The organism is Asanoa ishikariensis (assembly GCF_900107455.1).
Classification (GTDB): Bacteria; Actinomycetota; Actinomycetes; order Mycobacteriales; family Micromonosporaceae; genus Asanoa; species Asanoa ishikariensis.
The window spans coordinates 679,701-908,000 of the sequence record NZ_FNQB01000003.1; the positions used below are offsets into that span (position 1 = coordinate 679,701).

Genomic DNA, 228,300 nt, shown 5'->3' on the forward strand with positions numbered 1-228,300 from the left:
CATGTGCTTCCTACCCGTGTCCTGCTCGGTGGTGACTGCCCCGGAAGCCATGCGGGCTCCGGTGGCTCAACACAAGCAAGGGCGCGACCGCCGTGCTAGCAAAATCCTCTCGGGTGGTTGCACAATCCTGGTGGCCTTCAGGGGAGCACGGCTTCGCCGTTGCCGGCTCCATCCCGCATACGTACGGCGTCAAGGCTGGGCGGAGCACCGAACAGGCGCCGATATTCCCGGCTGAATTGCGAGGGGTTGTCGTATCCGACTCGATAGCCGACGCCGGTGACGTCGTGGGGGCTGGTGGCCAGCAGCAGTCTCGCCGCCTGGAGCCGGATGTGCTTCTGGAACTGGATCGGGCTCATCGCCGTCACGGCCTGGAAGTTGCGATAGAACGCGGAGACGCTCATCCCGGAAAGTTGTGCCACCTCCTCGACCCGGAACGGCCGGGTGTAGTTCTCCCGGATCCACCGCACCGCCCGCGTGATGTGGTTCAGGCTGCTGTCCGCGAGGCCGAGCTGACGGACCGCTTCACCTTGTTCGCCGGTCAGCAAGCGCCAGAGGATCTCGCGCTTGTAGACCGGCGTCAGGGCCTTCTGGTCCCGAGGGCGGTCGAGCAGGCGCAGCAGTCGCACGACAGCGTCGAGCAACTCGTCCGGGGCGTCACTGACCGCGATGGCGGGCCGTGCGCTGCCGGTGGACCGTGGCAACTCCGCCGGCCCGACCTGCAACAGCAACTCCGCGATGGCGGCCGGTTCCAGCGTCATTCCGAAACCGAGCGCGGGCTGGCCCCCGGCGACGTCGACGAAGTGTCCCGTTACCGGCAGGTCCACCGAGGCGATCAGGTACTGACCGGGGCCGTACTCGTAGATCCGCTCCCCCAGCGCCAGGCGCTTGGCTCCCTGTGCGATGACCGCCAGAACCGTGCCGGACATCCCGGCCAGCGGCACCGCGCTGTGAACGACCTCGCAGACCCGGACACCGTCGATGACAGTGGTCAAATCGGGACGCGCATGTCGCTTCAACAGATCAGCGAGCTCGGCCAGGGACATCTACCGATTACAGCACCACGGCCATGACGTCGCCCTGGCGACGGCTCGGCGAGGCACCTCGGTTATCCCCGGCCCCACAGGTCGTAAGGGTTCTTGCCGGGCCGGAAACCGTGCGCTTCAGCCATGTGTGCGGCCTCGGGAAAGCCGTGTCCGACCGAGCCGGGAAGGTGGGCGTCACTGCCGAACGTGATCGCGTCGCCGCCTTCGTCGTGCCACCAGGTCAGCACGCTCGGGTGCAGCGGCAGCCGGGTATTGACCTCCAGCGCTCGGCCGGACCCCGCGGTCTCCCGCAACGCATGGCGAAACTCTTCCTCGAAGGCGGCGGGGTCGAATGAGCCGGCGTTCTCGGTTGGCCAGGAGCGGGCCGGATAGTCGATGTGGGCGAGCACGGAGAACATGTCGCTCGTCGCGACCATCCTGGCGACATCGGCGAGATACGCACGCACCACGTCGTAGGGGTCCCGGTACGGGTAGATGCCCCAGGGTTCGGCGAAGGTTCCTTGATCAGGGAGGGTGTGCAGCGAGCCGAGCAGCCGGTCGAATCGACCCACGGCCAGTACCCGCGCGATCTGATCGCCGTGGCGATGAGGCTCGCCCAACTCGAGACCGCTGAGGACGCGCAATTGAGGAAACCGATCCCTGCAGCGTTCGATCGCTTCCAGGTATCCGGCGGCATCGAAGGCAGGCGGCGTCAGTATCCCGCCGGCGTCGGCAAGCGCGGTGAGCTGGTCCGACACATACGGACCGTCGGACGCGATGCGCCACACAGTGTGGTCCAGGTGTTCGGTGAAGGCGATGGCCGGCAGACCGAGCTCCATGGCCCGGACGCAGGACTGTTCCATGTCGCCGACCGCTGTGTCCCACGACACTCGCTGTGCACGTGACTGTCAGGGGGCAATGGCACCAGACAACCTCCGGTGGGCAGGGGACTCGTCGTCAGGTGAAAGGGCGGTCACCGTCTCTGCTCGGAGTAAGGATCTGTCGGGTCCGGTCTCCGGTCCAGGCCGCTTCGAGGATCGAGGTCAGGCTGGCGGCGTCGGTCGGGCCTGGATGGTTCTGGATCAAGCGGGTGACGCCACTGGCCAGCTCCGCGAAGCGCGGGAGGTCGGCGCGTGCCACACCGATGTCCGCCAACGTAGGAGGGATGCCGATGTCGGCAAGGAGCCGGTCGAGCCAGGTGAGGAACGCATCCGCGGCCTCGGCATCCGAGGCGTCGGTCACGTCGAGCCCGCACACCCTGGCGAGGATGGCCAACCGGTCGCCGATGGCATCCCTGGCCGCGTTGAGCGCGTAGGGCAGTAGCAGCCCGACGCCCAGGCCGTGCGGCGTGTGCGTGGCTGCGCCGATGGGGTACTGGAGGGCGTGCGGGGCCGCGTTGCCGGCGTGGGAGAAGGCGAGCCCGGCGAGCATGGACCCATAGGACATGTCCGCGCGCGCGTCCGTGTCGCCTCCGTCCCGCACGGCTCGGCGCAAGCTGCGGGCGATCCGCTCCGCGGCCAGGAGCGCGTAGTGGTCGGTGATCGGGTTGCGGCCGAGGAAGACCTGCTCCACCGGGTCGCGCGGTCCGTGGGCCCGGGGCCGCGCGGTGTAGCTCTCCACCGCGTGACAGAACGCGTCGATGCCGGAGTGGGCGGTGACGGTCGCCGGGCAGGTGTAGGTGAGCTCGGGGTCGACGATGGCGAAGTCGGGCACGATGTGGACGCTGGAAACCCCCACCTTCAGCTGGCGGTCCGGGTCGGTCAGCACCGAGACGGGGGTTAGCTCGGAGCCCGTGCCTGACGTCGTCGGGACCGCGACGAGGGGAATCGTCGGCCCCGGCACCTTCGACTCGCCGTAGAAGTCGCGCGGCGTCCCACCGTGGCGCCTGATCACGCCGACGATTTTGGCGAGGTCGATCACCGTGCCACCCCCGATGGCGAGGATCACGTCGGCGTCCATCTCCGCGGCGACCGAGACGGCCAGGGCGACATCGGCGAGTGGTACGTCCGGAGTCGCGTCGGAGAACACCTCGACGACCTCGACCTTCTCCCGCACGGCGGCCACGATCTCGGCCACGCCCGGCTGCCCCAGAAGGATCTGGTCGGTCACGATCAGCACTCGCGAGCCACACTCGGCCACCACCCGTGGGATGTTCTGCGCGACCCCCTCGCCCACTATGAGCTGGCGTGGTCCGCGGACGGTCTCAAGCATGTCGGTGCCCCTCTGGAACGTCGGCGGTCACGGTAGGTCGATCGCCGCGTAGGTGAGGTCGAGGTACTCGAGGATGCCCTCGTGCGACCCCTCCTTGCCGATCCCGGACTGCTTCACGCCCCCGAACGGAGCCGACGGGTCCGATATCAGGCCACGGTTGACGCCGACCATCCCCGTATCCAGCCCCTCGGCGAACCGGAGCGCCCGCCGGAGGTCGCGGGTGAAGACGTATCCGACCAGGCCGTGCTCGGTGTCGTTGGCCTTCGCCAGCACCTCGTCGTCGGACGTGAACGAGATGATCGGCGCCACCGGGCCGAAGATCTCCGCCTTGAGCATCCGGGCGCCTTCGGGCACGTCGACGAGGACCGTGGGCGGGTAGAAGTGGCCCGGCCCATCCGGACGCTCGCCGCCCACCAGGACCCGGGCGCCGCGATCGACCGCGTCGGCGACGAGCTCTTCGATCTTGGTGACCGAGGCCTCGTCGATCAACGCACCGACGTCCACGCCGGCGTCGAGACCATGGCCCACCGAGAGCGCGCCCATCCGCTCGGCGAAGCGCGCCGTGAACTCCGCGCGCACCGGCTCCTCGACGTAGATCCGGTTGGCCGCGATGCAGGACTCCCCGATGTTGCGCATCTTGGCCACCATCGCACCGTCGAGCGCGACGTCCAGGTCAGCGTCGGCACACACGATCAAGGCCGCGTTGCCGCCCAGTTCCATGGAGGTGCGCAGCACGTTGTCCGCGGCCTGCCGCAGCAGCACGCGTCCGACCTCGGTCGACCCGGTGAACGAGAGCTTGCGGGTACGGCTGTCGGCCAGCAGTGCTGAGACCACCTCGCCGGGACGCTTGGTGGTCACCACGTTGACGACGCCCGGGGGTACGCCGACCTCCTCCATGACGCTGGCCAGGAAGAGCATGGTGAGCGGCGTCTGGGCTGCTGGCTTGGTGATCGTCGTGCAGCCCGCTGCCAGCGCGGGAGCGATCTTGCGGGCACCCATGGCCAACGGAAAGTTCCAGGGCGTCACGAAGACGCACGGTCCGACCGGCTTCGGCACGGTGAGGATGCGATATCCACCCGCGGGAGCGACGCTGTAGCGCCCCTCGACGCGCACCGCCTCCTCGGCGAACCAACGGAAGAACTCGGCGCCGTAGGCCACCTCGGCCCGAGCCTCGGCGAGCGGCTTGCCCATCTCGAGCGTGATCAGCCGGGCGAGGTCCTCGGATCGCTCGGTCAGTGCCCGGTACGTCGCGGTCAGCAACTCCGACCGTTTCCGCGGCGGGGTCGCCGCCCACTCCGCCATTGCCTCGCTCGCCGCGTCCAGAGCGGCGAGCCCGTCGGCGACGTCGGCGTCCGCCACCTCGGCGATGGTCTTGCCGGTGGCCGGGTCCTCGACGGCGAAGGTGGCTCCGCTCGCGGCGTCGCGCCACGCGTCGCCGATCCGGAGGCGCCGGTGCTCTTGGGCCAGGACGTTCATCGGGTCACTCATCGCGGTTACCGCCCGGCCCCGGACAGCGACACCCCGGTGCCCGCATCGAACAGGTGCGCACGGTCCAGGTCGACCGTCACCAGCAGCGGCTCGCCCGGCGTACCGGTGACGGTGGGTCGTGCCTTGACCTTGAGGATCTTCGTGCCCACCCGGACGTCGACCACCGTTCGGTCACCGAGCGGCTCGAGCCCGTAGAGCTCCCCCGACAATGACGCGTCCCCACGCCGCTCGACGGACAGGTCCTCCGCGCGCAGGCCCAGCAGCAGCGGACGACCGTCCTGCGCCGTGGTCCAGCCGGGCCGCGGCAGCGTCCAACCTTCCGCACCGACCAGGCGATCTCCCTCGGCGTGGCAGGCGAGCAGGCTGATCGGCGGGCTCCCGACGAATCCGGCGACCCACTGGTTGGCCGGACGCTCGTACACCTCGGTCGGCGTGCCGACCTGTTGCACCTTGCCGTCCTTGAGGACCGCGACCTGGTCGGCCATGGACAGGGCCTCGACCTGGTCGTTGGTCACGTAGACGAAGGTCGCTCCGAGGCTGCGGTGGATGCGGGTGAGCTCGGTGCGCATCTCGACGCGGAGCTTGAGGTCGAGGTTCGTCAGCGGCTCGTCCATGAGAAACGCGCGCGGGCTGCGGACCAGCGCCCGGGCCAGCGCGACACGCTGCATCTCCCCGCCCGACAACTGCGCGGGACGACGCTGCAGCAGCCGTTCGATGTGCAGCAGGCTCGCCATCCGCTCGACGGCGGCGGCGATCTCGCTCGAAGAGCGGCGGCGTGCCCGCAGCGGCGAAGCGATGTTCTCGTACACCGTGTGTCGCGGGTAGAGGGCGTAGCTCTGGAAGACCATGGCCAGGTCGCGTGCGGCCGGGGTGTCAGCGGTCGCGTCCCGCCCGTCCAACCGCACCGAGCCGGCGTCGAGCTTCTCGAGGCCGGCGATCGCTCGCAGGGTCGTCGTCTTGCCCGCCCCGGAGGGCCCGAGCACGACGAAGAACGAGCCGTCCGGCACGTCCAGCGTCACCCCGTCCAGGGCCTGGACTTTGCCGAAGGACTTGCACAGCCCCTGCACCGCCACGGTTCCCATCAGGCCACCAGCTCTTCCGTTTTCACGTCGTAGACCGCCGGGGTCCCACCGGTGTGCCGCAGCCCGACCGGTGCGTCAGCGGCGAAACGGCCGGTCGGTGGCATCCGAACCCGCACGTCGCGCTCGCCGCCGTGGTCGACCACGTAGATGATCTCGTCGCCCAGCCACTCCACCGATGCCACGCGGGCCGGGACCGAACGTTCCGCTCCTGGCTCTGTCACTTCCAGCGCCTCCGGCCGGACGCCCGCGACCAGGTCACGGTCGCGCGGCAGGCCTGGCGGTGGCGTGAGGACCAGCCCACCCTTGCCGCGCAGCTTCCCGTCGGCCACCTCCACCTCGATCAGGTTCATCGGCGGTGAGCCGATGAACGCGGCGCAGAAGAGCGTCGCCGGACGGTCGTAGACCTCCAGCGGCGTGCCGATCTGCTCGACGCGGCCCTTGTTGAGGATGGCGATCCGGTGACCGAGCGACATCGCCTCGACCTGGTCGTGGGTGACGTAGACCATCGTCGTCCCGAGCTCCCCCTGCAGGTGCTTGATCTCCGTGCGCATGTCCGCCCTCAGCTCCGCGTCCAGATTGGTGAGCGGCTCGTCCATGAGGAATGCGCGCGGGCGTCGCACCAGGGCGCGCGCGAGCGCGACGCGCTGCTGCTCCCCGCCGGACAGCCGGCGTGGGCGCCGGTCCAGGAGCGGACCGAGCCGCATCAGCCGGGCGGCCTCCTCGACCCGCTCGCGTACCTCCGCCTTGGGCAGTCCCTCGGCCCGCAGCGGGAACGCCAGGTTGTCGCGGGTTCGCAGGTGCGGGTAGAGAGCGTAGAACTGGAACACCATGGCGATGTCGCGCTCGGCGGGCGGCAGGTCGTTGACCAGCGTGTCGCCGATGCGGATGTCGCCCGTCGTCTGCCTCGCCAGGCCGGCGATGGCCCGCAGCGTGGTCGTCTTGCCGCAACCCGAAGGGCCGAGCATCACGAACAGCTCGCCGTCGCCGATGGACAGGTCCACGTGGTCGACCGCGACCGTCCCGTCCGGGTAGCGCTTGTGCAGCGCGGTCACCTCGATGCCCGCCATCAGCGTCGCACCGCCCCGAGCGTCACGCCGGCGACGAGGTGCTTGCGCACCAGATAGGCGAAGACGAGCACCGGTAGGGCGAACACCACGGAGGAGGCGGCCACGAGGCCCCAGTCCACAGTGGTGCCACCGATGAGGCCGGCGATGGCGGGCGGTGCCGTCCGCACGTCGTCGCTGGAGGTGAGGAAGATGGCGAACACGAACTCGTTCCACGAGAAGATGAGCGCGAAGACCGCCGTCGCGGCGATGCCGGGCACGAGCAGGGGAAGGGTGAAACGCCGGAACGCTTGCAGGCGGGTGTAGCCGTCGAGCATGGCGGCATCCTCGTACTCCGCGGGCACCTCGTCGACGAACCCCTTCATCATCCAGATCGTGAATGGGAGATTGAACGCGGCGTAGATGAGGATCAGGCCGAGCTCGGTGTCGATGAGTCCGACCTGGCGGTACATGAGGAAGATCGGGATCACGACCACCACGGGCGGCATGAAGCGCGTGGACAAGATGAAGAACAGCTGATCCTTCTTGGCCTTCACGGCGAAGCGTGAGTAGGCCCACGCCGCCGGGACCCCCAGCACGGTGGCCAGGACCGTGGAGACCCCAGCGACCACGACGGAGTTGAGGAACGAGACCGACAAGGCCGAGCGACCGCCGCCTGCGCCGACGAACACGTCCTTGAAATGGTCCATGGTGAACTGGAAGTTGAAGAACTTGGCCGGGATGGCGTAGACGTCCCGGTTCTCCTTGATGGACGTCTCGATCATCCACAGCACAGGGAAGAGCATCACGATGGCCAGTACGGTCAGGAGCGCGACCTCCAGCGCGGAGCGGCCCCGGCCGCCACGGCGCCGCGCGGGCGGCGGGTGATCCCGAACCGGATCTGTGGACACCGCCTCGTTGACGGAGACGCCCATCAGTCCTCCTTGAGCTTGTTCAGGTAGCGCAGGTAGAGCTGCGTGAGGACGATGACGACGAGGACCATGAGGATTCCGTACGCCGAGGCGGTTCCGGTGTTGAAGCCCAGGAACGCGACCTTGTAGACGTGGAAGGACAACGTCTCCGTGGAGACTCCCGGACCCCCGTTGGTCAGGATGTAGACGAGGTCGAACAGCCGGAAGGCCTCGATGGCCCTGAACAGCACGGCGATGAGGAGCAGCGGCCACACCAGCGGAAGAGTGATGGTGCGGAACCGGAACCACTCTGACGCCCGGTCGATCGAGGCGGCCTCGTACAGGTACTTGGGAACCGCGGTAAGGCCCGCGAGCGCGATGAGCATGATGAACGGCGTCCATTGCCAGGTGTCGACCACGATCAGGGAGACCAACGCCGTCCGCTGCCGGGTGAGCCACTCCACCGGCCCTATGCCGAGCGAGCCGAGCATGCTGTTGACCACGCCGAACTGCGCGTCGAGCATGAATCGCCAGAACAGCCCGACCACGACCGGCGACAGCATCATCGGAACGAGGAACACGGTGGTCAGCAGTCCTCGCCCGCGCGTACGCCGGGAGATCAGGTAGGCGATGGAGAACCCGAGCACGGTCTGCAGGCCGACCGCCCCGACCACGTAGAGCAACGTCGTCAAGGCCCTCTGGTGGACCTGCGCCGAAGCCAGGATGGCGGTGTAGTTCCCGAACCCGACCCAGCGGGCGGGCCCGCCGCGGGTGGCCGAGTAGTCGGTGAAAGACAGGTACAACGCCCACAGCAACGGGAACACCGACATGGCGAGCAACAGCAGCAGCGCGGGGGAGATGAAGGCCACGGCGAGCCCGCGGTCGCTCAACCGGGGGGACCGCCCCTGGGCAGGCGGCGTCGCGGACGCCACCTGCCCAGGGTGGTCGGTAGTCAGAGGGACAGGGTCACTCACAATCCGTCGCCGCCCTTGCGGCTGCTGGAGTCGAGCACGCCCTGCTGCTCCTTGGCGATGTCGTCGAGCGCTTCCTTCGGGCTCTTCGCGCCGTTGAGAGCCGCGTTCACGTTGGTGTTCTCGATGTCGACGAGGCGCGCGTACTCGGGCACGTTCCACATGTCCCGCATCCGCGAGACCGAGTCGGCGTACACCTTGTTGAACGGCCCGGCGTTGAGGAATTCCGGCGACTCGATGGCGTCCGTACGCGACGGCACGCCACCGGCCGCGGCCCACTTCTTCTGGATGTCAGCCTGCTCGAACCACTTCATGAAGTTCAGGGCCTCGGCCTGGTTCGCCGCGGCGGAGTAGGCCGACACGTGCATCCCCATGCCGCCGAGCGGCACCAGGTTCGTCTTCTGGCTCGGCAGGGTGGCGAAGCCCAGCTTGCCGAGGATCTGCTCCCGCGTGGTGCCGAGCGTCGACTGCTTCGGGTCCAGCAGGCCGCCGCTGGCGGCGATCCAGTTGAACGCGATGCAGGCCTTGCCCTGGGCGACGGCCGCGTTCACCTCGTCGATGAACCAGTTGCCGGAGCCCGTGGCGGTCAGCGGCTTCATCTTGTTGACCAGGACGTCCATCGCCTCCTGGCCCGCGGCGTCGTTGAGGACGCCGTCGATCTTGCGGGTCTTGGAGTCCCAGAGGTTGCCGCCGTAGACGCCGTTGACCGTGTTGTAGGTGACGGCCGCGGCGTCCGAGCCGTTGGCCTGGTGGAAGGCCAGCCCGCTCACGCCAGGGTTGTCCTTCTGGCACTTGTCGGCGACCGAGATCATCTCGTCCCAGGTCTGCGGTGGCTTGTCGCCGATCAGGTCCTTGCGGTAGATCATCGTCCAGGTGTCGCCGAGCAGCGGCAGCCCGTACAGGCTGGCGTTCTCGTCGCGCTTTCCGGTCTCCGCCTGCGGGAACTGGCCGTACGCCGCCAGCAGGTACGGGTTGTAGGCGTTGACGTCGATGTTGCCCTTGACGAAGTCGGTGATGTCGAGGATGTTGCCGTTCGTCACGGCCTCGCCGATGTGCTGCGAGTCCAGGATCGCGATGTCGAAGTCGGTCTTGCGCGCGGCGAACTGGGTGAACATCGCGTCGTGCCAGTTCGCGTTCGGCACGGTGTTGACCTTGACGGTCACGTTCGGCCGTTCCTTCTTGTACTCCGCGTTCGCGAAGTCTTCCAGCGCCTGGGCGGGCGGCCATTCGAACCAGATGAAGCTGAGGGTCAGCGGGTCCTTGGTGAGCTCCGGGATGGTCGCCGGCGCCTTGGGGGCGCTCGCTTTCCCGCCGTCGTCCTTGCCGTCGTCGCCGCAAGCCGCCAGGGTCGTGGCCGCCAGCAGCATGGCGGCCGTCGCCAACCGCACCTTTCGACCGGGAAGGAACGGTCGTCCTTTTCGCTTTGGATGCCGCATCTTCTTGCCTGCTTTCTGGGTGGGGACTTCAGGGCCTCGCTATGCGCTTCGCCGAGCAGTTGCTGGGTTGTGCAGGCGTGTCGCCGGGCTGTCGCCGGGGGCCGGAGATCGAAATGAACAGATGGCTGACCGGTTCCGCGGTGGTGCCGGACGGCGAGCATCCGTCGGATTTCCTATACGATCGCCTGGGGGCGTCAGAATGCCGCAGGGTTGTGACTGATGTCAACGGGTTCGCGAAGACGCAGGAAAGGACCGCACGTCACGATGGACGACGAAGCGATGACCGCGCAGGGCCGCAGGGCCGTGGCGGGCGGAATACCGCCGGGAAGATCTGGCGGCCGGCTTGCCGACGAGGTGTACGACACGCTGCTCGGACAGCTCATGTCGCTACGGATCGAGCCTGGCTCCCGCGTCACGATCGACGTCCTGGCGCGCGAGCTAGGGGTCTCGCAGACGCCGATCCGAGACGCGCTGAACCGCATGGAGGCCGAGGGCCTGGTCGTGCGTGTGCCCCATGCCGGCTACCGCATTCCACCCCAGATCACTCGGCACCGATTCGAGGACATGCTCGAGGTCCGCCTGCTCCTCGAGCCGGCCGCGGCGCGCAGATCCGCCGAACGCGCATCCCTTGCGCAGGTGGACGGCCTGCGCCGAATGCTGGAGGAGATGGCGGAGCTGGAGGGCGGCAACGGGCCCATGGCCTACGGCGCCTTCGGGCTGCGCGACGCCGCTTTTCACGATCTCGTCGCCCTGAGCGCGGAGAACCAGGTCATCCGCGAAGCGCTCGCTCGCCTGCACAGCCACGTGCACCTCTTCCGGCTCCACCGCGACGCCCAGGTCACCCACCTGGCCATGGCCGAGCACGAGGAAGTCGTGGCCGCGATCGCCGCGCGTGACCCCGACGCCGCCGCCTACGCGATGCGTCGGCACATCCTGCGGTCCGGCGACCGATTTCGACGGGTGTTCGACGAGGTCAAGGACGCGGACGGGATGGCGGCAGAGGCTTGACGGCCGGGCTGGGCCGAGGAATGCTACCTCAATCGGATCGGATTGGATTGGATCCACCTCACCCGCGCCCAGATGCGAGGAGAAGCAGGTGCCCAGAGCACTGCTCCTGACCGGCGATGCCGCCGAGGAGCTCGACACCATGTATCCCTACTACCGCGTGCAGGAGGGCGGCTGGGACGTTGACGTCTCGTCACGGACGATGCGTGACGTGCAACTGGTCATCCACGAGTTCGACCCCAACTCCGACGCCTATGTGGAGAAGAACGGCCGGAAGCTGCCGGTCGACGTGCCCTGGGCTGACGTCGACGTCGAGCGCTATGACGCCCTCATCATCCCCGGGGGCCGTGCCCCCGAGTGGATCCGTGTCGACGCCGACGTCAGGCGCATCACGGAGCACTTCTTCGCGCGTAACCTCCCCATCGCGCTGGTGTGCCACGGCGCGCAGGTGCCAGCGGTGTACGGGCTGCTCAAGGGTCGAAAGACGGCGTGCTTCCCGCCCATCACCGGTGACATGGAGAACGCGGGCGCGACCGTCATCGACGCTCCCGACGTCGTGGACGGCAACCTCGTCTCTTGCCGGGGCTGGCCCGACATGCCGCAGTTCGGCAGGGCGATGATGGAGCTCTTCTCGAAGTCCGTCAACTGAGCTTTGCCCTGGTGACACCACTTCGGACGATCACGGTGGATGGTTCACCCGTCCAGGTCCTGGAGAGCGGCACCGGGCCCGCGGTGCTGATGCTGCACGGCTCCGGACCCGGCACGACCGGGTCCGGCGCCTGGGCGACGACGGCGCAGGCGCTGGGCACGTCCTGGCACGTGGTGGCTCCTGACCAGGCGGGGTTCGGCCGCACACCGGTCCCGGCGGGCTCCAGGGGTGGGCTCCGGCTCTGGACGGAGCAGGCCGCGAGCCTGATGGACGCGCTCGGCATCGACGACTACGCCGTGGTGGGTCACTCCATGGGCGGTGCCGTGGCGCTGGCGTTGGCGGCCGCGCGCCCCCAGCAGGTCACCCGTGTCGTGGCGGTCTCGACGATGGGCGCCCCCGGGGCGCCCCTGTCCGCCGACCTCGACGCGCTCTGGGCCGCCCCCGCCGGCCCGCTCGGGGCACGAGACATGCTGAGCCGCCTCGTCCTCGACCAAGCGCTCGTGACCGATTCGGCCGTCGATGCCCGCGCGGCCGCGATGCGAGCGGGTGCGGCCGCGTACGCGTCGTTGTTCCCTCCACCTAGGACACGGTGGGTCGACGAGCTCACCCTCTCGGCGCACACGCTGGCAGCGATCCGCGCGCCCGTGCTGCTCGTTCACGGGGCCGAGGACCGGGTCACCCCGCTCGGGACGGCAGCCCTGCCCCTGCTCGAACACCTGGCCGATGTCCGTCTGCACGTGCTCGGCCGATGCGGGCACGTGCCGGCGATCGAGCACCCGCGCGAGTTCAGGCAACTGCTGTCGGGCTTCCTCCGCCCGGACTGAGGTCACCAATCGCTGCGGCAGGTCCGCTCACCAGAGGTCGAGTGGTCCGGGGATCTCGTCGGCAATGCGGTCCGGGAGGTACCGCGTCGCGACGTGAAGGTCGGCGTCCAGGACCGTCACCGACGATTCGGCGGGGTGAGCGACCATCCACCCGACTCCGGCGACGTGGCTGATCCGTCCCACGGGCGGGAGTGCGACCTCGGCGATCAGGACAGGACGCACCGCGACAGCCTAGCGCCGCCGCCTTTACGACTACTCGATGTCCGAGAACAGCCCCGTGAAAGTCACCTGTGTTCCCGCGAGCCCACCGAACAGGGCTGCGGCGGCCGGGGTGGCGACCGCGGCCGAAGCGTCCTCGTAGCTGTCGAAGTACAGGTCGAGTGTGCGGTACGCGGGAGTGGGCGAGCCGTCCTCCTTCGGCCACACCTTGGCCGATTCGACCCACTGGAGCTTCGGCAGCGTTTTCGCGGCCTGCCGCACCTCCGCGTACGCCTTCTCGAACGCGTCCGGGTCCGCTGGATTGTCGACGATCAACGTGATCTTGGTGGGCATGACGCCCTCCTTCGCTAGTCGGGATGGCTGAGCTCGCCACCAGTCCATCTCAGTTGGTCTTCGCCTTGCGGCGCAGCCGGATCGCGGCGATGAGGAAGAAAATGGCGCCGGGGATGGCATAGCCGATCGCGTTGGTCAGCGCCGGGTCGTCGGCGGAGGCAGCCGCGACGAACGACCCGCCGGCGAGCACAGAGAGGCCGCCGCTGATGATCATCGGCCAGTGACCGCTCATTCCGCGGCGGGTAAGACCCACGATGAGCTGAACCAACCCCGCCACCACCGCCCAGGCGCCCCACACGCGCAGGACCGCCGGGATGCCGGAAGCGCCGGCCACGGCCAGACCGACCGCGGCAAGCAGGCTGACCACGATGTTGACGTAGAGCAGGGTGGACGAGGTGCGCGAGGAGCGTAGGTCGACGACCGCGGCGGCCGCGTCGACCAGCGGGTAGAGCACGAGGAGCGTGGCGGCGAGCACGTTGAGCTCGTCGGCGACCGCGAACGTCACGACGGCCCAGACGATGGCGAACGCGAAGCGGGCGAAGTACAGGCGCCGGAGCGCGGCCGCCGTCGTCGAGAAGGCGGGTGCGGTCACGGTGGTCATGGTCAGCCTTTCGATGGTGCGCAGCAGAACGAACGTTCTGTCTCCCCCACGATGACAACCGCGGCGCGAACTGTCAAGACAGAACGTTCTATCCGCTACGATGGGCACATGGCTCGCAGTGAACCCGGGACCCAGCCGTCCGAGGCACGCCTCCGGCTCCTGACCACGGCGACCGGAGTCTTCTACGCCGAGGGCATCCACTCGGTCGGCGTCGACCGGATCATCGCCGAGGCGAAGGTGACCCGGGCCACCTTCTATCGGCACTTCCCCGGCAAGGAAGACCTGGTCCTCGCCTACCTGCAGAGCGCCGACCAGGGCATCCGCGGCCAGGTGGAGGCGGCGATCGCCGCCGCGGGCGCATCGGCGGGTGACGCCGTCCGGGCCGTCGCGGCGGCGATCGCCGAGGGCATCCAGTCGCCCGGCTTCCGCGGCTGCGCCTTCCTGAACGCGGTGGCGGAATATCCCGATCTCGCCCATCCCGTGCATCAGGCGGTTCTCGCCCATCGGGGGTGGTTCCTCGACACGATCAACACCCTGATGGAGCGCATCGAGGTGACTGGGGCCGAAGGGGCCGCGCAGCACTTTGTGATGCTCCGCGACGGCGCCATGGCGGCCGGGTGCCTGTTCGACCCGGCCGCGATCTGCGAGACCTTCCTACGCGGTGTCGACGGGCTCGTCGAGGTGCACGGGTCGCGCCAGCCAGCCTGAGCGCACCAGGAATCAAGTGGTCGTCAAGACGCTCGACATATGTTCGAGGAAAGGCCCACGATTCGAGGCGGGTCCGGAGATGACTGTGTCGGGAGGATCAGATGTCCAAGAAGTACACCGGTAGCTGCGCCTGTGGCGCAGTGACATACGGGTTCGACAGTGAGCCGAGCTTCATCGCCAACTGCCACTGCACAGACTGCAAGCGATCCTCGGGTGGAGAGATGGCGACCTTCGCGGCGGTGCCCGATGCGGACTTCACCGTGTCCGGCGCGGACACCACCAAGACCTACTCCTACGGCCCGGACGCCGAAACGTGCGCGGGCAAGGGACTTGATCGCGTCTTCTGCACCAACTGCGGCTCCCGTGCGTACACCAACAACCTCAAGGACTTCCCGGGCATCGTCTTCGTGCAGGAAGGCACTCTGGACCGCCTCGACGAGTGGTTCCCGCCCCAGGCCGAGATCTTCACGTGGAGCCGCGAGAAGTGGCTGCCGGCGCTCGACATCGCGCAGTACGACCACCGCGCGCCGGCCTGATCTTCTTAAACCCGCCGTTGTACGTGCAGCAGGTACTCGCGGCGGTCCAGCGGGTTGTGGTCCGTGCGCGGGCGTTCCGGCCACGGGCACGGGGCCGCGCCGTAGTGGTCGAAGGCGCTCTCCAGCACCCCCTCGCCACGGGTCAGTGACGGCAGCCGGGTCTCCAGGGCGTGCACCCGGGCGGCCGGGATGTCGCCCTCGACGATCGCGACCGCGCCGGCCGTGGCGGTGTCGGTCGGCAGGGCACGGTGTTTGGCCAGTACGGGCAGCACCGCGCCCAGCAGGTCGGCCGGCAGTTCCAGGCGGAAGTGGTGCACCGGCTCGTGCACGGCCGTCCGGGCCTGGCGCAGTGCGGCCATCAGCACCAGCGGCGTCAGGTTGCGGAAGTCGCCGGCCGTGCTGGACATGCTCTTGTCGAACGTGCCGTGGGCGTGGCTCTGCCGGGCGTAGTAGCCCGAGTGCGTCATCGTCACCACGCAGTCCACCACCCGCCAGCCGTGCGGCCCCGCGCCGAGCACCTCGTGCACGGTCTCCTCGACCGCGGCGAAGAACGCGGGCGGCATCGAACCGAGCTCGACGCCGAGCCGGAACACGACGCCGGAGTCGACCGAGCCGGGCTCGACCCGCAGGCCGACGGTGGCGAGGAACGGCGCCTCGTGCTTGAGCTCGTGCGCCTCGCCGCTGCCGACCACCCGCTCCACGCAGATGGTGGTCGACTCGCGGAAGGTGACCGCCAGGTCGTACTCGTCGGCCAGGGTCGCCTGGATCACCTCCTTCTGGACCTCTCCGTACAGCGACACCGACGTCTCGTCGCGCACGTCGTCGCGGCGCAGATTGATCAACGGGTCCTGCTCGGCCAGCTCGGTCAGGGCCGCGTGCAGCGCCCCGGCCTGGCCCGGGCGATCCGGCACCACCACGGTCTCCAGGGACGGCGGGGCGAAATGCCGTCTCGCACCTGGCCGCGCCCGACCGACGGTGTCGCCGATCCGCACCTCGGACAGGCCACGCACGACCGCGATCCGCCCGGCCGGCACCGCGGCGCGTGACGTCAGCGCACCGTCCGCGAAGACGCCGATCCCGGTGATCTTCGCGTCCGCGTCCCGCAGCGACACCCGGTCGCGCACCGCGAGCGTGCCGTCGAACATCCGCACGTACGCCAGCCTCTCGCCGGCCGGGCCGCGCTCGACCTTGAACACGGTGCCGGACGGCGGAGCCTCCGGGTCACCGCCCGCGGCCGGGAGCAGGTCGCGGATCCCCGTCATCAGCTCGGGTACGCCGGTGCCGGTGATCGCCGACCCCGCGTACACGGGATGCACCCAGGATCTGGCGGTCTGCGCGGCGAGCTCCGCGCGGAGGCGGGCCGCGGCGACGACGCCGTCTTCGACGAATGCGGCGAGCACCGCGTCCGAGCGCACCGCGAGCAGGTCGGCCAGGCCCGGCTCGCCCGGTGCGAAGGAGGCCGTGCGGGTCCCCGCGTCCCGGACGGATCCCATCGGCTGTGGGCGCAGGTCCAGGCGCCGCTCGAGGTCGGCGAGCAGCGCGGCCGGCCGGGCACCGCCGCGGTCGACCTTGTTGAGGAAGACCAGCAGCGGGATGCCCAGCCGGCGCAGCGCCCGGGTCAACACCCGGGTCTGCGGTTGGACGCCCTCGACGGCGGAGACCACCAGGACGGCGCCGTCGAGCACGGCGAGGACCCGCTCCACCTCGGCGATGAAGTCCGGGTGGCCGGGTGTGTCGATCAGGTTGACGGTGACGTCGTCGATCGGGAACGACACCACGGCCGACTTGATCGTGATGCCGCGCTGCCGTTCGAGGGCGAGCGTGTCGGTGCGGGTGCTGCCGTCGTCGACGGAGCCGAGCTCGTCGATCACACCGGCGGCGTGCAGAAGCCGCTCGGTCAGGCTGGTCTTACCTGCGTCGACATGGGCGAGGATTCCGAGGTTGAGCGTGCGCAAGCGAGCTGTCCTTCACGTGGGCGGAATGGGCCGACGGAACGAACACGCGAGCTGCACGCATCTCAGGAATCCCCTTTCGTTAGACAGCCACCTCAACACATCCGCGGAGGCGCCGGCAACGGATTTATGGCGCGTCGTGGACCCGACAGGCGGTCCTGCAACCGGGCAGGCCTCCCCAAAGTAAAAGAGGTGTATCCACGGGGAGGAGAGACTCGGTGCGGGACGCACAAAGTTTTGACGAGTTCTACCGCGCGACAGCGGTACGAACGCTGCGCTACGCCGTCGGCGTCGTCGGAGACGCGACGGAGGCGCAGGACGCGGTCCAGGAGGCGTACGCCCGGGCGTGGCGGCGCTGGGACACGGTCGCGGCCCATCCGGCGCCGGAGGCCTGGGTGCGGTTGGTGGTCAGTCGCCTGGCCACCGACCGTTGGCGACGGATCAGCGGCATCGCGGCGTTGCTGCGCCGCACCGGCCCACCACCACCGGCACCACCACCGGACGAGAACACTGTTCTGCTGGTCGAGGCCCTGCGCGCGCTGCCGGCGAACCACCGCCGCGCGCTGGCTCTGCATTACCTGTGCGACCGGTCGGTCGACGAGATCGCGGCCGAGATCGGCGCGAAACCCAACACGGTGAAGTCCTGGCTGGCCCGCGGCCGCGAGCGCCTCGCGCTGCAGCTCGCCGGGACCGGCTTCGATCTGGAGGCGCAGGATGCGTGACTTCGAGAGCCAGTACGCGAAACTCGCCTCCACTGTGGATGGCACTCGACTGCCCGGCGCGGAGGCCCTCCGCCGGGACGCGGACCGGTACGCCCACCGCCGGATGGCCGTCGTGGCCGGAGCCGTCGTCGCCGTGCTCGGCGCGACCGGCGTAGCGGTCCTCGGCGCGCCGGCGCCGCGTCCGCAGCCCGTCGCGCCACCGAGCCCGACGGTCCAGCGGAGCCCGACACCGACCCCGCCCACCGCCTCGCCGACCGCGCCGCCGATCGCGCCGCCGACCTCGACACCACCCAGCCGGCCGCCTAACTCGGCGCGCCCGGTGGTCACGACCATTCCGGACCGGGCCTTCCTCGTCATCCCCCGCGACATGCGCCTCGCGGGCGCACGGCCCGATCTCGTGGGCGCCGGCCTGGAGGTGCCCAGGCTGTGCGACAACCCGCTGCGCGACCATCCGACGGCGACCGCCCGGCGGGCCCAGACCACCGACTACGAGGGTGGTGGGTGGGTCACCCAGATGATCTCCGCACACCGCCACGGCGGGGCGGCCCAGGTCATCCGCGAGGTGCGCGCCGACCTCGCGAGCTGCGACTCCGTCACGGACGGCGCTCTCACGATCAAAATCCGGACCGAGAGCTCCCCGGGGTACGGGGACGAGTCGGTGCAGGTGCTGGAGCAGGTGACGAGGTCGGGCGACGGCGGCCGCCCCCGGTGGGAGATCCGAGCCATGGTCATCCGGGTCGGTGACGTCGTGACCGTGCTGATGACCGGCAACTCCGAGAACGAGCACACGGCCGTGGCCGACCTGCGCCGCTTCGCCCCGCTCGCGGTCGAGACGATCGAGGACTGGCGGTGACCGGCCTCAGAGGTGCCGGGTAAGCAGGTCGCGCAACGCCGACTTGGGACGGGCGCCGACGGTGGCGCTGACCAGTTCGCCGGCGCGGAAGACGAGCAGGGTCGGTAGCGAGCGCACCTCGTACGCCCGGCAGGTCTCGGAGTTCGCGTCGGCGTCCAGGGTGGCCACCGTCATGCGCCCGTCCAACTCGACGGCGAGCTCGGCCAGGCTCCGGGAGATCGCGTGGCAGGGCGGGCACCACTCGGCCCAGATGTCGACCACGATCGGCTTCGGGGACGCCAGGACGACGTCGGCGAAGGTCTCGTCGGTCACGGTGACTAGCAGGTCCTGCTGGAGCATGTGTTCTCCCGGCTCTCGATGGCGACGGTCAACTGGGCGTGGAGCCGGTCGCGCACCTCGCGCATCCGGTCGATCCCGGCGTCCACCTCGGCGATCTTGCGGCGGAGCACCGCGACCGAGTCCGGGCAGACGTCGCCCGACGGATGCCCGGCCCGCAGGCAGTCGACGAACGGACGGATGTCGTCGAGTGCGAACCCGATCCCGAGCAGAGTCCGGATCTCCCGCACCACCCGCAGCTCCGCGTCGTCGTAGACGCGGTAACCGTTGGCCGAGCGCCCGGCCCGCAACAGCCCGTGCGTCTCGTAGTAGCGCAGCGCCCGGGTGCTCGTGCCGGCCTGCTCGGCCAACTCCCCGATCAGCATGGACCCGACGCTAGACCTTGCCGCCGACGTCAAGGCAAGAGCAGTCAGGCCGTGGTCGGGCGGCGGTCGACCCAGTCGACGAGGAGCTGGCGTTCGGCGAAGAGCCAGCGGCCGTCCTGGCGCACGAAGCGGTCGTGGTAGCGGATCGACATGACCATCAGGACGCGCCCGCCGTCCTCGGTCCACAGGTGGTGCGCGAGGCAGTAGGTCTCGCCGGTCGCGCCGTCTCCCTCGACCGTCACCGTGCTCTGGCCGTTGAAGTGGGTGGTCTGCTCGTAGTTCCGCAGGGCACCGAACTCGGACTCGAGCGTCGTGCGGCCCTCGATGACCTGGGCCGGCTCGCCCGCGTCGGTGCCGCCCATGAAGACGGTGACGCGGGCGTCCTGCGTGAACAGCGCCGCCTGCCCGGCCGGGTCGCGCCGGTCGGCCAGGCGCGCGTAGGCGTCGACCAGGTCGCGGAGCGCCGCCCGGTCGGATTCGTGGTTCGTCATGCGATCGATCTTGCGGCGGACGAGGCCGGACCGGCCAACACCCGTTGCCTGACACGCCGCCAGGCAGAGCCTGTGGGTGGTCAGCCGGCCTCGGTGAGGTCCGTGCTGGCGGCCAGGTCGGTGACCACCTCACGGAGCCGGCGCAGGGCGGGTGCCGTGTTGTCGGGCCGCCACACCATGTCGGTCGGCATGAGCTCGCCGGTCAGCGGGACGAACACGACGCCCGTGCGGCGCAGGTGGTGTGCCGACCAGCCCAGCCGGGTGACGCCGACGCCGGCCGCGACCAGGCCCAGCAACCCCTGCACGCTGGCGTCGCGGGCGACGACCTCCGGAGTGAAACCCGCGGCCCGGAAGCTCTCGTCGAACGCCCGGTGCCAGGGCTCCCAGGAGCTGCGAGGCGTCATCACCCAGCGCTCCCCCGCCAGGTCGGCCAGAGCGAGCGAGGCGCGGTCGGCGAGCGGGTGGCCGGCGGGCAGGACCGCGCAGACCTGCTCGGTGGCGATCGTGTGGGTGGCCAGGCCCGGCACCTGCGGCGGCCGGGTGAAGGCCAGGTCGTAGCTCCCGTCGAGCATCCCGTCCACCAGCGGCCCGATGGTGGTCTCGGTGGTAAGAACCGAGACCTCCGGGAGGTGCGAGCGGGCGGCCCGGACGATCGGCGGCAGCAGGTGGTTGGCGGTGGTGGCCAGGAACGCCAGTCGTAGCTCACCGACCTCGCCGCGCCGCGCCCGCTGGACGACGGCGACGGCCTCGTCGGCGCGGGCCAGGGCCGCACGTGCCTCCGGGAGGAACAACGTCCCTGTTTCGGTCAGTCTGGTGCCCCGGCTGTCGCGTTCGAACAGTTTGACCCCGAGGTTCCGTTCCAGCGCGGTGATCTGCTGTGACAGCGACTGTTGCGCGATCATCAGCCGGGTCGCGGCCCGGGTGAACGAGGACTCCTCGGCGACGGCCACGAAGTACCTGAACTGCCGAAGATCAGGGGTCACAGCCCGAACCTACCGCTACGCCAGGTAACCGGTGTTGGCCGCGACCAACCGGCCGACCGCAGCATCGACACATGCAGAACAGAGTTTGGTTGATCACCGGATGTTCCTCAGGCTTCGGCCGCGAGCTCGCGCTCGCCGCGGTGGCCGCCGGCGACCGGGTGATGGCCACCGCGCGCCGGCCCGAGACGCTGACCGGGCTGGCGGAGGCGGGCCAGGGCCGGATCACCACCACGGCGCTGGACGTCACCGACCCGGACTCGATAGCCGCGGCCGTCGAGGCGACGCTCGCCGCCTACGGCCGGATCGACGTCCTGGTCAACAACGCCGGCTCGCTGGTGCTCGGCGCCGTCGAGGAGTTCACCATGTCCGAGCTGCGCGAGCAGTTGGACGTCGTCTTCTTCGGCGCGGCCGAGGTCACCAAGGCCGTCGTGCCGCTGATGCGGACCCAGGGCAGCGGGACGATCGTGCAGATGAGCTCGATCGGCGGCCGCAAGACGTACCCGGCCTTCGGCGCCTACCACGCGGCCAAGTGGGCGCTGGAGGGCTTCTCCGAGACGCTGGCCACGGAGCTCGCGCCGCTCGGCGTGCGGGTGCTGATCGTGGAGCCCGGCGCGTTCCGCACCGAGTTCAACAACAACAAGTACGTCACCCGGGAGCTGCCGGCGTACGCCGAGACAGCGGGTGCGACCCGCCGGTTCACCCAGGAGTTGACCGCCGCGGAGCCCAACGACCCGGTCAAGGGTGTGGCGGCGATCCTGGCCGCGCTGGACAGCGAGCGCCCGCCACTGCGGCTCCTGCTCGGCGGCGACGCGGTCGACGGCCTGCGCGAGCACCACGCGGCGCTGCTGGCCGAGGTCGACGAATGGGAGCACCTCAGCCGGACGACGGCGATCTGAGCCCAGAGATAGGGGGCGCGGCCGGGCCGCGCCCCCTATCGAAACCTCAGATGCCCTGGGCCAGCCGGTGGTACGCGGCGCTCCAGCGGAGCTCCTTGGCCAGACCGCGGCGGGTCGTGCCGGCCTCGATGTGCACGAGCTCGATGCCCAGGTGGTCGGCGAGCGTGCCGACCTCCTCGGCGGTCACCGCGGTCGACAGCACCGTGTGGTGCGGCCCGCCGGCGGTGAGCCAGCCCTCGGTGGCGGTGGAGAAGTCCGGCCGCGGTTCCCATACGGCCCGCGCCACCGGCAGGTTCGGCAGCGGCTCGTCCGGCTCGACCAGGTCGACGTCGTTGGCCACCCAGCGGAACCGGTCGCCGAGGTCGGCCCAGCCGACCGTCACGGCCGGACCCGTGGCCGCGGTGAACACCAGCCGGGCCGGGTCCTCGCGGCCGCCGATGGACAGCGGGTGCACCTCGACGCGCGGGCGGTCGCCGGCGATCGTCGGGCAGACCTCCAGCATGTGCGCGCCGAGGATCTTCGGGGTGCCGGGGCCGAAGTGGTAGGTGTAGTCCTCCATGAAGGACGTGCCACCAGCCCGGCCGGCACCGACGACCTTGAGGATCCGCAGCAGGGCGGAGGTCTTCCAGTCGCCCTCGCCGCCGAAGCCGTAGCCGTCGGCCATCAGGCGCTGCACCGCGAGCCCGGGGAGCTGCCGGAGCCCGCCGAGGTCCTCGAAGTTCGTCGTGAAGGCCCGGAAGCCGCCGGCGGTCAGGAACGAGCGGAGCCCGGCCTCGATCCGCGCCTGGTAGCGGACGCTCTCGGGCCGCTCACCGCCCGGACGCAGGTCGTCGGCCACCTCGTAGGAGTCCAGGTAGGACGCTACGACCTGGTCCACGTCAGAGTCGGACACCGAGTCCACGACCGACACCAGGTCGTTGACGCCGTAGCCGTTCACGGAGACGCCGACCCGCAGCTCCGCCTCGACCTTGTCGCCCTCGGTCACCGCGACGTCGCGCATGTTGTCGCCGAACCGGGCCAGCCGCAGCGAGCGGGCCTCGGCCACACCGGTCGCGGCGCGCGCCCACGAGCCGATCCGGGCCGCCACCACCGGGTCGCTGACGTGCCCGGCCACCGTGGTCCGCGGGACGCGCAGGCGGGTCAGCGCGTAGCCGAACTCCCGGTCACCGTGCGCGGCCTGGTTGAGGTTCATGAAGTCCATGTCGATGGTCGCCCACGGCAGGGCGGCGTCGGCCTGGGTGTGCAGGTGCAGCAAGGGGCGGCGCAGCGCGTCGAGGCCCGCGATCCACATCTTGGCCGGCGAGAACGTGTGCATCCAGGTGATCACGCCGACGCAGGCCGGGTGCTCGTTGGCCCGCCCGATGATCTGGCGAATCGCGTCGGAGCTGGTCAGCACCGGCTGCCAGACGATCCGGACCGGCACGTCGCCGGCCGCGTCGATGGCCGCCGCCACCCGCTGCGACTGCTCGGCGACCTGGGCGAGAGTGTCCTCGCCGTACAGGCCCTGGCTGCCGGTCAGGAACCACACTTCCTTGCCGGCGAAGGGGTCGTCGATCACGATGTTTCCTTTCAACGCTGCCCGTAGACGTTCTGGTACCGCTCATAGAGGGAGTCGATGTCGGCCTGGGCGATCGGGAGGGGTTCGCCGAGCTGCCGGGCCAGGTGCACCGTGCGGGCCACGTCCTCGCACATCACCGCCGCCTTGACCGCCGCGCGGGCGCTGCCGCCGATGGTGAAGACGCCGTGGTTGCGCATGAGCACGGCCGGCGAGCGCTGGCCGGCCAGGGTGGCCACGATGCCCTGGCCGATGGAGTCGTCGCCGATCAGGGCGAACGGGCCGACCGGGATCGGGCCGCCGAACTCGTCGGCCATCGCGGTGATCACGCACGGGATCGCCTCGCCACGGGCGGACCAGGCGGTCGCGTACGGGCTGTGCGTGTGCACGACGCCGTTGACCTCCGGCAGGTGCCGGTAGACGTAGGCGTGCGCGGCGGTGTCGCTGGACGGGGCGCGTACCCCGTCGACGACGTTGCCGTCCAGGTCGCACACGGTGATGCCGTCCCAGGACAGCTCGTCGTACGAGACCCCGCTGCCCTTGATCACGAACAGGTCCTCACCGGGCACCCGCTCGGAGACGTTGCCGCTGGTCCACGCGACCAGCGCGTAGCGGACGAGCTCGTTGTGCAGCGCCGCCACGTGGGTGCGCTGGTCCCGGTGCGAGCCCTGCTCCGTGCGCTGGGTCGGGATGCTCACGAGGACTCCTTGGCGGTGCGGCGGATGTCGCGCAGCCGGTGCAGGACGTCGTTGCCGCCCCGGCCGAAGTGGTCGTGCAGGAGCTGGTACTCCGCGTAGAGCGCGTCGTAGGCTGCCGCGCGCCGGTCGTCCGGCACGTACACGGCCCGCCGGACCTTGCCCATCGCCTCGGCTGCGGCGTGCACGTCCGGGTAGGAGCCCGCGGCGACGGCCGCGTGGATCGCGGAGCCCAGCGCCGGACCCTGCTCGGAGTCGATCACCGACAGCGGGCGCCGGCAGACGTCCGAGTAGAGCTGCATGAGGAACGCGTTGCGCAGCAGCCCGCCGGCCACCACCAGCTCCGACACCTCGACGCCGTTGCTCTCGAAGGCCTCGACGATCGTGCGGGTGCCGAACGCGGTGGCCTCCAGCAGCGCCCGGTAGACGTCTTCGGGGCGGGTGGCCAGGGTGGTGCCGACCAGCACGCCGGACAGCTCGTGGTCGACCAGCACCGACCGGTTGCCGCCGTGCCAGTCGAGCGCGACCAGGCCGTGCTCGCCGACCTCCTGCTCGGCGGCCAGCGCGGTGAGGTGGTCGTGCACCCCGACACCGGCCGCGGCCGCCGCCTCCACATAGGACGCGGGCACGAAGTTGTCGACGTGCCAGGCGAAGATGTCACCGACGCCGCTCTGGCCGGCCTCGTAGCCGTAGAGCCCCGGCACGATGCCGCCGTCGACCACGCCGCACATACCCGGCACCTCGCCGAGCCGGTCGCTGTTCATCACGTGGCACGTCGAGGTGCCCATCACCATCAGCATCTGGCCGGGTTCGGTGGCCTTGGCGGCGGGCGCGGTGACGTGCGCGTCCACATTGCCCACACAGACGGCGATGCCCTCGCGAAGACCCGTCCAGGCCGCCGCCTCGGCGGTCAGTCCACCGGCCAACGCGCCGAGCTGGCCGATCTCGTGCTCCAGCTTGTCCGTGACGAAAGCGCCGAACGCGGGGTTGAGCGCGGCCAGGTAGTCCGGGGACGGGTAGGCGCCGTCCTGGTAGATCCCCTTGTAGCCGGCCGTGCAGGCGTTGCGCAGGTAGCTGCCGCAGAGCTGCCACACGATCCAGTCGGCGGCCTCGACCCAGCGGTCCATGGCCGCGTACACCTCGGGGTCGTCCTCGAGCACCTGGAGCGCCTTGGCGAACTCCCACTCGCTGGAGATCTTGCCGCCGTAGCGGGCCAGCCAGGTCTCACCGCGCGCGGCGGCCAGCGCGTTGATCCGGTCGGCGTGCGGCTGGGCGGAGTGGTGCTTCCAGAGCTTCGGGTACGCGTGTGGCCGCTCGCGGAAGGAATCGAGCTCGCACAGCGGCGTGCCGTCCGTGGTGGTCGGCAGCACGGTGCAGGCGGTGAAGTCGGTGCCGATGCCGATCACCTCAGCGGGATCGACCCCGCTGGCGCGGACCGCGGCCGGCACCGCGTCGCGCAGCACCGCCAACCAGTCCCCCGGCATCTGCAGCGCCCAGTCCGGCGGCAACCGCTCACCGGTGGCCGGCAGCCGGTTCTCGACCACGGCGTGGTCGTACACCGAGACGGCGCTGCCAAGCTCCGCCCCGTCGGCTACCCGGACCACGACCGCCCTCCCGGACAGCGTGCCGAAGTCGACTCCGACGACGTACATGAGTCACCCTTTCCCCCGGGTCGGTGGTGCGGTGGTGGCCCGCACCAACAACTGCGGCACGACCGGACACGGTCGTGCCTGTTCGCCGCCGAGCAGCCCGAGCACGAGCTGCACGCCCCGTCGCCCCAACTCAGCGAAGTCCTGCCGGACCGTGGTCAACGGCGGGATGTAGTAGGGCGCCTCCGGCACGTTGTCGAAGCCGACGACGCTGACGTCGTCGGGCACCCGCAGGCCGGCCTCGTGGAAGGCGTTGAGCAGCCCGAAGGCCATCTGGTCGTTGGCGACGAACACGGCGGTCACCGACTCGCCGCCGCGCCGCCGGGCGACCAGCTCCCGGCCGGCCGCGTGCCCCGAGGCCGGCAACCAGTCGCCGCGCAGCATCGACGGCGGCCGCGCGCCGGCGGAGTCGAGCACCGCCCGCCAGCTCGAGGCACGGGCGGCCGCCTCGATCGACCCGGCCGGCCCGCTGACGTGGTGGACGGTGCGATGCCCGAGGTCGAGCAGGTGCCGGGTGGCCAGCGCGGCTCCCGTCTCCTGGTCGACCCAGACCGCCGGGCCGTCTCCGTCGCCGCTGGCCTGGACCGTGATCAGCGGAACGGCGGCGTGCACCTCGCGCAGGGCCAGCACCGCCTCGTCATAGGTGCTCAGCGCGACGATCGCGTCCACCGACTGGGTCGCCAGCCGGTCGATCGCCTCGGTCATGGTGCGGGCGCCGGCGTCGTCGAGCACGGAGACGGTCAGGAAGTAGCCGGCCTCGCGGGCCGCGTGCTCCAGGCCGAGCATCGTCTGCGCCGGCCCGTACTGGCTGATGTTGGAGGTGACCAGGCCGATGGTGCGGGTCGAACCGGTGGCGAGGGCCCGGGCCGCCCCGTTGGGGCGGTACCCGAGCTCCGCGATCGCCGCCAGGACCCGTGCCCGGGTGGCCACCGCCACGTTGGGGTGGCGGTTGATCACCCGCGACACGGTCTGGTGCGACACGCCCGCGCGGGCGGCCACGTCCGACATGGCCAGTGGCCGGGTCGGGGCGGAGTCCGCGGTCGGTGCGTCCATGGGTCCGGTCAGCGACGTCAGCGGTTGGCGCCGACGCGGCGCTTGTTGTAGATGTCGAACGCCACGGCGAGCAGCAGCACGAGGCCCTTGACCACGGACTGGACCGACTGGTCAATGCCCATCAACTGCATGCCGTTGCTCATCACAGCCATGATCAGACCACCGACCATGGCGCCGACCACGGTGCCCACGCCGCCGGCCACGGCCGCACCACCGATGAAGGCGGCCGCGATGGCGTCGAGCTCGAACATGTTGCCGGCCGCCGGCTGCGCGCCGTTGGACCGCGACGAGTAGATGACACCCGCCACGCCGGCCAGGAAGCCCATGTTGACGAACATCCAGAAGTTGACCGACTTGACCTTGACGCCCGAGAGCTGCGCCGCGGACAGGTTGCCGCCGATGGCGTACACCTGGCGGCCGAAGACGGTGCGCCGGGTGACCATGCCGTAGGCGATGACCAGGACAGCCAGGATGATCAGCACGATCGGCAGGCCGCGGGCGTGGGCGAGCTGCCACGCGAAGTACATGATCACCGCGCCGACCAGCAGGATCCGCAGGACGAACAGCGGGAACGACTCCACCGACTGCTCGTAGCGGACCCGGGCCGTCCGGGTGCGGTAGCCGCTGACCGCGATGCCGGCCACGGCGACCGCGCCGATGACCAACGTGAACAGGTCGAAGCCCTGGCCGCCGAACAACCCGTTGAGGAAGCCGTTGGCGATCTTCTGGTACTCACCCGGGAACGGCGAGAGGGAGATGTTGTCGAGCACCTGGAGCGTGAGGCCGCGGAAGAGCAGCATGCCGGCCAGCGTCACGATGAACGCCGGCATGCCGACGTACGCGACCCAGAAGCCGTGCCAGACACCCACCGCGAGGCCGACCGTGATCGCCGCGACCACGCCCACCCACCAGGGCAGGCCCTGCTGGATGACCAGCACGGCGGAGACCGCGCCGGTCAGCGCCACCACCGAGCCGACCGACAGGTCGATGTGGCCGCCGATGATCAGAATGACCATGCCGATGGCGAGCACCAGGATGTACGAGTACTGCAGCAGGATGTTCGTGATGTTGCCCGGGCTCAGCGAGACGCCGTCGGTGAGGATCGCGAACAGCCCGACGATCACCACGAACGCGACGTAGATGCCGCTCTGCCGCAGGTTACGCATGATCAGCGTGCGGGGGTCGCTGGTGCCGGTGTGCAGCGCGACCGCCGGAGCGGTGCCGGACTCCCGCGTCTCGGGGGGCTTGGTGTCGGTCATCCGGCGAGCTCCTTCTCCTTGGTCATGAGCGCCATGAGGTTTTCCTGGGTGGCCTCGCCTACCGGGACTTCACCGGTGATGCGGCCGGCCGAGAGGGTGTAGATGCGGTCGCAGATCCCGAGCAGCTCCGGGAGCTCAGACGAGATGACGATGACCGCCTTGCCCTGTGCCACCAGTTTGTTGATGATCGTGTAGATCTCGTACTTGGCGCCGACGTCGATGCCACGCGTCGGCTCGTCCAGGATCAGCACGTCCGGGTCGGTGAACAACCACTTGGACAGCACGACCTTCTGCTGGTTGCCGCCCGAGAGGGTGCCGACGGTCGTCATCACGTTGGACGTCTTGATGTTCATGTCACGCCGGCTCTGCTCGGCGATCTTGATTTCCTCGTTGCCGTTGACCCAGCCACCGCGGGCCAGCTTGCCCAGCGCGGCGGCGGAGATGTTGCGGCACACGTCGGCGATCAGGTTGAGCCCGTAGCGCTTGCGGTCCTCGGTGGCGTACGCGATGCCGTTGCGGATCGCCTCCGAGACCGAGCGCGCCCGGACCTCCTTGCCGTGCATGAAGAGGTGGCCGCTGACGTCGCGCCCGTAGGAGCGGCCGAACACGCTCATCGCGAGCTCGGTGCGCCCGGCGCCCATCAGCCCGGCGATGCCGACGACCTCGCCCGCGCGCACGTTCAGGTTGGCCCCGTCGACGACCTTGCGGTCCTGGGTCGGGTGCCAGGCGGTCCAGTCCTCGATCCGGAACACTTCCTCGCCCGGGTGCGACTCGCGGTCGGGGTAGAAGCTGTCGAGGTCGCGGCCGACCATGCCGCGGATGATCCGGGCCTGGGTCGAGTCTTCGTCGGTCATGTCGAGCGTCTCGACGGTGTGGCCGTCGCGGATCACCGTGGTCGAGTCGGCGATCGCGGTGATCTCGTTGAGCTTGTGGGAGATCATGATGCAGGTGATGCCCCGGTCGCGCAGGCGGCGGAGCAGGTCGAGCAGGTGCGCCGAGTCGATGTCGTTGAGCGCGGCCGTGGGCTCGTCCAGGATCAGCAGCTTGACCTCTTTGGACAGTGCCTTGGCGATCTCGACGAGCTGCTGCTTGCCGACGCCGAGCTGGATCACCGGCGAGGTCGGGTTCTCGTCGAGGCCCACGGACTTGAGCAGCGACGCCGCCTCCGCGTTTGCCCGGTTCCAGTCGATCAGGCCGCCCGTGCCCCGGCGCTCGTTGCCGAGGAAGATGTTCTCGGCGATCGAGAGGTGGGGCACCAGGGCCAGCTCCTGGTGGATGATGACGACGCCCTGGGCCTCGCTGTCGCGGATGCCGTTGAAATGCACCGGCTTTCCGTCCAACACGATCTCGCCCGTGTACGACCCGGTCGGGTAGACACCGGAGAGCACCTTCATCAGCGTGGACTTACCCGCGCCGTTCTCACCGCAGATCGCGTGGATCTCGCCGCGCCGGACGGCGATCGACACGTCCTCGAGCGCCGTCACACCGGGGAAAGTCTTGGTGATGTCGCGCATCTCCAGCAGCACGTCGGTCATCCGTCCTCCTTCTGCGTGCTTGCGGGCGGCAGGCCCGGTGACCCGCTCGGGGTCACCGGGCCTGCCGGTTGATCACTTGGCCTGACCGGCCTTGACCTCGTCGGCCGTCCAGTAGCCCGAGTCGATCAGGGACTTCTGGATGTCATCCTTGTAGACCGTCTCGACGGGCAACAGGTACGACGGGACAACCTTGACGCCGTTGTCGTACGTCTTGGTGTCGTTGGCCTCCGGCGTCGCCTTCTTCAGGAACGCCTCGGCGGCCGTGACGGCCTGCTCGGCCAGCAGTCGGGTGTCCTTGAAGACGGTCGAGCTCTGCACGCCGTCGTTGATGAGCTTGACGGACGCGATCTCCGCGTCCTGGCCCGTCACGACCGGCATCTTGCCCTTGTAGCCGGCGTTCTGCAGCGCGGTGATGATGCCGCGGGAGAGGCCGTCGTACGGGGAGAGGACGCCGGCAACCTTGGCGCCGTCGTTGTAGCTGGAGGTCAGCAGGTCTTCCATCCGCTTCTGCGCGGTCTCCTGCTGCCACCGCAGGGTCGCCGCCTGCTCGATGGAGGTCTGCTTCGACTTCACGACGAGGGTGCCCTTGTCGATGAACGGCTTGAGCGTGTCCATCGCGCCGTCGAAGAAGAAGTGCGCGTTGTTGTCGTCGAGCGAGCCGGCGAACAGTTCGACGTTCAGCGGGCCCTTGGCGGTGCCCTCCGAACCGTCCTTGTTAAGCACGCCGAGGCCCACCAGGAGCGCCGTCGCCTGCGCCACGCCGACCTTGTAGTTGTCGAAGCTGACGTAGAAGTCGACGTTCTTGCTGTCGCGGATCAGCCGGTCGTAGGAGATGACCGGGATCTTCTTGTCGGCGGCAGCCTGGAGCTGGCTGCTGAGCGCGGTGCCGTCGATGGCCGCGATGATCAGGACGTCGGCGCCCTGGGTGATCATCTGGTCGACCTGCTGCGACTGGGTCGGGATGTCGTCACCGGCGTACTGCAGGTCCACCTTGTAGCCCTTCGCCGTCAGCTTCTCCTTGACAGAGTTGCCGTCGGCGATCCAGCGCTCCGAGGTCTGGGTCGGCATCGAAACACCGATCGTCAGGTCGGTCGGCGCCTGGTTGGCGGTATCGGTGCCACTGCCGGCGCCCTCACCGCTGCAGGCCGCCAGGCTCAACGCCACTGCGGCGGCGCCCAGAGCGGCCAGAAGTCGCTTGTTCAAGCTGTCCCCCCTCCGGGGTTCGTATGCCATCAACATTTCCGGGTTACAACGAGCCACAGTGTTAGCGCTAACAACAATGTCGTCAAGCCCTCTCACCGACATCTTGCGGTCACGGTCTCGTAACAAGGCAAACGCTGGTGACGCGCTCCCAGGCGAGGAAACAAGCAAGGTGTGAGCGTTAACAGCAAAGCGACTCGGCGGACACCCAGCGTGACACCGCGCTCGATACATCATGGACGGACATGTCCGAATCGCCGGCCTGGACGGATCGTGGGTCGGCTGCTGAAAACAATCGAGAACATTCGTAGGAACTGATCGAACTTCTATCCAAAAGATTGAAAGTTTCGAATAGGTACGCCTATCTTTTTGTCATGCGAACCCGTCTCCTCGCTGTCCTCGCGTTACTAGTCGGATTTGTCGCCCCCGTCTCCTCGCCCGCATGGGCCGCCGACTCCGTGGCCGTCCCCACGGTCAGCGGCCCGATCGCGGCGACCACGGCCGTCGGCGACCCCGGCCACGGCTACCCGTTCCTGGCCACCGACGTCGACCTCGCCGCCGCGGGCTACGTCGAACAGGAGTTCTTCGTCAGCGGCACGGCCACCCGCTACGCCACGGCCGGCACGGCCACCGCGACCGTCGTCAGCACCGGCCACCCGTACGCCACCCGGATCGTGGTCCGTCGCCCGGTCTCCGCGAAAGCGTTCAACGGCGTCGTGGTCGCCGAGTGGTACAACGTCAGCAACCAGTGGGACCAGGAGGTCGACTGGTTCCAGTCGCACGAGCACTTCCTGCGGCAGGGCTACGCGTGGGTCGGCGTCTCCGCACAGCGCGCCGGTGTGCACTCGGCGACCGGCCTTCGCGCGTGGAGCCCCGGCCGCTACGGCGGGCTCGACGTCACCGCCGGCGGCACGATCAACGACGACTCCCTGTCGTACGACATCTTCAGCCAGGCGGTCCAGGCGGTGCGTTCCGCGCTGCGGCCGAAGCTCGTCATCGCCACCGGCCACTCGCAGTCGGCGGGCCGGCTGGCCAACTACTACAACGGCGTGCAACCGCTGGCCGGCGTTGTCGACGCGGTCGTGCTGCACGGTGGCGGCGGCGTGCTGCGCACGGACCTGGCCACCAAGGTCTTCCGGATCAACTCCGAGGGCGACGTGGCCAGCGGCATCCTCTCCGCCGCCGCCCGCGCCCAGGCCGACTCGCCGGTGCTGCGGGCCTGGGAGGTCGCCGGCGCGTCGCACGGCGACTGGAAGCTGATCACCGACTACGGCCCGCTGCGCAAGCGCGACATCGGCACGTACCCGGGCGGCTTCCCGGGCGAGCCCCAGACCTGCGCGCTGCCCTCGCTGTCCCGGGTGCCGCAGCACATGGTGCAGAACGCGGTGTACGACCACACGGTGGCCTGGGCTCTGCGCGGTGTCCTGCCGCCGACCGCGCCGAGGATCGAGATGGCCGGGACCGCGGTCGCCCGTGACGCGCTCGGCCTGTCGCTCGGCGGCATCCGGCTCGCCCAGCAAGAGGTGCCGCTGCGGGTCAACAGCGGCAGCAACACCGGGCCGGGCTTCTGCTTCCTCGACGGCAGCTCGCTGCCGCTGACCGACGAGCAGCTCGCCGGGCGCTACCCGACGGTCCTGTCCTACGCCGCACCGTCGGTGACCGCCACCGCGGCGGCCGTCCGCGCCGGCTACGTCACGCGCTCGGTGAGCCGCGACCCCGCCTGGTACTCGGACCTCCGCTACCTGATCGACGAGTACGCGTCCGCCGGCCGCATCGACGCCCGCGTCGCCGCCGACCTGCACTCGAGCCTGGCCCGAGCGGAACGGGAGGGCACGGCGGGCCGCGACCTCACGGCGATCGTGCACCTCGCCCTCGTCTCACTGCAGGCCACGCTGCGCGTCCCGGACCCGGCCGCACGAGCCGCGGTGCTCCGTGCGACCTCGGCATTGAGCGGAGTGCTGGCCCTGACCTGAAGCAAGGGACCCTTCTTAACGCTTTACGCGGAGGAAGGGTCCCTTGTTAACAGGTGGCGTGCGGGTCGCGCGGTAAGCCTGCCCGCGATGCGTGTTAAGCGTAAAATCTGTCGATATGGTGACGCAGTCGACGGCCCCGCCCCACGCCGGGTCGTCGCTGCTGCACCGTTGGCTCGCGCGGGCCGCCTTCTTCCTCGTGCTGGCCGCGTTCGCGGTCCCCGTGGCGGTAGCGGGCGCGAAGGGCAGCGTCTCGATGCTGCTCATCGCCGCCGGCTGCCTGGTCGCCACCGTCGCCGCGATCTGGTGGTTCCTGGCGCACTCCGGCGTGCTGCGCTGGCTCGCCGCCGTCCTGCTGGTGGCCGCGCCGTTGGCCGTGCTGTTGGTCTACGCGCTGCACCATCTGGTCTGGGTCGCCGCGGTGTCGGCCGGCCTCCTGGTGCTGGCCGGCGGCGCGGGCCGCCGTGCGCTGACCCAGGCCGCGCGGTCACCGCACGAGGTCGCCACTCCCCCGCCCCGCCAGCCCTTCCTGATCATGAATCCACGCTCCGGCGGCGGCAAGGTCGGCCGCTTCGACCTGGCCGAGCGGGCGCGGGCGATGGGTGCCGAGGTCGTACTGCTCGACACCACCGGCACCACCGACGTCGCCGCGCTGGCCGAGGACGCCGTCCGGCGCGGAGCGGATCTGCTCGGCGTCGCGGGCGGCGACGGCACGCAGGCCATCGTCGCCGGCGTCGCCGCCGAGCACGACATCCCGTTCCTGGTCATCTCGGCCGGCACCCGCAACCACTTCGCGCTCGACCTCGGCCTCGACCGCGACGACCCGGCCGCCTGCCTGGACGCGCTGACCGACGGTGTCGAGGTGCGGGTGGACCTGGGCGACATCGGCGGGCGGACGTTCGTCAACAACGCCTCGTTCGGCGTGTACGCGGCCATCGTGCAGAGCGACGCCTACCGGGCCGACAAGGCCGGCACCGCGCTCGCGTTGCTCCCGGACCTGCTCACACAGCAGGTCGGGCCGCGGCTGAGCCTGCGGGTCGGCGGCACCGTGTGTGCGGGACCGCAGGCGATCCTGGTCAGCAACAACCCGTACACCGTGGACGATGTCGCGGGTCTCGGACAACGCCCACGGCTCGATCGCGGCCGGCTGGGCGTCATCTCGGTCACCGTCGACTCGACCGCCGACGCGGTCCGGCTCCTGCGCGGCCGCAACGCCGCCCCGGTCACCATGCTGAGCGCGCCCGAGGCGGTGGTCGAGGCCGGCGGCGCCCCGGTGCCGGTAGGCGTCGACGGCGAGTCGCTGCTGCTGGACACGCCGCTGGTCGCCCGGATCCGGCCCGGCGCGCTGCGGGTGCGGGTGCCGCGGGACCGACCAGGGGTACGCGCAGCGCGGGCCGCGCTCGACTGGGCCCACCTGGGTCGGCTGGCCCTTTCGGGACCTACACGCAAACGTTCTTGAGCGACGTCGGGATGCCCTCCAAAGTGGGCATGCTCTGCTCCAGCGGAGTCTTGCTCAGCTTCGAGATGGTCTTGGCCGCGTCCGCGATGGCGGTCTTGACGTCGCTGTCGATGTCCTGGTTCGCCAGCAGGTCGAGCTGGTAGCCCCACCACTGGAGAGTGTCGTCGACGGTCTTCTCCGCGGGAGCCGCCGCCTCGCCCTCGCTGCCGCCTTCGCCCAGCTTCTCGAGCGCGGCGGCGAGGTCCTGGAGTCTGGCCTCGCTGTCGGCGATCGCCTCGTCGCAGGCCGAGGAGGTCACGACCGACTTGTCCTCGGCTTTCACCTCGCCGGACCCGCTCGACGCCGCGGACCCACCCGCGTCATCGCCCGAACCGCACGCGGCGGCACCGAGTCCAACCAGCCCGACAACGAACACCGTCGCGATACCGCGCCGCATACCAGCCGCTCCTAGATACTGGGATTCCGAGCGGCCAGGCTAACTGATCATGAGTGCCCGGCACCTTCGCGCGTGAACTATCCCACGGCCCCTGACCTGCTGTAACCGCTGCGACACAGGGCAGCGGACGGCGGGACCGCTAGAGCGACGGGCGGTTGCGTCGTTACACCGGCGTGACCTGGGCGGCGGTTCCGTACGCCACGATTTCGGACAGTCCGTTGCCGATGTCGGACGAGTCGAACCGCACCCCGATCACCGCGTTGCCGCCGAGCTCGTGCGCGTGCCCGACCAGCCGCTCGAACGCGGTGTGCCGGGCGGCGTCGACCACCTGCGTGTACTCGGAGACCTCGCCCTGCCGCAGCGCCTTGAGCCCGCCGGTCACCCCACGGACCACGCCGACGCTGCGCACGATGATCCCCCAGGCGATGCCGTACGTGCGCTCGACGCGGTAGCCGGGCACGTCGAACGTCGTGGACGCGAGGAACTCCGTCGTTGTCATGCCTACCATCCTGGCCCGCACCGTCCGGCCAGGCAGGCGCTTTCGCGCAGCCCACGCCTGGTCCACTTCGGACCCAAGGCACGGCGGTCGCGTCAGTCGGTTTTCCCGGCGCGGCCGGGCGCTTGCGGCATCGGCGCGAACAGTCCCCGCGAGCCGGTCTGCAGCGACCAGGTGATGAGGTGCCGCACGGCCAGCACGATGCCCGCCGACGCCGCCCGCAGGTACGTGGGGTCCGCCGCCAGGTGCAGCACGCCCGCCACCATGAGGAAGTCGAGCAGCACCGCGAGCGCGGCCAACGGCATTCGGGTCGCGGCCAGCGTCGCGGCGGCGACAATGATGCCCATCGCCACGGCGACCGCGCTCGCGGCCTCGGTGACCTCACCCAGGCTCAAGGCCGGGCCGACCGGTCGTCGCGTTGCCCCGCGGCCACCTGACGGCGCTCCTCGTCGATCTCCCGACGCAGCGTCCAGTTGAGCGCCGTGCGGATGGCCGCGATCGCCGCGAGCTGGCCGATGTCGCTGAACGAGGGCGAGATCGCGGTGCGCAGGATGTCGCCGGCGAGCTGGAACTCCAGGCCGAGGGTAAGGAAGCGGCCGAGGTCGAGCCGGACCAGGACGAAGGAGGCCGTGTCCCGGTCGCGCACCGTGAGCCACAACAGCTTGCCGAACGCGTAGGCCGCGCCGACGCCGATGATGATCGCGCCGCCCGCCTCGACGATCGTCACGAGCACGTTGACGGCGTCGCTGACCCGCTCCTCGACGCTCACCCGTCAACCTACTCATCAGCCTGATGGGTCCCGCCGGCATAGGCCGAACCCGTCACCCGGACGAGTGATCTACGGGTGACCCGGCACCCGGCCGTCCTCCGGGAGCAGCACCCGGAACGTGGCGCCGCCGCCGGTCGTGGGGTGCAGCTCGACCCGGCCGCCGTGGCTGGTGACGATCGCGGACACGATGGACAGTCCGAGTCCGGAGCCGCCGCTGCGCCGGTTGCGGCTCGGGTCGGCCCGGTAGAGGCGCTCGAAGACCCGCTCGGCGTGCTCCACCGGCACGCCAGGACCGGCGTCGGCGACCTCCAACACGGCCAGCGGCCGGTCCCCGGGCACCTCGCCGACCGCGGCTGCGGGCGGAATGCCGGCCGCACCGGGCAACCGGCGACCGACCCGTACGACCACGGTGGCCGGGGCCGTGCTGTGCTGGAGCGCGTTGGCGACCAGGTTGGTGAGGACCTGCCGCAGCCCGTGCTCGTCGCCGAGCACCGTCACCGCCTCGAAGGGCGCGTCGTCGGCGGTGTTGCCGAGGGCGGCCAGCTCGACCGGGCGGTCCGGCTGCCGGGCGTGCGCGTCGCGGATCGTGTCGGCGGCGATGGCGAGCAGGTCGACGGGCTGCCGCTCGGGGCGGCGTTGCAGGTCGAGCCGGGCCAACTGGAGCAGGTCCTCGACCAGCAGCCCCATCCGGGCCGCCTCGGCCTCGATCCGGCCCATCATCTCGTCGAGCCGCGGCCCGGGCACCGCTCCCCCGCGCCGGTAGAGCTCGGCGAACCCACGGATCGAGGTGAGCGGGGTACGTAGCTCGTGCGAGGCGTCCGCGACGAACTGCCTGAGCCGGCGCTCGGACGTGGTCCGCGCGGACACCTCGGCCTCGATCCGGTCGAGCATCGAGTTGAGCGCGATGCCGAGCCGGCCGGGCTCGGTGTGCGGGTTGGCGTCGCGGACCCGCCGGGACAGGTCGCCGCCGGTGATCTCGGCCGAGGTGCGCTCCATCCGGGTCAGCGGCCGCAGGCCCATCCGGACCACGAGCGCCGCGACCACCGCCAGCAGGGCCAGCACCACGAGCATCACCACGACGTCGATGGCCAGCAGCAGGTCGGCGGTGGCGTCCACGGCCTGGAGCGAGACGCCCGAGACGGTCAGGCTGCCGTCCCGGTTGGCGACCACGAGCAGCCGCCAGGTCATCGTGCCGTCCACGGCGCGCACCGTGAACGGCTCGCCACCGGCCCGCTCCAGCAGCGCCGCGTAGGTCGGCAGCTCCGGTGGCGGCACTCCCGCCGCGACGGCCAGCAACGGCGACTCCCCGTCGGGCGGCACCAGGGCCATGGCGCGGTCCACGTCGAACCGCCCGCGCGGGAACGGGTTCGGCGGTGGCGGCACATCCCAGGTCCGACGCTGGCTGGCCGCCTGGCCCATCGCGTGCAGCTGTTCGTCGATCCGGTCGGTGAGGTTGCGGCGCAGCAGTGCGAGGCCGATCGCGTTGGCGATCAGCAGTGCGAACGCGGTCAGGGTGGCGACCGCGACCACGAGTCGGGCGCGCAGCGTCCAGTGGCGCCAGCGCCGCGGCCGGATCATTCCTGTTCCCGCGGCAGGCGCAGGGCGTAACCGACGCCGCGTACGGTGTGGATCAGCGCGGGCCCGCGGGCGTCGATCTTCTTGCGCAGGTAGTACACATAGGACTCGACGATCCGGCCGTCGCCCCCGAAGTCGTAGCTCCAGACCCGGTCCAGGATCTGCGCCTTGCTGACCACCCGGCCGGCGTTGACGAGCAGGTAGCGCAGCAGTTTGAACTCGGTCGGCGAAAGGTCGACCAGCCGCCCGGCCCGGCGCACCTCGTGCGCGTCCTCGTCGAGCTCGACGTCGGCGTACCGCAGCAGCCCCGGATCGGAGTCGGCCGCGTGGCTGCGCCGCAGGATCGCCCGGATCCGCAGCACGACCTCCTCCAGACTGAAGGGCTTGGTGACGTAGTCGTCGGCGCCGACGGTGAGCCCGGAGATCCGGTCCTCGACGGCGTCCTTGGCGGTCAGGAACAGCACGGGTACGCCTGCCTTGCCTCCCGCACGCAGCCGCCGCGCGACCTGGAAGCCGTCGAGGTCGGGCAGCATCACGTCGAGCACGACCAGGTCGGGCGCGAAGTCCTCGGCTGCGGTCAGCGCCTCGAAGCCGCCCGACGCGACCCGCACGTCGAAGTCGACCAGCCGCAGCGTGGCGGATAGCAGGGCGCAGATGTTGGGCTCGTCGTCGACGACGAGCACCCGGGTGGCTCGAGCTGGCACACCGTATCTCTTACGGGTCGAGGATCGGAACTGCCTGGGAGCGGGCTAGGAAGACGCTGTGACAACCTCGTGGCCCGTCGATGTGGGCGGCGGTGGCGCGGATGTCCGGTTCGCCGCGCGGACCTATTGCGACCTGCGGCGGGCCGTCATCCGTGGTCGCGCGGTCGGGCACCGGCTCCGCGGCGCCGAGCACGCACCGGGCACGCTGCGGGGGGTGCGGTCGGAACGCGATCGTGACCCGGAGGCACCGCCGTCCACGGTGGCACCGCGGGGATGTCGCGGCGACCGGCCACACCGGCCGCGGCGGGCGCAACGGGCACCGCCGTCACCAACCATTGTGGATGAAAGAGATCCGGACTCCCGCCACCGGCCGGCCGGTTAGCCTGACATAAGTGATCCGTTGCGGCCGTCATCCAGGCCGCCGGAATTAGGGCGAGACCTCGCATCCGCCCCACCATGCCGTAAAAAAAGAGCAATTCTCGGGTTTAAAGCCATTGGCCGTGGCCCTATCGGAGGTCCCGTGCTTGACTGACGTTGAGAGAGGGCGAATCCGAATATTCAGACATAGCCGTTAGTTACGTGTCTATTCCCCGGTTGGGGCCTTCATCCTTTTTGTTGGCCCTGAGGCGCGCTCCTGGCGGTGACTGCCACCAACGATTCGCCAGTTCGCACTGTTGGGGGGCTAAAAGCTGTGGCTGGAATTCGAGGAATTCTCAGCAGACAGAACATCGCGGTCCAGATGATCGCAGAGTTCCTGGGCACGATGATTCTGATTCTGTTCGGTATCGGCGTGGTCGCACAGGTAGTGGCCGGTGGCCCCGGCCTCGGTGACCACGACAGCATCGCGTGGGCGTGGGGCCTCGGTGTTGTGCTCGGTGTCTACACCGCGGCACGCATCTCAGGTGCCCACCTCAACCCGGCCGTCACGATCGCGTTGGCGGCGTTCCGCAAGTTCCCGTGGAAGAGCGTGGTGCCGTACATCATCGCTCAGGTCGCGGGTGCGTTCGTCGGCGCACTGCTCGTGCGCTGGGCCTACAACAAGGTGCTGCACAACGCGGACCCTGGCCTGACCGCCAAGACACAGACGGTGTTCTCCACTCTGCCCGGTAACGGCACGTTGCCGGTCAGCCTGTGGGGCGGCTTCCTGGACCAGGTCATCGGCACGGCGATCCTGGTGTTCCTGATCTTCGTGCTGACCGACCGGCTCAACGACCCGCCGCTGTCGAACCTGACGCCGTTCATCGTGGGTCTGGTCGTGGTCGCGATCGGTATGGCGTGGGGCACCAACGCCGGTTACGCCATCAACCCGGCTCGTGACTTCGGGCCTCGACTGGCGTCCTACATCACCGGATACGGAACGGCGTGGCGAGATCAGTACAACCAGCTCTATTGGTGGGTACCCATCGCCGCACCGATCATCGGTGGCCTCATCGGTGGTCTGATCTACGTGACGCTGATCGGTCGAGTTCTGCCGTACCTGCAGGGCACTGAGGCGCCTGCCGGTCGCGGCGGCGAGGTCGAGACTCCGGTCGACGCCGCCGGTGGGGTTCCGACCGGTGAGCAGCAGACCGGCACGCCGCGCGGCTCGCGGGGCGTCATCGACCCCACACCGGGAGGCAACGATCCGCGCCGACCCGAACCGGGCTCGGGCTTCGATCCCGGCACAGGGCGACTCGATCCGGGTACCAGACGAGATCCGCGAGATCCGGGTTCCGGCCCGATGGATCCGGGGGCTGGCCCCAACAGGTAGGCGACCGGACCCACTGACCCGGAAGGAACGACTGAGATGGCGGATTACGTAGGCGCTATCGACCAAGGCACGACAAGTACGAGGTTCATGATTTTCGACCACGAGGGGCGCGAAGTCGGTCGCCACCAGGTCGAGCACGAGCAGATCCTGCCGCAGGCCGGGTGGGTCGAGCATGACCCGCTCGAGATCTGGCAGCGCACGCAAGAGGTGATCACCACGGCGATGTCCCGGCAGAATTTGTCGGCAAGTGACCTCGCCGCGGTGGGCATCACCAACCAGCGCGAGACGACCGTGGTCTGGAACCGCCGAACCGGGCGGCCCTACTACAACGCGATCGTCTGGCAGGACACCCGGACGGACCGGATCGCGGCCGCGCTCGATCGCGACGGCCGGGGCGACGTCATCCGGCGCAAGGCCGGCCTCCCGCCGGCGACGTACTTCTCCGGCGGGAAGATCCAGTGGATCCTCGAGAACGTCGACGGGGTCCGCGAGGCAGCGGAGAACGGTGATGCGCTCTTCGGCAACACCGATGCCTGGGTGCTGTGGAACCTCACCGGCGGACGGGACGGCGGTCTGCACATCACCGACGTCACGAACGCCAGTCGGACCATGCTGATGAACCTGGAGACGCTCGACTGGGACGACGAGCTCCTGGGGTTCTTCAACATTCCGAAGCAGATGCTGCCGGAGATCCGGCCGTCGTCGGACCCGAACCTGTACGGGATGACGAAGTCCGACGGCCCGTTCCGTGGCGAGGTGGCGCTTCCCGCGTCGCTCGGCGACCAGCAGGCGGCCACGGTCGGCCAGGTCTGCTTCGCCGTCGGCGAGGCGAAGAACACCTACGGCACGGGTAACTTCCTGCTGCTCAACACCGGCAACGAGGTGGTTCGGTCGAAGGCCGGCCTGATCACCACGGTCTGCTACAAGTTCGGCGACCAGGACCCGGTGTACGCACTGGAAGGCTCGATCGCGGTGACGGGCTCGGCCGTGCAGTGGCTGCGCGACCAGCTCGGCATCATCAAGAACGCATCGGAGAGCGAGACCCTGGCGCGCAGCGTCAAGGACAACGGGGGCGTCTACTTCGTACCCGCGTTCTCCGGTCTGTTCGCGCCTTACTGGCAGTCCGACGCGCGGGGTGCGATCGTCGGCCTGTCGCGGTTCAACACGGCCGCACACCTGGCCCGGGCCACTCTGGAGTCCATCTGCTACCAGTCCAAGGACGTGGTGGAGGCGGCACAGAAGGACTCCGGCGTCGCGCTGGACATCCTCAAGGTCGACGGCGGCATCACCGCCAACGACCTGGCGATGCAGATGCAGGCCGACATCCTCGGTGTGCCGGTGAGCCGGCCGGTGGTCGCGGAGACCACCGCGCTGGGCGCCGCGTACGCCGCCGGCCTGGCCGTGAAGTACTGGAACTCGGTCGAGGAGCTGCGGGCGCACTGGCACGAGGATCGCCGCTGGACGCCTGAATGGAACGACAAGCAGCGGGCCGAGGGCTACAAGATGTGGAAGAAGGCCGTCGAGCGAACCATGGGTTGGCTCGAGGTCGACTGATGTTCCAACCGGGGCGCCGCCTGCGTACGCGCATGCGGCGCCCCACCGCATGACAGCAGGAGGTTGACGTGGAGGCCGTGGCCCTATCCGCAGCACAACGCAACCGGGACCTCGCCGGGATGGCCGAGCGCGAACTCGACGTCCTGGTCGTGGGTGGCGGTGTGGTCGGCGCCGGCTGCGCCCTCGACGCGGTCACTCGTGGCCTGTCGACCGCGTTGGTCGAGGCGCGCGACTGGGCGTCCGGCACGTCGAGCCGCTCCAGCAAGCTGATGCACGGCGGCCTGCGCTATCTGGAGCAGTTCGAGTTCGGGCTGGTAGCCGAGTCCTTGCGGGAGCGCGGCCTGCTCCTGCAACGAATCGCGCCGCACCTGGTGCACCCCGTGCAGTTCCTCTACCCACTCAAGCACCGGATCTGGGAGCGCCCGTACGTGGGCAGCGGCCTGATCCTCTACGACACGATGGGCCTCACGTCCGGCACCGCCCGCGGCGTGCCGCATCACAAGCACCTGACCCGCCGGGGCGCGCTCAAGGTGGCGCCCGGGCTGAAGAAGTCGTCGCTGATCGGCGCCGTGCAGTACTACGACGGCCAGGTCGACGACGCCCGGCACACGATGAGCGTGGTCCGCACGGCGGCCAGCTACGGCGCGCTGGTGGCCAACCGCGCCCGGGTGGTCGACTACCTGCGCGAAGGCGAACAGGTGGTCGGCGCGCTGGTCGAGGACCTGATGACGGGCGCGACCCGCGAGGTCCGGGCCAAGGTGGTCATCAACTCGACCGGCGTCTGGACCGACGACACCCAGCAGCTCGCCGACACGCGCGGTGAGTTCCACGTCCGCACCTCGAAGGGCGTGCACTTCACCGTGCCGCGGGACCGGATCCCGATCGACACCGGGCTGATCCTGCGTACGGAGAAGAGCGTGCTGTTCGTCATCCCGTGGGGCCGGCACTGGCTTATCGGCACCACCGACACCGACTGGGAGCTCGACAAGGCCCGGCCGGCGGCCACCGCGACGGACATCGAGTACCTGCTGGAGCACGTCAACCGGGTGCTGGTCAATCCGTTGACCGAGGCCGACATCGAGGGTGTCTACGTCGGACTGCGCCCGCTGGTGGCCGGCACCGCCGAGTCGACCAGCAAGCTGTCGCGCGACCACTCGGTGGCCAGCCCGGTGCCGGGCATGGTCGTGGTGGCCGGTGGCAAGTACACCACCTACCGCAAGATGGCCGAGGACACCGTCGACCTGGCCGTGCGCGCGCTCGACCAGGAGAACGTGCCGGAGTCACCGACCAAGGACGTCCCGCTGGTCGGCGCGGACGGCTACAAGGCTCTGTGGAACCAGCGCCACGAGCTCGCCGAGGCCTGGGGGCTGCACGTCCACCGGATCGAGCACCTGCTCAACCGGTACGGCTCGCTGATCTTCGAGCTGCTGCGGCTGGTCGCGCAGGACCGCGGCCTGGCCGAGCCGCTGCCCGGTGCCGACGACTACCTGCGGGTGGAGGCGGTGTACGCGGCCAGCCACGAGGGCGCACTGCACCTCGACGACGTGCTGGCCCGGCGCACGAGGGCGTACTTCGAGACGTTCTCGCGGGGGGTCCAGGCGGCACCGGACGCGGCCCGGCTGATGGGCGAGGTGCTCGGCTGGACCGACGTCGACGTCGACCGCGAGGTGGCCGCGTACGAGCAGGCCATCGAGGCCGACCGCAAGGCGCAGGAGGCACCTGACGACGCGGCGGCCGACGCGGCCCGCCTCGTCGCCGTCGACCTGGGCTAGGTATCGAAGGAAGGGCCCCTCCTCGTCGAGGGGCCCTTTCTCCGGTTTCGACAAGCTGTATAGTACAGCTATGTCTGCGGCACCGACCACGAGCCCGTTCAAGCAACCGCGCGCCGTCTGGGCGGTGGCGTTCGCCTGCGTCGTGTCGTTCATGGGCATCGGCCTCGTCGACCCGATCCTGCCCGCGCTCGCCGGCGACCTGCACGCCACGCCCAGCCAGGTGTCGCTGCTGTTCACCAGCTACCTGGTGGTCACGGCGGTGGCGATGCTGTTCGTCGGCGCCGTCTCCAGCCGGATCGGCGCCAAGCGCACGCTGGTGGTCGGCCTGGTGATCATCGTGGTGTTCGCCGCGCTCGCCGGCGCCTCCGACTCGATCGGCGGGATCGTCGGCTTCCGGGCGGGCTGGGGCCTCGGCAACGCCCTGTTCATCGCGACCAGCCTCGCGGTCATCGTCGCCTCAGCCAGCGGCGGCTTCGCCGGTGCCATCATCCTGTACGAGACGGCGCTCGGCCTGGGCATCGCGGTCGGCCCACTGCTCGGCGGCGAGCTCGGCAGCATCAGTTGGAAGGGCCCGTTCTTCGGCGTCTCGGTGCTGATGTTCATCGCCCTGATCGCGACCATCGCGTTCGTGCCCGCGCTGCCCAAACCCGCGCGCCCGACCAGCATCGGCGCCCCGCTCAAGGCCCTGCGCCACCGCGGGCTGCTGATCATGGGCCTGACCGCGCTGCTCTACAACTGGGGCTTCTTCACGATGCTCGGCTACGCGCCGTACCCGATGGAGCTGAAGGCGCACGACCTCGGCCTGGTGTTCACCGGCTGGGGTCTGCTGGTCGCGCTGTTCAGTGTGTTCTTCGCACCGCGCCTGCAGGCGCGGTTCGGCACGGCCAAAGTGCTCTACGTCAACCTGGCCGCGCTCGGCGTCGTGATGACGGTGATCGGCGCCGGCGTCGACGACCCGACCACGGTGATCGTCGCGGTGATCGTCAGCGGCGCCTTCATCGGCATCAACAACACGCTGACCACGCAGGCGGTCATGCTGGTCTCCCCGGTCGAGCGCCCGACGGCGTCGTCCGCGTACGGCTTCGTCCGCTTCATCGGCGGCGGCCTGGCGCCGTTCGTCGCGGGCAAGCTGGCCGACACGTTCAACCTGTCGGTCCCCTTCTACCTGGGCGGCGTGGCCTTCGTATTGGCAATCGCCGTGCTGGCCACCGGACACTCGCTGATCGGCCGGGCCGAGCGCGACCTGGCCACCCCGTCCGACGTCGCCGATCTCGATCCGGTCGGCGCCTAGGGCCTGTCCTGCCGATCAGCGCGAGCCGAGACGGAGTCCAGGTGTCGTCTGGTGGTGGCCCGGGATTGCCGGGATACCGGTGTTGTATCTCGGTGATCCTGGGACGCCGCCAGGCGGCGGCTGGGCCCGTCGCAGGCCGCGTTGATCGGCAGGACAGGCCCTAGACTGCGGCGATGCGGATCGGGGTGCTGGGTGCCGCGCGGATCGCGCCGGCGGCGCTGGTGCGGGCGGCCGGGGCCGTCGGTGGGGTCGAGGTCGCGGCGGTCGCGGCGCGGGATCGTGGGCGGGCGGCCACCTTCGCGCGGCGGCACGGCATCGCCACCGTGCACGGGTCGTACGAGGATCTCGTGGCCGATCCGAGCCTGGACGCCGTCTACGTGCCGCTGCCCAACGGGCTGCATGCCCAGTGGACGCTCGCGGCCATCGCGGCCGGCAAGCACGTGCTCTGCGAGAAGCCGTTCACCAGCAACGCCGCGCAGGCGGCCCGAGTGCGGGACGCCGCCGCCGGCACCGGGCTGGTGGTGATGGAGGCGTTCCACTACCGCTACCACCCGCTGGCCCGGCGGATGGCCGGCGCGATCCGGGAGGGTGAGCTCGGCGCGATCGAGCGGGTGGAGACCTCGATGTGCTTCCCGCTGCCCCGCTTCGGCGACATCCGCTACCAGTACGAGCTGGCCGGCGGCGCGCTGATGGACGCCGGCTGTTACGCCGTGCACTGCCTGCGGATGCTCAGCCCGGGCGAGCCCACGGTGACGTCGGCGACGGCGCGCACGCTGCACCGGGACCCGCGGGTCGACCGGGCGATGACCGCCGAGCTCGTCCTGCCCGGCGGCGGCACCGGCCGCATCCAGGCGTCCATGTGGTCCTCGACGCTGCTGCGGATCCGCGCCCGGGTCGTCGGCACCCGCGGCACGATGTCGGTCTTCAACTACGCCACGCCGCAGCTTCCCTCACGGTTCTCGCTGACCGTCGACGGGCGGCGGCGTCAGGAGCGGTTCGGCGGCGAGCCGACGTACGTGCACCAGCTTCGCGCGTTCGTGGCCGCCGTGGACGGCAAGCACACCAACCTGACCCCGCCCGACGACTCGGTCGCGACGATGTCGCTGATCGACGCCATCTACGAGGCCGCCGGACTGCCGCCCCGGCCCTGACCGCGGGCCGCGGCCCGGTGTGCCGCGACGCGTACCCGGCTGGCGCAGGTCGGCGAGCAGAACCGGCGGGCCGGCCCCGCCCCGGTCCGCAGCAGCGCGTCCCGGCAGTCGGCGGCCGCGCACCGGCCGAGCACCCCGGCGCCGTGCTCGGCGACCAGCAACGCGAGCCCCATCGCACCGGACGCGGCGAGCCACCCGCCCCACGACGACCCGGGGGCGTCGACGTGCAGGTGCAGCGGCACACCGGCGTGCGCGGCCAGCCTCGGCCGGGCGCTGCTGGCCAGCATGGCGTTGAGCCGCTCGGCCAGTACCGACTCGGTCGCAGCGTCGAACACGCCGGTGAAGGCCTCCCGCGCGGTCAGCGCGTCGCGCAAGTCGGAGGCGTCGACCTCGACCGGCTCCGGTTCGTCGTGTGCGCGCAGCAACGCGGCGAGCGCGGCCGGCGTGGTCAGCAGGTCAGGGTGGCGCTGCCCCGGCGCGGTGTTCTCGAGGGCCGTCGCGAGGGCCGCCCAGCGCGAGTATCCGAACGCGGTCACGACTGTTACGGTACTGCACGTGCAACCCGTTACACCACGCACCCGCCGCCTGCTGGTGGCCGCGACCGGCTCGCGGCTGGCCGACGAGGCCGCCGCCGTCGCGGTGGCGCTGCACGTGGTCGCCCGCACCGGCGACGCCGGGCTCGCCGGCCTGGTCGTCGCCGCCTTCGCCCTGCCCACGCTGGTCACCGGCCCCGTGCTGGGTGCCCTGCTGGACCGGCTGCGCGCACCCCGCGCCCTGTTCCTGGCCAACCAGCTCGCGCTCGCCACCGCCCTGGCCGGCATCCTGCTGCTCGCCGGCCGCGCACCCGGCGCGGCGCTGGTCGGCTTCGGCCTGCTCGCCGGGCTGACCGCGCCGATCCTCACCGGCGGCTACAGCGCGCTCGTGCCGCGCACTGGCGAGCGGCGGCTCGCCCGGGCTGCGGGCCGGGCCGGCGACGGGTGGGCCGCCGGGCACGCCCTCGACGCCGCCAGCTACGACGTCGCCGGTTTGGGCGGCCCCGCACTGGTCGCGGTCGTCGCCAGCCTCGCGGGCGCCGGACCCGCGCTCGCCGCCACGGCGGCCGTGGCCGTCGCCGGGCTGGCGCTGGTCGCCGCCGCGCCGATGCCGGGGCCGACCGTGGACCCCGGAAAGCCGGCCGCGCCGCACGAGGGGCTGGTCCTGCTGTGGCAGGTGCCGGAGCTACGGGCCACCACCGCGGCGACCACGATCGGCTTCGCCGCGCAGGGCCTGCTGCCGGTGACCTTCCCGCTGCTCGCCCTCCACTTCGGACATCCGGCCGGGCACGGCGCGTGGTTCCTCACCGCGCTCAGCGCCGGCTCGCTGGTCGGCGCGCTGGCCTCGGCCCGGCTGCTGACCCGCTACGCACCCGTGCCGGTGCTGGCCGCCGCGCTCGCCGTGCTCGGCCTGGCACTGACCGGCATCGCGGCGACACCGACGCTGCCGCTCGCGCTGGCCGTGGCCCTCGTGGGCGGCGTCGCGACCGGCCCGATGCTCGCCGCCACGCTCGCGGTGCGCCAGCGGTCCGTCCCCTCCGGACGGTACGGCCAGGTGGTCGCGACTGCCGCCAGCATCAAGGTCGGCGCGTACGCCCTCGGCGCGGCCGCCACCGGCCCGGTGACCGCCTGGCTGCCGCCGCGCGGCGTGCTGCTGCTGGTCGGCGTCGCCCAGCTCGCCGCCCTGCTGCCACTGGCCAGGGCAGCCCGGCCAACCGCGCCGCTTTCCGCCATTCCCCGGACACCCGGCTCGGTGTCGGCCTAGCCTTGGACGCGATGGGCTGATCCTTGGGAGGATCGCCATGCGCTCCTTCGACTACATCGTGGTGGGCGCCGGCACCGCCGGTTGCGTGCTGGCCACCCGCCTGTCCGAAGATGCCGATGCCAGCGTCCTGTTGCTGGAGGCCGGCACCGCCTTCCCGCCACCGCTCGCCCGTGACCCGTTGGCCTGGCCGGCGCTGGCCGGCACCGAGGTGGACTGGCGCTACACCACCGTCCCGCAGTCGGGCGCCGACAGGCAGCAGCTCCCGTATCCGCAGGGCCGGGTGCTCGGCGGCTCCGGCGAGATCAACGGGCTGACGCACGTGCGCGGCGACCCCGCGAGCTATGACGCGTGGGACGAGGCGGGCGCGATCGGCTGGACGTACGAGTCGATGCTGCCGTTCTTCATGCGCAGCGAGACCACTCTCGGCGGCGACCCGGCCTATCGGGGCCAGGCCGGGCCGGTGCCGGTCGACCCGCCGGCCACCACCGACCCGCTGTGGGAGGCGTTCTTCACGGCCGCGGTCGAGGCCGGGCACCATCCGAACGCCGACAGCAACGGCCCGAACGCCGAGGGCACGTCGTGGAGCGAGGTGACGGTGCGGGACGGGGTGCGCCGCGGCGCCGCCGAGGCCTATCTCGCGCCGGTCGCGCAGCGGCCGAACCTGACCGTGCTCGCCGACGCGGCCGCGGTGCGCCTGGTGGTCGACCACGGCGCCTGTCGCGGCGTCGCGTACCGGGTCGACGGGCACACCGGGGTCACGTACGCCGACCGCGAGGTGCTGTTGGCCGCCGGCACGATCGGGTCGCCGAGGCTGCTCATGCTCTCCGGCATCGGTCCCGGTGACCACCTGCGCGAGGTCGGCCTGCCGGTGGTCGCCGACCTGCCGGGCGTCGGCGGGAACCTCCAGGACCACCCGAGGTCGCAGGTCGCGTACGCCGCCAGCCGGCCGGTGGGCGACGGCACGCTGGCCCGCCGGCCGCACGTGCTGGCCCGCTCCGGCGACGGCCCGCCGGACCTCCAGCTCGGCTTCGTGGCGGAGCCGATCCATCCACGGTGGATGCCCGGCGACGAGCCCGGATTCTCGGTGGTCTTCGCGCTGATGTCCCCGGACAGCCGTGGCACCGTCCGGCTGCGCGATCCAGACCCGTTCGAGCCTCCGCTGATCGACCCGGCGTTCCTCACCGACGACGGCGACGTCGCGCGGATGGTGGCCGGGTTGCGGGCGGCACGGGAGGTCGGCGACGCACCGGCGCTGGCGGACCTGCGCGCGGGTGAGGAGTACCCGGGCGCGGCGGTGACCAGCACGGCGGTGCTCGCCCAGTACGTCCGGGACACCGCGACGAGCTCGTTCGACCCGGTCGGCACCTGCCGGATGGGCATCGACGGTGCGGCGGTGGTCGACCCGACGCTGCGAGTGCACGGCATCGCGGGGCTGCGGGTCGCCGACGCCTCGGTGATGCCGTCGATCGTCTCCGGCAACGTCAACGCGCCGACGCTGGCCATCGCCGAGCGCGCCGCGAGCCTGATCGGTTAACCTCCGCTTTGTGGGGGTCTGGTGCGGTTGACGTCCGGCGCCGTCAAGCGCCTCTGGACCGACGACGCGGTGCGCCGGGCCGCCCGCGCGGCGGTGGTGGCGCCGAGCGTCTTCGCGATCGGCCTCGAGGTGATCGGCAACGTCGCGATCGGCACGTTCGCCGCGATCGGCGTGTTCTGCCTGCTGCTGCTCGTCGACTTCGGCGGGCCGATGCACGAGCGGATCGAGGCGGAGGTCGGGCTGATCCTGGCGGGCGGCGCGCTGATCGCGGTCGGCACGCTGATCTCGCGGCACGTCGCCCTGGCCGCCCCGATCACGGCGCTGATCGCGTTCCTCATCCTGTTCTCGGGCGTGGTGAGCTCGGTGCTGGCCAGCGCCAGCATCTCCCTGCTGCTCGCGGTGATCCTCGCCGTGTCCCTGCCCGCCGGGCCTGACCAGGTCATCCCGCGCCTCGCCGGCTGGGGCCTGGCGGCCGGCGCCTCACTGATCGCGGTCCGGTTCCTCTGGCCGGCTCCGGCCCGCGACCCGTTGCGCGCGCCCACGGTGGCGGCGTGCCGGGAACTCGCCCGGACCCTGCACGCCGGCGCCGAGATCTGGCGCGGCGGCGGTCCTTCCGACGAGTCGTACACGGCAATGCTCGACCAGGCCGACCGGGTGGTCGCCGGGCTGCACCGCGGCTTCCTCGCGACGCCCGTGCGCCCGACCGGCCTGTCCACGGCCGCCCGCACGCGAGTGCGGTTGATCGACGAGTTGACCTGGATCCGGGACGTCGTCCGGCATCCCACGGCGCGGGCCACCGGCACCGAGGCCGCCGCGGCGGCGAAACAGGCCGCCGGCGACGTGCTGGACGAGGCGGCCACCCTGCTGGAACGGCCGGAGACCTCGCCCGACGCGCTGCACGCGGCCCACCGTCGGCTCGACGCCGCGCTGAGCCGCGTGGGTCGGGAGACGACCGAGATGCTGCCGGAGGGCCGGATGGCCGACGAGGGCCGGATGGCGACGTTCGTCAGCGCGCTCGCGCCGAGCTTCCGGGTGCAGGAGGTCGCGTACGCGATCCGCCTCGTGGCCCGCGACGTCGAGCTGAGCGTGGCCGCCGAGCGACGCACCTGGTTCCAGCGGTTCCTGGGGCAGCAACCGGGCGGGCTGGCCGGGCCGCTGTCCACCGCGCGCGAGCGGGCGATGGCGCACCTGGAACGGCACTCCACCTGGCTGCACAACAGCCTGCGCGGGGCGGTCGGGGTGGCCGTGGCGGTCATCGTCGTGCACTACACCGACGTGCAGCACTCGTTCTGGGTCATCTTCGGCACGCTCGCCGTCCTGCGCTCCAACGCGCTGGCCACCGGGCAGAACGCGGTGCGGGCCATCCTCGGCACCATCGTCGGTTTCGTGATCGGGTCGGTGATCCTGATCGGCTTCGACACGGACATCACCGTCCTCTGGGCCCTGTTGCCGGTCGCCGTCCTGATGGCCGGCATCGCACCGGCGTTGGTCTCGTTCGCGGCCGGGCAGGCGGCGTTCACGGTCACCCTGCTGATCCTGTTCAACATCATCAAGCCGGCCGGCTGGCAGCTCGGCCTGATCCGGATCGAGGACATCGCGATCGGCGTGGGCATCAGCCTCCTGGTCGGGCTGCTGCTCTGGCCGCGCGGCGCGCGCAAGGAGCTGCGGAACGCGCTGGCGGCCGCGTACGCCGACAGCTCCCGCTATCTGCACGCGGCCATCGCGTACGCGGCGCAGTGCTGTGACGGCACCGCGCGCCCGCCGGTGCCGACCGCCGAGGCGCAGCGGGCCGTGGCGGCGTCCCGCCGGCTCGACGACACGTTCCGCACCTACCTGTCCGAGCGCGGCGCCAAGCCGATGCCGCTCGCCCAGATCACCGGCCTGGTCAACGGTGTGGCCGGCCTGCGCATCGCCGCCGACGCGGTGCTCGACCTGTGGCAGCGCGGCCGGCCCGCGGCGGGCGACCGCGCCGCCGCACGCTCGCTGCTGCTGCGCACGAGCCGGGACGTCGAGCACTGGTACGCGGAGCTAGCCGACAGCATCGCCGGCGAGCGGCCCACGCCCGCCCCGGCGCCGCCCGACCTGGTCGCCGACGGTCAGCTCGTCGACGCGGTCCAGCACGACCTGCGCAGCGGCGACGACGGCGCGGCCTCGACGGCGGTGCGGGTGATCTGGACCGCGGACCACATCGACGCCGCCCGCCGGCTGGAGGTGAGCCTGGTCGAGCCGGCCCGGCTGGCCGAGCAGACCAAGCCGCACGCCGTCACGGGTTGAGCAGGTCGTCCACCATCGCGTTGCCGAACTTGCCGGTCGGGTCGACCCGGGCGCGCAGGGCACGGAAGTCGGCCATGCGTGGATAGCGCCCCGCGACGTCGGTCGTGGCGAAGCACTTGCCCCAGTGCGGCCGCGCGCCGAGCGGCAGGAGCGCGGCCTCGATGTCGGGCAGCAGCGCGTACACCCGGTCGGCGTCCTTGACCCAGGTGAAGTGGATGCCGACCACGTCGGTGCCGTAGGCGGGACTCAGCCAGAGGTCGTCGGCGGCGACCGTGCGAAGCTCGGAGATCTGGAGCACGGACGCGATCCGTGGGCCGAGCGGTCGCAGCGCCGCGAACGCCGCCGGGACGGCCTCTCTCGGCACCAGGTATTCGCTCTGCAGCTCTTCGCCGCGGCTCGGGGTGAACGCCAGCCGGAAATGCGGAAGCCGCTCGTGCCACGGGCCGGGCACGCCCTGCTGTCCGGTGACCGCCTCGGTCGACGCGCCGGCCAGCATGTGCACGGGCTCGTCGGCCGCCGCGACACCGAACAGCTCGGCCGGCGGCGTGCCGCGGCTCTTCAGCCAGACCTGGGCGATCCGGTCGGTGTCCCAGTCGACGAACAGGCTGACGCTGTAGGCGGCGCCGGTCAGGGCGTCGAAGTCCGTTTCCACGCGGGACCACGGCAGGTCACGGTAGACGGCTTGCCGGACCACATAGGACGGCTCGACGTCGAGCGTGACCCGGGTCACCACGCCGAGGGCGCCGAGCGCGACCACGCTGCCCGCGAAGTCCGGCTCGCCCCGGGCGACCCGGCGCAGCGTGCCGTCCGGGCCGATGATCTCGACCGCGCGTACGCCGGCGGCCAGCGAACCGGTGCGGTCACCGGAGCCGTGCGTGCCGGTCGCCACCGCGCCGGCGACCGAGATGTGCGGCAGCGACGCCATGGTCGCCAGCGCCCAGCCCAGTGCGTCGAGCGCCACCGCGACCTCGCCGTACCGGGCGCCACCGCCCACCGTCACGGTGCCGGCGGCCTCGTCGAGGACGAGGTCCATCGGCAGCGCGGCGGTGGACAGCAACAGCCCAGGTGTGTCGGCGATGCCGGTGAACGAGTGCCGGGTGCCCAGCGGCCGCACCCGCTCAGCGCCGGCGACCAGTGCCCGCGCCTCGTCGACGGTCGCGGGACTGGCCAGCCTGGCGGCGCCGTACTGGTGGCTGCGTGCCCAGTTGAACTCCATGGGCATTAAACCTATTGGGTCAGCGCCGGCTCTGGAAACGCGAGGCCAGGCCCTGCGGGTCGGGACCGGACTGGGCGGGCTTGGCGGGCTCGTTCCGGGCGGCCAGGCCGTGCGGGTCGGGAGCGGGCGCGGTGCTCTGGGGCTGGTCGATCCGGCCGGCCATCCGGTTCTGGAGGTATTCCGCTCCGGCCCGGTCGTCGGCGGTGGGCGCGGCGAGCACCGCGTAGACCAGGCCGATGACCACCAGGATCACGGCGAGCACGATCGGGACCAGCAGGTTGGAGGCGGTCGCGCCGGACTGGGTGCCCTGCTCCTCGTGGAGTTGGGCCGACATCGAGTACATGCCGGTGAAGTGCATGCCGTTGACGGCAACGCCCATGACCAGGGCCGAGCCGATCACGGCGAGAGTGCCCCTGACGTTGGTCGCCAGCCAGAGCGCGACCGCGGCCGCGACGACGGCAATGGCAACGGACAGGACGACCTTGGTGGTGTCGTAATGGACTTCGGCATTGAGTCGCATCGCGGCCATGCCCGTGTAATGCATCGCCGCGACGCCGAGGCCGGCGAGGATGCCGCCGACTAGCACCTTGACGAGCATCGGCCGGCCCATTCCGGCGATGAACAGACCGACACCGACCATGACGATCGCCAGCAGCGCGCTGGCCGCGGTGAGGCCGATGTCATAGCGGATCGGCGCACCGGTGACCGAGAAGCCGAGCATCGCCATGAAATGCATGCTCCAGATGGCCGTGCCACCGATCGCCCAGGCGGCCAGCATGAGCCACCAGGAGCGCTGCGCGGTGCCATGTGCCTCGCGCGCGCGCTGGGCGCAGATCAGGCCCAGTGCCGAACCCAGCACCGACAGCGCGTAACTCAACGCCGGAGTAATCCAGCCATACCCGAATTGGTCTATGTGCGCCATTGTTCGCTTCCGTTGTCCGGCCTCTGGTTGCGAGATCAACAATGTCCTACCAATGGGACGATGACCATGACACTTTCGGCCATAAACCGCTGGGTAGCCTCACGATGACCGGGCGAGTGCCGTCAATGCGGTCCGCTGTGTCCGGGTCAGCCGGGGTATGGCCCGGTAACCACCACCACGCTCCCGGCGAATTACCACCGGTCCGGTCAGGTCGGCGCGCCGGACGGCGTCGTGCAGTGCGGTCTCGACCCGGGTCGCCGGCCAGTCGAGCCCGTTACCCAACGTGGCCGGCCGCAGCGCGACGCCGGCGTGCACCAACGCGGCGGTGACGGTCAGGACGTCGGCCACCTCGGCGTCGGACGGGCCGCCGGACATGTCGTCGCCGAGCCGGCCGAAGAAGCCGGCCAACTCGGCCAGCCGCACACCGGCCGGGGACTCCCGGCCGAACACCACGGCGCCCCGGGCCGCCGCGTCAGCCCAGGCCAGGTGAGCCCGCGCGCTGCTCTCCCACGAGCGCTGCCAGACGTCGTCGTCGACCACGTAGCGCTCGCGCCGGCCGATGCGCTCACGGCGCAACAGGTCAAATGCGGTGAGGTAGGCGACGGCCTTGGACACCGAGGCCGGGCTGACCCGCAGCCGGTCCACCAGTTCGCCGGCGGTGAGCGCGCCGGCGTCGGTGGTGTAGAGGCAGGACAGCACCCGGGCCACCATCCGCGGGATGCCGGCCCCGGCCAGGATCGCGGCGAACTCCTCGACGAACACCCGCCGCTGCTCGGCGTTGCCCGCCGGGCCCGGCTCGTCGGCGCCGAGGGGCGGCTGCTGCCGGCGTGCCCGCCGGGTGGTCGCGCGGTGGGCCCGGTCGGCCGCGTAACCGCGCGGGCCGCCGTTGCGGGCCACCTCCCGCGTCACCGTCGAGGTCGGCCGCCCGAGCCCGCGGGCGATCTCCGCGTAGCCGTCGCCCTCGGCCAACCCGGCCGCGATCGCCACCCGCTCGTCGTGCGTGAGCCTGCCACCGGGCATCGCCACCTCCGTTGCGTTCATCGTCAGCCCATTGCAACGGGAGTTGCGTTTCCGGCCATCACCATTGCAATGATTGCCGGAATCCGTTGTCAGCAAACGACTTTACCGTTGACGGTGCCGTGAACGAAACCTACTGTCCGCCGGTATGACAGTCATCGAGGTCGACGGTGTCCGGATGCGCTACGGCGCGGCCGAGGTGCTGCACGACGTGACGTTCCGGGTGGACGCGGGCGAGACGCTCGCGGTGCTCGGCCCCAACGGCGCCGGCAAGACCACGACCATCGAGATCCTGGAGGGCTTCCGGCGGCCCTCCGCCGGCCGGGTCACGGTGCTCGGCACCGACCCGGCGCACGGCGACGACGCGTGGCGGGCCCGGGTCGGCATCGTGCTCCAGTCCTGGCGCGACCACGGCAAGTGGCGCGTCGGCGAGCTGCTCGGCCATCTCGCGGAGTACTACCCCCGGCCGTGGCCGGCTCCGGAGTTGCTGGCCGCGGTCGGCCTCACCGGCCAGGCCGGCCAGAAGGTCCGCACGCTCTCCGGCGGGCAGCGCCGCCGCCTCGACGTGGCGATCGGTGTGGTCGGCCGCCCCGACGTGCTGTTCCTCGACGAGCCGACCGCGGGCTTCGACCCGGTCGCCCGCCGCGAGTTCCACGACCTGGTCACGGGGTTGGACACCACCGTGCTGCTCACGACGCACGACCTGGACGAGGCCGAGCGGCTGGCCGACCGGATAGTCATTCTCGACCGGGGCCGAGTGGTCGCCGACGGCACACCTGCCGCGCTCGCTCGGGAGATCGTCGGCGCCGACGAGGTGCGCTGGCGCCGCGAGGGCCGGCGGTTCACGGAGTCGACGCCGGACTCGACGGGGTTCGTCCGAGAGCTGTTCGCGGCACACGGCACCGCGATCGCCGAGCTCGAGGTGCACCGGGCCTCCCTGGAGCAGACGTACCTCGCCCTGGTCCGCCACGCCGAGACGGAGGTGGCCCGGTGATCGCGCTGCGCGCGGGCTGGCGCCGGGGACTGATCCTGCTGCGCCAGTCGTTCAGCAACGGTGCCGAACTGTTCGCACACGTCTTCTGGCCGCTGCTGATGGTCGGCGCCGCGGTGGCGCTGCGCGGCCGCGATTTCGGCGCGTTCTCGCTCGGCGCGCTGGCGGTGCCCGGCATCCTCGGCATGAACGCCGCCTTCGGCATGGTCTCGTTGAGCCAGCAGCTCACCGCCGACCGCGAGGACGGCACGTTGCTGCGAGCCAGGGCGACACCACACGGCATGCCCGCGTACCTGATCGGCACCCTGCTGCTGGTCGGTGGCGGCCTGCTGGCCGACCTGGCGGTCTTCCTGGTGCCGGCGGCGCTGTTGGTGCCGGGCCTGGTCACCGGCGGCCTCGGCACCTGGCTGACCGTCGCCGGCCTGCTCGCCCTGGCCCTGGTCGCCACGCTGCCGCTGGGCGTGGTGCTCGGCGCCGCGTTCGGCACCGCCCGCGCCCAGGGCCTGCTCACCCTCCCGATCCTCGGCCTGGTCGCGATCTCGGGCATCTTCTATCCGTTGGCCGCGCTGCCCGGCTGGCTCCAGGCCGTCGGCCAGGTCTTCCCGTTCTACTGGCTGGGGCTGGGCATGCGGGCGGCGCTGCTGCCGGACGCGGCCGTGGCGGTCGAGCTCGGCGAGTCGTGGCGGCACGCGGAGACGGTCGGTGTGCTCGCGGTCTGGGCGGTGGCCGGGCTGCTGCTCGCGCCGGTCGTGCTGCGCCGGATGGCCCGGCGCGAGTCCGGCTCGCTGGTGGCGGCCCGGCGGGAGCGGGCCCTGCGCCGGGCCGGCTGACGGAAAAACGTGGTGCGCGCCGGCCGTCGTGCGCGATAGGAACGGGCATGCCCTCGCTGCTGCTACCCACCGTCGACGTCCACCAGTCGTTCCTCTCGGCCATGGCCGAGTTCCAGGCCGAGGGGCGCGGCGCCCCCGACGACGAGACGATGATCGGATACGAGCTCCGCGAGTACGGCGACCGCTGGGCGGACTCCCGGGTGTTCGCGGACTACGTGGCGGCCCTGCGGGCGGACGCGTGGGAGGAGACGCCCCGCCGCGCGGGCTTCGTGCCGGCGACCACGCTGTGGTGGGTCGACGGCGACGCCTACCTGGGGCGGCTGGCCATCCGGCACCGGCTCACCGACGGGTTGCGGGAGCACGGCGGGCACATCGGCTACGACGTGCGGTCGACCGCCCGGCGGCGCGGCCACGCGACCGCGATGCTGCGCGCGGGCCTGCCCCTCGCCCGCTCGCTCGCCATCGCATCGGCGCTGGTCACCTGCGACCCCGACAACGTCGGCTCACGCAGGGTGATCGAGGCCAACGGCGGCGTGTTCGAAGACGAGCGCTCCGGCAAGCTGCGTTTCTGGGTGCCGACCGCGCCGGTAGGCTCGGCCCCTGTGATCTACAAGCTGCTGGCCACCGCCGAGTGGCGCGCCGCCGAGGCCGCCGGGGTCTACGCGGGTTCCGACTTCGACCGTGGCGACGGTTTCATCCACTTCTCCGGCACCGACCAGGTGGTCGAGACCGCGGCCCGGGTGTTCGCCGGGCAGACCGACCTGACGATGCTCGCCGTCGACCCCGACGTGCTCGGCGACGACCTGCGCTGGGAGGCCTCCCGCGGCGGCGCGCTGTTCCCGCACCTGTACGCGCCGATGCCGCTGACCGCCGTCGTCGCCGTGATCGCCCTGCGCGACGACATCCCCGTCGACGAGGCGGTGGCCGCGGCACTCCCGTGAGCGCCGCGCCAAGGAAGGGACCCTTGTTATCGCCTGGGCGATAACAAGGGTCCCTTCCTTGGCCTTCAGGAGACGGTGAACGGCACGGTGACCGTCGACTGCCTCCCCTCGGCGGTGGTGGCGTCGACCCGCACCGTGGTCGACGCGTTGCCGATCGCGTTCCACAGCTCCAGCCGCGCGCAGCCGCCGTTCATCGCGGCGAGCGTGCCCGACGACGAGCGCAGCCCGGCCGCCTGGGTGTAGTTCTCGGTGCCGACGACCGGGTCCGTGGCGAAGTAGTTGTAGGTCTCCACCCGGCTGTAGGTGCCCGAGCCGGACGGGTCGTACGAGACCCGGGCCTGCACGCCCTGTGCCACCGCACCGCCCGCGTCGACCTGCAACGCGAACGCGGTCGCGCCGCTGACCGGCCCGCGCAGCCCGCACAGCGTGAAGGTGGCCGGGTTGTGCGGGTTGCCGTCCCAGTTGCCGTTGGCCGCCGCCAGCGTGACGGTGGTCGCACCGGAGCCGGCCGATGTGGACAGCAGGCCGCCCGAGCGGGCGAAGAGCAGGTTGGACCCGACCGGCGGGTTGCTGGTCGGCGGGTTGCTCGTGGGCGGGTTACTCGTGGGCGGGTTGCTGGTCGGCGGGTTGCTCGGCTCGCCCGTCGGCGGGTTCGCCACCCCTCCCCCGCCGCTCCAGGTGAAGGCGCCGGTGGTGGCCGTGCGCCCGGCGGGCACGCTCAACGTCCGGCCGTCGGAGAACCGCACGGTCACCGGGTTGGCGGACACGTTGGTCGCCACGTACGTGCGGACGCCGTTCTTTGTGAACACCGCATACAAAGGCGTGTCCGCGGTGACGGTGGCGTCCACGGTGCCGAGGGCGGCGACGTTGCGTACCCAGTGGAAGGTGTGCGCTCTGCTCTCCCCTTCTTCGACCGGATAGCTCGGGTTGGCCCGAAGCGCGGCCAGAGCGGCGTCACCGGCGCCGCCCGAGCCGAGCGCCCGGAACGACCACAGGATGTCCTGCCAGACCGTCGGCTGGCCGCCGTTGTTGCGTACCAGCTCGTCCCAGTTGGTGTTCACATAGGACGGCCGCTGGCCCATGTACAGAGAGCCGCCGGTGATGGGCAGCAGGTTGATGCCCTGGATCATCTCCGGCTCGCCGCTGAACCAGGTGGCGTACGCGCCGCCGTCGCCCCAGACCATGCCGACCGTGCTGTGCCCGAACGCCGTCGGGAAGTTGGTGTCGGTGGCGTCGAACCAGTACTCCTGGATCGCCTGGGCCTGCGTGGTGTAGATGAACAGGCCGGCGTCGCGGACGGCGGTGTTGCCGGTCGCGATGCCCCACTGGATCAGGGCGTTGGCGAAGTTCATCCCCTCGGACGACGACTCTTGGTTGTTGCCCGCGCCGAACGCGGCGTGCCCGGAGGCCCAGTCGTGCCCGGCGTAGATGTCGAAGTCGCGCAGGAACGGGAACATCGGGTCGTTGCGCTGCCAACTGTTCGCGTCGCGGATCAGCAGGTTGACCATCGCGCCGTACTGCGACTGCGCCGCCCACCCCGGGTCGAACCTGGCCAGGGTGGCCGCCGCGGCGATGAAGTAGCCGTAGTGGAAGTGGTGGTCGTTGAGCTCGGTGTCCGAGCCGTACGAGGCCGGGAAGCCGACCAGCGTGCCCCAGGCGGCGTCGTACGCGAAGACGCGCTGGGTCTTGCCCGCCGACGCGGTGAACCAGTCGGTGAGCCGGGTGCGGATCGCGGCGAGCATCCGGTCCCGTTGCGCGGTGCGGCCGAGCTGGTCGGCGATCTCGGCGAGCCGGGCGGCCCGACCGAGGCCCTTGCCGGTCCAGTAGGTGTCGTTGCCGAACCCGGCCAGGGGATCGCTGTTCGCCGCCTGGTCGAGCAGGCCGCCGAGGGTGGTCAGGTCGGCGCCCGCCGACGTGGCGACGGCCGGCACCTCGGGCAGCACGCCCGTGAACTTCGTGGCGGTGGTGAAGGACGAAACCCCGACCAGGGTCCGCATCGGGCCGCGCGCGGAGACGTACGTCGGTGTGATCGGCGAGCCGGCGGCCAGGTTCTTCCACTGGTGCGGGTAGAGGCTCACCACCGTGCCGCTGCCGCTGCCCTCGCGGGCGGTGGTGGCGAACGCGTACGTGGCGATGACGGTGCTGGTGGCCTGGTTGAACGACCAGCTCACGGCGGTGCCGGTGACGTGCCGGTGTGCGTAGGTCGCGTAGCTGTCGGCCAGCGCGGTGCGGTCCGCGGCCGACGTCGACGACGTGGTCGGCAGCAGCGCCACCGACAGGTAGCCGCGACCGGCCAGTGTGGACGTGATGGTGGTGCCACTGACCGTCCAGGTCGCACCGGTCGGCGCGAACGCGACGTAGTCGTGGCCCCGCATGGTGAAGCCGACCCGGGTGCCGCTGTTGACCCAGACGGCGGGGGCGCTCGGGAAGCTCAGGACCGCGTTGCCGCCGGTGACCTGCGCGTACACGAACGGCAGCCCGTGCCCGATGGTGGTGCGCAGCGTGCGCCCGTTGCCGGACCAGTAGGGCGAGACGGTCCAGTCGGTCCAGCCGTCGACCTTCACGTCGGGCGAGCTGAGGCCGGCCACACCGAGGGTGAACTCCCGGCTGTACGGGTAGTGGTACTCCCCCACGGTCGTCGGCGTGCCGGAGACGGTGGCGGTGGTGGTGTAGGAGACGCCGAGGCCGTCGGCGGCGGGCTGGAACGACATCGGGTGGGCGTGCAGCGGTGCCGAGTACTGGCAGCCGACGTTGTCGCGCTTGTAGAGCAGTGACGACCACCAGTCGTTGGTCGGCACCGCACCGGCGGGCGCGTTGCCGGTGACGTAGAGGCGGGGGTTGGCCGAGACGCCGGCACAGGCGGCCGGTGCGGCGCCGCCGGCCGGACGGCTGGTGGCATAGCTGCCGGCGCCCAGGGGTGCGGCGCCGGCACGGTCGATCACGGTGAACGAGAGGACCGTGGCGACGAGCGCCACGGCCAGGACGACGGCGGACGCGCGCCATCCTGAGGAGAACGTTCTCATGGTGCCTCCGGGGACGGTCGGGGGCGTTCTGTTGCTGAGCAGGTCACCAAACCCAGCGGCAGATGTCAATGGCTTCTCAGTGAGCGAGAGAGCGCTCTCACGCCTGGGGACGGCGACGTAGTACGGCGGCGATCAACAGCGCCAGGCCGGCCGCGTGTGCGACGGCGCCCAGCGCACTCGTCACGGCGAGCCCGATCGGCAGGTCAGGAAGCGGACCGCCGCTGTAGTCGGTGCCGCGGGCCCATTCCTCCGCCAGGCCGTCCCACCACCACGACAGGCCTTCGGTGGCGGCGAGCACCGCGAAGCCGGCGATCGCCACACCGGCGGCCCGACCCAAGCGTCGGCGCAGCCCGATCGCCAGCACCAGGCCGACCAGCACGATCGCGGGAAACGCGAAGGTTGAGATCACCGGGTCACCTCGCCGAGGTCGATCGGGCCGCCCTCGAGGGCCGGCGCCGGGGGCTCTCTCCGCCGGAGTCCGGTGAAGACGGACGCGACCAGCAGCAGCATGCCGCCCACGCCCAGGATCTCGATGATCGTGCCGATCGGCGCCACCCATCGCACGAACCGCATGAGGGCGTCACCGTCGCCCGCCACGATCGGGCCGAACCACAGCACCATGATCGTGGTGCTCACGACCAGCGTCACGAGCAGCATCACCAGCGCGCCGGCAGCCATCCAGCCCTGCCGCCGGCGGGACAGCAGCACCAACCCGGTCACCAGGACCAGCGCCTCGGGCACGGACTCGAGCACCAACGACGTCAACAAACGCTCTCCCCGTGACAGTCCTGAGTAGACGGAAAGCCCGGACGATCATCGTCCGGGCAGGCGCTCATCCTAGGGCGACCACCGCGTCCCGCGCGGTCCCGTTGATCATCGACTTCGGCGAGCCACCCGCCCACCTCGCCCGATCGTCCGGCGGCCAGGCGTAGCGTCGTGGGCATGAGGATCGTCATCGCCGGCGGCCACGGCCAGGTGGCCCGGCTGCTCAACCGGCGGCTCGCCGACGCGGGCCACACGCCGGTCGCCATCTTCCGCGACGCCGCGCAGACCGCCGACGTGGTCGCGTCCGGTGCCGAGCCCGTGGTGCTCGACCTGGAGAAGAGCTCCCCGGACGCGGTCGCCGCCGCGCTGCGCGGGGCCGACGCGGTCGTGTTCGCTGCCGGCGCCGGGCCGGGCAGCGGACCGGCCCGCAAGAAGACCGTCGACCGGGACGCGGCGATCCTGCTGGCCGACGCGGCCACGGCGGCCGGCGTGCGCCGCTACGTGCTGCTCTCCGCGATCGGCGCCGACGACTTCGACCCGGCCCTGGACGACGACTTCGAGGTCTACCTGGAGGCCAAGAGCGCGGCCGACGCCGACCTGCGCCTCCGCGACCTGGACTGGACGATCCTGCGGCCGGACGGGTTCACCGACAAGCCGGGCACGGGCAAGGTGACCGTCGCCGAGACGGTCGGCCGCGCGAGCATCCCGCGCGCCGACGTCGCCGCGGTCATCGCCGCCGTGGTGACCGGCAACCTCGCCGTGCACCGCCAGTTCGAGGTCACCGCCGGCGACAACCCGATCGAGGCGGCCATCGCCGCGCTCTAGGTGATCAGTGGGCGAGCACGTTGATCACGTGGCCGTCGGGGTCCCGGACGAAGAACCGGCGCACGCCCCACGGCTCGTCGGTGAGCTCGTGCACGATCTCGGCTCCCGCGGCCCGGGCGGCCTCGTACGCCGCGTCCACGTCGTCGACCTGGATCGAGGCGGCCGGGACGACGGGAGCCGTCGCGTCGTGGGTCATGAGGCTCACCTGCACGTGCGGACGCTCCGGGTCCGCCAGCGTCACGATCCAGCCCTGGTCCATGACCACCTCGAGCCCGAGGACCCCCGTGTAGAAGGCCTTGGCCGCCTCGATCGAGGTGCTCTCGAGATCCGGCACGATTCTGCTGACCGCCACCCGGCGATCCTCGTCCCCACCCCGGCCCGTTGGCAACTCGCTAGGCGGGGGCCGGCCGGGAGGCCGGGGGCGGGTCGACCGACGACTCCACCGTCGGTGGGTCCTCCGGGTCCGCCTCGTCCTCGTCGTCGTCCGACGGCTCGTCGGCCGGCTCGGTGCCTGGCGGCTCCCGGTCCGGGGTGGGCTCGCCGGTCGGATGGTCGGCGAGATAGCGCACCGCCGTGTTGGCGACCGCGAGGATCGGCACCGCGACCAGGCCGCCGACGATGCCACCGACGACGATGCCCGTGGCGATCGCGAGGATGACCGACAGCGGGTGCAGGGCGACCGCGCGCCCCATGATCAGCGGCTGGAGGACGTGCCCCTCGAGCTGTTGCACGCCGATCACGATGGCGAGCACGATCAGCGCGCTGATCGGTCCCTGGGTGACCAGCGCGACCAGCACCGCGACCGCGCCGGTGACGGTGGCACCGACCACCGGGACGAACGCGCCGAGGAAGACCAGGGCGGCCAGCGGCAGCGCGAGCGGGATCCGCAGGACCGCCAGGCCGATTCCGATGCCGGCCGCGTCGACGAAGGCGACCAGGACCGTGGCCCGCACGTACGAGACGAGGGTGTGCCAGGAGTAGTGCCCGGCCCGGGCCACGGGCACCCGCGCGCGCCGGGGCAGCAGCCGGCACAGGAACGTCCAGATCTGCTCGCCGTCACGCAGGTAGAAGAACAGCGTGAACAGGGCCAGGAAGAACCCGGTGACGACCTCGCCGACGGTGGCCGCGGTGGTCAGCGCGCCGGTCGCCAGGCTGTCCCGGTTGTCGGTGAACTGCCGGCGCAGCTGGTCGAACCCGTCGCTGAGCTGGGCCTCCGAGATGTGCAGCGGGCTCTGCGCCAGCCACCTCTGCACCTCGCCGATGCCCTGGCCGACCTGGTCGGAGAGGCTGTCGAACTGGGAGATGAAGGTCTGCACGATCAGGCTGAGCCCGCCGAGCACGACGACCAGCCCGCCGATCAGGACGAGCGCCGCGGCCACCGACTTGTTCATCCCCCGCCGGCGCATCGCGGCCGCGACCGGCTCCAGCAGCGCCGCCAGCAGGATGGCCACCACGACCGGGATGAGCACGACCCGGAGGATCCCCATCACCTTCAGCAGCAGGTACGCGGCCGCGATGAACAGGACGATCCGCCAGGCCCAGGCACCCGCGACGCGTACGCCATGGGGAATGCCGTCGTCGACGGTGGGTGACTTGTCGACCAGCACGACCGGCTGATCGCTCGGCGCCAGCCGCTGCGGTGTGGTGAAGGGCGGCGGCCCGCCCCGCCGCCCGGCGGTGCTCAGTGTGCTGCGCGCCCGTGAGCGGACGGACTCGACCCAGGTCATGCCGCCAGCGTTGCCCATCCTGGCAAGGCCGGAAACCCCCGAACGGTGCGGTCGACCGCACCATCCCCGGGCGGGCGGCCCGGTCGTGCGGGCGTCCGGCCACGGCGAGGCTGATCGGCATGGATGACACACCGGTGGTGGCGGACGGTCTGGGACGGCGGTACGGGTCGCGGCTGTGGGCGTTACGGGAGGTCTCGCTGGCCGTGCCGGCCGGTCAGTTCGTGGCGGTGATGGGCGCGACCGGCTCCGGCAAGAGCACGCTGCTGCACTGCCTGGCGGGGCTGGACCGGCCGACGGCGGGCCGGGTCCGGCTGGCCGGCCGGGACATCACCCGGCTGCGCGAGGCGGCGCTCACCCGCCTGCGGCGCGACCGGGCGGGCTTCGTGTTCCAGTCCTACAACCTGCTGTCGACGCTGACCGTCGCCCGCAACGTGCTGCTGCCGGCTCGGCTCGGCGGTCCCCGGGTCGGCCCGGCCGCGCTCGCGGCGATGCTCGACGCGGTGGGCCTCGGTGGGCTCGGCGACCGGCCGGTCGGCGAGCTGTCCGGTGGGCAGCGCCAACGGGTTGCCGTGGCCCGGGCGCTGATCACCCGACCGGCCGTGGTGTTCGCCGACGAGCCGACCGGCGCGCTCGACCCGGCGACCGGCGGCCAGGTGCTCCGGCTGCTGCGGGCGGCCGTCGAGCGGGACGGGATGACGGTGGTGATGGTCAGCCATGATCCGCTGGCCGCCGCGCACAGCGACCGGTTACTGCTGTTGCGGGAGGGTCGGTTGGTGGGCGACACGCGTACACCGGATGCCTCTTCGATCTCGGCCCTGCTGGCGGTGGCGGCGTGAGGGCGGGGATCGCGGCGCAGGCGCTGCGCGCACACCGGTGGGCGTTCGTCGGTCCGGCCAGCACCCAGCTCGTCGCCGCCGTGGTACTGAGCGCGACGTTGACCGTCCAGGTGTCGGTGGACGGCGCCCCCGAGCTGTCGGAGATGCTGACCGCCTTCGCCCTGATCGCGGTCTACCTGACGATCCTGCTGGTCGGGGTGACGATGAACGCGGCGATCGCGCAACAAGCGCGGGACGTCGCGCTGCTGCGCGCGGTCGGCGCCACACCCGGGCGGATCCGGCGTGCGGTGGCGGTGGAGGCGGCGGTGGTCGCGGTGCCCGCCGGGATCGCGGGCTACCTGCTCGGCCTGCTGGCCGGATGGGCCTGGCTGGGCACGTTGGTCGACCACGGCCTCGCGCCCGCGGGTGCACGGTTCACGCCCGAACCGCTGCTGCTGGCGCCGATCCTCGGCATCCTCGTGGTCACCTCGACGGTCGGCGCGCTGATCGCGGCCGTCCGCCCGGCACGGGCCAGGCCCGCGATCGCGCTCGCCGACGCCGCCACCCGGCGACCCCGGTTCACCGCCGTCCGGCTCGGCCTCGGGCTGCTGCTGGTGGCCGGCGGCGTGACGCTCTCGGTGTCGATCGCGGACCTGGCCGCGGACGCGGCGGACGACGCGGCGTTGTTCGTCATGCTCGCGCTCTGCGTCGGCGTCGGCTTGCTCGGCCCGTTCGTGCTGCGGTCCGCGATCGCGGTGGGCCGCCCGCTGCTCGCCCTCGCCGGTGGCACCGGGCGCCTGGCCGCCGACAATGTCGCGGTGCTGTCCCGGGCGTTGTCCGGCGCGCTCGTGCCACTGGTGCTGGCAGTCGCGTTCGCCGCCGTGAAGGTCGCCGTGCACTCCACGACCACGCACGTCACCGGCCGGACCGGGCCAGCCGCGGAGGCCTGGCTGGACTACTCGGGCACCGCGGTCTACTGCCTGTTCGCGGCCGTCGCGGCGGTCAACACCTTGGCCACGGTCGTGGTCGGCCGACGCCGCGACCTCGCCCTGCTGGGGCTGGCCGGCGCGACACGCGGGCGGGTGCTGGCGGTCGTGGTCTGCGAAGCTGGCATCGTGACGGTCACCGGGCTGGTCCTCGCCGCCGGGGTGGCGGGCGTGACGCTGGTGCCGATGGTCCACACGGCGCTGGGAACGTGGACCCCGTACGTGCCACCTTCGACGTTGGCCGCCGGCGTGCTGGCGACCGCCGCCGTGGTCGCCGCCGGCACCGTCCTGCCGGCCGCGCTGTTGACGCGGCGCCCGCCGATCGGGCAAGTCGGGTGAGAGCGGTCCTGCTCGCCCCGTTCACGGCGCGCACGTGGCGCGAGATGGGCTACGCGCTGGCCAGCCTGCTGTTCGCGGCGCCGGCCGTGCTGGTGCCGGCGGCCCTGCTGGTCGCGGCCCCGGCCGCGCTCACCGTCGTCGGCCTGCCGCTCCTGGTCGGGGTGCTGCTGCTGGCCCGCCACCTGCCCGGCTGGTTCGGATTCGTGGCCCGGCCGCTGCTGGGGTGGGACCTGTCGGCGCCGCCGCCGCTGTCGGGTCGCACGGCGGTCGCCCGGGCGCGCGAGGTGCTGACCGACGGGCGGGCCTGGCGGGCGGCCGTGTACGCGTTCGCCAAGGCGCCGCTGGCGGCGGTCACCGCGTACATCACCCTGCTCGGCACGGTCTTCGGGGTTCTGCTGCTGACCTCGCCGCTGTGGTGGGAGGCCGGCATCAGGGATCTGGGCCTGCCGGGCGTCGACAGCCGGCCCGAGACCGGCTACGCGGCGGCGGTCGGCGCGGTCGCGCTGCTGCTGTGCCCGTGGCTGCTGCGGGGGCTGGTCGCGGTCGACCGGAACCTGGCGCTGCTGCTGCTCGGACCCGGCCCCGCCGAGCGGCGGATCGGCGAGCTGGTGACCAGCCGCGCGGCGCTGACCGCCGACGCCGCCACGACGCTGCGCCGGCTCGAACGCGACCTGCACGACGGCACCCAGGCCCGGCTCGTGGCGTTGGGCATGACGCTGTCCCGGATCGAGAAGCGGCTCGGACCGTCCGATGTGGATGAGCTGGTCGGCGAGGCCCGCGCCATGGTGGCCGAAGGGCTCGACGAGCTGCGCGAGATCGTCCGCGGCATCCACCCGCCGGCGCTGGACGCGGGGCTGCCGACCGCCCTCGGAACTCTCGCGGCGCGCAGCGGCCTGCCGGTGTCAGTCCTCGTGGACCTCGATCGGCCGCCAGCGCCAGCCGCCGCGACCACGCTCTACTTCAGCGCGGCGGAGTTGCTCAGCAACGCCGCGCGGCACTCGGGCGCGACCGCGGTGCGGCTGTCGCTCACCGGCGCCGACGGGTGGTTACGGTTGGCCGTGTCCGACGACGGCCGCGGTGGTGCGGCACCTTCGCTTTCGGGTACGGGCCTGCGTGGGCTGGTCGCCCGAGCCCAGGCCCTCGACGGCCGGGTCGAGGTGGCCAGCCCCGACGGTGGACCGACCACCGTGACGATGAGCCTGCCGGCGGCCTGAGATGCGGGTCGTCATCGCCGAGGACAACGCGCTGATGCGCGACGGCATCGCCGCGCTGCTGACCGACCACGACGTGACCGTGCTGGCCGCCGTCTCCGACGGCACCGCCCTGCTCGCCGCCGTCGCGGAACACCGCCCGGACGTGGCGATCGTCGACGTCCGGATGCCGCCGACCTTCACGGACGAGGGCGTCCGCGCCGCGATCGCGATCAAGGCCGCCCACCCGGCGACCGGCGTGCTGGTGTTCTCGCAGTGGGTCGAGACGGTGTACGCCAACGCCCTGCTGCGCGACCACCCGGAACGGGTCGGCTACCTGCTCAAGGACCGGATCGTCAGCACGGCCGCGTTCCTGGACGCGCTGCGCCGGATCGCCGACGGCGGCGTGGCCCTGGACCCGGAGGTGATCCGGCAGTTGTTCGCCGCGCCGGACGCCGGCCTGGCCCGGCTGACCGCGCGCGAGCGGGAGATCCTCGCGCTGGTCGCGGAGGGCCGCTCCAACCCGGCGATCGCCGCCGAGCTCCACCTGGCCGGCCGCAGCGTCGAGAAGCACGTGACGGCCATCTTCACCAAGCTCGACCTGCCGCCGTCCACCGAGGACCACCGCCGCGTCCGGGCCGTCCTCCGCTACCTGGAGGCCCGCTAGCCGATTGCCCGGCCGTGCAGGACCCGCCCTACGTCGGCTCCGCGAGGAGCAGGTCGCGCACCGCGCGCACTCCGACCGCACCGTCGGCGGGCGGCCCGGCGGCTCGGCCGTCGATCGCGGCCAGGACACGGTCGAGCTGTTCCGCGAACGGGTTCGTCGGCGTGAAGTCCAGCGGCTGTCCGTTGAGGACGATCGTGCCCCCGCCCTCGGGGCCGAGGGTGCCTTCGCAGAACGCCGAGCCGCGGTCCCCGAAGAACTCGAGGCGGGTGTACTCCTCGAACTGGATCGAGGCGAGCACGTCGACGCTCGCACCGGACGCGAGTTGCGCGGCGATGACCGCCGACTCGTCGCGCCCGCCCCACCGGGTGGTGTTGAGGACCGACTCGAAGCGGGTCCAGTCGTCCATGTCGTCGCCGAACCACCGGGCCAGGTCGAGGCAGTGGGTGCCGGTGGCCGACAATGACCACCATCGCGCGACGTCGCTGCGTGCCCGCCAGTTGGCCTCGTCGATGGGAAACGACCAGGCCAACCGCATATAGCGGATCGCGCCGAGCGCGCCGTCGAGGATCCGCCGCCGGAGCAGCTCGTGGCCGGCATGACACCGCAGGTGGTAGCTGACCGCGAGCACCAGGCCGCGCTCGGCCGCCAGGTCGACGAGGGTCTGTGCGTCGGCGAGGCTCAAGGCCATCGGCTTCTCGACGATGACGTGCTTGCCGGCGCGCAGGCTCGCCTCGGCCTGCGGGAAGTGCAGCCCGTCCGGCGACGCCACGACGACCAGGCCGATGCCGGGGTCGGCGAGGAACGCGTCGAGGTCGTCGTACGGCGTGGCGGCGTCGACCTCCAATGTGGTCAGAAAGTCCCGCGCCGCGTCGAGGCGCCGGGACAGCACCCCCGCCAGGCGCGCCCCGGCCGCCGCGGTCACCACCGGCCCGTGACACGTGGCGGCGATGTAGCCGGTGCCGATGATGCCGACACCGATCTGATCCGTCGTTGGATTCACCCGAGCCCCCGCTGGTGAGTTGATCAGGCCGCGCGGCCGGATTTCTTGGCCGTGGCCTTCCTGGCGGTCGTCTTCTTCGCGGCCGCCTTCTTCGTCGTCGTGCTCTTCTTGGCCGCGGTCTTCTTCGCCGGCGCCTTCTTCGCGGCCGTCTTCCTCGCGGGCGCCTTCTTCGCGGTGCTCTTCCTGGCCGGCGCCTTCTTCGCGCTGCCCCGACGGGAGCGCGCATCCTCGACGCTGCGGCGCAGGACGTCCATCAGGTCGCTGACGCCGGTCGCCGCCGGGGCGGCCTCGGTCGCGGTGATCTCCTGGCCGGCGTGCTTGGCCTCGATGAGCTCGTTGACCCGATCCGTGTACGTGTCGCGGTACTCCTCGTGCTTCCAACCGCCGGTCATCGAGTCGATGAGCTGGCCGGCCATGCTGACCTCGGCCGGCTTGAGCTTGATCTTGCCCGGGATGTCGCCGATGTCGGCCGCGTCGCGCACCTCGTCCGCGAAGTACATGGTCTGGAGCACCAGCACGTCGCCCACGCCGCGGATGGCGGTCAGGTATTCCTTGCCGCGCATGACCAGCGTGCCGATCGCCGCGCGGCCGGCATCGGCCATCGCGTCACGGAGCAGCGCGTAGGTGCGGGCCGACTCCTCCCGACCGGGGCCGAGATAGTAGGCCTTCTGGTAGGAGATCGGGTCGATCTCCTCGAGGTCGACGAACGTGTGGATCTCCAGGCTGCGGGACCGGCCGGGCGCGATGGAGTCGAGCTCGTCGGGGTCCAGGATCACGTAGTCGCCGCCGCCGACGTCCGCACCCTTGACGATGTCGGCGTACTCGACCTCTTTGCCGGTGCGTTCGTTGACCCGCTGGTAGCGGATGCGGTCGCTGGTGTCCTTCTCGAACTGGTGGAACGAGACCTCGTGCTCACGGGTGGCCGAGTACATCCGCACCGGGACCGCCACCAGTCCGAAGCTGATCACCCCGCTCCAGATCGGACGTGCCATCGCCACCACCTCCAGCCGAATCGGTATACCCGTGAGCCTCGCACCGCAACCAGGGCAGCCGCTAACAAACAAGCGTCTTGCACACTTGTCTAAGACGTGCGTACCATCCTCGGTATGACACGCATCGCGAACGCGAAGGTCCTGGTTTCGGGTGCCGGCATCGCTGGGACGGCGCTGGCCTGGTGGCTGGCCGAGCACGGCGCGCGGGTGACCGTAGTCGAGCGGGCGGACGCACCTCGCGACGGCGGCTACAAGGTCGACATCCGCGGCGCGGCGCTCACCGTGATCGAGCGGATGGGCCTGCTCGACGCGGTCCGCTCCCAGCGCACGGGCGTGCGCACCGGGTCGGTGGTCGACGCGACCGGGCGGCGGGTGGCCAGCATGGACGCCGACACCTTCGGCGGGCGGGTGCACGACGACGCCGAGCTACTCCGCGGCGACCTGGCCCGGTCGCTGCGCGAGGCCACCGGCGACCGGGTCGACTACCGGTTCGGCGACGCGATCACGGCTCTCGGGTCGGCGGTGACCTTCGAGAGCGGGCGGCAGGAGACCTACGACCTGGTGGTCGGGGCTGACGGGCTGCGCTCGCGGACCCGCGAGCTGGCTTTCGGCGAGGGCGGGGTGCACGACCTCGGCCACTACGTCGCGATCTACTCGGTGCCCAACCACCTCGGGCTCGACCGCGAGGAGCTGACCTACGTCGGGCCGGGGCGCACCGCGCTGGTCTACAGCACCGCCGGCCAGACCGACGCCAAGGCGATGTTCCTGTTCACGGACCCGGGCGGCGCGCGTCCGCGCGGACGCGAGGAGCAGGAGGCCTTCCTGGCCGAGGCGTACGCCCACGAGGGCTGGGAGGTGCCGCGCCTGCTCGACGCTCTGGCCGGCGCCGACGACTTCTACTTCGACTCGATCAGCCAGGCCCGGCTCGACGGCTGGTCCCGGGGTCGGGTGACGCTCGTCGGTGACGCCGCCTACTGCGCCTCCCCCGCGTCCGGCCAGGGCACCAGCCTCGCGCTGGTCGGCGCCTACGTGCTGGCCGGGGAGCTCGCGACCGCCGGGTTGGACGACGGCCCACGCCGCTACGAGGAGCGGATGCGCCCGTTCGTCGAGCGCAACCAGCGGCTCGGGCCGGCCAACATCAAGCGGATGGTGCTGCGCAGCCGCGGCCAGGTCCGGATGTCGATGGGCATGCTCGCCGTCCTGAACCGGCTGCCGGGCAAGGAGCGCCTGCTGGCCAAGGTCGTCGAGCCCATCCACCGGGCCGCGACGGCGATCACCCTGCCGGTCTACTGAGCGTCGGGGACCAGGGTGAGAGGTCGAGGTTCGGGTAGCGCAGTGCCATGCCGGCCAGGGTCTCGGGCGTCCAGTAACGATGACCGGGCGGCGGGAAGCCGAGGGCCTGGAGTTGACGCGGCGTAGCTCGGCCGACGAAGTCGACCCACTCGCTCGTGTAGCTCTTCACCGCCCAGCCGACCCGATGTCCCCACTGCAGGCTGGACGGCCGGAAGCCCAGATGCATGCTGTAGCGGGCTCCCCGGGGTGCGGTGAGCTGCGTGCCACGGTGAAAGGTCCCGGGCTCGAAAGCGATGACGGTGCCCGCGGGTCCCGCTCCGGACACTTCCGCCGCGTAGAGTTCCGGATCGGCCTGAGCCACGAAGCGGCCGGCACCCCCCTGGCCCGGCCGCAGCAGCCAGTTGGGCACGGCGGGCAGGTCGGCGGTGTGCTCGCGGGAGACCAGGTGCGGCGGTCCGAGGTCGTCGGGAACGTCGTTGAGGAAGACGAACATCTCGACCTGCTGGCAACCCGGCGTGGTGCTGGGAACCAGGACGGTGTGGTTGAGGTAGTCGCGGTGCAGATCCTGGTCGTAGTCGCAGGCGCCGGTGTATTTGGCCCAGGCCTCCGCACCGTAGAGGTGAACGTCGTCGTCCTCCAGCAGGGCCGCGGCCAACGCCAGGATGCGGTGGTGCACGGCCAGCAGGCTGATCTCCGTGCTGGCGAACGGGAAGGTGTCGATCCCGGCGAACTCGTCGCCGAGGAAACGCTCACGACGCGGGTCGGTGCCGTCATGGAACTCGTCGGCAGAGGGGAACAGCAGGTTTAGCTCCTGCACCGCGGAGGTCAACTCCGCCGCGGGCAGGAAGCCCGGGAGGATCACGAAGCCGTCGCTCTTCCAGGTCCGCTCCGCGCCCGCGAGGTCCATCGGCCCAGGATCGGCGAGAAGAGATCGACGGGCAACCAGTTTTCGATGCCTCCCTTGCGCGTGGTGCCATCGTGGTGCCATAGTAGTGCCATGGACCTGACGCCCTACGTCGACAAGCTCCGCGAGGAGCTGGCCGTCGCCGCCGAAGCCGGTGGCGACGACGCCCGCGCCCTCGCCGAGCGACTGACCGCCCCGCTGGACTCGGCCGTCCGCCTGGCCTTTCTCGAGGCGCTGTCGGCCGCGGCCGACGAGATCACCCGCGAGCTCGCGCCCGGCTCGGTCGACGTGCGGCTGCGCGGCCGCGACCCCCAGTTCGTGGTGTCAGTGGTGCCAGGTGGCACCACGGAGGCACCACGCCCCGCCGCCACACCTGTTGACGATGCCGCTCTCACCGCCGGCGCCGCCTCCGCCCGGATCAACCTGCGCCTCCCCGACGAGCTGAAGTCCCGCGTCGAGGCGGCCGCCGGCCGGGCGCACGTCTCCGTCAACACGTGGCTGGTGCGCGCGGCCGCCACCGTCCTCGACGCCGACCAGCACCCGCGCACCGCCGCCACCCACCTCGGTGACGACGGCGGCCAGCGGTTCACCGGCTGGGTCCGCTGACCTCTTCCCCACCCGACCAGACACCCACACGAGGGGACCACCATGCCTACCTTCACCACCCCCGGCCCGATCGACGTCAACCTCAGCCTGGTCGTCGCCCAGGTGCGGATCACCGCCGGCGACCGCGACACCACCGAGGTCGAGGTGCGGCCCGGCAGCTCGTCGGCCAGCTCGACCAAGATGGCCGAGGAGACCCAGGTCGAGTACGCCAACGGCCAGCTACGGGTCCGCACTCCCAAGAACCTGACCCGGTGGCTGGGCGCCAAGAGCGGCCGGATCGAGGTCGAGATCGCGCTGCCGGCGGGCTCCCGGCTCGACGGCGACAACGGCGCCGGTGACCTGGACGCCGAGGGTTCGCTGGGCGAGACCCGCTACAAGACCGGATTCGGGGCGATCCGGCTCGCCGAGACCGGCCGGCTGCGGGTCAACACCGGCGCGGGTGACATCACGGTGGCCCACGTGAACGGCGACGCCGAGGTCACCACCGGCACCGGCCGGCTGCACATCGGTGCCGTCGACGGCACCGCGACGGTCAAGAACTCCAGCGGCGAGACCTGGGTCGGCGAGGTCGGCGGGGCGCTGCGGGCCAACTCGGCCAACGGCGACATCGCGGTGGACCGCGCCCGGGGCGGCGCCGCGCTCAAGACCGCCAACGGCAGCCTCCGGGTGCTGGAAGCCGTGCGCGGCCGGGTCTCCCTCGAGACCGCGGCCGGGTCACTCGAGGTGGGCATCCCGACCGGCACCGCCGCCTGGCTCGACCTGGACGTCAAGAACGGCGCCGTGCGCAACACGCTCGGCGGCTCGTCCGGCCCGGTCGAGGGCGACGAGACGGTCGAGGTGCGCGCCCGCACGTACTTCGGAGACATCATGATCCACCGGGCCTGACGCCCCTCCCGCTTTACCTACCGCCGAGCCGCGGCAGCGTTGCTGCCATGGCTACCAATGCTGCCCTGGTATCAAAGAAAGGAACACACCATGAGCGCGATCGAGGTGTCCGGCCTGCGCAAGGCGTACGGCAAGCACACCGTCCTCGACGGCATCGACCTGCACGTCGCCGAGGGAACGGTCTACTCGCTGCTCGGCCCGAACGGCGCCGGCAAGACCACCACCGTCGAGATCCTGACCACCCTGCAGGCACCGGACGCCGGCTCCGTCACCGTCGCCGGGCACGACCTGGCCACCGACCCCGAGGGCGTACGCCGCTCGATCGGTGTCACCGGCCAGTTCTCCGCCGTCGACAACCTGCTGACCGGCGCGGAGAACCTCCAGTTGATGGCCGACCTGCTGCACCTCGGCAAGCGCGCCGGGCGGGAACGGGTGGCCGAGCTGCTGGAACGGTTCGACCTGGTCGACGCGGCGGGCCGGATCGCGACCACGTACTCCGGCGGTATGCGGCGCCGGCTCGACCTGGCCATGACGCTGGTCGGCCGGCCGCGGATCATCTTCCTCGACGAGCCGACCACCGGGCTCGACCCGCGCAGCCGGCACACCATGTGGCAGAGCGTCCGGGACCTGGTCGCCGCCGGCACCACGATCTTCCTCACCACGCAGTACCTGGACGAGGCCGACCAACTCGCCGACCGCATCGCCGTGCTCAACGGGGGCGTGCTGGTCGCCGAGGGCACACCGGCCGAGCTAAAGCGGCTGGTGCCGGGTGGCCACGTGCGGCTGCAGTTCAGCGACCCGGCCCGGCTCGAGCACGCGGCCGTGCGGTTCGCCGACGGCACCCGGGACGACGAGGCGCTCACCCTCGACGTGCCCGGCGACGGCGGGGTGGGCACGCTGCGTACCCTGCTCGACCGCCTTTCCCACGAACGGGTCGAGCCGGACGGCCTCTCGGTGCACACCCCCGACCTCGACGACGTCTTCCTCGCCCTGACCGCCAAGTCCCCGACTCTGTACACGAAGGACGGTGTGCGATGACCACCACGATGATCGACTCGGTGACGATGTTCCGCCGGGATCTCAAGCACGCCCTGCGGTACCCGGTGATGACCATCAGCGGCATCGGCACGGCGGTGCTCTTCCTGCTGCTGTTCGTCGGCGTCTTCGGCAACGCGCTCGGCGCCGACTTCCTGCCGGCCGGCGCCGGTCGCTACATCGACTACGTGGCGCCCGGGGTCATCCTGATGGCCGCCGGCACCGGCACGGCGGCGACCGCCATCAAAATCAACCAGGACATGCTCGAAGGCATCATCGCCCGGCTGCGCACGATGTCCATCGCCCGCATGTCGGTGCTCACCGGCCAGGTGATCGGCAGCCTCGTCCGTACCCTGCTCAGCGGCATCCTGGTCGTGCTCGTCGCCGTCGCCCTCGGCTTCCGCCCGTCGGCGACCCCGGTGGAATACCTGGCGGCGTTCGGTGTCTTCGCGATGCTGACGTTCGCGCTGACCTGGATGGCGGTGGCGTTCGGGCTGGCCACCAAGACGGTGGCGGGCGCCAACAGCCTCACCCTGATCCTCCAGTTCCTGCCGCTGATCTCCAGCGCCTTCCTCCCCACGGACTCGATGCCGGCCGGAGTGGCCTGGTTCGCCGAGCACCAGCCGTACACGCCGATCATCGAAACCCTGCGCGGCCTGCTGATGGGCTCGGGCATCGGCGACAGCGCCTGGTGGGCGTTGGCCTGGTGCGTGGTCCTGGCTGCGGGCGGCTTCTTCTGGTCACGCGCCCTCTACAACCGCCCCCGCGGCGCCTGACGGCGCAAGCAAGGGTCCCTTGTTAACGGTTTCCGCAGCGCAAGGGACCCTTACTAACTCGCCGGACCCGGCGTGGCCAACTGGCCCGCCGGGTCCGCCGCGCGCGGCGAGGCGGCCGCGCGGTCCCGCCACGTGGCAAGGCCGCGGCGCGAAGTCAGTCGTGGACGGTGAGAACGCCCGCCACGTCGACATCGGCGGAGGTGCCTGGGTAGCCGGACTCGGCTATCAGCCGTGCACCCAGCACGGCGCTCCAGAACGTGCGGGCCTCGACCTCCGGCGTGCGGTCGACGGACCAGCCACGCCGGTGCAGGATCGCGGTCAGGTAGTGCTCCGCCTGGCGGAACAGGACCGTCAGGTTCTGCTCCGCCAGCGTCCGCAGTTCCGGGCGTCGGCGGGTGATCGACATCGCCTCGACCACCGCGGGCAGCGAAGGCAGCGCGAGCGCCGTGCGGGACAGCGCCACCCGGAACGCCGCCGGGGTGCGCTGGCGGCGGCCGATCGGCTCCAGTCGCGCCGCGTCGCGCAAAAACATGAGGAACGCCGCGTGAACGAACAGGGCGTCCTTGGAGCCGAAGTAGTAGGTGATCTGGTTCGGGTGCGCACCCGCCGCGGCGGCGATCTGCGCGACGTTGACCTGGTCAAACCCGCGTTCGGCGAACAGGTCGACGGCCCGGTCGAGGATCAGCGCGCGCGTGCGCCGCCCCCGCGACCTGGGCGGCACGGCGGTAGACATCTCTTAGTTGTATGCGATACAACTAACCCATGTCCACCTCCTCAGTCGATGTCGTCGTCACCGGTTTGGGCGCGACGACCCCGCTCGGCGGCGACGTCGACGCCCTGTGGCAGGGCATGCTCGCCGGCCGGTCCGGTGTCCGCCGGATCGACGACCTGGTCGCCGGGTACGCCTTCGCCGACGACCTGCCGACGAAGATCGGCGCCCCGATGGCGGTCTCCCCCGCCGACGCGCTGACCCGCGTGCAGGCCCGCCGCATGGACCGCGCCGAGCAGGCGGCCTTCGTCGCCGCTCGCGAGGCCTGGACCGCGGCCGGCACGCCCGAGGTCGAGCCCGAGCGCCTGGCGGTGGCGATGGGCACCGGGATCGGTGGCGTCACCACGCTGCTCGACCAGGACGACCTGATCGAGGAGCGCGGGCCGGGCAAGGTCTCGCCGCTGACCATCCCGATGATCATGCCCAACGGCCCGGCGGCCTGGATCAGCATCGAGTACGGCGCCCGCGCCGGCGTCTACACACCGGTGTCCGCATGTGCGTCCGGCGCCGAGGCGCTGGCGCTGGGCGCCCGGCTGATCCGTGACGGCGAGGCCGACGTGGTGATCGCCGGCGGCGCCGAGGCGGCCATCAAACCGCTGACCATCGCGGGCTTCGCACAGGCCCGCACGCTGAGCCGGCGCAACGACGACCCGGCCGCCGCCTCCCGGCCGTTCGACACCGGCCGCGACGGCTTCGTGCTCGGCGAGGGTGCCGGCGCGATGATCCTGGAGCGCGCCGACTTCGCCGCCGCGCGTGGCGCCCGCGTGCTGGGCCGACTGGTCGGCTTCGGCATCACCGCCGACGGCTACCACATCACCGGGCCCGACCCGACCGGTGCCGGCCAGATCCGGTCGATCCGCAAGTCCCTCGCCGACGCGGGCCTCGAGCCCGCCGACATCGTCCACGTCAACTGCCACGCCACGTCCACCGTCGTCGGCGACGTCGGCGAGTCGGCCGCCGTGTGCGCGGCGCTCGGCCCCGACGCGGTGCTGACCGCGCCCAAGTCGAGCATCGGCCACCTGGTCGGAGCGGCCGGAGCGGTCGAGGGCATCGTCGCACTGCTCTCGGCGGTCGAGGGCGTCATCCCGCGCACCCTCAACCTGGAGACCAAGGACGCCGAGGTCGCCCTGGACGTCGTGACGGGCCAGACCCGCACGGTCCGCCCTGGCCCGGTGCTGAGCAACTCCTTCGGCTTCGGAGGCCAGAACGTGTCCGTGATCTTCGCTCCGGTGTAAAAGATAGGCTGCGACTGGTGAGACGACAGTGGAGTGCGCTGCCCGCCTCGGCGCGACCGATCGCGGACGCCGCCGACGACGCGGTGCTGGCGGTCGGGGCCCGCGACACGGAAGCGTTCGAGTCCGCGATCGCGCGCCTGTCCGCCGTCGACCCGGCGCAGGTGGGCCTGCTGCTCGGCACCGTCGTACGCCATGCACTCGAAGAAGGTCACCCGGACGGGCTGGACAGCTCCGACGTGCGGGACACCCTGACCGCGATGGTGACCGGAGCCCGCGAATGGCAGGCGGAGGTCGACCCGCAGATCGTGCTGCTGCTGCTCGCCGGCGCCCTGGGCGTGCACGAACCCGACCCGGACGAGCCCGCGCTCAAGCCCGACGTCTCGGCGCGGCACGGCGTCCTGCTGGTGGCGCACCTCGTCGACCCCGGCACGTTCGCGGCGCGGCTGGAGCGGGCCGCCACCGAGTTGGCCCAGCACGCCGAATGACGGCGCGCTACGTTGACCTTGTGGGAGCGACACTGTGCTGAGGCGCCACCGTGGGGATCCTGACGACGAACGCCACGACAAGCCGTTGCGGCTGTTCCGGCAGCTCGCGCGGTCCGGGCAGTTGCCCGTCTACCAGCCCGAGCTGTGCGGGCACCTCAACGAGGCGCCGGCTCGGGACGTCGACCATCCGACGACCTGCGAGGACCACCTGCCGACCGACGAGCCGGTGGTGCACCTGCGGGTCTGCCTCACCTGCGGCCATGTGGGCTGCTGCGACTCGTCCGTGCCGCGGCACGCCACCAAGCACGCGCACGCGACCAGCCATCCGGTGATCCAGTCGGCCGAGGTCGGCGAGTCGTGGCGCTGGTGCTATCCGGACGAGCTGCTCGGCTGAACCGGCCACCGTCGCCCGCCGATCATGTAATCCTTTTGCGAGGTATGCCCGTATTTCCGACGCGGGCACCGAGCAGGAGCGGGCGATGCAGACCACGACCCATCCCACTGAGCTGCGCTTGGCGCTCGTCTTCAACGGCGGCGTCAGCCTTGCCGTCTGGATGGCCGGCGTCACCCACGAGCTCGACCGCCTCCGCCGGGCCGAGGGACCGTGGCGCGACCTGTGCCGGGACGCAAACGCCACGGTCGTCGTCGACATCATCGCGGGTACGAGCGCCGGCGGCCTCAACGGCACCCTGCTCGCCTGCGCCGTCGCCGCCGGCGAGCCGCTGCCGACCGAACTGCGCGACCTGTGGGTACGGGACGCCGCGCTGACGACCGGCAAACTACTCGACGACACCGCCGAGACCCCGCAGAGTCTGCTCGACGGCGGCTACCTCACGAAGATGATCCGTTCCGTCGTCCGACCCCGGGCACAGCGTGTGGCGCAACGCGGCGGCCGGCCGCGCGAACCGGTCACGCTGTTCGTGACGGCGACCGCCACCGGCGGACCGCAACCGCGCGGCACCGACGCGCTCGGCCAGCACTTCGGCTACGAGGACCACCGCCGGCTCTACCGGTTCGTCGCCGACGCCCAGCGCCAGGTGCACGACCCGGAGGTCGGCCCCCACCCGACCGTCCGCAACGACTTCACCGCGGACGAGGCCCTGGTCACCGCGGCCCGGGCGTCGGCGGGGTTCCCCGGCGCCTTCCCGCCCGTCAGCGAGGAGCCGCTGCTCGCCCTCCCCCAGTTGCGGGTACACCCGGACGTGCCGGACCTGCGCGACCTGCCGACGTTCCTCATGGACGGCGGCGTGCTGGACAACGCCCCGTTCGCGCCGGTGGTCGAGGAGATGGGCCAGCGCACGATCAACGGCCCGTACCGGCGCGTCCTGGCCTACGTGGTGCCGAGCTCGGGGGTCCGCGGCGCCGTGGTGCCCGCCCGTGACGTCGCACGGCTGCGCCCGCCGCTGCACGCGGTCGTCTCCGGCTCGCTCAACCTGCCGCGCGAGGTGGACTTCCGCACCGACGTCGACGAGCTCGACAATCGCCTCGCGGCGGCCTCGGAGTCGCCCGTCGACCGGCTGTTCGACCGGCTTCCCGACGAGGGTCTGCTGGCCACCGCGGCCGAGCTGATCCAGGAGTACCGGCAGGCGCGTACCGTCGACGGGATCTGGAAGGCCCGCCGGTTGCTGCGGCGTCGCCCGCTCGCCACCGACCTGAGCCGCCCGTCGCGCATCGACGCCGCCGGTCTCGACACCCTGTGGGTGCCGCCGGCCGGCACGCCGCTCGGCCACGCGCTCGACGGTCCCCTGTGGACCTGGGGAGTCTCCGCGGCCCAGCAGGTCGTCACGACGCTGCTGCGCGAGGTGCGGCGGCACCTCAACGGCGACAAGTCGGCGCCGGCGTGCGCGGAACCGCAGCAGTTGGCGCTGAGCCTGAGCGCGGCGCTCACGAAGATCCTGGCGATCGACGACGCGGTCCGTCGCGCGACCCTGTCCCGCGCCGCCCTGGAGGGGATCGGCCCTTCCGCGTCCGACGAGGAGATCGCCGGGCTGGTCAACGCGGTCTTCGCCGAGCAGCGGGTACGGGAGCACCTGCTGGTCGTGGTGCGGTCGGCGACCGCCGCGTACGCGGAGTCGGTCGGCACCTCCGCGGCCGCGGTCGTCGAGCGGGCGCTGGCGGCGGAGGTGCTGTCGCGGGCGTTCGCGGCGCCGTCGGTGCGCCCGCACACACCGCCGTTCGACTTCGTGCGGATCGGGCCGGACGTGGACAGCCCGCTGGTCGCGCTCGGCGACTACCGCGACGCCGGCGAACGCAAGCTGTTCGGGACGCGGGTCGGCCACTTCGGCGCGTTCGCGACCGAGGACGCGCGGGCGCACGACTGGTTGTGGGGCCGGCTGGACGCCGCGGCCCACCTGGTCCGGCTCGTGTTGCACGACCAGCCCTCGGCCGCGGTCTCGCGGCGGGTCGCCGAGGTGCAGATGGCGATCCTGGACGACGAGGCCGGCCGGGCGGGTGCCGCCGATGGCGCCGCGCTCGTGGCCCGGCTGGCCGCGGCGCACCACCGGGTCACCGGGGACAACCGCGAGCTGGTGCGGTCCTTCCTGCGTACGGACGCCGGGCGGGCCACCGCCACCGGGGTGGCGCGGTCGGCGACCCGGTTGCTCACCCACGGGTGTTTCGAAGCGGTCAACCCGGCCGCGCCGGCTGCCCCGACGCGGGCCGCCTGGCAGCACACCGTGGAGGCGGTGGTGGCCGACGACCGCCCCGCCGAGCTGTCCTTGTCGAACCGCCTGGCGCGGGCATCCACCGGGCCACTGCGGTCCGGGCTGTGGAGCGCGCTGCGCGACGACCCGACCCGCGTCGCCACCCGCCTGCGGAACCGGCTGATCCTGCTGCTGCTCGGCGTCGCCGGCCTGGTGTTCACGCTCGGCGGCCTGGTCGGCGCGGCCGTGGCGCTGTACCACAGTGGCGACCAGGTGTTCCGGTGGACGGCGTTCGGGCTGGTGCTGGCGGTGCTGGTCGGCTTCCTGACGGCGGCGCTGCGGACGCTGGCCGCAGTGGACCCGCCGCCTGAGCCCGAGCGTCCGGCGACTGCGACGCTCTGAGTTTCGAGAGCAGTTTCGCTTTGCCGACCAGGGGTGTACGGTGCCGAGACAGGCCCTTGGATCGAAGGTTTTCGAAACTTATGGCAGCCACCGGCCGGCCCACCATGGCGGAGATCGCCAGGGAGGCCAATGTCGCGATCTCCACAGTGTCCAAAGTGCTCAACGGCCACACCGACGTGTCGGCGGCCACCCGCAGCCGGGTCGAACGGCTGCTCACGGAGCGGGGCTACCGGCGCCCACGCGCCGTGCGCCGGGCCGGGCGGGGCAGCGACCTGATCGACCTGGTCATCAACGACCTGGAGAGCGTCTGGGGCCTGGAGATCCTCTCCGGGGTCGAGGAGGTCCTGGAAGCGGCGGGCCACGCGCTGGTCGTCTCCACCGTCCACAACCGGCAGTCGCTGACCCGGCGCTGGGTCGACTCGGCCCTGGCCCGCGGCTCACAGGGAGCGATCCTGGTCCTCTCGGAGCTCACCGGCCGGCAACAGGCGGACCTGGACCGGCGCGGCCTCCCGATCGTCGTCGTCGACGGCGTGAGCCAGCCACCACCGGAGGTGGCGTCGATCGGCGCCACCAACTTCGCCGGCGGGTACGCGGCCGCCGAGCACCTGATCAGTCTCGGTCACCGACGGATCGCGGCGATCGGTGGCCCCGAGCGCCTCCAATGCACCAGGGCCCGGATCGCCGGCTACCGGGCGGCGCTGGAGTCGGCCGGCCAACCCGCCGATCGGCAGTTGGTCCGCTACGGCAACTTCATGCACGAGGGCGGCCTGCGCGGCGCGGAGGCACTGCTCTCTCTCCCCGAGCCTCCGACGGCCATCTTCGCGGGCAGCGACCAACAGGCGACGGGCGTCTACGAGGCGGTCCGGCGGGCCGGCCTGACGATCCCCGGCGACATCAGCGTGGTCGGCTTCGACGACCTGAACTTCGCGGAGTGGACCGCTCCCCCGATGACCACGGTCCGGCAGCCGTTGCACGAGATGGGCGTGGCCGCCGCGCGCACGCTGCTGCGCATCGTCAACGGCGAGCGCCTGGAGTCGACGCGGATGGAGTTGGCCACTCATCTCGTCGTACGCGGCAGCACGGCCCCACCGGGCCGGTGACCGCGGCCGGCCTCAGGCGGCGACCAAGGCCTTGACCACGGCCCGCCTCAGGCGGCGACCAGGGCCTTGATGCTCACCGTGGCCGCCCCGCGCGCCCATTGCTCGAACGACAGCGGCCGGATCGAGAGTGGACACTCGGATGCGGCGCCGAACGCCTGGCGTTGGAAGCTGACCCGGATGCGCGGTTCGAACAGGTCATAGGCGGACAGGCCCTCGCCGGAGACGACGATCCGGGCGGGGCCGACCAGGTTCGCGACCGCGGCGATGCCCGCGCCGATCGCGTCCCCGGCCCGGTCGAAGACAGCGCCGATCGGGGCGTCGCCCGCGCGAGCCAGCGCCACGGCGTCCTGGAGGGTGAGCTCCGGCCGGCCGGCGGCCCTGCGGGCCTCCCGGACGATGGCGTCCGCACCCGCGATCGCCTCCACGCACCCGCGGCCCCCGCAGTGGCAGTCGGGGCCGTTGGCGTCGATGCCGATGTGGCCGATCTCGCCGGCCACACCGTGGGCGCCGGAGACGAGCCGGCCGCCGACGACCAGGCCGCAACCGATGCCGGCGCCGACGGTCACGAGCGCGAACGACTCGACGCCCACCCCCTCGCCGAACCAGTGCTCGGCGGTGGTCAGCGCTTTCACGTCGTTCTCCACCGTGACCGTGAGGCCGGTGATCTTCTCGGCCCGCTCGCGCAGCCGCACGTCGCGCCACCGCAGGAACGGTGAGTACCGCACCAGCCCGGTGGAGTAGTCGACGTCGCCGGAGACGGCCAGCCCGAGCCGGTGCGTGCGAGCCCGATAGCCGCCGTCCAGCAGTTCGTCGACGAGCTCGCCGAGCGACGTGAGCACCTGGTCGACGTCGGTCGTGGGTAGCCGGCGGTGCGCCGAGGTCCGGATCTCGGCGCGGAGGTCGCAGACCACGCCGATCAGCTCGTCGCCGGTGATCTTCACACCGACGAAGAACTCGCGGTCCGCGCGCACGGCGAGCGGGCTGGCAGGGCGGCCGGCGCCGGGTCCGGTCCGCTCGGTCGCGGCCAGCTCTTCCAGATAGCCCAGCTCGATCAGCGGCCGCGCCCCTTTGGTCACGGCGGCGGACGACAGGTCGAGGCGACGGGCGAGGGCGACGCGGCTGAGTGGACCCTCGGTCAACACGGCGGTGAACACCGCTGTCGCCGCGGGGGCCAGGTCAGCCTCGTGGAGCATGAGCCGAAATCTAGGGGTAATAATTTCCTTCGTCAAGTATTGATTTCGATGATCAGCCGGACCTACGCTCGCGCCGCCCTGTCTTCGTCCTAACAGGAGGTCCGACCGTGAGGTCACCGCTAGCTCATCCACGCCGGAGACGCACCCGTGCCGCCACTCTGGTCGCCGCGCTGCTCCTGTCCCTGGGCGCGGCCGCCGTGCCGGCGATGGCCGCTCCCGGACCCAAGCCGAGCCCCGCCGCCGGCGCCCCACCCGTCGTCGCGGCCCTGTCCGGCCCGTCGGCCGCGCCGGCCGACGGCCCGGGCGATCCCTGGGCGGTACGGCCGTACATGGGCTGGAGCAGCTACAGCATGCAGGTCTACTCCGGCAACGGTAAGTGGATCACCGCCGACCAACTCGTCACGCAGTCCGACGCGATGAAGGCGAAGCTCCAGAAGTACGGCTACACCCGCATCAACGTGGACGCCGGCTGGAACGACGGCGTCGACGCCAACGGCCGGCCGAAGCCCAGCGCCACGCTCTACCCGCAGGGTCTGCGGAAGGTCATCGACCACGTACACGCCAATGGCCAGAAGTTCGGCCTCTACATGATCCCGGGCGTCGGACCGGAGGTCTACAACGCGAGTCTGCCGATCGCGGGCGCGCCCGGCTGCACGACGCACGACATCGTCGCGCAACCGATCCGGCCCGCCGACTACTGGCACATCGGCTACAAGATGGACTTCGCGAACCCCTGCTCGCAGAAGTACATCGACTCGATCGTCGACCTCTTCGCCCAGTGGGGCGTCGACTTCGTCAAGTTCGACAGCGTCACCCCCGGCTCCGGCGTGTCCGACCTCTCGCTCGACGCTCGCGACGACGTCGCCGCCTGGTCGTCGGCGCTCAAGCGGAACGAGATCTGGTTCGAGCTGTCCTGGGCCGTCGACCCGAAGTACGCCGACTTCTGGCGGTCGAAGGCCAACGGCTGGCGGATCGACTGGGACGTCGAGTGCTACTGCGGCGACGAGGCGCTCACCCAGTGGCAGAACGTCGCCCGGCTCTTTCCGAACCTCGCGACCTGGTGGCGCTACGGCGGGAACGGCGGGTGGAACGACCTCGACTCGCTCAACATCGGCAACGGCACCATGGACGGCCTCACCAAGGACGAGCGGCGGACCGCGATGACGCTGTGGGCGATCTCCGCCGCGCCGCTCTATCTGGGCAACGACATGACCAAGCTGGACGCGTACGGGTTGAGCCTGCTCACAAACCCCGAGGTGATCGCGGTCGACCAGGCCGGCACCCCGGCGCGGCCGGTCAGCACGACGACGCAGCAACCGACCTGGTACACGCTCAACGCCGACGGCAGCTACACCGTCGCGCTGTTCAACCTCGGCCGCGCCGACAAGGACGTCACGGTGAACTGGTCGGACCTCGGCCTGACCGGCGCCGCCACCGTGCGCGACCTGTGGGACCGCAAGAACCTGGGCCGCTTCGCCAACAGCTTCACCGCTCCGGCGGTGCCGATCCACGGCGTACGCCTGCTCAAGGTGACACCCCAGCCGGGCGCCACCGTCGCCGTCAACGACGACGCGCTGCGGGTCGCCTACCAGGGAGAGTGGAGCCGCAACGGCGGGCGCGAGGTCGCTGCCACGGCGCAGCCGCTGACGGTGAACGTGACCGACACCGGCAACCCCACCCCGCCGTCGACGGCCGGACCGGTCCGCACGATCACCCATGACGACACCGACCCCGCCATCGCGTACGTCGGTTCGTGGTCGCAGAGCACGGGCCGCGGGCTCGGTGACTTCAACGACGGCGTGCACTACACCGAACGCAACGGCGACTCGTTCCAGTACACCTTCCAGGGAACAGGCGTCTCGTACCTCACCGAGCTCGACTCCTCCCAGGGCGACGTGGACATCTACCTCGACGGCACGTTTGTGAACACCGTGCACACAGGACGGGAAGAGGGCCAGCCGCGCCTGACGCAGCAGACCGTCTTCACGGTCAACGACCTGTCCGACGGGAGCCACACCCTCACGGCCGTCAAGAAGTCCGGCGCCTTCATGCTCGTGGACCGGATCGACGTGCTCCAGCCGAGCCTGCTCGACCCACCGGCGGCGTCGTTCGACCGCAAGGCGCCGTCGGACGTACAGGTGAAGCTCCAGCGGGACGGCACCGAGTTCATCGGCGTCGCCCGCGACGGCACCGCACTCGAGCGGGGCAGGGACTACACCGTGTCGGGGTCAACGGTGACCCTGCGCTCGGCCTACCTGGCCGGCCTTCCGCTGGGCGCGGCGCGACTGGACTTCGCGTTCCGCGGCGACCAGTTGGACGACGTCCACGCCACGGCCCACAACGGCGACTCGGTCTCGTACACGTTCACCGGCACCGCCGTCGACTGGATCACCGCCACCGCACCGGACCAGGGGCTGGCCGACATCTACATCGACGGCAAGCTGACCGGACGCGTGGACCTCCACGGCGCGGCCCGCGCGACCCAGCAGAAGGCGTTCACCGTCTCGGGCCTGCCGAACAAGCAACACACCTTCAAGGCGGTCAAGGTGTCGGGCGACCTCATGCGCACCGACGTCATCCGCTACACCGTTCGCTGACGGGAGCACCACGCCGCCCCGGCCGTCGGGGCGGCGTGGTCGTCCGATAGCTCGAAAACGCGAAATGCGCGGGGGACGCGGCGTTAGCGTGGTTGCTTGCCCGACGACCCTGGTCCGAGGGGGCTGATCACGTGACCACCAAGACCACCGTGCACAACGTCGCCTATGACCTGCTCCGGGAGCTGGGCCTCACGACGATCTTCGGCAATCCGGGCTCGACCGAGGAGACCTTCCTGTCGGACTTCCCGGACGACTTCACCTACGTCCTGGCGCTGCAGGAGGCGTCCGCGGTCGCCATGGCCGACGGGTTCGCCCAGGCCACCCGCCGGCCGACGCTGGTGAACCTGCACTCGCACGCCGGTCTGGGCAACGGCATGGGCAACATCGTCAACGCCAGTCAGGCCCACACCCCGCTGATCGTGATGGTCGGCAACCAGCACCGCGAGATGATGATCGGCGACCCGTACCTGAGCAATCCGGATGCCCCGGTCACGCCACGCCCGTGGGTGAAGTGGGCTTACGAGCCTTACCGGGCCGAAGACGTACCCGCGGCGTTGATGCGGGCCTTCGTCACCGCCTCTCAACCTCCCGCCGGACCGGTGTTCCTGTCCGTCCCGCTCGACGACTGGAACCGTCCGCTGGAGGGCCCGGCCGTCCGCCGGCAGTCCAGCACGAGCTTCGCGCCCGAGACCGAGCGGCTGCGGCACTTCGCCGACCGGATCGCGGACAGCGACAACCCGGCCCTGGTCTTCGGCCCGGACGTGGACCGCGCCGAGGGCTGGGACGCGGCCGTCGCCCTCGCGGAGAAGACCAACGCCGGGGTGTACGGGACACCGCTGCCGGACCGGGTCTCGTTCCCCGAGGACCATCCGCTCTACCAGGGCCCGATCGGTGAGTCCCTCAAGTCGATCAGCACCACCCTGGCCGGCCACGACCTGGTCGTCGTCATCGGCGCCCAGGTCTTCCGCTACTACGCCTTCGAGGAAGGCGACGTGCTGGAACCGGGCACCGACCTGCTGCACATCACGCACGATCCGCATGTGGCCGCCGCCGCGCGGGTCGGCGACAGCATCCTCGGCGAACTGCGCCAGTCGACCGAGCTGCTCACCGAGATGATCTCCGCCAACGGCCGCAAGGCTCCGGCGCCGATGGACCGCACGCACACCAAGGTGCCGAAGGCGGAGAGCGGACCCCTGACACCCGACCAGGTGTACGCGGCCCTCGCCGACGTCCGGCCCGAGCACGCCGTGCTGGTCAACGAGTCCACCTCGACCATGCCCCAGCACCAGGAGTGGCTGCCCACCGTCGAGCCGGACTCCAACTACGCCACCCCGGCCGGCGGAATCGGCTGGGCCCTGCCGGCCTCGGTCGGCATCGCCCTGGGCAACCGCGACCGCGGCGACACCCGCCCGGTGATCGGGCTGATCGGCGACGGCTCCTTCCAGTACTCGATCCAGTCGCTGTGGTCGGCCGCGCAGCACAAGCTGCCAAACGTGTACGTCGCGATGCGCAACGGCGAGTACGCGGTCCTCAAGGAGTTCGGCCAGATCGAGCACACGCCCGGCGTACCCGGCCTCGAACTGCCCGGTCTGGACATCGCGTCCATCGCGCGGGGCTTCGGTTGCGCCGCTGTGGACGTCAGCACCACCGAGGAGCTCAAGCGCGAGTTCACCGCGGCTCTCGACAAGACCTCGGGCGGACCCACCGTCATCGTGGTGACCACCCGACCGGACTACGGCAACCATGCCGCAGGACCCGGTGGGTGACCGACGGCCTCAGGCGTGCAGGGTGGGCCGGTAGATCAGCTCTTGGGTGCGACCGTCGAGCGTACGGGTCTCGATCAGGTCCAGGTCGAAGTCGGCCGCGCCCTCGAAGATCGCGTCCGCCCCGGTCTGGCCCGTGACGACGGGGAACAGTGTCACCTGGACGCGGTCGACCAGGCCGGCGGCCAGCAACGCCCGGTTCATCGACAAGCTGCCGTGCGAGCGCAACGGCACCTCGGACTCCTCCTTGAGCCGCGCGACGACGTCGACCGCGTCGCCGCTGAGCACGGTCGCGTCGGGCCAGTCGAGCGGGCCGTGCAGCGTGTTCGAGACCACCGTTGCCGGCAGGCCGCGCATCCGGGTCACCCACGGGTCGCGGACCTCGGACTCCTCGGTGCTCGCGGCCAGCAACTGCGCGAACACCCGGTACGTGTTGGCCCCGAAGACCATCCGCTGCGGCTGGCTGTACAGGTCGAGGCGGTGCTCGAGCAGCTCGGGACCCTGCTTGCCCCAGTAGCCACCCCAGTCGCCCCCAGCGGCTCCGTAGCCGTCAAGACTGGAAAAGACGTCGAAGGTGTAGGTAGCGGTCACGATGATCTCCTCGGCAACGGTGGCTAGCTCTCGTTACTACTACGAACGACTCAGCCCCGATCCGACACCGGCGACTGCTTCAACAGTTTGTTGACAAACAGATTGTTGAAGACCACGCTAGGCGCCGTGTACGAGGACGAACTGCCGCGGCTGCCGTGGCTCGCCGAGGGCCAACCGCATGACGCGTTCACCCTGATCCGCCAGGCACTGTGGCGGGCCAACACCGACCGCGCCGCGCTGGAGTTGCCCGACGACCTGCTGGCCGCGATCTCGCTGCTCGCGTCGGCCCGGGCCGAGCTCGACCAGCTCGAGGCGGGACTGCTGTTCGTCGCCCGCGCCGAGGGACTCACCTGGGCCCAGATCGCGCAGTCCTTGTCGCTGCGGACCGCCCAGGCGGCGCAGCAGCGGCACGAACGGGTCCTGGCCCGGCTCGACGAGGAAACCGGCACGTGACCGTCGTTCCGTTGGCCGACGCCGGCCCCACGTGCGGCGGCAAGGCGCACGGGCTCGCCGTCCTGATGCGCGCGGGCCTACCCGTTCCGGACGGGTTCGTCGTCGTGGACCCGGCCGACGATCCGGCCGAGATCGCGGCGCACCTCGGTCGGCTACGCGGCCCGGCCGTCGCGGTGCGCTCGTCGGGACTGGCCGAGGACTCCGCGGCGGCCTCCTTCGCCGGCCAGCTCGAGACGGTCCTCGGCGCGCGATCGCCCGCCGAGGTGCTGACCGCGATCCGGCGCTGCGCGGCCTCGGCCGGGTCCGACCGGGTGCGCGGCTACCGGAGCCGCCTCGGCCTCGACGACGAGGACGCCGTGTCGGTGATCGTCCAGGAGCTCGTCGCGGCCGACCGGGCGGGCGTGCTGTTCACCCGCGACCCGCGCACCGGCGCCGACGCGGTGGTGATCAACGCGTCCTGGGGGCTGGGCGAGTCCGTGGTCTCCGGTGCGGTGGCGCCCGACGAAGCCGTCGTGACCGCGCCGGCGGACACCGTGCGGGTCGTCGTCGGGGCCAAACAGACCCGGCTCGACCTGACCGCGGACGGCCTCGCACGCACACCCGTACCCCCGACGGACCGGACCCGTCCCTGCCTGACGCCGGATGAGGTCCACCGGCTCGTCGCGCTCGGTCGACGATGCGCGGAGCTCGCGGGCCGTCCGCAGGACGTCGAGTGGGCCATCGACGGCGACCGGATCTGGCTGCTCCAGTCACGGCCGATCACGACCCTCGGAGGGCCGGTGGGCAGAGCTCTCGCGTCGCCATTGGTCACCGGCGCGCCGGGTGGCTCCGGTCGAGCGACGGGACCCGCGCGCCTCGTGCGATCCGTCGACGACTTCGCCCGTGTCCAGCCCGGCGACGTCCTGGTGTGCCGGACGACCGATCCGGCCTGGACCCCGCTGTTCCGCCTCGCCGCCGCCGTCGTCACCGAAAGCGGCGGCGTCCTCAGCCACGCCGCCATCGTCGCCCGGGAGTTCGGCCTCCCCGCCGTCGTGGGCGCCGACCAGGCGATGGCCAAGCTGACCGACGGCACACCGATCACCGTCGACGGCTTTGCCGGCACCATCACCGAAGGATCACACTGATGGCCCACCTATCCCCGGTCGACCTGCTCGTGCTCCACGCGGTGCGGCTCAACGGGTTCGCCGGCACCGCCGCCGTCGCCGCCCGGTTCGACCTCGACGCCGACCAGACCCGCGAGGACCTCCTAGACGCTGAGGCGTACGGCCGGGTCAGCCGATCGGCGTTCACCGACCTCGGTGGATGGTCACTCACCCAGGCCGGGTACCGGCACAACGAGGCGCAACTCCGCGACGAGCTCGACCACACCGGCGCCCGCGGGACCGTCACCGCCGCGCATGAGCAGTTCCTGCCACTCAACGCCCGAGCGTCCCAGGTCTTCACGACGTGGCAGTTGGACGCCGGCGATCCCGCTGACACCTTGCACCAGCTCGCCCGCCTCGCCGACCGACTGCACCACCTCGAACGGCTCGTCGCCGCGCGGCTGAGCCGGTTCGCCGGCTATCACGCCCGGTTCACCGCGGCACTGGTCCAGGCCGTCGACGACCCAGCCTGGATCACCGGCGTCGAGGTCGACTCGTGCCACAAGGTCTGGTTCGAGCTCCACGAGGACCTCATCGCCACGCTCGGTATCAGCAGATAGCAACGCGCCGGCGGCGGGAGCGCGGAACCGCCCCCGCCACCGTTACCGCCGATCTACGTGTACACGAGCGGCGACGCGACGTGCACCGTGCTGCCGCTGACCGTGGTCTTCGCCGTGGTCATGTAGTACGAGTTCACGTACCGCACGCTGACGCAGTAGCGCTTGTAGGTCTGTCCGGCCCCGATCGTCGCCGAGTACGTGCCGCACGGGTAGTTGAGGCCCTTGACGTATTGGTAGATGCCATACGTCAGCGACTTGGAGGAGGTGGACCTGTTCTGGATCTGGATCTCGTGCCACATGTCGCCCTGCGGGGTGTCGTCGATGCAGGCCCGGAACTGGAACGAGCCGTTGACCTCCCACGAACCACATTGGAAGGCGATGGCCTGGGCCGCCGAGGGCACGGCGACAGCTCCCACGATCATCGTCATGACCATGGCGAGGCGGACAGCCAGCCGTCTTACTGACATGCAATCTCCAGGGCGTTCGGGGTGACAGAGGGTGGCTGCGTCCTTGCAGCGGCCATCAGTGTGAATATCTCGTGATCGTTAAGCAAGAGCAATTTTGCCAAAGAGCAAAGGTCTTGACGTTTGCTCGATCGCGAGCGTTCAATGGATCGGTGACCGATCTCCTCCCGGTCGGACTGCGGTGCGTGCTCTGCGCGCGACCGCATCCCTCCACAGTCGACGCTCACGTCTGCCCGGCGCACGAAGGGCTCGACGGCATCCTCGACGTCGTCGTCGAGAGCACGCGGCGCGGCGACGGCGACGACCCGCTCGACCTCTACCGGGCGCAGCTTCCGCTGCCGGCCGCGCCGCGGGCATTGCCCGCCGGCTACCTGCGTGCCACGCCGCTGCTGCCCGCCCCACGGCTCGCCGCCGCGCTCGGGGTCGGCGAACTGCTCATCAAGGACGAGAGTCGCAACCCCACCGGGTCGCTCAAGGACCGGTCGTCAGCGCTGGCCGTCGAGCTCGCGGTGTACGGCGGGTTCACCGACGTCGCGTGCGCGTCGACCGGCAACGCGGCGTCCAGTCTGGCCGGCGCCTGTGCCGTGGCCGGACTGACGGCGCGCATCTTCGTGCCCGTGGGCACGCCGGCCGGCAAGCTCGCCCAACTCGCCGCGTTCGGTGCCCGGGTCATGCTCGTCCGCGGGAGCTATGACGACGCCTATTACCTGTGCGAGGACGCGGCGAAGGAGTTCGGGTGGTACGACCGCAACTGCGCCGTCAACCCGTACCTCATGGAAGGCAAGAAGACCTGCGGGCTCGAGCTGGCCGACGAGCTCGGCGACGCGCCCGCCGACTGGGTGAGTGTTGCCGTCGGTGACGGCTGCACGGTGGCTGCGATCGGCAAGGGGCTCGCCGAAGGCGGGCATGGCACGACGACCAGGCTGCTTGCGGTGCAGCCGGCGGGCGCCGCGCCGATCGTCGACGCGTTCGCCGCCGGCCGCGAGCGGATCGAGCCCGTCCGGGCGCACACCGTGGCCGACTCGGTCTCGGTCGGGCGACCGCGCAACGCCGTCAAGGCGCTGCGGGCCGTGCGGGCCAGCGGCGGGGCCTTCCGTTCCGTTGATGACGCGGCGATCCTCGACGCGGTCCGGCTGCTCGGTGAGCACGCCGGCGTGTTCGCCGAGCCGGGCGCGGCGGCCGGCATCGCGGCGATCCGCCAGGCCCGTGCCGACGGGTTGATCGGGCCGCACGACCGCGTCGTGCATGTCGTCACCGGCAGCGGGCTGAAGACCGCCAGCGCCGCTCCGGCATACCCGGAGATCGAGCCGACCCTCGACGCAGTGCGCGCCGCCGCGTGACCGAGCAACCGTTCGTCCCGGTCCGCGGCGGGCGGCTCTACGAGGACGTCGTCGACCAGATCACGTACGCGATAAGGCGGGGTCGCTTCGTGGCTGGTGACCGCTTGCCGGGCATCGACGACCTGGCCACGATGCTGGGCACCAGCCGGCCCACCGTGCGCGAGGCGGTCGGCCTGCTCGCCGGCGCCGGCGTGCTGCGGGTGACCCGCGGGCACACCGGCGGCATCGAGGTGGCCAGCTCGATCGTGCCGCCCGGCGTCCTGGCGTTGGGGCGTGCCGGGCAGCGGGCCACGCTCGCCGAGCTGACCGAGGCGCGCCGGCCGGTCGAGCAGGAGCTCGCCCGGCTCGCCGGGCAGCGGGCGACCGAGGAGAACTTCGCCGCGCTGGCCGCGGCGATCGACCTGCTGGCACCCGCGCGCGGCAAGCCCGCCGAGTGGGTGCACGCCAACGACCTGTTCCACTACGAGATCGCCCGGGCGGCGCACAGCCCGCGGCTCGCCCGCTACTCCCACGAGCTCATGGAGGAGCTGGCGATCCTGCTGGACGGCTTCGACGAGCAGTACACCGACTACGCGCACACCGTGCACATCCACCAGGAGACGCTGCGCGCCCTGCGCGGCCGGGACCCCGGGCGGATCGCCGCGGTGATGGACGACCATCTCGGCGAGCTGGAGGACACATGACCACGATCGTCGGCGCGCGCGTGTTCGACGCCGTCAGCGGCCGCACCGTCGAGACCACCGTGACGATCCACGATGGACTCGTGCACGCTCTCGGGCAGGAGCCGGACGACACCGTGCTCGACGGCACGGGGGCGACGCTGTTGCCCGGCCTGATCGACTGCCACACCCACCTGTGCGCCACCGCGACGCCCGACATCATCGCCCAGATGACCGGCGACAGCCCGACCCGCGCGACCCTGCACGCGGCCCGCAACGCGCGCGCCCACCTTAATGCGGGCGTGACGACGGTACGCGACTGCGGCGCCCTGCACGGCATCGCCATCGAGCTGGCCCGGGCGATCGACGACGGCCTGGTCGAGGGCGCGCGCGTGCAGGCGGCGGGTCTCGTCATCACGATGACCGGCGGCCACGGCCACTTCCTCGGCCGTGAGGTCGACGGTGTCGACGAGGTGCGCAAGGCGACCCGGCAGGCGGCCAAGGAGGGCGCGGGCTTCGTCAAGGTGATGTCGACCGGCGGCCTGCTCACACCCGGCGTCACCGCCGGACGCACCGCGTTCGCGCCCGACGAGCTGAAGGTGCTGGTCTACGAGGCGCACAACGCGGGCCTGCGGGTGGCGACGCACGCGATCGGCAACGAAGGCATCAAGAACGCCCTGCGGGCCGGTGTCGACTCGGTCGAGCACGGCTTCTATCTCGACGACGAGGCCATCGAGCTGCTGCTCGCCCGCGACGACGTCTACCTCGTGCCGACGCTGGCGGGGGTGGAGTGCGCGCTCGCGCACGGCGACGAGCTCGCGCCGTGGCTGCGGGCCAAGTCCCGGGCCGTCGTCGAGGACCGGGCGGAGAGCTTCCGCCGCGCATACGAGGCCGGCGTCAAGTTCGCCGCGGGTACGGACGCGGGCACCCCGTTCAACCGGCACGGCGGCCTGCGCGAGGAGCTCGCGCTGATGGCGGACATCGGCCTCTCCCCCGGCGAGGCGCTCATCGCGGCCACCCGCCATGCCGCGGCCAACCTGGGCCTGACCGACCGGATCGGCACGATCGAGGTGGGCAAGGTCGCCGACCTGATCCTGGTCGAGGGCGACCCACTGACCGACCTGGGCGCGCTGCGCAAGGTGCGCCAGGTCATCCAGGCCGGTGTCCCACGACCCCCGGCAGTGCCCCGGTGAGCCGGCCGGCCGCCACCACGGCCGTGCCGTTGACCAGCACCTCGTCGATGCCGGACGGCACGGCGATCAGCGCGTCCTCGCGCACGGCCGTGCCGACCCGGGCCGGGTCGAACACCACGACGTCGGCGCGGTAGCCCGGGGCGAGGACACCGCGATCATCGAGCCCGATCTGGGCCGCGGGTTCCGCCGTCATCCGGGCGACCGCCTCGGCGAGCGGCACCAGGCCCTCGTCGCGGACGAAGCGGGCGAGCATCTCCGGCACGTAGCCCCAGTCCGAGGCGCACATCGCGTGGCCGGCCAGCGGGCCGTCCAGCGCGCCGGTCAGGCCGTCGCCCATGATAAGGAAGTCCGGCTGCGTCAGGGCCCAGCGCAGGTCGTCGTCGGCGAAGACCGGCTCGACCACCACCGCGTCGTAGAAGTCGTCGCCGGCGCGGCGCAGGATGGCCAGGACCACCTCGGGCAAGGACAGGTCCCATTCGACGGCGAGGTCGCCGAGCGTACGGCCGACCAGAGTGCCGTCGCCGCCGTCGGAGGCGATGTGGCAGGCCGCCGCCTCGCCGCCCGCCAGCGCGTCGACGAAACGCTGGTCGAGCGTCTCGAGCAGGCTGAAGTCGGCGAGCCGGCGGGCCACCTCGCGGCGCGGCGCGTCGCGCAGGGACATCGGCACCACGAAGGTCGGCAGGGGCGTCGGGCCGTGCGTGAACGGGAAGACGTCGAGGCGCGCCCGGGTGGGGCAGGCACGGACCAGGTCCACGGCCTCGTAGTAAAACGAACGCTCGTTCATTGTGGGGCGTCGCACGAAGTGCGAAAGCTGCAACCGACACCCCGTCCGCGAGGCCACCGCCACCGCTTCAGCCGCGGCCGCCACGATCGCATCTGTCCGGTTGCGACAGTGCGACGCGTAAAGACCGCCGCGCTCACCGACTGGGCCGGCCACCGCGATCAGCTCCGCCGTGTCGGCCGCCAGACCGGGCGCGTACTCCAGCCCCGTCGACAGCCCGACCGCCCCTGCGTCCAGAGCCTCTCCGACCAGCCCGCGCAACCGGGAGAGCTCGGCCTCGGACAGCGGACGGGTCTCGAAGCCCGCCACCGCCAACCGCAGCGCGCCGTGCGCGACGAGCGGGAACACGTTGACCCCGACACCCTGGCTCCGCAGTGCGTCCAGGTATTCCGGGAACGTCCGCCAGCTCTGCGCCGAGTCCCAGGCGGCACGCCAACCCGGGATGTTCGTCGGCACCAACGCCGCGGACCGGTCGGTCACCGGCGCCACGCCGTGGCCGCAGTTGCCCGTCACCACCGTCGTGATGCCCTGCGCCACGCTGCTCTGCGCCCGGCCGTCCACGGCGAGCGTGAAGTCCGCATGCGAGTGGATGTCGACGAATCCCGGGCTGACCACCTTGCCCGAGACATCGAGCACCCGCTGCCCCGTCAGCGTTCCTGGCGCGCCTACGGCGTCGATCCGGCCGTCGGAGACAGTCACGTCGGCGGCCACCGGCGGACCGCCGCGACCGTCCACGACGGTGCCGCCGGCCAGCAGCAGCTCAGCCACGCAGCGCCACCGCCGACAGCGCGGCGTTGACGATCGCGCCCGGCTCCAGGTCGTGCAGCGCGTAGAGGTCGGCGACGCTGCCCGACTGGCCGAAGCCGTCCACCCCGAGCGGCAGGCACGGCACGCCGATCGCCGAGCCCAGCCAGGCCATCGCGTGCGAGGCCGCGTCGTGCACGGTCACCAGCGGCACGCCGGGCGCGAACGCGGTGCGCAGCGCGCCGGGCAGGGCGGGCACCCGCGCCGACCGGATGCCCGCGCGCACCGCGGCCTGCCAGTCCGCGTAGAGCCGGTCCAGCGAGGTCACGTCGACGACGTGGGTGGCGACGCCCTCCTCGGCCAGTTCCTCCGCGGCCGCGAGCACCTCGGGCAGCACGGCCCCGCTGGCGGCGAGCTGGACCGCGGCCGGCCCGCCGGCGTCGCGCAGCCGGTAAGCACCGGCCAGCACCTGCCGCCGCAGCACCACGTCGCCCAGTCGCGCCCGGGCGGCCTCGAAGGGCGCCTGGTCGATCGGCCGGGTGGTGAGCCGGAAGTAGAAGGCGCCCCGGCCGGCGGCGACCTCGCCCAGCGCGGCGCAGAGTTGCCAGTCGAGCGCGGCGCCGTACGCGGGCTCCGCGAACGTCACCCCCGGCAGCTCCAACCCAACGGAGGCGGTCAGCGTCGACTGGTGCGCACCGCCCTCCGGCGCCAGCGTGACACCCGACGGCGTGCCGGCGACGACGAAGCTGGCACCGCTGTAGGTCGCGTAGATGAACGCGTCGAGCCCCCGCAGCACGAACGGGTCGTACACCGTGCCGACGGGCAGCAGCGGCTGGCCCGACAGGTCCCCGGCCAAGCCGAGCTGGCCGAGCAGCATGAACAGGTTCATCTCGGAGATGCCGAGCTCGATGTGCTGCCCCTGTGGGCCCTCCACCCAGCGCAGCACCGGGTCGGTGGACCACGTCGTACGCGCGTCCGGAGCGAAGATGCCCGTGCGGTTGATGAAGCCCGCGAGGTTGGTCGACGTGGCCACGTCGGGTGCCGTGGTGACCAGGTAGGGCGCCACCGCCGGGTCCCGGGCCAGGTCGCTCAGCACCCGCCCGAACGTCTCCTGTGTGGACGCCCGCGCGCCCACGCGAACGCCGGAGCGCGCGGGCACCACGGGCCGCTTCGGCGCGGGCTCAACCGACCTGGCGAGAGCAGCCCGCCGGGCTGACACCAGCGCGCCCGCGGGGGTCGCGGGGTCGATCAGGTCCCACTCGGTGTCGGCCGTCAGCCCGCTCGCGATCCGCAGCGTGTCGATCTGCTCGCCGGTCAGCAGCGCCGAGTGGTTCCGGGGATGGCCGGCGGCCGGCAGATGCCAACCCTTCACCGTGTACGCGAGCACGACGCTCGGCCGGTCCGTCACGCGGTCGCACTCTTCGAATGCGGCCAGGAGCGCGGCGACGTCGTGGCCGCCCAGGTCCTGCAGCAGCGCGGCCAACTCGTCGTCCGGAACGTCCGCGACGGCCGCCACCACCGGCTCCGGCGCCCCATCGAGGAACTGTTTGCGCAGCGGCTCGCCGGTCAGGGCGAACAGCGACTGATAGTGCTCGTTGGGCATCCGGTCGAGCCAGTCCCGAAGCTGCGACCCGCCCGCGCGGTCGAACGCCGCCCGCAGCTTCGAGCCGTACTTGACCTCGACCACGTGCCACCCGGCCGCGGCGAACTGCCCCGCCCACTGCGCCACCCGGATGCCCGGCACGACCCGGTCGAGCGACTGCCGGTTGAGGTCGACCACCCACATGACGTTGCCGAGGCCGGCGGTCGCGGGATCCGCCACCGCCTCCCAGACGCTGCCCTCGTCGAGCTCCGCGTCGCCCAGGACGGCCACGAACCGGCTGGCGTCGCGCGGTCCGAAGTGCGCGTCCACGTAGCGCCGGGTCGCGGCGGCGAACAGCGGTGCGGCGGCACCCAGCCCCACGGACCCGGTGGAGAAGTCGACACCGTCGGGATCCTTGGTGCGCGACGGGTACGCCTGCAGCCCGCCCTTGGCCCGCAACCGCGTCAGGTAGGACCGGTCCAGGTTGCCGAGCAGGTAGGTGATCGCGTGGAACACCGGCGCCGCGTGCGGCTTGACCGAGACCCGGTCACCGGCCCGCAGGTGCCCGAAGTAGAGGGCGGTCAGCACCGACACGAGCGACGCCGACGACGCCTGGTGGCCGCCGACCTTCACCCCGTCGCCGGTGTCGCGCTCGCGGTTGGCGGCGTCCACCATCCGCACCGCGAGCCAGAGCACCCGCCGTTCGATCTCCCGCAACTCTGCACTCATGCCGGCCGCCCCGGCAGGAACGCCAGCGCGGCAGCGACCAGCGTCTCGACGCCGCGGCGTAGCGTGGGCAGCCGGTCCGGCGCGTAGAACGGCGTGTGCTGGCCCGGCATCCGGGCCATCCGCTCGCGCAGCTCGCCGGTCTCCGCGTCCCACAGGGCCGCCTCGGTGCTGCCGTAGAACCACATCGTGGCCGGGATCCGCCGCCCGCGATGGGACGCGTAGTAGGCGAAGTCCTCGCTGCCCTTGTTGGCCTCGGGCAGGTCGATGACGTCAGCCGCACCGAACAGCTCGGCGTGGACGGCGCGGACGCGGGCCGTCACGGCCTCGTCGTTGTCGACCGCGATCGTGTGCTCGCACAGCTCGATCTCGGGCGGTCGAGGTGACCGGCCGGTCGCGGCCACGCCGTTCACGATCCGCTCCATGGCGGCCTGGAGCACGTCGATGACGGGCTCGCTGGTGGCCCGCAGCGTCACCTCGAGCACCGCCTCGGGCGGAATGATGTTGGGCCGGGTCCCGGCGTGCACCGAACCCACGGTCAGCACGGTCATCTCGTCAGGATCGACCTCGCGGGCCACGATGCCCTGGAGCAACACGATGGTCTGCGCGGCCAGCAGCACCGGGTCGACCGACCAGTGGGGCGCCGCGCCGTGCGCGCCGCGCCCGTGGATGGTGATCCGGAAGTTCCGGCAGGCCGAGTAGGCGATCCCGGGCTTGTGGTGCACCATCCCGGTGCGGGTGATCGCGCAGTGCTGGGCCAGCACCACGTCCGGCCGCGGGAAGCGGTCGAAGAGCCCGTCGCCCAGCATCGCCTTGGCGCCCTGCATCGTCTCCTCGGCGGGCTGCGCGATCAGCAGCAGCGTGCCGCGCCACCGGTCGCGCTGCGCGACCAGCAGCCGGGCGGCGCCGACCAGGCTCGCCGTGTGCAGGTCGTGGCCACAGGCGTGCATGACCGGCACGGTCGTCCCGTCGGGTCGGATGCCGGTGGCGGTGCTCGCGTACGGCAGGCCGGTGTCCTCGGCGATCGGCAGCGCGTCGAAGTCGGCGCGGATCGCGACGACCGGCCCGGGGCCGTTGGCCAGCACGCCGACGACGCCGAGACCGCCGACGCCGGCCGTCACCTCGAGACCGGCGGCGTCGTAGTGCGCGGCGATGACGCCGGCTGTGCGGACCTCGGCGCCGGACAGCTCGGGGTGGGTGTGCAGGTCCTGGTAGAGGGCGTCGACCTCGGGCAGCAGCCCGTCGAGGCCGGCGAGGACCGTCCGGGCCAGGCCGGCGGCCTCCTGTGCTGAGTCGGTGGCCATCGGGTGCCTCCCCTGTGGAACGAGTTCGATCGACAGCCTAGCTTTCGCTCTCGGGCGTACTCAAGGAAATGATCGCTTATTTTCGAAACTCTATTGACTAGTCGAACACCCGAGCCCGATGCTGAAGCGGGCCGGGTGGCCGGCCCGCGAAGCAAGGAGCGGCACATGCGGATTGCCAACGTCGCCGGCCGGTTGACCGTCCTCACGCCCGTCGGCGGCATCGACGTCGAGCGCGCGAGCGCCGGCCATTTCTCCGCGGATCCCGCCGCGGTCTACGAACGCTGGGCCGAGTTCACGGCGTGGGCGGACGGGCTCGACGCCGCGGCCGCGACACCGGTCGACGAGGACGCCCTCGGCGCTCCGTCGCCACGGCCGGCGCAGGTGTTCGCGATCGGCCTCAACTACGGCGCACACGCCCTCGAAGCGGGCTACGACATCCCGGAAGTGCCGATCACCTTCACGAAGTTCCCGACCTGCATCACCGGCCCGCACGGCGAGCTTCCGATTCCGGGAGACACCGTCGACTGGGAGGTCGAGCTGGTCGCGGTCGTCGGCCGGCGGGCGAGCAACGTCGCCGTCGACGACGCCTGGTCCTACATCGCCGGACTCACGGTCGGGCAGGACTACTCGGAGCGGCGCGTGCAGACCCTCGGGCAGACACCGCAGTTCAGCCTCGGCAAGTCCTTCCCCGGCTTCGGCCCGACCGGCCCGTGGCTGGTCACCCTCGACGAGTTCGACGACGTCGACAACCTGCTGCTGGAGTGCACCGTCAACGGCGCGCTGATGCAGTCGGGCCGCACCCGCGACATGATCGTCTCGGTGCCGGGCCTCATCTCGCGCCTCTCGGCGGTGTGCCCGCTGCTGCCCGGCGACCTCATCTTCACGGGCACGCCCGAGGGCGTCGGCTCCGGCCGCACGCCGCCGGTCTTCCTGCGCCCGGGCGACGAGGTGATCAGCACGATCGAGCGGATCGGCGCGATCCGCCAGCGGTGTGTGGCCGCCGCTCACGCGTTCGTCTGAGTCGGTGGCTTCAGGTGGCGGTCGAGGAACGCGTCGACCGCCGCCGCGCGGCGGGCCCGGTTGGAAGGGCGGCCGTGCAGGTTCATCAGGTGACCTTCCCCCGGGATCCGGACCAGCTCGACGTCGCGCCCGAGCCGGCGCAGCGCCGCGTGTAGTTGTTCGCTCTGTGCGACCGGGCAGACCTGGTCGTGCTCGGCGTGGACGAGCAGCAGCGGCGTGCGGATCCGGTCGGCGTGCACGAGCGGAGACCGGTCGACGTACCGCGGTGAGCTCCACGGCGCGCCGCCCATCGGCAGGTCCCAGAACGGCGAGCGCCAGGCGGCCATGAAGTCGCTGATGCCGTTCTCGCTGATCGCGCAGGCGAAGCGGCTCGTGTGCGCGATCGCCCACTGCGCCATGAAGCCGCCGTAGCTGACGCCCCAGATCGCCATCCGCTCCGGGTCGACGCCGGGCAGCGCGGCCGCCGCGTTCACCACCGCCGTGACGTCCTGCCAGTCCACGCCACCCCAGTCGCCGCGGATCGCGGTCGCGAACTCCTCGCCGTAGCCCTGGCTGCCGCGCGGGTTGAAGGTCAGCACCGCGTAGCCGCGCGCCGCGAGCCGCTGCACCTCGGCCGTGTGCCGCCAGCCGACGGCGCCGTGCGGTCCACCGTGCACGTTGACCAGCAACGGCCGAGGGCCGCCGTCGTGCGCGGTGAGCCAGGCGTCGACGGCCTCGACCGCGACCGGGGTCATCGGCGCCGCGGCACGCACCGCGGCCGGGTTCGCGTCCGTCACCGCCAGGGACCGGCCGGTCGGCTCGTCGGCCACGTGGACGTCGCCGGGGTTGAGCGCGTCGCTGCGGACGAACGCCACCCGCCCGCCGCCGACCGTGGGCGACAGGCACGTGTGCGGGCCGTCGAAGACCCGGCCGCTGCGGCCGGACGAGGGTGCGAACCAGGCCAGCGGCCCGCGCCCGCCGACGGCGACCTCCGTGTAGATCCGGTCGCTGGCCGCCGACCACACCACGGGCGCGTCGCCGGTGCCACGCGGGTCGTCGCCGCGGACCGGGTTGCCGAGCCCGTACGTCCAGTCCGCCGTCAGCTCCACGGCGGGATCGGTCAGGAACAACCGCAGGTTCACGTCCGCGGCGTCGCCGTGCCGGTGTCCGAGGTAGGCCAGCCGGGCGCCGTCGGGGCTCCACGCGAAGCCGCGGACGGGACCGGCGCCGTCGGTGACGCGGACGATCTGGTCAGGTCCGGTCGCGACGCACAGGTCGCCCCAGCCACCGAACCGGTCGGTGAGAAAGGCGAGCCGTTCCCCCGACCACTGTGGAGCGTGCGCGTCGCCGGGCAGCGTCCAGCGCGGACGCCCGTCCACGTCGACGACCTGGACGCGGCGGTGGTTTCGGTAGAGCCCGGGCAGCCCGTCGACCCGGACCCCGCCGAGCGAGTCGACCAGGGCGGAGCGGGCGATCGCCAGGAGCCGGCCGTCCGGGGACCAGGCCGCCTCCGTGACCTGTCCCCCACCCTGCCGGGCCAGCTCCCGACCCGACCCGGTGGCGGCGTCGACCAACCAGAGCCCGTCGCCGCGGGACACCGCGAGCTGCCGGCCGTCCGGCGACCAGCGTGGCGCGGTGCCGGCGCCCAGCCAGAGCGTCGGCCCGCCGCCGGCCGGCACCACGCCGACGCGGGACACCACCGCGTCCGCGTCCGGGTCGAGCGCGCCCTCGACGTACGCGACCCGCGTGCCGTCCGGAGACAGCCGCGGGTCGGCGAGCCAGCGTAGGTCAGTCACCGAAGTCGAGCACCGCGGTCAGCGGCGAGTCGTCGGCGAACAGTGCCCGGTAGGCCGTGGGCGCGTCCGCGAACGGCACCCGGACCGCCTTCATCACGTCGAGGTCGACGCGCCCCTCGGCGAGCAGGCGCACGAAGTGGCCCATGTTGCGGTTCTCGGTCCAGCGCACGACGCTGATCGGCAGGTCGACGTTGTTCTCCTCGTAGACCGGGTCGTAACGGCCCGGCCCGTACGCGATCGACGGCACGAACGTCGCCTGCGCGCCGAAGAACCGCGCCCGGTCGAGGTCCATCCCGAAGTCGCCGAGCGCGACCACCCGCCCGCCGGGCCGCAGCAGGTCGAACGCGAAGTTCACCAGCGTGCTGCCGGGGTCGGCGGCCGCCACGATGACGGCGTCGACGCCGAACCCGCCGGTCAGGCCGCGCACCCGGGAAAGCCCGCCCGCGCCGGTGTCGGTCAGCGTCGCGACGGCGCCGAGCTGGCTCGCCAGCTCGAGCCTGGCCGTGTTCGTGTCGAGTGCGACGACGTAGACGCCCGCCGACGCCGCGAGCTGGGCGATCAGCAGGCCGAGCATGCCGCTGCCGAAAGTCGCCACGGTCTCGCCGAACCGGCACTCGGTGCGGCGCAGGGCCTCGATCGAGACCGCGCCGAGCGTGACGTGCGCGGCCGCCGCCAGGTCGACGCCGGCCGGCACCGGAACGGTCAGGTTGCGGGGCACGGCGACGAGGTCGCAGTGGTACGCGCACTGGCTGCCGCTGCACGCGACCAGGTCGCCGGGGCGCAGGTCGAGCACGTCCGCACCGACCGCGACGACCGTGCCGGCCAGGCTGTAGCCCAGCGAGGCGGCGTCGTCGGGCGGCATGTGCGGCAGCCGGGTCTGACCCCGCACGGCGGAGGACCGGACGGTGCGCCAGGTGTACGCGGCGTTCGGATACTCGTGCGCCTCCGCGACACTGGTCCGGGTGGCGCGCACGATCGAACGTTCGGTGCCCGGGCTGATCACCGAGTAGCGGGGCCGCACGAGCACGTCGCCCGGCCCGAGCTCGGGATCGGGCACCTCGCGAAGGATGATCTCGCCGTCCTGGGCGAGCACCCGCCGCGCCATCAGCGGGCCGCCCTTGCGTGCGGGCGCACCTGCGGGTTGACGATCGAGTCGGTCCAACCCGTGCGCAGCCACTGCACGGTGGCGCCGTACACCGCGCGGCGCAGGTCCCGCCCGGATTGCGGCGAGTTGGCGGCCTCGTGCGGAGTCAGGATGACGTTGTCGCGGCCGCGCAGGGGGTTCTCGGCCGGCAACGGCTCCTGCTCGAAGACGTCGAGGGCCGCCGCGCCGATCCGGCCGGCGTCGAGCGCCTCCACGAGCGCGGCCTGGCTGACCACCCCGCCTCGGCTGGTGTTGACCAGTGCGGCGTCCGGCCGCATCAGGGACAGGGAGTCCGCGTCGAACAGGTGGTGTGTCTCGGGCGTGAGCGGCACGTGGACGCTGACGAAGTCGGACGCCGCCAGCAGCTCCTCGAAGCCGACCTGCCGCACCGCCGGGTCGTCGGAGCGGACGACCGGGTCGTAGCCGAGCACCGTGGCGCCGAACGCCGTCGCGACCCGCGCCACGTGGCGGCCGATCCGGCCGAGGCCGACCACGCCGACCGTGCTGCCCGCCAGCCGCTTCTGCCGCGCCGGACCGTGCCGCCACAGGCCCTGCTGGCCCTGGCGGTCGCGGTAGACCACCTGCCGGGAGACCGCGAGGAGCATGGCGAGGGCGTGCTCGGCGACGTCCTCGGTGCAGTACGCGGGCGCGTTGGCGACGGCGATGCCGAGCTCGGTGGCCGCGGCGACGTCGATCTGCTCGTAGCCGACGCCCCAGCGGATCGCGAGGCCCAGCCGGGGCAGCCGCTCCAGCACGTCGCGGGTGAGGTGCGGCGTCCACTCGACCCAGATCACGTCGGCGTCGGCGGCGGCTTCGACGAGGGCGTCGCCGTCGGCCGCGCGCACCACCTTCAGCGCGGCGCCGGCCTCGGCCAGCGCGGCCTCCTCCTCGTCGTAGGGCGCGAGGTCGCCGACGTACTCGAGCTGCACGACCGTGCTCATCGGGTGCTCCCTCTTTCCAGGTGCGGCGCCAGCACGTCCGCGACGAGCCGGGCCTGGGACAGGTCGTTGTAGAGGTGGAAGGACAGGCGGATCAGGGCGGCGGCGCCGGTGGGGGGCACCGACGTCACGATGTTCGCCGCACGCAATGCGGCCGGGGCACCTTCGGTCACGGGCACCGCCAGCACGGACGAGCCGGTCGGCGGGAGCCCGAGCAGCTTGGCCGCCTCGTCGGCGAGGCCCACGCACCAGTCGCGGCGCTCGCCGGCCGGCACGCCGGCCAGGAACTCCAGTGCGGGCACCGCACCGACCCAGGCGTGCCAGGCCAGCGACACGTCGTAACGGGCCGCCGTCGGCGCGAGGTCGGCGAGCGCCGGGCCGTAGTAGTGGGCGTACGCGTCGCCGGCCGAGCGCCACGACGCGACCAGGGCCGGCACCTGCTCCCAGCGTTCCCTGGCCACCCGCATAAACGCGACACCGCGCGGGCAGAGCAGGTGCTTGTACGCGGCGACCAGCACGTAGTCGAGTCCGAGCGCCTCCGCGTCGACGGGCAGCACACCGGCCGCGTGCGTGGCGTCGACCAGCACCGCCGCGCCGACCGCACGGGCCGCCGTCGCGACCGCAGCCAGGTCCTGCACCCGCCCGTCGTTGGACCGCACCTGGCTGGTCGCCACGAGGGTCGTCGAGGGCCGGACCTCGTCGGCGAGCGTGTCGAACGGCACCTGCCGCACGTGGACGCCCCGGGCCCGCGCGACGACCAGGGCGGGCAGCAGCACCGAGGCGAACTCGCCCTCCGGCACCAGGATCTCCTCGCCCGCGGAGAGCGAGCCGAGCACCACGCCCGCGCCGACGGACACGGCGGGCAGCAGCGCGATCTCGTCGACCGGCGCCCCGAGCAGCGGGCCGGCGGCGGCTCGGGCGCGTTCGGCCGGGGCGTCCCAGTCGCGTACCCAGTCGGCCGACCCGGCCTGCCACGCGGCGAGCGCGTCGGTCACCGCGGACACGGTGCGGTGGGTCGGCAGTCCGTAGCCGGCCGTGTTGAGGTAGGTGCGGTCGAGGGGCGCGAACTCGGCCCGCGCGGCGGGATGCACGGTCAGGACCCTCCACTCAGGAACTCGTTCGCCCGCTCCGGGTCCGGCACGGCCGCGATGAGCTCCTTCGTGTACGGATGGCTCGGCTCGCGCAGCAGCCGGGTGGTCGGCCCTTCCTCCCGGATCGCCCCGTTCTGCAGGATGATCGCCTCGTCGGCGACCGCCCGCAGCACGCCCAGGTCGTGGGTCACGAAGACCACCGTCAGGTCCCGCTCGGCCTGGAGCCCCACCAGCAGCTCCAGGATCGAGGCCTGCACGGACACGTCGAGCGCCGACGTGACCTCGTCGCAGAGCAGCACCTCGGGCTCGGCGAGCAGGGCCCGCGCGATCGCGACCCGCTGCCGCTGCCCGCCCGACAGGTTGCGCGGGTAGCGGTCGACCAGGTCCGGCGCGAGCCGCACCTGGCGCATCATCGCCGCCACCGCCTCTCGCCGTCCGCGCTTGGCGATGTCGGGCCGGAACAGCTTGAGCGGCCGTTCCAGCGACTGGTAGACCGTGTGTCGCGGGTTGAGGGTGGCGTCCGGGTTCTGGAAGACGATCTGGATGGCCCGGCGCAGCGCGACCGGCCGCTCGCCGGCCGTGCCGGCCAGGGCCGCGCCGCGGTAGCTGATCGTGCCGGACGACGGGCGCACCAGGCCGGCGATCGACCGCAGCAGCGTGGACTTGCCGCTGCCGCTCTCCCCCGCGATGCCCAGCGCCCGGCCCGCCGGCACGCGCACCGAGACGTCGTCGACGGCGACGAACGGCTCGCCGGAACCGGGCCGGGCGAACACGACGCCGACGTTGTCGACGGTGAGGATCGCGTCCAGCTCCTTGGCCGGCGCGGCGCGGTCCACGACCGTCGCGGGTGCGTGGTCGGCACCCGGGTCGAACGCCGGCAACTCCGCCAGCCGGACGCACCGGGCGGCGCGGTCCTCGGCCAGGGTGACCAGCGGGATGTCCGTGTCGCAGGCGTCCGTGCGGAACTTGCACCGCTCCGCGAACCCGCACGTGTGCACCGGCACGGACGGCCGCGGGATGCCCGGGATGCCGTGCAGCGGACGGTCCGACGCGATCGTCGGCACGGCACCGATCAACGCCGCCGTGTACGGGTGCCGCGGCGCCGCGTACACCGCGGACGCCACGCCCTGTTCGACGATCTGGCCGGCGTACATGATGGCCAGCTCGTCGCAGACCGTGGCCAGCAGCGCCAGGTTGTGGCTCACGTAGAGCGCGGCGATGCCGGCGTCCCGGGCCAGCGTGACGATGAGCCGGTTCACGTGCGCCTGGGTGACGACGTCGAGCCCGGTCGTGGGCTCGTCGAGAATCAGCACCTCGGGATCGACCGAGAGGGCCAGCGCGAGCGCGATCCGTTGCTGCTGCCCGCCGCTGAACTGGTGCGGGTACTTGTGCAGCGCGTTCTCCGGCTCCGGGATCTCCACCCGCGCCAGCCATTCGGCACTGCGGGCGAGCGCGGCGGCGTTGTCGAGGCCCCGGTGCCGGCGCAGCCCTTCGACGAAGTGGCGGCGGATGGTCAGCGCCGGGTTGAGCGAGGTCGCGGTGTCCTGCGGCAGGTAGGCGAGCCGCGCACCCCACACCTTGCGCAGCTCCTTGATGGACGCCCGGTCGAGGTCGCGGCCGTCGAACGCGACCCGGCCGGCCAGGATCTCCTGGCCGGACACCCGGTAGCCCAGCAGGGAGAGGGCGAGCGTGCTCTTGCCGGACCCGGACTCCCCGGCCAGCCCGAGGATCCGTCCGGAGTGGAGCTGGACGGACACGTCGGCCAGCACCTGGGTCAGCCCGGTCCGGGCCCGGTAGCCGACGGACAGGCCTTCGGCGGCCAGGTCGCCGTCCTGGCGGGTGGTCTGCGTCGTCGTCATACCATCAGCCGTTCGTGGATGCGGTCGCCGAAGAACTGGGTCAGCGCGTCGGCGATGAGGTTGACGGCGATCGCCAGCACGCCGATCAGCAGCGCGGGCACGAGCACGCCGACCGGGGACACCAGCAGCAGCGCCCGGTTCTGCGCCACCATCACGCCCCAGTTGGCGCTGGGCGGTTGGACGCCGAGGCCGAGGAAGCTCAGCGAGGCGATGAACATGATCGCGTACGTGAACCGCAGCGCGATCTCGACGAGCAGCGTCGGCCCGATGTTCGGCGTGATCTCGCGGAACAGGATCCAGCCGAGCGTCTCGCCGCGGGCGCGGGCGGCCAGCACGAACTCGCGGGGCGCGATCGCCTGCGTGGCCGACCGGATGACCCGCGTGATGTAGGGGGCGTAGACCACCGCGACCGCGGTGACCACCACCGCCCCGCCACCGCCGAAGGCCGCGACGACGACCAGCACGGCCAGGTACGACGGGATCGCCAGCGCGATGTTGATGGCCCAGGTGACCACCGAGTCGACCTTGCCGCCGAGGTAGCCGGAGACCAGGCCGACCAGCGTGGCCACCACCATCGCGGCGGAGACCGCGACCAGCGGCAGCAGGATCACCGACGCGCCGCCGTGCAGCACCCGGCTGAGGATGTCGCGGCCGTAGGAGTCGGTGCCCAGCCAGTGCTGTGCAGACGGGCCGAGGATCGGCTGGTCGCTGATCTCGTTGGGCGAGTCGGGCGCGATGAACGGCCCGATCACGACGAGCACCAGGAGCAGCAGCAACAGCCCAACCCCGAACCCGCCCTGCGGGATCGCGAGGAAGCCCCGCAGACTGCGCTGGCGCGGCACCGACACGTCCGCCGCCGTAACGGTGTTCAGCACATCCGCGCTCATCGGACCGTGTCCCGGAGCTTGGGGGTCACGTAGACCACGATCGCGTCGGCGGCCAGGTTGGCGACCACGAACAGTGCGCCGATCATCAGTGCCAGGGCCTCGACCACCGGTGCGTCCCGGGAGGCCGCCGACTGGGCGAGCAACTGGCCCATCCCGGGGAAGCCGAACAGGGTTTCCGCGACCACCACGCCTCCGATCAGACCGGCGAACTGGAGGCCCAGCGCGGTGACCACCGGCGGGGCCGCGTTGGGCAGGATGTGCCGCAGCGACAGGGACGGCTCGGTGACACCGCGCAGCACCGCCGCCCGCACGTAGGTCTCCGACGCCACCTCGCGGGCGTTCGCCCGCATGAGCCGGATGATGTACGGGATCGTGCCGAGCGCGATCGTGATGGCTGGCAGCACGTACGCGGACGGGCTGTCGAACAGGCCGCCGTAGCTGACGGCGGTCGAGTCGACCGGGAGCCAGGCGAGCCAGACTCCGAGCAGGATCGCGAGCATCAGGCCGAGGACGAACTCCGGGAACGCCGCGACGATCAGCGTCACGAACGTCAGCGAGGCGTCGCGCTTGCCACGCAGGCGGACGCCCGACCAGAGCCCGATCGGCACCGAGATGACGACGGTGAGCACCCAGGAGAGCAGCACCAGCACGACCGACGGGCCGAGTCGCGGCGAGATGACGTCCCAGACCGGGCCGTTCGACTGGTACGAGGTGCCGAGGTCGCCGCGGAGCACGCCGCCGAGCCACTCCAGGTAACGCAGCACGACGGGCTGGTCGAGGTGGTGCAGGTGCTGGAACGCGACCACCTGCTCGTCGGTGGCGTATTGGCCGAGGATGTCGCGGGCGGGGTCGCCGGCGATCGCGGTCAGCCCGAAGATCACGATGGTGATCGCGAAGAGCGTCACCAGCAGCGTGATGAGCTGCCGGACGAGGTAGGGCAGGCGGCGGGGCGCCCTCGTCGTGCGAGGACGCCCGGCCTGCTGTGCGGTGTCGGTCATTAGCTGAGGTGCGCGCCGGCCAGGTACATGTGCGCGCCGTTGGACGCGTCGAGCCCCTGGACACGCTTGTTCTTCCCGTACACCTGGCCCTCCCAGCCGGGGATGACGTTGGCCGCGCCGTCGTTGACGAGCGTCAGCGCGTCGCTGAAGAGCTGCTTCTGCTTGGCCTCGTCGGCCGTCGCGGTCGCCTGTGAGACGAGCTCGTCGAACTGCGGGTTGCTGAAGTGGGTGATGTTGAGGTCACCACCCTTGCTGTAGAGCCGGGGCAGGGCCTGCGAGACGTGCAGGCGGGCCACGCTGATGCCGATCGCCGGCTTCTTCTTGAAGATGTCGGTGAAGAAGGTGGCGTGCGGCCAGGTGATCACGTTGGCGTTGATGCCGCCGGCCTCCGCGGTGCTCTTGAAGCTCACCGCGGTGTCGAGCTTGTCGCCCTCGTACGCGTAGACGTCGAAGGTGAAGTTGCCACTGACGCCCGCCTCCTTGAGCAGCGCCTTGGCCCGGTCGGGGTCGTAGGGGCGCGGCTGCATGCCGGACGGGAAGAACGGGTCCCCGGGCGGGATCGGGATGTCGGGCGAGATGATGTCGATGCCGGGCGCGACAACCGACATGATCTTCTTGCGGTCGGCGGCGTACTGCATCGCCTCGATGATCTTGCGGTTGTCGAACGGCGAGGTGTCACCGAACATGGTCAGCCCGACCCAGCCGCCGTGCTTGAGCATGTAGGGCTCGACGCTGCCCTTGAGCAGGAGCGTGTTGGCGCCGGTGATGTTGTCGACGACGTCCTGGCTGCCGGACGTGACCGCCTGCAGGCGGGTGGCGTCCTCGGCGATGACGACGATCTGGATCGCGTCGAGGTAGGGCTTGTTGTCCTGCCAGTAGCCGTCGAACCGGGCCAGCGAGGTGCGGGCGGCGGCGTCGAAGCCGGCCAGCGTGAACGGCCCGGTGCCGTTGCCCTTGCTGAAGTCGGTGGTGCCGTCCTTGACGATGCTGAAGCAGGCGTGCGACACCATCACGGGGATGAACGCGTTGGCCTTGGTCAGCGTCAGTTTCACCGTGCTCTGGTCGGCGGCCGCGATCCCGGACGCCTGCAGGTAGGGCCCGATCTGGGCGAGGCCGACCGCGGCCAGGGCCGGGTCGAGGATCCGCTTGAACGAGTAGACGACGTCCTGCGCGGTCAGCGGGCTGCCGTCGTGGAACTTGACGCCCGGCCGGAGCTTGAACGTCCACGTCAGAGCGTCCGGTGTGGACGACCACTCGGTGGCCAGGGCCGGCGTCAGAGTGTAGTTCTCGTCGGCCCGCACCAGCGTGTCGTAGCAGTTGGTGGCGATCAGCAGCGGCATCGTGCCGCCGGCCTTGGCCGGGTCGGGGACCTGCGTCGCGTTGCCCGCGGCCACGGCCCAGCGCAGCGTGCCGCCCTTCTTGGGCGACCCCGCCGCGCCGGCGGCGACCGGTGCCGACCCGCCGTCGTCGCCGCAGGCGGCGAGCCCGAGGAGCCCGACGCCGAGTGCCGCGCCAGCACCCGTCTTCAGCATCGTCCGTCGATTGATCACATTCGTCATGAGGGGGGTCTCCGATCGCGATCAGTACGTGCGTGGTGTGTCAGCCGGCGGCGGCGTGCCGAACGAAGTCCTCGTCGACGGTGATGCCGAGGCCGGGACCGTCCGGGATGGGCATCCGCCCGCCGGTGAGAGTGAGCGGCTCATGTGCGAGCCGGGTGCGCATCGGGTTCTCGAACCGGTCCACCTCGAGCACGGGTGACTCCGGTCCGTTCAGTTCGGATGGTTCGGGCAGAAGGCTGATCGCCTGGAGAGTGGCGGCCAGCAGCACCGCGCCGCCCCAGGCGTGCGGAACGCACTGCCGGCCGCGCAGGGCGGCCAGCTCGGCGACGAACAACAGCTCGCCGATGCCGCCGCAGATCGCCACGTCCGGCTGGACGATGTCGATCGGCGTGTGGTTCAGGTACGAGTCGAACGCGCCCCGGGTCTCCAGGCCCTCGTACGCCGCGATCGCGATGCCGAGGCCGCCGAGGTGCTCGTAGCCGGGGTAGGCCAGGCCGCCGCGGAACCGGATCAGCGGCTCCTCCAGCCAGCGGAAGTGCAGCTCCGCGAGGCCACGGGCGACCTCGCGGGCACGCGGCACGGTGTATGCGCCGTTGGCGTCGACCATCAGCTCCACGTCGGGGCCGACCTGGTCGCGGACCTTCGCGAGGACCGGCAGCTCGCGGGTCGGCGCGAACCGGCCGATCCGGATCTTGCAGGCGGTGAAGCCGTCGGCGACCGCGGCGGCGACCTCGGCGGGCCAGCTCTGCTCGGGGTCGACCCCGTCGATGTAGCCACCGCTGGACGCGTAACCGCGGACGCTGTCGCGCCGGCGACCGCCGTACAACGTGGAGACCGGCACGCCGAGGCGGCGGGCGCGCAGGTCGTCGAGTGCGATGGCGAGTGCGCTGATCGCGAGGCCGTCGCCGGTCGCGACGCGCAGCGTGTCGAGCAGCGGCCGGGCATCGGCGGCGTCACGGCCGATCAGCAGCGCGCCGACCTCTTCGATGACCGCGGCGACACCGGCGCGGGCGTAGGTCTCGCCCCAGCCGTCGAGGCCGTCGCCGTCGCGGAGCCGGACGAGCACGCTGCGCCGTTCGCGGTAGGTGGCGCCGGACGGACCCGTGGGCGCGGAGATCGGCGATCTGAGCTGGAAAACCTCGACTCGCTGGATCGCCATGGCCCACGCTCCTCGTCGGTCAAAGCCGCCCGTTCAACCGGGCCCCTTTGATCGCCGAGTATGTTCAGCCGACGTTCGAGGTGTCAATACATTTTCGAATCCTCAAGGGGATCTGTTACTTCAACCGTCACCTTCACTGAAAGTGGGGTATCCGGTTTGCCGGTCTTGTGGCCACGAAAGGGTCAGATTGGCGACGCTCGGCGGGGGTCGTACGGCGCGTTCGGGCGGGTTTCGGCACACTGAACCGGGTCTGAGCACGGTTTATGCGGCCCGCGGCGAAGGTTCGACATCCGGCTCAGGTTTCGAGATTGTGCCGATGTCTCAAATTTCTCCTACACTGTCAACCATGCCACGTGGTGAGACCCGCGCGGAGCGCATCTACGCCAACCTCCGCGGCGACATCCTGACCGGCCGACTGCTCCCCGGTCAGCGGCTGCCGTTCGCCGACCTCGGCGCCCGCTACAGCACGAGCGTCGGCGTCCTCCGAGAGGCGCTGTCCCGGCTCGTCGAGCAGGGCCTCGTGCTCTCGGAGCCGCAGCTCGGCTTCCGGGTCACGCCGGTCTCCGAGGAAGACCTGCGCGACCTGACGAGCACGCGGATCGACATCGAGACGCTCTGCCTACGACACGCGATCAACCACGGCGACCTCGCGTGGGAGTCCCGCGTCGTCGCCGCATTCCACACGCTGGACCGCACGCCAGAACTGGCAGTGGTCCAGCCGCGCGCCGTCAACGAGGACTGGGCGACCGCACACGCCGCGTTCCACGCCGCGGTCCTCGAAGGCTGCCCCAGCCGGCGGCTCCGCGACATCGCGGCATCGCTGCGCGACGCCTCGGAGCTCTACCGGCGGTGGTCACGCCACCTGGGCAGCGAGGACACGCGGGACATCCCCGGCGAGCACCGCGCGCTGCGCGACGCGGTGCTGGCCCGCGACGAGGAACAGGCGGTGGCGGCGCTGACCAAGCACATCTCCTACACGACCCGGGCCCTGCTCGACTCGGCACCGGCCGAGCTGATGGCGGAGACAGCCGACGCCTGACTTATCGGAGGGACCGGAACGCGGCGCGCACCTCGCTCGCGAACAGCTCCGGCTCTTCCCAGGCGGCGAAGTGGCCGCCCCGGTCGGCCTCGTTGAAGTAGGTGAGGCTCGGGTAAGACTGCTCGACCCAGCTCCGTGGCGCGGCCCAGACCTCGCCGGGGAACGTGGTGAAGCCGACGGGCACCGAGACGTCCGGAGGAGCCTGGCCCGACTCGAGCGTCGCGGCCAGGACACGTCCGTCCTCCCAGTACGACCGGGCGGCGGAGTCGGCGGTGCCGGTCAGCCAGTACAGCGTGATGTTGTCGACGATGTGGTCCCGGGTCAGGTTGCCCGCCGGCTCGCCGTCGACGAACGCGCTGGAGATCTTGTAATAGCTGTCCGTGTCGTGGTCGAGCATCCACGCCGCCAGAGCCACGGGTGAGTCGACGAGGGCGTAGCCGATCGTCTGCGGCCGCGTGACCATCTCGAGGAAGTAGCCGGAGCCGTTCGCCCTGAACGTGTCGACCTGCGCCTGCGCGGCCCGTTCCGCCTTGGATTTCGTCGGCTGGGGTCCACTGAGCACGGTCAACAGCACGTTGATGTGGATGCCGAGCAGCCCGTCGGGGCCTTGGCGACCCATCGCGTCGGTGACGGCGGCCCCCACGTCGCCGCCTTGTGCGACGTAGCGGGTGTAGCCGAGGCGCCGCATCAGCTCCGCCCAGGCAAGCCCGACGCGGCCGGCGTTCCAGCCGAGGTCAGCGGGCTCGCCCGAGAAGCCGTAGCCGGGCATCGACGGCAGCACCAGGTCGAAGGCGTCCTCGGCGCGTCCGCCGTACGCGGTCGGATCGGTGAGTGGGCCGACCGTCTCGAGCAGCTCGATGACCGAGCCGGGCCAGCCATGCGTCATGATCAGCGGCAACGCGTTCGGGTGCGGCGACTTCACGTGGATGAAGTGCACATCGACCCCGTCGATCTCGGTCTTGAACTGCGGCAACGCGTTGAGTTTCGCCTCGCACCGTCGCCAGTCGTAGTCGCCCGCCCAATAGTCCGCAAGCTGGTGCATCGTCGCGGACTGCACTCCTTGCGAGCGGTCTTCGACGAGTTCCTCGTGCGGCCAGCGGGTCGCGGTGATGCGGTCGTGCAGGCGCACGAGCTCGGCATCAGAGGTCTCGACCACAAACGGCCGGATCCCCGCGGTCGTGACAGACATGTCGCACTCCCCTCCATCGGGCGGGGGGCCAACGACCAACGATACACTCGTCGGCAGTCCTATGTGGATGGTGTAAGAACTTGCCCGTTGGGAAGGCAGCGTTCGTCGTTCACCAGCGCTGGAGAGGAACTACGCTGAGTTCGGTCCGCTTGACACGGACAGGAGACGAACGATGAACGTGAATCTTGAGGTCGTCAGCATCCCGGTGTCGGACGTCGACAGAGCCGTGGAGTTCTATCGCGACCGACTCGGCTGGCGAGTCGACATCGAAATCAAGGACGAGAACTCCCACGTAGTGGAGATCACGCCGACCGGCGACGGCCACGCGTCGATCGTGTTCGGCCTGCCGATGCCCGCACCGCCAGGTTCCATGCGCCACCTCGAACTGGCGACCCCGGACATCGTCGCGGCGCGCAACGAGATGGCCGAACGCGGCGTCGACATCACGGAGGTCTACCACGGTGGTGCGGCTGCCGTGTTCCAGCCCGAGGCACGCATCCCGGGACCGGACCCCGAACGGAACAGCTACGAGTCGTACGCCTCGTTCGCCGACCCCGACGGGAACGGCTGGACGCTCCAGGAAGTCACCAAGCGCCAGGCCGGCCGCGCGCCCGCCTCATAGGTCGGCCTCGACAGCGAACGTGTTGCCGTCCGGGTCCTGGAACCACGCGATCCGGCCACCACCGGCCCGCGCGGTGATCCCCTTGGCGTCGTGGTCGAACTGCTCGTAGCGGGTGAGCTCGACCCCGGCCGACACGAGCTCGTCGACGATCTGGTCGAGGTCGTCGACGTACCACGTCGCCAGGGTCGCCGCGGACTGCCCCGCGGTGGCCGACTGGTAGACGTTGAGCGCCGGCCCGCCACCTGCACCGTAGACGCGACCGCCGTCAGTGATCCTGGCGCTGGGTCCTGACCACAACGGCTGAAGTCCCAACTTGCCTTCGTAGAACGCGACCGCCTCCCCGATGTCGGAGACGGCGACCGAGGCTCGAAGGTGATGCGCGCTCAACGGCATGCACACCCTCTCACGGCGTCGACAACATTCCGGCGAGCAGGACGTCGAGTGCCACGGCACGCTGCTCGGGGGTGTCGGTCACCTTCGCCATGCGGAGGAACGTCGCGACGTCGTCGACGGTGAGGCCCTCACGCAGCCCGCCGGCGGCGCGCAGGCGGGTCGTCGCCGGCGCCACGACGTTCTCGAGCAGGCTCAAGGCGTGTGTCACGGTGCGGCCGCTGGCGTACGCCAGTGCGTTGAAGGTGTTTCCCTCGGCCTCCGGCATCGTGCAGCTCTCCGTGAACATCGTGCGGAACGCCTCCCGTGGATCCGGGAGCAGCGCGGCCCGGTCGGCGGCCTCCTGGGCCGGGCGCATCATCTCGGTGAGCGCCGCCTCGATGAGGTCGTCCTTGCTCGGGAAGTGCCGGTAGAGGCTGCTCACCGCCATGCCGGCCCGGTGTGCCACCTCGTCGAGCTTGACGTCGGGGCCGCCGCGCTCCCGGAAGACCGCCACTGCCGCCTCGACCAGCCGTTGCCGGTTGCGCACCTGGTCCTTGCGCGGCGCCGAGGCCTGTGCGGCAGCTCTCATGCACGAAATGGTAGCACGACTCCGACTTTGGCTATGGTGAAACGAGAGTTCCACTCCCATATCGAAGGAGTCCGCACCATGCCTACCGAAGACCTCATGCGCACCGCACTGCACAGCTATCTGGACGCGCTCAACAACCTGGATGTCGACGCGGCGCTCGCCCTGTTCGCGCAGGGCAGCACGCTGGAGGACCCCGTGGGCACGGGCGTCGCCGCCGCGCACGACCGCCTGCCCGTGATGTTCACGCAGATCCCGGCCGGCTCGACGTTCACATTGGACACTCCGGTCCGCACGTCACACGGCTCCTCCGCGGCGATGGCCTTCTCCCTCCGGACGGTCGTCGACGGCGTACCTGTTCAGGTCCGGTCGCTCGACGTCATGGACTTCGACGACGAGGGTCTGATCACCCACATGAACGCCTACACCGGCCCGTCCGACCAGGAGTTCGGCGCGAAGGCCGACCTCGACGGCTTCGAGCACGGCTACGCCGTGGCCAACGGGGTGCGACTGCACTACGAGATCGGTGGTGCCGGCGAGCCGCTCGTCCTGCTGGACGGCTTCCCCCGCACCACGCACGCCCTCCACGGCATCATGTCCGAGCTCGTGAAGCGCTACCGCGTCATCGCCGTGGACTACCGGGGCCAGGGCGGATCGGACAAGCCCGCCGACGGGTACGACAAGAAGACCATGGCGAAGGACGTCTACGAGCTGGTCCGCGCGCTGGGCTACGACAAGGTCAACATCGCCGGCGGTGACATGGGCGGGATGGTCGCGTACACGTTCGCCGCGAACCACCCATCGGCCACCGCGAAGCTGGCGCTCTGGGACAGCGGGCCGTTCGGCCCGTCCCACGCGACCATCCAGGCCTTCCCGCCGCCCGGCGCGGGGAACACCTGGTGGTATCCGCTCAGCCAGATCGACGGACTGCCGGCGAAGCTCCTCGCGGGGCGGTTCCGGCCGGTGATCGACTGGGCGGCCGACCACTTCGCGGTGCACCCCGAGAAGATCACCGAGCAGGACCGGGAGATCTATGCCCAGGCGTACGCGTCGCCCGAGGCGGTGACGGCGGCGTTCGCCACGTACGGCGCCTACCACCAGGACATCGCCGACAACGCGACCTACCGGCCGCTCACCATGCCGGTCCTGGTGCTGGGCAACAGCTTCACGCTCCCGTTCCTCAAGTCGGAGCTCGCGGCGCAGTTCCCCGACACCGCCCGCTACGTGACCATCGAGGACACCGGTCACTACATCGCGGAGGAACAGCCCGAGGCCCTCGCCGCCGAGCTGGCTGCGTTCTTTGGCTAGCGGTTTGCCGACAGGGAGGCGAGTGCCTCGGTGAGGATGCGGTCGCTGAGCTCGGTGCCGGCGGTGGCCCGGGCGAGGAGCAGGGCGCCCACAGCCGTGCTCACAGCGGCCGTGTCACCGAGCTTGCCCGCGTAGTACGCGACTCCCTCGGCGTAGGCGGCGGCGACGTCGGGGTCGGCGGCGGGCATGTCGCGCGCGAAGCCGGCGAGCGGGCAGCCCTCGCCCGGGGAGTCGCGGTGTTCCGGCGAGAGGTAGTAGTCCAGGAAGCCGGCGCGGCTGCTCTCGTCGCCGGGCTCGCCGATGTTGTCCAGCCGCCTGCCGACCTCGGCCAGCCCCTGGTTCAACGCCTCGACGGCGAGGGCGTCCTTCGACGCGAAGTGCTTGTAGAAGCCGCCATGCGTCAGGCCCGCACCCGCCATCACGTCCGCGACGCTCACCTGGGCCACGCCGCGCTCACGGAACAGCCGTGTGGCCGTCTCGACGACCCGCCGGCGGTTCTCCTTCGCCTGTGCTTGCGACACCCGACTCATAGCTTCCAGCTTAGATGACGATTTTCATATAAACGGTTGCGAGCCTCAGATGAGGAACGTAATCTAAGAGTAACGGATCTTGTACGCAGCGTCACCACCGGCCCGAGAGGGGAATCACCATGGCCACCGACCTCAACCACTTCGACGCGACCGAGATCGCCGAGCTGATCCGCACCAGGAAGGTGTCCTCGGTCGAGGTGGTGCAGGCGCACCTGGACCGCATCCAGGCGGTCGACTCGAAGACCAATGCCGTCGTCACGCTCGCCGACGGTGCGCTGGATGCCGCGCGCGCAGCGGATTCCAAGCTCGCGACGGGCGCATCGGTGGGTCCCCTGCACGGCGTGCCCTTCACGTCCAAGGACTCGTTCGACACCGCCGGGGTGGCCACCCAACGCGGATCGCCGATCTTCGCGGGCCGGGTCCCGGACACCGACGCCACTGCCGTGGCACGCATGAAGGACGCCGGCGCGATCCTGCTGGCGAAGACCAACCTGCCGGAGTTCTCGTACTGGATCGAGTCCGACAACCTCCTGACGGGCCGGACGAACAACCCCTGGGACCTCGACCGCTCCCCCGGCGGTTCCAGCGGCGGCGAGTCCGCGGCGATCGCGGCCGGGATGTCCCCGCTCGGCATCGGCAGCGACCTGTCCATCTCGCTGCGCGGGCCGGCGGCCGACACCGGCATCATGGCGCTCAAGGCGACCCACGGCCGTGTCCCGATGACGGGGATCTGGCCGCGCGAGCCGCGCCGTGACTGGCACGCCGGCCCGATGGCCCGCTCCATCCGCGACCTCAAACTGGCGTACTCCGTCCTGGCCGGTCCGGACGGTTTCGACGGCTACTCCGACTTCCCGCGCGAGTTCGACGCCGGCCTGGGCGAGACACCGGACCGCCCCGTCCGCGTCGGCTGGCTCGTCGACTCGGGACTCGGCCCGACCGACCCGGAGGTTGCGGCAACGGTGCGGGCGGCCGCCGACGCGCTGCAGGCAGCGGGAGCCCAGGTCGACGCGGTGAGCATTCCGGCCCTCGAACGGGACAACCCGCTCGACCTGTGGATGCGGGAGCACCGCATGGAGATGAAGCCTCCGGTGCGGGAGGTCACCGCGGGTCACGAGGACGAGATGTTCCTGTATTCCAAGACCTTGATGGGCCTGCCCGATATTCCGGTGGCGGACTACGTGGACGCGGACGAGGGCCGCGAGCGGCTGCGGGACGGCTTCAGCGAATACTTCCAGGGGTACGACCTGCTGCTGCTGCCGGTGACGACGTTCCCCGCGCACGAGCACGGGCTCACGAAGACGACCGTGGACGGCCAGACGGTAGACGCGTTCCACGTGAGCTCGACAACGGTCCCGTTCAACCTGACCGGCCTGCCGGCCCTGTCGATGCGCTTCGGCACGGCCAGCGACGGCATGCCCATCGGCGTGCAGCTGGTGGCCAACTGGCACGCGGAGTCGACGATCCTGCACATCGCCTCACTGCTGGAGTCGCTGAGCCCGGTCCGCGACCTGCACCCCGCAATCTGACTCAGCGCTTCGCCTCGATCAGGGTGCGCGTGGAGTGGGCCACGAACGCACCCTGATCGCGGATGCGCGCGTCGAGTCGCTCGAGGCTCTCGGCGTAGCGGTCGACCGTGAAGTCCGGAACCCACCACACGCACTTACGCAGAAGGTAGACAACGGCACCGACGTCGAAGAACTCCATCCGACAACGCGCAGTCCGCAGGTCCACGATCCGCAGCCCGGCCGACCGGGCGGCCTCGGCCTCGCGCTCAGGATCGCGCCCTTCACGAGACAACGGGCCGAGGAACCACTCGATCAGCTCGTACGCGGATCCCGGCCCGACATGCTGCGCGAAGTACGTGCCGTCGTCGGCCAGGACGCGGGCGATCTCGTGCCAGTCCGGGCTCACCGGATGCCGGCTGCTCACCAACTCGAAGCTGCCGTCGGTGAACGGCAACGGCCGCCCCTGCTCGACGGAGACGACCTCGACGCCCCTGTGCGACAGCAGGCGACGGGCACGGTCGGCGTTGGGCGCCCAGCCCTCGGTAACAACCATCCGGGCGGGCAGTCTCGGCGCCTGAGCGATGAGCTCTCCGCCGCCGGTGTCGATGTCGAGGGCGGAGCCGACCCGGTCCAGGCGCTCGGCAAGGAGGCGCGAATAGCCCCACGAGGGCCGCTGTTCGGTCGCCCGCCCGTCGAGCCAGTCGAAGCTCCATCCGGACACGTCCACCGCGGCAGCCTCGTCGACAAGCTCACTGAACGCACGCACACAGACATCGTCCCGAGACCGTCAACCGGAAATGCCCTTAGCGCGTGGTCAGCGAGGGTCCGGGATACCGAATTCGGGGTGGCAGAGGTTAGGCGCGGCCAAAGTCGGTGGGGAATTCGGCTGCCTTCGTCCTGAAAGCCCGGCCTATGGGGTCGATGCCGTGGTCCACGGGTGCGAAGAAGGCGTCGCCGGGCGACTCGCCGTTCAGGGCTTCCTCCACGAAGCTCGCGGTCTCGGTCAGCCCGAAGTAGCGCAGCGCGTTGATCGCGCGCCGGACGTGAAACGGCTCGTTGACCTCCAGAGCGAAGCCCAGGCCGCCACTCATCGCGGAGTTGTAGACGCGGAGCAACGACGCCAGGTGCTCAATGCCCGGAGGGGTGCCTTCAGGCATTTCACCGTCGGCGCCGGAATCGGTGGCCTCGTTCCAGATGTGGTCAAGCTCGTCCAACCCGCCTCCGGCGAGCACCCGCGACAGTTCCGCGATCGTGTCGCGCGCCTCCGCGGCGTCCGTGTCGTCGACCCAACCCTGCTGCCATGGACCGGCGACGAACAGCAAGGCTTCGCGCGCGATGCTCGCCAACCTCGGCGCGGGTGCGCCCAGCCGGACGTCGGGGGCGAGGTCGTTCTCGGCCAACGATTCAAGGCGCTCGGAGAACTGTCGTCCGAAGGGCAGGGTCGCCGCGACGATCGCCGCGGCGGCCACGACCTCGTCCGGGAAGAACTCCCGCCCGAGCAGATCGGGCTGGTTCCTCACGAGCAGGAACAGGCGCTCCAGCTCCGCCGCCCGCCCATCGGGAGGCTGTTCGGCGAGCTCCTCCAGGAAGTCCATGGCGCCGTCGCTGGAGAACGGGTCCGTCCCGAACGTTCCCATGTTCGCTGCCTCCCCAAGACGACGGTCGGCTAAAGCTACAAGATCCAGGACTGAGCGGGCCGACCTCCTGGCCGATGGCTTCGCGAGCGGCCAGCGTCGATGATGGTGCGAGCCGGCTGAGGGGTGGTTCGGGTGGTCTCGCGGGTAACGATGCGAAGGGCCTTCGCCGTCGGCGTGGGGATTGCGGCGGTGTCGGCAGGTTGGTTCGAGGCGACGTACTCCGATGGCCCCAGCTACTGGCGCGATTTCGCCGTCCGCATGGGGCCGTGGCTGTTGTACCTCCTGGCGATGGTCCTTTTCGCGGTCCGACAGCGACGCCTCTCGCGCACGGTCGCTTTCGATCTTGGCGAGAACGACCGGGCCTTCCGCACCCGTGTGAAACCTGAAGCCGTTTGGTATCCCGCCGCCATGACAGTGGCGCTCACCGCCGCCTTCTGGGCCCTCGGACCGTCCACTTGGGAGGCCGGAGCCGATCCGGAGTGGCAGCTCACGGTCGTCGAGGTCGTGGCCACGGTCCCTCTGGGCCTGGCGACCGTGGCGCTCCTCGGATCCCAGCTCTACACACTCTGGGCAGGGCTGCCCGCCGTCGTGCTGACGGCGCACGGAGTGCGGCTGCGGTCCCCGTTCGGCTACCAGGTGGTGCCATGGAACGCGCTGCGAGCTGATTGCCCGCCCCGGCCGGACCCCGGAGACCGCTTCCTGCACCTGGCCGTCGAGCGAGGACTCGGCGCACGCCGGAGGGGCCTCGCCCTCATCCCGCTCCCTTGGCTCGACATCCACCCCTGGTTCCTGGCCGACGCGATCAGGCACTACGCCGCCCACCCCGAACACCGGGCCGCGATCGGGACGCCCGAAGAGCACGAGCGACTTCGCCACCTGCTCCTCGCCGGAGCGGGAGCCGCCGCAGCATAGATTGCGATCTGTTGACGGGCGTCACAGATGCATTAGAGTTAGCCGGGCCGTACGTGCCGACCCGGGAGGGACGCGGATGGTCGAGTTTCGCCTGAGTGCCGAGCATCAGCGGTTCGTCGGCTGGGCGCGGGCGACGGCGGCCGAACAGCTTGTCCCGCTGGCCCGGCACGACGGCAGAGTCAACCGGCCGCTGCTGCGAGCCATGGGCGACCTCGGGCTCCTGCGCGCCGCGTTCGGTGGCACCGGCGACCAGCCGCGCGACGCCGCCGCCCTCCAGCTATGCCTGCTGCGCGAGACGATCGCCCAGGTCAGCGCCGAGGCCGAGACCGCGTTGGCACTGCAAGGGCTGGGCAGCTACCCCATCCTGCAGTCAGGCACCGCCGAGTGCGTGGCCCGCTGGATCCCGCAGGTCGTGTCGGGCCAGGCCGTCGCGGCGTTCGCCCTCTCCGAGCCCGACGCCGGCTCCGACGCGGCGGCGCTGAAGCTGCGGGCCGAGCGCGACGGTGCCGGATGGCGGCTGACCGGCGAGAAAATGTGGATCTCGAACGCGCCGGACGCCGACGTCTACTCGGTCTTCGCCCGCACGACGCCGGACGCGCGCGGCAAGGGCGTCACCGCGTTCGCCGTGCCGGGCGATACCGACGGGCTGTCCGGCGAGCCGCTGGACATGCTGTCCCCGCACCCCATCGGACGATTGGTCTTCGACGGCGTGTACGTCGGCCCGGACGCACTGCTCGGCGAGGTGGACGGCGGTTTCGCCGTCGCCATGCGGACCCTGGACCTGTTCCGGCCCAGCGTGGGCGGGTTCGCGGTCGGCATGGCCCAGTCCGCCCTGGACGCCACGGTGGCACACGTGCGGACCCGGCAGGTGCACGGCGGCCCCCTGGCACGGCAGCAGGCGGTCGCCCACCGGATCGCCGACCTGGCCACGCAGCTCGAAGCCGCCCGGCTGCTCGTCTACGCCGCCGCGGCCGCGTACGACGCCGGAGACCAACCGCGGGACCAGCGCCGCCGGTCGGCGATGGCCAAGCTGTTCGCCACCGAGGCCGCGCAGCAGATCGTCGACGGCTGCGTGCAACTCCACGGCGCGGTCGCCCTCCGCAGCGGCCACCTTCTCGAGCAGCTCTACCGGGATGTGCGGTCCCTGCGCATCTACGAAGGCGCCTCCGAGATCCAGCGCACCATCATCGCCCGCGACCTGATCGACTTGGATGCCAGCAGATGACCGAGCCGTACCGCTTCCACGCCTCGCCCCGGCTGACCACGTCGTGGGACAACTTCCGGTTCGCGAAGGCCGACGGTGTCGCCACCGTGACGCTGGACCGCCCGGACAAGCTCAACGCGCTCACCTTCGAGAGCTACGCCGACCTGCGCGACCTGCTCGCCGAACTGCCACACCACCAGGACGTACGCGCGTTGGTCATCCGCGGTGAGGGCAAGGGGTTCTGCGGCGGCGGCGACGTCAACGAGATCATCGGCGAGCTGGTCACGATGGAGCCGCGCGACCTGATGCGGTTCACCAAGATGACCGGCGACGTGATCCGGGCGATGCGCGAGTGCCCGATCCCGATCGTCACCGCGATCCACGGCATCGCCGCGGGCGCCGGGGCCGTGGTCGCGCTGGCGTCGGACTTCCGGGTGGTCAGCACGTCCGGCCGGTTCGCGTTCCTGTTCACGAAGGTCGGGCTGTCCGGCGGCGACATGGGTGCCGCGTACCTGCTGCCGCGCGTGGTGGGCCTGGGCCGGGCGACGGAGCTGCTGATGCTCGGCGCCACGATCGACTCGGCGACCGCCGACCGGTACGGCCTGGTGTCCCGGCTCGTGTCCGACGACGAGCTCGACGCCTCGGTGGCCGACCTCGCCCGTACGCTCGCCGACGGTCCGACGCTCGCCTTCGCCCAGACCAAGTCGCTGCTCACGCGGGAGCTGGACATGCCCATGTCGGCGGCGATGGAGCTCGACGCGATGACCCAGGCGCTGCTGATGACCACGAAAGACCACGCGGAGTTCCATGCCGCCTTCACGCAACGGCGCCCTCCGCGCTGGCAGGGGCGCTGATGGACGGCCGCGTCGCGCTGGTCACCGGCGCCAGTCGCGGGATCGGTCAGGCGGTCGCCCACCGGCTGAGCGCCGAAGGTGCGCGGGTCGCCCTGGTCGCCCGCGACAAGGGAGCGCTGGACGAGGCCGCGGCCGGTTGCGCCGGGCCGGTGCTGGCCATCCCGGCCGACGTCACCGACCCCGAGCAGGTCGAGTCCGCGTACGCCACGGTCGAGCGCACCTGGGGACCGGTGGAGATGCTCGTCGCCTGCGCCGGCGCGGGGCACTCCGCCCGGCTCGACCGCACGTCCGACGCCGACTGGCAGCGGATGCTGGACCTCAACCTGACGGCACCCTTCCGGTGCATCCGGCGCTGCGTGCCGGCGATGCGCGCGGCGGGCTGGGGCCGGGTAGTCGTCATCGCGTCCTCGGCGGCTCACATCGGCGAGCCCTACATCGCCGCGTACACCGCCAGCAAGCACGGTGTTCTGGGTCTGGTCCGGTCCGCCGCCGCCGAGCTCGCCGGGACCGGCGTGACGGTCAACGCGGTCGCGCCGGGCTACGTCGACACCCCGATGACCGACGTCACCGTCGAGACGATCGCGGCGACCACCGGGCGCAGCCCGCAAGAGGCCCGGCGCCTGTTGGAGCGCAAGCAACCCATCGGCCGGCTGATCCGGCCGGACGAGGTCGCCGACGCGGTCTGGTTCTGCCTGGCCAACGGTGCGGTCACGGGCCAGGCCATCAATGTGGACGGAGGCGCGGTGCAGTGAGCCTGGAACGGGTGAACCCACCATCGTTGGCTACACCGCGCGGGTTCTCCCACGCGGTGGTCGGGCGGGGCACGGTCGTCTTCCTGGCTGGGCAGACCGCGCTGGACCCCGAGGGGCGGATCGTCGGTGCGGACGTCGTCGCACAGTTCGAGCAGGCGCTGGCCAACCTGCTGACCGCGCTGGCGGCCGCCGGCGGACGACCCGACCAACTCGCGAGCCTCACCGTGTACGCGACGGACCTGGCCGACTATCGCGCCCGCGCGTCAGAGATCGGCCGGGTCTGGCGGCGACTGGTCGGCACCGACTACCCGGCCATGGCCGGCATCGGCGTGTCCCGGCTGTGGGACGTCGAGGCGCTCGTCGAGGTGCAGGGCTTCGCGGTGGTCTAAGTCAGCCCACGCGGACGTCGGCGCGGACCGAGTCGACGAACCGGTGCGCGGCCTCGCCGAGCCGCTCGTGCAGCGCGAAGAACACGTCCGCGGCCCGGACGCCGTTCCAGTCGGCCGGGAGGGTCTCCAGCGGCAGACCCGGTTCGAGGTACGGCAGGCGGCGCCAGTCCGTCAGCGCGTTGACGTAGTCCGCGAACGCCTGCGCGTCGTCGAGTCGGCCGCCCCGGTCGTACGCCTCCGCCATGGGTTCGTACCGGCGAAGGAAGTCGTCGTTCAGCTTGCGCAGCCGGGTCAGGTCCCACCACTGCGACACGCGTGCGGCGGTGTCCGCGAAGGCGAGGTGGTCGCCGCGGAACAACTCGACGTAGACGGCCAGGCCGTCGCGCTCCAGCGTCTCCCTCGCCTCGTCGTAGAGGTGCGCCGGCGCGATCCAGACGCCGGCGGACACCGTGCCGAAGCCGAGCCAAGCGAGCCGGGACCGCAGCACGTGCCGCTGGTCGCGCTTGCTCTCCGGGACGCTGAACATGGCGAGCAGCCAGCCGTCGGCGGGTGTCGCGCGCCGCCGGGTGAAGATCCGCCGGTCCCCTTCGTGGAGGATCTCGCGGCCGTCGGCGGACAGCGCGTAGCCGGCGACGCCGTCGAGCTTGACCGCGTCGAGGAGGCCACGCCGCTTCAGGCGGAAGATCGCCGACCGGACGACCGGCTCGTCCACAGCGCACTGTCCCAGCAACCTGATGATCGAGGCGACGCTCATCCAGCCGTTGGTCTCGCGCGCGTACAGCCCGTACACCGTAACGATCAGCGCTCGGGGCTTCTGGCCGCGACCGCCCGAATCGTCCGTCTCCACCACCACGGAGAAACCATATCTGATGCGTTCTCTTGACTGCCGTCACGGAATACGAATACTTGGAGAATGACGTGGGACTATGCGACCGCGCTCAGCCCGTCCGCACACGTGGACACGTTCTGCCGCGACCATCTCCCGCCCTTCACGCAGTGGCCCGAGATGCTCCTGGACCCGGCCTACCCCGACCGGCTCAACTGCGCCGTCGAGCTGCTGGCTGCCGCTCCCGACCGCCGCTGCCTGCTCACACCTTCCGGCGAGACGTGGACCTACGGCGACCTGGACCGCAGATCCAACCGGATCGCCACGGTGTTGACCCGCGACTTCGGCCTCGTGCCCGGCAACCGCGTGCTGCTGCGCGGGCCCAACAACCTCTGGCTCGCGGCGTGCTGGTTCGCCGTGCTCAAGGCCGGTGGCGTGGTGGTCACGACAATGCCGCTGCTGCGTCCCGCGGAGCTGACCGCCGTCGCCTCGATAGCCCAGGTGGATCTCGCCCTGTGTGACGCCCGGTTCGTCGACGACCTGCGGCTGGCCGAGCTCGGCGAAGCTCCCGTCGTGACGTACGACGACCTGGCCCTTGATGGCGGTGACGAGTTCACCGCCGTCGACACCTCCGCCGACGATGTCGCGCTGCTGGCCTTCACCTCCGGCACGACCGGGCGCCCCAAGGCGACGATGCACTTCCACCGCGACGTCCTGGCGATCGCCGACACCTTCTCGCGGCACCTGGTGCGGCCGCGCCCCGACGACGTCTTCACCGGCACTCCCCCGCTGGCCTTCACCTTCGGGCTCGGTGGCTTGCTGGTCTTTCCGCTGCGGGCCGGCGCGGCGACCCTGCTGATCGAGAAGGCGACCCCGGACCAGCTCGCCGACCTGATCGAGCGGCACGCGGCGACGATCTGCTTCACCGCGCCGACGGCATACCGGGCCATCCTGCGCGCCGGCCGGTTGGAACGGCTGCGCAGCCTGCGGCGCGCCGTGTCCGCCGGCGAGCACCTGCCAGCCGCCACCTGGCAGGACTTCTTCGACGCCACGGGTGTACGGCTGATCGACGGCATCGGGTCCACCGAGCTCCTGCACGTGTTCATCTCCGCGGCCGACGACGCGATCCGGCCGGGCGCCACCGGTCTGGAGGTGCCCGGCTTCCATGCCGCCGTCCTCGATGAGGCGGGCGAGCCGGTCCCCCGCGGCACCCCGGGACGGCTGGCCGTCAAAGGTCCCACCGGATGCCGCTACCTGCGCGATCCACGGCAGACCGCGTACGTCCAGAATGGATGGAACTTCACCGGCGACACGTACGTGCAGGATGAGGACGGCTATTTCCACTACCTCGCGCGGCGGGACGACATGATCGTGTCGTCGGGCTACAACATCGCCGGTCCCGAGGTCGAGGAGGCGCTGACGGGCCATCCGGCGGTCGACGAGTGCTGTGTCGTCGCGGCTCCCGACCCACAGCGCGGGCACATCGTCAAGGCCTACGTGGTGCTGCGCAATGGCTTCGAGGGCAGCCCTTCGCTGGTCGCGGAGCTCCAGGAGTTCACGAAGCGGCAGATCGCGCCGTACAAGTACCCGCGCGCCGTCGAGTTCATCGCCAGCCTGCCTCGGACCAGCACGGGCAAGGTCCAGCGGTACGTCCTGCGGCGGCAGGCCTCCGCCACCACGGATTCGGCATGAGGATCGCGGTGGTCGGGGGTGGTCCCGGTGGCCTCTACTTCGCGGCCCTCGTCCGGCAGCTCGGCGTGGCGGACGAGGTCACCGTCTGGGAGCGCAACGCCGCCGACGACACGTTCGGGTTCGGCGTGGTGTTCTCCGACGAGACGCTCGGCGGCATCGAGCACGCCGACCCGCACATCTTCACGGAGATGGCCCGCTCGTTCGCGCGGTGGGACGACGTCGACGTCCACTTCCGCGGCCAGGTGCACACCAGCGGGGGCCACGGGTTCGCCGCCATGGGCCGTAAGCGGCTTCTGTCGGTTCTGCAGCAACGGTGCCGCGAGCTCGGCGTCGACCTCCGGTTCTCCACCGCGGCGCCGGACGTCGAGCTGTTGCGGGAGTCCTACGACCTGGTCGTGGCCAGCGACGGGGTCAACTCGACCGTGCGGACGCGCTACGCGGACGTGTTCCGGCCGTCGGTGGAGGCCAGACGGTGCCGCTACATGTGGCTCGGCACCGACAAGGTCTTCGACGCGTTCAAGTTCTACGTCAAGGAGACGCCGCACGGCGTCATGCAGTTACATGGCTACCCGTACGACGCGCGGGCGAGCACCTTCATCGTCGAGATGAACGAGCAGGTGTGGCGCCGCGCCGGTTTCGCCGACCACTCCCTACTTCCGGGCGAGTCCGACGAGAAGTCGGTGGAGGTGGTGCGCGAGCTGTTCCAGGACGTCCTGGGCGACGCCGCCCTGCACGTCAACAACTCGCGGTGGCTCACGTTCGCGACGATCCGCAACGAACGGTGGCGGCACGGCAACGTGGTCCTGCTGGGCGATGCGGCGCACACCGCGCACTTCTCCATCGGGTCGGGCACCAAGCTGGCCATGGAGGACGCCCTGGCGCTGGCGGCGTGCCTGCGCGAGCAGGTCGGGGTGTCCGCGGCTCTAATCGGTTACGAGGCGGAGCGGCGGCCCGTCGTGGTCTCGACCCAACGGGCGGCGCAGGCGAGTCTCGAGTGGTTCGAGAACCTGGGGCAGTACACCGACCAGGACCCGACGCAGTTCGCCTTCAACATCATGACGCGCAGCCGACGAGTCACCCACGAGAACCTGCGCGTACGCGACCCCGAGTTCGTGGCCCGGGTCGACGCCTGGTTCGCCGGCGACGGCGAGGTCCGGCCGCCGATGTTCCAGCCGTTCCGGCTGCGCGGAGTGGAACTGGTCAACCGCGTGGTGGTCTCGCCGATGGACATGTACTGCGCGGAAGAGGGCGTGCCCAACGACTTCCACCTGGCCCACCTCGGCGGGAAGGCCCTGGGTGGTGCGGGCCTGGTGATGACGGAGATGGTGTGCGTCTCGCCTGGCGGCCGGATCACGCCTGGTTGCACCGGTCTCTACACAGACTCACAGGCGGCGGGCTGGCGACGCATCGTCTCGTTCGTGCACGAACACTCTGCCGCCAAGATCGGGGTCCAGTTAGGACACTCGGGTCGCAAGGGATCGACGCGGCTGATGTGGGAGGGGATGGACGAGCCGCTGCCGTCGGGCAACTGGGAGGTCGTCGCGCCGTCGGCGTTGCCGTACCGGCCGGGGGTCAACCAGACGCCGCGCTCGCTCTCGGTCGACGACCTGGGCCTCATCAGGGAACAGTTCGTGGCCGCCGCCCGCCGTGCCGTGATTGCCGGCTTCGACCTGCTGGAGCTGCACTGCGCGCATGGCTATCTGCTGTCCTCGTTCATCTCGCCGCTGACGAACCACCGGACCGACAGTTATGGCGGCTCGCTGGCCAACCGGCTGCGCTTTCCGCTGGAGGTCTTCGACGCGGTGCGTGCGGTGTGGCCGGCCGACCTGCCGACCAGCGTGCGAATCTCGGCGACGGACTGGTGCCCCGACGGCATCGACGGAGACGACGCGGTCGAGATCGCACGGGCGTTCGCCCGGGCCGGTGCCGACATCGTGGACGTCTCGACGGGCCAGGTCTCCCCGGCGGAACAACCGGCCTTCGGCCGCTCCTACCAGACCCCGTTCGCGGACCGAATCCGCAACGAGACCGGCATAGCGACGATGGCGGTCGGCGTCATCTCGTCGTACGACGACGTGAACTCGATCCTGCTCGCCGGCCGCGCTGATCTCTGCCTGATCGGCCGGGCGCACCTCTACGACCCGAACTGGACCCTGCACGCCGCTGCTGAACAGGGCTACGCGGGGCCAGGGGCGGTGTGGCCGCTGCCCTGGCAGGCGGGATCACGTCGGCCACAGAGCGGCCGCAGCGACGGCCCGCGACCACGCCTCGACCTCATCCGGACGAGCGAGACAGGCACCCGCCACCGCCGCTGGCAACCCGGCCTACCGATCTGACCCACCACATCCGCCCGGCGGTGGCATCCCCCGGAGCCAACCCCCAGCTGCCCACGACGCGCCCACGCAGACATGGCACGATACGCCGCCACCGCAACCAAGACGTCGACATCGCGTCGGCTGCGGAATCTGTTCAGCCCGAGGTGTCCAGACCCAGCTCGAGTGCCGCCGAGTCGGCGTAGAACGTGGTCCGCGGCCAGGGTGGACTCTCCGCGGTGCGACTCCAGGTCAGGTGGACCACCGCCCATCCGCCACCCGAGATGCTGACGACGACGTCATCGGAGGCCTGCGATCGAGCCACGACGTCGATGTCCTGGCCGTGGAGGGGATGCCCGACGCCAACCTCGATAGCCAGTCGCGCTTTCAGGCCGCTGCGCTGCTCGACAGCGGCGGGTTCGCCGCCCCGCAGATCCCACCACGGATCTGCGAACACGGGCTGCGGATTCCCTGGCGTCATCGTGAAATCACGTGTCCACCCTAGGTGGATAGCTGAACAGCCATGAGCGGTCAGAGTTCGATCCGGCGCAGCCACCAGGGGTGGTGCTGTCGGACGAACGGGTTGTTGATCGTGCGCGCCAGGTAGCGATCGTCGAGTGGACGGAGTGCGTGCCGCAGCTCGCGTCTCGCCTTGCGCCGAAGTGCCCACGCCGCGTGCTCCAGCAGGGTTCGCACGTGGCAGTCACCGCTGCGCCAGTCCTCGGGCCAATCGTCGTGGTCCCGACCCGCGTAGCTGTCACCGTCGCGGTGAGCGGACCGTTGCTGACTGCTCAGCTCCCATCGACGGAAGGCGTATGCCACCTCTCCTGGGTGGAGTCTGTTGGCGCGCTCGAAGGAGGACAACTGGCGGTTGGCCGAAGCCGACAACCCACAAATCACCTGCGGTCGGCCGGATCGGCATCGTCGAGGCAACGTAGACCTGATCTCGCCCGGAGACCGGCGAGGCATGACCACTTCCAGGTTCTGGCGAAGAGCGTCCTGCTCCTCAGGTGATTTTACGCATCCGGGCCACGTGGACCGCCCAGAGGACGAAGGAGGCCGTGACCAGGACCAGGATTCCGAGCAGGGTGAACGACGACGGGTCTCGCAGTCCGGCGTCTTCAGGGTTGTTCGCTGGGTCGGCGACCAGGATCACGGCGGCGCCCAGGGCCGCCATCATTCCGACGATCGAGGCGAGCACGATCAGCACGATCAGGCCGGCCTTTGACCCTCGACTCGGTGGGGCAGGCGTGCGTGGCTTCGGCTGCGGGATCGCGGCCTGCTCTCGCGCCGGCATCCGTATGAGGTTGGCCCGCGGGACGCTCGTGTCGATGCGGGCGAGCTGGTCGGGTTTCAGCGGGAAGACGGTCGGCTCGACCCGCACGGAGATGCCGTCCAGGCCGATGAGCTGGCGGCCGCCGTCCGGCCATGCCAGGGCGATCGCGCATTCGGCGTACCGCACCGTCAGCGCGTGGTCGGCGTCAATCAGGCTGACGCCCTCGGCACCGACGACGAGCCTGACCGCGCCGCCCGATCGGGGCTGGTAGCGCAGCCCGTCGACGGCGGCGGTCGAAAACGTCGGGGCGGGCGTGAATCCGGCCCACTCCGCGGTGAGTCCGTGCGGCACCAGCAACAGGCCCGAGCCGGTGGCTTCCGTCGCCACCGCCTGCAGGTCGTCGATGGTGACGGCGCGTACCTCGTCGAGGATCTCGGCGGCGGTCAGGTTGGGTTGTCCGACAAGGGCGTTCATGGCGGCCGCCGGCAGTCGGGCCGCGTCGCTCTCGTCGTGGCGCAGCACCTCCTCGGCCTGCGAGCGGACGCTGTCGAGATCGGCCTGCTCGAACCGGCCGACCTGGAGTTTGGCGAGCACGTCGACGAAGGCGCCGAGCACCGCATCTTGTTTGTCCGGCAAGGCGTCCGCGTACGCGGTGATGGTGGCGAACTCGTCGCCGCGCGGGTCGTAGGACGTGTTGGCCGTGTAGGAGTAACCGCCCTCCTGGCGCAGGCTGCGGTACATTTCCCGCTCCAGCACCGCGGAGAACACCGACGCGGCCGAACGACGGCGTACGACCGCGTCGAAGACGACGCCGTTGACGTGCTCGGTGAAGTACGCGGGCGTGGTGGGCAGCGTCGACGACGGCTGCGGCACGGGCCGGCGGGTTCCCTCGGGCAGGTTCAGTCGCAGCCCGGCGGGCACCTGATCGGCCGTCAGCCATAGCACGGCGTTCTGTCGGGTGAACCAGGTGGCGGCCCATTCGCGCACGTCGTCGGCGGTCAGCCGGGGCAGGCCCAGCTCCTCGTAGCTGACCAGGCCGTGGCCCTGCGCGCCGTACCGCCACAATGGCATCGACTCAATGGCACCCACCTTGCGGCTGGCCGCCTCCGTACGCAGGATGCCCTTCTCGGTTTCCAATCGGGCCAGCGGCAGGTCGGCGAGCGCGTCGCACACCGCGATCAGGTGCTTGACGACGTCGTCCTCGGATCCTTGCAGGTGGAAATTGGTGACCACCGATCCCGTCGACCCGTTGTAGTGGTAGTCGCCCAACCCGACATTGTGCAGCGCCAGGTGCTCCAGCAGGTGGGTGATGCCGGCGGTGGCAAGGGTTTCGTCGGCCCGCCCGACCCGGAAGGTCAGGCCGGCCACGACCGGGCCACCCTTCGGCGCCAGCAGGGTCTGCACCCCGTCGACCTCTGTCTCCCGGATCACGGGCGAGACCCCTTCTTGAACGCGAGCTCGCGGAGCGACACGAACTCGTCCACGTAGTCCTCACCGAGGTATTCCCACGGCCTCTGGTCGGCGAGGTTCCCGCCGGTCACCAGCGCGTCGTAGTGTTTGGCCGCGGCGGAAAAGTTGTCCGCCATGCTGAACGCCATCGCGAAGGCGCTGTGCGCGCCCACCCAGTCCGGCGCCGGCTCGAAGGCGGGGTTGAGCACCGAGTGCTCGGCCGCCCAGTGCAACTCCTGCTGAACCTGGGCGCGCTTCATGTACGCCACTCCGGCGCGGGAGCTCTCGTCGCGGATCACAAGCAGCAGATGCTCGACGTGCGCGAGCGCGACCACGGCACCGTTGACGGAGCCGGGCGCAGATGCCTTCGTGCACTCGACGGCGAAGGCGTGCATGGCCTCGAACGAGCCGCCCCACTTAGGACACAGCTGCTGAACCATGGCCTGCTGCGCCGGGAAGAAGTGCGGGACGATCTTCCCGTAGCGCCTGCGCGCCTCGGTCTGTCCAAGGCTGAGCCCCCGCGCGGTGTGCAGCCGCTCGGTCCACGCGCTGGTGTAGCCGGGATGCCGGGCGGTCACCTGGATCAGAATCTGCTCGGCCCGGTGCAGATGCTCGTGGAAACCCTGCCACTGCTCCTGGCTGACGTGCTGACCCCAGGCCCCGGTGCGGATCTCCCATCCGTCGTCGACCAACCGCCACGCCAACAGGGTCCCGGCAAGCGCCGACGTCGGATCCGCCGAGGCAGCCTCCTCGACGACGGCGCGATCGAGCAGCCGACCGACGAGGCTGATCGCCTTCTGATGCAGGGCCGGATCGGTGAGCTCACGGAATCCGTCCTCGACCCCTTGCCAGTCCCCCGCCTTCGCGGCATCGCACACGCCACGAATCTCGGGAAAAGCAGCAAGACGATCGAAATTCGGCGCGGGTACGGCGGTGGGAGGCGCTGACACATCGGGGAGCGTACGTCAACCGAACCGCTTTCATGTTGCCCTGAGTCAGTGGGTGTAGCGGGCGAGGAGGTCCTGGCGCCACCGTTCGGTCTCGGCGAGCTGGTTGAAGGTGAAGATGTGCAGTCCTGTGAGGCTCACGTCCTGCGATCGCAGCGCCCGCACGACGTTGCGTAGCAGGGCGTCCGGCGTGTAGCCGCCCGGCACCGCCAGCCGGGCGAACCACGACGGGTGGCGGGTGACGAACCGGGTCGACTCGCCCACGCCGATCTTCGTCGCTACGGAAAGGAGTTTCGCCCGGTCGATCGGGCCGGCGAGCCCGAGGTACAACGGCAGCGACACCTGGCGGCGGCGCACTCTGGCCACCCAGCGCGCGATGACGCGTGGGTCGAAGCAGAGGTTGCTGACGATGTACGTCGCGTGCCGGCGCTTGTCCCACATCGACTGGATGGTGATGTCGTCCTCGATCGACGGGTGGCTCTCCGGATAGCCGGTGATGCCGACGCGGGGAAAGGGGTTGCCCAGTGAGCTGAGCGCGGTGAGCACGGGAAGCGCGGCGTCGTACGGGCCGAGCGGCGGGTCGGCGTCGCCGGCCGGCACGAACACATCCGATACGCCCGCGCCGACCAGCCGCTCGACGATCCCCGCGAGCTGTGGCTCGCCGGTGATCAGGCGGGCGGCCACGTGTGGGACGACCGGATAGCCGGCGGCCGCGAGTCGCTCCGCCACGTCCAGTGTCGGTTCGAGGCCCTTGGTTGGCGAGGCGGTCACGGTCACCGTGACGTCGGACGGCACGGTGTCCCGGACCCGGCTCTCGACCGTCGCCGTCGGGATCACCTCGTAGCGGACGGCCGACAGCAGGCGCGTCAGCGTCTCGTGGTCATCGCGCATGGTCACGATGCCGGTAGAAATCGGCCGTGGACGGGGGTTCCGGTGTCGCGCCGAGAATCAGGTCGGCGCTCTTCTCGGCCAGCATCATCACCGGGGCGTAGATGTTGCCGTTCGTGACGTACCGCATGGCCGAGGCGTCGACCACCCGCAGCCCGGCCAGGCCGTGCACGCGCATGCTGTCCGGGTCGACGACCGAGTCGGCGTCCGTGCCCATCCGGCACGTGCACGACGGGTGCAGTGCCGTCTCGGCCTCGCGACTCACCCAGTCCAGGATCTGCTCGTCGGTCTCGACCGCGGCCCCGGGCGAGATCTCGCCGCCGTCGAACGGCGCGAACGCCGGCTGACCGAGGATGTTCCGGGTGACCCTGATGGCCTCGACCCACTCGCGCCGGTCCTGTGCGGTCGACAGGTAGTTGAACCGCAGCCGCGGGTGCACGCGCGGGTCCACGCTGGCGATTTTGACCGTTCCGCGGGCGTCGGAGTACATGGGGCCGATGTGGACCTGGTAGCCGTGGCCACCGACGGGCGCCGAGCCGTCGTACCGCACAGCGATCGGCAGGAAGTGGAACATCAGGTTCGGGTACGCCACGTCCTCGTTGCCGCGGACGAAGCCGCCGCCCTCGAAATGGTTGGTGGCGCCCGGTCCCGTGCGGCCGAGCAGCCACTTCAGGCCGACCTCGGGCCGGTGCCGCCACCGCAGGTACGGCTGCACCGACACCGGCTGGGTGCACGCGTGCTGCACGTACACCTCGAGATGGTCCTGGAGGTTCTCGCCGACGCCCGGCAGGTCCGCGACCACGTCGATGCCGAGGGCGGTCAGGTCGTCGGCCCGGCCGACGCCGGAGAGCTGGAGCAGTTGGGGTGAGTTGATCGCGCCGCCGCAGAGGATGACCTCGCCCGCGCGGACCTGGCGGACCGGTCCGGAGCCGCGCCGGTACTCGACGCCGACCGCCCGGGTGCCCTCGAAGAGCACGCGGGTGACGAGCACGCGGGTACGCACCTCGAGGTTGCGACGACGCATCGCCGGGCGCAGGTAGGCGCCGGCCGCCGACAGTCGCCGCCCCCGGTGGATGTTGCGGTCGAACGGTGCGAAGCCCTCCTGCCGGTAGCCGTTGACGTCGTCGGTCAGTGGATGGCCGGCCTGCTGGACCGCCTCGAAGAAGGCCTGGAAGAGCGGGCCGGTCGCCGGGCCGCGCTCGAGCAGGAGCGGTCCGCCACGGCCACGGAACGCGTCGTCCGGGTCGGCGGCCAGGCAGTTCTCCATGCGCTGGAAGTACGGCAGGCAGTGCGCGTAGTCCCACGCCTTCATTCCCGGGTCGGCCGCCCAGCGCTCGTAGTCGAGCGGGTTCCCGCGCTGGAAGATCATTCCGTTGATGCTGCTGGAACCGCCGAGCACCTTTCCCCGTGCGTGGTAAATGCGCCGGTCCCGCAGGTTCGGCTCGGGCTCCGACGAGTAACCCCAGTCGTAGAAACGGTTCCCGATGGGGAACGTCAGGGCGGCCGGCATGTGGATGTAGACGTCCCACGGGTAGTCCGGCCGCCCCGCCTCCAGCACCAGGACCCGGTTGGCCGGGTCCGCCGACAGCCGGTTGGCCAGCACGCTGCCCGCGGATCCGCCGCCCACGATGACAAAGTCCACGTCGCTCATTGGTCCACGGGCTCCCCTCTGATGTATTCGACCGCCGCGTCCAACAGCCACCGGGCCAGGTAGTCGGCGAACGACGCGCCGACGAAGACCCGATAGGTCGTGGAGGCGGTCTGGTGCAGGATCACCTGGGCCTTGGCCAGGTTCGTCCGCGCGCACGAGCCCGGGCCGAAGACGCGCGGATGCAGGTCGAGGGCGCACCCGTGCGCCAGCACCTCACGCGCGTGCGGCCCGCTCAGCTCCACGACGGTGCGGCCCGCGGAGACGTCCACCGCGGAGACGCCAGGGAGGTCGTCGGCCATCGCCTCGGCCAGGGCTGAGCCGGGCTCGTCGACGAGCAGGTACCAGCCGGGACCGCACCACAGCGCGTAGCGCGGTCCGGTGCCGGCCGCGTGCCCGGCGGTGGGCCAGGAGGCGGCCAACAGCGGGCCGGGGAACAGGGCTGCGCCGAGCCGCGCCATCGCCGGCTCAGCGGGATCGCCACGAACCTCGAAGGAGCTCAGGTACGGGAGCTCGCGCATGATGCCGGTGGCAGCCAGCGGTTCGGCCAGGTGCGCCAGCGGGCTTCTACGCGGGTCAGCCATCGCGGCGTGCTCCCTCCGGGTCGTAGAAGACCGGCTCGGTCACCACGACCGGCTGCGCTCGGCCGGCGTCGACGGCGTACAACGTCTCGCCGCGGAGGGTCAGGCCTCCGGCTACCAGTGCGAGCGCGAACGACCGCCCGAGCGCCGCGCTTCGGTAGCTGGACGTGACGTGGCCGAGCATCGGGACCGGTGTCGGGGCGTCCGCGTCGACGACTAGCTGAGCACCCTCGGCGAGGACCACCGACGGGTCCGCCGGGAGCAGGCCGACGAGCCGCTTGCGGTCCGCCCGGGCGGTGTCCGCACGTGCCAACGAACGCGAACCGATGAAGTGCTTGGCGGTCGACACCGCCCAGCCGAGTCCCGCGTCGTGCGGCGTGACCGTGCCGTCGGTGTCCTGGCCGGCGACGATGAAGCCCTTCTCGGCCCGCAGTACGTGCATGGTCTCGGTGCCGTAGGGCGTGATCCCCTGGGCCAGCAGGGCATCCCACAGCGCCAGCCCGTGCCACGCCGGCACGTTGATCTCGTAGCTCAGCTCGCCGGTGAAGCTGATCCGGAACACCCGCGCCGGGATACCGGCCACCGTGGCGTCGCGGACCGACAGGAACGGGAACGCCGGTGCCGAGACGTCCAGGGAAGGTGCGAGCCGGCGCAGCACCTCCCGCGAGCCGGGGCCGACGACCGCGACCGCCGCCCACTGGTCCGTGACGGACGTCGCGGAGACCCGAAGAGAGGGCCATTCCGTCTGGAGCCACTCCTCCAGCCAGTCCAGCACCGCCGCGGCGTTCCCAGTCGTCGTGGTCAGGTGCCAGCGATCAGGCGCGATGCGGGCGGTGACCCCGTCGTCGAAGACCATCCCGTCGGCGAGACACATCACGCCGTAGCGGCACTGCCCGACCTTCAGCGTCGAGAACCTGTTGGTGTAAATGCGGTCGAGGAACTCCCCGACGTCCGGGCCGCTAAGTGAGATCTTGCCCAGCGTGGACACGTCCATCATCGCCACGCCTTCCCGGGCCGCGCGACACTCACGCTCGACGGCGCGGTCCAGGTCCTCGCCGGGCCTCGGGTAGTACCAGGGCCGCTTCCACTGCCCGACGTTCTCGAAGACCGCATCGGCGGCCTCGTGCCGTTCGTGCATCGGCGTCCGGCGCTCCGGGTCCAGCAGCCGGCCGCGGTCCCGACCGGCGAGCAGACCAAACGAGATCGGCGTGTACGGAGGCCGGTAGGTCGTCGTGCCGACCGCACCGACGGGAAGGCCCAGGAGCCCGGCCAGGACGCCGACCGTCGTGACACCGGTGGTACGCCCCTGGTCCGCCGCCGTTCCCGCCGTGGTGTACCGCTTGACGTGTTCGCTGGAGGTCATCCCGGCGCCGACCGCGCGCCGCACGTCGTGCAGCGTCGCGTCGCGCTGCAGGTCGACGAAGACGGTGTCGGGTCGCAGGTCGCTGGTGAGCCAGCAGGCCGCCGGCGCCCCGGCATCGGCCACCGAGTCGGTGGCGGGTGGCAACGGCTCCTCGCCACCGCCGCCATGGGTGCCCGCGCCCGCCTGCCAGCCCGCCTCCGCACCCTCGGCGAGCGCGTCGGCCAGGCCGAACGTGCCCGCCGCCGCACCGACACACGAGACCGCCGGCACGGGGTCGCCGGGCACGAACGCGGCGTGGTCGGCCGACCAGAGGGGCCGCCCGCCGGCCTGGCTGTACAGGTGGACAGCCGGGTTCCAGCCGCCAGAGGTGGCGACCAGGTCGCAGGGCACCCGACGGGGTGAACCGTCGACGGGCGCCACCCACGCGGCTTCCAGCACGCCGTCCGCGTCAGCGTCCGTGCCCACCACGCCGTGGCCAGCGCTCACGGCGACGCCCCGGTCCCGCAGCGCCCGGTGCACCTGGCCCTCCGGGAGCCGGCGCACGTCGAGCACCGCGGCCAACTCGACGCCCGCGTCGAACAGGTCGACCGCCGCCCACAACGCGCCGTCGTGCGCCCCGGCCACGACGGCACGTCGCCCCGGCAAGACGCCGTAGCGCCAGGCATACCCGGCCGCCGCCGCGGCGAGCATGATGCCGGGCCGGTCGTTGTCCGGGAACAGGATCGGCCGTTCGTGGGCGCCGGTGGCCAGCACCACCCGCGCGGCGCGGATGTGCCACAGCCGTTGCCGGGCCACGTGTGCCGGCGCGTCCGCCCCGAGATGGTCGGTCCGCCGCTGCACCGCCACCAGGAAGTTGCCGTCGTAGAAGCCGGTGACGGTCGTGCGGGTGAGCACCCGGACCTCCGGCAGGCCGGTCAACCGGGCGTGCACGTCGCGGACCCAGTCCATCGCCGGGCGCCCGTCGAGGTGGGCGCGGCCGGCCAGCAGCTCGCCACCGGGCTCCGGCCGCTCGTCGGCCAGGATCACCCGGGCGCCGGTGACCGCCGCGGCGTGCGCCGCCGCCAGACCGGCGGGGCCAGCGCCGACGACGAGCACGTCGCAGTGCGCCCACGTCTTGTCGTACCGGCTGTGGTCAGGCTCGTCGCTCAGCTCTCCTCTGCCGGCCAGCGACCGGGCGACCAGACCGTCGTACACCTCGAGCGTGGTGGCCCGGACCATCGGCTCCCCCGGCCCGGAGTCGACCTGGACGAACGCGTTGGGCTCCTCGGCGCCGATGCCGTACGTGCCGCGCGGTCGACCGGTGTACGGCCCACGCGCGACGACCCGGACCCCGTGCGCGAGCAGCGCCGAACTGAGGGTGTCGCCGGGATGTGCCTCGAAAGCCCGGCCGTCGAAGTGGAAGTTGAGCGTCCGGCTCCGATCGATCCGGCCACCGGCGGCGCGGCGGAACGCCTGGCTCACGGCGTCACCCCCGGCGCGAACTCGTACGTCACGGTGTGCCGGACGACGTCGAACCACCGCCGGCAGCCCGCCGAATGGAACCAGCGCTCGGCGAACCAACCCTTGGGGTTGTCGCGCAGGAACAGGTAGGAGGCCCACTCGGCGTCGGACAGGGCGGCCGGGTCGGATGGGTAGGCCACGTGCGCCTGCCCGCCGTACTTGAACTCGGTCTCGTCGCGCGGCCCGCACCACGGGCACGGCACACTCAGCATCGCGGCAACCCCCTCAGTGCGCGACCGCGGCCGCGCCGTGCTCGTCGACGAGCGCGCCGGTCGTGAAGCGGTCCAGGGCGAACGGCGCGGCGAGCGGGTGCGGGCGGCCGTGGGCGATGGTGTCCGCGTACACCCAGCCCGCGCCGGGGGTGGCCTTGAAGCCGCCGGTCCCCCAGCCGCAGTTGACGAACACGTTCTCGACCGGTGTCAGGCCCAGCACCGGCGACGCGTCCGGGGAGACGTCGACGATCCCGGCCCAGGTACGCAGCACGTGCGCCCGCGCGAAGATGGGGAACAGTTCGACGGCGGCGGCCATCTGGCTCTCGATGACGTGGAATGAGCCACGCTGCCCGTAGCCGTTGTACGCGTCGACGCCGGCACCCATCACCAGCTCGCCCTTGTGCGCCTGGCTCACGTAGACGTGGATGGCGTTGGACATGACGACCGTGTCCAGCACCTGCTCCAGCAACTCGGACACCAGCGCCTGGAGCGGATGGCTGGCCAGCGGCAACCGGAACCCGAGCTCCGATGCCAGCACCGACGTGTGGCCGGCCGCGCACAGGGCGACCCGGTCGGCCTCGATGGTGCCGCGGCTCGTGACGACACCGCGGACGCGGTCCCCATCACGGAGGAAACCGGTGACCTCACAGTTCTGGATCAGGTGCACCCCGAGGCGATGCGCGGCGCGCGCGTAGGCCCACGCGACGTAGTCATGCTTCGCGATCCCGGCGCGCGGCTGGAAAGTGGCGCCCATGACGGGGTACCGCAGCTCCTGCGACGTGTTGATGATCGGCACGAGCTTCTTCACCTCGGCCGGGGTCAGCCACTCGGCGTCCACACCGTTGAGGCGGTTCGCGTTCACCCGGCGGATGCCCTCCCGCACGTCGGGCAGGCTGTGCGCGAGGTTGAGCACGCCGCGCTGGCTGAACAGGATGTCGTAGTCGAGCTCGTCGGACAGGCCCTCCCACAGCTTGAGCGAGTGCTCGTAGATGGCCGCGCTCGCGTCCCACAGGTAGTTGGACCGGATGATGGTCGTGTTGCGGGCCATGTTGCCGCCGGCCAGCCACCCGCGTTCGAGCACGGCCACGTTGGTGATCCCGTGGTTGCGGGCCAGGTAGTAGGCGGTGGCCAGGCCGTGCCCGCCGGCACCGATGACGACGACGTCGTACCCGCGCTCGGGTTCGGGGTCGGCCCAGAGGAAGTCCGTCACCCGCGTAGCCGTTCCATGCGCGGGTCGAACAACGGCTCGGCCGCGACGGTGGCCGGCACCAGCCGGTCAAAATAGCCTATGTGGACGGTCCGGCCCGGTGTCGCCAGGTCCGCCGGCAGCCAGGCGTAAGCGATCCCGGTGCCGACGGTGTATCCGTAGGCCGCGCTCGTGACGTGCCCGACGCACGAACCGCCGGCGTAAACGGGTTCCTTGCCCATGACGACCTCCGGGAGAGTCAGGCAGGTCAGCCGGCGCACCGGGTCGGACCGCCCGAGCAGCGCCGACCGGCCGAGGAAGTCGCCTTTGTCGAGCTTCACCGCGAAACCCAGACCTGCCTCGTACGGGTCGTGCTCGTACGTCATGTCGGTGCCGAACAACCGGTATCCCTTCTCCAGCCGCAGACTGGCGAACGCGCCACGCCCCCCGGCGACGACGCCGAGCGGCTGCCCCGCCGACCACAGCGTGTCCCAGAGCTTGAGGCCGAGCTCGGCGGTGGTGTAGAGCTCGTACCCGAGTTCCCCTACATAGGACAGTCGCAGGGCGGTGACGGGGACGACACCGATGTACGACCGCCGGGCCCGGAAGTACCGGAAGCCCTCGTTGGAGAAGTCGTCGGCGGTCAGCGACTGGACCAGGTCCCGAGCCCGCGGCCCCCAGACGCCGATGCAGCAGGTGCCCGCGGTCGTGTCCCGGACGGCGACCGAGCCGTCGGCGGGCAGGTGCCGGACGAACCAGTCCACGTCCAGCGGGCCGTTGATGCCGACCTGGAACTCGTGGGGTCCGAGCCGGGCCACCGTGATGTCGCTGCGGATCCCACCGTCCACGTCGAGCAGCAGACAGTAGGTGACCGTGCCGACCGACCGGTCGACGTTCCCGGTCGTGAGCCACTGCAGGTACGCGGCGGCGCCTGGACCGGTGACCTCGACCCGCTTGAGCGGGGTCATGTCGTAGAGCGCCACCGACTCGCGTGTCGCGAGAGCCTCGGCACCCACGATCGGCGACCAGTAGCGCGCCGCCCAGTCGTTCGGCAAAGGGATGTCGCGGCCGGCCAGGAGCGCTTCGTTGCGGCCGTACCACTGCGGCCGCTCCCACCCCGCGAACTCGAGAAACTCCGCGTCGAGCTGCCGGGGATAGAACGGCGTGGTCCGCATCGGTCGGGGCTCGGCCATCGGCTGCGACGGGTGGATGACGTCGTACACCTCGATGTAGTTCTGGCAGTCCCGGGCGAGCACGTAGTCGGGCGCGAGCTGGTGCGGCTCGAACCGGTTGAGGTCGCACTCGTGCAGGTCGAACGAGGAGCTGTGGTCCCGGACGAGCCATTCGGCGACCGCCCGGGCCACTCCGGCCGAGTGGGTGACCCAGACCGCCTCCGCGAACCAGAGGCCGTCCACCGCGGCGGACGGCCCCAGCAGCGGCATGTTGTCGGTGGTGAACGAGAACAGCCCGTTCATGCCCTCTTCGATCTTGGCCTCGCGGAGCACCGGCAGCAGGTCCTGCGCGGCGGTCCAGCCCGGCTCGAAGTCGTCCGGGGTGAACGGCAGCACCGAGGGCGTCGGCCCAGGTGCGATGTCGTCGACCGAGACCGGCATCGGGCGGTGGCCGTAGTAGCCGACGCCGATGCGGTCGAACCGCTCGCGCAGGTAGAGGTCGGCGTCCTGGTGGCGCAGGATCGGCCGGACCGCCTCCGCCCGGGGGCGGGCGAGCGCCCGCAGCGGGCCGGTCCAGCCGAACTGATGGGCCAGCGGCGTCAGGGGCAGGTTGACCCCGACCATCCGCGCTATCCGCTGCCCCCAGATCCCGGCGCAGCACACGACGACGTCGGCGGGCAGCTCGCCGCGAGAGGTGACGACGCCGCGAACCCGGTCGCCCACCGCCCGGATGTCCAGCACCTCGTGACCGTCCAGCACCCGGACGCCGCGCTCCTGAGCGAGGGAGAGCTGTGCCGAGACCGCCTGGACCGAGTTCGCCAACCCGTCGCCCGGCACGTGCAGACCGCCGAGGACGGTGTCCAGCAGGGAGTGGTGGCGCACGCACTCGGCGGGATCGAGCACCCGCCCGGTGCCGCCCCACGCGGTCAACCAGCCGTGGCGCCGGTGCAGGTCGGCCAGCCGCGCCTCGCTCGTCGCGACCTCCAGGCTGCCCACCGTCGAGAAGCAGCCCAGCCGGGTCAGCTTGTCGATGGTGTACTGGGCGAACCTCGTCATCACCTTCGCCGAGTTGGTCTGGAATACCAGCCCGGGAGCGTGCGAGCTCGACCCACCCGGGCGCGGCAGACCGCCCTGCTCGACCACCGTCACGTCGGTCCAGCCCAGCGCCGACAGCTCGTCGGCGAGCGCGGCCCCGACCACGCCGGCACCGATGATGACGACCCGCGGCGCTGTCATGGACCCTCCCTCAGTTCTTGATCCAGGCCTGCCAGACGTCGGGGTTGGCCTCGACCCACTTCTTCGCGGCGTCGTCGTCGGAGAGCTTGTTGACGGCGATGTCCAGGGCCACGGCGTTCTGGTGCTCGTTCGTCCACTGGAAGTTCTTGATCAGCGCGGCGGCCGGGCTGCCCGAGTCCGCGAACTTCTTGCTCACGATCTTGTCGAGGTCGTACGGGGCGTAGTCGCAGGCGACCTTCGCCGGATCCGCGTCACAGCCTTCCGTGTACGCGGGCAGGTTGACGTGGACGAGCTTGACCTCGCTCAGGAACCACTGCGGCTCGTAGAAGTAGCCGATCATCCACTGCTTCTGCTGCTCGGCGGTCCGGAACGCCTGGATCAGCGCGGCCTCGCTGCCGGCGTACACCACTTTGAAGTCGAGCTTGAGGTTCTTGACCAGTGCCTCGTCGTTGGTGACGAACGACGGGTCGCCGAGGAGCAACTGGCCCTTCCCGCCGGACTCGGAGGTCTTGAACTTGTCCGCGTACTTGTTCAGGTTGTTCCAGTCGGTGATGTCCGGGTGCTCCTGCGCCAGCCACGGCGGCACGTACCAGCCGATGATGCCCTTGTTGCCGGTCAGTCCGTACTCGACGGCCACTTTCTGCTCGTCGATGTAGGTCTTCTTGAGGTCGGGGTGGCCCCAGTTCTCCAGGACCACGTCGACCGCGCCGGTGCCGAAGCCCTGCCAGGACACCTCTTCGGTGAGGTTCTTCTTGGTGACCGTGCAACCCAGTTCCTTGGTCGCGATGTACGCGATGACGGCCGCGTCGGCCTGGTAGCCGACCCACGGGTTGACCGCGATGTTCACCGTGCCGCAGGCCGCCTTGCTCGGCGACGTCGACCCGGAGTTCTCGATCTTCGAACCGCACGCGGTCAGCGCGAGGGCGCCCACCGCCAGCACTGCCACGAACCTGCCTATGCCAACTCTGCTCACGAATCCGTCCCCTTCTCAGCCTCGATTTCCCACGTCGGCGCCGAAGCGCCGGGCGGCTGCCTGGGTGGTGCGGTCGAGCAGGACGCCCAGCAGCACGACCGCGACGCCGGCCGCGAGGCCCTTGCCGTAGAGATCGGACTGTGAGAACCCGGCGACGACGAGATAACCGAGAGCGCCGGCCCCGACCAGGCCGCCGACCACCACCATCGACAGGACGTAGATCAGGCCCTGGTTGGCGGCGAGGGTCAGCGACTGACGGGCCAGCGGAAGCTGGACCTTGGTGATGACCTGCCAGGAGCTGGAGCCGGACGCGGTGGCCGCCTCCACGACGGTGGCCGGCACACCCCGCACGCCGTCCGCGACGAGCTTGATGGCCACGGGCGCCGCGAACACGACCGCCGCGACGATGGCGGTGAACCGGCTGGCGCCGAACAGGCCGAGGAACGGCACCAGGTAGACGAACGCCGGCATGACCTGGGCGGCGTCGAGGGTCGGGCGGATCAGCCCGTCGGCCCGGTCGCTGCGCCCCATCCAGACACCGACGACGACGCCCAAGGCCATCACGATGACGGTGGCGACCAGGGTGGCGGCCAGCGTGACCATGGCCTCCTGCCACAGGCCGGTGGCGACCAGCAGGCCCAGGCAGACCGCGACGGTCGGCACGATCCGGGCGCCGGCGACGATCCACGCGAGGGCGAGCACGACCGTCGACACGAGGTACCAGGGCGACTCCGCGATCAGGGACTGCAGCGGGTTCAGGAGCCCGTAGCTGATCGCGTTGCGGATGGCGTCGGTGACGGCACCGAGGTGGACCTGCACCCAGTCGCTGGCCTGGGTCACCCCGCTCGCGACCTGACCGCCGACGACGCCGCCGCTGTCCGGACCGGGAAAGAAGGCCGCCCAGACGTAGGTGTACGACAGGTACAGCGAGACCGCGGCGCCGACTCCCAGCCCGGCGAGGGTTACGCGGCGGCGGCCGCGGGCCTTCGGGCCGAGGCGGTACTGGGTCTCCACCCGGTCCCGGGCGGCGGTGGTGACCCGGTCGAGGACGATCGCCATGATGACGATGGCCAGCCCGGCGCTGAACGCGGTGCCGACGTCGAGGGTCTGCAGGGCGCGCAGGACGACCTGGCCGAGGCCGGGCGCGTCGATCAGCGCGGCGATGGTGACCATCGACAGCGCGCACATGACGGTCTGGTTGACGCCCAGCACGATCGTGCGCTTGGCCAACGGCACCCGGACCGTCCGCAGGAGCTGCCACTTCGTCGCGCCGAGCGAGGTGCCGGCCTCCACCGAGGAGAGGGCCACGGTCCGGATGCCGTGGGCCGTGATGCGGATGACCGGCGGCATCGCGTAGATGAGGGTCGCGATGACGCCGGAGGCCGGGCCGATCAGGAAGAACAGGGTCAACGGCGCGAGGTAGACGAACGTCGGCATCGTCTGCATGAAGTCCAGGACCGGCGTGAGCACCCGGTGCAACCGATCGGACAGGCCGGCCCAGATCCCGAGCGGGATCCCGATGAGCAGGCAGATGAGCACCGCGGCCAGCGTCAGGGCCAGCGTGTCCATGCTCTGCTGCCAGTAGCCGAGCAGGCCGAACGAGGTGAACCCGGCCGCGGTCAGGACCGCGACCCGCAGGTTGCCGACGGCGTACGCGCACAGGGTGGCCACCGCGACGACGCCCAGCCAGCCGATCAGCGGCACCGGTCGGCCGTACGCGGGCTGGCTGATCAGGGACTGGAGGAACACGGTCAGCGCGTCGACGGCCTGGCGGATCACGTCGAAGAACGCGGTGAAGACCGGGCTGCTCCCCCGGGAGCTGTTGATGGCGTCGCGCAGGTCGTTGACCCGCTCGTGCAGCGGCGTGAGCTCCGACGTGGACAGTTCGAGCGTGTCCCGGCCGCGCAGCGGGATCCACAGCAGCACCCAGACCGCGACCACGGCACCGACCAGGGCGCCCCGGGGCAGCCGCGCGGCACGGCGGCGGACCGCCCCCGCGCTCAGCGTCGTCATGGCTCCTCCGCCACGATCACGCGCAGGATCGCCTCGTCGTCCACCATGCCGACCAGCACGCCGTCGTGGACGACCTTGACCGGCGCGGCTGACGACAGCACGGCCCGGACGGCGTCGCGCACCACGACGTCGGCGCCGAGCTCCGGACCGTCGAGCGGGTCGTCGTCGCGGACCGGACGCATCACCCAGCGGATGGTCAGCACGTGCGACTTGGGCACGTCGGCGACGAAGTCCCGCACGTAGTCGTCGGCGGGAGCGCCGACCACCTCGTCCGGCCGTCCGATCTGGACGGCCGCGCCGTCGCGCATGATCAGGATGCGGTCGCCGAGGCGCAGGGCCTCGTGCAGGTCGTGGGTAATGAAGATCATTGTCTTGCCGACCTCGTGGTGCAGCCGCAGGACCTCGTTCTGCATGTCCCGGCGGATCAGCGGGTCGAGCGCGGAGAACGGCTCGTCGAAGAACAGGATCTGCGGGTCGACGGCGAGGGCCCGGCCCAGACCCACCCGCTGTTGCATGCCGCCGGAGAGCTGGTCGGGGAAGTGGTCCGCGTAGCCGCTCAGCCCGACCAGGTCGAGGACCTCGCCGGCGCGCCGGTACCGCTCGGTCTTGGCAACGCCGCGGATCTCCAGCCCGTACGCGACGTTGTCCAGGACCCTCCGGTGCGGCAGCAGCCCGAAGTGCTGGAACACCATGGCGAACCGGTGCCGGCGCAGGTCGCGCAGCCGGCGCGGGTCGGCGCCCCGGATGTCCTCGCCCTCGATGAGCACGGACCCGGAGGTCGGCTCGACCAGGCGGGTCAGGCAGCGCACGAGGGTCGACTTGCCGGAGCCGGACAGACCCATCACCACGAACACCTCGGTGGGCGCCACCGTGAACGAGATGTCGCGGACGGCCGCGACGCACGCGGTTTGGGCCAGCAGCTCGGCACGCGGTAGCTCCGCGAGCGGGGTGCCGACGATCCGGTCCGCCCGCGGCCCGAACACCTTCCAGAGCTGCGACACGGCCAGCGCCGGCTCGGTGGCAGCCTGCACCCGTTCGTCTGCGATCAAGGGCTCTGGCATGGGTGCCTCGATCTCTGCCGCAGTCCGGTGTGCACGGTCCTGTGATCTGCGCGACAGTATCCGCACGGGCCGCGAAGCCCGTCAACCCCGGATTCAGTCGCCGAGTTCCTTGCGCCGCCGCACGACGTACTCGTCGAGCTCCGCGCGGATCGCCTCGTCCAGCGGGGGTTGCTCGTAGTCTTCGAGCTGCTTGCGGGCAATCTCCCCCGCCCGGGCCGCCGCGTCCTGGCCGCCGTTGCGCAGCCACCGCTCGTAGTTCGCCGACGACGAGACCAACGGGCGGTAGAAGCACGTGCGGAACCGTTCCATCGTGTGTGCCGCACCGAGGAAGTGGCCGCCGTGCCCGACCTCGGCGTGCGCGTCGAACGCCAGCGCGGCCTCGTCGATCTCCAACGGCGTGAACTCCGCCTGGAGCATGCGCAGGATCTCGATGTCGATCACGAACTTCTCGTAGCTGGCCACCAGCCCGCCCTCGAGCCAGCCGGCCGCGTGCATGACCCAGTTCGTGCCGGCCAAGAACGTCGGCAACATCGTCATCATCGCCTCGTACGCCGACTGCGCGTCGGCGGTCTGGCTGGAGGTCAGGCCGCCGCCGGTGCGGAACGGGAGGCCGAAGCGGCGCGCGATCTGTCCTGTGCAGAGCAGGCCGATCGCCGACTCCGGCGTGCCGAAGCAGGGCGAGCCGGACTGCATGTCGATGTTCGACAGGAACGAGCCGAAGATGACGGGCGAGCCGGGTCGGATGAGCTGTGACAGGGCGATCCCGGTCAGCGCCTCGGCCATCTGCTGGACGAGCGTTGCCGGCACCGACACCGGCGACATCGCGCCCATCAGCAGGAACGGGGTGATCACGACCGCCTGGTTGGCGGCGCTGTACTCGAGCTGGGCGTCGAGCATTCGGTCGTCCCAGCGCAGGGGTGAGTTGCAGTTGATGAGCGAGATCGTCGCGGGCGTACGCTCGATCGCCTCCCGCCCGCCGAACAGGATCTCGGTCATCGCGATGGTGTCGCGGGCGTTGCCGCCGGACACGACATTGCCCATGTAGATCTTGTCGGTGAGCGTCTGCAACGCAAGGACCATGTCGAGGTGCCGCGAGTCGAGCGGCGTGTCGTTGGGCTCGCAGACCACCCCGCCCGCGGAGTCGAGCTGCGGGAACCGTTGGGCGAGCTTGGTGAACCGGCGGAAGTCGTCCATCGTCGCCTCGCGACGGACCTCCCCGTCGCGGACGAACGGTGGTCCGTAGACCGCGCCGAAGGCCATGTGGTCGCCGCCGAGGTGCACGGAGTTGGCGGGATTGCGGGCCTGCACGTCGAACTCGCGGGGTGCCTTCGCCACCTGTTCGAGCACGAAGTCGGGATCGAACCGGACCAGGTTCCCCTCGACCGTCTGCCCGGCCGCGCGGAACAGGTCGAGGGCCCGGTCGGACAGGAACTCCACCCCGATGTCGCTGACCAGACGCCGCCAGCCCTTGTCCAACACGGCCATCGCGTCCTGGGACAGGATCTCGTAGCGGGGCATCTTGTTGACGAACATATGACCTCCCTTGACGCGATGGTCGAGAGGATTTTACGCTCGTCAATTGAAACTGCAGTTCTACAATATGGAACTCCGGAGTCGAGCGTGGTCAACCAGCAGACCGGCACCCAGGCGGTCGATCGGGCCGCCGAGTTGCTGACGCATGTGGTCGAGGCGGCCGCGCCGCGCACGTTCACCTCGCTCGTCGAGCAGACCGGGCTGGCGAAGTCCACCGTGTCCCGGCTGCTCCAGGCGCTCGAACGCCACCGCCTCGTCCAGCGCGACCGCAGCGGCGTGTTCCGCCCGGGCGCGGTGTTCGCCCTGTACGCGGCCCGGCACGGCGTCGGCAACGACCTCGTCGAGTTGGCCATGCCGACACTGGAGCGGATCGGTGCGCGCACCGGCGAGACGATCAACCTCGCGGTGCCGCGCGGCGAGGCGGTCGTGCAGGTCGCGCAGGTCGACAGCGTGCACCTGCTCGGCACCACCAACTGGGTCGGGCTCAGCGTGCCCGCGCACTGCTCGGCCCTCGGCAAGATCTTCTACGCGTTCCGGACCCTTCCCCTGCCGACCGGCACGCTCGAACGTCGCACACCGCGGACGATCACCAGCCGCACAGAGCTCGAGCGCGATCTCGCGACGGTGATCCGGCGCGGCTACGCGGTCGCCCGCGAAGAGCTGGAACCGGGCCTGGTGGCCGTGGCCAGCCCGGTCCGCGCGCGGGACGGCGCCGTCGTCGCGGCGATCTCCGCCTCCGGCCCCACCGCCCGGATCACCGAGCGACGGGCCGAGCAGATCGGCGCGCTGCTGGTCACCGAGGCGGCAACGCTCTCATCGATCCTCGGCCACACCGCACGAACGGAGGGCGCCGCATGAGGAAGCTTGCGACCGAATCATTTGGCTCAGTAGCCAGGGTCATGCCCGCGCGAAGCGCGGTGGGCGCATGACCCCTGAGGAGATCCTCCAAGGCCTGTACGACCAGACCCTCGTCGGCAACGCGCCGGCGGTCCTCGAACTGACCAACACCGGTCTCGACTCCGGGATGGCCCCGGAGACGCTGCTGTTCGACGCCCTCATTCCGTCGCTGGAGGAGGTCGGCGCCCGGTTCGAGCGCGGCGACTTCTTCGTGCCCGAGATGCTCATCGCGGGCCGGGCCATGGCCGGCGCGCTCGAACGACTGCGCCCCTTGCTCGCCGAGACCGGGGTGCAGACGCTCGGCACCTTCGTCATGGGCACCGTCAAGGGCGACGTCCACGACATCGGCAAGAACCTGGTCAACATCATGCTGGAAGGCGCGGGCTTCCACGTGATCGACCTCGGCGTCCAGGTCTCACCGGAGAAGTTCATCGAGGCGATCCGCACGCACAAGCCCGACATCGTGGGTTTCTCGGCGTTCCTGACCACCACGATGCCGATGTTCAAGGCCAACATCAACGCACTGGTGAAGGCGGGCCTGCGCGACCAGGTGATCGTCATGGTCGGCGGCGCCCCGGTCACCCAGGAGTACGCCGACGCGGTCGGCGCCGACGGATATGCCGCCGACGCCTCCGCCGCGGTCAAGAAGGCCAAGGACCTGATGCAACGCCGGCGGGTCATGGCCGCGACGTAGGGGGTGTAGCACGATGCACACCGTTGTCCGGTCCGCGTCGCGGACCGTCGTCATCGGACCGGACCAACCGTTCTGCGTCATCGGCGAACGACTCAACCCCACCGGCCGCCGCATCTTCCAGGATCAGTTGCGGGCCGGCGACCTGTCCCGCATCGAGCTCGACGTCGCCGAGCAGGTGGCCGGCGGCGCCATGGTGCTCGACGTCAACATGGGCGTCCCGTTGCTCGACGAGGCCGAGCTGCTGTCCAAGGTCGTCCGGCTCGTGCAGGGCGTGACCGACCTGCCGCTGTGCATCGACTCCTCGGTCGTCGAGGCACTGGACGCCGGCCTGGCCGCCTACGAGGGCAAGGCGCTGGTCAACTCGGTCACCGCCGAGGACGACCGGCTCCAGGCGATCCTGCCCCTGGTCAAGCGGTACGGGGCCGCGGTCGTCGCCCTGCCCAACGACGAGGAGGAGATCCCGGAGGACCCGGCCCGACGGCTGGAGCTGGCCCGCAAGATCGTCGACGTGGCGACCGGCAAGTACGGCATCCCGATCGAGGACATCGTCATCGACCCGCTCGCGATGCCGGTCGGCGCCGACACGTCCCTGGTGGCGAAGACGCTCGACACGATCGCGATGATCAAGGACGAGCTCGGGGTGAACATGACGCTGGGCGCGTCCAACGTCTCCTTCGGCATGCCGCACCGGCACGCGCTGGGCGCGGCCTTCCTGCCGATGGCGATGCACGCCGGTCTCACCAGCGCCATCATGGACGCGCGTACACCCCAGATCGTCGACGCCGTCAAGGCGGCAGACCTGCTGCTCGGCAACGACGAGTGGGGCGCCAACTGGATCTCGATGTTCCGGGCCAGGCAGGCCGGATGACTGACCTGGTCAGCCACGACGGCCACGGCCGGGTGCGGGTGCATTTCACGCCCGCCGCCCGCGACATCCGCGTGCCGCCCGGCGTGACCGTGTTCGACGCCGCGAGCTGGAACGGCATCGCCATCGACTCCACCTGCGGCGGCCACGGCACGTGTCGCAAGTGCCTGATCCGGGTCGACGAGGGCGCGCTGCCGGTGTCCTCATTGGACGTCCGTGCCTTCGGCGCCGACCAGTTGCGAGAAGGCTGGCGGCTCGCCTGCCGGGCGCACGTCACCGAGAACCTGCGCGTCGAGGTGCCACCGCTGGTCACCCGACCCAAGGCGGCGACGGTCGGGGTGGGCCGGCAGGTGATCCTGCGGCCGGCCATCCAGAAGCGCTACCTGGAGCTGACCGAGCCGACGCTCGCCGACCAGACGCCCGACCTCGAACGGCTGCTCGCCGCGATCGACGACCTCGAGCCGCGGGTGGACCTCGCGGTGCTGCGCGGCCTCGGTCGGACCCTGCGGGCCAGCGACTTCAAGGTGACGGCGGTGATCGTCGACGAGGTCCTGGTCGACGTCCAGGCCGGCGACACCACCGGCCGCTGCTTCGGCATCGCGTTCGACCTGGGCACCACCACCGTCGTCGCGAACCTGCTCGACGTCAGCACCGGCACACCCATGGCCGTGCGCTCCGCGCTCAACGCGCAGCAGCCGTTCGGCGGCGACGTGATCACGCGGATCAGCGCGACGATGCTCGACCCCGCGGCGCTGGACCGGCTGCGCTCCCTGGCCCACGAGACGCTCGACGAGCTCACCCGCGAGGTCTGCGCCGCCGCCGAGGTCGAGCCGCACGAGATCTACGAGGTGGCGCTGGCGGGGAACGCCACCATGGTGCACATCGCGCTGGGCATCGACCCGGAGCCGCTGGGCGTGGCGCCGTTCATCATGTCGACCCGGGCGTTCCCCGAGATCATGGCCGCCGATCTGGGGATCCAGGTGCACCCGCGGGCCAGGGCGGCGGTGTTTCCGTCGCTGGGCGCGTACGTCGGTGGCGACATCGTCGCCGGGCTGCTCGCCTCCGGGATGGACCGCGACCGCCGGATGCGGCTGTTCATCGACATCGGCACCAATTGCGAGATCGTGCTGGGCAACGCCGAACGCCTCGTGGCGACCGCCGCTCCGGCCGGGCCGGCGTTCGAGGGTGCCTCCATCCGGTGCGGCATGCGCGCCGCCGACGGCGCGATCGAGGTCGTCCGCATCCGCGCCGGGGCGCTGGAGCTCGGCGTGATCGGCGACGCGACGCCGGCCGGGCTGTGCGGGTCCGGCCTCGTCGACGCCGTCGCGGCCCTCGTCGACGCCGGGCTCATCGACTCCACCGGCCGTTTCGTCCCGGAGGAGGACGCCGCCCGGATCGCACCGACGCTGGCGGCACGGTTCGGCAAATGGGACGGCGAGCGGGTCTTCGTCCTGTACGAGGACGTCGTGCTGTCCCAGCGGGACGTGCGCGCGCTCCAGTTCGCGAAGGCCGCGATCGCCACCGGATGGAACCTGCTGCTCGGGGAGTTGGGTGTCGACCGCGGCGACATCCAGCAGGTGCTGCTGGCCGGCTCGTTCGGCAGTTACCTGTCACCGGCCAGCGCCATCCGCATCGGGCTGGTCCCGAAGCTGCCCGTGCTGCGTGTCGTCAGCGCCGGGAACGTGGCCGGCGAGGGGGCCAAGATGGCGCTCTTGAGCGTGCGTGAGCGGGCCGGTGCCACGACGTTGCTGGAGGAGGTCGAATACGTTGAGCTCTCCGATCGGACCGACTTCAACGACCGCTTCGTCGATCTGCTCGCCTTCCCCTGAGCTCCGGACGGCCGTCATCGCCTGCGGTGCCCTCGCCACGGACGTCTCCCGGGTCGCCGCGGCCCGCGGTTGGCCGGTGGACGTCCATCCCCTGCCGCCGCTGCTGCACAACCGGCCGGCGAAGATCGCTCCCGCGGTGGAAGAACTCGCCACAACGCTGCGCGACCGCTACAGTACCGTCGCCGTCGCCTATGCCGACTGCGGCACGTACGGCGCCCTCGACGAGGTCTGCGGCCGGCTCGGGCTGCGTCGACTGGGCGGTTCGCACTGCTACGACGCGCTGGCCGGCGCGGGCCGCCTGCGCGATCTGGTGAGTCGCGAGCCGGGCACGTACCTATTGACCGACTTTCTGGTCCGTTCGTTCGAACGGACGGTTGTCGCGGAGCTTGGCCTCGACCGTTGGCCGGAGCTACGCGACGACTACTTCGGGCACTACCGGCGCGCGGTCTGGCTGGCCCAACGGCCTGACGCGCGGTTGTCGGCGCTGGCTCACGCCGCCGCCGACAAGCTCGGCCTGCCACTCACGGTCCTGCACGTCGGCGATGCCGGCCTGGAACGCGAGTTGGCGGCACTGCTCCGTCAATGATGTGAAGGAGAATTCCGATGCGAATCTCGAATACCCGGGTGGCGGCCCTGGCGGCGTTGTCCGCCGTCGCGCTCGCCATTTCCGCCTGCTCCCCACCGTCGAGCAACAACGAGGCCGCCGCCAGTGATGCGGCGAAGGCCAAGAGCGCCGCGGACGTCGGCGGGATGGACAAGCTCGTCGAGGCGGCCAAGAAGGAAGGCGCGCTGAACGTCATCGCGTTGCCGCCGGACTGGGCCAACTACGGCGAGATCATCACCGCCTTCACCGCCAAGTACGGCATCAAGGTGAACTCGGCGCAGCCGGACGCCTCCAGCCAGGACGAGATCAACGCCGCCAAGCAGCTCAAGGGCCAGGGCGGCGCGCCGGACGTGTTCGACCTGGGCACGGCGGTCGCGCTGGCCAACACCTCGATGTTCGCCCCGTACCAGGTGGCGACGTGGAAGGACATCCCGGACGCGCTCAAGGAGGCGAACGGGACCTGGGTCAACGACTACGGCGGCTACATGTCGATCGGGTACGACTCGTCGAAGGTGCCCGCGCCCACCGGTGTCGCCGACCTGCTGGGTGCCGCGTACAAGGGAAAGGTCGCCCTCAACGGTGACCCGACGCAGGCCGGTGCGGCGTTCAACGGCGTCGTCGCGGCCGCGCTCGGCAACGGTGGTTCGGCGGACGACATCGCCAAGGGTGTCGACTTCTTCGGTGCGCTGAAGAAGGCCGGCAACTTCCTGCCGGTCGACCCGACCCCGGCGACGATCGAGTCCGGTCAGACCCCGGTGGTGTTCGACTGGGACTACCTGAACGTCGCCCAGGGCGCCAAGCTCAAGGGCAAGGTCGAGTGGAAGACGGTCGTCCCCGCGAACGCGGTGGTGGGCTCTTACTACGTCCAGGCGATCAGCGCCGACGCCCCGCACCCCGCGGCCGCCCGGCTCTGGCAGGAGTTCCTCTACAGCGACGAGGGCCAGAACCTGTGGCTCAAGGGCGGCGCCCGCCCCGTCCGGGCCGACGCGATGAAGACCGCCGGAACGCTCGACACCGCTGCCTTCGGCGCCCTGCCGCAGGTCACCGGCACCCCGGTGTTCCTCACGGAGGCGCAGACCAAGGCGGCCAACGACTATCTCGCCGCCAACTGGGCCAAAGTCGTCGGCTGACCTTTGATGAGCAGGCGTCTTCGTGACCTCCTCGGGGTGGTCCCGTTCCTCGTCTTCGTCGGCATCTTCCTGGTCGTACCCACCCTGGTGGTCGCGATCGGCGCGTTCCTGGACGAGGACAACCGGGCGACTCTGGACAACGTGACGGCACTGGCCGACGGCTACATCGTCCAGGCGTTCGTCCGCAGCATCGTGCTGTCCGCGGTGACCGCGATCCTGGGGGCGGTCATCGGCGCCCTGCTCGGCTACGCCCTGGTGACCGCCAAGCCGGACAGCACGGTCCGGCGGGTGGTCACCTCGGCGTGCGGCGTGCTGGCCCAGTTCGGCGGAGTGACGCTGGCGTTCGCGTTCATGGCGACGATCGGCCTGTCCGGCTTCGTCACGCTGTTCCTGCGCGACTCGCTCGGCATCGACATCTTCTCCGGCGGCGTCTGGCTCTACGACCTGCCGGGGCTGGTGCTGGTCTACACGTACTTCCAAATTCCGTTGATGGTCATCGTCTTCCTGCCCGCACTCGACGGCATCCGTCCACAGTGGCGTGAGGCGACCGAGAGCCTCGGCGGGTCGACCTGGTACTACTGGCGACGGGTCGCCGGGCCGTTGCTCGCGCCGGCCTTCATCGGCTCCACGCTGCTGCTGTTCGCGAACGCCTTCTCGGCGTACGCGACGGCAGCCGCCCTGGTCAGCCAGGGCAGCCCGATCGTGCCCCTGCAGATCCGCTCCGCGCTGACCAGCGAGGTGCTCCTCGGCCGGGAGAATGTGGGCAAGGCGATGGCGCTGGGCATGGTCGTGGTCGTCGCGGTCGTCATGGCCCTGTACGCCGTACTGCAGCGAAGGACGTCGCGATGGCTGGACTAGTGCGTCGCAGGGCCCGCCGACAACGGGTCCTGCGGTGGGTCGTCGTCGGCGTCCTCTCGATCGTGTTCCTGTTGCCCCTGTTCGCCCTGCTCGAGTTCACGACCCGTGGCCCGGGCGGGAAGCTGTCCTGGGACACCTGGCGCCTGCTGGTCGACTGGCGGCAGCTCAGCGAGACGTACCCGGTGCTGTGGACCGGCATGAAGGCATCGTTCTGGCTCGTGCTCCTGTCCGTCGCGCTGACCCTGGTGCTGCTCGTGCCCACCGTGGTCTGGGTGCGCCTGCGGCTGCCCGGGCTGCGGCGGCTGGTGGAGTTCCTCTGCCTGCTGCCGTTGACCATCCCGGCGATCGTCCTGGTCGTCGGCCTGGCACCGGTGTACGCCTGGGTCGTCTACTTCGTCGGCGGGTCGTCGGTGACGCTGTTCCTCGCGTACACCATCCTGGCCCTGCCGTTCGCCTATCGGGCGATCGACACCGGCCTGTCGGCGATCGACGTGCGGACGCTGGCCGAGGCCGCCCGCAGCCTCGGCGCCGGCTGGCTCACCGTGATGTGGCGGGTCGTGCTGCCGAACATTCGCTCGGCCGTGCTCTCCGCCGCCTTCCTCACGGTGGCGCTTGTGCTCGGCGAGTTCACCATCGCGTCGCTGCTCAGCCGCGACAACCTGCAGGTCGCCATCAACCAGTTGGGCAAGAGCAGCGCCACGATCTCGTTCGCGGTGTCGCTGGCGGCGCTGGTGCTCGCCTTCGTCCTGCTGTATCTGCTCTCGTTCGTCGGCCGCAGGCGCCGTCGGGAAAGGTCGGTCTCGTGACGACAACGGCCGTGTCCACCGGGGTGGCGGTGCGCCTGGAGGGCGTCAGCCGCCGCTTCGGCACCGTCCAGGCCCTCGACGGCCTGGACCTCGAGCTGGCCCCGGGCGAGCTCGTCGCGCTGCTCGGCCCGTCCGGCTGCGGGAAGACGACCGCGCTGCGCATCCTGGCCGGGCTGGAGGACGCGGACTCGGGCCGGATCCTGGTCGGCGGCAAGGACGTCGCTGACGTGCCGGTCAACCGCCGCGACATGGGCATGGTGTTCCAGGCGTACAGCCTCTTCCCGCACCTGACCGCCGCGGAGAACGTCGAGTTCGGCCTGCGCCTGCGCCGCCAGTCAGCGGCGGCACGGCGCCGGCGAGCACAGGAGATGCTCGAGCTCGTCGGGATCGGCACCCACGCCTCTCGTTTCCCCCAGCAACTCTCGGGCGGCCAACAGCAGCGGGTGGCGTTGGCGCGGGCACTGGCGATCCAGCCGCAGGTGCTGTTGCTCGACGAGCCGCTGTCGGCCCTCGACGCGAAGGTGCGCCTTCAGTTGCGCGACGAGATCCGCCGCATCCAGTTGGAGGTCGGCACCACGACCCTGTTCGTCACCCACGACCAGGAAGAGGCCCTGGCCCTGGCGGACCGCGTCGGCGTAATGCGGGCGGGGCGACTGGAACAGATCGGGTTGCCGGAGGACATCTACCGCAATCCGGCGACGCCGTTCGTGGCCGAGTTCGTGGGGCTGAGCAACCGGTTCGCGGGCCAACTCTCCGCGTCAGGAGTGGAGGTGTTCAACACGCTGCTGCCGACCTTGAACGCCGGCTCCGTCGAGCACGGCCCGGTCGAGGTGCTGGTGCGACCGGAGTCGATCGACCTGACCGCGGACCCGCTCGGCGACGGTCGGGTGGTCGCGGTGAGCTTCCTCGGCCCGCTGGCCCGGGTGACGGTGGCGCTGCCCGACGAGACGCTCGTCGTGGCACAGGTGTCGAGCGCACGGCTGGCGGACCTACCGCCCGGCACACCCGTACGCGTCACCCTTCTCCCGATCCCCGTCGTCGTCTCCCCGTCCGACCAGACGTGACGTGTTCGGGGACGCCGGCCGGTGCGCGGTGCGGCTAGCCTGAAAGCGTGCTGGTCGCGAGTGAAATCAGCAAATGGAGCAACCGATACGTGGTGAGCCGCGACGGTCGGCGGGTCACCACGCTCGACGCCGTCGTTCGCGACAACAGCTCTGGGTCGTTCACCCTCGACGGCCGGCGTTATTCGTTGCCCGGTGCCGTTTGGGACACCCGCTTCGGGGTGCTCGACGCGCGGAACGAGGTGGTCGCGGAAGCGACCCGGGTCAACCGCGAGTGCTGGGCCATCAGCCATGCCGGCCAGGCCTATCATCTCCGCCGCATGTCCATCTGGGGCACGCGTCACCAGCTCGACGCCGGCGATCTGCCGCTGGGCATGGCTTATCGGACCGGTGGCGCGGACCGTGCCGTCGAGCTCGACGTGGCCGGCGCACCGCCGCTGGTCGAGATCTTCGTGCTGGCGCTGGTCATCGCCATGCGTGACGCGCAGGCGGCCAACAAAATCGGCTACCGGTCGGGGAGTTTGTGGTGGTGACGGTGCCCGGGTCGTGGTGACCCGGGCACCGCGCGGAGCGGTCAGAAGCCGAGTACGGCCTTGCCGCCTACCACCGGCAGACGCAGTTCACTGTCGTTCGGCGCCACCGTCAACTCGGTGCCGCCCAGCGGGAGCAGCGTGTAGTCCTGGTCCGTGGAGAACACGACCACGCCGATCTGGTGTCCGGCCTTGAAGATGTAGTCCTTCGGCTCCAGGGTCCACTTGAAGTCGTACAGCTTGCCCTGCTTGAGCTTCTCGCTGTGCGACGCGTTCTTGCGGTTCTGCGGGTCCATCCAGCCCCGGGTCACCACGGTCGGCGCGGCGGTCGAGCCGGCCGGGCCGTAGTCGACCAGATAGGTGGTCAGGTTCGCGTCCGGCTTGTTCTCGATGGCCATCCGCAGCCGCATCTCCGGACGGCCGGAGATCCGGACGTCCTGGCCGAGGGCCGGGGAGAGGTAGGCGAGCCGGTTCGGGCTGGCCGTCTCCGGGCCTGCCACCAACGTGCGGGGAGCGATCGTGCGGCCCTCGTCGACGAAGGTCTGCGAGACCTTGCCCTTCGGGGCCTTGCCGGTGGTCAGCGTGCCGGTGCCGGTCGAACTGGTCGCGGCGAACCGGAGTGCGACCTCCTTGGCGGCCTTGTCCGGCCAGTTGGCGTACGTCGTGTAGTTGCGGTCCTCGCGCTGCACGACGGCCGTCGGCTCGTCCATGATGCCGTTGCTGACGTTCCAGAGCCAGAAGTCGAACCAGCGGTTCTCGGTCTGCTTGTACGTCCAGGTCTGCCCGCTCGGCAGCGTCACCGCCGCGCTGTTGCCCGGGCCGCCGTGGCCACCCTGGTGCAGCCAGATCTTGCGCGGGACGTCCTTCTTGGCGAGCTCGTCCCACCAGCCGGCGAAGTTCTCGGTCTTGACGTTCCAGTCGTTCAGGCCGTGCACGACGAAGACGCTGGCCTTCACGTCGCTCGCGTCGCGGTAGTCGCGGTCTTCCCAGAACTTGGAGTAGTCACCGGTGACCCGGTCCTGCTTCGCGGTGATGTCGGCGAGCTCGTCGAGGCACTTGCCCTCGGCCCGCGTCTGCCCGGCCGTGTACTGGGCCAGGATGTCGAGGTCCTCACCCTGGTACGTGCCCGGTGCGACGACGAGGCCGTTGGCACGGTAGTAGTCGTACCAGCTACTGATCGCGGAGACCGGGACGATCGTCTTGAGGCCCTTGACCCCGGTCGTGGCGACCTGGTTGGGCAGCGTCCCGTTGTAGGAGACGCCGGTCATGCCGACCGCGCCCGTGGTCCAGGTGGCCTTGACCGGCGCGCCAGCGGCGTCGAACGCCTTGGCCCGGCCGTTCAGCCAGTCGATGACCGCCTTGGTGCCGGCCGTCTCGGCCTGGTCGCCGCTGGTCGGGCAGCCGTCCGAGTCGCCGGTGCCGACGCTCTGGCCGAGCACCACGGCGTAGCCGCGGGGCACGTAGTAGTCGTCGAGCGAGCCGGGCAGGTTGGCCTTGGCCGCCGCGTTCGGGACGGGGCCGGCGGCCGAGCGCAGCAGCCCGTTGTGGCCGGACGCACCGTTCTGCGGCAGGTCGTCGACCAGCACGCTCGGGTACGGGACGTCGTCCCAGGTGTCCTTACGGTACGGGCTGTGCTCGAAGATCACCGGCACCTTGAAGCCCTGGGTGGCGGTCTCCGCCGGGCGCGAGATGTCGATCGCGACCCGGTCGAGCTTGCCGTCGTGATCGGTGTCCACAGGGGTCTCGACGTAGACCCGCTCCTCGATCGCGTCGGCGAACGAGAAGACCGGCTGGGTCATGCCGTCGGTGACCACGATGTGCGGGGCCGGGGTCGCCGGCTGGTGGGCCGCCGCCGGGGAGGCGGCGGCCGCGACCAGCGTGCCGGATATCACGACGCCGAGCAAAGCCAGACTGGGAGGTCTGCGCATGAACGTCTCCGTTCGAGAGGGGCTCACCGAGGGGTATCGGTAGTGGTGGATCATGATGATCCACTGTCATGTTAGGCCCGTTCTCGCGTTCGCCCCGTCCTGCGACCCATGAAGATGATCACGGTCGCGCGGGCTACAACCGGTACACCCGCATGCGGTAAAGCTGTTCCTCTCCCCACTCGTAACGCCCGGTGCTGAGCTGGAACCGGCCGAGCCGGAGCCGCACCAGGTAGGTCTCCACGCTTCCGTCGGGGTTCGTGTAGTACCACTCGCGGAAATTGCCGCTGCTGCTGCCCGAGTCGAAGACACGGGTCGCACCCTGCGAGCCGCCCTCCGCGCCCTGGGTGGTGGGCACGTGGTTCACCGCGTCGGTGCACCAGCAGCCCCGGAACACGTCGATCCAGACCCGGGCGCGGTAGCCGTCGGTGTTCAGGTCCCACACCTTGAGGTGGATCCGGATCTCGTCGGTGCCGGCCTGCTGCGTGCCGGTGATGCCCAGGTCCGGCCAGCCCTGCATCGACGACCGCAGGCCGGTGGTCTGGCCGTACGGGTACGCCTGGTAGCCGACGGTGCACCGTTCACTGGGGAACGTCCCCGTGTCGTAGCAGGGCAACGACACGGCATATGCCGGAATGGGTGCGACTCCCAGCACCACAGCGGTCATCAGGGCCACCGCGATCGCCAGAAGGCGCACAAATCGACCGCTGCGGCGCGCTGTCATCAGGTCTGCCACGGCTCTCTCCTACGGACGAAGGTCGCGCACGGCTCGAAAGGGCCGTGTACGCCGCAGTGTCGCGTGGCGCACGAGCAGGACGCACGGACCTTCGACGTACGTGGAAAGAGGCCGGTCAGCGCAGCGTGGACTCCGGCCGGCCGTCCAGCAGGCCGAGCTCGGCCCGAGTCGGCAGCCCTTCCCAGTCGCCGGGTGAGGCGACGGCGAAGGCTCCCGTGGTGACCGCGCGGTCGAGGCGGCCGGTCAGGTCCAGGTCGTCGAGCAGTCCGGACAGGTAGCCGGCGACGAAGGCGTCCCCGGCGCCGACCACGTCGACGACGCGCACGCGCCGGGCCGAAGCGTGAACGCTCGAGTGCCTGGTGTGAGCGCTCGCCCCGTCCGCACCGCGTTTGATGACCACTTCGGCCACCCCCGCGTCGAGCAGTGCGGCCACCCGGTCGTTCTCGGTCGAGGCCGAGGGCGGCGCGACCAGCTCCAGCTCGTCGTCGGACGCGACGACCACCGACAGCGCGGAGACCAACGGGCGCAGCGCCGCGGCCGCCTGGTCGCGACCCCACAGGCGGCTTCGGTAGTTGACGTCGAGGCAGACCCGTACGCCCGACTCGACCGCCGCGCGCACCGCCAAGGCGGGCGCGGGACCGAGGGCCGGGGTGATGCCGGTGACGTGCAGCAGCCTGGGCGATGGGTCCAGCGCGGGCAGGACGTCATCGGCCGACAGGAACGACGCCGCGGAACCGGCACGGTGGTAGATCACCCGCACCAGATCGCCGAGCCGGCGCTCGAACAGGATGAGTCCGGTCGGCCCGCGCTCGTCGACCCGGGCGTGACCGACGTCGACCCCCTCGGCGCGCAGGGTCCGCAGCACGAGCTCTCCGGTCTCGTCGCGCCCGACGAGACCCGTCCAGCGGACCCGGTGACCCAGCCGGGCAAGGCCGATCGCGACGTTGGACTCGGCACCGGCGACCGAGAGCCGCATCGTCCCGCCGAGCCGGATCGGTCCGTCCGCCCGCAGGGCCGCCATCGTCTCACCGAAGGTGACGACGTCGCTCACAGCGCTGCCCGGAAGTCGCGGACCCGGCCGCGCAGGTCGTCCATGCTCCCACCGGCGGCGGCGTCGCCCACCAGTGGCGAGCCGACACCGACCGCCACCGCTCCGGCGGCCAGATAATCGGTGGCCTCCGCCACTCCGACACCACCGACGGGCACGAACGGCACCTCCGGGAACGGGTCGCGCAGCGCGCGCAGGTGACGCACTCCGCCGAGCGACGCGGGAAACAGCTTGATCGCCGTGGCGCCGGCGCCGAGCGCGGCCACCACCTCGGTCGGGGTGAGCGCTCCGGCCAGGACCGGAAGCCCCAGCGCATGGCCCGCCGCGACCCCTGAACTCACCGCCGGAGTGACGAGGAAGGAGGCGCCGGCCTCGGCCGCGGCGTGCGCGTGGTCCGCGGTGACCACCGTCCCGGCGCCGAGGTTGGCTTCGCTTCCCAGAGCAGCGCGCACGTCGCGGAGAACCTGAAGCGCGTCCCGGGTCACCAGGGAGACCTCGACCAGGTCGACGCCCTCCTCGAACAAGGTCAGCACGGTACGCGTGGCCGCGCGCGCGTCCGGTCCACGCACGATCGCCAGGAGGCGGCGGGCCGCCAGCGTCTCCAGAAAAGACATCAGGACATCCGTTCCGCGGCCAGCACGAGCCGCCAGGTCAGTTCGCCCGACGGCGGCACGACCGCCGCGTCGTCGGGACCGGCTTCAGCGAGGTCGAAGACGGTGCCGAGCATGGGTTCGACGCCGATGCTGCGATACGGCGAGCCCTCGGGGAAGCCGCCGAGGTTGCGCCACAGGGCCGTGGCGACCGGTACGCCCGACGGGGCCTCCACCCGCAGGTCGAGCGCGTCAGCCCCGTCCACCACCCGCACGGCGACGCAACACAGTACGGCACCCACGGCCGTCCCGTCCTCGGCGCCGAGCCGGTCGAGCTCCAGGCCGTGCGGCGCGGGCCAGGACCCGTCCAGATAGGCGGCGGCCGACGGCCAAACGCCCGGAAGCAGCGGCGCCGCCTCGGGGTACAGACGTGCCACGGTGCCCTCCGGTGCGACGAGCCGTGCCCGCTCGCTGAGGTCGAGCAGGGCATGAGCGGCCCAGACGAACCGGTACCCGGGGTCGGCGGACAGCCGGTAGGTCGCGACGACCGCGCCGGCCTCGTCCTTGACGGTGCGCGACAGCTCGAAGTCGGCGCACCTCACGCTGGAGAAGGCCGCGGACCCGGTCCACGGACGGCTCCACACATCGCCGTGGTCGGGCAGCCCGCGGACCGTGGGGACGCATTCCTCCAGACCGCCGGCGTCGACGAACGGTGCACCCGGCGAGACCGTGGACCGCGCGGGATCGTGGCGTGACCACAGCCATTCGCGACCGCCGCCGGTCAGCGAGGTCCACCGACCGCCCAGGCCGAGGTCAAAGCGGGGGACCAGGGGGATCGTCACCATTCGGCGAACCCACCGTCGTCGTGCCGCCAGACCGGGTTGCGCCAGGCGTGTCCCGGCTTGTCCGCGCGCCTCACCGCGGCTTCGTCGACGTCGATGCCCAGCCCGGGCGCGGTCGGTCGGGAGACATGTCCGTCAGTGAACGCGAACACGCTCGTGTCGGCCACATAGTCGAGCAGGTCGGCGCCTTCGTTGTAGTGGATGCCGATCGAGTGCTCCTGGATCAGGAAGTTCGGCGTCGCGAACGCGACCTGGAGGCTGGCGGCGAGGGCGATCGGGCCGAGTGGGCAGTGCGGGGCCAGCTTGGCGTCCCACACCTCCGCGAGGGCGGCGATCCGCCGGGTCTCCGAGATGCCGCCGGCGTGGGACAGATCGGGTTGCACCACGGCCACCCCGGCCTCCAGCGCGGGCCGGAAATCCCACCGCGAGTAGAGCCGCTCGCCCGTGGCGACCGGAACGCTGCTGGCGGTCACGACGCCGCGCAGCAGGTGTGGCCGGTCGGGCAGCACCGGTTCCTCGGCGAACATCGGATGGAGCGGTGCGATCAGCGGCAGGATGCGCCGGGCGTCGGCCGCGCTGACGCGGCCGTGGAAGTCGACCGCGACGTCACGGGTCGGCCCGAGCACCTCGCGGGCCAACGCGACCCGCTCCACCACGCCGGTGAGGTCGGCGACGCTCGCCAGCGCGGGCATGCGACCGGTGGCGTTCATCTTGACCGCGTCGAACCCCTGCTCGAGCCGGGCGCCGACGTTCTCGGCCAGTTGGCCCGGGTCGTCGCCGCCGACCCACGCGTACATGCGGACCCGATCGCGGACCGGGCCGCCGAGCAGCGCGTGGACCGGGACGCCGTAGGCCTTGCCCGCGATGTCCCACAACGCCTGGTCGAGGCCGGCCAGCGCGCTGGACAGCACCGGGCCGCCCCGGTAGAACCCGCCGTTGGCCATGACCTGCCAGTGATCCTCGATGCGCAACGGATCCTGCCCCAGCAGGTACTCGGCCAGCACCTCGACGGTCGCACGCACCGCCTCGGCGCGACCCTCCACAATGGGCTCGCCCCAGCCGACCACGCCCTGGTCGGTCTCGATGCGGCAGAAAAGCCAGCGCGGTGCGACGGCGAACGTCTCGACGCGGACGATGCGGCCGGCGGCCTCCGGCGTCATGCGGAGTCTTTCACGGCAGTCCAGCCGCCGTCGACGACGAGCGACGCGCCGGTGATGTACGAGCTCTCGTCGCTGGCCAGGAACGTCACCGCGGCGGCCACCTCTTCGGGCCGGCCGAACCGCCGCACCGCGGTGGCCGCGACGCTGCGCCGGCGGTCAGCCTCGCCGATGCCGTCCCAGGCCGAGGTGAGAATCGGTCCAGGTAGGACGGTGTTGACCCGCACGTGCGGGCCGTACTCCACCGCCAACTGGCGGCCGAGCGCCACGAGGCCGCCCTTGGCCGCGGCGTAGGCCGGGTGCCCGGGAAGGCCGACCAGCGCGTGCACCGAGGAGCTCAGCACGATCGCGCCCCGGGCCTCCCGAAGGAGCCCGACGCAGTCGTGGACCGCCAGGTAGGTCGCTTTGAGGTTGACCGAGATCTGCCGGTCCCAGTCGTCCTCCGACAGCTCGTGGGCCGGAGCCCGCACCGCGACACTCGCGTTGCTGTGCAGCACGTCCAGCCGCCCGAACTCGGTCCGCGCCGTGTCGGCGACCCGCCGCCAGGTCACCGCGTCCGCGACGTCACCGGTGATCGGCAGGACGCCGGCGCGGTCGTGGACCTGGTCGGCCACGTCCACCGCGATCACCCGCGCGTCCTCGGCCAGGAACCGCTCGACCACCGCGGCGCCGATGCCGGTGGCCGCGCCGGTCACCACAGCGACCTTTCCGGACAACATGTTTCCCACGCAGCGAGTCAACCCGCGCCCGCCCGCCTGAGGAATGGCGGATGCTCGCCACCACCTGGACAATCCGATGGCGTTTGCCAATACTGGGCCGATGCCGATCCAGGAGGGGTTCCGCAACCAGCGACTGACCGTCGTGCCGCGCCGGGTCGTGGTCGAGACCTGCTCGCGCCAGGTGACCCGGCGCCTGATGGTGACCGACACCGGCTACTACCCCGCTGCTGCGGATCACCTGATGGAGCGGCCTTCCGGCATCGCGGAGACCGTTCTCATCGTCTGCACGACGGGCACCGGCTGGGCAAACGTCGCGGGCACGCAGCACCGGATCGGGGCCAGCATGGCACTGGTGGTCCCGAGTGGGACGCCACACGCCTACGGCGCTTCGGCGGACAATCCCTGGACGATCTGGTGGTGCCACCTGCGCGGCACCGATCTACCCGAACTGATCGCGGAGATCGGCGCCAGCGCCACCAGGCCGGTGGTGCCCATCCGGCGCCTCGACCGCGCGGTCGCCATGCTCGACGAGATCGTGACCACCCTGGAGCGGGATCACTCTCCGGCGAGCCTGACCGGCACGGCCGGCGCCGCCTGGAAACTCCTCACGCAGATCGTGGTCGACCGCGCCATGCCCCTGCCGGGCGATCCCCTCCAGCGCGCGATGGCCTATCTGGCCGAGCGCCTGGACAGCACCGTCCGGGTGGCCGACCTGGCGTCGCTCGTGGGTGTCTCGCCCTCCCACCTCAGCGCGCTGTTCCGCCACGCGACCGGGGGCGGTGTGCTCGCGCACCACACCGCCCTCCGGATGGCCCAGGCCCGCAACCTGCTCGACACGACCGACGCGACCGTCGCCGCGATCGCCCGCGAGGTCGGCTACCCGGACCCGTTCTACTTCTCGCGTCACTTCAAGCGGATGCACGAGGCCAGCCCCAGCGAGTACCGCAACCGCGCGAAGGGTTAACTAGCGCGCCACGACGTGCAGCAGCACCGAACGGTCGACGTCCAGAGACGGCGCCTCGATGCCGACCAGCCGCAACACCCGCCCGGGCAGGACCACGCCGGCGTGCTGCCACGGCGGCAGCACGGCGCCGGCCGCGGGCGCTGACCCGGGGTAGACGGCTTCGACGGCGTACGCCCGCTCGTCGTCCAGTCCCGGCAGGCGGATCCGCCCCGGCGGCCAGGTCGACGGGCGCTCGACGACGCTGAAGGCGTAGAGCGCCTCGCCCCGGTCCGCCGCGACGACGCCCTCCAGGCGCAACGCCGCGTCGGGCAGATCGGCGTGGACGACGTCACCCGAGTGCAACAGAGCCCGGTGCCGCTTGTGGAAGGCGACCCACCCCGCGATCGCGGCGCGGGTCTCGTCGTCGGCGGTGAGCAGGTTGACCTCGACGCCCAGGTGTCCCCACAGCGCCTTCTCGGCGCGATAGTCGAGCGGATGCGTCCGGTGGGTGGTGTGTGACTCCTCCGCCCCGATGTGGGTGCCCTGAAGCTCCGGCGGGACCAACAGCCCCGTGTAGCGCTGGATCTCGAGGCGCTCGTGCGGGTCGTTGCAGTCGCTCGACCAGACCCGGTCGGTGAACTCGAGGACGCCGAGGTCGACGCGCCCGCCACCGCTGGCGCACGACTCGATCTCCAGCCCCGGGTGGGCCGCCTTGAGCTCCGCCATCAGCCGGTACGTCTGCTCGACCTGGGTCCGCACTCCCGGCCGGCCGTCGGGTGTGTGGCCGGCGTCGAGCAGATACCGGTTGTGGTCCCACTTGAGGTAGGCGATGCCGAGCGTCCCGACCAGCTCACTGATCCGGTCGAACAGATGGGTGTACGCGCCGGGGTGGCCGAGGTCGAGCACGTGTTGGTGGCGCGAGGGCAGGCCGGCACCGTGTCCCGCATCGAAGATCCACTCCGGGTGCGCGCGGGCCAGGTCGGAGTCGAGGTTGACCATCTCCGGCTCGAACCAGAGCCCGAAGTCCATGCCGAGCTCGCGTACCCGTGCGACGAGGGGTTGCAGTCCCTCGGACCAGACCGCCGGATCGACCGTCCAGTCGCCCAGGGACGTGGTGTCGTCGCGGCGCCCGAGGAACCAGCCGTCGTCCAGCACGAAGCGTTCGGCGCCGACCTCCGCGCCCCGCTCGGCCAGCGCGGTCAACGTGTCGAGGTCGTGGTCGAAGTAGACCGCCTCCCACGTGTTCAGCACGACCGGCCGGGGCGAGCGGGGCTGCCGCCGAAGGTGCCGGTGGAACCGCGCGGCCAGGTCGTCCAGCCCGACTCCCCACGACCCGTACTGCCAGGGGCTCCGATGCGCGTCGCCCGGCCCGAGCACCACCTCGGACGGCAGCAGCACTTCGCCCGCGCTCAGGTGTCTCGTGCCGGCCGGCAGCCGCTCGGCGGCGAGCACCTGGTTGCCGCTCCACGCGAGGTGGGTCGCCCACACCAGCCCGTGCCGGAAGCCGAACCCCGCCTCGCCGGCGGCCAGGAGCAACGTGTGCTCCAGTCCCGGCTTGCCTCCGCGCGAGGCCCGGACCCACTCCCCGACGTGGAACGGACGGCGCTGTGGCACCCGCTCGAGGGCCCAACGGCCCGTCAGGTCGAGGATCTCGGTCGCGTCCGAGGGCACCGGAAGGGCCAGTTCGAGAGAGCCGATCCGGTACGGGGTCTCCCCCGCGTTCGTGACCACGGCCCGCTGGCGCACGAGTCCGCTCGCCGCGAGCACCTGAAGCTCGAGTTCCAGCGAGAGGCCGTACTCGGCGTCGTGGGCCGAGCTCACCAGCACCGGCCCGTCGGCCGTGTCGTCGACCCGCGTGGTCGCGTCGCGGAACTTCGGTGCCCAGCGGTGCCCCTCGCTGTCCCCGACCAGTCCGGGGCGTCCGAGCCAACCCTCGGCGAGCTGCGGCAGCACCGGGACCGGCTGCGGATAGGTGACCGCGCTGTCCCCGATGGCGGGCAGCGCCGCCAGCCGCACGTCGGCCAGGGCCCGGTCGTCGAGCTCGCCGAGGTCGTGGCCCCAGTGCAGGATGCGCGGAAGCCGGCCGCCGTCGACGGCGACGACCAGGCTGGTGCCGCCCGCCCGCAGGTGGATATTGTCTGTCATCCCTTGATCCCACTTCCTGCGATTCCCGCGAAGAACTGTCGTTGCAGAACAAGAAACACGGTGATCAGCGGGATCGAGCAGACGAACGCTCCCGCCATGAGCGTGGGGTAATCGGTGCCGAACTGGCCCTGTAGTCCCGCGAGACCTACCGACAGCGGGCGGTTCTCCCCCGCCGGCGACACGATGAGCGGCCAGAGCAGGTCGTTCCAGGAGTAGAGCCCGGTGAGCACGGCCAGAGCGGCGACCGTCGGCTTGGCCATCGGCAGCATGATGTGCCAGAAGACCTGGAACGGGTTGGCACCGTCGAGCCGGGCCGCCTCCTCGTAGTCGTTGGGCATGCTCAGGAAGGCCTGTCGCATCAGGAACACGCCGAACGCGGAGAAGAGGCCGGGGATGGCCAACGCCGGCAGGGTGTCGAGCAGCTTCAGGTCGCGAATCAGCCCGTACTGACCGATCAGGAAGAGCTGGCTCGGCACCATCAGCATGGCCAGGAACAGGCCGTGGAGCAGGCCGCGCCCGCGGAAAGGGATGCGCGCGAACGCGTACCCGGCGAGCGCCGCGATGATGATCTGCCCGCCGACCCGCAGGACGAGCGCGCCGGTGGAGACCGCGAACATCGACCAGAACGGCACCGTCGCGAAGAACGTCTCGAACGAGTGCAGGCTGTAGCCCTGCGGCAGGATCGTCGGAGGGATCCGCGTCACCTCGGCGGTCGACTTGAACACCGTGAGGAGCTGCCAGACGAACGGCACCACCATGAAGGCGGCCGCGGCGCCGAGGATCAGGTGGAGGTGCCAACGCGTGGCCCGCCGGGGTCCGCGCCGGGCGGTGGAGTCAGTCATAGAAGACCCAGGATCTCTGCAGACGGAACTGGAGCGCCGTCGCGATCATGATGACGAGCAGGAGCACGACCGCGATGGCGGCGCCGTAGCCCTGATGGAACTGGACGAACGCCTTCTCGTAGAACAGGTAGACGATGGTCTTCGAGTCGGCCAGCGCCGTGTTGTTCACCCCGCGCAGCATGATGAAGTTCAGGTCGAACATCTGCAGCGCGCCGATGACGGTCAGCACCGTGACGAAGAAGATGCTCGGGCTCAGCAGCGGCACGGTGATCCGGAAGAACTGCCGGACGCGACCGGCACCGTCCAATGCGGACGCCTCGTACAGGGCCTTCGGAATGGCCTGTAGTCCGGCACCCAGAATGATCAGGTTGATGCCGAGGCCCATCCAGATGCCGACGACACCGAACGCGTAGATCGTGAACCGGGGATCGGCCACCCAGAACTGGCCGTCGACGCCGAACCAGGACAGCACGGTGTTGAGGAGCCCGAAGTCGCCGTTGTAGATGAAGCGCCAGACCATGCCGATGGCGACGGGCAGGGTGACCACGGGCAGGAAGAAGAGCACGCGGTAGAGCGCGCGTCCCCGGCCGACCTGCTCGATCAGCGCGGCCAGCGCGATGGCGACGGGGACACCGAGCAGCACGATGGCGGTGTAGAGCGCCGAGTTGCCGAACGCCTTCCAGAAGTCCGGGTCGTGCAGCAGGGCCGTGTAGTTGTCGGTGCCGACCCAGGTCGCCGGCCCGAACGCCGGCACATCCTGGAAGCTGTCGATGACCGTCCTCAGGAACGGCCACACGTACAGCAGCAGCAGACCGATCGTCGCCGGGGCGATGAACGCCAGTGCCCACCAGCCGTTGGGAGCGGAAACGCCCCCGCGGCGGCCGGACGGCCGCCGCGGAAGCTTCGTTGCCGAGGACGTCATTTCTTGGCGAGAACCTGGTCCACGGCGGCCTGGTACTCCGTGGCCGCTTCCTGGACGGGCTTCTTACCGCTCCACGCGGGGCCGAGGTACTGCGTGGCGAGCCCCTGCCACTCGGACGCGTTGCCCGCGACCGGGAGGGGAACGCTGTAGGCGATGGCGTCGATGAAGACCTGGAGCTTGTACTCCGGCATCGAGTCGAGCCACGGCTGCTGCGTGCCCTCATAGGCCGGCAGCACGGTGCCGGTGGCCGCCTGGATCTCGGCCGCCTTGGACCCGCCGAGGAAGGCGAGGAACTTCTTGAGCTGCTCCGGGTGCTTGCTGCCGGCGTAGCCCGCGTTGCCGATGCCGCTGGTGACGGTGGCGCGCTTGACACCCTGCGGCAGCGGCGCGACGTCGATCTTGCCCTTCAGCGCCGCGTTGTTGTGGAACTTCAGCGCCCAGTAGGCACCCGAGAAGTACATGGCGACCTTCTGGTTCTCGAACATGGAGACGGCCTCCGTGTCCGAGAGCTGCTCCAGCGTCGGCGACGCCTTGGCGGCCTGCAGGTCGGTCCAGAACTTCAGGCCCTCGACGCCCGCCGGGCTGCCGAAGTCGGACGCGGTGCCGTCGGCGTTGATGATGGAGCCACCCGCCTGCAGCATCGTGTTGTAGAAGCCGCCCTGCGCGTCGATCGGCGCCGCGATGCCGAACACGCCCTTGGCTGGGTCGGTCAGCTTCTTCGCCGCGTCCTGCGCGTCCTGCCAGGTCCAGGTGTCGTCGGGGTACTTCACACCCGCGGCGTCGAACAGCGCCTTGTTGTACCAGATGCCGTTGGTGTCGAAGTCCTTCGGCAGTGCGAAGAGCTTCCCGTCGTACGTGTAGGAGTCCGAGACCGCCTTGGGGTACTTGGCAAGGTCGATGTTGTTGGACTTCACCGTGTCGGACATGTCGACCAACTGGCCGCCCTTGGCGTACTCGCGGAAGTGGTCGGCGAGCATCCAGAACGCGTCCGGCGCGGTGCCGCCGGCGGCACCGACCTGGAGTGTCGTCCAGTACTCCGTCCACGGCAGCGTCTGCACCTTGATGGTGATGTCAGGGTTCGCCTTCTGGAACTCGTCGGCGATCTGCTGCATCGCGGGAGTCTGGTCCTCACTCCAGTTCGCGTACGTGAGGGTGACCTTCTCACCTGACGCCTCGTCGGATTGCCCCGAGCAGGCGGTAAGCAGGGTTACCGCGGCGGCCAGGGCCGTGGCGGCGATCCACCTACGTTTCATGGTGCTCCTTCGATGAAAACTCATTCCGGCCGGGGACAGCCGGGGATGGGGTGTTGCGGGGTTGGGGGATGTCAGATGTGGACGGTCGTGCTCACCCAGTCGACGTGCACGCCGACGTCCTGGGGGGTGACGGGCTCGCCGCGCAGGCACAGCGTCCGCACTCCGTGGACCGGGAGGTCGAAGGTCGTGACGGGCTTGCCCGCCTCGACCGTGGCGGTGAAGATCTCGTGCCCGTCGGCGAGCACGCTGACCCTGGCCCGCCCGGTCGACTCGTCGTCGACGCCGACGGCGCCGGTGAACGTCTCGGCGCGGCCACCGAGGTGGAAGCGGGCCTCGGAGACCGGCGCGGTGCCGAGGCCGCGCTCGAACTCCTGACCCGCGACGCGCATCCGCTGCCCGTCCCGGGGGTTGCCGCCGCCGTTGGACTGGTCGCGCTCGACCGGCCCGTCGGCGTTGGCGAAGGAGAGCATCGGGAGGTCCGACAACGCGTACGCGCCGGGCGTCAGGGGCTGCACGACCCGCGCATGGGCGACCACGGGAACCGGGCCGTCGCCCTGCCGCTCGACGGTGACCACGCCGAGCTGCCCGGGCCGCAGCGACGAGTCCGGTCGGACGACCCAGCCGGTCTCGCCGACGCGGTCGACCGACCAACCGGCCGGGAGCCGCAGGCGGGCTCCGACGTCGGTCGTCAGCGACGCGGTCCCGTCGGTGCCGATGTCGGCGACCGCCGGGTGCACGACCGGCTCGGGGTGGGTCGGCCGGGGCTCGGACCGGAACACCTCGGTGCCGGCCGGCGCCACCACGGCGACGAAGCCGCCGTCGCGGGCCACCTCGACCTCGAACGCGTCCGAGACGGTGCCGGTCCGCTCCGCGAGCCCGGTCGCCGCGTCGTCGCCGACGATCCAGACCTGGGCGTCCGGTCCGGCGTTGAGGTGCTCAAGGGGCACCCGGATCGTGCGGGCTTCCCCGGTGGCGATGCACCCCACGAACCAGCGGTCGCCGGACCGGCGGGCGATGACCGCATGGCTGTCAGGGTCGCCGGCCAGCAGGACGGTCTCGTCCCAGGCCGGTGCCAGCTCCGACAGGAAGCGGGCGGCCGCCGGACGGTCGGTGTACGCGTCGACATGGTCGGCGAAATGAGTGATCCCGGCTTCGAACGCCACCGAGAGTCCGAGCTCGTGGCCGTCACTGGTCGTGCGGTTCGCGGCGCCGAACGCGACCGGGGTGGCGTCCATCCCACCGACGATGTTGCGGGTGAAGGGCTGGATCACGTTGTGTGCCGCGGTCAGCGCCTGGTCCTCGAAGAAGACGTAGTACTCGGCCCCGCGGATCGCCTCGTAGCCGATGACCTGGGGGAAGGTCCGCGCCCAGCCGCGCGGGATGACCGAACCGTGGAAGTTCACCATCAGGCCGAGCCGGGCGGTCTCCAGGAGCACCGAGTCGTACCAGCGATAGCGGTCCTTCGACTCGGACTCCATGAAGTCGACCTTGATGCCGGCCACACCCCAGGAGCGCCACAGCGCCAGCTTGCGAAGGTCTTCGGGGCTGTTGAGATCGCGCCAGATGGTCCACAGGTGCACCTGGATCCCGCGGCGGCTCGCGTAGGCGACGATCTCGGGAACCCAGGTCTCCTCCCACCCGCAGTCGATGAGCAGGTGCTCCCAACCCAGGTCGGCGGCGACGTCGACGAAGTGCTTCTGCTTGTCGAGCTGCGCGCCCGAGTAGAAGTCCGACCACCACGACCAGGCGGCCCGCCCCGGCCGGACCCACGTCGCGTCGTCGAGGTCGGGCGAGACCGCCGGCGCCAGCTCCTCGACCAGCAGCGATGACACGAGGTCGGGCAGGGTGCCGACGAGGATGACGCGCCACGGGGTGACCGCGCCACGGGCGACCTCGACGCTGTCGTCGGCCAGGGTGAACCGCAACGTCCGGCTGCCGTCCGGCTCGGGGTCGCCGGCGACCACGTGCGCGCCGGCGAACCGGCCGTCGATGCCCGACTCGGTGACGAGAATGTGCGTCTTGTCGTCCAGCCGGCTCAGGAATGGGAAGCCGTACGCACCAGGGGCCAGGTCGGTCGTGTCGACGCCGAACCGGGGCGTCTCGTACCAGGTCTGGTAGTCGAGCACCCAGTTGCGTGACCGCGCGGGAAGCGTGACGGCGGTCCGGTCCCCGGTGATGCGCGCGGTGCCGTCGAGCGCCGGAAGGAGGTAGCGGATCGCCACGCCGTCCCGTGCGGTGCGCACGACGACCTGCCACTCGACGCCTTCGCCGGTGCGGAACGTGTGCACGCTCTCGTGGTGCTCGTATGCGTGCAATCCGGTCGACTTGCCGGAACGAAGGCGGAAGCTCTCGCGGACTGTACGCTCCGAAACCCGGACGAGCTCGGCATTCGTCCCGACTTCGGCGCCGTTGACGGTGAAGCCGAGGGGGATGCGGTCAAGGACGATCTCGCCGTGCCAGGTCACGGTCAGCTCGACACCGGCGTCCGCGTTCCGGACGACGGCGCCCACCGGGCGAGGGCGTATCTCGTCGCTCAACACTGCTCCATGTGATCCGGCCGGGTCGTGCACCTGACGTGTTCCGGTGCGACGGTATAGGTCCCGACATGCTCGCCCACATGGGGTTTCTTACTTGTTGCATGGACGATCCGACGATCCGGCAACCGCCCGACCCGCGGCGGTCGGCGGCAGTGAAAGAGGGCTATAGGCTGCCAGGGTGATCAACGCCGACGGGTATCTCGAGAGCCTGGAGGAGCGGCTCGCCGCCGACGGTTGCGCGGTGACGCACGAAGGGCTCGGGCTGGTCGCTTACAAGACTCAGATGCGAGCCCTGGTCCGCGGCCACGTGTTCCTAGTCGCGACGAAGGCAGGCGCCGTCGACGAGACCGCGGTGGCTGAGTTCGGCTCTGCCGCCGTCAACCTGGCGGTCGAACGTAAAGGGCAGTGGCGCGGCTTCCAGTCAGGCGTGATCGTGCTGCCGGTCATCGTTGCGGAAAGCGCCGACCAGAGCGCCGTGGCGATGACCCAACGCGTCCACCGACTCAATCTCGGCGGCTTCGCGGTCATGGCCCAGCCCGCTGTCGTCGACCTCGCCACCGGCAGGTCCCACCTCTTCCGAGGCACCCGCCTGTGGGGCTACGCCTTCAACTCCCTGATCAAGAAGAAGTTGGCCCTCTACCTCCCCGACCCCGCCTGATGCGATCGGAGATGGAGCGGCTGGACCCTTGCGCGGAGCTGCTGCGCATCGGGGAGGCCGGCCGCGAGCCCCGCGGATGGCTGGACGACGACGATCCCGGTGTTCGTGGATGTGCGGCCCTCGCTCCGGCACTCGCCGCCGACGGGAAGGCAACCGGCGTCCTATGCCAGCTGGCTGCGTCCGCGCGGGCGTTCGACCGCGCGCTCGGGTTCGGCGGCGACTCGCCGGCGCTTCGGCACTTCACGGGACCGCAGCGCTGGGCGCTCGCCGAGGCCGTCTGTGTCCGGGCCGAGAAGCCGCGCGACCTGCTGCAGGCGGCCTGCGCCGCGCGTTCCGTGTATCGCCGTGCCCGGAGGTTTCGCCGTACCTGCGCGCCGTCTTCCCGCACGGGTGGCCGCGGGCGGGAAGCGTGACGGGGGCTCAGCTGACTCTCGCCCGGCGGCTCCTCGATCGATCCGAGTTGTGGAAAGGGGAACGACGAGCATCGCGCCGCGTCGCTGCGGCCGCTCGGCTTGCCTGATGACGCCGGGTCGTGGCACGAGCTGTCGCGCTCACCGACCACCGCTGTCGACATCCTGGTGATCGAAGGCATGCTGCACGCGGCCCGGATGCGGCCGGAGCTGTACCTCGACGGTGTCGGGCCCGAAGCACCGGACCTATCTGGTCACCGTGCTCACCTGGCCCGTGCGCGACGACTGCGTGCGGTCGTTCACCGCGCGCGGGTTGGCGGCGGCCCGGGTGGGCCGCATCGACCCGACCGGAGTGATCTCGTTGCGGTCCGGCGACCGGTCCCAGCCGGTCGTCGACCTGGCCGCCGCGCCCGCCACGGGCCTGCGTCGACCGTCGTCAGCCTGAGCCCGCGGCCCGCGTTTGGTCGTAGCGTCGGCGAAGTCGGCGTCCTGCGAAACCCGCGTCCCCATGCCTTTCACGGTCCGCGTCGTCGTCGGAAATGAACAGGGCGTTAGCCGGTAGTTTGGCGGTCGTCGCGGACCTATCATCGACATCGGGCCGCCGGACCACGGCCGACCGGGGGCGCTGATGTTCGGTACGCGGGTGCGCGAACGACGGCAACGACTGGGTCTGTCGCAAGAGGACCTGGCGGCCAAGGCCAGTGTGGACCCGAAGACCATCCGCAGCATCGAAGCCGGCCGCAGCATCCCGCGCCCGTCGACGGTGCGCCGGCTGGCCAATGCCCTGGCACTCGACGGCGCCGAGCGGGAGCGGTTCTGCGCGTCCGCGGCCCCGGCTCCGGCTCCGGCTCCGGCTCCGGCTCCGGCTCCGGAGAAGCGCGCCCCACGACCCGCGTTGATGCCGGCGCAGCTTCCGCTCGACGTTTACGGCTTCAGCAGTCGCGCGGCCGAGCTCGCGCGGCTCGAAGCCATTCGCACCAGCACGCCCACTCCGATCGTGCTGATCTCCGGCACGGCGGGTGTCGGGAAGACCGCACTCGCCGTCCACTGGGCGCACCGCCTGCGCGCCGACTTCCCGGACGGGCAGCTCTTCGTCAACCTCCAGGCGTTCCATCCCACCGGCGCCGCCCTGGCCGCCGCGGACGCGCTCCGGGGATTCCTCGAAGCGCTCGCCGTGCCCGCGCCCCAGATCCCGATGGACCTGGCGGACCGTGCGGGGCTCTACCGCAGCCTGCTGGCCGGCCGGCGCATGCTGATCGTGCTCGACAACGCCGGGCACCCCGACCAGGTCCGGCCGTTGCTGCCCGGCTCGCCTGGCTGCCTGGTCGTCGTGACCAGCCGCGACCGGTTGCCGGGCCTGGTGGCGGCCGAGGGCGCCCACCTGGTCAACCTCGGCCTGCTGCCGTCGGCCGGCGCCCAGGAGCTGCTGGCCGGGCGGGTCGGCGCCGCGCGGGTCACCGCGGAGTCCGGCGCCGCGGACGACATCGTCTCGGCCTGCGCGGGCCTGCCGTTGGCGCTGGTGGTCGCCGCCGCGCGGGCCGTGACCCAGCCCGACCTGCCGCTGGCGGACCTCGCCGCGGAGCTGCGCGACGTCCGGACGGGCCTGGACGCCTTCGCGACCGGCGACGTGGTCACCGACCTGCGCGCCGTCCTGTCCTGGTCCGACCGCACGTTGAGCCGGCCGACCGCCGAGCTGTTCTGGCTGCTCGGGTTGCACGGCGGGCCGGACCTCGGCCTGGCGAGCGTCGCGAGCCTGGCCGGCGCCGGCCTCGACGCTGCCAGGGCGGCGATGACCGAGCTGACCCGCGCACACCTGGTGGAGGAGCCCGCGGCCGGCCGCTTCACCTTCCACGACCTGCTCCGCGCGTACGCCCTCGACCAGGCGCACGCGCGAACGTCCGAAGTGGACCGAACCGAGGCGGTCGGACGCGTCCTGCGCCACTACCTGCACACGGCGCACACGGCCGAGCGCCTGCTGTATCCGGAGCGCGACCCCATCACGCTGACTCCGGCAGGGCCGGGAGTGACGGTGCTGCCGCTCGCCGACGCCGACGCGGCCATGGCCTGGTTCACGACCGAACATCGCGCCCTGCTGTGGGCCGTCTCGGCCGCGCACGACGCCGGTCTGGACCCCGTGGCCTGGCAGCTCGCCTGGTCCCTGACCACCTTCTTCGACCGGCAGGGCCACTGGCACGACTGGGTGGCCACGCAGCGGGTGGCGCTGTCGGCAGCGGCGCGCCTGGGCGACCGACCCGCGCAGGCCTTCTCACACCGCAATCTCGGTCTCGCGCTGGCCCAACTCGGCCGACACGAGGAGGCCGACCCACAACTGGAAACCGCCCTGGTCAGGTTCCGCGAGCTCGGCGACGACGTCGGTCAGGCGCACACGCACAACGCCCTCGCGCGGATCCGCGGCAAGCAGGGCCGCCACCGCGACGCGCTGCGGGAGGCGCTGCGCGCCAGCGACCTCTTCGGCGCGCAGGGCCGGCTCGCCGGGCAGGCCAGGACCCTCAACAACGTCGGCTGGTACCACACGCTGCTCGGCGAGCACGAGGAGGCGCTGGCCACCTGCCGGCGGGCCTTACGGCTGCACGACGAGATCGACGACCGCTACGGCGCCGCCAACACCTGGGACAGCCTGGGTCTGGTCTACCACCAGATCCGCGACTACGCCCAGGCCGAAGCCAGCTACCGCACGGCGCTGGAGCTGTGGCTGGAGGTCGGCGACCGCTACGGCGAGGCGGACACCCTCACCCGGCTGGCCGACACCCAACTCGCCACCGGAGCGGTCGCCGCCGCCCACGCCACCCTGCACGACGCGTTGGCCATCCTCGAGGACCTGGCCCACCCCGACGCCGCCGAGGTCGCGGCGAAGCTGCACGCCCTGCCCTAGGCGCGGCTGACGACCTCCCGGCGGCGGCGCGCGAACCGGACCGTCTCGACCACCACGGTCACCGACATCGCCACTGCCAGGCCCAGCAGCAGCCCGCGGACCGGGTCGCCCTCGAAGGCCGTGCCGCCGAAGTAGCCGATCAACGCCGAGTAGAGCGCCCAGGTGACCGCGGCGACGGCGTCGAACGCGGTGAACCGCGACCGCGGGTAGCCGAGCGCGCCCATCGACAGCGTCACCGCCGTCCGTCCGCCGGGGATGTACCGGGCGATCACGAGGATCAGCCCGCCGCGCTCGGCGATCGCCGACCGCGCCCAGGTCAGCGCGCGTGACCGGGGAGGGCGCCCGCGGCCGGCGGCCCGGCCCAAGGCGTACGAGATGTGGTCGCCCACGAACGCACCGGCGGCCGCGACCGCGACCAGCGGCAGCAGGTCGGGTTGCCCGCTCGCGGCGAACACGCCGGCGGTGATGACGGCGGTCTCGGCCGGCACGATCGGGAAGAAGCCGTCCAGCGTCGCGAGCGTGAAGACGAGCAGATAGAGCCACGGTCCGGCCATCAGTGCGTGCAAAGCGTCGAGGACGACATCCATGCGTCCACCCTTCGCGACGCGGCCGTCACGGGGCACCGGGAGAGTCCCTGTCGATCCCCGGACCTCACGGTCGGGGTAGACCCGGAGTCTTCACGTGGCCGTTGCCGACAGCTCACGTGGATGGCGTTGCGCTGTCGGTCCGCAGGCGTTGGCTCAGGTTGTCTCTCCTCCGGATCAAGGAGCAACAACAAAGTGTCTACCTCTCGTCGTGCCCTGCTCGCCGGCGGTGCCGCCGGTGTCGGCCTCGCTGTGGCCGGTGCTGTGCCCTCGCTGGCCCAGGCACACCCCAACAAGCCCCGCCCGTCCGAGGACCACAAGCCGTTCGGACCTCTGGTGAAGGACCCGGCCGGCATCCTCGCCCTGCCCGCGGGCTTCAAGTACACGATCGTGACCCGCACCGGCGTCAGCAAGCTCGACCACGGCCAGGGCCGCACCCCGGGCTCACACGACGGCATGGCCGTCTTCGACGCCGGGCGTGACCGCTACACGATCATCCAGAACCACGAGATCGACCCGGGCGACGAGCACGGCGTGCCGCACGTCAAGGGCACCGTCTACGACCCGGGCGCGATCGACGCCGGCGGCTGCACGGTGATCACGACCGACCGCGCGGGCCGCAACTACGGCGAGTTCGTCGGCATCTCGGGCACCGTCTCCAACTGCGCCGGCGGCCCGACCCCGTGGCACACCTGGCTGACCTGCGAGGAGACCGAGGACCAGGCCGGCGACGAGTGGGAGGCGGACAGCGGCCGCAAGGGCGTCTTCCAGAAGGACCACGGCTACGTCTTCGAGGTCTCCTCCGACGGCAAGTCGGACCCGCGCCCGATCAAGTGCCTCGGCCGGTACGCCCACGAGGCGCTGGCGATCGGCACCGACAAGGCGAGCGTCTACCTCTCCGAGGACGCCAGCGAGCCCAACGGCCTCTTCTACCGCTGGACCGCGCCGCACGGTGTCAAGCTCGGCCCGGGCGTGCTCACCCGCCTCGCCCCGAACGCCGGCACCCTGGCCGCGATGCAGATCATCATGGACGACGGCTCGGTGCTGCCGGACGTCGCCTACCTGACCTCCGCCCAGCTCGGCCGCCCGTTCCCCGTCCGGTGGATCGAGGTCCCCGAGCGCGACGCGCAGTCGAAGCCGGTGCGGGAGCAGTTCGCGGACGGCAAGGTCACCCGCGGCAAGAAGTTCGAGGGTGTCTGGGCCACCGACGAGGGCGTGTACGTCGTCAACTCGTACGCCTGGGAAGAGGGCGACCTCCCGAAGGACGCCGCACCGCACGACGGAATGGTGTGGTTCTACCACTTCAAGAACCAGACCATCCAGCTCGTCACGTACTTCCCGCACCAGGCCTCGACCGAGGAGGGCGCGGCGCCCAAGTACACCGACCTCACCTTCGACGGCCCGGACAACGTCACCGTGACGCCGTGGGGCAGCCTGGTGCTGGCCGAGGACGGCGAGGGCGCGTCGCACGTGCTCAGCTCGTTCCCCGGCGGCCCGACCTACGCGATCGCCCGCAACGAGCTCAACGACTCGGAGTTCTGCGGCCCGACGTTCACCGCCGACGGCAAGGTCCTCTTCGTCAACATGCAGGACCCGGGCCTGACCCTGGCCATCACCGGCCCGTGGGAGAAGTACCTCGGCTGACCTGACCGCCGCCGGGGGTCGGGCCTGTGCCGACCCCCGGCCGGCGGGCCGTCCCAAGTGCTAACTTTCAGCCGATGCCTGATGAGAACACCTCGCCCAGCATCCGCGCGGACGCGCGGGAGAACCGGCGCCAGTTGATCGACGCGACGCGTGCGGCGATCGCCACGCGTGGGCTCGAGATCTCCGCGCTGGACATCGCGACCGCGGCCGGCGTCGGGGTGGGCACCCTCTACCGCCGGTTCGGCACTAAGGAAGCCCTACTCGACGCCGTCGTGATCGGCCTGTACGACGAGATGGTGGAGCTGGCCCAGGTCTGCCTCGAACGCCCCGACGCGTGGGACGGGCTCACGGAGTTCATGACCGAGCTCGTCACCGCTCACCGCGACAGCCTCGGGTTGGCGGAGTTCACCGCCCACGACGAGCGGCAGTCGCCCGACATCGCGCAGCGCACCCTCGCCCTCCAGGACGCCGTCCGGCTCCTGGCCGAGCGCGCCCACGCCACCGGTGACCTGCGCGAAGACGTGACCTGGCAGGACCTCCTGCTCTGCTCCCGCGCACCGCTCGACACCGACCACTGCCTCGGTGTCGACGGCGGACCGGAGGGCTGGCGCCGCATCCTGACCCTCCTGTTGGACGGCATGCGCGCCCCCGGGCGGACCCCACTCGCACCGTAGGACCCGCCAGTATGCCCAGCCACCAGGGTGGCTGGGCTCACGTATCTCCGGGCCCAGATTAAGCGGACGACCGCCGTCCCGTTGGGGTAGCTTCTCGAACCGGACGATGATCGTCCGTATCTAACTCCCTCATCAGAGACAAGGGCCTCACCATGCGTTTCGCAGACAAAGTCATCCTGGTCACCGGCGCCACCTCCGGCATGGGCCGCGCCGTCGTCGAACGGGTCGCCGCCGAGGGCGCCCGGGTCGTCCTGGCCGCCCGGGGCAAGGACGCCGGCGAGGCGTTCGCCGCCGAGCTGCGCGCGGCCGGGCGCGACGTGCTCTTCGTGCCCACCGACGTGACGGTCGGCGCCGAGGTCGAGCGGCTCGTCCAGCGCGCACTAGACACCTACGGCCGGCTCGACGGCGCGTTCAACAACGTCGGCGCCGCCACCGCGCTCGGCCCGATCACCGAGATCGACCACCAGGCCTGGGGTGCGGAGCTGGCCCTGAATCTCGACAGCGTCTTCTTCGGACTCAAGTACCAGATCCCCGCGCTGCAGGCGTCGGGCGGCGGGGCGATCGTCAACAACGCCTCGACCACCGGGGTCACCGGTGTGGCCGGCCTGGCCGCGTACGGCGCCGCCAAGCACGGCGTCGTCGGGCTCACCCGGTCCGCGGCACTCGACGTGGCCACCTCGGGCGTACGGATCAACGCGCTGGTCACCGGCGGCGTCGACACCCCGCTGCTGCGGCGCAACATGGGCGCCAACCCGCAGGAGGCCCTGCACCTCGCCAACGCGATGCACCCGGTCGGCCGGATCGGCCAGCCCGCGGAGCTCGCCGCGTTCGCCGCCTTCCTGCTCAGCGACGAGGCCCCGTTCATCACGGGTGCCGCGCTCGCCATCGACGGCGGGCTGACGGCCGCATGAACGCCGACGCACAGCGGTGGAAGGCCCTGTTCTTCATCTCCATCGCCCAGCTCATGGTCGTGCTCGACTCGGCCGTCATGAACATCGCCCTCCCCTCGGCGCAGCAGGCGCTGCACTTCTCCGACGGCAGCCGGCAATGGGTGGTCACCGCGTACGGCCTGGCGTTCGGCGCCCTCCTGCTAGTCGGCGGCCGCGTCGGTGACATGGTCGGGCGCAAGCGCGTGTTCCTGTTCGCCCTGGCCGGTTTCGCGATCGTCTCGGCGATCGGCGGCCTCGCGGTCAACGCCCCGATGCTGCTGATCGCCCGGGCGTTCCAGGGCGTGTTCGCGGCCCTGCTCGCGCCGGCGGCCCTGTCCCTGATCTCGCTGTCGTTCACCCAACCACGGGAACGAGCCAAGGCCTTCGGTGTGTTCAGTGCGGTCTCCGTCGCCGGCGGTGCGGTCGGCCTGATCGCCGGTGGGCTACTCACCGAGTACCTGAGCTGGCGCTTCTCGATGTTCGTCCTCGTGCCGATCGCCGTCATCGGGATCCTCGGCGCCATACCGACGGTGCACGACACGACCGAGCGGCACCGCGCCCGGCTCGACATCCCCGGCGTCCTGCTGGCCAGCTTCGGCCTCGTCGCGGTGGTCTACGGCTTCAGCAGCGCCGAGAGCGACGGCTGGACCGGCGCACTGACCATCGCGTCGTTCGCCGTCGGTGTCCTGCTGCTGGCCGTGTTCATCGCGGTGCAGGCGCGGGTGACCTCACCGTTGCTACCGCTGCGGGTCCTGACCGAGCGCAACCGGGCCGCCGCGTACCTGTCGGTCGCGTTCGCCGCGCTCGCCATGTTCGGGATGTTCCTGCTGCTGAGCTACTACTTCCAGCAGGTCAAGGGCTGGTCGCCGGTGATGGCGGGCCTGGCCTTCATGCCGATGGCGGCGGCACAGGTCATCGGGGCGACGCAGATCGGGGCCCGGCTCGCGCACCGGATCGCTCCACGGCCGATCATGGTCGGCGGCTATCTCGTCACGGCGGTCGGGCTCGTGCTGCTCGCTGTCCTCGACACCGGCAGCGGCTTCCCCGAGATCGCCGTCGCCGAGACCGTGGTGGGCCTGGGCATCGGCGCCGCGCTCATGCCGGCGATGAGCGTCGCGACCCACGGCGTCGCGCCGCAGGACGCCGGCGTCGCGTCGGCTCTGATCAGCTCGTCGCAACAGGTCGGCGGCTCGATCGGCACCGCACTGCTGAACACCGTCGCGACCGGCTCGGCCGCCGCGTACCTGGTGTCCCACGGCGGCGCCACCGTGGCCGAGTCGCAGGTGCACGGCTTCTCCCTGGCCTACTGGCTGGCTACCGCAGTCGTCCTCGCCGCGGCCGCCGCCACGGCGGTGATGGTGAACGCCCGGTCGCCGAAACACGCACCGGCCACGGAAGACGCTCCGGACCTCGTGGCCGTCCACTGAGCAGTCCCGCCCATATCATCATGAAATGGATGGAACTGAACCGGGCCGGTGGTGGCGGATCACCGGGCAGGAGATCGCCGGTGCGTTCCGACCGCGGCGCGAACCGCCTCCGTTGCTGCCGTTGCGGCGCGGGATCATGGCCGGCGCCGGTCCTTTGCTGCTCGCGCTGCTCGTCGGGGTGGGTTTCATCGCGGCGTTCGTCGGCGCTCTGCACAACCCCCGGCCACACGACGTTCCCGTCGGTGTGGTGCGCGGTGACCAGACCGCGCAGGCGTTGCTGGCCGCGACGGCTCCACAGCTACGGGCCGTCGAGTACGGCGAACCCACGGACGCGGACGAGGCGGTGCGCCGCGGCGACGTCTACTCGACGCTCACGAGCGTGCCGCCCGGGTTGACGCTGACCGTGGCCACCGCCGCCGGGCCGGCCGCCACCACCACGACGGCCGCCATCCTGGCCGTGGCGGCCCGCAGCGCGGGCGTGCCGCTCACGGTGACCGACGTGGTGCCCGTCGACCCGGCCGACCCACGTGGCGTGGTGCCTTTCTACCTGGCGATCGGCCTGGTGATCGGCGGCTACTTCGGCGGCATCGCACTGAGCCTGGCGTTGGGAACCGTGCCGCGGACCATGGCCCGGGCCGGCGTACGCGTCGCTGGTCTCACGCTGCATGCCCTCCTGCTCGGCCTCGCCGGGACCCTCATCGTCGGTCCGGGGCTGGGCATCTGGAACCAGAACCTGTTCGGCCTCTTCGCGGCCGGGATGCTGCTCGCGCTCGCCGCCGCGCTCTTCGCCGCCGCCGTGCAGAGTTGGCTGGCCCGGGTCGGCACCACGTTGATCATTATGTTGGTGGTGGTGCTGGGCAACCCCGGGTCCGGCGGCATCTACCCACCCGAGTTCCTGCCGGGCTTCTTCCGGGGCGTCCACGAGTGGGACCTGCCGGGCCTCGGCGCCGACCTGGTCCGGTCGGTGGTCTACTTCCCGGCCGGCTCGGCCGCCTGGACCGCCGGCAAGCTCGCGATCTGGTGCGTCGCCAGCGTGGCCGTGTTCGCGGCCGCGACGATCGTGCTCGGCCGGCCGGTCAGCTCCGATCGAACCGGACCCGGATCTTGACCAACGCGGCGTGTACGTTCGCCCGGTCGGCCAGGTAGGCGGAGATGGCCGCGGCGTCGGCGTCGCCGGCCAACGGCGCCGTGCCGATCGCGAGCACGATGTAGCGCCGGCCGATCGCGTTCGCCGTCCAGTCGTCGATGACCGGGTGGCTGAGCCACACACCGTCCGGCCCGCACAGCTCGACCCGCATCGCGCGCAGCGACGCGTACAACGTGTCGGTGCCGATCGGCAGGATGTCCCCGTCGGCGTCGAGCCGCCGCATGCCGAGGTTGGCGACCGCGCCGGCGAACGTCCCGTCGTCGTCGCCCGAGATCGGGTGCACGAGCACGAAGGCGGTCGGCTCACCGAACGGGTTCGGGGCCGACCAGGCCGTCAGTCCGATCTGGATGGTCGCGACGCTCACCGGTTGACCTTCGACTGGTCGTACCAGATCACCGGGGCCGGTTGGTCTTCCGTGGGCAGCGACTCCGCGAACTGGGTCGTCACGTTGAGGTGGTCGGCGACGACCTTGGCCGGGTTCGAGGCCAGCCATTTGTTCGCGGAGATGTCCGAGTACTCGGGGTGCTTGAACACCTCGATGAAGATGAGCTTCTCGTCGCCGATGTTCTGCACGTAGTGGCCGGCGACGAACGGCACGATGCCGACGTCGCCCGCGGTGAAGTCGAAGGTGCGCGCGATGCCGTTGGAGTTGAAGATGGTCATCCGCGCCTTGCCCTGGATGTAGTACTGCCACTCCGCGGCCTTCGGGTGCCAGTGCAGTTCGCGCATGCCGCCGGGCTCGACCTCGACGAACGCCGCGGAGATCGTCTTGGCGGCCGGGAACACGTTGACGTCGACGATGCGTACCCGCCCGGCCTCGGACTCGATCGGCTTGACGGTCTCCATGTGCAGCGTGAACGGCGACGGCACCTTGCCCTGCGCTGTCGGCCGGTCGACCTCGGCCATCGGTCCGGGCAGGTCGGCCGAGAAGATGTACTTCTGGGTCTTCGGGAAGACGTCGATCTCGGCCACGGTCTTCTTCAGGTTGGCGGCCACCACGTCCTGCGGCATGTGCGCGAACCAGTCGGACAGCAGGAACGTGAAGTTCTCGGAGAAGTCGGCGTCACTGAAGACGAGCAGGAACTCGACGCCGTCCTCGAGACCCTGGATCGAGTGCGGCAGGCCGGCCTCGAAGTTCCACAGGTCGCCCGCCTTGACCTCGTCGATGAAGGAACGGCCGTGCTCGTCGATCGCGGTCAACCGGCAGCTACCGACGAGCACGAGGCCCCATTCGGCCTCCTTGTGCCAGTGCAGCTCCCGGTACGCGCCGGGCTCGAGGGCCATGTTCACGCCGGCCAGGTCGAGCGACGCCGGGATCTCCCGGTTCGTGACCTCGCGGGTCCAGCCCCCTTTCTCCAGCCGCTGGTGCGCGTCGGAGAACGAGAACTTCATGTTGGGCATGGTGCCGTTGTCGGTCGGCGGCGGGACGAGGATGTCGGGGTTCTCCCGGTCGCGGTGGATGTCCCGAGGCCCGAGGTCAAGCCACCCCTTGCCGTCGGACGTCCTCATCGGGTGCGGAACGGTCTCGACATCGGCCACAGTGGTCTCCATCCCCGTCGGTCGCCTGCCTTTCCACTCTAGAAACGCGAGGGGCGGTCGTTACTGAAGTTGGCGTAAATCGCCCATTTCGGCCCGCCGAACTGTCCGGTTTCATACTGTTTTCGGTATGCCGAAACTGCGCGTGGTCGCGCTGCTCGCCCTGGCCGGCGTGCTGTCCGGCTGCGCCGTGAGCCGCTCGGAAGACCCCCGGCCGGTCGTGCTGACGACGTTCACGGTGCTGGCGGACATCGCGCGGGTCGTGGCCGGCGACCACCTGCGGGTCGAGTCGATCACGAAGGTCGGCGCGGAGATCCACGGGTACGAGCCGACGCCCGGTGACGTCGCGAAGGCCTCGGACGCCGACCTGATCCTGGACAACGGCCTCAACCTGGAGCTGTGGTTCGCGAAGTTCGTCCAGTCCGCGGACGTGCCGCACGTGGTGGTGACCGAGGGCGTGCCGGCCATGGACATCACCGAGGACGCGTACGCCGGGAAGCCCAACCCGCACGCCTGGATGAGCCCACGCAACGTCCAGGTCTACGTGGACAACATGGCCGCCGCGTTCGGTGAGCTGGCGCCGGCACACGCGGCGGACTTCCGCGCGAACGGTCTCGCCTACCAGAAGGAGCTTGCAGGCGTGCACGACGGACTCATAACACGGCTGTCGACGGTGCCGGCCGACCAGCGGGCGCTGGTGACGTGCGAAGGCGCGTTCTCTTACCTCGCCCGCGACGCCGGACTCGCCGAGCGCTACATCTGGCCCGTGAACGCGGAGCAGCAGGCCACACCGCAGCAACTCGCGGCAACGATCGAGTTCGTCCGTACCAAGCGGGTCCCGGCGGTCTTCTGCGAGTCGACAGTGTCCGACCGCCCGATGCGGCAGGTCGTGGAGGCCTCTGGCGCCCGGTTCGGCGGCACGCTCTACGTGGACTCGCTGTCGGCCGCGGACGGACCCGTGCCGACCTATCTCGACCTGATCCGCTACGACACCGACCTGATCGTCGCCGCGCTGACCGGGTCCGCCGCGTGATCCGGGTCGAGCACGTCGTCGCGCGCTACGGCGAGGTCCTCGCACTCGACGACGTCTCGCTGTCCATCCGACCCGGGCTGGTCACCGGCCTGGTCGGGATGAATGGGTCGGGCAAGTCGACCCTGTTCAAGACCCTCATGGGTCTCGTCAAGCCGGAACGCGGCCGGGTGCTGCGCGGCCCCGGGTCGATCGGGTACGTGCCGCAGAGCGAGCACGTCGACTGGGCCTTCCCGGTCAGCGTCCGCGACGTCGTGATGATGGGCCGCTACGGAAGCCTGGGCCTGACCCGGCGGCCACGTGCGGCCGACCACCGCGCGGTCGCGGACGCCCTCGCCCGGGTCGAGCTCACCGACCACGCCGAGCGGCAGATCGGCCAGCTCTCCGGCGGGCAGCGCAAACGGACGTTCGTGGCCCGGGGCATCGCCCAGGACGCGCGGATCCTGCTGCTGGACGAGCCGTTCGCCGGCGTCGACAAACGCTCCGAGGCGACCATCGTCCGGCTGCTGCGGGAGCTCGCCGCGGACGGCCGGACCGTCCTGGTCTCCACCCACGACCTGCACGCACTGCCCCGGTTGGCCGACGACGTGGTTTTGCTGCTGCGCCGGGTGCTGTTCCACGGCCCGGTCGACGAGGCGCTGCGGCCGGAGAACCTGGCCCGCGCGTTCGGGCTCGACGTGTTCGAAGGAGTCGCATGAGGGTGATCATCGAGCCGCTCCAGTACGACTTCATGGTCCGCGCCCTCGTCACCACCGTGATCGCCGCGGTCGTCTGCGCGCTGCTGTCCTGCTGGCTCGTTCTCGTCGGCTGGTCGCTGATGGGAGACGCGGTGTCGCACGCCGTCCTGCCGGGCGTGGTCATCGCGTACGTCGTCGGCGCCCCGTTCGCCGTCGGCGCACTGGTGTTCGGCTTTCTGGCCGTGGCGCTGATCGGCGCGATCCGCAACACCAGCCGGGTCAAGGAGGACGCCGCGATCGGGATCGTCTTCACCAGCCTGTTCGCGCTCGGGCTCGTCCTGATCTCCGTCACGCCCAGCCAGACCGACCTGAACCACATCATCTTCGGCAACATCCTCGGCGTCTCGGGCACCGACCTGGCCCAGATCTGCGTGCTCGCCGCCGGCGCCTTCGCGGTGCTCGTGCTCAAGCGCCGCGACTTCACGCTGTACGCCTTCGACCCGACGCACGCGCTGGTGATCGGCCTGCGCCCTCGGCTGCTGGGCGGGCTGCTGCTCGCGATCCTCGCCCTCACCGCGGTGGTCGCGTTGCAGGTCGTCGGCGTGATCCTGGTCGTCGCCATGCTGATCATCCCGGGCGCGACCGCCTACCTGCTCACCGACCGGTTCGGCCGGATGCTGCTCATCGCGCCGACCCTCGCCGCCACCACCTCGGTGCTCGGCATCTACCTCAGCTACTGGCTCGACGCTGCCTCCGGCGGACTGGTCGTGGTGGTCCAGGGCGCGCTGTTCACGGCCGTCTACCTGCTCAGTCCTCGGCACGGCCTGCTCGGCCGCGCGCGGCGTCGCCAACTGGTCAACGCATGACGGCCACCGAGAACTACCTGAAGGCGGCCTTCAACGCGCGCGAGTGGTCCGACCGGCCGGTCACCGTCGGCCTGCTCGCGTCCGTGCTCGGCCTGTCGCCCTCGTCCGCGTCGGAGCAGGTCCGCAAGCTCACCGACCGCGGGCTGTTCACCCACGCCCGCTACGGCGCGATCGAGCTCACCCCCGAGGGCCACCGCATCGCGCTGGCGATGGTCCGCAAACACCGCATCGTCGAGACCTTCCTGGTGGAGCACCTCGGGTACGGCTGGGACGAGGTGCACGACGAGGCCGAAGCGCTCGAACACGCCGTCAGCGACCTGTTCGTCGAGCGCCTGGCGCGGCGCCTCGGCTCGCCGACCCACGACCCGCACGGCGACCCGATCCCCGGACCCGACGGCACCCTCCCCGACGACCAGCAGCAACTCCTCGACACGGTGCCAGCCGGCTGCCGGGTGCGGGTGGCCCGCGTCTGGGACGACGACCCCGCGCTGCTGCGCCACCTCGACGACCTGGGCATCACCATCGGCACCGTCCTGACTGTCCTGGCCCGCGCCGGCGGCACGGTAGAGGTCAACCGCGACGGCACACCGACCACCCTCGACTCGACGGCGGCACGGTCCATCCGCGTGGTGCTCCTGCCGCCGGACGTCGTGGCCGCCCCCGCACGCGCTGTCGTCCGCGCGTCCGACGTGATCCATGTCCGGCTGACCGACATCGCCGTCGAGGTCACCAACCGAACCCGGCAGCGGGTACGAATGCGCGTCACGCTGGGCTCCGCGACCGACGCGCACGCGGTGTTCGAGACGCGGCTCGGCCCCGACGAGTCCCACACGGAGCCGACCGACGCCGTGCCCGCGGTGGCCGCACTGACGCCACCCAGCGCGGTGCTCCGGCACTGGAGCCACGAGTCGGCCGAGGTCTACGAGGGAGGCGACCGGCGGATCGTGCGGGTCGAGACGTCGCTGCTCGACGCCGACGATCACGTCCTCGTCGCCCGCACCGACGAGCCGCCGAACGGCCTCTCGTTCTCGATCACCGCACGCGACCTCAAAGCGTTGGTCGCAGAGCCCTTCCGCTTCGCGCAGGCCGAAGGGGCCGCCGGCTAGACCCGGCCGCGCGCGTTAACAAGGGTCCCTTCCTATGCGGAAAGCGTTAACAAGGGGCCCTTCCTTGCACTGTTCAGGCTCCGGCCGCCAGGCGGGCCAGGATGGTCCCGACCGGGTCGTCGGTGGCGTGGCGGAAGCCCGTGCCGGACCACAGGTGCACGCGTTCCGGGTCGCCGGCCGCGGCTGCCGCGCGGCGGATCGGGCGGGTCAGGGTGTGCAGCGCCGGGTAGCCCGCCGGGGCCACGGCGCTGTAGCGGTCCGTGAAGTCGTTGCGCAGCCCGCGGGCCGGGCGGCCCGTGAACGCCCGGGTGACCACGGTCGTCGTGCGGGCAGGGTCGGCCAGAGCGGCGCGGTGCGTGGCAGAGGTGCCGGCCTCCGCCGCACGCAGCAGGACTGTGCCGACCGCGACCAGCGTCGCGCCGGCACCCAGGGCGGCGGCCACGTCGGCGGCGGTGCCCACACCGCCCGCCGCGATCACCGGCAGCGGCACGGCCGCGCGGATCTCCGCGACCAGGGCCGGCAGCGGCACCACCGGCACCGGCAGGTCCGGTGTGAACGTGCCCGAGTGGCCCCCAGCGGCGGCGGCCTGGACGACCAGCACGTCCAGGCCGGCCTCGGCGGCCGCCCGGGCCTCGGTCACCGAGGTCACCGTCTGGGCCAGCGCCGCACCGGTCGCCCGGAGCAGCGCCAGGTCGGCCGCCGGTGGCAGGCCGAAGGTGAAGCTGACCAGCGGGACCGGCCACTGGCGGAGCACTTCCAGCTTGTCCCGCCAGGCGTCGTCGTCCTCCACCGGGTCGGGCGGCAAACCCACCCCGAACCGCGCGGCCTCGGTTGCGAGCAGCGCGGCGTAGTCCCGGTAGGCGGCCGCGTCGACCGGCACCGTGTTGGGCGCGAACAGGTTGACCCCGAACGGCACCCCGGCGGCGGTGACCGTGGCGATCTCCTCCGCGAACGCCGTCGGCGGTTGGTATCCGCCGGCGAGGAAGCCCATCCCGCCCGCCCGGCCGGCGGCGACCACGAAGGCCGGTGTGCCGGGACCGCCGGCCATCGGTGCGGCGATGACCGGCAGCGCCAGGTCGGGCAGGACCGTCGTCACCAGGCGGTCGGCTTCGACGGCTGGTAGAGCCAGGTCTGGAAGAACGCGTCGAGCTGCTGGTGGCCGCGCTTCTCGGCCAGCCGGATGAAGTCGGCGGTGGTGACGTTGCCGTCGCGGTTGTGTGCGTACCAGTCGCGGAGCAGGGCGAAGAACGCCTTGTCACCGATCTTCACGCGCAGTGCCTGGAGTGTCATCGCACCTCGATCGTAGACCGGGGAGCTGAACATGACGGCCGGTCCGCCGACGTTGGCCGGTGGGCGGGTCCAGAACGAGCTCGTCGCCGGGCGGGCGAAGGAGGCGTCGAACGACTGCTGCGCGGTGTCGCCGCCGTGCCGCTCGTCGTAGATCCACTCGGAGAAGGCCGCGAAGCCCTCGTTGAGCCAGATGTCCTGCCACACCGTCAGGGTCACGCTGTTGCCGAACCACTGGTGGGCGATCTCGTGCACCACGGTGCCCGCGCCCGGCGTCTCGTCGTACTGCGACTTGGTCTGCGACTCGAGTGCGTAGCCGACCTCGGGCGCGTGGTCGACGATGCCGCCGCCGCTGCTGAACGGGTACGGCCCGTACAGCTTCGAGAAGAACGTGATGACCTCGGCCTCGGCGGCGAGCCGGTCGAACGCGCCCTTGGGCACCTCGACGGGGTCGACCGCGTGGTAGAGCGGGATCCGGCCGACCTTGCTGACGCGTAGCTCGAACACGCCGTTGGTGGCGGTGGCCAGGTACGTCGCCATCGGCGAGTCCTCGCGCCAGCGCCAGGTGGTCTTGCCCTTGTGGTCGTGCTTGCCGACCAGCCGCCCGTTGCCGATCGCGGTGATCCCCTTGGGCACGGTGATCGCGAAGTCGAACGTCGCCTTGTCACGTGGGTTGTCGTTGGCCGGGTACCAGCCCGGCGAGCCCTGCGGCTCGTTGACCACGAACGCGCCGTCCGGGGTGGGCACCCAGCCCTCGCTGCTGCCGTCCGGGTCGATCACCTCGGTCGGCTCGCCGGCGTAGTCGACCCGCACGGTGAACGTACGCCCGGCGCGCAGCATCCGCTTCGGGGTGACGACCAGCTCCTGGCCGTCGCGGCTGAACTGGGCCTTCGCGCCGTCGACGCGCAGCGAGCTGATCGTGAAGCCGCGCAGGTCGAGGTCGAACCGGGTGAGGTTCTGGGTGGCCCGCGCGGTGATCACGGCAGTGCCGTCGAGGTGGTTGCCGGCGCGCGTGTAGTCGAGGTCGAGGGAGTAGTGCCGCACGTCGTAGCCGCCGTTGCCGGCCAGGGGGAAGTAGGAGTCACCGAGGCCGGGCGAGCCGACGGTCGAGCCACCCCCGGCGAGGGCCGGTGTGGCGACCGCGAGGGCGGTCAACGCGGCGACGGCACCGGTGACGGCGCGTCGAAACAGGACAGACGGCACGGCGGTCCTCCTCATCGAGTGATCGGGTGCGGCACCGCCGATCCTCGCACCGGCCACAGGAGAACGTCCAGCAACGATCATCCCGTCGGATCGGCCGGCCAGGCATGCTTTGGGTACCGCCCGCGCAGCTCGGCCCGGACCTGCGGGTAGCCGGTGCGCCAGAACGAGGCGAGGTCGCGGGTCACCGCCACCGGTCGGCCGGCGGGCGAGAGCAGGTGCAGCAGCACGGGTACGCGGCCCTCGGCGACGGTCGGCGTGTCCCGCCAGCCGAACGCCTCCTGCACCTTGAGCGCGACCACCGGCGCCTCCGGGTCGGTGTAGTCCACCCGCAGCCGCCGCTCCCCCGGCCCGGCGACCCGCTCGGGCGCGACCGCCTCCAGCCGGCCGGCGATCTGCCAGGGCAGCAACCGGCGCAGGGCGGAGGCGACGTCGACCCGGGCGAGGTCGGCGCGGCGGCGCGCCCGGGCCAGCTCCGGGCCGAGCCAGCCGGCGGCGTTCTCGAGCAGGGCGGCGTCGCTCACGTCGGGCCACGGATCGCCGAGCGCGTGCCGCGCGAAGGCCAGCCGCTGCCGCAGCGCGACCGCCGCCTTCTCCCAGCGCAGCAGGCTCAGCCCCTCTTTCGCCAGACCGTCGCGGAGCGCGGCGGCGACCAGCTCGGCCGACGGTGTCGACAGTGGACGTCCGACGAGTGGGACGGCGCCGAGCCGCTCGACCCGGCGGGCCACCACGTCGCCACCGGACCAGGCGACCTCGTCCTGCGTGGCGAGCAGCGCCGCGCCGGCCTCCCGCGCGGTCGCCTCGTCGATGACCACCGCCGAGCGGATCCGGGCGGAGGCGCGGCCCGGCGGACGATCCGCGGCGGCGACGGCCAGCCAGTCGGAGCCGGACAGCGGCGACCCCGGCGTCAGGTCCGCCGCGGTCCCGCCGCTCATCAGGTACGCGGACGCGCCGGCGCCACGGGCCTTGGCCAGCCGCTCCGGGTACGCGAGCCCGACCAGCAGCCCGGCGGCGAGGTCGTCCGACAGCCGAGGGCCGCGGCCGGCGCGCACCGTGCCGAGGTCGGCGCGCAGGCGGCGTACCCCCTGCTGATAGGCCGTGTCGCCACGGACTCGGCGCCAGCCCGCGACCAGGTCCTCGGTGGCGCTCTCGCGGTCGAGCAGGGCGACCACCTCGGCGGCCCGGTCGGCGCCGACCACGGGGGCACCGTCGAGCAGCGCGCGGGCCAGCCGGGGGTGGGTGCCGACCCCGGCGATCCGCCGGCCGCGGTCGGTGACCCGGCCGGCGTCGTCGAGCGCGCCGAGCGCCCGCAGCGTCTCGGTCGCGACCGTCATCGGCCCGGCCGGAGGTTGGTCGGGCAGCGCCAGCCCCTGCCCGCCCGGCGCACCCCAGACCGCCAGGTCCAGCGCGAAACCGGTGAGGTCGGCGGCCGCGATCTCGGGCTCCGGGAAGGCCGGCAGCCGGTCGTGTGCCGCCTGGGACCAGCAGCGGTAGACGGTGCCCGGCGCCTCACGCCCCGCGCGGCCGGCCCGCTGTTCGGCGACGGCCTTCGAGACCGGGACGGTGACGAGCGCGCCCAGTCCGCGGGCGTGGTCGGTGCGGGGCACCCGGGCGAGTCCGGCGTCGACGACCACGCGTACACCTGGGACGGTCAGGCTGCTCTCCGCGACCGCCGTCGCCAGCACGACCCGGCGCTGCGCGGACGGGCGGAGCACGGCGTCCTGCTCGGCGGCGTCCTGACGGCCGAGCAGCGTACGCACGGGCAGGTCACGCAGCCGCTCGCCGACGGAGGCGATCTCGCCGGCACCCGGCAGGAACACCAGGATGTCGCCGTCCCGCTCGGCGAACGCCCGGCGGACGGTGGCGGCGACATGGTCGAGCAGCCGCGGGTCGACCCGCAGCCCGCGCGGCGGATCCACTTTGGATGGTGGCGTCCAGACCGCGTCGACGGGGTGCAGCGCGTCGTCCGCGGTGACGGTCGGCCCGAGCAGTTCGGCCAGCCGGGCCGTGTCGGCGGTCGCCGAGGTGGCCAGCAGGCGCAGGTCGGGTCGCAGGTTGGCGCGCACGTCGACGCAGAAGGCGAGCGCGAGGTCGGAGTCGAGGTGCCGCTCGTGGCACTCGTCGAGGATGACGGTGTCGACGCCGTCCAGGCCCGGGTCGTGCTGGAGCCGCCGGACCAGCAGGCCCGTGGTGACGACCTCGACGCGGGTGTCGGGGCCGGTCCGGCGCTCGCCGCGCACGGCGTACCCGACCCGCTCGCCGACCCGTTCCCCGAGCAGGGAGGCCATCCGCCGAGCGGCGGCCCGGGTGGCCAGGCGCCGCGGCTCGGCGATCAGCACCCGGCCGTGGTCCGCGAGGTCGAGCGGCACGAGGGTGGTCTTGCCGGTGCCCGGCGGTGCGACCAGCACGGCACTGCCGTGCCCGTCCAGCGCCTCCCGCACCCGCGGCAGAACGCGGCGGATCGGCAGGTCGGGCTCAGGAGGCAGCACGGCACCATCTTGTCCGGTGCCCGACCATGGCCGGCGACCGACTAGGGCTTGGCGTCCTCCGGCGTCGCCGGCGGCTGCACCGCGAACGGGTCACGAAGCTGGCGCATCGCCTCGGCCCCGGCCTCGGCAACCTGGCCGGCGTCCTCGACGGACTCGGCGGCGGGGCCGTCCGCTGCCCGGAACAAACTCGCGTGGTCGTGATTCGTTGTCATCAAAGGTCCTCGTTGCGTGGTTTCGCTGGAGTTCGACCCACCGGCGTGCGATCGCCGTGCATGTGCTGGTGGCGCCGGGTGGCTTGGCCGTGGTCGTCGCGCTGCTACTGACAGCGTCGTCGCGGTGCGAGGTGGCGGGAGCTCTCCCCTGCGCACCATCTTCGTCGGCCGACCGTACTCATTGTGACAGACGATGAGCGAACGGGTGGGCCGGCACGGCGATCAGGGCTTTATCCAGGCCAAACAGGAGATGCGCACCGATGGTAGCGTTTCGCGCACTTAGGGTCCCGCAGCGCGCGAAAGGGTGCCGCGATGAGCACTGGGCTCGAGGCCACGCTCGCCCGCACGGCCGGGCGGGTCGTCAGTTCGCTGGTCCACGGCGCCCGCGCTGAGGTGCGCGTCCGCCGGCTGCGTGACTGCGCCCGTCCGCTCATCGCCCAGGAGACCGCCACCGGCCTGCTGGACGAACTGTCCTCCGGCGAGGCCGCCGCCGTGGCCGGCTACCTCGCCTCTCCGGACTTCGAGCAGGTCGCCCTCCAGGTGGTGATCGCCCGGATGCCCGGTCGCGCCAGTGTCCGGGAGGAGCACCTGTCGGCCGCTCGCGAGCAGATCCGGCACGGACTGCGCCTGGCCGCCGCCGTGCCCGGCGAACGCCTGCTCGGCCTGACCGACGTGGTGCTCGACGCCCTGCTGGCCGCCGCCGGCCCGCACGTGACCGCAGGGACCGCGCCGCCCGAAGTGTTGGTCGCCGAAGGCCACGTCGCCGCCGCGGGGGCGCGCAACGGTGTGCTCCTCGGCCGGTTGACCGGGCTGGGTCGCACGCACGCCGAAGTGGCACGGCTCAGGTCGCAGGTCGCCCACCTGCACGCCGACATGCGGATGCCGCACAACGGCAAGGTGCGCAGCGTGTCGTGGGACCGGCTCCACGTCGCTCCGGCGTTGCACCTCGACTCGCGTGAGGCGGCCACGGTCGGGTTCGACGAGCTGACCGAACCCGGGCAGCGCCATGTGATTCTCGGCGATCCAGGAGCGGGCAAGTCGACGCTCGCCGCGAAGCTGGCGTACGACCTCGCCGCCGACAACGACGGCACGGTCGTGCCGCTGCTCGTCGTGCTCCGTCACTTCTCGGCCGCACTGCAGGCCGGCGAACGGACGCTGGCCGAGCACCTGATCGCGGTGGGCAAGGACCCGTACAACATCGTCCTCACCCCCGACATGGTCGACTACCTGCTGATGAACGGCCGCGCGGTGGTCATCCTGGACGGCCTGGACGAGCTCACCGACGTCGCCCTTCGGCGGCGCGTGAGCGACCTGGTCAAGGGCTTCGCGCTGCTCCACCCGCTGGTCCCGGTCGTCGTGACCTCGCGGCGGGTCGGCTACGCGGAGGCCGGTCTCGATCCCGAACTGTTCCGCACCTGTGCGCTCGCGCCGTTCGACACCGAGCGGGTCGCGGCCTATGTGCGGCGGTGGTTCCAGCTCGACGACGGTTCCGCACCCGCCGAACGGGACCGGTTGGCGACCGCCTTCCTGACCGAGAGCGAGTCGATCGAGGATCTGCGCAGCAGCCCGCTCCTGCTCAGCGTGCTGTGCGCGATGTACGCCGCGGACCACTTCATCCCGCGCAACCGGGGCCAGGTCTACGAGCGATGCGCGTTGATGGTCTTCGAGCAATGGGACCAGCTCCGCGGCATCTCACGCGCGCTCGGGTTCGAGGGCCGCGTCCGATCGGCCGTCCAGGAGTTGGCCTGGACGCTGCTCACCGAGCACCCCTCTCCGGAACAGCCCCGCCACCGGATCAAGCGGATCCTCGAACAGCACCTGATCGGCAAAGGCTTCGACGAGGACCAGGCGGCAGCCGTGGCCGTGGAGTTCCTCGACTACTGCTCCGGCCGCGCCTGGATCCTGGCTGAGATCGGCTCGACCAGCACCGAACCGATCTTCGGCTTCGCGCATCGGACCTTCCTCGAATACTTCGCGGCCGAACACCTGGTCCGCCGGTCGGGCACGCCGGAGCAGGTGTGGGAGCGACTGGCCCCGCAGGTGCGCGCCAACCAGTGGGAGGTGGTCGCGCAGCTCGCGCTGCAACTGATCGACCGGAACGTGGACGACGGCGGTGACGCGTTGCTCCGCCTCGCACTGCACGACGCCCAGCGGGCCTCGGAGAGCGAGCGGGCCGCTCTCATCGCCTTCTGCGCACGTTCGCTGGGCGATGTCTGTGTGTCTCCGGAGGTGGTGCGGCGGATCGTCGAGGCGGCGGTGGACTGGGCGTGCGCCCTGGGCGAGGCGGACCGCTTTCAGGCGATGCCACTCTCGGACTGGTTCGCCGTACTCACTGCCGCGGACGGCCCGCTCTACGCCGTCCTGTACCGGAGCCTGCCTGGGAACCTGCCATTCGTCCGCCGCTCGCTCGCCGAAGCGTTCGGGGTGCGGCTGGATGGGGGCGACGACATCGCGGCCTTCCTGGTCTCGAACCTCAGCCGATGCCTCCTGACCGAGGACGAGACACGTCGGGCGCTCTGGTCCGGACTCCAGCACGAACTGGAGGAGCGGCACAGGCCCGCGTACGACCGGTGGCGGCGACGCCGGCCGTGGGCGTGGCTCCGCGACGACGACGCTGCGGCCGCCGTGCTTGCGGGGCATGGTGTCCTGCCTTTCTATGTCGCTGACCTGGCGCTCTCGGGATCGGGCTACCCCTGGGTCGTCGCACTGCTCGTCAACAACCTCGCGGTCCCGGCCGACGATCCGCGCCCCTTGACGGAGGCCGCCCATCTCTTGCGCGACCAGTTGCTGCGCCAGCCGACGCCGTGGCTGCCGTGGATCGAACCCAACTACTCCTTCACCGTCGAACGCATCGACCAGGAACCGATGCCAACCGCCGGCGAGGATCTCGCCACCCGGCTGGTGCTGTTCCTGCCCTACGTCGAGTACGGGATCGTCTGGTTGACGTCCCAGACCTCTCTCGTCGATCTACTGGCGCGTAGCCGCGACGGCGAAGCGTTTGCGCGTCAGGGGCTCGAGCGTGAGCTGACCGAACGCGCGATCCCGCGGCACGTCTCCACGTTCCTCATGCGGTGGGCGGACCGGAAAGTGGACCTCGTGGGTGGGCCAAGCGGTGAGGTTCTACGCTCGGCGCGGTGAAGAACCGGTACGGGAACCTGGAGCGGGTTCGCGCCCTCGATCCGGTCCGCGACCACGCCGAGATCTACCGGATGATGGTGCGCTTCGAGTTTCCGTGGGACCTCAAGCTCGCGCTCAACCTGGCCTTCAACCGCACGTTCTCGATGCCGACCGTCGCGGCGATCCTGGTCGGCACCGGTGAGCTGACCGAACGCACCCGGCGGCGCGTCGACGACACCGGACTGCTGATGTTCGAGATCGTGTTGCACGGCTTCGACCACCCGCGAAGCCGGGACGCGATCCGCCGGATGAACCAGCTTCACCGGCCGCACCGGGACGTCCCGGCCGAGGAGTTCGTCTACGTCCTCGCCTGCCTGACCATCGTCCCGCTGCGCTGGCTCGACCATTATGGCTGGCGGCGGCCCTGCTGCCACGAGCGCGAGGCCAGCTATCGCTTCTACCGCGAGCTCGGCGAGCTCATGAACGTCGCGGGCATCCCTGACTCGCTGGCGTCGCTGGAGCTATGGTTCGACGACTACGACCGCGAGCACCTGCGGCCCGACGCGCACGCGGCCACGATCGAGCGGGCCACCCGCACGCTCCTGCTCACGCGGCTCCCCCGTGCGTTGTCCCCGCTGGGCGACGCGCTGGTCAGCGCCCTCTACGACGAGCGGCTGCGGGCCGCGACCGGGGTGCCCGCTCCCGCCTGGCCGGTCCGCGCCGGCCTGCACGTGGGCCTGCGTACCCGCGCGGCGATCCTGCGTCACCTCGGCCGGCCGCGGGCCGTCGGGATGTTCGAGGGCGGCATTCGCACGAAGTCCTATCCCGACGGGTACGAGATCAGCCGGCTCGGACCAGAAGCACGGTAGCGGTGACCCGGGTGCGGTCGTCGTAGCCGCCGGTGACCAGGACCGAGCCGTCCGGCAGTGGCGCCGCCGCGGGGTACTGCCGTTCCACCGTGCCCCGTGCCGCCGCGCTGAACCGGCCGTCCGCGTACACCTCGACTCCGTAACCGCCCGCGACCGCGAGCCGGCCGTCCGGCAGGGCGACCACCGCGTCCGAGATCTTGTATCGGGGCTCGGCCATCGGCGCCGCCGGCGTGAACCGGCCGCCGCGCGGGTCGAAGAGGAGGGTCGTGGCCAGCCGGGCCTCGGCGTCGTCCGCCGTCTGTCCACCGATGACCAGTGCCCGGCCGTCCGGCAGCGGCGTCGCGGTGTGCGCGGCGCGGGCCACCCGCATGGTCGTGGAGTCCGGCAGGGGTGGATCACCGGCGCAGCCGGCCAACACGAGGGCCACGAGCACGATCGGGACATGCCTCATGCGGCTGACGAGTCCTGCGGATGTAGTCAGGTTCACACCGGCCCGCTTTCAGGCGATTCTCACCGACCCGCGCTAGGTTGCATGGCATGGACGAGAACCGTGCCCGCCGGGTGGTCGACGCCCTACGCGATCGGGGTGTTCCGGCACACATGGCCCAGGCCAGCGCCGGCCGTTCGGAGACCGGCGTCCGCGTCGTGCTGCCCGGTGACCGTGAGGCGCTCTGGGACACCGACGGCACCGCCGGGCTGGAGGCGCAGGTGATGCGCGACGGCATGCTGGTCGGGTTCGTGCCGAGGATTCCGGGCTCTGAGGACTTCACCGAGGCCCAGGTGATCGACGCGATCGCCAACACCGACTACGACCAGCCGGTCGCCCGCCGGGCCACCCAGCCGGTGCCGGCAGCGCCGGCGCTGCCGCGCGAGGGCGGGTTCTTCCGCCGCATGCGCGACGGCTTCCGCGAGCGCTGATAATCGCGGGTGCCCACCGTGATCCGCTGGCAGACTGAGCGGTCATGAGACGCGACACGCCACGCCCGGAGCGGGCGCGCCGGGAGACGCCGCGCCGGATGGTCGCGTCGAACAAGAAGGCCCGCCACGAGTACGAGATCCTCAAGACCTACGAGGCCGGGCTCGTGCTGCTCGGCACCGAGGTCAAGTCGCTGCGGCTCGGGCACGCCTCGCTGAACGAGGCGTTCGCCCAGGAACGCGACGGCGAACTGCACCTCTACGGCCTGCACATCGCGGAATACGGGCTGCGCGGCTGGTCGGCGCACGGGCCGCGGCGGATCCGCAAGCTGCTCCTGCACCGGTCCGAGATCCACCGCATCCTCGACAAGATCCGCGAGCCGGGGCTGACCCTGGTGCCGCTGGCGCTCTATTTCGACAACGGCTGGGCGAAGGTGGAGCTGGGCATCGCCAAGGGCCGCCGCGAGTACGACAAGCGCCAGGTCCTGGCCCAACGCGACGCCGACCGGGAGATCGCCCGCGCCATGGGCCGCGCGCTGAAGGGACGTCCCGCCGGGTGATCGGGCTCTCGTTGTAACGACAGACAGGTCTGTCTAGTGTGAGAGGCGCACTAGACAGACCTGTCTATCCAGGGAGCCGCCGTGAGCACGTCCGTCCTGACCGATCGGCCGGCAACCCCCACGGGTCGCTTCCGCCTCGGCCGCACCCCGTCGCTGGTGCTGCTGGCCTCGATCGTCGTGTCGCTGCTCGCCGCGTCCAGCGCGCCGACCCCGCTCTACGCGACCTACCAGGCCGAGTGGGGCTTCTCGCCGATGACCACCACGGTCGTGTTCGGCGTGTACGCCGTCGCCGTCCTGCTCTCCCTCCTCGTCTTCGGCCGCCTCTCCGACCACGTCGGCCGGCGGCCGGTCCTGCTCGTGGCGCTGCTGGTGCAGGCGGCCGCGCTGGTGGTGTTCGCGTTCGCCGGCGGCGTACCCGAGCTGCTCGCCGCCCGGGTCGTCCAGGGCCTGGCCACCGGCGCGGCGCTGGCCGCGCTCGGCGCCGGGATGCTCGACATCGACCGGGCGCGCGGCACGTTCGCCAACGCGGTCGCGCCCGGCATCGGCACCGGCGGCGGCGCCCTGCTCTCCGCCCTGGTCGTGCAGTTCCTGCCGGCACCGACCCACCTGATCTACCTGGCGCTGCTCGGTGTGCTCGCCGTCCAGGCGGCCGGCGTCGCGCTGATGCCCGAGACGGTCACCCGCGCGCCCGGCGCCCGGCACTCCCTGATCCCCGAGGTCAAGCTGCCCCGCAACGTCCGCGGTCCGATCGCGATCGCCGCACCGGTGCTGTTCGCGGTGTGGGCCCTCGCCGGCTTCTACGCGTCACTCGGCCCGGCCCTGGTCCGCGGCCTGGCCGGCTCCACGTCCGCGGTCTACGGCGGCCTCGGCCTGTTCGTGCTGGCGGCCGTGGCCGCCCTGACCGTGCTGGCGGTCGACAAGCGCCCGGCCAGGACCGCACTCGCGATCGGCATCATCGGCCTGATCGCCGGCGTCACGGGTTCCCTGTTCGCGATCTCCGCCGGATCGACCGTGGCCTTCCTGATCGCGACCGGCGTGGCCGGCATCGGCTTCGGCAGCGGCTTCCAGGGCGCGATCCGGATCGTGGTCCCGCTGGTCGCCGCGCACGAGCGGGCCGGCGTGCTCGCCCTCCTGTACGTGGTGTCCTACCTGGGCCTCGGCGTGCCGGCCGTGATCGCCGGCTACCTGGTGGTGCACGCCGGCGGCCTGCTCGACACCGCCCGGGAGTACGGCATCGCGGTGATCGTCCTGGCCGCACTCGCGGGTGTGGCGTTGCTGCGGCGGCAGGCACCCCGGGTCCAGCCGGCCGGTTGAACGTACGATGACGACGGTTTGGTGAAAGGCGGTGAGTGAGATGGCAGCGGTGACCAACGCGCGGCCCTCGGCCCGGGAGCGGCTGCTGGCCTCGGCCGACGAGCTGTTCTACCGCGAGGGCGTGCACGTGGTCGGCATCGACCGGGTGATCGAACACGCCGGCGTCGCCAAGGCCACGCTCTACAACACGTTCGGCAGCAAGGATGAGCTGATCCGGGCTTACCTGCAGGGCCGGCACGCGGCGATCGACAAGCGGGTCACCGAAGGCCTCAACGCGTACGCCACGCCCCGCGAGAAGATCGTCGGCGTCTTCGACATCCAGGGCGGCCGGTTCACCAACCCCGAGTACCGCGGCTGCCCGTTCGTCTCGGCCACTGCGGAAGCCATGCCGGGCGCGGCCTCGGTCTCCGCGGCCGACGACTACCGGGCCTGGGTCCGCGACCTGTTCACGGACCTGTCCCGCCAGGCCGGCGCCACCGACCCGGAGTCCCTGGGCCAACAGCTCCAGATCATCTACGACGGGATCGCGGTCGGCATGCGGATGGACCGCGACCGGACGGAGAGCCTCGCCGCCGGCCTCACCCTCGTCCGCAACCTCCTCGCCGCGACGCTGGACCAGGGCTAGGGCGTGCCGGTCCAGCGCAGCCAGGTGTACGGGCGGGGCTGCGGCGCGTTCCACTCCGCCTGAAGCTCGGGCGCGACGTCGGCGAAACCCGCGGCCCGGTAGGTGGCCAGGGCGGCCGCGTTGTCCGGGCGTACCCGCAGGAACACGTCGTCGAACCCGGCCCGGGCCGCCAGCGCGCGGGTCAGCGCCTTCCCGACGCCCCGGCCCCGCTCCCCCGGCGCCACCAGCAGGCGGGCCAGCTCGGCCTCGTCCTCCTCGTCGTCGGACCAGACCTCGCCGTAGCCGACCGCGCGACCGGCGTCGAGCAGCAGGTAGGCGGCGACGTCGTCCTGTGTGGACCAGCCGGCGACCACCTCGGCGGGGAACGGGTGCTCGGCGCGCGAGCACCACAGGTCGGCCTCGTCCGCCGACCTGACCCACCCGGCGACCAGCGCGGCCCGGTCGACGGTGAACGGAACCAGAGCGAACGTCATGATGCCGTAGAGGGTAGTAGCCGCGCCTGGCAGCGAGACCGATACTCAGCACATGGGCCCGTGGATCTCGATGATCTCCGCGCTCGCCGGGCTGCTCGTCGGCGGCGCCGTCAGTTACGTGACCAGCCGTGCGCAACTGCGCGTCCAGGCCGAGCACGAGTACGACCGCAGCCTCCGTGACCTGCGGTTGCCGCACTATCAACGGCTGTTCCATCTCACCGAGCGCATTCCGCGGCAGTGGCTGTCGTCGAGCGTTCCGGACCAGGCCAGGCTGCGCGACATCCGGGAGACTTTCCACAGCTGGTACTTCAGCGAGCAGGCCGGCGGCCTGTTCCTGTCCCAGGCCGCCCGGGACGCCTACTTCGCACTCCAGAACGCGCTTCAAGAGACGGCCGACCGGACGACCGCCGCGTTGACCGACGACGACTCGGTGACCTTGCGCGCGAAGGCCAGCGCGCTGCGGCACCAACTGTCCGCCGACCTGGGCGTCGCCCAGCAACCCCGCCACTCGTGGATCACGCCCAGGAGCGTGCCGGCGCCCTAGGGGGTGTCTAGGCTGGCCGGGTGAGTGACGACGACCCCTGGCAGCTACGGCGCTTTGTCGAGGCGCAGGACGGCACCTATGAGCGCGCGGCGGCTGAGCTTCGTGAGGGCAGCAAGCGCAGCCACTGGATGTGGTTCGTGTTCCCGCAGATCGCCGGCCTCGGGCGAAGCTCGATGGCGCAGGCGTACGCGATCTCCGGGCTCGACGAGGCCCGCGCCTACCTGGGCCACCCGGTGCTCGGCCCCCGGCTGCGCGAGTGCGCCGGCATCCTGGTCGACGGCGCGGAGAGCGACGAGGTCCGCATCTTCGGCCCTGTCGACGCGCTCAAGCTGCGCTCGTCGATGACGCTGTTCGCCCACGCGGCGCCGGGCGAACCGGTGTTCCGCGGCGTCCTCGACCGCTTCTACGACGGGGCCGAGGACGACGCGACGCTCGCGCGGCTGCACTAAGCCGACAGAGCAGCGCCCACGACGCCGCGGGCCTCCTCCTGGATGCGGGCCAGGTGATCAGGGCCCTTGAAGGACTCCGCGTAGATCTTGTAGACGTCCTCGGTGCCCGACGGGCGGGCGGCGAACCAGCCGTTCTCCGTGGCGACCTTGAGGCCACCGATCGCCGCGCCGTTGCCCGGGGCCGCGGTCAGGATCTCCGTGATCGGCTCGCCGGCCAGGCTGGTCGCGGTCACCTGCGACGGCGACAGCTTGCCCAGCACCGCCTTCTGCTCACGCGTCGCGGGCGCGTCGACCCGGGCGTACGCCGGGCTGCCGAAACGGGCGACCAGGTCGGCGTGGTGTTGCGACGGCGTGCGCCCGGTGCGGGCGATGATCTCCGAGGCGAGCAGGTTGAGGATGATGCCGTCCTTGTCGGTGGTCCACACGCCACCGTCGCGGCGCAGGAACGACGCCCCGGCGCTCTCTTCGCCGCCGAAGCCGACCGAGCCGTCGAGCAGGCCCGGCACGAACCACTTGAAGCCGACCGGCACCTCGAGCAGCGTGCGGCCGAGGTCGGCGGCGACGCGGTCGATCAGCGACGACGAGACCAGCGTCTTGCCGATCGCGGCGTCGGCCGGCCAGCCCTCGCGGTTGCGGAACAGGTAGTCGATCGCGACGGCCAGGTAGTGGTTCGGGTTCATCAGGCCCGCGTCCGGCGTGACGATGCCGTGCCGGTCGGCGTCGGCGTCGTTGCCCGTGGCCACCTGGTACTGGTCGCGCTTGGCGATCAGGGACGCCATCGCGTACGGCGAGGAGCAGTCCATTCGGATCTTGCCGTCCCAGTCGAGCGTCATGAACGCGAACCGGGGGTCGACGGCCGGGTTGACCACGGTCAGGTCGAGCCCGTGCTTCTCGGCGATCTCCGCCCAGTAGGCGACGCTGGCCCCGCCCAGCGGGTCGGCGCCGATCCGCACGCCGGCGTCGCGGATCGCCACGAGGTCGACCACCGACGGCAGGTCATCCACATAGGACGCGGTGAAGTCGAACTCCTGGGTGGTCTCCGCCGCACGCGCCCGGCCGTACGACATCCGGCGCACCCCGGCCAGCTTCGCGCGCAGCAGCTCGTTGGCGCGGTCCTGGATCCAGCCCGTCGCGTCGGTGTCGGCGGGGCCGCCGTTCGGCGGGTTGTACTTGAAGCCGCCGTCGTCGGGCGGGTTGTGTGAGGGGGTGACCACCACGCCGTCGGCGCGACCGGCCGGGCCGCGCTTGTTGTAGGTGAGGATCGCGTGCGAGACGGCCGGCGTCGGGGTGAACCCGTCGCGGCTGTCGATCAGCACGGTCACCCCGTTGGCGGCGAACACCTCCAGCGCCGTCTCGGTCGCCGGCGCGGAGAGCGCGTGCGTGTCGCGGCCGAGGAACAGCGGGCCGGTGATGCCCTGCTCCGCCCGGTATTCGACGATCGCCTGGCTGGTGGCCGCGATGTGGTCGTCGTTGAACGCCCGCTTCAGGCTCGAACCCCGGTGGCCCGAGGTGCCGAACGCGACCCGCTCCGCCGGTACCGACGGGTCGGGGTGCTCGTCGTGGTAGGCGGCGAGGACGGCGCCGACGTCGATCAGATCACCGGGCTCAGCCGGCTGCCCGGCGCGGGGGTTGTTGGACACGTCCCGCATCGTAACGCCGGTCCCGCGGACCGGCCGGGAACTACTGGCCGACCCGGCCGTCGACGGACTCACGCAGAAGGTCGGCGTGTCCCATGTGTCGCGCGTACTCCTCGATCATGTGGATGAGGATCGAGCGCAGGTTCTCGCCGCCCTTGCCGACGAGCTCCAGGTCGGACGCCGTTACGAACTCCTCGGCGAAGGCCACCTCGGCACGCCATGCCCGCCAGGCCTCGTCGACCATCGCCTGGTCGGGCTCGACGTCCCACTCGGTCCGGCCCTCGGCGCGGAACAGCCTGGGCACGTCCTGGCCGTCGAAGTAGATGCGGAACCAGTACTGCTCGACCCCGGCCAGGTGCCTGACCAGCCCGAGCAGCGACATGGCCGACGGCGCCACCGAGCGCGTGGCGAGCTGGGCGGCGTCGAGGCCGGCGCACTTGAGCTCCAGCGTCAGTCGGTAGTCGCGCAGGTAGCCGACGAGGTTGTCGCGCTCCGAGACCCACCCGGTGTCCGAGCGGGGATCGTCGTCCGGACTGACGAACATGCCATTGAAGCCGACCTGACCTTGTGCCATGCCGGGCAGGCTACCCCCCGTATGGCACCGTGATCGGTGTGCGGGTGATGACGTGGAACCTGTGGTGGCGGTTCGGGGACCCGGAGCGGCGGCGTGCGGCGATCCTGTCGGTGCTTCGTGAGCAGCAGCCGGACCTGGTCGGGCTCCAGGAGGTCTGGGCCGACGACGACGAGAACCTGGCGGAGTGGCTGGCCGACGCGCTCGGTCTGCACTGGGCCTTCGGCACCGGCAGCGACCAGGAGACCTGGCGGGTCCGCGTCGACGGCGGCCCCGGCCTGCGCAACGGCGTCGCGGTGCTCAGCCGCTGGCCGATCAGCACCGAGAAGGCGTACGACCTGCCCGGCGACCCGAGCCGGTCCGCGCTGAGCGTGCTGGTCGACGCTCCACAGGGGACGATTCCGTTGGTCACCACCCACCTGAGCGTGCTGTCCGGCTCGGGCGGCCGCTCGGCTCAGCTCGACTGGCTCGCCCGGCACGTGGCCGGCCTGCCGCACGACGGCCACCCGCCGCTGGTGGTCGGCGACCTCAACGCGATGCCGGACTCCGACGAGCTGCGCCGCTTCGCCGGCGTGCTGACCGTCGGCTTCGTGCCCGACCAGGTGCTGCTCGACGCCTGGTGGTTCGCCGACCCGGGCGACCCGGGCTTCACCTGGGACCGGGCCAACCCGCACGCGGCGGCCTGGGTCGCGCCCAGCGGCCGGATCGACTACATCCACGTGCTCCAGAGCGCCCACCGGGCGGGTCGGGTGCTCGGCGTGCACCGTGCCGGCACCACCGCCGTCGACGGCGTCTGGCCCACCGACCACGCCGCGGTGGTGGCCGACCTGAGCGACTAGCTCTGGACAAGAAAGTCCTCCTTGACAAATAAAGTTGTCGGTGACACCGTTGGAGGCATGCAGGAAGTCGCAGTGATCGAGGACGCCGCCGTCGCGGAGGTCTCGCTCGATCCGATCCGGGCCCGGATGCTCGCGGAGCTGGCCGAGCCACACACCGCGACCAGCCTGGCAGCGCGGCTCGGGCTGCCTCGGCAGAAGGTCAACTACCACGTCAAGACCCTGGAGCAGCACGGTCTCGTCGAACTGGTCCAGGAGCGGCGCAAGGGCAACATGACCGAGCGGGTGATGCGGGCCTCCGCCGCCGCCTACGTGATCTCGCCGGCCGCGCTCGCCGCGGTCGCCCCCGATCCGGCCCGGTCCCCCGATCGCCTGTCCGCGCGCTGGTTGCTCGCGCTCGCCGCGCGGCTCGTGCGGGAGACGGGGGCGCTCATCAACGGGGCGGCGCGGGCCGGCAAGCCACTGGCCACCTTCGGGCTCGATGCCGAGGTGCGGTTCGCGAAGCCGGCCGACCGTGCCGCGTTCGTGGGTGAGCTCACGGACGCCCTAGCCGGAATTATCAGCAAATATCACACCGAATCTGGTCGGCCACACCGCGTCATCGTCGCGGTGCACCCGAGCATCACCGAAGACGCCGACCCACCAGCCAAGGAGCAGCAGTCATGACGCACCCGTTCGAGGTACGCGAAGAGTTCACCGTCGACGCCACGCCGGACCAGGTCTGGGAGGCGATCACGTCGGGGGCGGCGGTCGACTCCTGGCTCATGGGGCGCACCGAGGTCGACAGCGCCAGCAAGAGCGCGACGTTCGAGATGTTCGGGCACACCTCCCGCTCCAGCATCACGGCCTGGGAGCCCGGCCGGCACTTCGCGACGCAGGAGGACAAGAACCCGGACGGCACGTTCATGGCCATGGAGTGGCTCATCGAGTCGCGCGACGGCGGCGGCGCGGTGGTGCGCTTCGTCCACAGTGGCCTGCTCGGCGACGACTGGGAAGCGGAATACAACGGCCTGTCGATCGGCGACCGCGCGTACATGACGAAGCTCGCCGTCTATCTGAAGCACTTCGCTCCCCGCACCGCGACGAAGTCGGTCTTCCTGCCGGGGCCGATCACCAAGGACTCGTGGGCGGCCATGACGGCCGCGGTCGGCGCCGGCGCGGACGCCGCGAACGGCCAGCCGGCCCGGCTCGACGTGCCCGGGATCGCGCCGGTCGACGGGACGGTGGAGTTCGTGATCTCGCCGAGCTTCGTGGGCATGCGCACCGACGACGCGATCTACACGCTGATCCACGGCTACAACGACATGGTCTTCGCGACCGCGCACTACTTCGACGACCGCGACCGGTCGACCGAGACCGAGGCGTGGCAGAACTGGCTGAGCAGCCTCGCCACGGCCGACTAGGGACGCTGGAAGTCGAAGTGCTCCTTGCCCACCACGACGGGGTTGGTCAGTTCGCCGACTCCGTCGATGGTGATGGTGACGACGTCGTCAGGGCGCAGCGTGAAGTCCATCGCGGGGGCCAGGCCGGTGCCGGTCGACAGGACGGCACCGTCCGGGAAGTTGTCGGCCCGGAACAGATAGTCGACGAGCTCCGCGTACGGGCGCTTGAGCCGGGCGGTCGACGTCGCGCCGGACCAGACCGCCACGCCTTCCCGGGTGACCCGCACGGACACGGTCAGGTCGCTGCCGTCGACCTCCCACGCCGGGCGGATGCCGGCCGACAGGGCGCACGCACCCGCGTACACCTTGGCCTGTGGCAGGTAGAGGGGGTTCTCCCCCTCGATCGACCGGGAGCTCATGTCGTTCGAGACCAGGTAGCCGGCGACCTCGCCGAACCGGTTGATCACCAGGGCCAGCTCCGGCTCCGGCACGTCGAGGCCGGAGTCGGCGCGGATAGCCACCGGCTCGCCGTCGACGACCACGCGCCAGGCAGCGGACTTGAAGAACAGCTCGGGGCGGGCGGCGTCGTAGACGCGGCCGTAGATGTCGGCCTCGCTGCTCTCCTCCATCCGCGCCTCGCGCGAACGCAGGTAGGTCACACCGGCCGCCCAGACCTCGGTGCCACCGTCGACCGGCGCGAGCAGCCGGGCGTCGTCGACCACGTCACCGGGCGCGGCGACCAGGTCGCGAATGTCGGCGACCGACTCGTGGAGCAGCGCGGCGACGGACGGCGCGGTCAGCTCGCGGACGACCCCGTCGACGCGAACGCCGACGCGCGCGGTGGCATCGTGTTCGCGGCGGTACCGGACAATGTGCATGACCGGCAGCGTACGGCTAGCCGGCGCCGACCGCCTCTGCCGAAATCTCCCACAATCGGGCGGCGTTGGCCGGGTCGACGGCGTACGGCGCGACGCCGGCCGCGGTGCCCGGCTGGTGCAGCCCCGCTTCGTGACAGTCCTCGAAGTACCGTCCGGACTCGCCCGCCAGCACGGGTGCGGTCGCCACGTAGGCCGAGGTCGCGGCGCCCTGCTCCGGCGACTTCCAGCCCGGGCCCGACGCGGCGCGGGCGTCCATCTCGGAGAGCTCCGCGTCCGACAGATGGTGCTGGAGGTGGCCGCGCACCCCACCCGGGTTGACCGCGTTGACAGTGACCCCGTCGTGCGCCCAGCGCCGCGCCGCCTCGACCGCGAACAGCACGTTGGCGGTCTTCGACTGGTCGTACGCGGTCGTCGGGTCGTACGTCCGGTGCTCGAAGTTGATGTCGTCGAAGTCGACCGGCGCGCGCAGATGCGATGCCGAGGTGACCGCGACGACCCGCCCACCGTCGTCGGTCTCGCCGAGCGCCGGATGCAGCGCGACGCTCAACGCGAAATGACCGAGGTGGTTGGTCGCGAACTGAAGCTCCCAGCCCTGCGACGTGTGTGCCTCGGGGGTACGCATGACACCGGCGTTGTTGACCAGAATGTGCAGCGGCCCGGTCCAGCGGTTGGCGAACGCCCGGACCGAGCCAAGATCGGAGAGGTCGAGCAACTCCCAACGCAGTCCCGCCGCGCGGCCCTGCGCGGGATCCCGCACCGCGACGGTGACCTGCGCGCCCGCGGCGGCAAGCGCCTTCGCGGTCGCCAGCCCGATCCCGGAGCCACCGCCGGTGACCACGGCCCGCTGTCCGGTGAGGTCGACATCCGCCACCACCTCGGCGGCGGTGGAGTCCGCGCCGAATGCCATACCTGGCACTTCCCCGGATCCGATGGTCGAAACGGTCAGGACTCGGGTGGGTCGATCACGGCCATTCCCCACGCGGCCCGGAACTCCGAGACGCGCCGCCACGCGAGGGCCCAGCTCGCGGCCATCTCGGCGCGGGCCCGGGCCAGCGTCTCGACGCCGGTGCCGGTCTCGACCCGCTCTCGCTCGTCGCTGCCCGCGGTGCCCAGGAAGGTGGCCACGGTCGCGAGGTGGTAGAGCGACGTCGCGTGCGCCTGAAGCAACGCCGTGGCCGCCGGGTCGTCTATGTCCTTCGGCAGGTTGGCGATCTCGGCAACGTTGTCGAGCGTGCGAGTGTCGGCCCAGTCCGTGATGGCGACGACCTGCCGCCAGTCATTCTGCGCCCGCGCCGCCGTGCGCAGCGCGTGCAGTTGGGCTCGCGCCTGCTCTGTGCAGACCCGGCGGGCCAGGTCGCCGATCTCGTCCTTGCCCGTCCGGTCGCGGGCGGCGACCGTCGCACGGACCACGCGCACGACGTCGCGAGGCAGCCCACCGGCGAGCGCGTGGCACAGCACGGTCACCCCGCGCGGCAGGTCGATGACCCGTCTGGCGAGCATCGTGACCGTCGCGTCGTAGCTCAGCGGCTCCAGCCGGAGCATCTCGTCGAACGCGGTGTCGAACACGTCGCGGGTGGGCAGGCCGCGCTGGGCGAACCCGGCGAGCGCCTCCTCCGACACTGACACCAGGAAGTAGCAGCCGGGCACGTGCGCCTCGAAGATCGCCTTGATGTCGTTCATGAACCGCACCGCAGCCTCGGGCGTCAGCTTGTCCAGTTCGTCGATCCCGATCACCACGGCCGCACCGTCCCGGGTCAGCGATGCGACATACGCGTGGAAGGCGGCGACGATCTCCGGATAGGTCAGTGGGACCCGGGCCATGCTCTCGCCACCGCTGACGGTGTGCTCGACGGCGACCGGGGTCTTCGGGATCGCGCCGATCTTGACCGCGTCGACCCAGCCGGTGGTGATGGTCTGCTGGTAGCGGATCCGGCGTAGCTGGGCCCGCGCCCGCTCAGCGAGCGGTTCGGGCGGCCGTGGTTCCGCCTCGAACCCGGCGTGCCAGCGCCGCCGTGCGGTCTCGAACCCGAAGCACCCGGCCAGGAACACCGGGCCCCACAGGAACCCAGTATCAGGTGAGGTGTTCCAGGCCTGCGCCGCGGTCACCGCCAGCCCACCGATCAACGCCGCGACGGTCGCACTGGTCAGGCCCGCGTCCAGGGGCTGACCCGACCGAAGCGGCAGCGAATGCCGCCTCAGCACCGCTCGCATCCATGCGAGGGCGGCTGCCACGACGAAGACCACGACGGCGAGCTGGTCGCCGGCCGTCACCGTGCCGGTCATCACCACGCCCGCGGTCAGGAGCCCCAGGCTGCCGAGGACCCCCGCGCCGGCGGCGTGCGGCAACGCGACTGGCTCCTCGTCGATCACGGCGAGAGCGACCAGCGCCGGCAGGCCCAGGACAGCGAGCCCCAGGTAGGTGTCGGAGCGAGGGTTTCCGATGATCAACCACGCGGCGCCGGTGATGGCGAGACCGAGCGCCGCCAGGGCGACGACGATCCACATCACACGGCGATCGGCCTGCCGCCCCACCTGTTCCAGCGGCGAGCGGTATGTGCCCGTCTTGACCCGCAGGTCGGCGGCGCTGACCACCAGGTACGGTCCCAGCGCCCAGAGCGCCGCGACGACTGCCATCGCGGAGCCGGCGCCGGCCACCGTCGCGGGCGCCGACCGCACCGCTGCGACACCGGTGGCCACGAGGGCGACTCCGGCGGCCGCGGCCAGGATGGCACCGAAGAGGGGGATCTCGGACGTGAAGGTCGAGCCCCGCCGTGGTTCGTCCGGTTCCTCCGCCTGCGGATCGACCCGTAGGCAGAGCGAGGCGAACAGGTGCAGGAGGAAGTCCCGGGGCACGTACTCGACGGGAGCCGGAACGAACACCCCATGGGTCCTGTGGCGTTTGGCGAGCCAACCCGGTCCACATGCCGATCTGATCAACGTGGACTTGCCAATGCCGCGCGGCCCGGAGATACCGATCGCGCCGCCGCCGATCTGGTTCATCAGTAGGCGGAGCCGCACGAAGGACCCGGTGGCGAGCTCGTGCTCCGGTGCCGACATCTGGCGCAGGCCGGACGTGTCGGCGGCCTCGAACCGCGGCCGGTAACGCAGCTCGTGGTCCCGCTCGAGCGCGACGTTGATCCACTCGCGCATGGCCGGCAGGACAGCGCGCTCCAACAGCGACTTGACCAGAGCGTTCCGGGCCGTTACGCGGGCAGAGGGCGGCGAGCGCATCGCCAACAGATCTTCTAGATCTTGCAGATCGACTGCGTCGGGTGTGACGGGGGAGGTCGCCTCATAGGCCTCGGCCTCCGCGACGACGAGGCTACGCATGTCCGTCCAACCGGCGCGGACGTGCTCGGTCAGCTCGGCTTCGAGGGCTGTCCGTCGGTCGGCTCGGCCCACGGCCAGCCGGGTCAGCGCGCTCACGATCTCGCTGCTGGCCGTAGCGCGCGTGACGGCCGCCTCGAACACTTTGTCATCCACTGTGCCACCATCGTGGCCACCTCGGCGGCGGTGCGGCAACGCCTGTCCGGGTGTCCGGTTGCGACTCTTGGTCACGGCTGGTGAGCTGTGGGTATGTCGGTAGGTGCGGTTTCGCAGATCCACGTCAGTGTGAGCGAGCTCGAGCGGTCCGTCCGGTTCTACCGGGACGTGCTCGGGGTGCCCTTCCTGTTTGATGTGCCGGGGCAGTCGATGGCGTTCTTCCAGAGCGGCGACGTGCGCCTCTATCTCGGCGTGCCCGAGTCCGAGGCGTTCGCCAGCAAGGTGACGCTCTACTTCAGCGTCGACGACCTCGTGGCCGAGCGCGAGCGGCTCGTCAAGGAAGGGGTCGGCTTCCTCGACGAGCCGCATCTCGTGCACCGCGACGAGCAGGGCGAGCTGTGGATGACGTTCTTCCGTGATCCGGACGGCCACAACCTGGCCCTGACCGAGACGCGTTAGAAGCCGGTCCGTCCGGCTCCGTACTGGTAGAGCGGGTTGCCGGTCGGCGTCGGCTGCTGGCCGGCGTCGATCTGGGCCCGCAGCGTGGCGCGCTGCGCCGCCGTGGCACCGAGGTCGTAGGGCAGGTCCCAGGCCTCGGTGGCGTCGGCCAGCACGTCACTGCCGCCCGGGCGGAGCACGTCGGCCAGGCTGCGCGGCAGTTGCCAGGGCAGCTTGCCGGTCGGCGCGTAGTCGCCGAACAGCAGGCTGGCCAGCGCCGGACCCATCTCCTCGCCACCGCGGTAGGTGACCACGATCGCGTTGGCGTCGGCGTTCCAGTCGGTGATCACGTACGGGCGGGGCAGCACCAGCGCGACCACCACCGGGATTCCGCGTGCCCGGAAACCCCTGATCAGCGCGAGCTGGTCCGGCGGCAGGTACGGTTGCTCCTTCACCCACTGTGTCCCGTGCGTGTAGGAGCCCTCCCCGACCGCCACGATCGCCACCTTCGGCGACGGCGCGTCACCGGAGACCACGTTCACGCCCGCCTGTGCACCCCGGGCTCGGATGGCGTCCAGCATGGTCTGCGACCCGTACTCCTGGTGGAAGTAGCTGGTCCAGATGCAGCACGCCGAGGTGTCCGTGGCCCGCGGGCCGGCGACGACGACCGTGTCCCCCGCGTTCAGGCGCAACGGCAGCACCGCGCCGTCGTTCTTCAGCAGCGTCATCGCCTCGCGGGAGGCCTGGTTCGCCAACGCCGTGTACGACGGCTGGTGCATCCGGTACGGGCCGTTGACCGGGTCGCCGTAGGGGTTCTCGAAGAGCCCTAGCTGGAACTTGATCCGCAGGACCCGGCGCACCGCGTCGTCGATCCGCGCCGCGGGGACACCGGCGACGAACGAGGCGATCGAGAAGCCGACCGCGCCCGGGTCCGCGCCGCCCATCACGTCGGAGCCCGCGCGAGCCGCGCCGACCCAGGAGCCCCAGGGCAGCCAGTCGGTGGTGATCAGGCCCTGGTAGCCCAGGTTCTGCCGGAGGTACGCGAGGATCGGCGCGCTGTCACCGGCACCGGGGCCGCCCGGGTCCAGCAGCGACGAACCGGCGTACCCGGGCATGATGTTGACCGCGCCGGCCTCCATCGCGGCCCGGAACGGGATCATGTGGTACTTGATCGTGACCCCGTCGTACACGATCAGGGCCTCGCCGCCCGCACCCTCACCGGGCCAGTGCTTGACGGTGGCCAGCACCGAGGCCGGGTTGAGCTCCGGGCCACCCTGCAGGCCCGCCACCAGCGCCCGGGTCTGTGCCGCGGCCACGTACGCGTTCTCGCCGTTGCCCTCCTGGATGCGCGGGTAGAGCACCTTGGTGCCGACCTCGGCCAGCGGGCCGAGCACGCCGCGGGTGCCGACCTCGAGCTGCTCCCGGCGCTGCATGTCGCCGAGCTTGTAGTCCAGCGCGTAGTTGCGGGCCGCGGCCAGCGCGCTCTGCGTCGGGTACGTCGTCTGGTAGCCGTGGATGGTGTCGCCGGCCGAAACGAACGGGATGCCCAGCCGGGTGCCGGACGAGCCGAGCAGCGCCGCGTGCAGGTCGGCCGCACCGGCCGGGCCGAAGTGCCAGCCGGAGCGCGGGAAGGCCTGCGCGTTGTAGAACATCTGGTACGCCTTCTCCTCGGCCGTCATCCGGCCGAGCAGGTCGTTGACCCGCGTCTCGATCGGCTGCCGCCAGTCCTCGTACGGCGCGATCGAGCCGTTGCGGTCGAGGTCCCGCGCACCGGCGACGACGTTCACGCCGTCGGCGACGGTCTCCAGCGTGGGCACGTAGACGCTGAAGCGGCGGATGTTCGACGTGCTGCTGCCGGTGGTGACGTACCACTTGTAGGTCCAGCGGTCGGCCATGTCCCAGCTCGGGGTGTAGCTGGTGCCGGTCACGGTGGCGACCCGCGTGTAGAGGTCGATCAGGTTGCCGGCCGCGGAGAAGTCGTAGTCGGTGCGGCTGACGTTGATCCAGACCTGGTAGCTCGTCGCGCCGCCGACCGCGGCCCAGGACAGCACCGGGCGTCGGGTGGTGGTGACCATCGCGGCGTCGGCCGGCGCGGTCAACGCGAACTGCCCGGTCGTCGCAGGTGGGCGGGTCGGGCTGGACAGCAACGGCGGGGTTGTGGCGCTGGTGTCGAGCGTGCCGAACGCCTGGAACTCCCAGAGCGAGTAGCCGTAGCCGGTCGCCCGCGCGGTGCCGTACATCCGCAGGAACCGACCGCTGCCGTTGACCGCGAGCCGCTCGACGCCGCCACGCCCGGCGGCGGTCGTGTAGATGGTCGTCCAGGTGGTGCCGTTGGTCGAGGTCTCCAGGCGGTACGCCGAGGCGTAGGCCCCCTCCCAGTTGAGCACCACCTGGTTGATGCTGGCGGTGCCGCCGAAGTCGATGCTGATCCACTGTGGATCGGCGAAGAGGCTGGACCAGCGGGTGTTGGTGCGGCCGTCGAGCGCGGCCGCCGGGGCGTTGCCGCCCTCGTACGACGAGGCGGCGACCGTCTTGAACGCGGAGATCGGCGTGCCGCCGGCCGGTGGTGGGTCGGTGGGCCCGCCGCCGCCGGTGGTGCCGAAGACCCGGAACTCCCACAGCGAGTAGCCATAGCCGGTGGTCCGGGCGGTGCCGTACATCCGCACGTAGCGCCCGGATCCGGTGACGGCCAGCGTCTGCGTGCCGCCGGCCCCGGTGGTGGTCGAGTAGATCGACTGCCATGGCCCGCCGGCCGCGGCGGAGACCTGGAGCTCGAAGGACCGCGCGGCCGCGGTCTCCCATACGAGCTCGACCTGGTCGACGGCGTACGTGGCACCGAGGTCGATCTGGATCCACTGTGGATCGGTGAAGACGCTGGACCAGCGGGTGCCGGCGTTGCCGTCGACGGCGGCCGACGCGGGGGTGCCGGCGTTCTCCGCCGAGGAGGCGGTGGCCGTCTTGCCCTGGGAGATCAGCGGGCCGGCGGCCGCGGCCGGTGTGGCGGTCAGCGCGCCGGCGACGAGCAGGGTGAGGATCGCGCCGGCGACGAGCAGCCGGCGGCGGGGTGGGGCTGGCATGTGCACTCCAATACGGGGACGGTCGGATTTGGAGAGCGCTCTCCCACAGGGTCACGACTCGGGCCGCTCCAGTCAAGGGCGCGAATATTCGCCGTTGTCGAATTGGTTCTTGACAAGGCCGCCGGACGGGACGAGCGTCTCCGCCTGAGAGCGCTCTCTCACCCTGCTTCCGTCCCCGCAGGAGTCGCGATGCCTCACACCCTGTCCCGCCGCCGCGCCGCGCTCGCCGTGGTCGCCGCGGCCACCCTCATCACCGCACTGTTCGTCGTGACCACCCGGTCGCGCGCCGACGCCGCCCTCGTCCTGGTCTCCCAGGGCAAGCCGGCCACGGCCTCGTCGACCGAGAACGCCGCCTCACCCGCGTCGGCCGCCGTCGACGGCAACGCCGGCACCCGCTGGTCGAGCGCCTTCGGCGATCCGCAGTGGATCCAGGTCGACCTCGGCGCGACCACCTCGGTCGGCCAGGTCGTGCTCCAGTGGGAGGCGGCGTACGCCCGTTCCTTCCAGATCCAGGTGGCCAGTGCGGCCGGTGGACCCTGGACCACCATCTACTCGACCACCACCGGGGCCGGCGGCACGCAGGCCCTGACCGTCACCGGCACCGGGCGCTACGTGCGGATGAACGGCACCGCGCGCGGGACGCCGTACGGGTACTCGCTCTGGGAGTTCCAGGTCTACGGGCTGATCGACACGGGCTGCTCCGGAAACGCCGCGCTGAACCGGCCGGCGGCCGCGTCGACCGTGGAGAACGCGACCATGCCCGCCTCGGCGGCGTTCGACGGCAACGCCGCGACACGCTGGTCCAGCACCTTCGCCGATCCGCAGTGGCTGCGGGTCGACCTGGGCAACACCCAGACGCTCTGCCAGGTGGTGTTGCAGTGGGAGCCGGCGTACGCCCGCGCCTTCCAGATCCAGGTCTCGTCAGGACCGGACGGCCCGTGGACCACGGTCTACTCGACCACGACCGGCACCGGCGGCACGCAGACCCTCGCGGTCTCCGGCTCGGGTCGCTACGTGCGGATGAACGGCACCGCGCGGGCCACCGCGTACGGCTACTCGCTGTGGGAGTTCGTCGTGCGTACCAGCGGAAGCGGACCCACCCCACCGCCGACGACCAACCCACCGCCGACCGGCGGCTTCTGGGGAGACACCGCGTCGATCCCGGCCGCGCAGAACGTGGTCATGGTCAAGGTCCTGAACCGGACCAACGGCCGCTACCCCGACAGCCAGGTCTACTGGAGCTACAACGGGCAGGTGCACTCGATCGCCGAGCAGCCCTACTTCGACATGCCGGCCAACACCGCCGGCCGGATGTACTTCCACCTCGGCTCGCCGACCAGTGAGTACAACGACTTCATCGAGTTCACCGTCGGGCCGAACGTGTTCAACGGCAACACCACCCGGGTCGACGCGTTCGCGCTGAAGCTGGCGATGCGGCTGCACTCCCGCGACGGCTACGACGCGTCGGTGGGCGAGACCGAGGCCACCTTCGCCGAGGACCGGGCGGTGACGTTCCAGCGGTTCAGCGACGCGGTGCCGGCCGAGTTCAAGCACCTCGCGACGATCCAGGCGCCGTACCGGATCCCGTCACCGGGGAACTCACCCCAGTTCCGGGCCGGTGGGCAGTACCAGAACTATCTGACGGCGTACGCGTCGCAGAACGGGCTCCCGGCAGCCACCTCGGACATCTTCGGCTGTGCCGGGCCGCTGGCCAACAACGCCGCCGGCTGCGCCGCCCTCAACCGGCACGTGGCGCACCTGCCGGCGGCGCAGCAGTCGAACCCGGCGAACTTCTACCAGGCTCCGCCGGCCAACTACTACGCCAAGTTCTGGCACGACCGCGCGATCAACAACCTGTCGTACGGCTTCCCGTACGACGACTACGCCGAGCAGTCCTCGTTCATCTCGCACGGCAGTCCCCAGTGGCTCCTGGTGGCCGTCGGCTGGTGATCCTCAGTTCAGCGACCCGGTCCGCATGCGGGCCGGGTCGCCCGCCAGGCAGACCACTCCGCGCTGGTCCCCTGGGTTCCAACTGAACGGGTCGTCGGGGTAGATGTAGCTGATCTCGATGCCCGGATCGTCGACGAAGGCGGGCGCGTACGCCTCGAACGCGTGCAGGCACCGGCTCGCCGCCTCGTCCTGCATGGCAAGGTCGGTCCCGCCGTAGGGCAGGTTCACGACGGCCACGACCTCGACCTCGTGCGGTTCCGTGCAGGCGACCGGCATCGCCTTGTCGAGCCTGAAGCGATCGTTGACCTCGTTGAGGCATCGCCCGGCGAGCATCTCCTCGATTCCGACCCGGCCCCGATCCACCGCGATCTCGTCCTCGCCGTGCATGAATAAGAAGCCGCAGACGGGCAGCACCACCAGCAGGACGGCCACCAGCCCCACCACGGCCGGGCGCGGCGGCGGCCGGAACCGGGGGTCGTCCTCGTCGAGCCGCCATGGCATCAACCTGGCGATCAGTCGCGATGTCGGGCTCGGGCCAAGATCAGTCACGAGCGGAAACGCTAGATGCGTCGCGCCCGAAAAGGATCATCCGAACCGGTCGATCCTCAGTCGCAGCGCGTGCCCAGGCCGATGTCGGCGGGGGCGCCCGCGTCGGCCAGCACGTCGACCTCGGGGCGCGCCCCCAGCGACGGCGTCGTCGACGGCACGGCGGTCGGCGTGGGCGTCGCCACCGCGCTCGGGCTGGGTGTCGGCTTCTTCGTCGGGAGCTTCTTCGACTCCGTCGGGGCGCCGGCGCCGCCCAGGCGTACCCGCGAGGTCTGGGTCGAGCCGGGTGCGAGCTGGACGCCGGTGGCGGTGGCCACGCGGCCGCGGACATCGGTGACCCGGACGCTGTAGGGGCCGGACCCGATCCCGCTGTCGATCAGCCAGTAGTTGTACGGCTCGCGGTGCGCGGACCGCCAGGAACCGCCCGGGCCCTTGGCCTCGACCTTGCGCAGCGCGTTGCCGGTGTTGTCGACCAGGACCGCGAACCAGTACGCGGACGCGCCTTCCTTGATGCGGAACGTCAGGTTGGCGGTCTTCGGGCTGGCCACGGTCGTGTAGGTGACCGGGATGATGCCGTCGACCGGGTCACCGATCTTCGCGAACGCCTCGCGGCTCAGGTCGATGTGGCCGGACGTGCACGGCGGGCACTGGTCGACCACCTTGACCCGGACGCTGCCGTTCGGCCCCTTGACGTCGAGGTATCCCCCGCACTTCGCGCCGTCGGCGTACTCGTCGGGTGAGAGGGCGACGAAGAGCCGGTCGGACGGCGGGCTCGGGTACGAGCAGTTGCCGCCGCTGTCGGTGTAGAAGGTCGCCTTGCCTGTGGTCGCCTGCGCCACGGCCGCGCAGGCGCTGCCCGCCCCGCGCAGGGCGAACACACCTGTCACGACGGCGGCCAGCGCGATCGCACCGCCCACCAACCACCAGCGTCGTTGCCATCCTGCGGTCACGGCGACCGATCCTGCCGTACGCGGGCGGGCCTGGCCAGGCGGACGTCAGCCGCAAGGCGTAGTACGCCCGGTTCGTCCGAGATGGTCGACCAGTCAATCCGGGCGTTGTCCGCCCGGATTGACTGGGACGTCCACACCTAGTGGATGGCGACCGGGACGGCGAGCGCGTCGTCCGGGGTGTCCGCCTTCTCGATCCGCTTGCGGGGCAGGAACAGCGCCGGCACCAGGCAGAGCACCACCAGCACGACGGCGATCGTCCAGGTGTGGCCGAACGCGTCGGCCAGCGACGCCCGGCCCTGCTCGAGCACCGCGGGCGGCACGTCGCTCGCGGCGGTCAGGCCCTGCGTCACCGCGCTGTACGCGGTGGCCTCCTGGCTGTCGAGAACCCGGTTGGTGAGGATCACCGACATCACCGCCGTGCCGATCGAGCCGGCGGTCTGCTGGATGATGTTCATCATCGTCGAGCCGCGCGCCACCTGCTGGTGGGTCAGCGACGCGAGCGCACCCGACATGATCGGCATCATCGTCATGCCCATGCCGAGCCCGCTGACGAACAACGAGCCGAGCAGCAGCACGTACGACGAGTCCGGGGTCACCTGGGTGAACGTGGCCATGCCGAGGGCGATCAGCAGCAGACCCGGCAGCACCAGCTTGCCCGGCCCGATCTTGTCGGTCAGCCGGCCGGCGAGCGGCATGGTCACCATCGCGCCGAGCCCCTGCGGTGCGATGAGCAGGCCGGCGTCGAGCGTGGACTGGCCCCGCACCTGCAGGAAGTAGCTGGGGAACAGCAGCATGGCGCCCATGAACGCGACCGTGAACAGGGTCAGCGTGACCGTGGCGACGGTCAGGTTGCGGTTCTTGAACAGGCTCAGGTCGATCAGCGCGTGCTGCTTGCGCAGGGCGTGCAGCACGAACGCGACCAGCAGCGCCAGGCCGACGAGCGCGGGAATCAGCACCTTGGCGGAGCCGACCTTGCCCTCACCCGGGATCGACGAGACGCCGTAGAGGAAGAGCGCCAGGCCCGGCGAGAGCAGCAGCATGCCGAGGAAGTCGAACGGCTCGGACGGCTGCGGCTGGTCCTTGGGCAGGATCCGCAGTGCCAGCACGAACGCCACGATGCCGATCGGCACGTTGATGAGGAAGATCCAGTGCCAACTCGCGGCCTCGATCAGCCAGCCGCCGAGGATCGGGCCACCGATCGGGCCGAGCAGCATCGGCACTCCGAGCACGGCCATCACGCGACCGACCCGATCCGGCCCGGCGGCCCGCGTCATGATCGTCATGCCGAGCGGCATCAGCATGCCGCCACCCAGGCCCTGCAGCGCGCGGAACACGATCAGCGGGCCGATGTCCCAGGCGAAGCTGCACAGCACCGAGCCGCCGACGAACAACACCAGCGAGAGCAGGTAGAGCCGCTTGGTGCCGAACCGGTCAGCGGCCCAGCCGGTGATCGGGATGACCGTCGCGAGGGCCAGCGTGTAGGCCGTCATCGTCCAGGCGACGGTGGCGTAGGTGGCGTTGAACTCCTGCTGGAACTTCGGCAGGGCAACGCTCACGACGGTGATGTCGAGGATCGACATGATGGCGCCGAGCACCACCACGCCGGCTACCTTGAGCACACCGCTGTCGAGCTTGTCGGACCCAGCCGCCGGCACGGCCTGCGTAGTCATACGCGATCTCCCCCCAGGATCGACCCGCCCCGATCGAGGCGACCCGATGTTCCCAGACACGCGTACGAACTTCGAAGCAAATTTCACGTTGGGTGATCGCGCTCACGTTTGACGCGCCGCTTAAATCCACAATTGACGGTGTTGGTCCACTTACTCGCCGTCATCGATGAGGTGCGGGCACTCGGACGTACGGAGGGCGCGCACGCGTCGCACCCGTCGGTAGCCTGAGTCGATGGGACCGACCGGCAGCGCGGTGTTCGCCGCCCCGCCGCTGCCGCCGGGCCCACGCCGGGCGCTGCTGGTCGCGACCACGGACTACGCCGACGGGCAGCTCGGCCGGCTGCGCTCCCCGACGCACGACGCCGCGGCGCTGAAGTCCGTCCTCGTCGACCCGTCGGTCGGCGGCTTCGACGTCACCCTGCTGGAGAACGCGGCGGCCGGCGAGGTGCGCGGCGCGATCGTCGACTTCGTCGAGAGCTGCGGTCGCCACGACCTCGCGCTGGTCTACCTCTCCTGCCACGGCATGCTGGACCCGCGGCGCCGGTTGTGGTTCGCGGCGCGCGACACCGTCAAGGCGCGGATGTCCGCGACCGCCGTGGAGGCGTCGTGGTTGATGGATCGGATGGCCGACTGCCGCGCGCGAGCGCAGGTCGTCATTCTCGACTGTTGCTTCAGCGGCGCCTTCGCCCAGGGCGCCAAGGGCGATGACGACGACGCGCTGGAACGGCAACTCCGGGCGCGCGGCACCGTCGTCCTCACGGCCTCGGGAGCGACCGAGTACTCCTTCGAAGGCGACCGGCTGGCCGGCCCCTCCGGTCCGTCGAGGTTCACCGCCGCCCTGGTCGAGGGCCTGCGCAGCGGTGCGGCCGACAACGACAACGACGGCCTGATCACGGTCGAGGACGCCTACGCGTTCGCGCATGACCGGGTGGTCGGCACCGCCGTCGGCCAGACCCCGCAACGGTGGTCGTTCGCCGCCCAGGGGCGGATCATTCTCGCCCGCAATCCCCTCGGCGTGCGGGTCCTGCCCGCCGCGATCCCGACGGACCTCCGGACCGTTCTCGATCACCCGCTGCCGGGGATTCGCATCGCCGCGGTCGAGACCCTCGGCGAGTGGCTCGGCAGCCACCATCCGGCGCACGTCCTCGCCGCCCGGGTCGAATTGCGCCGGATCGCCGACGAAGATCTTCCGCGGGTCGGTGACCGCGCCCGCGCGTTGCTGGGCGAACCGACCAGCGAGGAGGTCGGCAGGTCGGCGAAGCTGGCCGCCGACGCGGTCGACGCCGCTCACGCGTCCGCCAAGGAGATCGTCCGGCAGGCCGAGGCGAAGGCCGCGAAGATCATCGAGGAAGCGACGGAGGCGGGGAAGGCGATCCTGGCCGACGCGGAGAAACACGCGGCGCTCGCGGCCCGGGCCACCGCCGTTCCCACCCGACCGCCGGAAACCCGGACCACCGAGCCGCCGGCGGCGGTGCGGCCCCGAGCCCCTCGTATCGGCCCGCCGCCGGTGAGCAGAACCAGCGGAGGACCGCTCTCCGGCATCTGCCTATTGTGGATCGAGAGCTATCCCCCCGGAATCAGGGTTCTGACCGACCGGGTCCGTGCCGACGGCGCCATCGTCCACCTCGTGACCGACGTGGGGCAGGCGACGGCCATCGTCGGCCGGCATCCGATCAACGCGCTCGTATCCGACATCGATCGGGAGGGCGGCGCCGTGGGCTTCGACGATCTGGGGCGGTTGCGCGGGGCGGGATATCACGGACCGGCGATCTTCTTCACCAGGCGGACCACCGACGCCCGGGACCAGGCGGCACGCAAGGCCGGAGCGGCCGGCGCGGTCGAGACAGCGAACGAGATCGAAACCTGGCTGCGGGGCGTGCGCGACCGACTCCCGAGCCGATGAGTGCCAGTACCCTGTTGCGATGGCCGACACGCTCCGGATTCGGGTTGACGTAGCCGCTGACGTCGACGACGACCTGCTGGCCCGGATGGCCGGCGACCTCCGTGCCGAGTTGCTCGAGCTCGACGTCGAGTCGGTCACCCGCCCGGCCGGCCCGCCACCGAGCGGCAGCAAGGCAGGCGAGGCGCTCGCCATCGGCGCGCTGCTGATCGCCGTCGCGCCGTCGGTCGTGGAGGGACTGATGACGGTGCTGGCGTCGTGGCTGTCCCGGCAACCCGCCGACGTCACCGTCAAGATCGACGGCCAGGAGTTCGCCGGCACGGTCACCCGCAAGCAGCGCGACGCATTGGTCAACGCCTTCCTGGCCCGCGTAGCACCGCCCGACGACCAGGCATGACGCGGGCCGCGCTCAACGACGGGTGACGGACGACAGCACCCGGCACAGGGTGTCCAGGGCACCCGTCCAGGCGGTGCCCGAGGGTGCCGCGTAGTTGACCACCAGGGCGTCCCGGGCCGGTAGCTGCCACCGCGAGTCCGCCACCTCGTAGCGGAACTCGGCCATCCCGCTGACCGCGAGGTCCTCCCGGGCCGCCGCGTCGACGACCGCGCGCTCGGTGCCGGGTGGCAGCTCGATGACCACCTGGAGCCCGGCGGCCAGGCCGGACACATGGACGCCGGGCGCGTGCTGCGCGAGGGCGGCGACGAGTTGGTCACGGCGGCGGCGGTAGTGCAGCCGCGTCGTGCGGACATGCCGGTCGTAGGCGCTCGACGTGATGAACTCCGCCAGCGTGAGCTGGTCCAGCGCGCTGGACATCCAGTCGCTGTGGCCCTTGGCCGCCACGATGTCCGGCACGAGGTGGGCGGGCACCACCATCCAGGCCAGCCGCAACCCGGGCGCCAGTGACTTGCTCACCGTGCCGAAGTAGACCACCCGCTCCGGGTCCAGGCCCTGCAGGGCGCCCACCGGCTCGCGGTCGTAGCGGAACTCGCCGTCGTAGTCGTCCTCCAGGATCAGGCCGCCGGTCGCCCGCGCCCAGTCGACGACGGCGGCGCGGCGCTCCGGGTGCAACGCCACGCCCGTCGGGAACTGGTGCGCGGGTGTCAGCAGCACCGCGCCGACTCCGCGCAGCCGCGCCAGGTCGTCGACGCGCGCGCCGCGTTCGTCGACGTAGAGGGACGCCATCCGCATGCCGAGGTCGGCCAGCAGGTCGCGGTAGATGTCCAGGCCGTACGCCTCGACGGCCAGGGTTCGGACCTGCCGCGCCCGCAGCGCCAGGGCGACGAGCTGGAGTCCATGGTGGAACCCCGAGCAGATGATCACCCGGCCTGGCTCCACGTCCACGCCGCGGGCACGGGCCAGGTAGCCCGCGAGGGCGGTGCGCAGCTCGATGCGGCCGAGCGCGTCGCCGAGGGCGAACGCCTCGTTCGGGGCCGCGGTCAGGGCGCGGCGAGCGGCGGCGAGCCACAGCTTGCGGGGAAACTCGGCGAGGTTCGGCGAGCCGAGCAACAGGTTGTACGTCGGCCCGGGCGCGGTCGGTCGGGTCCGCGGCGCGGCGGGTCTGTCCCGTGGCTCGGCCCGCTTGGCCACCCGGGTCCCGGAGCCCTGCTGCGCGATGAGCCAACCCTCGGCGACGAGCTCGGCGTACGAGTCGGCCACCGTGTTGCGGGCGATGCCGAGATCGGCGGCGAGGGACCGCGACGACGGCAGCCGGGTGCCCGGGGTCAGCCGCCCGGTGCGCACTGCCTCGCGCAGGGCCTTGACGAAGCCGGCCCGCAGCCGATGCCCCTTGAGCTCCAGAAACAGGTCGGCGCCCGCCGAAGTGGCCCCCGATTCCCTCATAAAAGTGGACCATACTCCGGCGCCACTACGCGCCTAGCGTTGTCCGCATGACGAACAAGGAAGCTCACGAGGCAGGCCGGCTCAGCCCGACCCTGACGCGTGCCGCCGACGAGTTCGTGCTCACCACGGTGCTGCTGTTCCTGGCGTTGACGGTGATCCGGTGGCTACGCGATCCAAGCTCGCCACTGTTCGTCGCCGACCTGGGTTCCGCACTCGCCGTCGTCGGTGCGGTCAGCGGTGTGATCTTGACGGCGCTGATCCTGTCACCACTCGGCCGCCGCAGCGGCGGCCATATGAACCCTGCGGTCACGTTGACCCTGTGGCTGATGAGGCTGTTTCCCGGCCGCAACGTCCTGCCGTACGTGCTCGCCCAGCTCGCGGGTTCGGCGGCGGGGACGTTCCTCGGACGCCTAGTATGGGGCAGCCACGCCAGCACGCCGACGGTCAACTACGCGGCGATCAGGCCCGCGCCGACCTGGCAACCGGTGTCCGTCTTCGTGGCCGAGGTCCTCGGGATGCTGGTGCTGATCGCGCTGATCGGGTTCCTGCTCGACCGTCCGTCCTGGGCGCGCACGGTCCCGTACGTCATCGGCATCTATGTCGGCCTGGTCATCGCCCTGCTCGGACCGCTCAGCGGCGGCTCGATCAACCCGGCCCGACAGCTCGGCCCGGCCCTGCTGTCAGGGCAGAGCCTCGACCTGTGGATCTACCTGGTCGCGCCGATGCTCGGAGCGGCGCTGGGCGTCCTGGCCCACCGCCTGCTGGCCCAGCGGATCGCCTGCTTCACCACACCGCTGCGTCGGCACGCACACACCGAGCCTCCGCTGCCCAGCACCTGCCATTGACCGAACACCTCATGGGGGAATGATCAACATGCGTATCTTCGTCGCGGGCGCCACCGGCGCTGTTGGCCGGCAGCTCGTTCCACTCCTGCTCGAAGCGGGACACCAGGTCACCGGGATCTCCCGCAACCAGGCCGGCGCCGAGGCCATCCGGCGCCAGGGTGCGACCGCCCTGCTGGCGGACGCGTTCGACCGGGACGCGCTGCACCGGGCGGTGGCGGCCGCCGAACCGGACGCGGTCATCCACCAGCTCACCGACCTCGCCGGCGCCGACGGCGCGGCCACCGACCGGCTGCGCAAGGACGGCACTCGCAACCTCGTGGACGCGGCCAAGGCTGCCGGCGTCGGGCGGTTCATCGTCCAGTCGCTCGCCTGGGTGTACGAGCCCGGCGAGAAGCCGGCCGACGAGGCCACCCCGCTGGACTTCGGCGCGGAGCAGCCGCGCGGCGCGATGGTCGACGGCATCAAGGCGATGGAGGACACGGCCGCCGAGATCGGCACCGCGGTGTCCCTGCGGTTCGGCATCCTCTACGGCCCCGGCACCTGGTACGTGCCCGGCGGCCCGGTCGCCGCGGCGCTGTCCGGCGACCAGAGCGCGCGAATCCTCGCCTACCTCAAGGCCGACGGTTCGGTGAGCTCGTTCGTGCACGTGGTCGACGCCGCAAGGGCCACCGTCGCCGCGCTGGACTGGCCGTCCGGGCCCGTCAACGTGGTCGACGACGAGCCCGCGCCGGGCCGCGACTGGCTGCCGGTGCTGTCCGCCGCGCTGGGCGTTCCCACGCCCGGGCCGACCCCGGGCCAGCTCGAGTGGGCCCGCGGCGCGTCCAACGAGCTCGCCCGGACCCGGGACTGGAACCCGCTGCACCCGACGTGGCGGTCCGGCTTCGCGGCGCAGCAGGCATGACCGCGGCGACCTTCCGCGCCCTGCACCACGGCCGCGCCGCCGGGGACCCGCTCGTTCTGCCGGGCCCCTGGGACGCGGCCAGCGCCCGGGTCTTCGCCGAAGCCGGCTTCCCGGCGCTCGCCATCCCCGAGCGCCGGGATCGCCGCGTCGCTCGGTCACCATGACGGTTCCACGCCACCCGACGAGATGTTCGCCGCGGTGGCGCGGATCGTCCGGGCCGTCGAGGTGCCGGTCTCCGCCGACGTCGAGGACGGGTACGGCCTCGCGCCGAAGGAGCTGGTCTACCGGCTGCTCGAGGCCGGCGCCGTCGGCTGCAACCTCGAGGACTCCGTCGGGCACGCCGTGTTGAAAGACCCCGCCCGGCACGCGGACTGGCTGGCCGAGGTGCGCGCGGAGGCCGGCGACGAGCTGTTCGTCAACGCCCGCGTCGACACCTTCCTGTTCGGCACCGGTGACCCCGCCGACGCCGTGGCGCGCGCCCGGTTCTACCTGGCCGCCGGCGCCGACTGCGTCTATCCGCTGCTGGCACCCCACGAGGTCTTCCCCGTGCTGCGTGCCGGCATCGAGGGCCCGATCAACATGGCAGCCGGCCCGGAGTCGGTCGCCGAGGTTGCCCGGCTGGGCGCGACCCGGATCACCTTCGGCCCTTCGCTGCTGCAATACGCGATGTCGGCGACCAGCGAGGTGGCGGCCAGGCTGATCATGGCGTCGTGACGTCGGCCAGCTCGCGATCCTCCGAGGTCGCGTCCAGGTGCCGGCGCAGCTTCGCGCCCTCCAGGTCGACGTCCGGCAGGATCCGGTCGAGCCAGCGCGGCAGCCACCACGCCGACCGGCCGAGCATCGACATCACCGCGGGTACGAGGGTCAGCCGCACCACGAACGCGTCGATGGCGACACCCACGGCCAGCGCGAAGCCGATCGACTTGATCACGGGATCGTCCAGCAGGATGAAGCCGGCGAACACCGCGGTCATGATCAGGGCAGCCGCGGTCACCACCCGGGCGCCGTGGCCCATCCCGCTGACGGTGGCCCGCGTCGGCGTGTCACCGTGCACGAAGTCCTCGCGCATCCGCGACACCAGGAAGACCTCGTAGTCCATCGCCAGGCCGAACAGGATGCCGATCAGCAGGATCGGCAGGAAGCTGACCAGCGGTCCCGGGGTGTCGAGACCGACGAGCCCGGCCAGGTGGCCCTGCTGGAACACGAGGGTGGTCAGCCCGAACGTCGCGCCGACCGTGAGCAGGAAGCCCAGCGCCGCCTTGATCGGCACCAGCACCGACCGGAACACGACGCCCAGGAGCAGGACCGACAGCCCGACGACCAGCAGCAGGTACGTGGGCAGCGCGTGGGACAGCTTCGTCGACACGTCGATGCCGACCGCGGTCTGGCCCGTGATTGCGACATCGGCACCGGCCACGTCGTGGACCTTGGCCCGGACGTCGTGCACCAGCGTCTCGGTGGCGGGGTCGGTCGGCCCGGTCTTGGGCAGCACGCCGAGCAGCGCGGTCTTCCCGTCCTGGCTGAGGTTCGGCGGCGTCACGGCCAGCAGGTTGGGCGTACCCGCGAGGTCATGGGAGACCTCGGCCACCGCGGCGGTGGTGGAAGCCGCGCTGTCGGTGCTGACCACCAGGGCGAGGCGCCCGGTGAAGCCGGGACCGAAGCCCTCGGTGATCAGATCGTTGGCGGCCCGGGCGGGGCTGCCGACGGGCGCGGTGCTGGCGTCGGGCAGCGCGAGGCGCATGTCCATGGCCGGCAGGGCCAGCGCGCCGATTCCGAGCACGCCGGCCAGCAGCAACGGCACCCGGAACCGGATCACCAGACGGGCCCACCGGAAGCCGGCCGGCTCGCGGCGGTGTGCCTGCTCGAGGGTGACCGCCTTGCGGGGCAGCACGCGCCGACCGGCGAAGCCGAGCAGCGCGGGCAACAGGGTGATCGCGACCAGCACCGCGACCGCGACGGTGCCGGCGGCGGCGAGGCCCATGACCGTCAGGAACGGGATGCCGACCAGGGCGAGCCCGGCCAGCGCGATGACCACCGTGCCGCCGGCGAACAACACGGCCGAGCCGGCGGTGCCCAGGGCCCGGCCGGCGGCCTCGGGCGGTGGCACGCCGTCACGGACGTGCTGGCGGTAGCGGGAGGTGATGAACAGCGAGTAGTCGATGCCGACGGCCAGGCCGAGCATCAGCGCGAGGATCGGCGCGGTGCTGGTCAGCCCCACGAAGCCGCTGAGCGCGAACAGCCCGGCCATGCCGGCGCCGACCCCGATCAGCGCGGTCAGCATGGTCATCCCGGCGGCGACCAGCGAGCCGAAGGTGACCACGAGGACCACCAGCGCGATCAGCACGCCGATGCCCTCGGTGCCGCCTACCTCCGCCTTGTTGTGCATGACCTCGCCGCCGTGCTCGACCCGCAGGCCGGCCTGCTCGGCGGCGGTGCCGGAGTGGGCGTACGCGGCGCGCTGCGCGTCGGTGATCGCGTCGTCCTGGGCCGCGAACTGCACCTGGACCAGCGCGTGCCGGCCGTCCTGCGAGACCGCGCCGGTCTTGAACGGGTCGACCGCCGCGACCGCGCCCGGCAGGGATCCCGCCTCGCGGACCACCGCCTCGACGGCCGCCTTGGCATCGGTGTCCTGCAACGTGCGGCCCTGCGGCGCGGCGATCACGATCGTGCCGGTGGTGCCGCTGGCCGCCGGGAACTCGCGGGCTAGCGCGTCGATAGCGTGCTGCGACTCCGTACCCGGCATGGTGAAGTCGTTGGTGGTCGGCTTCATGAACGCGGCGGCGGCACCGCCGAGCGCGACCAGGGCGACGAGCCAGAGGGCGACGACCAGCCGGCGCCGTTGGAAGGACGCGCGGCCGAGGCGATAAAGGGCAGTTGCCATGTCTCCCTCATGAGGGCGGGGGTGGCATGGACCATGCCCGGCAAAGCTGATTATCGGCTCTCAGCTTGACCCGGATGTGAAAAACGTCCCAGGTTGCGGCGTGATCAGAAACCCGGCGTCATCTACATGAGTCGTGCCAAACTGGCGCGGTGCGAGCGGTGCCGG

The 228,300-nt window shown here is 71.3% G+C and carries 212 protein-coding genes and 2 pseudogenes (2 of these 214 running past the window's edge); 101 read left to right on the forward strand and 113 right to left on the reverse strand.

The window, feature by feature from the left end; translation table 11 throughout:
* The 10 genes from BLV39_RS27160 to BLV39_RS27205 form a co-directional block, all read right to left on the reverse strand.
* Positions 1-3: the 5' portion of an aldo/keto reductase gene (locus tag BLV39_RS27160; RefSeq protein ID WP_090798971.1), read on the reverse strand. The gene continues 1,026 nt to the left of window position 1, outside the view; the window shows 3 of its 1,029 coding nt (coding positions 1-3); the start codon lies at positions 1-3; its stop codon lies off the left edge, out of view.
* Between the two features lie 134 nt (positions 4-137).
* Positions 138-992 (reverse strand): AraC family transcriptional regulator, encoded by an 855-nt coding sequence (locus tag BLV39_RS27165; protein WP_239083454.1) that lies wholly within the window; start codon positions 990-992, stop codon positions 138-140.
* Between the two features lie 113 nt (positions 993-1,105).
* Entirely contained in the window at positions 1,106-1,861 is a 756-nt protein-coding gene (locus BLV39_RS27170; RefSeq protein ID WP_239083453.1) for a PHP domain-containing protein, read from the reverse strand.
* A gap of 118 nt (positions 1,862-1,979) precedes the next feature.
* Positions 1,980-3,233 (reverse strand): iron-containing alcohol dehydrogenase, encoded by a 1,254-nt coding sequence (locus tag BLV39_RS27175; RefSeq protein WP_090798975.1) that lies wholly within the window; start codon positions 3,231-3,233, stop codon positions 1,980-1,982.
* Positions 3,234-3,260: 27 nt separating this feature from the next.
* Positions 3,261-4,721 (reverse strand): NAD-dependent succinate-semialdehyde dehydrogenase, encoded by a 1,461-nt coding sequence (locus BLV39_RS27180; RefSeq protein WP_090798977.1) that lies wholly within the window; start codon positions 4,719-4,721, stop codon positions 3,261-3,263.
* 5 nt (positions 4,722-4,726) lie between these two features.
* Positions 4,727-5,803 (reverse strand): ABC transporter ATP-binding protein, encoded by a 1,077-nt coding sequence (locus BLV39_RS27185; protein WP_090798979.1) that lies wholly within the window; start codon positions 5,801-5,803, stop codon positions 4,727-4,729.
* The gene (locus tag BLV39_RS27190; protein WP_090798981.1) at positions 5,803-6,870 is read right to left on the reverse strand and encodes an ABC transporter ATP-binding protein; all 1,068 of its coding nucleotides are present in this window, start codon (positions 6,868-6,870) and stop codon (positions 5,803-5,805) included. The genes BLV39_RS27185 and BLV39_RS27190 overlap by 1 nt, the downstream gene beginning before the upstream one ends.
* Positions 6,870-7,781 carry a carbohydrate ABC transporter permease gene (locus BLV39_RS27195; protein ID WP_090798983.1) on the reverse strand — a complete coding sequence of 304 codons (912 nt, stop codon included), beginning with the start codon at positions 7,779-7,781 and terminating at the stop codon, positions 6,870-6,872. The genes BLV39_RS27190 and BLV39_RS27195 overlap by 1 nt, the downstream gene beginning before the upstream one ends.
* Positions 7,781-8,689 (reverse strand): carbohydrate ABC transporter permease, encoded by a 909-nt coding sequence (locus BLV39_RS27200; protein ID WP_239083452.1) that lies wholly within the window; start codon positions 8,687-8,689, stop codon positions 7,781-7,783. The genes BLV39_RS27195 and BLV39_RS27200 overlap by 1 nt, the downstream gene beginning before the upstream one ends.
* Positions 8,690-8,727: 38 nt before the next feature.
* The gene (locus tag BLV39_RS27205) at positions 8,728-10,116 is read right to left on the reverse strand and encodes an extracellular solute-binding protein (protein ID WP_239083451.1); all 1,389 of its coding nucleotides are present in this window, start codon (positions 10,114-10,116) and stop codon (positions 8,728-8,730) included.
* Positions 10,117-10,428: 312 nt separating this feature from the next.
* On the opposite strand from BLV39_RS27205, the gene BLV39_RS27210 reads away from it, so the two are divergent.
* From BLV39_RS27210 to BLV39_RS27220, 3 genes are all read left to right on the forward strand, one after another.
* Entirely contained in the window at positions 10,429-11,172 is a 744-nt protein-coding gene (locus BLV39_RS27210) for a GntR family transcriptional regulator (RefSeq protein WP_090798990.1), read from the forward strand.
* A gap of 88 nt (positions 11,173-11,260) precedes the next feature.
* Entirely contained in the window at positions 11,261-11,818 is a 558-nt protein-coding gene (locus BLV39_RS27215; protein WP_090798992.1) for a DJ-1/PfpI family protein, read from the forward strand.
* Between the two features lie 11 nt (positions 11,819-11,829).
* Positions 11,830-12,642 carry an alpha/beta fold hydrolase gene (locus BLV39_RS27220; protein ID WP_090798994.1) on the forward strand — a complete coding sequence of 271 codons (813 nt, stop codon included), beginning with the start codon at positions 11,830-11,832 and terminating at the stop codon, positions 12,640-12,642.
* A gap of 27 nt (positions 12,643-12,669) precedes the next feature.
* On the opposite strand, the gene BLV39_RS27225 is transcribed toward BLV39_RS27220, so the two are convergent.
* From BLV39_RS27225 to BLV39_RS27235, 3 genes are read right to left on the reverse strand one after another with little or no spacing between them, the layout of a single operon-like run.
* Positions 12,670-12,864, reverse strand: a complete 195-nt coding sequence (locus BLV39_RS27225; protein ID WP_090798996.1) for a hypothetical protein — start codon at positions 12,862-12,864, stop codon at positions 12,670-12,672.
* A gap of 30 nt (positions 12,865-12,894) precedes the next feature.
* Entirely contained in the window at positions 12,895-13,194 is a 300-nt protein-coding gene (locus BLV39_RS27230) for an EthD domain-containing protein (protein WP_090798998.1), read from the reverse strand.
* A 49-nt stretch (positions 13,195-13,243) separates the two neighbouring features.
* Positions 13,244-13,795, reverse strand: a complete 552-nt coding sequence (locus BLV39_RS27235; RefSeq protein ID WP_090799001.1) for a hypothetical protein — start codon at positions 13,793-13,795, stop codon at positions 13,244-13,246.
* 108 nt (positions 13,796-13,903) lie between these two features.
* Between BLV39_RS27235 and BLV39_RS27240 the strand changes: the two genes are divergently transcribed.
* Complete coding sequence (locus BLV39_RS27240) at positions 13,904-14,503, forward strand: TetR/AcrR family transcriptional regulator (RefSeq protein WP_090799003.1); 600 nt, start codon at positions 13,904-13,906, stop codon at positions 14,501-14,503.
* Positions 14,504-14,604: 101 nt separating this feature from the next.
* A complete protein-coding gene (locus BLV39_RS27245) occupies positions 14,605-15,039 on the forward strand; it encodes a GFA family protein (protein WP_090799006.1) in 435 nt (144 codons plus the stop codon).
* Between the two features lie 5 nt (positions 15,040-15,044).
* Here BLV39_RS27245 and BLV39_RS27250 read toward each other — a convergent pair whose 3' ends face one another.
* Positions 15,045-16,994 (reverse strand): elongation factor G, encoded by a 1,950-nt coding sequence (locus BLV39_RS27250; RefSeq protein ID WP_090799009.1) that lies wholly within the window; start codon positions 16,992-16,994, stop codon positions 15,045-15,047.
* Positions 16,995-17,209: 215 nt separating this feature from the next.
* Between BLV39_RS27250 and BLV39_RS27255 the strand changes: the two genes are divergently transcribed.
* Positions 17,210-17,713 carry a sigma-70 family RNA polymerase sigma factor gene (locus BLV39_RS27255; protein WP_090799011.1) on the forward strand — a complete coding sequence of 168 codons (504 nt, stop codon included), beginning with the start codon at positions 17,210-17,212 and terminating at the stop codon, positions 17,711-17,713.
* Positions 17,706-18,566, forward strand: coding sequence for a hypothetical protein (locus tag BLV39_RS27260; RefSeq protein ID WP_090799014.1), 861 nt, complete (start codon positions 17,706-17,708; stop codon positions 18,564-18,566). The genes BLV39_RS27255 and BLV39_RS27260 overlap by 8 nt, the downstream gene beginning before the upstream one ends.
* A gap of 6 nt (positions 18,567-18,572) precedes the next feature.
* Here BLV39_RS27260 and BLV39_RS27265 read toward each other — a convergent pair whose 3' ends face one another.
* The 4 genes from BLV39_RS27265 to BLV39_RS27280 all read right to left on the reverse strand — a co-directional run bounded on the left by BLV39_RS27265 (position 18,573) and on the right by BLV39_RS27280 (position 20,741).
* Entirely contained in the window at positions 18,573-18,905 is a 333-nt protein-coding gene (locus BLV39_RS27265) for a thioredoxin family protein (protein WP_090799016.1), read from the reverse strand.
* Positions 18,884-19,267: a MerR family transcriptional regulator gene (locus BLV39_RS27270; protein WP_090799018.1), complete on the reverse strand. Its 384-nt coding sequence runs from the start codon at positions 19,265-19,267 to the stop codon at positions 18,884-18,886. The genes BLV39_RS27265 and BLV39_RS27270 overlap by 22 nt, the downstream gene beginning before the upstream one ends.
* 44 nt (positions 19,268-19,311) lie before the next feature.
* Positions 19,312-19,758 carry a nuclear transport factor 2 family protein gene (locus BLV39_RS27275; protein WP_090799020.1) on the reverse strand — a complete coding sequence of 149 codons (447 nt, stop codon included), beginning with the start codon at positions 19,756-19,758 and terminating at the stop codon, positions 19,312-19,314.
* A gap of 80 nt (positions 19,759-19,838) precedes the next feature.
* Positions 19,839-20,741 carry a LysR family transcriptional regulator gene (locus tag BLV39_RS27280; protein WP_090799022.1) on the reverse strand — a complete coding sequence of 301 codons (903 nt, stop codon included), beginning with the start codon at positions 20,739-20,741 and terminating at the stop codon, positions 19,839-19,841.
* A 71-nt stretch (positions 20,742-20,812) separates the two neighbouring features.
* On the opposite strand from BLV39_RS27280, the gene BLV39_RS27285 reads away from it, so the two are divergent.
* A complete protein-coding gene (locus BLV39_RS27285; RefSeq protein WP_090799024.1) occupies positions 20,813-21,637 on the forward strand; it encodes an SDR family NAD(P)-dependent oxidoreductase in 825 nt (274 codons plus the stop codon).
* A 46-nt stretch (positions 21,638-21,683) separates the two neighbouring features.
* Here the strand turns inward: BLV39_RS27285 and araA are convergent, their stop codons facing one another.
* The 7 genes from araA to chvE form a co-directional block, all read right to left on the reverse strand.
* The gene (gene araA, locus BLV39_RS27290) at positions 21,684-23,192 is read right to left on the reverse strand and encodes an L-arabinose isomerase (protein ID WP_090800672.1); all 1,509 of its coding nucleotides are present in this window, start codon (positions 23,190-23,192) and stop codon (positions 21,684-21,686) included.
* A 14-nt stretch (positions 23,193-23,206) separates the two neighbouring features.
* Positions 23,207-23,890 carry an L-ribulose-5-phosphate 4-epimerase gene (locus BLV39_RS27295; protein ID WP_239083449.1) on the reverse strand — a complete coding sequence of 228 codons (684 nt, stop codon included), beginning with the start codon at positions 23,888-23,890 and terminating at the stop codon, positions 23,207-23,209.
* Positions 23,887-25,539 carry a ribulokinase gene (gene araB, locus BLV39_RS27300; RefSeq protein ID WP_090799026.1) on the reverse strand — a complete coding sequence of 551 codons (1,653 nt, stop codon included), beginning with the start codon at positions 25,537-25,539 and terminating at the stop codon, positions 23,887-23,889. Before araB ends, BLV39_RS27295 begins: the two co-directional genes overlap by 4 nt.
* A 3-nt stretch (positions 25,540-25,542) precedes the next feature.
* The gene (locus BLV39_RS27305; protein ID WP_090799028.1) at positions 25,543-26,589 is read right to left on the reverse strand and encodes a LacI family DNA-binding transcriptional regulator; all 1,047 of its coding nucleotides are present in this window, start codon (positions 26,587-26,589) and stop codon (positions 25,543-25,545) included.
* A 17-nt stretch (positions 26,590-26,606) separates the two neighbouring features.
* Complete coding sequence (mmsB, locus tag BLV39_RS27310; protein WP_090799031.1) at positions 26,607-27,848, reverse strand: multiple monosaccharide ABC transporter permease; 1,242 nt, start codon at positions 27,846-27,848, stop codon at positions 26,607-26,609.
* A complete protein-coding gene (gene mmsA, locus BLV39_RS27315) occupies positions 27,845-29,383 on the reverse strand; it encodes a multiple monosaccharide ABC transporter ATP-binding protein (protein ID WP_090799033.1) in 1,539 nt (512 codons plus the stop codon). The genes mmsB and mmsA overlap by 4 nt, the downstream gene beginning before the upstream one ends.
* 72 nt (positions 29,384-29,455) lie before the next feature.
* Positions 29,456-30,586, reverse strand: a complete 1,131-nt coding sequence (gene chvE / locus BLV39_RS27320; protein WP_090799036.1) for a multiple monosaccharide ABC transporter substrate-binding protein — start codon at positions 30,584-30,586, stop codon at positions 29,456-29,458.
* A gap of 371 nt (positions 30,587-30,957) precedes the next feature.
* Between chvE and BLV39_RS27325 the strand changes: the two genes are divergently transcribed.
* Positions 30,958-32,556 (forward strand): alpha/beta hydrolase domain-containing protein, encoded by a 1,599-nt coding sequence (locus BLV39_RS27325; RefSeq protein WP_143049902.1) that lies wholly within the window; start codon positions 30,958-30,960, stop codon positions 32,554-32,556.
* Between the two features lie 115 nt (positions 32,557-32,671).
* Entirely contained in the window at positions 32,672-34,012 is a 1,341-nt protein-coding gene (locus tag BLV39_RS27330; protein WP_090799040.1) for a diacylglycerol/lipid kinase family protein, read from the forward strand.
* Here BLV39_RS27330 and BLV39_RS27335 read toward each other — a convergent pair.
* The 6 genes from BLV39_RS27335 to BLV39_RS27360 form a co-directional block, all read right to left on the reverse strand.
* Positions 33,993-34,448 (reverse strand): hypothetical protein, encoded by a 456-nt coding sequence (locus tag BLV39_RS27335; protein ID WP_090799042.1) that lies wholly within the window; start codon positions 34,446-34,448, stop codon positions 33,993-33,995. The genes BLV39_RS27330 and BLV39_RS27335 overlap by 20 nt on opposite strands.
* Before the next feature lie 163 nt (positions 34,449-34,611).
* A complete protein-coding gene (locus BLV39_RS27340; protein ID WP_204082611.1) occupies positions 34,612-34,947 on the reverse strand; it encodes a heavy metal-binding domain-containing protein in 336 nt (111 codons plus the stop codon).
* Positions 34,948-35,039: 92 nt separating this feature from the next.
* Positions 35,040-35,339, reverse strand: a complete 300-nt coding sequence (locus tag BLV39_RS27345) for a hypothetical protein (RefSeq protein WP_090799046.1) — start codon at positions 35,337-35,339, stop codon at positions 35,040-35,042.
* Positions 35,336-35,713, reverse strand: a complete 378-nt coding sequence (locus BLV39_RS27350) for a DUF1622 domain-containing protein (RefSeq protein WP_090799048.1) — start codon at positions 35,711-35,713, stop codon at positions 35,336-35,338. Before BLV39_RS27350 ends, BLV39_RS27345 begins: the two co-directional genes overlap by 4 nt.
* A gap of 69 nt (positions 35,714-35,782) precedes the next feature.
* Positions 35,783-37,291, reverse strand: coding sequence for a sensor histidine kinase (locus BLV39_RS27355; RefSeq protein ID WP_090799050.1), 1,509 nt, complete (start codon positions 37,289-37,291; stop codon positions 35,783-35,785).
* On the reverse strand, positions 37,288-37,992 hold the full coding sequence (locus BLV39_RS27360; RefSeq protein WP_090799052.1) for a response regulator transcription factor: 705 nt from the start codon (positions 37,990-37,992) through the stop codon (positions 37,288-37,290). The genes BLV39_RS27355 and BLV39_RS27360 overlap by 4 nt, the downstream gene beginning before the upstream one ends.
* 739 nt (positions 37,993-38,731) lie before the next feature.
* Between BLV39_RS27360 and BLV39_RS27365 the strand changes: the two are divergent.
* From BLV39_RS27365 to BLV39_RS27385, 5 genes and pseudogenes are all read left to right on the forward strand, one after another.
* Positions 38,732-39,532: pseudogene (locus tag BLV39_RS27365) on the forward strand (MIP/aquaporin family protein); the annotation flags it as partial.
* 246 nt (positions 39,533-39,778) lie between these two features.
* Positions 39,779-41,296 (forward strand): glycerol kinase GlpK, encoded by a 1,518-nt coding sequence (glpK, locus tag BLV39_RS27370; RefSeq protein WP_090799057.1) that lies wholly within the window; start codon positions 39,779-39,781, stop codon positions 41,294-41,296.
* Between the two features lie 68 nt (positions 41,297-41,364).
* Entirely contained in the window at positions 41,365-43,068 is a 1,704-nt protein-coding gene (locus tag BLV39_RS27375; protein ID WP_204082610.1) for a glycerol-3-phosphate dehydrogenase/oxidase, read from the forward strand.
* A gap of 70 nt (positions 43,069-43,138) precedes the next feature.
* Complete coding sequence (locus BLV39_RS27380) at positions 43,139-44,359, forward strand: MFS transporter (RefSeq protein ID WP_090799059.1); 1,221 nt, start codon at positions 43,139-43,141, stop codon at positions 44,357-44,359.
* 173 nt (positions 44,360-44,532) lie between these two features.
* On the forward strand, positions 44,533-45,510 hold the full coding sequence (locus tag BLV39_RS27385; protein WP_090799061.1) for a Gfo/Idh/MocA family protein: 978 nt from the start codon (positions 44,533-44,535) through the stop codon (positions 45,508-45,510).
* On the opposite strand, the gene BLV39_RS27390 is transcribed toward BLV39_RS27385, so the two are convergent.
* On the reverse strand, positions 45,477-46,046 hold the full coding sequence (locus BLV39_RS27390) for a CGNR zinc finger domain-containing protein (protein ID WP_176985096.1): 570 nt from the start codon (positions 46,044-46,046) through the stop codon (positions 45,477-45,479). The two genes, BLV39_RS27385 and BLV39_RS27390, sit on opposite strands and share 34 nt — an antisense overlap.
* A gap of 19 nt (positions 46,047-46,065) precedes the next feature.
* Here BLV39_RS27390 and BLV39_RS42480 point away from each other — a divergent pair, with 19 nt between their 5' ends.
* Genes BLV39_RS42480 through BLV39_RS27400 form a run of 3 tightly spaced genes read left to right on the forward strand, consistent with a single transcriptional unit; the run spans position 46,066 to position 51,115 of the window.
* Positions 46,066-47,307, forward strand: a complete 1,242-nt coding sequence (locus BLV39_RS42480; RefSeq protein WP_176985097.1) for an MFS transporter — start codon at positions 46,066-46,068, stop codon at positions 47,305-47,307.
* A 37-nt stretch (positions 47,308-47,344) separates the two neighbouring features.
* Positions 47,345-48,841: a GMC family oxidoreductase gene (locus tag BLV39_RS27395; RefSeq protein WP_090799066.1), complete on the forward strand. Its 1,497-nt coding sequence runs from the start codon at positions 47,345-47,347 to the stop codon at positions 48,839-48,841.
* Between the two features lie 21 nt (positions 48,842-48,862).
* On the forward strand, positions 48,863-51,115 hold the full coding sequence (locus BLV39_RS27400) for an FUSC family protein (protein ID WP_204082609.1): 2,253 nt from the start codon (positions 48,863-48,865) through the stop codon (positions 51,113-51,115).
* Here BLV39_RS27400 and BLV39_RS27405 read toward each other — a convergent pair.
* From BLV39_RS27405 to BLV39_RS27415, 3 genes are all read right to left on the reverse strand, one after another.
* A complete protein-coding gene (locus BLV39_RS27405; protein ID WP_239083448.1) occupies positions 51,105-52,331 on the reverse strand; it encodes an FAD-binding protein in 1,227 nt (408 codons plus the stop codon). The two genes, BLV39_RS27400 and BLV39_RS27405, sit on opposite strands and share 11 nt — an antisense overlap.
* A gap of 19 nt (positions 52,332-52,350) precedes the next feature.
* Positions 52,351-53,208 (reverse strand): MHYT domain-containing protein, encoded by an 858-nt coding sequence (locus BLV39_RS27410; RefSeq protein ID WP_308442646.1) that lies wholly within the window; start codon positions 53,206-53,208, stop codon positions 52,351-52,353.
* A gap of 144 nt (positions 53,209-53,352) precedes the next feature.
* Entirely contained in the window at positions 53,353-54,273 is a 921-nt protein-coding gene (locus tag BLV39_RS27415) for a helix-turn-helix domain-containing protein (protein ID WP_090800683.1), read from the reverse strand.
* 145 nt (positions 54,274-54,418) lie between these two features.
* Here BLV39_RS27415 and BLV39_RS27420 point away from each other — a divergent pair, with 145 nt between their 5' ends.
* The 4 genes and pseudogenes from BLV39_RS27420 to BLV39_RS27435 all read left to right on the forward strand — a co-directional run bounded on the left by BLV39_RS27420 (position 54,419) and on the right by BLV39_RS27435 (position 57,032).
* On the forward strand, positions 54,419-55,264 hold the full coding sequence (locus tag BLV39_RS27420; RefSeq protein ID WP_090799074.1) for an ABC transporter ATP-binding protein: 846 nt from the start codon (positions 54,419-54,421) through the stop codon (positions 55,262-55,264).
* On the forward strand, positions 55,261-56,091 hold the full coding sequence (locus BLV39_RS27425) for an ABC transporter permease (protein ID WP_090799076.1): 831 nt from the start codon (positions 55,261-55,263) through the stop codon (positions 56,089-56,091). The genes BLV39_RS27420 and BLV39_RS27425 overlap by 4 nt, the downstream gene beginning before the upstream one ends.
* A 47-nt stretch (positions 56,092-56,138) precedes the next feature.
* Positions 56,139-56,672 (forward strand): annotated as a pseudogene (locus BLV39_RS27430) (GNAT family N-acetyltransferase); the annotation flags it as partial.
* A 21-nt stretch (positions 56,673-56,693) separates the two neighbouring features.
* Complete coding sequence (locus tag BLV39_RS27435; RefSeq protein ID WP_090800686.1) at positions 56,694-57,032, forward strand: DUF952 domain-containing protein; 339 nt, start codon at positions 56,694-56,696, stop codon at positions 57,030-57,032.
* A 65-nt stretch (positions 57,033-57,097) separates the two neighbouring features.
* On the opposite strand, the gene BLV39_RS27440 is transcribed toward BLV39_RS27435, so the two are convergent.
* From BLV39_RS27440 to BLV39_RS27450, 3 genes are all read right to left on the reverse strand, one after another.
* Positions 57,098-60,055 (reverse strand): glycosyl hydrolase, encoded by a 2,958-nt coding sequence (locus BLV39_RS27440; protein WP_090799078.1) that lies wholly within the window; start codon positions 60,053-60,055, stop codon positions 57,098-57,100.
* 97 nt (positions 60,056-60,152) lie between these two features.
* Positions 60,153-60,464 (reverse strand): hypothetical protein, encoded by a 312-nt coding sequence (locus BLV39_RS27445; protein ID WP_090799080.1) that lies wholly within the window; start codon positions 60,462-60,464, stop codon positions 60,153-60,155.
* A complete protein-coding gene (locus BLV39_RS27450; RefSeq protein WP_143049904.1) occupies positions 60,461-60,820 on the reverse strand; it encodes a hypothetical protein in 360 nt (119 codons plus the stop codon). Before BLV39_RS27450 ends, BLV39_RS27445 begins: the two co-directional genes overlap by 4 nt.
* A 177-nt stretch (positions 60,821-60,997) precedes the next feature.
* Here BLV39_RS27450 and BLV39_RS27455 point away from each other — a divergent pair, with 177 nt between their 5' ends.
* Positions 60,998-61,645 carry an NAD(P)H-binding protein gene (locus BLV39_RS27455; protein ID WP_090799084.1) on the forward strand — a complete coding sequence of 216 codons (648 nt, stop codon included), beginning with the start codon at positions 60,998-61,000 and terminating at the stop codon, positions 61,643-61,645.
* Between the two features lie 4 nt (positions 61,646-61,649).
* On the opposite strand, the gene BLV39_RS27460 is transcribed toward BLV39_RS27455, so the two are convergent.
* A complete protein-coding gene (locus tag BLV39_RS27460) occupies positions 61,650-61,997 on the reverse strand; it encodes a VOC family protein (protein WP_090799086.1) in 348 nt (115 codons plus the stop codon).
* A gap of 40 nt (positions 61,998-62,037) precedes the next feature.
* On the reverse strand, positions 62,038-63,372 hold the full coding sequence (locus BLV39_RS27465) for an AI-2E family transporter (RefSeq protein ID WP_090800688.1): 1,335 nt from the start codon (positions 63,370-63,372) through the stop codon (positions 62,038-62,040).
* 119 nt (positions 63,373-63,491) lie between these two features.
* On the opposite strand from BLV39_RS27465, the gene BLV39_RS27470 reads away from it, so the two are divergent.
* Genes BLV39_RS27470 through BLV39_RS27485 form a run of 4 tightly spaced genes read left to right on the forward strand, consistent with a single transcriptional unit; the run spans position 63,492 to position 67,369 of the window.
* The gene (locus BLV39_RS27470) at positions 63,492-64,208 is read left to right on the forward strand and encodes an ABC transporter ATP-binding protein (RefSeq protein WP_090799090.1); all 717 of its coding nucleotides are present in this window, start codon (positions 63,492-63,494) and stop codon (positions 64,206-64,208) included.
* Positions 64,205-65,512, forward strand: coding sequence for an FtsX-like permease family protein (locus BLV39_RS27475; protein ID WP_090799093.1), 1,308 nt, complete (start codon positions 64,205-64,207; stop codon positions 65,510-65,512). The genes BLV39_RS27470 and BLV39_RS27475 overlap by 4 nt, the downstream gene beginning before the upstream one ends.
* The gene (locus BLV39_RS27480) at positions 65,509-66,726 is read left to right on the forward strand and encodes a sensor histidine kinase (RefSeq protein WP_090799095.1); all 1,218 of its coding nucleotides are present in this window, start codon (positions 65,509-65,511) and stop codon (positions 66,724-66,726) included. The genes BLV39_RS27475 and BLV39_RS27480 overlap by 4 nt, the downstream gene beginning before the upstream one ends.
* 1 nt (position 66,727) lies before the next feature.
* A complete protein-coding gene (locus tag BLV39_RS27485; RefSeq protein ID WP_090799096.1) occupies positions 66,728-67,369 on the forward strand; it encodes a response regulator transcription factor in 642 nt (213 codons plus the stop codon).
* Positions 67,370-67,397: 28 nt separating this feature from the next.
* On the opposite strand, the gene BLV39_RS27490 is transcribed toward BLV39_RS27485, so the two are convergent.
* Positions 67,398-68,369, reverse strand: a complete 972-nt coding sequence (locus BLV39_RS27490; RefSeq protein WP_176985098.1) for a Gfo/Idh/MocA family protein — start codon at positions 68,367-68,369, stop codon at positions 67,398-67,400.
* 23 nt (positions 68,370-68,392) lie between these two features.
* Positions 68,393-69,361: a non-homologous end joining protein Ku gene (gene ku / locus BLV39_RS27495; RefSeq protein WP_090800691.1), complete on the reverse strand. Its 969-nt coding sequence runs from the start codon at positions 69,359-69,361 to the stop codon at positions 68,393-68,395.
* 114 nt (positions 69,362-69,475) lie between these two features.
* On the opposite strand from ku, the gene BLV39_RS27500 reads away from it, so the two are divergent.
* On the forward strand, positions 69,476-70,654 hold the full coding sequence (locus BLV39_RS27500; RefSeq protein WP_176985099.1) for an FAD-dependent oxidoreductase: 1,179 nt from the start codon (positions 69,476-69,478) through the stop codon (positions 70,652-70,654).
* Here the strand turns inward: BLV39_RS27500 and BLV39_RS27505 are convergent.
* Positions 70,635-71,561, reverse strand: a complete 927-nt coding sequence (locus BLV39_RS27505; protein WP_176985100.1) for a phytanoyl-CoA dioxygenase family protein — start codon at positions 71,559-71,561, stop codon at positions 70,635-70,637. The genes BLV39_RS27500 and BLV39_RS27505 overlap by 20 nt on opposite strands.
* 90 nt (positions 71,562-71,651) lie before the next feature.
* Between BLV39_RS27505 and BLV39_RS27510 the strand changes: the two genes are divergently transcribed.
* The 4 genes from BLV39_RS27510 (at position 71,652) to BLV39_RS27525 (ending at position 74,860) form a co-directional block, all read left to right on the forward strand.
* Positions 71,652-72,164 carry a toxin-antitoxin system HicB family antitoxin gene (locus BLV39_RS27510; protein ID WP_090799102.1) on the forward strand — a complete coding sequence of 171 codons (513 nt, stop codon included), beginning with the start codon at positions 71,652-71,654 and terminating at the stop codon, positions 72,162-72,164.
* A 42-nt stretch (positions 72,165-72,206) separates the two neighbouring features.
* Entirely contained in the window at positions 72,207-73,049 is an 843-nt protein-coding gene (locus BLV39_RS27515) for a DUF4097 family beta strand repeat-containing protein (protein WP_090799104.1), read from the forward strand.
* Positions 73,050-73,139: 90 nt separating this feature from the next.
* Positions 73,140-74,087: an ATP-binding cassette domain-containing protein gene (locus BLV39_RS27520; RefSeq protein ID WP_239083446.1), complete on the forward strand. Its 948-nt coding sequence runs from the start codon at positions 73,140-73,142 to the stop codon at positions 74,085-74,087.
* Positions 74,084-74,860 (forward strand): ABC transporter permease, encoded by a 777-nt coding sequence (locus BLV39_RS27525; protein WP_090799108.1) that lies wholly within the window; start codon positions 74,084-74,086, stop codon positions 74,858-74,860. Before BLV39_RS27520 ends, BLV39_RS27525 begins: the two co-directional genes overlap by 4 nt.
* Positions 74,861-75,014: 154 nt before the next feature.
* On the opposite strand, the gene BLV39_RS27530 is transcribed toward BLV39_RS27525, so the two are convergent.
* Entirely contained in the window at positions 75,015-75,593 is a 579-nt protein-coding gene (locus BLV39_RS27530; RefSeq protein WP_090799111.1) for a TetR/AcrR family transcriptional regulator C-terminal domain-containing protein, read from the reverse strand.
* A gap of 29 nt (positions 75,594-75,622) precedes the next feature.
* Between BLV39_RS27530 and BLV39_RS27535 the strand changes: the two genes are divergently transcribed.
* From BLV39_RS27535 to BLV39_RS27555, 5 genes are all read left to right on the forward strand, one after another.
* Complete coding sequence (locus BLV39_RS27535) at positions 75,623-76,864, forward strand: beta-ketoacyl-[acyl-carrier-protein] synthase family protein (RefSeq protein WP_090799113.1); 1,242 nt, start codon at positions 75,623-75,625, stop codon at positions 76,862-76,864.
* Between the two features lie 17 nt (positions 76,865-76,881).
* Positions 76,882-77,349 carry a hypothetical protein gene (locus BLV39_RS27540; RefSeq protein ID WP_090799115.1) on the forward strand — a complete coding sequence of 156 codons (468 nt, stop codon included), beginning with the start codon at positions 76,882-76,884 and terminating at the stop codon, positions 77,347-77,349.
* 34 nt (positions 77,350-77,383) lie between these two features.
* Complete coding sequence (locus BLV39_RS27545) at positions 77,384-77,743, forward strand: UBP-type zinc finger domain-containing protein (protein ID WP_090799117.1); 360 nt, start codon at positions 77,384-77,386, stop codon at positions 77,741-77,743.
* Positions 77,744-77,828: 85 nt separating this feature from the next.
* On the forward strand, positions 77,829-80,393 hold the full coding sequence (locus BLV39_RS27550; protein ID WP_090799120.1) for a DUF3376 domain-containing protein: 2,565 nt from the start codon (positions 77,829-77,831) through the stop codon (positions 80,391-80,393).
* A gap of 80 nt (positions 80,394-80,473) precedes the next feature.
* Positions 80,474-81,493, forward strand: coding sequence for a LacI family DNA-binding transcriptional regulator (locus BLV39_RS27555; RefSeq protein WP_090799122.1), 1,020 nt, complete (start codon positions 80,474-80,476; stop codon positions 81,491-81,493).
* A 47-nt stretch (positions 81,494-81,540) separates the two neighbouring features.
* Here BLV39_RS27555 and BLV39_RS27560 read toward each other — a convergent pair whose 3' ends face one another.
* Positions 81,541-82,686 (reverse strand): ROK family protein, encoded by a 1,146-nt coding sequence (locus BLV39_RS27560; RefSeq protein WP_090799124.1) that lies wholly within the window; start codon positions 82,684-82,686, stop codon positions 81,541-81,543.
* A 107-nt stretch (positions 82,687-82,793) separates the two neighbouring features.
* Between BLV39_RS27560 and BLV39_RS27565 the strand changes: the two genes are divergently transcribed.
* Both BLV39_RS27565 and mdlC read left to right on the forward strand, forming a co-directional pair.
* Positions 82,794-85,283, forward strand: coding sequence for a X2-like carbohydrate binding domain-containing protein (locus BLV39_RS27565; RefSeq protein ID WP_239083445.1), 2,490 nt, complete (start codon positions 82,794-82,796; stop codon positions 85,281-85,283).
* A 131-nt stretch (positions 85,284-85,414) separates the two neighbouring features.
* A complete protein-coding gene (gene mdlC / locus BLV39_RS27570) occupies positions 85,415-87,049 on the forward strand; it encodes a benzoylformate decarboxylase (protein WP_090799126.1) in 1,635 nt (544 codons plus the stop codon).
* 9 nt (positions 87,050-87,058) lie between these two features.
* Here the strand turns inward: mdlC and BLV39_RS27575 are convergent, their stop codons facing one another.
* Entirely contained in the window at positions 87,059-87,637 is a 579-nt protein-coding gene (locus BLV39_RS27575) for a dihydrofolate reductase family protein (RefSeq protein ID WP_090799129.1), read from the reverse strand.
* Positions 87,638-87,763: 126 nt separating this feature from the next.
* Here BLV39_RS27575 and BLV39_RS27580 point away from each other — a divergent pair, with 126 nt between their 5' ends.
* Genes BLV39_RS27580 through BLV39_RS27590 form a run of 3 tightly spaced genes read left to right on the forward strand, consistent with a single transcriptional unit; the run spans position 87,764 to position 89,792 of the window.
* Positions 87,764-88,090: a hypothetical protein gene (locus BLV39_RS27580; protein WP_090799131.1), complete on the forward strand. Its 327-nt coding sequence runs from the start codon at positions 87,764-87,766 to the stop codon at positions 88,088-88,090.
* Positions 88,087-89,214: a PEP/pyruvate-binding domain-containing protein gene (locus BLV39_RS27585; RefSeq protein ID WP_239083444.1), complete on the forward strand. Its 1,128-nt coding sequence runs from the start codon at positions 88,087-88,089 to the stop codon at positions 89,212-89,214. The genes BLV39_RS27580 and BLV39_RS27585 overlap by 4 nt, the downstream gene beginning before the upstream one ends.
* The gene (locus BLV39_RS27590) at positions 89,214-89,792 is read left to right on the forward strand and encodes a hypothetical protein (RefSeq protein WP_090799133.1); all 579 of its coding nucleotides are present in this window, start codon (positions 89,214-89,216) and stop codon (positions 89,790-89,792) included. Before BLV39_RS27585 ends, BLV39_RS27590 begins: the two co-directional genes overlap by 1 nt.
* A gap of 53 nt (positions 89,793-89,845) precedes the next feature.
* Here the strand turns inward: BLV39_RS27590 and BLV39_RS27595 are convergent, their stop codons facing one another.
* Positions 89,846-90,214, reverse strand: a complete 369-nt coding sequence (locus tag BLV39_RS27595; protein WP_143049905.1) for a hypothetical protein — start codon at positions 90,212-90,214, stop codon at positions 89,846-89,848.
* 194 nt (positions 90,215-90,408) lie between these two features.
* On the opposite strand from BLV39_RS27595, the gene thrC reads away from it, so the two are divergent.
* Genes thrC through BLV39_RS27610 form a run of 3 tightly spaced genes read left to right on the forward strand, consistent with a single transcriptional unit; the run spans position 90,409 to position 93,448 of the window.
* Positions 90,409-91,596 (forward strand): threonine synthase, encoded by a 1,188-nt coding sequence (gene thrC, locus BLV39_RS27600; RefSeq protein WP_176985101.1) that lies wholly within the window; start codon positions 90,409-90,411, stop codon positions 91,594-91,596.
* A complete protein-coding gene (locus BLV39_RS27605; protein ID WP_090799140.1) occupies positions 91,593-92,279 on the forward strand; it encodes a FadR/GntR family transcriptional regulator in 687 nt (228 codons plus the stop codon). The genes thrC and BLV39_RS27605 overlap by 4 nt, the downstream gene beginning before the upstream one ends.
* Positions 92,276-93,448: a metal-dependent hydrolase family protein gene (locus tag BLV39_RS27610; protein ID WP_090799142.1), complete on the forward strand. Its 1,173-nt coding sequence runs from the start codon at positions 92,276-92,278 to the stop codon at positions 93,446-93,448. Before BLV39_RS27605 ends, BLV39_RS27610 begins: the two co-directional genes overlap by 4 nt.
* On the opposite strand, the gene BLV39_RS27615 is transcribed toward BLV39_RS27610, so the two are convergent.
* From BLV39_RS27615 to BLV39_RS27625, 3 genes are read right to left on the reverse strand one after another with little or no spacing between them, the layout of a single operon-like run.
* Positions 93,405-94,997: an N-acyl-D-amino-acid deacylase family protein gene (locus tag BLV39_RS27615; RefSeq protein ID WP_090799144.1), complete on the reverse strand. Its 1,593-nt coding sequence runs from the start codon at positions 94,995-94,997 to the stop codon at positions 93,405-93,407. The genes BLV39_RS27610 and BLV39_RS27615 overlap by 44 nt on opposite strands.
* On the reverse strand, positions 94,990-97,284 hold the full coding sequence (locus BLV39_RS27620; RefSeq protein ID WP_090799146.1) for a transketolase-like TK C-terminal-containing protein: 2,295 nt from the start codon (positions 97,282-97,284) through the stop codon (positions 94,990-94,992). Before BLV39_RS27620 ends, BLV39_RS27615 begins: the two co-directional genes overlap by 8 nt.
* Complete coding sequence (locus tag BLV39_RS27625; protein WP_090799148.1) at positions 97,281-98,585, reverse strand: amidohydrolase; 1,305 nt, start codon at positions 98,583-98,585, stop codon at positions 97,281-97,283. The genes BLV39_RS27620 and BLV39_RS27625 overlap by 4 nt, the downstream gene beginning before the upstream one ends.
* Positions 98,586-98,750: 165 nt before the next feature.
* Here BLV39_RS27625 and BLV39_RS27630 point away from each other — a divergent pair, with 165 nt between their 5' ends.
* Positions 98,751-99,605, forward strand: coding sequence for a fumarylacetoacetate hydrolase family protein (locus BLV39_RS27630; protein WP_090799149.1), 855 nt, complete (start codon positions 98,751-98,753; stop codon positions 99,603-99,605).
* Here BLV39_RS27630 and BLV39_RS27635 read toward each other — a convergent pair.
* From BLV39_RS27635 to BLV39_RS27675, 9 genes are read right to left on the reverse strand one after another with little or no spacing between them, the layout of a single operon-like run.
* Positions 99,590-101,380 carry a S9 family peptidase gene (locus tag BLV39_RS27635; protein ID WP_090799151.1) on the reverse strand — a complete coding sequence of 597 codons (1,791 nt, stop codon included), beginning with the start codon at positions 101,378-101,380 and terminating at the stop codon, positions 99,590-99,592. The two genes, BLV39_RS27630 and BLV39_RS27635, sit on opposite strands and share 16 nt — an antisense overlap.
* The gene (locus BLV39_RS27640; protein ID WP_090799154.1) at positions 101,373-102,485 is read right to left on the reverse strand and encodes a zinc-dependent alcohol dehydrogenase; all 1,113 of its coding nucleotides are present in this window, start codon (positions 102,483-102,485) and stop codon (positions 101,373-101,375) included. Before BLV39_RS27640 ends, BLV39_RS27635 begins: the two co-directional genes overlap by 8 nt.
* On the reverse strand, positions 102,485-103,465 hold the full coding sequence (locus BLV39_RS27645) for a C-terminal binding protein (protein WP_090799157.1): 981 nt from the start codon (positions 103,463-103,465) through the stop codon (positions 102,485-102,487). Before BLV39_RS27645 ends, BLV39_RS27640 begins: the two co-directional genes overlap by 1 nt.
* On the reverse strand, positions 103,462-104,553 hold the full coding sequence (locus BLV39_RS27650; RefSeq protein WP_176985102.1) for an aminotransferase class V-fold PLP-dependent enzyme: 1,092 nt from the start codon (positions 104,551-104,553) through the stop codon (positions 103,462-103,464). Before BLV39_RS27650 ends, BLV39_RS27645 begins: the two co-directional genes overlap by 4 nt.
* 2 nt (positions 104,554-104,555) lie before the next feature.
* On the reverse strand, positions 104,556-106,412 hold the full coding sequence (locus BLV39_RS27655; protein WP_090799160.1) for a dipeptide ABC transporter ATP-binding protein: 1,857 nt from the start codon (positions 106,410-106,412) through the stop codon (positions 104,556-104,558).
* Positions 106,409-107,299, reverse strand: coding sequence for an ABC transporter permease (locus BLV39_RS27660; RefSeq protein WP_090799163.1), 891 nt, complete (start codon positions 107,297-107,299; stop codon positions 106,409-106,411). The genes BLV39_RS27655 and BLV39_RS27660 overlap by 4 nt, the downstream gene beginning before the upstream one ends.
* Positions 107,296-108,297, reverse strand: a complete 1,002-nt coding sequence (locus tag BLV39_RS27665; RefSeq protein WP_090799166.1) for an ABC transporter permease — start codon at positions 108,295-108,297, stop codon at positions 107,296-107,298. Before BLV39_RS27665 ends, BLV39_RS27660 begins: the two co-directional genes overlap by 4 nt.
* On the reverse strand, positions 108,297-109,856 hold the full coding sequence (locus BLV39_RS27670) for an ABC transporter substrate-binding protein (protein WP_090799169.1): 1,560 nt from the start codon (positions 109,854-109,856) through the stop codon (positions 108,297-108,299). Before BLV39_RS27670 ends, BLV39_RS27665 begins: the two co-directional genes overlap by 1 nt.
* 40 nt (positions 109,857-109,896) lie before the next feature.
* Positions 109,897-111,015: a mandelate racemase/muconate lactonizing enzyme family protein gene (locus BLV39_RS27675; RefSeq protein ID WP_090799172.1), complete on the reverse strand. Its 1,119-nt coding sequence runs from the start codon at positions 111,013-111,015 to the stop codon at positions 109,897-109,899.
* A 346-nt stretch (positions 111,016-111,361) separates the two neighbouring features.
* Between BLV39_RS27675 and BLV39_RS27680 the strand changes: the two genes are divergently transcribed.
* Complete coding sequence (locus tag BLV39_RS27680; protein WP_090799176.1) at positions 111,362-112,054, forward strand: GntR family transcriptional regulator; 693 nt, start codon at positions 111,362-111,364, stop codon at positions 112,052-112,054.
* Position 112,055: 1 nt separating this feature from the next.
* Here the strand turns inward: BLV39_RS27680 and BLV39_RS27685 are convergent, their stop codons facing one another.
* Positions 112,056-113,243 (reverse strand): epoxide hydrolase family protein, encoded by a 1,188-nt coding sequence (locus BLV39_RS27685; RefSeq protein ID WP_090799179.1) that lies wholly within the window; start codon positions 113,241-113,243, stop codon positions 112,056-112,058.
* A 172-nt stretch (positions 113,244-113,415) separates the two neighbouring features.
* Here BLV39_RS27685 and BLV39_RS27690 point away from each other — a divergent pair, with 172 nt between their 5' ends.
* Complete coding sequence (locus BLV39_RS27690; RefSeq protein WP_090799182.1) at positions 113,416-113,865, forward strand: VOC family protein; 450 nt, start codon at positions 113,416-113,418, stop codon at positions 113,863-113,865.
* Here BLV39_RS27690 and BLV39_RS27695 read toward each other — a convergent pair.
* Complete coding sequence (locus BLV39_RS27695; protein WP_090799185.1) at positions 113,860-114,258, reverse strand: VOC family protein; 399 nt, start codon at positions 114,256-114,258, stop codon at positions 113,860-113,862. The genes BLV39_RS27690 and BLV39_RS27695 overlap by 6 nt on opposite strands.
* Before the next feature lie 10 nt (positions 114,259-114,268).
* Positions 114,269-114,826, reverse strand: coding sequence for a TetR/AcrR family transcriptional regulator (locus BLV39_RS27700; protein ID WP_176985103.1), 558 nt, complete (start codon positions 114,824-114,826; stop codon positions 114,269-114,271).
* 78 nt (positions 114,827-114,904) lie between these two features.
* Between BLV39_RS27700 and BLV39_RS27705 the strand changes: the two genes are divergently transcribed.
* Complete coding sequence (locus BLV39_RS27705; protein WP_176985104.1) at positions 114,905-116,131, forward strand: alpha/beta fold hydrolase; 1,227 nt, start codon at positions 114,905-114,907, stop codon at positions 116,129-116,131.
* Here BLV39_RS27705 and BLV39_RS27710 read toward each other — a convergent pair.
* On the reverse strand, positions 116,128-116,661 hold the full coding sequence (locus BLV39_RS27710) for a TetR/AcrR family transcriptional regulator (RefSeq protein ID WP_090799191.1): 534 nt from the start codon (positions 116,659-116,661) through the stop codon (positions 116,128-116,130). The two genes, BLV39_RS27705 and BLV39_RS27710, sit on opposite strands and share 4 nt — an antisense overlap.
* Before the next feature lie 119 nt (positions 116,662-116,780).
* On the opposite strand from BLV39_RS27710, the gene BLV39_RS27715 reads away from it, so the two are divergent.
* Positions 116,781-118,187, forward strand: coding sequence for an amidase (locus tag BLV39_RS27715; RefSeq protein ID WP_090799194.1), 1,407 nt, complete (start codon positions 116,781-116,783; stop codon positions 118,185-118,187).
* Position 118,188: 1 nt separating this feature from the next.
* Here BLV39_RS27715 and BLV39_RS27720 read toward each other — a convergent pair whose 3' ends face one another.
* Positions 118,189-118,932 (reverse strand): class I SAM-dependent methyltransferase, encoded by a 744-nt coding sequence (locus tag BLV39_RS27720; RefSeq protein ID WP_090799197.1) that lies wholly within the window; start codon positions 118,930-118,932, stop codon positions 118,189-118,191.
* An 88-nt stretch (positions 118,933-119,020) separates the two neighbouring features.
* Positions 119,021-119,803, reverse strand: a complete 783-nt coding sequence (locus BLV39_RS27725) for a DUF4259 domain-containing protein (RefSeq protein ID WP_090799200.1) — start codon at positions 119,801-119,803, stop codon at positions 119,021-119,023.
* Positions 119,804-120,211: 408 nt separating this feature from the next.
* Here BLV39_RS27725 and BLV39_RS42485 point away from each other — a divergent pair, with 408 nt between their 5' ends.
* The 5 genes from BLV39_RS42485 (at position 120,212) to BLV39_RS27750 (ending at position 123,914) form a co-directional block, all read left to right on the forward strand.
* Complete coding sequence (locus tag BLV39_RS42485) at positions 120,212-120,715, forward strand: PH domain-containing protein (protein WP_143049906.1); 504 nt, start codon at positions 120,212-120,214, stop codon at positions 120,713-120,715.
* A 76-nt stretch (positions 120,716-120,791) separates the two neighbouring features.
* Positions 120,792-121,940, forward strand: a complete 1,149-nt coding sequence (locus tag BLV39_RS27735) for an acyl-CoA dehydrogenase family protein (protein WP_090799206.1) — start codon at positions 120,792-120,794, stop codon at positions 121,938-121,940.
* A complete protein-coding gene (locus tag BLV39_RS27740) occupies positions 121,937-122,773 on the forward strand; it encodes an enoyl-CoA hydratase family protein (RefSeq protein WP_090799209.1) in 837 nt (278 codons plus the stop codon). Before BLV39_RS27735 ends, BLV39_RS27740 begins: the two co-directional genes overlap by 4 nt.
* Positions 122,773-123,525, forward strand: coding sequence for an SDR family NAD(P)-dependent oxidoreductase (locus tag BLV39_RS27745; protein WP_090799213.1), 753 nt, complete (start codon positions 122,773-122,775; stop codon positions 123,523-123,525). Before BLV39_RS27740 ends, BLV39_RS27745 begins: the two co-directional genes overlap by 1 nt.
* A gap of 11 nt (positions 123,526-123,536) precedes the next feature.
* Positions 123,537-123,914: a RidA family protein gene (locus BLV39_RS27750; protein ID WP_239083443.1), complete on the forward strand. Its 378-nt coding sequence runs from the start codon at positions 123,537-123,539 to the stop codon at positions 123,912-123,914.
* 1 nt (position 123,915) lies between these two features.
* Here BLV39_RS27750 and BLV39_RS27755 read toward each other — a convergent pair whose 3' ends face one another.
* Positions 123,916-124,767, reverse strand: a complete 852-nt coding sequence (locus tag BLV39_RS27755) for a PaaX family transcriptional regulator (protein WP_218137095.1) — start codon at positions 124,765-124,767, stop codon at positions 123,916-123,918.
* A gap of 60 nt (positions 124,768-124,827) precedes the next feature.
* On the opposite strand from BLV39_RS27755, the gene BLV39_RS27760 reads away from it, so the two are divergent.
* Both BLV39_RS27760 and BLV39_RS27765 read left to right on the forward strand, forming a co-directional pair.
* Positions 124,828-126,432 (forward strand): AMP-binding protein, encoded by a 1,605-nt coding sequence (locus tag BLV39_RS27760; RefSeq protein WP_090799220.1) that lies wholly within the window; start codon positions 124,828-124,830, stop codon positions 126,430-126,432.
* Positions 126,429-128,768 carry a bifunctional salicylyl-CoA 5-hydroxylase/oxidoreductase gene (locus BLV39_RS27765; protein ID WP_090799223.1) on the forward strand — a complete coding sequence of 780 codons (2,340 nt, stop codon included), beginning with the start codon at positions 126,429-126,431 and terminating at the stop codon, positions 128,766-128,768. Before BLV39_RS27760 ends, BLV39_RS27765 begins: the two co-directional genes overlap by 4 nt.
* A gap of 133 nt (positions 128,769-128,901) precedes the next feature.
* Here BLV39_RS27765 and BLV39_RS27770 read toward each other — a convergent pair whose 3' ends face one another.
* The 15 genes from BLV39_RS27770 to BLV39_RS27840 all read right to left on the reverse strand — a co-directional run bounded on the left by BLV39_RS27770 (position 128,902) and on the right by BLV39_RS27840 (position 147,782).
* Positions 128,902-129,201 carry a hypothetical protein gene (locus tag BLV39_RS27770; RefSeq protein WP_239083442.1) on the reverse strand — a complete coding sequence of 100 codons (300 nt, stop codon included), beginning with the start codon at positions 129,199-129,201 and terminating at the stop codon, positions 128,902-128,904.
* 74 nt (positions 129,202-129,275) lie between these two features.
* Entirely contained in the window at positions 129,276-129,566 is a 291-nt protein-coding gene (locus tag BLV39_RS27775; RefSeq protein WP_090799226.1) for a hypothetical protein, read from the reverse strand.
* A 184-nt stretch (positions 129,567-129,750) separates the two neighbouring features.
* On the reverse strand, positions 129,751-131,451 hold the full coding sequence (locus BLV39_RS27780) for a M16 family metallopeptidase (protein ID WP_090799229.1): 1,701 nt from the start codon (positions 131,449-131,451) through the stop codon (positions 129,751-129,753).
* Positions 131,448-132,347: a hypothetical protein gene (locus BLV39_RS27785; protein WP_090799231.1), complete on the reverse strand. Its 900-nt coding sequence runs from the start codon at positions 132,345-132,347 to the stop codon at positions 131,448-131,450. The genes BLV39_RS27780 and BLV39_RS27785 overlap by 4 nt, the downstream gene beginning before the upstream one ends.
* Positions 132,348-132,464: 117 nt before the next feature.
* Positions 132,465-133,307 (reverse strand): methylenetetrahydrofolate reductase, encoded by an 843-nt coding sequence (locus BLV39_RS27790; RefSeq protein WP_090799234.1) that lies wholly within the window; start codon positions 133,305-133,307, stop codon positions 132,465-132,467.
* The gene (gene betA, locus BLV39_RS27795) at positions 133,297-134,955 is read right to left on the reverse strand and encodes a choline dehydrogenase (RefSeq protein WP_090799237.1); all 1,659 of its coding nucleotides are present in this window, start codon (positions 134,953-134,955) and stop codon (positions 133,297-133,299) included. Before betA ends, BLV39_RS27790 begins: the two co-directional genes overlap by 11 nt.
* Positions 134,952-135,536 (reverse strand): sarcosine oxidase subunit gamma, encoded by a 585-nt coding sequence (locus tag BLV39_RS27800; RefSeq protein WP_090799238.1) that lies wholly within the window; start codon positions 135,534-135,536, stop codon positions 134,952-134,954. Before BLV39_RS27800 ends, betA begins: the two co-directional genes overlap by 4 nt.
* Positions 135,529-138,357 (reverse strand): 2Fe-2S iron-sulfur cluster-binding protein, encoded by a 2,829-nt coding sequence (locus BLV39_RS44355; protein WP_090799239.1) that lies wholly within the window; start codon positions 138,355-138,357, stop codon positions 135,529-135,531. Before BLV39_RS44355 ends, BLV39_RS27800 begins: the two co-directional genes overlap by 8 nt.
* A complete protein-coding gene (locus BLV39_RS27810; RefSeq protein ID WP_090799240.1) occupies positions 138,354-138,608 on the reverse strand; it encodes a sarcosine oxidase subunit delta in 255 nt (84 codons plus the stop codon). Before BLV39_RS27810 ends, BLV39_RS44355 begins: the two co-directional genes overlap by 4 nt.
* Before the next feature lie 13 nt (positions 138,609-138,621).
* Positions 138,622-139,818 (reverse strand): sarcosine oxidase subunit beta family protein, encoded by a 1,197-nt coding sequence (locus BLV39_RS27815; protein WP_090799241.1) that lies wholly within the window; start codon positions 139,816-139,818, stop codon positions 138,622-138,624.
* Positions 139,815-142,202, reverse strand: coding sequence for a GcvT family protein (locus BLV39_RS27820; RefSeq protein WP_090799242.1), 2,388 nt, complete (start codon positions 142,200-142,202; stop codon positions 139,815-139,817). Before BLV39_RS27820 ends, BLV39_RS27815 begins: the two co-directional genes overlap by 4 nt.
* A 10-nt stretch (positions 142,203-142,212) precedes the next feature.
* A complete protein-coding gene (locus BLV39_RS27825) occupies positions 142,213-143,175 on the reverse strand; it encodes an ABC transporter substrate-binding protein (RefSeq protein WP_239083441.1) in 963 nt (320 codons plus the stop codon).
* Between the two features lie 15 nt (positions 143,176-143,190).
* Positions 143,191-145,188 carry an ABC transporter permease gene (locus tag BLV39_RS27830; RefSeq protein WP_090799243.1) on the reverse strand — a complete coding sequence of 666 codons (1,998 nt, stop codon included), beginning with the start codon at positions 145,186-145,188 and terminating at the stop codon, positions 143,191-143,193.
* On the reverse strand, positions 145,185-146,249 hold the full coding sequence (locus tag BLV39_RS27835) for a quaternary amine ABC transporter ATP-binding protein (protein WP_090799244.1): 1,065 nt from the start codon (positions 146,247-146,249) through the stop codon (positions 145,185-145,187). The genes BLV39_RS27830 and BLV39_RS27835 overlap by 4 nt, the downstream gene beginning before the upstream one ends.
* Positions 146,250-146,342: 93 nt before the next feature.
* Positions 146,343-147,782, reverse strand: a complete 1,440-nt coding sequence (locus tag BLV39_RS27840) for a trimethylamine methyltransferase family protein (protein WP_090799245.1) — start codon at positions 147,780-147,782, stop codon at positions 146,343-146,345.
* Positions 147,783-147,869: 87 nt separating this feature from the next.
* Here BLV39_RS27840 and BLV39_RS27845 point away from each other — a divergent pair, with 87 nt between their 5' ends.
* The 10 genes from BLV39_RS27845 to BLV39_RS27890 all read left to right on the forward strand — a co-directional run bounded on the left by BLV39_RS27845 (position 147,870) and on the right by BLV39_RS27890 (position 157,059).
* On the forward strand, positions 147,870-148,640 hold the full coding sequence (locus BLV39_RS27845) for an IclR family transcriptional regulator (RefSeq protein ID WP_204082607.1): 771 nt from the start codon (positions 147,870-147,872) through the stop codon (positions 148,638-148,640).
* A 67-nt stretch (positions 148,641-148,707) separates the two neighbouring features.
* Entirely contained in the window at positions 148,708-149,373 is a 666-nt protein-coding gene (locus BLV39_RS27850; RefSeq protein WP_090799246.1) for a corrinoid protein, read from the forward strand.
* Positions 149,374-149,386: 13 nt separating this feature from the next.
* A complete protein-coding gene (locus BLV39_RS27855; RefSeq protein WP_090799247.1) occupies positions 149,387-150,241 on the forward strand; it encodes a dihydropteroate synthase in 855 nt (284 codons plus the stop codon).
* Positions 150,238-152,067, forward strand: a complete 1,830-nt coding sequence (locus tag BLV39_RS27860) for an ASKHA domain-containing protein (RefSeq protein WP_090799248.1) — start codon at positions 150,238-150,240, stop codon at positions 152,065-152,067. The genes BLV39_RS27855 and BLV39_RS27860 overlap by 4 nt, the downstream gene beginning before the upstream one ends.
* Before the next feature lie 76 nt (positions 152,068-152,143).
* Positions 152,144-152,653 (forward strand): DUF1638 domain-containing protein, encoded by a 510-nt coding sequence (locus BLV39_RS27865; protein WP_204082606.1) that lies wholly within the window; start codon positions 152,144-152,146, stop codon positions 152,651-152,653.
* A 17-nt stretch (positions 152,654-152,670) separates the two neighbouring features.
* Positions 152,671-153,801 (forward strand): ABC transporter substrate-binding protein, encoded by a 1,131-nt coding sequence (locus BLV39_RS27870; protein WP_090799249.1) that lies wholly within the window; start codon positions 152,671-152,673, stop codon positions 153,799-153,801.
* 6 nt (positions 153,802-153,807) lie between these two features.
* Positions 153,808-154,659: an ABC transporter permease gene (locus BLV39_RS27875; protein WP_090799250.1), complete on the forward strand. Its 852-nt coding sequence runs from the start codon at positions 153,808-153,810 to the stop codon at positions 154,657-154,659.
* Entirely contained in the window at positions 154,647-155,465 is an 819-nt protein-coding gene (locus BLV39_RS27880) for an ABC transporter permease (RefSeq protein WP_090799253.1), read from the forward strand. The genes BLV39_RS27875 and BLV39_RS27880 overlap by 13 nt, the downstream gene beginning before the upstream one ends.
* Entirely contained in the window at positions 155,462-156,529 is a 1,068-nt protein-coding gene (locus BLV39_RS27885; RefSeq protein WP_239083440.1) for an ABC transporter ATP-binding protein, read from the forward strand. Before BLV39_RS27880 ends, BLV39_RS27885 begins: the two co-directional genes overlap by 4 nt.
* A gap of 47 nt (positions 156,530-156,576) precedes the next feature.
* Positions 156,577-157,059, forward strand: coding sequence for a hypothetical protein (locus BLV39_RS27890; protein ID WP_090799259.1), 483 nt, complete (start codon positions 156,577-156,579; stop codon positions 157,057-157,059).
* Positions 157,060-157,100: 41 nt separating this feature from the next.
* On the opposite strand, the gene BLV39_RS27895 is transcribed toward BLV39_RS27890, so the two are convergent.
* The 7 genes from BLV39_RS27895 to BLV39_RS27925 all read right to left on the reverse strand — a co-directional run bounded on the left by BLV39_RS27895 (position 157,101) and on the right by BLV39_RS27925 (position 164,073).
* Entirely contained in the window at positions 157,101-158,984 is a 1,884-nt protein-coding gene (locus BLV39_RS27895) for a Xaa-Pro dipeptidyl-peptidase (protein WP_090800722.1), read from the reverse strand.
* A 133-nt stretch (positions 158,985-159,117) separates the two neighbouring features.
* Positions 159,118-159,648, reverse strand: a complete 531-nt coding sequence (locus BLV39_RS27900) for a hypothetical protein (protein WP_143049908.1) — start codon at positions 159,646-159,648, stop codon at positions 159,118-159,120.
* 184 nt (positions 159,649-159,832) lie between these two features.
* On the reverse strand, positions 159,833-160,768 hold the full coding sequence (locus BLV39_RS27905; protein ID WP_090799264.1) for a sugar kinase: 936 nt from the start codon (positions 160,766-160,768) through the stop codon (positions 159,833-159,835).
* Entirely contained in the window at positions 160,765-161,379 is a 615-nt protein-coding gene (locus BLV39_RS27910; RefSeq protein WP_090799267.1) for a bifunctional 4-hydroxy-2-oxoglutarate aldolase/2-dehydro-3-deoxy-phosphogluconate aldolase, read from the reverse strand. The genes BLV39_RS27905 and BLV39_RS27910 overlap by 4 nt, the downstream gene beginning before the upstream one ends.
* Positions 161,379-162,200, reverse strand: a complete 822-nt coding sequence (locus BLV39_RS27915; protein WP_090799269.1) for a hypothetical protein — start codon at positions 162,198-162,200, stop codon at positions 161,379-161,381. The genes BLV39_RS27910 and BLV39_RS27915 overlap by 1 nt, the downstream gene beginning before the upstream one ends.
* Positions 162,194-163,357, reverse strand: coding sequence for a galactonate dehydratase (dgoD, locus tag BLV39_RS27920; RefSeq protein WP_090799271.1), 1,164 nt, complete (start codon positions 163,355-163,357; stop codon positions 162,194-162,196). Before dgoD ends, BLV39_RS27915 begins: the two co-directional genes overlap by 7 nt.
* On the reverse strand, positions 163,354-164,073 hold the full coding sequence (locus BLV39_RS27925) for an SDR family NAD(P)-dependent oxidoreductase (RefSeq protein WP_090799273.1): 720 nt from the start codon (positions 164,071-164,073) through the stop codon (positions 163,354-163,356). The genes dgoD and BLV39_RS27925 overlap by 4 nt, the downstream gene beginning before the upstream one ends.
* 100 nt (positions 164,074-164,173) lie before the next feature.
* Between BLV39_RS27925 and BLV39_RS27930 the strand changes: the two genes are divergently transcribed.
* Positions 164,174-165,037 carry an AraC family transcriptional regulator gene (locus BLV39_RS27930; protein WP_090799275.1) on the forward strand — a complete coding sequence of 288 codons (864 nt, stop codon included), beginning with the start codon at positions 164,174-164,176 and terminating at the stop codon, positions 165,035-165,037.
* On the opposite strand, the gene BLV39_RS27935 is transcribed toward BLV39_RS27930, so the two are convergent.
* From BLV39_RS27935 to BLV39_RS27955, 5 genes are all read right to left on the reverse strand, one after another.
* Positions 165,038-167,161: an alpha-galactosidase gene (locus tag BLV39_RS27935; protein WP_090799277.1), complete on the reverse strand. Its 2,124-nt coding sequence runs from the start codon at positions 167,159-167,161 to the stop codon at positions 165,038-165,040.
* Positions 167,158-168,003 carry a carbohydrate ABC transporter permease gene (locus BLV39_RS27940; protein WP_090799279.1) on the reverse strand — a complete coding sequence of 282 codons (846 nt, stop codon included), beginning with the start codon at positions 168,001-168,003 and terminating at the stop codon, positions 167,158-167,160. The genes BLV39_RS27935 and BLV39_RS27940 overlap by 4 nt, the downstream gene beginning before the upstream one ends.
* On the reverse strand, positions 167,996-168,925 hold the full coding sequence (locus BLV39_RS27945; protein ID WP_090799281.1) for a carbohydrate ABC transporter permease: 930 nt from the start codon (positions 168,923-168,925) through the stop codon (positions 167,996-167,998). Before BLV39_RS27945 ends, BLV39_RS27940 begins: the two co-directional genes overlap by 8 nt.
* Positions 168,922-170,178, reverse strand: coding sequence for an ABC transporter substrate-binding protein (locus BLV39_RS27950; protein ID WP_090799283.1), 1,257 nt, complete (start codon positions 170,176-170,178; stop codon positions 168,922-168,924). Before BLV39_RS27950 ends, BLV39_RS27945 begins: the two co-directional genes overlap by 4 nt.
* Positions 170,179-170,249: 71 nt before the next feature.
* On the reverse strand, positions 170,250-172,715 hold the full coding sequence (locus BLV39_RS27955) for an NPCBM/NEW2 domain-containing protein (RefSeq protein WP_176985107.1): 2,466 nt from the start codon (positions 172,713-172,715) through the stop codon (positions 170,250-170,252).
* Between the two features lie 178 nt (positions 172,716-172,893).
* Here BLV39_RS27955 and BLV39_RS27960 point away from each other — a divergent pair, with 178 nt between their 5' ends.
* The 4 genes from BLV39_RS27960 to BLV39_RS27975 all read left to right on the forward strand — a co-directional run bounded on the left by BLV39_RS27960 (position 172,894) and on the right by BLV39_RS27975 (position 176,676).
* Complete coding sequence (locus tag BLV39_RS27960; protein ID WP_090799287.1) at positions 172,894-173,373, forward strand: hypothetical protein; 480 nt, start codon at positions 172,894-172,896, stop codon at positions 173,371-173,373.
* An 11-nt stretch (positions 173,374-173,384) separates the two neighbouring features.
* Positions 173,385-173,786, forward strand: a complete 402-nt coding sequence (locus BLV39_RS27965) for a hypothetical protein (RefSeq protein WP_143049909.1) — start codon at positions 173,385-173,387, stop codon at positions 173,784-173,786.
* Between the two features lie 220 nt (positions 173,787-174,006).
* Positions 174,007-174,228, forward strand: coding sequence for a hypothetical protein (locus BLV39_RS27970; RefSeq protein ID WP_090799291.1), 222 nt, complete (start codon positions 174,007-174,009; stop codon positions 174,226-174,228).
* A gap of 198 nt (positions 174,229-174,426) precedes the next feature.
* Positions 174,427-176,676: an ATP-binding protein gene (locus BLV39_RS27975; protein WP_176985108.1), complete on the forward strand. Its 2,250-nt coding sequence runs from the start codon at positions 174,427-174,429 to the stop codon at positions 176,674-176,676.
* Here the strand turns inward: BLV39_RS27975 and BLV39_RS27980 are convergent.
* Positions 176,673-177,263, reverse strand: coding sequence for a DedA family protein (locus BLV39_RS27980; protein ID WP_090799295.1), 591 nt, complete (start codon positions 177,261-177,263; stop codon positions 176,673-176,675). The two genes, BLV39_RS27975 and BLV39_RS27980, sit on opposite strands and share 4 nt — an antisense overlap.
* Positions 177,264-177,455: 192 nt before the next feature.
* Between BLV39_RS27980 and BLV39_RS27985 the strand changes: the two genes are divergently transcribed.
* The 5 genes from BLV39_RS27985 to BLV39_RS43160 all read left to right on the forward strand — a co-directional run bounded on the left by BLV39_RS27985 (position 177,456) and on the right by BLV39_RS43160 (position 183,042).
* On the forward strand, positions 177,456-178,904 hold the full coding sequence (locus BLV39_RS27985; RefSeq protein ID WP_090799297.1) for an alkaline phosphatase PhoX: 1,449 nt from the start codon (positions 177,456-177,458) through the stop codon (positions 178,902-178,904).
* Positions 178,905-178,978: 74 nt separating this feature from the next.
* Positions 178,979-179,578 (forward strand): TetR/AcrR family transcriptional regulator, encoded by a 600-nt coding sequence (locus tag BLV39_RS27990; protein ID WP_090799299.1) that lies wholly within the window; start codon positions 178,979-178,981, stop codon positions 179,576-179,578.
* A gap of 152 nt (positions 179,579-179,730) precedes the next feature.
* Positions 179,731-180,489: an SDR family oxidoreductase gene (locus BLV39_RS27995; protein WP_090799301.1), complete on the forward strand. Its 759-nt coding sequence runs from the start codon at positions 179,731-179,733 to the stop codon at positions 180,487-180,489.
* The gene (locus BLV39_RS28000) at positions 180,486-181,934 is read left to right on the forward strand and encodes a DHA2 family efflux MFS transporter permease subunit (protein ID WP_090799303.1); all 1,449 of its coding nucleotides are present in this window, start codon (positions 180,486-180,488) and stop codon (positions 181,932-181,934) included. The genes BLV39_RS27995 and BLV39_RS28000 overlap by 4 nt, the downstream gene beginning before the upstream one ends.
* 25 nt (positions 181,935-181,959) lie before the next feature.
* Positions 181,960-183,042: an ABC-2 transporter permease gene (locus BLV39_RS43160; RefSeq protein WP_176985109.1), complete on the forward strand. Its 1,083-nt coding sequence runs from the start codon at positions 181,960-181,962 to the stop codon at positions 183,040-183,042.
* Here the strand turns inward: BLV39_RS43160 and BLV39_RS28015 are convergent.
* Both BLV39_RS28015 and BLV39_RS28020 read right to left on the reverse strand, forming a co-directional pair.
* Entirely contained in the window at positions 183,011-183,445 is a 435-nt protein-coding gene (locus tag BLV39_RS28015; RefSeq protein ID WP_090799308.1) for a hypothetical protein, read from the reverse strand. The genes BLV39_RS43160 and BLV39_RS28015 overlap by 32 nt on opposite strands.
* Positions 183,442-184,620, reverse strand: a complete 1,179-nt coding sequence (locus BLV39_RS28020; protein ID WP_275414232.1) for a cupin domain-containing protein — start codon at positions 184,618-184,620, stop codon at positions 183,442-183,444. Before BLV39_RS28020 ends, BLV39_RS28015 begins: the two co-directional genes overlap by 4 nt.
* A gap of 127 nt (positions 184,621-184,747) precedes the next feature.
* Between BLV39_RS28020 and BLV39_RS28025 the strand changes: the two genes are divergently transcribed.
* The 4 genes from BLV39_RS28025 to BLV39_RS43710 are packed head-to-tail and all read left to right on the forward strand — an operon-like array spanning position 184,748 to position 188,296.
* A complete protein-coding gene (locus BLV39_RS28025) occupies positions 184,748-185,650 on the forward strand; it encodes a metal ABC transporter substrate-binding protein (protein WP_090799311.1) in 903 nt (300 codons plus the stop codon).
* Positions 185,647-186,345, forward strand: a complete 699-nt coding sequence (locus BLV39_RS28030) for a metal ABC transporter ATP-binding protein (protein ID WP_090799313.1) — start codon at positions 185,647-185,649, stop codon at positions 186,343-186,345. Before BLV39_RS28025 ends, BLV39_RS28030 begins: the two co-directional genes overlap by 4 nt.
* The gene (locus tag BLV39_RS28035; RefSeq protein WP_090799316.1) at positions 186,342-187,190 is read left to right on the forward strand and encodes a metal ABC transporter permease; all 849 of its coding nucleotides are present in this window, start codon (positions 186,342-186,344) and stop codon (positions 187,188-187,190) included. The genes BLV39_RS28030 and BLV39_RS28035 overlap by 4 nt, the downstream gene beginning before the upstream one ends.
* A complete protein-coding gene (locus BLV39_RS43710) occupies positions 187,187-188,296 on the forward strand; it encodes a metal-dependent transcriptional regulator (protein ID WP_090799319.1) in 1,110 nt (369 codons plus the stop codon). The genes BLV39_RS28035 and BLV39_RS43710 overlap by 4 nt, the downstream gene beginning before the upstream one ends.
* Before the next feature lie 73 nt (positions 188,297-188,369).
* Here BLV39_RS43710 and BLV39_RS28045 read toward each other — a convergent pair whose 3' ends face one another.
* The 4 genes from BLV39_RS28045 to BLV39_RS43165 all read right to left on the reverse strand — a co-directional run bounded on the left by BLV39_RS28045 (position 188,370) and on the right by BLV39_RS43165 (position 193,484).
* Positions 188,370-189,392 carry an NAD(P)H-dependent flavin oxidoreductase gene (locus BLV39_RS28045; RefSeq protein WP_090799321.1) on the reverse strand — a complete coding sequence of 341 codons (1,023 nt, stop codon included), beginning with the start codon at positions 189,390-189,392 and terminating at the stop codon, positions 188,370-188,372.
* Entirely contained in the window at positions 189,389-190,786 is a 1,398-nt protein-coding gene (locus BLV39_RS28050) for a M1 family metallopeptidase (protein ID WP_204082605.1), read from the reverse strand. The genes BLV39_RS28045 and BLV39_RS28050 overlap by 4 nt, the downstream gene beginning before the upstream one ends.
* 77 nt (positions 190,787-190,863) lie before the next feature.
* Positions 190,864-193,272, reverse strand: a complete 2,409-nt coding sequence (hrpB, locus tag BLV39_RS28055) for an ATP-dependent helicase HrpB (protein WP_090799324.1) — start codon at positions 193,270-193,272, stop codon at positions 190,864-190,866.
* A gap of 41 nt (positions 193,273-193,313) precedes the next feature.
* On the reverse strand, positions 193,314-193,484 hold the full coding sequence (locus BLV39_RS43165) for a hypothetical protein (RefSeq protein WP_176985110.1): 171 nt from the start codon (positions 193,482-193,484) through the stop codon (positions 193,314-193,316).
* A 312-nt stretch (positions 193,485-193,796) separates the two neighbouring features.
* Between BLV39_RS43165 and BLV39_RS28060 the strand changes: the two genes are divergently transcribed.
* On the forward strand, positions 193,797-196,622 hold the full coding sequence (locus BLV39_RS28060; protein ID WP_090799327.1) for an NACHT domain-containing protein: 2,826 nt from the start codon (positions 193,797-193,799) through the stop codon (positions 196,620-196,622).
* Positions 196,619-197,470: an oxygenase MpaB family protein gene (locus BLV39_RS28065; protein WP_090799330.1), complete on the forward strand. Its 852-nt coding sequence runs from the start codon at positions 196,619-196,621 to the stop codon at positions 197,468-197,470. The genes BLV39_RS28060 and BLV39_RS28065 overlap by 4 nt, the downstream gene beginning before the upstream one ends.
* Here BLV39_RS28065 and BLV39_RS28070 read toward each other — a convergent pair.
* A complete protein-coding gene (locus BLV39_RS28070) occupies positions 197,442-197,921 on the reverse strand; it encodes a Kelch repeat-containing protein (protein WP_090799333.1) in 480 nt (159 codons plus the stop codon). The two genes, BLV39_RS28065 and BLV39_RS28070, sit on opposite strands and share 29 nt — an antisense overlap.
* Positions 197,922-198,007: 86 nt before the next feature.
* Here BLV39_RS28070 and BLV39_RS28075 point away from each other — a divergent pair, with 86 nt between their 5' ends.
* The 4 genes from BLV39_RS28075 to BLV39_RS44840 all read left to right on the forward strand — a co-directional run bounded on the left by BLV39_RS28075 (position 198,008) and on the right by BLV39_RS44840 (position 200,884).
* Positions 198,008-198,388: a hypothetical protein gene (locus BLV39_RS28075; RefSeq protein WP_090799335.1), complete on the forward strand. Its 381-nt coding sequence runs from the start codon at positions 198,008-198,010 to the stop codon at positions 198,386-198,388.
* A 44-nt stretch (positions 198,389-198,432) separates the two neighbouring features.
* On the forward strand, positions 198,433-198,945 hold the full coding sequence (gene smpB / locus BLV39_RS28080; RefSeq protein ID WP_090799338.1) for an SsrA-binding protein SmpB: 513 nt from the start codon (positions 198,433-198,435) through the stop codon (positions 198,943-198,945).
* Positions 198,946-199,026: 81 nt separating this feature from the next.
* Positions 199,027-200,259 (forward strand): MFS transporter, encoded by a 1,233-nt coding sequence (locus BLV39_RS28085; protein WP_204082604.1) that lies wholly within the window; start codon positions 199,027-199,029, stop codon positions 200,257-200,259.
* A gap of 40 nt (positions 200,260-200,299) precedes the next feature.
* Positions 200,300-200,884: a TetR/AcrR family transcriptional regulator gene (locus BLV39_RS44840; RefSeq protein ID WP_090799341.1), complete on the forward strand. Its 585-nt coding sequence runs from the start codon at positions 200,300-200,302 to the stop codon at positions 200,882-200,884.
* Here BLV39_RS44840 and BLV39_RS28095 read toward each other — a convergent pair.
* Positions 200,881-201,357, reverse strand: coding sequence for a GNAT family N-acetyltransferase (locus tag BLV39_RS28095; RefSeq protein ID WP_090799344.1), 477 nt, complete (start codon positions 201,355-201,357; stop codon positions 200,881-200,883). The two genes, BLV39_RS44840 and BLV39_RS28095, sit on opposite strands and share 4 nt — an antisense overlap.
* Positions 201,358-201,409: 52 nt before the next feature.
* Between BLV39_RS28095 and BLV39_RS28100 the strand changes: the two genes are divergently transcribed.
* Both BLV39_RS28100 and BLV39_RS28105 read left to right on the forward strand, forming a co-directional pair.
* A complete protein-coding gene (locus BLV39_RS28100; protein WP_090799347.1) occupies positions 201,410-201,901 on the forward strand; it encodes a hypothetical protein in 492 nt (163 codons plus the stop codon).
* Positions 201,902-201,921: 20 nt separating this feature from the next.
* Positions 201,922-202,350 carry a DUF1810 domain-containing protein gene (locus tag BLV39_RS28105; RefSeq protein WP_090799350.1) on the forward strand — a complete coding sequence of 143 codons (429 nt, stop codon included), beginning with the start codon at positions 201,922-201,924 and terminating at the stop codon, positions 202,348-202,350.
* Here the strand turns inward: BLV39_RS28105 and pgm are convergent.
* Both pgm and BLV39_RS28115 read right to left on the reverse strand, forming a co-directional pair.
* Complete coding sequence (gene pgm, locus BLV39_RS28110; RefSeq protein ID WP_090799352.1) at positions 202,347-203,999, reverse strand: phosphoglucomutase (alpha-D-glucose-1,6-bisphosphate-dependent); 1,653 nt, start codon at positions 203,997-203,999, stop codon at positions 202,347-202,349. The two genes, BLV39_RS28105 and pgm, sit on opposite strands and share 4 nt — an antisense overlap.
* 31 nt (positions 204,000-204,030) lie before the next feature.
* Positions 204,031-204,561 carry a DinB family protein gene (locus BLV39_RS28115; RefSeq protein WP_204082603.1) on the reverse strand — a complete coding sequence of 177 codons (531 nt, stop codon included), beginning with the start codon at positions 204,559-204,561 and terminating at the stop codon, positions 204,031-204,033.
* 47 nt (positions 204,562-204,608) lie between these two features.
* On the opposite strand from BLV39_RS28115, the gene BLV39_RS28120 reads away from it, so the two are divergent.
* From BLV39_RS28120 to BLV39_RS28130, 3 genes are read left to right on the forward strand one after another with little or no spacing between them, the layout of a single operon-like run.
* Positions 204,609-205,397, forward strand: coding sequence for an endonuclease/exonuclease/phosphatase family protein (locus tag BLV39_RS28120; protein ID WP_176985192.1), 789 nt, complete (start codon positions 204,609-204,611; stop codon positions 205,395-205,397).
* Positions 205,398-205,454: 57 nt separating this feature from the next.
* The gene (locus tag BLV39_RS28125) at positions 205,455-206,060 is read left to right on the forward strand and encodes a winged helix-turn-helix domain-containing protein (RefSeq protein ID WP_090799358.1); all 606 of its coding nucleotides are present in this window, start codon (positions 205,455-205,457) and stop codon (positions 206,058-206,060) included.
* A complete protein-coding gene (locus tag BLV39_RS28130) occupies positions 206,057-206,797 on the forward strand; it encodes an SRPBCC family protein (RefSeq protein WP_090799361.1) in 741 nt (246 codons plus the stop codon). Before BLV39_RS28125 ends, BLV39_RS28130 begins: the two co-directional genes overlap by 4 nt.
* Here the strand turns inward: BLV39_RS28130 and BLV39_RS28135 are convergent.
* Genes BLV39_RS28135 through BLV39_RS28145 form a run of 3 tightly spaced genes read right to left on the reverse strand, consistent with a single transcriptional unit; the run spans position 206,794 to position 211,137 of the window.
* A complete protein-coding gene (locus BLV39_RS28135; protein ID WP_090799364.1) occupies positions 206,794-207,654 on the reverse strand; it encodes a fumarylacetoacetate hydrolase family protein in 861 nt (286 codons plus the stop codon). The genes BLV39_RS28130 and BLV39_RS28135 overlap by 4 nt on opposite strands.
* A gap of 16 nt (positions 207,655-207,670) precedes the next feature.
* On the reverse strand, positions 207,671-208,561 hold the full coding sequence (locus tag BLV39_RS28140) for an SDR family NAD(P)-dependent oxidoreductase (protein ID WP_090799369.1): 891 nt from the start codon (positions 208,559-208,561) through the stop codon (positions 207,671-207,673).
* Between the two features lie 35 nt (positions 208,562-208,596).
* Complete coding sequence (locus tag BLV39_RS28145; RefSeq protein WP_090799372.1) at positions 208,597-211,137, reverse strand: hypothetical protein; 2,541 nt, start codon at positions 211,135-211,137, stop codon at positions 208,597-208,599.
* A 93-nt stretch (positions 211,138-211,230) separates the two neighbouring features.
* On the opposite strand from BLV39_RS28145, the gene BLV39_RS28150 reads away from it, so the two are divergent.
* Entirely contained in the window at positions 211,231-211,596 is a 366-nt protein-coding gene (locus tag BLV39_RS28150; protein WP_090799375.1) for a VOC family protein, read from the forward strand.
* Here BLV39_RS28150 and BLV39_RS28155 read toward each other — a convergent pair.
* Positions 211,593-214,652 carry a discoidin domain-containing protein gene (locus BLV39_RS28155; protein WP_090799378.1) on the reverse strand — a complete coding sequence of 1,020 codons (3,060 nt, stop codon included), beginning with the start codon at positions 214,650-214,652 and terminating at the stop codon, positions 211,593-211,595. The genes BLV39_RS28150 and BLV39_RS28155 overlap by 4 nt on opposite strands.
* Before the next feature lie 189 nt (positions 214,653-214,841).
* Between BLV39_RS28155 and BLV39_RS28160 the strand changes: the two genes are divergently transcribed.
* Entirely contained in the window at positions 214,842-216,602 is a 1,761-nt protein-coding gene (locus tag BLV39_RS28160; protein WP_090799381.1) for a discoidin domain-containing protein, read from the forward strand.
* A 3-nt stretch (positions 216,603-216,605) separates the two neighbouring features.
* On the opposite strand, the gene BLV39_RS28165 is transcribed toward BLV39_RS28160, so the two are convergent.
* The 3 genes from BLV39_RS28165 to BLV39_RS28175 all read right to left on the reverse strand — a co-directional run bounded on the left by BLV39_RS28165 (position 216,606) and on the right by BLV39_RS28175 (position 219,768).
* Positions 216,606-217,151, reverse strand: a complete 546-nt coding sequence (locus BLV39_RS28165; protein WP_143049911.1) for a septum formation family protein — start codon at positions 217,149-217,151, stop codon at positions 216,606-216,608.
* Positions 217,152-217,207: 56 nt separating this feature from the next.
* Entirely contained in the window at positions 217,208-218,098 is an 891-nt protein-coding gene (locus tag BLV39_RS28170) for an expansin EXLX1 family cellulose-binding protein (protein ID WP_090799386.1), read from the reverse strand.
* A gap of 137 nt (positions 218,099-218,235) precedes the next feature.
* Entirely contained in the window at positions 218,236-219,768 is a 1,533-nt protein-coding gene (locus BLV39_RS28175; RefSeq protein WP_090799389.1) for a DHA2 family efflux MFS transporter permease subunit, read from the reverse strand.
* Positions 219,769-220,000: 232 nt separating this feature from the next.
* Between BLV39_RS28175 and BLV39_RS28180 the strand changes: the two genes are divergently transcribed.
* Together BLV39_RS28180 and BLV39_RS28185 are read left to right on the forward strand one after the other, a co-directional pair.
* Positions 220,001-221,671, forward strand: coding sequence for a caspase, EACC1-associated type (locus BLV39_RS28180; protein WP_090799392.1), 1,671 nt, complete (start codon positions 220,001-220,003; stop codon positions 221,669-221,671).
* Between the two features lie 19 nt (positions 221,672-221,690).
* Positions 221,691-222,065, forward strand: coding sequence for a hypothetical protein (locus tag BLV39_RS28185; protein ID WP_090799395.1), 375 nt, complete (start codon positions 221,691-221,693; stop codon positions 222,063-222,065).
* A gap of 12 nt (positions 222,066-222,077) precedes the next feature.
* Here BLV39_RS28185 and pdxR read toward each other — a convergent pair whose 3' ends face one another.
* A complete protein-coding gene (pdxR, locus tag BLV39_RS28190; protein ID WP_090799397.1) occupies positions 222,078-223,508 on the reverse strand; it encodes a MocR-like pyridoxine biosynthesis transcription factor PdxR in 1,431 nt (476 codons plus the stop codon).
* Positions 223,509-223,555: 47 nt separating this feature from the next.
* Between pdxR and BLV39_RS28195 the strand changes: the two genes are divergently transcribed.
* The 4 genes from BLV39_RS28195 to BLV39_RS28205 are packed head-to-tail and all read left to right on the forward strand — an operon-like array spanning position 223,556 to position 225,968.
* Positions 223,556-224,353, forward strand: coding sequence for an MIP/aquaporin family protein (locus tag BLV39_RS28195; protein WP_090799400.1), 798 nt, complete (start codon positions 223,556-223,558; stop codon positions 224,351-224,353).
* Between the two features lie 19 nt (positions 224,354-224,372).
* The gene (locus BLV39_RS28200) at positions 224,373-225,254 is read left to right on the forward strand and encodes an NAD-dependent epimerase/dehydratase family protein (protein WP_204082601.1); all 882 of its coding nucleotides are present in this window, start codon (positions 224,373-224,375) and stop codon (positions 225,252-225,254) included.
* On the forward strand, positions 225,251-225,418 hold the full coding sequence (locus BLV39_RS44365; RefSeq protein ID WP_239083437.1) for an isocitrate lyase/phosphoenolpyruvate mutase family protein: 168 nt from the start codon (positions 225,251-225,253) through the stop codon (positions 225,416-225,418). Before BLV39_RS28200 ends, BLV39_RS44365 begins: the two co-directional genes overlap by 4 nt.
* 22 nt (positions 225,419-225,440) lie before the next feature.
* Complete coding sequence (locus tag BLV39_RS28205) at positions 225,441-225,968, forward strand: isocitrate lyase/phosphoenolpyruvate mutase family protein (protein WP_239083436.1); 528 nt, start codon at positions 225,441-225,443, stop codon at positions 225,966-225,968.
* On the opposite strand, the gene BLV39_RS28210 is transcribed toward BLV39_RS28205, so the two are convergent.
* Entirely contained in the window at positions 225,955-228,135 is a 2,181-nt protein-coding gene (locus tag BLV39_RS28210; protein WP_090799403.1) for an MMPL family transporter, read from the reverse strand. The two genes, BLV39_RS28205 and BLV39_RS28210, sit on opposite strands and share 14 nt — an antisense overlap.
* A 149-nt stretch (positions 228,136-228,284) precedes the next feature.
* Here BLV39_RS28210 and BLV39_RS28215 point away from each other — a divergent pair, with 149 nt between their 5' ends.
* On the forward strand, positions 228,285-228,300 hold the beginning of the coding sequence (locus tag BLV39_RS28215) for a DUF998 domain-containing protein (protein ID WP_090799405.1). The gene runs 602 nt beyond the window's last position; the window shows 16 of its 618 coding nt (coding positions 1-16); it begins with the start codon at positions 228,285-228,287; the stop codon falls past the right edge of the window.

Coding starts and splice junctions, on each gene's coding strand:
- BLV39_RS27170 (WP_239083453.1), bottom strand. CDS start 1,861: ATGGAGCTCGGTCTGCCGGCCATCGCCTTCACCGAACACCTGGACCAC.
- BLV39_RS27175 (WP_090798975.1), bottom strand. CDS start 3,233: ATGCTTGAGACCGTCCGCGGACCACGCCAGCTCATAGTGGGCGAGGGG.
- BLV39_RS27180 (WP_090798977.1), bottom strand. CDS start 4,721: ATGAGTGACCCGATGAACGTCCTGGCCCAAGAGCACCGGCGCCTCCGG.
- BLV39_RS27185 (WP_090798979.1), bottom strand. CDS start 5,803: ATGGGAACCGTGGCGGTGCAGGGGCTGTGCAAGTCCTTCGGCAAAGTC.
- BLV39_RS27190 (WP_090798981.1), bottom strand. CDS start 6,870: ATGGCGGGCATCGAGGTGACCGCGCTGCACAAGCGCTACCCGGACGGG.
- BLV39_RS27195 (WP_090798983.1), bottom strand. CDS start 7,781: ATGGGCGTCTCCGTCAACGAGGCGGTGTCCACAGATCCGGTTCGGGAT.
- BLV39_RS27210 (WP_090798990.1), top strand. CDS start 10,429: ATGGACGACGAAGCGATGACCGCGCAGGGCCGCAGGGCCGTGGCGGGC.
- BLV39_RS27230 (WP_090798998.1), bottom strand. CDS start 13,194: ATGCCCACCAAGATCACGTTGATCGTCGACAATCCAGCGGACCCGGAC.
- BLV39_RS27235 (WP_090799001.1), bottom strand. CDS start 13,795: ATGACCACCGTGACCGCACCCGCCTTCTCGACGACGGCGGCCGCGCTC.
- BLV39_RS27240 (WP_090799003.1), top strand. CDS start 13,904: ATGGCTCGCAGTGAACCCGGGACCCAGCCGTCCGAGGCACGCCTCCGG.
- BLV39_RS27245 (WP_090799006.1), top strand. CDS start 14,605: ATGTCCAAGAAGTACACCGGTAGCTGCGCCTGTGGCGCAGTGACATAC.
- BLV39_RS27260 (WP_090799014.1), top strand. CDS start 17,706: ATGCGTGACTTCGAGAGCCAGTACGCGAAACTCGCCTCCACTGTGGAT.
- BLV39_RS27265 (WP_090799016.1), bottom strand. CDS start 18,905: ATGCTCCAGCAGGACCTGCTAGTCACCGTGACCGACGAGACCTTCGCC.
- BLV39_RS27270 (WP_090799018.1), bottom strand. CDS start 19,267: ATGCTGATCGGGGAGTTGGCCGAGCAGGCCGGCACGAGCACCCGGGCG.
- BLV39_RS27275 (WP_090799020.1), bottom strand. CDS start 19,758: ATGACGAACCACGAATCCGACCGGGCGGCGCTCCGCGACCTGGTCGAC.
- BLV39_RS27285 (WP_090799024.1), top strand. CDS start 20,813: ATGCAGAACAGAGTTTGGTTGATCACCGGATGTTCCTCAGGCTTCGGC.
- araB (WP_090799026.1), bottom strand. CDS start 25,539: ATGTACGTCGTCGGAGTCGACTTCGGCACGCTGTCCGGGAGGGCGGTC.
- BLV39_RS27305 (WP_090799028.1), bottom strand. CDS start 26,589: ATGGACGCACCGACCGCGGACTCCGCCCCGACCCGGCCACTGGCCATG.
- mmsB (WP_090799031.1), bottom strand. CDS start 27,848: ATGACCGACACCAAGCCCCCCGAGACGCGGGAGTCCGGCACCGCTCCG.
- mmsA (WP_090799033.1), bottom strand. CDS start 29,383: ATGACCGACGTGCTGCTGGAGATGCGCGACATCACCAAGACTTTCCCC.
- BLV39_RS27325 (WP_143049902.1), top strand. CDS start 30,958: ATGCGAACCCGTCTCCTCGCTGTCCTCGCGTTACTAGTCGGATTTGTC.
- BLV39_RS27330 (WP_090799040.1), top strand. CDS start 32,672: ATGGTGACGCAGTCGACGGCCCCGCCCCACGCCGGGTCGTCGCTGCTG.
- BLV39_RS27335 (WP_090799042.1), bottom strand. CDS start 34,448: ATGCGGCGCGGTATCGCGACGGTGTTCGTTGTCGGGCTGGTTGGACTC.
- BLV39_RS27340 (WP_204082611.1), bottom strand. CDS start 34,947: ATGACAACGACGGAGTTCCTCGCGTCCACGACGTTCGACGTGCCCGGC.
- BLV39_RS27355 (WP_090799050.1), bottom strand. CDS start 37,291: ATGATCCGGCCGCGGCGCTGGCGCCACTGGACGCTGCGCGCCCGACTC.
- glpK (WP_090799057.1), top strand. CDS start 39,779: ATGGCGGATTACGTAGGCGCTATCGACCAAGGCACGACAAGTACGAGG.
- BLV39_RS27380 (WP_090799059.1), top strand. CDS start 43,139: ATGTCTGCGGCACCGACCACGAGCCCGTTCAAGCAACCGCGCGCCGTC.
- BLV39_RS27385 (WP_090799061.1), top strand. CDS start 44,533: ATGCGGATCGGGGTGCTGGGTGCCGCGCGGATCGCGCCGGCGGCGCTG.
- BLV39_RS27395 (WP_090799066.1), top strand. CDS start 47,345: ATGCGCTCCTTCGACTACATCGTGGTGGGCGCCGGCACCGCCGGTTGC.
- BLV39_RS27405 (WP_239083448.1), bottom strand. CDS start 52,331: ATGGAGTTCAACTGGGCACGCAGCCACCAGTACGGCGCCGCCAGGCTG.
- BLV39_RS27415 (WP_090800683.1), bottom strand. CDS start 54,273: ATGCCCGGTGGCAGGCTCACGCACGACGAGCGGGTGGCGATCGCGGCC.
- BLV39_RS27420 (WP_090799074.1), top strand. CDS start 54,419: ATGACAGTCATCGAGGTCGACGGTGTCCGGATGCGCTACGGCGCGGCC.
- BLV39_RS27440 (WP_090799078.1), bottom strand. CDS start 60,055: ATGAGAACGTTCTCCTCAGGATGGCGCGCGTCCGCCGTCGTCCTGGCC.
- BLV39_RS27455 (WP_090799084.1), top strand. CDS start 60,998: ATGAGGATCGTCATCGCCGGCGGCCACGGCCAGGTGGCCCGGCTGCTC.
- BLV39_RS27465 (WP_090800688.1), bottom strand. CDS start 63,372: ATGACCTGGGTCGAGTCCGTCCGCTCACGGGCGCGCAGCACACTGAGC.
- BLV39_RS27470 (WP_090799090.1), top strand. CDS start 63,492: ATGGATGACACACCGGTGGTGGCGGACGGTCTGGGACGGCGGTACGGG.
- BLV39_RS27485 (WP_090799096.1), top strand. CDS start 66,728: ATGCGGGTCGTCATCGCCGAGGACAACGCGCTGATGCGCGACGGCATC.
- ku (WP_090800691.1), bottom strand. CDS start 69,361: ATGGCACGTCCGATCTGGAGCGGGGTGATCAGCTTCGGACTGGTGGCG.
- BLV39_RS27500 (WP_176985099.1), top strand. CDS start 69,476: ATGACACGCATCGCGAACGCGAAGGTCCTGGTTTCGGGTGCCGGCATC.
- BLV39_RS27505 (WP_176985100.1), bottom strand. CDS start 71,561: ATGGACCTCGCGGGCGCGGAGCGGACCTGGAAGAGCGACGGCTTCGTG.
- BLV39_RS27510 (WP_090799102.1), top strand. CDS start 71,652: ATGGACCTGACGCCCTACGTCGACAAGCTCCGCGAGGAGCTGGCCGTC.
- BLV39_RS27515 (WP_090799104.1), top strand. CDS start 72,207: ATGCCTACCTTCACCACCCCCGGCCCGATCGACGTCAACCTCAGCCTG.
- BLV39_RS27520 (WP_239083446.1), top strand. CDS start 73,140: ATGAGCGCGATCGAGGTGTCCGGCCTGCGCAAGGCGTACGGCAAGCAC.
- BLV39_RS27525 (WP_090799108.1), top strand. CDS start 74,084: ATGACCACCACGATGATCGACTCGGTGACGATGTTCCGCCGGGATCTC.
- BLV39_RS27530 (WP_090799111.1), bottom strand. CDS start 75,593: ATGTCTACCGCCGTGCCGCCCAGGTCGCGGGGGCGGCGCACGCGCGCG.
- BLV39_RS27535 (WP_090799113.1), top strand. CDS start 75,623: ATGTCCACCTCCTCAGTCGATGTCGTCGTCACCGGTTTGGGCGCGACG.
- BLV39_RS27550 (WP_090799120.1), top strand. CDS start 77,829: ATGCAGACCACGACCCATCCCACTGAGCTGCGCTTGGCGCTCGTCTTC.
- BLV39_RS27555 (WP_090799122.1), top strand. CDS start 80,474: ATGGCAGCCACCGGCCGGCCCACCATGGCGGAGATCGCCAGGGAGGCC.
- BLV39_RS27560 (WP_090799124.1), bottom strand. CDS start 82,686: ATGCTCCACGAGGCTGACCTGGCCCCCGCGGCGACAGCGGTGTTCACC.
- BLV39_RS27590 (WP_090799133.1), top strand. CDS start 89,214: ATGGCCCACCTATCCCCGGTCGACCTGCTCGTGCTCCACGCGGTGCGG.
- BLV39_RS27595 (WP_143049905.1), bottom strand. CDS start 90,214: ATGATCGTGGGAGCTGTCGCCGTGCCCTCGGCGGCCCAGGCCATCGCC.
- BLV39_RS27610 (WP_090799142.1), top strand. CDS start 92,276: ATGACCACGATCGTCGGCGCGCGCGTGTTCGACGCCGTCAGCGGCCGC.
- BLV39_RS27620 (WP_090799146.1), bottom strand. CDS start 97,284: ATGAGTGCAGAGTTGCGGGAGATCGAACGGCGGGTGCTCTGGCTCGCG.
- BLV39_RS27625 (WP_090799148.1), bottom strand. CDS start 98,585: ATGGCCACCGACTCAGCACAGGAGGCCGCCGGCCTGGCCCGGACGGTC.
- BLV39_RS27630 (WP_090799149.1), top strand. CDS start 98,751: ATGCGGATTGCCAACGTCGCCGGCCGGTTGACCGTCCTCACGCCCGTC.
- BLV39_RS27640 (WP_090799154.1), bottom strand. CDS start 102,485: ATGGCGCGGCGGGTGCTCGCCCAGGACGGCGAGATCATCCTTCGCGAG.
- BLV39_RS27645 (WP_090799157.1), bottom strand. CDS start 103,465: ATGAGCACGGTCGTGCAGCTCGAGTACGTCGGCGACCTCGCGCCCTAC.
- BLV39_RS27655 (WP_090799160.1), bottom strand. CDS start 106,412: ATGACGACGACGCAGACCACCCGCCAGGACGGCGACCTGGCCGCCGAA.
- BLV39_RS27660 (WP_090799163.1), bottom strand. CDS start 107,299: ATGAGCGCGGATGTGCTGAACACCGTTACGGCGGCGGACGTGTCGGTG.
- BLV39_RS27665 (WP_090799166.1), bottom strand. CDS start 108,297: ATGACCGACACCGCACAGCAGGCCGGGCGTCCTCGCACGACGAGGGCG.
- BLV39_RS27670 (WP_090799169.1), bottom strand. CDS start 109,856: ATGACGAATGTGATCAATCGACGGACGATGCTGAAGACGGGTGCTGGC.
- BLV39_RS27675 (WP_090799172.1), bottom strand. CDS start 111,015: ATGGCGATCCAGCGAGTCGAGGTTTTCCAGCTCAGATCGCCGATCTCC.
- BLV39_RS27680 (WP_090799176.1), top strand. CDS start 111,362: ATGCCACGTGGTGAGACCCGCGCGGAGCGCATCTACGCCAACCTCCGC.
- BLV39_RS27685 (WP_090799179.1), bottom strand. CDS start 113,243: ATGTCTGTCACGACCGCGGGGATCCGGCCGTTTGTGGTCGAGACCTCT.
- BLV39_RS27690 (WP_090799182.1), top strand. CDS start 113,416: ATGAACGTGAATCTTGAGGTCGTCAGCATCCCGGTGTCGGACGTCGAC.
- BLV39_RS27695 (WP_090799185.1), bottom strand. CDS start 114,258: ATGCCGTTGAGCGCGCATCACCTTCGAGCCTCGGTCGCCGTCTCCGAC.
- BLV39_RS27700 (WP_176985103.1), bottom strand. CDS start 114,826: ATGAGAGCTGCCGCACAGGCCTCGGCGCCGCGCAAGGACCAGGTGCGC.
- BLV39_RS27705 (WP_176985104.1), top strand. CDS start 114,905: ATGCCTACCGAAGACCTCATGCGCACCGCACTGCACAGCTATCTGGAC.
- BLV39_RS27710 (WP_090799191.1), bottom strand. CDS start 116,661: ATGAGTCGGGTGTCGCAAGCACAGGCGAAGGAGAACCGCCGGCGGGTC.
- BLV39_RS27715 (WP_090799194.1), top strand. CDS start 116,781: ATGGCCACCGACCTCAACCACTTCGACGCGACCGAGATCGCCGAGCTG.
- BLV39_RS27725 (WP_090799200.1), bottom strand. CDS start 119,803: ATGGGAACGTTCGGGACGGACCCGTTCTCCAGCGACGGCGCCATGGAC.
- BLV39_RS42485 (WP_143049906.1), top strand. CDS start 120,212: ATGACAGTGGCGCTCACCGCCGCCTTCTGGGCCCTCGGACCGTCCACT.
- BLV39_RS27735 (WP_090799206.1), top strand. CDS start 120,792: ATGGTCGAGTTTCGCCTGAGTGCCGAGCATCAGCGGTTCGTCGGCTGG.
- BLV39_RS27740 (WP_090799209.1), top strand. CDS start 121,937: ATGACCGAGCCGTACCGCTTCCACGCCTCGCCCCGGCTGACCACGTCG.
- BLV39_RS27745 (WP_090799213.1), top strand. CDS start 122,773: ATGGACGGCCGCGTCGCGCTGGTCACCGGCGCCAGTCGCGGGATCGGT.
- BLV39_RS27760 (WP_090799220.1), top strand. CDS start 124,828: ATGACGTGGGACTATGCGACCGCGCTCAGCCCGTCCGCACACGTGGAC.
- BLV39_RS27765 (WP_090799223.1), top strand. CDS start 126,429: ATGAGGATCGCGGTGGTCGGGGGTGGTCCCGGTGGCCTCTACTTCGCG.
- BLV39_RS27790 (WP_090799234.1), bottom strand. CDS start 133,307: ATGCGCGATGACCACGAGACGCTGACGCGCCTGCTGTCGGCCGTCCGC.
- betA (WP_090799237.1), bottom strand. CDS start 134,955: ATGAGCGACGTGGACTTTGTCATCGTGGGCGGCGGATCCGCGGGCAGC.
- BLV39_RS27800 (WP_090799238.1), bottom strand. CDS start 135,536: ATGGCTGACCCGCGTAGAAGCCCGCTGGCGCACCTGGCCGAACCGCTG.
- BLV39_RS27810 (WP_090799240.1), bottom strand. CDS start 138,608: ATGCTGAGTGTGCCGTGCCCGTGGTGCGGGCCGCGCGACGAGACCGAG.
- BLV39_RS27820 (WP_090799242.1), bottom strand. CDS start 142,202: ATGACAGCGCCGCGGGTCGTCATCATCGGTGCCGGCGTGGTCGGGGCC.
- BLV39_RS27830 (WP_090799243.1), bottom strand. CDS start 145,188: ATGACGACGCTGAGCGCGGGGGCGGTCCGCCGCCGTGCCGCGCGGCTG.
- BLV39_RS27835 (WP_090799244.1), bottom strand. CDS start 146,249: ATGCCAGAGCCCTTGATCGCAGACGAACGGGTGCAGGCTGCCACCGAG.
- BLV39_RS27840 (WP_090799245.1), bottom strand. CDS start 147,782: ATGTTCGTCAACAAGATGCCCCGCTACGAGATCCTGTCCCAGGACGCG.
- BLV39_RS27850 (WP_090799246.1), top strand. CDS start 148,708: ATGACCCCTGAGGAGATCCTCCAAGGCCTGTACGACCAGACCCTCGTC.
- BLV39_RS27855 (WP_090799247.1), top strand. CDS start 149,387: ATGCACACCGTTGTCCGGTCCGCGTCGCGGACCGTCGTCATCGGACCG.
- BLV39_RS27860 (WP_090799248.1), top strand. CDS start 150,238: ATGACTGACCTGGTCAGCCACGACGGCCACGGCCGGGTGCGGGTGCAT.
- BLV39_RS27870 (WP_090799249.1), top strand. CDS start 152,671: ATGCGAATCTCGAATACCCGGGTGGCGGCCCTGGCGGCGTTGTCCGCC.
- BLV39_RS27875 (WP_090799250.1), top strand. CDS start 153,808: ATGAGCAGGCGTCTTCGTGACCTCCTCGGGGTGGTCCCGTTCCTCGTC.
- BLV39_RS27880 (WP_090799253.1), top strand. CDS start 154,647: ATGGCTGGACTAGTGCGTCGCAGGGCCCGCCGACAACGGGTCCTGCGG.
- BLV39_RS27895 (WP_090800722.1), bottom strand. CDS start 158,984: ATGCGCAGACCTCCCAGTCTGGCTTTGCTCGGCGTCGTGATATCCGGC.
- BLV39_RS27900 (WP_143049908.1), bottom strand. CDS start 159,648: ATGACCGCTGTGGTGCTGGGAGTCGCACCCATTCCGGCATATGCCGTG.
- BLV39_RS27910 (WP_090799267.1), bottom strand. CDS start 161,379: ATGTCTTTTCTGGAGACGCTGGCGGCCCGCCGCCTCCTGGCGATCGTG.
- BLV39_RS27915 (WP_090799269.1), bottom strand. CDS start 162,200: ATGGTGACGATCCCCCTGGTCCCCCGCTTTGACCTCGGCCTGGGCGGT.
- dgoD (WP_090799271.1), bottom strand. CDS start 163,357: ATGACGCCGGAGGCCGCCGGCCGCATCGTCCGCGTCGAGACGTTCGCC.
- BLV39_RS27925 (WP_090799273.1), bottom strand. CDS start 164,073: ATGTTGTCCGGAAAGGTCGCTGTGGTGACCGGCGCGGCCACCGGCATC.
- BLV39_RS27930 (WP_090799275.1), top strand. CDS start 164,174: ATGCCGATCCAGGAGGGGTTCCGCAACCAGCGACTGACCGTCGTGCCG.
- BLV39_RS27935 (WP_090799277.1), bottom strand. CDS start 167,161: ATGACAGACAATATCCACCTGCGGGCGGGCGGCACCAGCCTGGTCGTC.
- BLV39_RS27940 (WP_090799279.1), bottom strand. CDS start 168,003: ATGACTGACTCCACCGCCCGGCGCGGACCCCGGCGGGCCACGCGTTGG.
- BLV39_RS27945 (WP_090799281.1), bottom strand. CDS start 168,925: ATGACGTCCTCGGCAACGAAGCTTCCGCGGCGGCCGTCCGGCCGCCGC.
- BLV39_RS27950 (WP_090799283.1), bottom strand. CDS start 170,178: ATGAAACGTAGGTGGATCGCCGCCACGGCCCTGGCCGCCGCGGTAACC.
- BLV39_RS27965 (WP_143049909.1), top strand. CDS start 173,385: ATGGAGCGGCTGGACCCTTGCGCGGAGCTGCTGCGCATCGGGGAGGCC.
- BLV39_RS27980 (WP_090799295.1), bottom strand. CDS start 177,263: ATGGATGTCGTCCTCGACGCTTTGCACGCACTGATGGCCGGACCGTGG.
- BLV39_RS27990 (WP_090799299.1), top strand. CDS start 178,979: ATGCCTGATGAGAACACCTCGCCCAGCATCCGCGCGGACGCGCGGGAG.
- BLV39_RS27995 (WP_090799301.1), top strand. CDS start 179,731: ATGCGTTTCGCAGACAAAGTCATCCTGGTCACCGGCGCCACCTCCGGC.
- BLV39_RS28000 (WP_090799303.1), top strand. CDS start 180,486: ATGAACGCCGACGCACAGCGGTGGAAGGCCCTGTTCTTCATCTCCATC.
- BLV39_RS43160 (WP_176985109.1), top strand. CDS start 181,960: ATGGATGGAACTGAACCGGGCCGGTGGTGGCGGATCACCGGGCAGGAG.
- BLV39_RS28025 (WP_090799311.1), top strand. CDS start 184,748: ATGCCGAAACTGCGCGTGGTCGCGCTGCTCGCCCTGGCCGGCGTGCTG.
- BLV39_RS28035 (WP_090799316.1), top strand. CDS start 186,342: ATGAGGGTGATCATCGAGCCGCTCCAGTACGACTTCATGGTCCGCGCC.
- BLV39_RS43710 (WP_090799319.1), top strand. CDS start 187,187: ATGACGGCCACCGAGAACTACCTGAAGGCGGCCTTCAACGCGCGCGAG.
- BLV39_RS43165 (WP_176985110.1), bottom strand. CDS start 193,484: ATGACAACGAATCACGACCACGCGAGTTTGTTCCGGGCAGCGGACGGC.
- BLV39_RS28060 (WP_090799327.1), top strand. CDS start 193,797: ATGAGCACTGGGCTCGAGGCCACGCTCGCCCGCACGGCCGGGCGGGTC.
- BLV39_RS28070 (WP_090799333.1), bottom strand. CDS start 197,921: ATGAGGCATGTCCCGATCGTGCTCGTGGCCCTCGTGTTGGCCGGCTGC.
- BLV39_RS28075 (WP_090799335.1), top strand. CDS start 198,008: ATGGACGAGAACCGTGCCCGCCGGGTGGTCGACGCCCTACGCGATCGG.
- smpB (WP_090799338.1), top strand. CDS start 198,433: ATGAGACGCGACACGCCACGCCCGGAGCGGGCGCGCCGGGAGACGCCG.
- BLV39_RS44840 (WP_090799341.1), top strand. CDS start 200,300: ATGGCAGCGGTGACCAACGCGCGGCCCTCGGCCCGGGAGCGGCTGCTG.
- BLV39_RS28095 (WP_090799344.1), bottom strand. CDS start 201,357: ATGACGTTCGCTCTGGTTCCGTTCACCGTCGACCGGGCCGCGCTGGTC.
- BLV39_RS28100 (WP_090799347.1), top strand. CDS start 201,410: ATGGGCCCGTGGATCTCGATGATCTCCGCGCTCGCCGGGCTGCTCGTC.
- pgm (WP_090799352.1), bottom strand. CDS start 203,999: ATGCGGGACGTGTCCAACAACCCCCGCGCCGGGCAGCCGGCTGAGCCC.
- BLV39_RS28115 (WP_204082603.1), bottom strand. CDS start 204,561: ATGGCACAAGGTCAGGTCGGCTTCAATGGCATGTTCGTCAGTCCGGAC.
- BLV39_RS28120 (WP_176985192.1), top strand. CDS start 204,609: ATGACGTGGAACCTGTGGTGGCGGTTCGGGGACCCGGAGCGGCGGCGT.
- BLV39_RS28125 (WP_090799358.1), top strand. CDS start 205,455: ATGCAGGAAGTCGCAGTGATCGAGGACGCCGCCGTCGCGGAGGTCTCG.
- BLV39_RS28130 (WP_090799361.1), top strand. CDS start 206,057: ATGACGCACCCGTTCGAGGTACGCGAAGAGTTCACCGTCGACGCCACG.
- BLV39_RS28135 (WP_090799364.1), bottom strand. CDS start 207,654: ATGCACATTGTCCGGTACCGCCGCGAACACGATGCCACCGCGCGCGTC.
- BLV39_RS28140 (WP_090799369.1), bottom strand. CDS start 208,561: ATGGCATTCGGCGCGGACTCCACCGCCGCCGAGGTGGTGGCGGATGTC.
- BLV39_RS28150 (WP_090799375.1), top strand. CDS start 211,231: ATGTCGGTAGGTGCGGTTTCGCAGATCCACGTCAGTGTGAGCGAGCTC.
- BLV39_RS28155 (WP_090799378.1), bottom strand. CDS start 214,652: ATGCCAGCCCCACCCCGCCGCCGGCTGCTCGTCGCCGGCGCGATCCTC.
- BLV39_RS28160 (WP_090799381.1), top strand. CDS start 214,842: ATGCCTCACACCCTGTCCCGCCGCCGCGCCGCGCTCGCCGTGGTCGCC.
- BLV39_RS28175 (WP_090799389.1), bottom strand. CDS start 219,768: ATGACTACGCAGGCCGTGCCGGCGGCTGGGTCCGACAAGCTCGACAGC.
- BLV39_RS28180 (WP_090799392.1), top strand. CDS start 220,001: ATGGGACCGACCGGCAGCGCGGTGTTCGCCGCCCCGCCGCTGCCGCCG.
- BLV39_RS28185 (WP_090799395.1), top strand. CDS start 221,691: ATGGCCGACACGCTCCGGATTCGGGTTGACGTAGCCGCTGACGTCGAC.
- pdxR (WP_090799397.1), bottom strand. CDS start 223,508: ATGAGGGAATCGGGGGCCACTTCGGCGGGCGCCGACCTGTTTCTGGAG.
- BLV39_RS28195 (WP_090799400.1), top strand. CDS start 223,556: ATGACGAACAAGGAAGCTCACGAGGCAGGCCGGCTCAGCCCGACCCTG.
- BLV39_RS28200 (WP_204082601.1), top strand. CDS start 224,373: ATGATCAACATGCGTATCTTCGTCGCGGGCGCCACCGGCGCTGTTGGC.
- BLV39_RS44365 (WP_239083437.1), top strand. CDS start 225,251: ATGACCGCGGCGACCTTCCGCGCCCTGCACCACGGCCGCGCCGCCGGG.
- BLV39_RS28205 (WP_239083436.1), top strand. CDS start 225,441: ATGTTCGCCGCGGTGGCGCGGATCGTCCGGGCCGTCGAGGTGCCGGTC.
- BLV39_RS28210 (WP_090799403.1), bottom strand. CDS start 228,135: ATGGCAACTGCCCTTTATCGCCTCGGCCGCGCGTCCTTCCAACGGCGC.